This is a genomic window from Cedecea sp. B1(4), from assembly GCF_059414925.1.
In genome coordinates this window covers 459,070-629,430 of sequence record NZ_JCAHMZ010000004.1, presented here as the reverse complement: position 1 = coordinate 629,430, position 170,361 = coordinate 459,070, and the positions used below count along the sequence as shown (strand labels likewise).

The following is a 170,361-nucleotide window of genomic DNA, read 5'->3' as shown; positions in this document are numbered from 1 at the left end:
CCATCACCCTGACTAGTCTTTCAGGCGATTGGTGCTGGGAGACGAAAAGATCTTCCAGTGGTGCGTGAACGCGAGAAAAAGCCCCCGGAAGATATCTTCCGGGGGCTTTTTTATTGGGCGTCAGACAGGAATTGATAAGGGGTAACTACCGATGACCGACAACAACCGTTTACGCATAGCTATGCAGAAATCTGGCCGTCTTAGCGATGATTCACGCGAATTACTCGCCCGCTGCGGCATAAAAATTAACCTGCACACCCAACGCCTGATCGCGCTGGCCGAAAACATGCCCATCGACATCCTGCGCGTGCGTGACGACGACATTCCAGGGCTGGTGATGGACGGCGTCGTGGACCTCGGTATCATCGGTGAAAACGTGCTCGAAGAAGAGCTGCTGACGCGCCGCGCCCAGGGAGAAGATCCGCGTTATTACACGCTGCGTCGCCTGGACTTTGGCGGCTGCCGCCTGTCGTTGGCCACCGCCGTGGACGAGCCGTGGGATGGTCCGGCCAGCCTCAACAACAAACGCATTGCGACCTCGTACCCGCACCTGCTGAAGCGCTACCTCGACCAGAAAGGCGTGCAGTTTAAATCCTGCCTGCTGAACGGCTCGGTGGAAGTGGCCCCACGCGCCGGTCTGGCCGATGCTATCTGCGACCTGGTGTCTACCGGCGCAACCCTTGAAGCCAACGGCCTGCGTGAAGTCGAAGTTATCTACCGCTCCAAAGCCTGCCTGATCCAGCGTGACGGCGAAATGCCGGCAGCCAAGCAGCAGCTGATCGACAAACTGCTGACCCGTATCCAGGGCGTGATTCAGGCTCGCGAGTCCAAATACATCATGATGCACGCGCCAACCGAGCGCCTTGATGAAGTGATTGCCCTGCTGCCGGGCGCCGAGCGTCCGACCATTCTGCCGCTGGCCGGCGATCAGCAGCGCGTGGCGATGCACATGGTGAGCAGCGAAACGCTGTTCTGGGAAACCATGGAAAAACTGAAGGCGCTGGGTGCCAGCTCCATTCTGGTGCTGCCGATTGAGAAGATGATGGAGTGATGTGATGAGCAACTTCAACACGCTGATTAACTGGAACGACTGCGACGAAGCCGCGCGACGCGCGCTGCTAATGCGCCCGGCTATCTCCGCTTCGGACAGCATCACTCGCACCGTGGCGGAAATCCTGAACAACGTTAAAAGCAATGGCGATGCCGCCCTGCGTGAATACAGCGCGAAGTTCGATAAAGCTGAAGTAAAGCAGCTGCAGGTCACTCAGCAGCAAATCGATGAAGCCGTCGCGAGACTCGGCAGCGAGATTAAAGAGGCGATGGCCGTGGCCGTCGCTAACATCGAAAAATTCCACCTCGCGCAGCAGCTTGCCCCGGTGGATGTGGAAACCATGCCCGGCGTGCGCTGCCAGCAGGTGACTCGCCCTGTAGCCTCCGTGGGCCTGTACATTCCAGGTGGATCCGCCCCGCTGTTCTCCACCGTGCTAATGCTGGCCACGCCTGCCCGCATCGCGGGCTGCAAGAAAGTGGTGCTTTGCTCCCCGCCACCGATTGCCGATGAGATCCTTTACGCGGCCCACCTCTGCGGCGTGCAGGAAGTGTTTCAGGTCGGTGGTGCCCAGGCTATCGCAGCTTTGGCGCTCGGTACGGAAAGCATTCCTAAAGTGGACAAGATTTTTGGGCCTGGCAACGCCTTCGTTACCGAAGCAAAGCGCCAGGTCAGCCAGCGTCTCGACGGCGCGGCCATTGATATGCCTGCTGGCCCATCGGAAGTGCTGGTGATCGCCGACAGCGGCGCCACGCCTGACTTTGTCGCCTCCGACCTGCTTTCTCAGGCGGAACACGGCCCGGATTCTCAGGTGGTTCTGCTGACCCCGGACAGCACCATGGCCCAGGCCGTTGCCGATGCCGTTGAGCGCCAGCTTGCTGCCCTGCCGCGCGCAGAAACCGCGCGCAAAGCACTGGAAAGCAGCCGCTTAATTGTTGCCCGTGATTTAGCGCAGTGCATTGAGATTTCCAACCAATACGGCCCTGAGCATCTGATCATTCAGACCCGCAACGCCCGTGAACTGGTGGACGATATTACCAGCGCAGGCTCGGTATTTCTGGGCGACTGGTCGCCGGAATCCGCCGGGGATTATGCCTCCGGGACAAACCACGTCCTGCCGACCTACGGTTACACCTCCACCTGCTCAAGCCTCGGGCTGGCGGACTTCCAGAAGCGCATGACCGTGCAGGAACTGTCTTCGCAGGGTTTTGCTGCTCTGGCAAAAACCATTGAAACCCTGGCCGCCGCCGAGCAGCTGACCGCCCACAAAAACGCCGTTACCCTCCGCGTCGCCGCCCTGAAGGAGCAAGCATGAGCCTCGAAGAGTTAGCCCGCGCCAACGTTCGCGCCCTGACCCCATATCAGTCTGCCCGCCGCCTCGGTGGGAACGGCGACGTCTGGTTGAACGCCAACGAATACCCGACGCCGGTAGAGTTCCAGTTAACCGCGCAGACGCTGAACCGCTACCCGGAGTGCCAGCCAAAGCAGGTAATCGCCAACTATGCCAGCTACGCAGGCGTGAAGCCTGAGCAGGTTTTGGTGAGCCGCGGCGCGGATGAAGGTATCGAGCTGCTGATTCGCGCGTTCTGCGAACCGGGCAAAGACGCGATTCTCTATTGCCCGCCGACCTACGGCATGTACACCGTCAGTGCCGAAACCTTTGGCGTAGAGTGTCGCACCGTGGCCACGCTGGATAACTGGCAACTGGATCTTCCGGCGATTGCAGAGAACCTCGACGGCGTAAAAGTTGTTTATGTTTGCAGCCCAAACAACCCAACCGGCCAGTTGATTAATCCGCAGGATCTGCGCGCGCTGCTGGAAATGACCCGCGATAAAGCGCTGGTCGTTGCCGATGAAGCCTATATCGAGTTTTGCCCCCAGGCGACGCTGGCAGGCTGGCTTCAGGAATATCCCAACCTGGTCGTGCTGCGGACGCTCTCCAAAGCATTTGCGCTTGCAGGCCTGCGCTGCGGATTTACGCTGGCGAATGAGGAAGTGATTAACCTGCTGCTAAAAGTCATCGCCCCTTACCCGCTTTCAACACCGGTAGCTGACATCGCCGCCCAGGCGCTAAGCCCGCAGGGCATCAACGCGATGCGTGAGCGCGTGGCCGAAGTGCTACTTAATCGCCAGTATCTGATCAATGAGCTGAAAAGCGTACCTTGCGTTGAGCAGGTTTTCGACAGCGAAACCAACTACGTCATCGCCAGAATGACCGCCTCCAGCGCAGTCTTTAAATCGCTGTGGGATCAGGGCATTATCTTACGTGACCAGAATAAACAACCGACGTTAAGCGGCTGCCTGCGCATCAGCATCGGCACGCGAGAAGAGTGCCAGCGCGCCATTGAGGCGCTGCGTCAGCAACCCGGCCTGCAGGCCACGGAGAGCAAATGAGCCAGAAAGTACTTTTTATTGACCGCGACGGGACCCTGATTTCCGAGCCACCGAGCGATTACCAGGTCGACCGCATGGAGAAACTCGCCTTCGAGCCTGCGGTGATCCCGGCTCTGCTGCAGCTGCAAAAGGCGGGTTACCGCCTGGTGATGATAACCAACCAGGACGGCCTGGGTACCGCCAGCTTCCCTCAGGCCGATTTCGACGGCCCACACAACCTGATGATGCAGGTGCTGACCTCGCAGGACATCATTTTTGATGAGGTGCTGATTTGCCCTCACCTGCCGGCGGACAACTGCGACTGCCGCAAGCCAAAGCTGGCGCTGGTCACTGGCTACCTGCAGGACGGCGTGCTGGATAAAGCCAATAGTTACGTGATTGGCGACCGCGCCACGGACATTGAGCTGGCCGAAAACATGGGCATTCAGGGGCTGCGCTACAACAGCGATGGTCTGGACTGGAAGCAAATCGCCGAGAAACTCACTAAGCGCGATCGCTACGCCCACGTGGAGCGCAACACCAAAGAAACGCAGATTGACGTGAAAGTGTGGCTGGATCGTGAAGGCGGCAGCAAGATCGCCACCGGCGTCGGTTTCTTTGATCACATGCTGGACCAGATCTGCACCCACGGCGGCTTCCGCATGGAGATCGCGGTGAAAGGCGATTTATACATCGACGATCACCACACCGTGGAAGATACCGGCCTGGCGCTGGGCGAAGCGCTGAAGCTGGCGCTGGGCGACAAACGTGGCATCACCCGCTTTGGCTTTGTGCTTCCGATGGACGAATGCCTCGCCCGCTGCGCGCTGGATATCTCCGGCCGCCCGCACCTCGAATATAAAGCCGAGTTCAACTACCAGCGCGTGGGCGATCTCAGCACCGAAATGGTGGAACACTTCTTCCGCTCGCTCTCTTACACCATGGGCGTGACGCTGCACCTGAAGACCAAAGGCAAGAACGATCACCACCGCGTGGAGAGCCTGTTTAAAGTCTTTGGCCGCACCCTGCGCCAGGCGATTCGCGTAGAGGGCGATACGCTCCCTTCCTCGAAAGGAGTGCTCTGATGAACGTGGTGATCCTCGACACGGGCTGCGCCAACCTGCATTCGGTGAAATCGGCCATTCAGCGCCACGGCTATGAGCCGCTGGTCAGCCGTGACCCAGACGTGGTGCTGCGCGCCGATAAGCTTTTTCTGCCGGGCGTAGGTACTGCACAGGCGGCCATGAACCAAATCATCGAGCGCGATTTGGTGGAGTTGATTAAAGCCTGTACTCAGCCCGTGCTGGGTATTTGCCTGGGAATGCAGCTTCTCGGCAGCCGCAGCGACGAAAGCCACGGCGTGGATATGCTGGGCATCATTGACCAGCCGGCGCTGCAGATGAAAGATTTCGGCCTGCCGCTGCCACACATGGGCTGGAATCGCGTTTACCCCAAAGCGGGCGATCGCCTGTTCCGCGGCATTGAAGACGGGGCGTACTTCTACTTCGTACACAGCTACGCAATGCCGGTCTGTGAAAATACCATCGCCCAGGCAAACTACGGTGAAGCCTTCACCGCGGCGGTGCAAAAAGATAATTTCTGGGGCGTTCAGTTCCACCCCGAACGTTCCGGTGCGGCTGGGGCTCAGCTGCTGAAAAACTTTCTGGAGATGTAGACGATGATCATTCCGGCTCTTGATTTAATTGACGGCAACGTGGTGCGTCTCCATCAGGGAGATTACGGCCAGCAGCGTGACTACGGCAGCGATCCGCTTCCGCGTTTACAGGATTATCAGGCTCAGGGTGCGGAAGTGCTGCACCTCGTTGACCTGACCGGGGCTAAAGATCCAGCGGCCCGCCAAATTCCTCTGCTACAAAAACTGCTGGCTGGCGTGAGCGTGCCGGTTCAGATTGGCGGCGGTGTGCGTACCGAGCAGGACGTTGAGGCCCTGCTGGATGCGGGTGCCGCTCGCGTGGTGGTTGGCTCCACCGCGGTGAAATCTCCGGCGCTGGTCCAACGCTGGTTTAAACGCTTTGGCGCCGATGCTCTGGTGCTGGCGCTGGACGTGCGCATTGATGCCGAAGGTAACAAACAGGTCGCGGTGAGCGGCTGGCAGGAAACCTCCGGCACCACGCTGGAACAGCTTGTCGATGAGTTCCTGCCGTTTGGCCTGAAACATGTGCTGTGCACCGACATCTCTCGCGATGGCACGCTGGCAGGCTCAAACGTCGAGCTTTATCAGGAAGTATGTGCGCGCTTCCCGCAGGTCGCCTTTCAGGCTTCAGGCGGTATTGGCGGGCTGGATGATATTACCGCCCTGCGCGGCAGCGGCGTGAAAGGCGTGATTGTTGGGCGTGCGCTTCTGGAAGGTAAATTTAACGTGAAGGAGGCGATTTCATGCTGGCAAAACGGATAATCCCTTGCCTGGACGTGCGTGACGGCCAGGTGGTCAAAGGCGTGCAATTCCGTAATCACGAAATCATCGGCGACATCGTGCCGCTGGCGCAGCGCTATGCTCAGGAAGGCGCAGACGAACTGGTGTTTTATGATATCACCGCCTCGAGCGATGGCCGCGTGGTAGACAAAAGCTGGGTGACCCGCGTGGCGGAAGTGATCGATATTCCTTTCTGCGTGGCGGGCGGGATTAAATCCGTGGAGGATGCCGCGCAGATCCTGTCTTTCGGGGCGGATAAGATTTCCATTAACTCCCCTGCTCTGGCCGATCCTGAGCTTATCACTCGCCTGGCGGATCGCTTCGGCGTGCAGTGCATCGTGGTCGGCATTGATACCTGGTTTGACGCTGAAACAGGCAAATACCACGTGAATCAGTACACCGGCGATGAAAGCCGTACCCGCGTAACAAAGTGGGAAACGCTGGATTGGGTGCAGGAAGTGCAGAAGCGCGGCGCCGGGGAAATCGTCCTGAATATGATGAACCAGGATGGCGTGCGTAACGGCTATGATCTGACGCAACTGAAGAAAGTGCGTGAAGTGTGCCACGTGCCGCTTATCGCCTCCGGTGGCGCAGGCACCATGGAACACTTCCATGAGGCCTTCCGCGATGCGGACGTTGACGGCGCTCTGGCAGCTTCCGTGTTCCATAAGCAAATTATCAATATTGGTGAACTGAAGGCGTTTCTGGTTCAGCAAGGCGTGGAGATTCGAGTGTGTTAACAGAACAACAGCTAGCCCAGCTGGACTGGGAAAAAACCGATGGCCTGATGCCGGTTATCGTTCAGCACGCGGTGTCCGGTGAAGTCCTGATGCTCGGCTATATGAACCAGGACGCGCTGGCAAAAACCCAGGAAAGCGGCAAAGTGACCTTCTTCTCGCGCACCAAACAGCGCCTGTGGACTAAAGGTGAAACGTCAGGCCATTTCCTGAACGTGGTGCGTATTGCGCCAGACTGCGATAACGACACGCTGCTGGTGCTGGTGAACCCCATCGGCCCAACTTGCCACCTCGGCACCTCAAGCTGCTTTGGGGATACTCACCACGACTGGCTTTTCCTGTTTGAACTTGAACAGTTGCTGGCCTCGCGGAAAACTGCCGATCCCGCCAGTTCCTATACCGCCAAACTGTACGCCAGCGGCACCAAGCGTATTGCGCAAAAAGTGGGCGAAGAAGGCGTGGAAACCGCGCTGGCAGCAACCGTGAACGATCGTCACGAACTGACCAACGAAGCTTCTGATTTGATGTATCACCTGCTGGTGTTGCTGCAGGATCAGGATTTGGACTTGAGTACGGTGATTGAGAATTTACGGGCCCGGCATAAATAAGCCCGGGAACAGATGTAAAAAAGGCCGCTAACGCGGCCTTTTTGATTACTGTGGGCTGGCTATTAATCAAGCCATTCGGTGTGGAACACACCTTCTTTATCGGTACGCTTATAGGTATGCGCCCCGAAGTAGTCACGCTGAGCCTGGATCAGGTTAGCCGGCAGAACCGCTGCGCGGTAGCTGTCGTAGTAGGCAATCGCCGCGGAGAAGGTCGGCGTTGGGATACCGTTCTGCACAGCGTAAGAGATCACATCACGCAGGGCCTGCTGGTAATCGTCGGCAATCTTCTTGAAGTAAGGGGCCAACAGCAGGTTCGCAATAGCTGGGGTTTCAGCATAGGCATCGGTGATTTTCTGCAGGAACTGTGCACGAATGATGCAGCCCGCACGGAAAATCTTCGCGATTTCACCGTAGTTCAGATCCCAGTTATTCTCTTCAGATGCAGCACGCAGCTGGGAGAAGCCCTGAGCATAAGATACGATTTTACCCAGGTACAGTGCGCGACGAACTTTCTCGCTGAACTCCGCTTTGTCACCGGTGAATGGCTTGGCCTGCGGGCCACTCAGCACTTTAGACGCCGCCACACGCTGCTCTTTCAGAGAAGAGATATAGCGCGCGAATACGGATTCAGTGATCAGGGACAGCGGCTCACCGAGATCCAGGGAGCTCTGGCTGGTCCATTTGCCGGTACCTTTGTTGGCAGCTTCGTCCAGAATCACATCAACCAGGTATTTCCCTTCTTCATCTTTCTTGGTGAAGATATCTTTGGTGATGTCGATCAGGTAGCTGCTCAGCTCACCTTTGTTCCACTCGGTGAAGGTTTCAGCCAACTCTTCGTTAGACAGATCCAGACCGTGCTTCAGCAGAGAATAAGCTTCTGCAATCAGCTGCATATCGCCGTATTCGATCCCGTTGTGCACCATCTTCACGTAGTGACCGGCACCATCAGGCCCGATATACGTTACGCAAGGCTCGCCGTCTTCAGCAACCGCAGCGATCTTAGTTAAAATTGGAGCAACCAGCTCGTACGCGTCTTTCTGGCCGCCAGGCATGATAGATGGGCCTTTCAGGGCGCCCTCTTCACCGCCGGAAACACCGGTCCCGATGAAGTTAAAGCCTTCAGCCGACAGATCGCGGTTACGACGAATGGTGTCCTGGAAGAAGGTGTTACCGCCATCGATGATGATGTCGCCTTTGTCGAGATAAGGCTTTAGGGAGTCGATAGCAGCATCAGTGCCAGCGCCCGCTTGCACCATTAACAGGATGCGACGTGGTGTTTCGAGAGACTCAACGAACTCTTTCACGGTGTAGTATGGAACCAGCTTCTTGCCTGGGTTCTCTGCGACGACTTCTTCAGTCTTCTCACGGGAGCGGTTGAATACGGAAACGGTATAGCCACGGCTTTCGATGTTCAGCGCCAGGTTGCGCCCCATCACGGCCATACCAACAACGCCGATCTGCTGTTTGGACATTACATACTCCTGTCAGGTGTGTGCCACCACGGCCACTGCGCCATGGTTTCAAAAATTATTCATGGTATGAAATAGAGCAATGGCTGACATTCAAAACAAAAAAAAACATCATTGCAACAACTAAAGTGTTAGGAAGCACACTTAACCCAATTTTAGCTTTCTGCTCATCGCCCCACTCACCTTTTTAATCAAAGGGTCGGTCAAATAAGCGGCAACAAGGCTCAGTCCAACGATGATGACGTAGAAGAACAATGTTTCACCAAAATTGAGTTTTTTGAAATCAATAATTTTAAACAAGAAATATAAAATCTGGTGGTGGTACAGAAAAGCAACAAACGAATATTTGGCTGTAAAATCTATTGGGACACGTAATGAAGCAATATTTTTCAATCCATCTGGCAACATAGTCAGCAGGCAAAATATAGAGCAACCGAATAACAACATATACAGTTGTGAATAGATTTTATTTTGCAATAACAAAATCAACATGCACAGTATAATTATACCGGTCAGGAATAATATTCTCCGGGCATTTTGTGATTTAACAAAATAGAATCCGTATAGCATGCCAAAGAAAAAATCTGGCAATCGCATTATAGGGTTACAATTTATATAAACTGAAAATAGCGATGTATAGTTTACAGACAGTCCCAACATTATGAGAACTAACAGTGTCATCGTAATTTTAGGCCAGTTTAATAGACCTTTAAAAAGTATCGGGAAGAACAGATAAGTAAGAATCATGTAGCCCGTATACCATTCACCTACCAAGTAATAGTTGGCCATACGATACAAGAAGAAACCATCGAGGCCAAGAAATGATAGAATAAACTTCCAGTGTTTACCGTCACCCACAAACCCGCTGTTGGAAATAAAAATAAAGACAGCGACTACACAATATACGACCCAAAAAGCGGGATAAATCGCGACAATTCTTTTCTTGAAAAAGCGAACAACATCTAATTTTCCGCCAGTGCTTACAACCAACGAAAAACCAGAGACGATAATAAACAGCGAGATAGCCATGTCGCCAACGGTCTGGCCACCGTAAACTAAACTGCCAATCATATTCTGGCCCGCATAGTTCATAGATATTTCCATATTAAAATGGAAAAGCACTACGGCGAGAAATGATATTGCACGAATAAAATCAATAAAAAAGAAGCGCTGCATATGCATTACTGTCCATATTTTATTTAAGTTAGTATTTTATTAGCACGGAATCTACCACATGCCCGCTTCCAATATATGTAACCAATACTTTTCAGATGCCACATAAAGTTTTTACTGACAAGCTTTCTATTTTCACTCTGGCAAAAATGAACGGCTTTAATCCCTGGCAAATAGTAAAGATTAAACCCTAGTGCCTTCGCACGTATGCAAAGATCTAAATCTTCACAATACATAAAGAAGTTTTCATCAAATCCCTTGAGTTTCTTAAATACATCAGCTTTAACACCCAAGAATGAACCAGCACACCAGTCTACATGCTGTGGCTGGTAAATGTTTGAGCGATCAATAATACTATCATTGAAACCCAGAATATATGACGTCAGAAAATTGAATATTGTTGGGAATTTTCTAACCGACGGATCTCGTACTGACATATCTAAATTTTTGTAGAGATCGATTGTAAACATATCATAGTGATGAATTCCTACTTCTTTATTGATATCCTCGATGACACATGGCTCAATAAGCACATCGGGATTGACAAATAAGAAATAGTCGTCATCGTCAACTTTTCTATTATTATGTATATACTCAACAGCTAAGTTATTATTTTGGGCAAAACCTGCCCTTATATCTGAACGTAGATATATAACATTGCTATCAGCACAAAATTTGTTTAACCGTTCGCTATTAACATTATCTTTTACATAAATAAGAAAGCTCTCCCCTTGCTGTCTATGTAACTTATTGACCAGGGGAATAACATAGTCATCATGATTATGACTTACGATTATGATATGTAGCATAAATATTTTTTAAACCATCGCGAACAGATTTTAAATAGTATTTCAAATATCCCATATCTCTTTTAGCAACTAAAAGAATTGCCTGATGGATAAATGAAAAAACAATTTCCCTGCACGATATTAACTTGGGAACATGTGGCATTAAAAGAAGATAGAATCCATTTCTAACGCGATAATAACGGCGCCAGGGGGAATGGACCGGAATGACAAATCGAAATAGGGATATATGCATATCACCTATTTCATGCTGCATTATCACATTGGGCGTAACAAAGATTTTATACCCACGTTCAATTATCCTCAAACACCACTCTGTATCAACATAATCAATAAACAGTGACTCATCCATCAAGTTATCTTCGATGAGTACTGTATTATCGATTAAACAGCCAGAGGCAATAATGCAAGATACCTCGAGAGGTTGAGTTGTCTGTGGGTCTGGGATGATTTTCGTTCGCAAACCATGTTTAGACAAACGAATAACTGGGTAGATTTTCTTATAGCGACTGTCCTGTAAAGTAGGCCCGAGTGCACCTATATTATTTTTTTGCTTAATGGAAAGAAAATCTTTGACCATTTTCACAACAAAATCATCCGTTACAGTACTGTCTTGATCAAAGAAAAGCGTAAAGTCATCACCATTGCTCAGGCCTTGGCGAATACCAATATTTTGCGCAGCGGCAATGCCAACATTATTCGGAAGTAATAAAAGATGAATGCCCGGCAGCTCTTCTTTAATTATGGCAATTTCATTAGCATTATTACTTCCATTGTCGACAATGATCGTATTGCTTACTTGCCGTTGTAATGCTGATATCAGGGATGAAAGGTTAGAAATTACAGGGTTGTAGGTTACAATGACAGCCGTTACCTTAAACTCCTGCGAATTATCGTTGTTTATCATCGCTGTGGCCATTTGCCATTATTTCTTCAATTTTACTGCTATTACCCCAGATAGCTGGAGAATCATATGCCCGTGCAGGAAAAACGTTATACTCAGGCTTAATTTTCATTTTATGCTGAGCAATGAAACCTTCTACCATGGTGCGCAAGCTTCTTGGTTTGCCGCTGCTACAGTTAATAATTCCACAAATATCAGTTTGAACAGTCGCGGCAGCAATTTGTTGAGCCAGGCACTCAATATCAATAAAATCGTAGAGCATTTCACCGCTATTAAGGGGGAAGGTTTCTTTCCCAGCGTCTTCGGCTGCAATAATTTTAGAAAAAATAGAGTTACTATTTCTATCATCACCAAGAATGTAATACATCCGTAACCATTTAAGTGGTACGTTGGCTTTTCCCATTTCATAGGTACATGCCTGGCGTAAAAAATTCTTTGCAATACCATACGGATTACTAGGGTTACATGTCGTATTTTCAGTGATCTCGCCGACATGGTAGCCAATTTCATGCATGGTACCAGCAACAGAAATATTGTTTACGCCAGCACCAATAAGTGCCTTCAGGAAGCGATAGTGCCCCATGACATTAGCAATATGCCCTTGATCGTGGTGATTGAAGCCTGCGCTCCAGGCTAAATGAAGCACAGCATCAAATCCGCTGAATACTTCATTAATCTCATCATCAGTTGCAGATAAAATATCCATCGCAATAATATTCCCTGTCAGGGTATTATTAGAATTTGGATATGTTATAGCAATAACATCATGGCCCATTGAAGATAAGGCTTTTACAACATGTTTTCCGATGTAACCACCGGCACCAGTAACAGCAATTTTCATAATCAGTTTTTCTTCTTAAATTTAGCGAGTTTATAGATTTTTTTTGTCAGACGATAAGGTCCATACATCAATTTCGAGACATGGGGATATTTTTCCCACAAGGTACGTCGAAATGAGCTAAACAGGAGTTTCATGCACCCACTGAGTACAGCATTAAACTCTGGCCTGCCCGTTTTAGCGTCTATAAATAAGTCACGCAAACTTGTGTATTGCCAATTCACGTCACCATTTGGAAGTGTTGACATGATTTTTTGATGCTTAAATTCCAACTTCGTATAATTCTTTTCCGCCTGCTTCGGTGTCATGACGCTATATACGCTGAAACCTTCATTTTTTGATACATAACTGATTATCCGTTCCAGGACATGCGACAAACCACCATCGACGTGAGCAGGTTCTGCATTGAACTCTGTCCACTTCCAGTTGTGCTCAAATAGAGGACGCAAGGCAGCAGGCCTAAACCAGAACATTGTACCGAAGGCTGCGACGGGAGTATCGTCATCTAAAGGGACCTCGATACCCAATTTTTTACATAGCGCAGCTGTTGGTTCGTAGTTAGCAAACCAGGCATGGCCCATCGTTGGGTAACCAATATGAACCAATGGAGGGAAAACTAGCCCAATATCACTATTTTTATTCATCAAGCCGATAAGGTTGCTGATGTATTCCGGTGACCCAAGAAGGTTTTGGTAGAGATGTTTTTTAAATGAATCTGCACGCGAGAAACCATTTTGTGGTGACTTTTTAGAATGAACACGGCAGACATAATCATATTTGTCACTAACTCCAATATCTTTGAAGGTAATGAACAGTGAAGACATATCGCGGCCACGGTTCTCTTCAACAACACGAATATCAACAGGCGAGCCAATACTCTCTGTTTTTTCCTTGAGGATATCCGCATCTTCATCGCTTGAAGTTGAAATATACAGGTCGTACTTATAAGGTATGTTTTTTAGGTAATCATAAATTTCTTCCCACATATCAGAATAAAAAACATGGGCAATTACAGCAATCTTAGGTTCATTGCTGATAACGTCAGTATATTCTGGGGAAAGATAATTATCTGGAACGATTCTTAATTGTTCCAGGTTAGTATAAAGAACTCTTGGTTTAACCGTACGGTTGATGTTTTGATTGATAAGGGCGAGATCGTAATCGCTAGTCTTTTCAATTGTTTCTATCGTTCCACGCAAGTCAACACAGTTAATGTCAAGCCACATTGGATCGTGGAAGAAAAGACGACGCTTAAGAATCGGAGATCTATTTTCAATAGTCTTCCTAACATCAATAAATGTCGGATATGCTGATGGGTAATCATCGTTATTGATATAAACAGATGATACAAAGCCCATAGATTCAAAATGATTTGTAAAACGTGATTCGTGACGAAGAACTGAATCAGTGTAACTTTTAATCATTGGCATATCTTGCCAATACTTCTTAAATTCAAGCGAGCCTAACATTTTCTTGCGTACGGCAATAAAATGAGACTGAATATGACGCGGTAATATGCCTACCCCAGTGAACGGGTTAGGGACCATTTCATCATGTTCACTGATGCCCCAAAAGTCACATTCCCTTTCAGACATCTCATCAAATAATTCAGAAAACGGGAAAATTGGTGCGAAAAAGGTATAATTAAGGAGGATTGCTTCATCATAATCCTTGGCCAGACGATCATAGCCAACCGATTCAATACCTTCTTTATAACCCCAGACGTCAAAGCCGACATTTTCACGACAAATAACTTTAGCGCCAATGCCTTCAAGTTTAGCACGCCCGGCAGCTGTCATTTTAGAATTCGAAATAACAATGATATCTTTAACGAATTCTTGCAACGCACTAAGCTTTACAGGGATGTAATCATCGACTTCACCGTTTTCATCATAGAAAAGATAAAAAGCAATTCTACGCATCAATATTAACTCTCATTTTTTAAGTATTGATTTATGATTTCATCAGGCTTACCATCGGCAATTATCTTTCCATGATCAACCCAAATAACCCTGTTGCAAAGCTCTTCTAATAGTTCCATTTGGTGAGAAACGAAAACCATTATATTGGAATCTTCTATTAGACCTTTCATTCTAGCTTGTGCTTTTTTGATAAAATCAGCATCACCGCCGGCGAAAAGTTCATCAAGAATCAAAATATCAGGTTTAGTTGCAGTGGCGATAGAAAAAGCCAATTTCATATACATGCCAGTAGAATAATACTTTACAGGCATATCAATAAACTTCTCAAGCTCTGAAAATTCAATTATCTCAGACTCGATCTCTTTCAGCTTTTTGAAGCTGTAGCCAAGAATAGTACCATTAAGGTATATGTTTTCTCGTCCACTTAGTTCAGGATTAAAACCCGCACCAATTTCAAGCAAAGGTGCAACCTTACCATGAATAGAAATACTACCAGTTGTTGGCGTGTAAATTTTGCACAGTATCTTTAACAGAGAACTTTTACCGGCACCATTATGGCCAATGATGCCTAACCTGTCGCCGTGATTAATTGTTAAATTGATATTGCTTAACGCCGCGAAGGTTTCTGTTTTATTTCTAACAGAGTTAGTGAATAAATCAGCAAATAACTCTTTTACGCTTGAGCTTTTATTGTTGTAAAGCGTAAACTGTAGTCCGACTTTTTCAAGAGTGATTCCAGAATTCATAATTACAACCTAAATATAACTTTTGAATCATTGCGTCTAAAGAATAGCACACCGCATACAACACTCATTATGGACAAAATTGAGCATATAGTTAATGAACTAACCTCCGGCAAAACACCGGAATAGATAGGCGCACGGAAAAGATCGATATAATACACCAAAGGATTCCAAACAAATATTGAATGGAACTTCTCTGGTATCGCTGTAATAGGATAAATAATCGGCGTGGCAAAATACAATGCCTGCAGAATAACGCCAATTAAGTACTGAACATCTCTATAATAAACCGTCAAAACTGAGAGTATCAGAGCAATGCCAAGGGAAAACGAGGCTAACAGCAGAAAAGCAACGGGTAAGAAGAAGAGTGCGAAAGATATTTTAGCACCCAAGAACACAGCAATGATGAACAGGCATGCCGTGCTCAGCAATGAGTCAATCATCGTAGAAATAACGACCGAGACAACAAACAACTGTTTGGGCAAGTAGATCTTTTTAAACAATGACTCGTTTGCCAGTAATGCCCCGCCCCCTTGATTGAGGGAGTTAGAAAATATTGACCACGGAATCATTGCTGCAAATAAGAATATCGCATATTCATTGACCTGAAACTTCATTACCAGGGAAAATACAGCAGCAATGATTGCCATATTTAGCAATGGATTCAGTAAGGTCCAGAAAAACCCAAAAAACGTTCTTCTGTATCTCATCGTAATTTGTTGATGTATCAGTTGTTGTAAAACCTGTCGATACTCAACTATTTCACTAATAAACGGAATCATAATTATTTACTTTCATCAATAAGTGCGCTAATAGATTGGTTAAAACCAATTGAAAAATTTGAGCGTTTATAACCAAACTTTTCTAGTTTATCGCAATTTAAAACACTATATGAAGGTCTCTTTGCTGCAGATGTATATTCTGACGAGCTGATACCCTCTACTTTTGAATTTGAGACAGTTACGGATTCAGCAATTTTATGAGCAAAATCATACCAACTCATTACCTGATCGCCGCTAAAATGATACAACCCAGGCTGTAATTTGTCATCCCTGATAATATCAACGATCAACTTTGCTATATCTGGTGCATACGTAGGCGCGCCTATCTGATCGGATACAACTTTAATATCTTTATCGTTTTCAATTAATTTGAAAATAGTCTTTAAAAAATTCTTACCGTATTCACTATAGACCCACGATGTTCTTATAATGATTGCTTCGGCATGGTTTTCTAATACTGCAATTTCTCCATGTCGCTTGCTTTTGCCATAAACATTAAGCGGCTCGGTTATATCTTGCTCGGTATATGGATTTACAGACTTTCCATCAAAAACGTAATCAGTGGAAACATGGATTAGCTTGATTCCATTATTTTTGGCTGCTTCAGCAATATATTTTGCACCAAAAAAATTCACTTGCTCCGCGAGATCGATACTTACCTCTGCCTCATCAACAGAGGTAAATGCTGCCGCATTGATTATGACATCAGGTTTAAAAGATGAAATAACGCGATTTACATTGCTTTGATTTGTGATATCAAGGAATAGCTTATCCGCAGGCAGCACAACCCAGTCTGTCGGAATATATTGACGTAGACTTTGTCCTAACTGCCCGTTTGCTCCAGTTAGTAATACTCTCATTTATAAAGATTCACCAATGTTAGGCCTTTTTTATCCTTGTCCGACAGCTTAGGATTTACAACAGGCCATTCAATAGCGACATCTTTATCATTCCATAACAGACACCCTTCATGCTCTGGATAATAATAATCAGTGCATTTATATTCAAAATCTGCCGTATCTGTCAGCACACAAAAACCATGGGCCAGACCAGGCGGAATCCAGAGTTGTTTTTTGTTTTCAGCAGAAAGCTCAACGCCAACCCAGCAGCCATAGGTTTCTGATTCAGGGCGAATATCTACCGCAACGTCAAACACCGCACCGCTAACAACTCGTACCAATTTACCCTGCGGGTTAATTTTTTGAAAATGCAGACCACGGAGAACGTCTTTTGTCGAGCGAGAGTGGTTGTCCTGCACAAAATCAAGGTCAATATTCAGCATTTCCTGATAACGTTTCTTCTCAAAAGTTTCCAGAAAAAAACCACGCTCATCGCCAAATACTCTCGGCTCAATAATTTTCACATCATGGATTTTAGTATCAACAACTTTCACTGAACTGCCCCTTGACTATATATTTTTTTTAAAAACGACTTGTTGGTTTTTAGACAACCTTATCGTCTCTGTATTGCATTTCCTTAGTTTTTTCTTTTACTATTTTTAATTTATCAAAACCTAACTAAGGGTAAGCAACTATGAATAGACGATAAATAATGCTCTGCAGCGGTAATTTTACCTCTCCAAAATTACAGAGAATAATGTCAATAAATATGGAGAGGTACACGCTATTATTCGTTAATCAGCATTTTCAGGTAGCGACCGTAGTCTGTTTTAGCAAGCAGCGCAGCTTGCTCTTCAACCTTTTCTTTACTCATCCAGCCTTTACGGTATGAAATTTCTTCAAGGCAGGCAACTTTCATACCCTGGCGTTTTTCTATGGTATGAATAAACTGTGATGCTTCTACCAGACTGTCGTGCGTACCGGTATCCAACCAGGCAAAACCACGACCCAGCAGCTCAACCTGAAGATTACCCTGTTCCAGATACATCTGGTTTAGAGTGGTAATTTCAAGTTCTCCGCGAGCAGAAGGTTTGACCTGCTTTGCCATTTCAACAACATTTTTGTCGTAGAAATAAAGTCCGGTCACCGCCCAGTTTGATTTTGGTTTTAGTGGCTTCTCTTCGATTGACAGAGCTTTAAAGTTATCGTCAAACTCCACAACGCCGAAACGCTCCGGATCTTGTACCTGATAACCAAATACGGTTGCTCCGTCACTCATCTGGGCTGCTGCTTCCAGCTTCTTACCAAAACTCTGACCGAAGTAGATGTTATCACCCAGCACCAGTGCACAGGGTTCATTGTTAATGAACTCTTCACCAATGATAAATGCCTGAGCGAGACCGTCCGGAGAAGGCTGAACGGCGTAAGACAAATTAATACCAAACTGCGAACCGTCACCCAACAAACGCTTGAACGCCGGCATATCGTCTGGAGTAGTGATCACCAAAATATCACGGATTCCAGCCAGCATAAGCACAGAAATAGGGTAAAAAATCATGGGCTTATCATAAACAGGCAACAACTGCTTTGACACGCCTTGAGTGATTGGATAAAGACGAGTTCCTGAACCACCCGCAAGTACAATACCTTTCATCATTCTTTCCTTATTATTCTGCCAGTCCTAAACGTTCACCAGTGTACGAACCATCCATCACTCGCTGCCACCACTGCTCATTAGCTAAATACCATTCAACCGTTTTGCGAATACCTGACTCAAATGTTTCCTGCGGTACCCAATCCAACTCGTCTTTGATTTTGCTGGCATCAATGGCATAACGAAGGTCGTGTCCTGGGCGATCGGCAACATAGGTAATGAGATCGGCGAAATGTTTTACGCCAGCCGGCTTGTCCGTAATAACGTCATCCAGAATGCTGCAAATGGTCTTCACAACATCAAGGTTTTGCCGCTCATTGTGACCACCAATATTATAGGTTTCGCCAATTACCCCTTCCGTCACGACTTTATACAGCGCACGAGCATGGTCTTCGACAAACAGCCAATCACGGATCTGCTGGCCATTGCCATAGACCGGCAGTGGTTTACCTGCCAGAGCACTCAAAATGATGAGTGGAATCAGTTTTTCAGGGAAATGATACGGACCATAGTTGTTAGAGCAGTTAGTCACCAGCGTTGGCAAACCATAGGTACGCTTCCAGGCGCGAACTAAATGATCGCTTGAGGCTTTTGAGGAAGAATAAGGACTGCTTGGAGAATATGGCGTTGTTTCAGTAAATAACGGCAATACGCTGCCAGCCGGCATCTCATCAGGATGAGGCAAATCGCCGTATACTTCATCAGTCGAGATATGATGGAAACGAAATGCATCTTTGCGTTTTTCATCAAGTTGTGACCAGTATTGACGAGCAGCCTCAAGCAGAACATAAGTACCGATGATATTCGTTTCAATAAACGCCGCAGGCCCAGTGATTGAGCGGTCAACATGGCTTTCTGCCGCCAGGTGCATCACTGCATCTGGTTGATGTTCCGCAAAAATCCGCGCCATAGCGCCAGCATCACAAATGTCGGCTCGCTCGAATGCGTAACGCGCATCATCAGCAATTTCACTCAACGACTCGAGGTTGCCTGCGTAGGTCAACTTATCTACGTTTACGACAGAATCTTCAGTATTCTGAATAATGTGACGAACAACAGCAGAGCCAATAAAGCCCGCCCCGCCAGTAACAAGGATTTTCACAATAATTTTCCCGCGATTTATTTTGCTTGAACTGTGTTTTAACGACGTAAAGCCAGGATATGTTTCTTATGGGTTGCAATGAGTTACGGGCATGCTACCGCCCCTGGCTCAACAGCTACCAGTGCACTGTACAACAATAGGCGATAGTGCATTTTCGGTGCACTCACAAAGATCGCGCCACGATTTTATCTTTCATACTGCGATTCTCAAGGAAGATCTTCGGTCTGTACAATCCGACAAAAAGATGGTAATGCCTTGAAAAACATAATCATTAATAAAGCAAAACGGCGGCTCAACGTTCAATGCCTACCTCAGACTGAACGCTATGCCACCGTTTATCGCGCTCTCCTCCATGACAGCGACTTAAAACAGAACTTATGCCTTAGCTAGCAGCTTCTGAATGCTTTCGCGAAACTTCTGGCCTTCCTTGTGGTTGCGCAGCCCGTACTGGACGAACGCCTGCATATAGCCCATTTTCTTACCACAGTCGTAGCTCTCGCCGGTCATCTGCATCACTTCAACTGGCTGAGTTTCGTTCAGCACTGCAATAGCATCAGTTAACTGGATGCGGCCCCATGCGCCAGGTTCTGTTTTTTCCAGCAGTGGCCAGATATCCGCAGACAATACATAACGCCCAACGGCTGCAAGATCGGAGTCCAGCGTTTGCGGCTGGTCAGGTTTTTCAACAAACTCGACCATACGGCTCACCTGCCCTTCATTCTGCAGCGGTTCTTTCGTGGTGATTACAGAATATGCCGCCAGATCTTCATTTGGCATGTGCTTAGCAAGAACCTGAGTTCGCCCCGTTTCATTGAAGCGAGCCACCATTGCAGCCAGGTTATAGCGCAGCGGGTCAGCAGTAGCACCATCAAGCACAACATCCGGCAGTACCACAACAAAAGGATTGTTACCCACGATAGGCTGCGCGCAAAGTATAGAGTGCCCCAGCCCAAGCGGTTGGGCCTGACGAACGTTCATGATGGTGACGCCTGGCGGGCAAATAGACTGGACTTCGGCCAGCAGCTGACGCTTAACGCGCTGCTCAAGCAGTGCTTCCAGCTCGTATGAGGTGTCGAAGTGGTTTTCAACAGCATTCTTGGAAGAGTGGGTTACCAGCACGATTTCTTTGATACCAGCGGCAACAATTTCGTCGACGATATACTGGATCATCGGCTTATCAACGATAGGCAGCATCTCTTTAGGGATAGCCTTAGTGGCAGGCAGCATATGCATGCCCAAACCGGCTACCGGGATAACTGCTTTTAAATTAGTCATTCTTAGTCCCACCTCTAAATGGTTGGAAGATTATAGTCTTTTCGTGCTCTGATGCCAGCATGAATTTATTAAACGAATGATTCATGCTAACGCCATAGAAGTGTCAACGAAATATGTAAACGCCGCTATTTCAGCCTCTGTTGACTCAGAATTGTCGTAAAAGGGGTTGCATTATTATTTACTTACTTTTGAGAGCGTAAAATTAAGATTCTCACCGTTGACGTGAAGCTGATCGATCCGGTCTATGTCTACCGAGCTTTGCCCCCTTTCATTCACCGCGTGAATATTCGCCAGCGACAGCAGCGTGCCGTCTTTGGCCATGAACTTGCCGCGCACGTCCTTACGAAGGTCGAAGTTCAGCTTCAGGGCTGGTCCTGCCGTAGAAAGCTGCATTACGTTGATATTTCGCATGAAAAGGTGCTGAGGTTTATTGTGAAACTCAAGCGAGGCGCGCTTGAGTGTGACGTTATTCAGTGCCACAAAGGAGGTTGCGTTCCCGGATGAGATCTGAATGCCGCGCAGAGGGCTACTCAGTTCGCTATTATCGAGTTTAATATCGCTTAACTTAAAGTTTTGCGGAATAGACAGGTAATTTCCCTTAATCACGCCATAACCAATCAGCATCCCGGCGCTGTTAACCATATCCACATCGTCAATCACAAAGTTATCGCAGCCATATATTGCCACGGTTGCGTTATCAATCCCTGCCGTGCGGCTAAAGCTCGGATTAATATTGCGTGCCTTTACGTTACGAATAAGGAAATGCTTCCCATTCTCAACATGGACTAATTGCCGGCAGTTGCTGCCGGTAATGTTGGCCACGACGAAGTTTTTTACCGCCTGATCTTCGGGATAATTATTGTCATATGTGCTGCCCGCCAGCCCAATCCCTATTCCCCAGTTAATCTTTCCATTAGTACAGTTAATGTTGTCAATAACGTGGTCAGAAATCAGCAGGTCGTGGTCGTTGATCGCCACATTCCACTCAATGGCATCCCCCTGCAGATGGCTGAAGTGGCCGTTGGTGATACGCACATTCTCCATCCGGTTGTGAAACCCCTGCCGCAGGATGGCGTAGTTGGCATCATGTACCGTGATGTTGTCGATGGTCAGATTTCGCATAGTCCGGTTATCTTTCCCGCCAATGTAAATCTGCGCCACATTGACAAACCCGCTCATATCTATGCCCTTGATCGCACAGTCGGATCCCCTCACATCCAGCGTGATGTTATTAAATCGCCCTTTTCCCTCCCCGACTATCTGGCAGCTATCCTGCAGTACAAATCGCCCTTTGCCATTCCCTTTCAGCCCACCAGCCACATGAAGCGTTTTCCCCTGCGGCATAAAAATGGCGGTATTAATGCTGTCACAGACAACGTCTGCCGGGACTTCAACCACATCCGCTGCGGCAAACGCCTTGTTAAACGCGGCGATCCAATCGGCTTGGTAGAAATCTTTGATGTTGACCGGTGTTCCCCGGCCAATGGCGTTTACCGTGCCGGGAATAAGGGATGCCGCCGCTAACGCAGAGCCTGCGGCGAGCAGTTTGCGGCGAGATGCAGAGAAAGGAAGATGCTTCAGTGAATTGCTTTTCGACATAAGTCCTCAGCATAAGATTCGGTGATTTATAGCGTCTGAAGCTGACGGGCAAGCTGCTGGTAGATAACCTGCTGATTGAACTGGCCGGCGACTTTCTCTCTTGCCCGAGCCAGAATTAACTGCAGGTCACTTTCTGGCACAGAAGCCGCAACCTGTAGCTTATCGGCAAGCGCAAAAGCATCCTTTTCCGGCACCAGCCAGCCCGATTCATCGGCGTCGATAAGCTCAGGAATACCGCTATGAACGGTAGACACGACCGGAATGCCAACGGCCATCGCCTCCATCAGCGCCACGGGGATGCCTTCCATATCCCCGTCCTCGCCGGTCACCGAAGGAAGCAAGAACAGGTCGGCCTGGTCCAGCATCGCCTTCACTTCATGGCTCGGCTTAAAACCGGGCATAAAGACCACGTCCTCCAGCTGCAATTGCTCAATCAGCGTCTTCAGACGACGCTCCCAGGGGCCAATGCCTAAAATGTTGTAGCGAAATGCCACGCCGCGCGCCTTCAGCAGGCGGCAGGCTTCAATGGCAAAATGTAACCCTTTTTTTTCCGTCAGCCGCGCCACCGAGATAATCTCCAGCGTCGCCCCCGGCGTTTTCATGGGTCTTAAAGAAAACTTGTCCATATCCACGCCCATCCTTGAGACCGCAATTTTGCTCTCCGGGCAGCCCATGTTCTTCAGGCGGCTGGCCCAGAGATTGCTGATGGGTAGCATTAAGTCCCCGCGCTCAAACAGCTGCCTGTATTCCGGCGTATAGTGAGCCAGCGCATCCCGGTGCGAGATATCAATCCCGTGAAACACGGTGGCAATTTTGCCGTTGAGCACGCCAAGCTCCTTCAGCTTGGCGGCCGTAACGCCCGCCGGGCCAAAGTGAGCAATAAAAACGTCGGCCTCAAGCGGCTGTTTCTGCCGGCCACAAATCGAGGACAGGATCATATTGCGGGCTTCATCGCCATAGCGCGTGCGGTTAAGCGCTCGCCATGTGCTGCCTCGCAAAGCCCCCCGCAGCGTATTCCACGCCCGGTTTTTAAGCTTCGCGACTTTACCTTCTGGTTCATCGAGCAGCCAGACGGTTTTTTCCGAAAGCCCATAGCTTTTAAACGCCGCGTGGGTATTGGTCATGTCGCCCTTTTGCAGGGCAACAATCTCAACCTCGTGGCCCATGTCGATAAAAGCGGTTATCTGATTCAGCACAAAAGTTTCCGACGCCAGGGGAAACTTCAGCAGGAAGAAACCGACCTTCATTTATCCTCCTTAACTCGCTCAAGCACCGAGCGCACCATGTTCATGCCGTTAGCACGCTCAGCGCTCACTGCCGCCGTAAGACGTTGGTTAATCGCGGGCAATTGCCCAAAAACATCCGCCACTACGCCCTGCAAAGAGCCGTCCAGCAACTGGCGAATATCAATAGCCATTTCTGGCATCCCCAGTTGCTGCATGATGCCCGCAGATTTGTGCTCGTAGTTGATGGCGATAGCCGGCGTGCCGAAGTTCATCGAAATAATGGCCGAGTGGAGACGCGTGCCCACCGTGAGCTCGCAGGCTGCAAAAATTTTGCCCATTTCCAGGTCGTTCAGCTCGTCCATCACGACGTGGTAGTCATCGGGCTGGTTGATGTACTGCCGGATATTGAGCGCCACCATGCGGTCGTCTTTGTTATAGCTGTCGATGCCGGTGCAGGTGGAAAGCGCCAGGACCTGATAGCCCTGTTCAATCGTGCGATTTACCACTTCGGCAAAGGCCTTCTCGTAGGCTTCCTGGGTGGTGCCGAGGCGTTTATCAAACGGCGCCAGTTCGCGGAGCGTAATCGCCACGGTTTTCTTTCTTTCGACCACGCCCAGCCAGTGCTTAACCGCATAACCCGGCACAAAATCCTCTTCATGCTGCGCCACCAGCCACGCCGTATCGACGCCCTGTTCCACCTTGCTGGTGTCGATTTGACTTTGCTTCATCAACGCCAGACTTACGGTTTCGCGCAGAATCAGGGATTTAGCGTGCCCAAAGACGTAGTTCGCCAGTTGGTTAAACTGCGGCTCCTGGAACGGGCCCACGCTGTGGCCAACCATATAAACCGGCTTGCGGGCCATAAAGCTGCACAGCGCGTGCTCAAACTGCGTGACGCCATAAAGATCGACAAAGAAAGAGCCGCCCACCTGAATAATCGCGTCGTATTCCTGCAGCGATTTCACAAAATCAATAAACCCCTGTGGGATGGCGATGTTACGCAGCCGCCCGGTGTTGCTTGCTTTCGCCACCAGCACATGGTGCTGATATTTACGGCGCAGGACTTTTTTGACCCGCCCGACCAGCCCAGCGGCGTTGTTATACCGCTTCATCTGCTTGTAAAGCCCGTCACCCAGCACCGGGCGCCCCAGCAGCCAGGCAGAACTGACCGGGTAGCGGCTCATCACATCCACATGAATGCTGTCATCAAGCGTCGTGATGGCGTCAATCAACCCGCGCAAAATGGCGCTATCACCGCGGTTGCCGCAAGTATGGTTGCCAAGAATAAGTAATTTCATATCGACCTCTAACTTTATGACAAAGGGGAAAATGTGGTTTCCCCTCTTTATTGTTCTTAGCCAGCGCGGAGCAGCGCTTTCAGGCGTTCGCTGCGGCAAAACTGCCGCTTCAGTTCAACGACCAGCGCATTGCGGGACAAAATAATCATCACGATAAACGCCGCCGCTCCCGCGACGACCTGTGCCGCCAGCAACATCGCCAGAGGCAAATGCCCGGTCAGCGCGATGCCTAGCCCGGCGCTGACAATCAGCGTTGGGAGTGAGAGATAAAAAGGCAGCCAGATACTGAGGATGTAGTCCCGATAGCTGGAGCCCAGCACGGGTTTAATCATGATGAAATAGCTGAGCACGGTGTTCACAACCTGAACCAGCAGGAAACCGAGCGTCACGCCGAGCGCGCCGCCGAGCTGGCCGCCGACAATAATCGCTGGAATAAACAGGCAGGTTTTAAACACGTTGAATTTGAAGCTGATGTCCACGCGCGCTTTGGCCATCAGCAGCGAACCGATGGGATTCCCGATGGAACGCAGCAGGCCAACAACGCACAACAGCTGCAGGATGGGCGTGATGAACTGCCACTTTTCGCCAAACACCAGCGGGACGAAGTTATTGGAGACCACCATCAGCCCCAGCAGCGCCGGAAAATTAATGATGCCCACAATCGACAGCAGCTTGTAAAAATTAACCCGGAGCTTCGCCGTGTCGTCCTGAATTTTGGCAAACGCTGGAAACAGCACGCGGGTGATGATCGGGTTCAGCTTCATCGGAGGCACGACGGCCACGTTATAAGCCAGATTATAGCCGCCGGCGACCCCAGCCCCGAGAATACGCGCCAGTACCAGCGTGGAAAGGTTGGTATTGACGTAGTTGATCACGCTGTCGGCAGTCAGCCAGGCGCCAAACTTCAGGTTGGAATTCACCGATTTCAGGGAGAAGTGGAAGCCAGGGCGGTAAATCTTGCGGCCAAAGAAGCCAAACAGTGAGGTACGAACGACGGTATTCACCAGGTAACCGATGATTGCCGTGATGGCGAACGGGTAGTACATCGCCGCCGTCACGGTGACGCTGAACCCCACCAGCACGGACACCGTCTCAATCGAGCCGATTTTTGAAAACTCCAGCTCCTTTTGCATCAGGGCGCGAAACTGCTGCCCGTGAGGGATGACAATAAAAGCAAAGGCCAGCGTTTTAATCAGCGGCGACAGGTCCGGGTTATGCAGCACGCCGGCAATCACATCACTCAGTAAAAACACCGCGATGCACACCAGCACGCCCAGCCCGACATTCAGCCAGTAGAGCGTGGTCAACTCCAGCTGGCTTATCTCTTTGCGCTGAATTATCGAGTTGGCGATACCAAAATCAGACAGCGTATCGGCCAGGGCGATGATCACCAGCGACACCGTCAGCAGGCCAAACTGGTGGTTATCAATAGTTCTGGCCAGAATCGTCATCTGCGCCAGCCCTAAACCAATAATGATCACCGTTGCAATCGCGGACCACTTCGCCCCGCTGATGGTTTTTTCTCTCAGGCTCATTTTGGATTCCGGTCAGTATGCCGCTTTGTGAACAAAGCCTTTGAAAACGGTCAGGAAGACAATCTTGATGTCGAACCACAGGCTCCACTCGCGAATGTATTCCAGGTCGAACTCCACGCGCTTTTCCATCTTGTCGAGCGTGTCCGTTTCCCCGCGCCAGCCGTTAATTTGCGCCCAGCCGGTAATGCCCGGTTTGACCTTGTGGCGCAGCATGTAGCCTTCTATTAACGCGCGATATTGCTCGTTATGGGCCACGGCATGGGGACGAGGGCCGACGATGGACATACCGCCCAGCAGCACGTTGATAAACTGCGGCAGTTCGTCGAGGGAGGTGCGGCGCAGAAAGCTGCCTACCGGCGTGATGCGCGAATCCCCTTTCGTGGCCTGTACAACCACCGCGTCGTTTTCCATCACCTTCATAGAGCGGAATTTCCACACTTTGATTGGCTTGCCGTCCATGCCGTAGCGCGTCTGGCGGAAAATCACCGGCCCGGGGGAAGTCAGCTTCACCGCGAGGCTAATGCAAAGCAGAACCGGGGAAATCAGCAGCAGAATAAAAGAGGAGAGCACGATATCTTCCAGCCGTTTGAGTACGCTGTTAAAGCCACTCAAAGGCGTTTCAAACAGCGGCACAACCGGCACGCCGTTGACCTCTTCGGTGCGCGCATTAAGGATATTGAAAGTGAAAACATCGGGGATCAGGAGTACCGAACAGGTGGTATCCGCCAGCTCGCTCACCAGCTTTTTAATGCGCGACTCGTGGCTCATTTCCATCGCGATATAGACTTTATCAATTTGGCCGCTGCGGGCGTCCGCCACCAGCGTATTGAAGTTGCCAATATAGCTAACCAGGGCGCCTGCAGGCGGCTCATCGTCATACACTCCAAGCACGTTGAAGCCGAGCCACGGTTCATTCTTGAAGCTCTGCGCCAGCACCTGTCCGACCGGCAAAGAGCCCGCAATGGCAACGCGTCGCGTATTAAAACCTTTGTTACGCAGCCAGCCTGCAGCAAAACGGATCCACGACCGGCAGATAACCATCCCCACACCGGTCAAGGTATACCAGGCCAGATAAACCCAAAAAGAGCCATCAAAATCGCTGTTAAACGCCAGCAGCCCGGCGCTGAAAACCACGCTCAGCGTCCAGTTTTGCAGCAACAGGAATAGCTCGCTGGAAATTTTCACCCCGCGCCATGAACGGTAAAAATCCGTCATCCCACCGATCATCTGGAACACAACGAGGGTTAACAAAGCCATCAGCAAATGCATATAGAGAAAAGGCAAAGCGTTAGCCTTGCAAACCATCCATAGCCCGGCAAACATGATGCTGATGTCAGAAAAACGTTGCACCATAGAGATCAACGATGCGTTGGTTTTTGGCAGCTCGCGCTTTTTTAGATTTGTCATCGTTTTACCTTTGAAAGTTGTCGCATTGGTGTTTTAACCCTCACCCTGGTCCTCTCCCTGAAAGGGAGAGAAACTGTCCGGATCTCCGCTATCGAAAGGAAACGGTCTGAGCTTTCCTTTTCACTTTTGGGGAAAGGCGTTACCGGACTTCCCCCTCCCCCCTTTGGAGAGAGGGTTGGGGTAAGGGACCAAAACCGCTGAATGCGCCAGATTATTGGTTCAGCAGAGCCATAATTTCCTGCGTTCGCGCCTGCATCAGCGCCTCGTTTCCGCGAGACTCCACGTTCAGGCGCACCACCGGCTCAGTGTTAGAGCTGCGCAGGTTGAATCGCCAGTCGCCAAACGCCATGCTGATGCCGTCCGTGTGGTCAATCTCTGCCGCGTGCGGGCCGAAATGCGCGCGAACACGTTCAATCGCCTCTGCCGGGGTTGCCAGCTTGCTGTTGATTTCACCACTTGCTGGCCACGCCGCCATGCGATCCCCGACCAGTTCGCCCAGCGTTTTGCCCTTCAGGCACAGCAATTCGGTCACCAGCAGCCAGGGGATCATCCCGCTGTCGCAATAGGCAAAATCGCGGAAATAGTGATGGGCACTCATCTCCCCGCCGTAAATGGCATCCTCTTCACGCATACGCTCCTTGATAAACGCATGCCCGGTTTTCGACATCACCGGCTGGCCGCCCGCACGTTCGACGATATCGACCGTGTTCCAGGACAGGCGCGGATCGTGAATGATTTTTGCTCCGGGCTGTTTTTCGAGGAACGCCGCCGCCAGAAGGCCCACGATGTAGTACCCCTCGATAAACTGCCCTTTCTCGTCGAACAGGAAGCAGCGGTCAAAATCCCCGTCGAAGGCGATGCCCATATCTGCCCCGTGCGCAATCACCGCGTCGCGGGTATCGGCGCGGCACTCCGGCAACAGCGGGTTAGGGATCCCGTTCGGGAAATTGCCGTCCGGCGTGTTGTGCACCTTCACAAACGTCAGCGGGACATTAAGTGCCTTAAAGCGGGCTTCGATGGCGTCCACAATCGGGCCAGCCGCGCCGTTACCGGAGTTCACCACCAGCTTCAGCGGCTTGATGTGGCTGACGTTGATGTAGGAGAAAAGATGGTCGAGATAAGCGTCTACCACCGACACTTTCTGATAGCTGCCGCGCGCCGCCTCATCCACCGGCGGGAAGTCGTTGGCTTCCGCCAGGCGCTGTACGTCACGCAGGCCGGTGTCACCGCTGATAGGGCGAGCCCCCTGGCGCACCAGCTTCATGCCGTTGTAGTCCATCGGGTTGTGGCTGGCGGTCACTTCGATGCCGCCGTCCACGTCCAGGTGCCAGGTGGCAAAGTAAATCTCTTCGGTACCGGACAGGCCGATATCCAGCACGTCCACGCCCGCATCCTGCAGGCCACGCGCCAGCGCCTGTTTCAGCGATTCGCTGGTCAAACGTACGTCGCCCCCGAGGACGATGGTTTTCGGCTTCAGGTACTCGCCGTAGGCGCGGCCAATGCGCCAGGCGATGTCTTCATTTAGCTCGTCGCCCAGGCGACCGCGGATGTCGTAGGCTTTAAAACAGGTCAGTTGCTGCATGATTTCGCTCCTTCGGGCAACAGTTACCCAACCCACGGGTTCTTGGCCCGTGGAGCTTGTTTTTTAGTCAGGGATTAAATACGTCCGTAGCGATCCTGGAAGCGGACGATGTCGTCTTCTTCCAGATAGGTACCGGAGCGAACCTCAATCAGGTCGAGGGGAATTTTGCCGGGATTTTCCAGGCAGTGGGTCATGCCGAGCGGAATGTAGATAGACTCGTTTTCACCCAGCAGCTTAATCTCATCCCCCAGCGTGACTTTGGCGGTGCCCGCCACCACAATCCAGTGTTCGGCGCGGTGGTGGTGCATTTGCAGCGAGAGCCCTTCGCCAGGCTTAACGGTGATACGCTTTACCTGGTAACGCTCCCCGGCGTCGATGGAGTCGTATTTCCCCCACGGGCGGTAAACTTCCCGGTGGTTATGGTGCTCGTGGCGGCCATCACCTTTGATGCGCTCCACCACTTTCTTCACGTTCTGTACGTGGTCACGGTCGGCAATCAGCACCGCATCTTTGGTTTGCACCACGACCAGGTCTTTCACCCCCACGGTAGTGACCAGGCCGGATTCGGCATAGATGTAGCTGTTTTCGGTTTCGTGACTGATGACATCGCCGTGATGTACGTTCCCTTCCGGGCTCTTGGCGCTGATTTCCCACAGCGAGGACCACGAGCCTACATCGCTCCAGCCGGCGTCCATCGGCACCACCACCGCATCGGCGGTTTTTTCCATTACCGCATAGTCGATAGACTCATCCGGGCAGGCCAGGAACGCCTGCTCATCCACGCGAACGAAATCCAGATCCGGGTCAACGCCCGCCATGGCTTTTTCGCAGGCGGCCAGAATATCGGGGCGGAACTTCGCCAGCTCTTCCAGATAGCGGCCCGCGCGGAACAGGAACATGCCGCTGTTCCAGTAGTATTCGCCGCAGGCGACATAGGCCTGGGCGGTGGAGAGATCGGGTTTTTCGACAAACTGCGCGACGCTGAACGCCACGGCATCGGCGCCGTTTTCCGGCGTCGCCACTGCGCCACGGCGAATATAGCCGTAGCCCGTTTCCGGCAGGTCGGGGACGATCCCGAAGGTCACCAGCTTGCCTGCTTCCGCATAAGGCATCGCACAGCGCACCGCCTCGCGGAAAGCTTCTTCATTCTGGATGACGTGATCGGCAGCGAGGATCAGCATAAGCGGGTCCTTCTGCGGCTGGTTACGCAGCGCGGCCAGGGCGGCCAGCGCAATGGCTGGCGCGGTGTTGCGCCCGGCCGGTTCCAGCACGATATTTTCGGTCAGTTTACTTAGCTGGCGCAGCTGCTCGGCGACAATAAAGCGGTGTTCCTCATTGCAAATCACCACCGGGCTTTCGCACTCTACCCCGTTCAGGCGATTGATGGTGGTTTGCAGCATGGTCAGATCCCCTTTCAGGCAGAGGAACTGCTTGGGGTACAGCACGCGGGACAGCGGCCAGAGACGGCTCCCGTTTCCGCCCGCCATGATCACCGGATAGAGTTGTGACTGACTCATCATTTATCCCCGAATGTCAGCAATAAATTGGCTTAACACGTTCTCTTTTTCGAGCGTGCGTTCGGCATATTCACGTGCCGTCGTGTTGTGTTGTGGCAACTGCAGACAGCGTTCAATGCCCGCCGCCAGCGCATCGGCGGATTCAGGCATCACGCAAACCGCAATGCCCGGATGCGCTTCGCAAAGCTGGCCCAGCTCTGTTTCAGGCTCGGCGGTAATCACCGCATTGCCGCCGACGGCCAGGATATTGGTGAGTTTTGACGGCAGGACGGCGTCTGCCGCTCCCCGGCGCTGGATAACCAGATGACAATCGGCCAGGCAGAGCAGCGCGGGCAGCGCGTCGTAAGACTGAAGCGGGTGGAACACCACGTTACTCAGCCCGTGAACGTGCACCAGTTTTTCGAGCCTCTCTTTACCGCCGCCCTGGCCCACAATCACGAACAGATACGGGCTCTCAGAGAAGCGGCTCGCCACTTCAATCACCGTTTCCAGTCCCTGTTTTTCGCCGATGTTGCCGGAGTACAGAATGATTTTTTTATCTTCCGGCAGGTTGAGCGCCTGGCGCACGGCCTGGATTTGCGCCGGATCAACATCACGGAAACGCGCCACTTCCGACCAGTTAGGGAAAAAAATCACCCGCTGTGGGTCGACGCCTTTCTCGGTAGCCTTGTTCATCATCGAGCGAGAAATGGTGGAGACGTTATCAACGTTGTGCAGTCCGCTTTTTTCAAAGCGCTGGGCCAGGCGAGCAATTTTTCCCGGTGTCTTTCCGGCCATACCGAGGCCGAGCATTGCGTCCACCTCGTAGTCCTGAATGTGCAGCAGCGTGCGCGCCCCGCTCAGTTTTGCCAGCAGACGCATCCCCGGCACGCAAAACAGCGTCGGCACCACGCCAATGACCCGGTCTGGCTTCCAGCTGCGTTGCGCCAGAAGCGGGAAAAATGAACTCAGCGCAAAGCTGCCCAGGTGAATCAGGCGTTTCAGCGTCGAAGGCTGCTTCGGCACATACAGCGGGCAGCGCCAGACGGTCGCTTTCCCCTGCTCTTTTTTGTATTTCCACGCCGAGTAGTCCGGGTGCACGCGCCAGACCGGATAATAAGGCGGCGCGGTGATCACCCGCACCTCATGGCCCCGGCTGGTCATCCACTCCACCATTTCACCGGTGTACTTGCCGATGCCGGTCAGCTCCGGGGAATAGTTAATGCCGTAGACCAGAATTTTCATAAGCCCGGAACCTTCCCTTTGCCCTGAGTGATGAAGTAAGCGCGGCTGTTGTCGTGCACGTCTTCGCGCTTGAGCAGCGCTTCCGGCGTCAGCCAGCAGTAGGCTTTGTGCTGCTCAGCAGGCAGGTTCAGCCGTTTGTCGTCCACCCGCAGGCGGAAACCCAGCACCACGTAATGGGTCGAGAAATCCTTCCCGGAGAAGTTATCACCGTAGAAATGCTGCCAGACGCCGTAAAACTCCCCGTCCAGCAGAGTGAACGATTTGCCCAGCTCAGCCTCGGTAAGACGAATAAAAGCATTCGCCAGCGTTTCGTTCTTCAGCACCCTTCCCCCCGGCACAAACCAAAAGCCCTTCGCAGGGCGATTGGTCCGTAAACCCAGCAGGAATTCGCCCGCCTGGTTTTCGATGATAAGGTCGATGGAGATCAGCGGCGTGGCGCTCACTACGGTGGCAAAATCTTCCGCGCTCAAAAACATGCTTACCCCCGGAACCGTTGCTGATTTTCGAGGAACCACTGGTAAGTGCTGGCGAGGCCCGCCTCCAGGGAAATCTCGTGATACCAGCCGAGGCGATGCAGGCGGGATACATCCAGCAGCTTGCGCGGCGTGCCGTCAGGTTTGGTGGCGTCAAACACCACGCGCCCCCGGTAGCCGGTCACTTTGGCCAGCGTCTGCGCCAGTTCACGAATGGTGCAGTCCACGCCGGTGCCGACGTTAATGTGCGACAGCATCGGATCGGTATTCTCCTGCCACACTTCCTGATCCAGCTCCATCACGTGAATACTGGCCGCAGCCATGTCGTCCACGTGCAAGAACTCACGCATTGGCGTGCCGCTGCCCCATACCACCACGTCCGGGGCATTCTCTTGGGTGGCTTCATGGAAGCGGCGCAGCAGGGCCGGAATGACGTGGGAGTTGCTCGGGTGGAAGTTGTCGTTCGGCCCGTACAGATTGGTCGGCATCACCGAGCGGTAATCCCGCCCGTACTGGCGGTTGTAGGACTCGCACAGCTTGATACCGGCAATCTTGGCAATCGCATACGGCTCGTTCGTGGCTTCAAGCGTGCCCTGCAGCAGCTCGCTTTCGGCCATCGGCTGCTTCGCCATCTTCGGGTAAATACAGGATGAGCCAAGGAACAACAGTTTGTTCACGCCGTGCGTGTGCGCGGCATGAATAATGTTGCTTTCGATCATCATGTTCTCGTAGATGAACTCTGCCGGGAACGTGTTATTGGCGACGATGCCGCCCACTTTTGCCGCCGCCAGGTAAACCTGGTCGATTTTCTCGCTGGCGAAGAAGGCATTAACGTCCTCAGCGTCCAGCAGATTCAGCTCATCCCGCCCGCGCAGCACCAGCTCAACGTCATCGCGCTGCCCGAGCTGGCGGACAATGGCCGAGCCGACCATCCCACGGTGACCGGCAACAAAGATACGTTTCTTATTCATGCTCAGGACTCCAGCGCGATGGCGACCTCATAACCATGGGACTTCAGCAGGGAGTGTTTCTTCGCCGCTTCCAGATCTTTGGCTACCATTTCACCGACCATCTCCTGCAGGGTAATTTCCGGCTTCCAGCCCAGCGTTTCGTGCGCTTTGGTTGGGTCGCCCAGCAGGGTTTCTACTTCCGCAGGACGGAAGTAACGAGGATCAACGGAGACGATAACGTCGCCTGGCTTCACGCCCGGTGCGTCGTGACCCGTGACGGAAACCACAATGCCTTTCTCTTCCACGCCCTGACCCTCAAAGCGCAGTTTGATGCCGAGCTGAGCCGCCGCCATTTCTACGAACTGACGCACGGAGTACTGCACGCCGGTGGCGATCACGAAGTCTTCCGGTTTTTCCTGCTGCAGCATCATCCACTGCATTTTCACGTAGTCTTTGGCGTGGCCCCAGTCGCGCAGGGAATCCATGTTGCCGAGGTACAGGCACTTCTCCAGGCCCTGAGCGATGTTGGCAATCGCGCGGGTAATTTTGCGAGTGACGAAGGTTTCGCCGCGACGCGGAGATTCGTGGTTGAACAGAATGCCGTTACAGGCATACATGCCGTAGGATTCACGGTAGTTGACGGTGATCCAGTAGGCGTAAAGCTTGGCGACTGCGTACGGGGAACGCGGGTAGAAAGGCGTGGTTTCTTTCTGTGGGATCTCCTGCACCAGGCCGTAAAGCTCTGAAGTGGATGCCTGGTAGAAGCGAGTTTTCTTTTCGAGGCCGAGGAAACGAATGGCTTCCAGCAGGCGCAGGGTGCCCATCGCATCCACGTCCGCGGTGTATTCCGGTGACTCAAAAGAAACCGCGACATGGCTCATCGCGCCCAGGTTGTAGACTTCATCCGGCTGCACTTCGGACAGAATACGGGTCAGGTTGGAGGTGTCGGTCAGGTCGCCATAGTGCAGATGGAATTTTGGGTTACCCGCGTGCGGATCCTGATAAATGTGGTCCACGCGTTCGGTGTTGAAAGAAGAGGCGCGACGCTTGATACCGTGAACTTCATAGCCTTTTTCCAGCAGGAATTCCGCCAGGTAAGAGCCGTCTTGTCCGGTGACACCCGTAATGAGAGCTACTTTAGTCATGATAATTTATCCTCTGTGAACATTTTTATTGGCCCTTACCCCTCACTCCCTGTCTCTCCGCAGAGGAGATAAACAGTCACAAACAGAGCAAGGGTGAAAGAATTACGCGCGGTCGCGTATTTTTACTGCCGGGTTTCCCCGGCAAACGGCATTCGCCGGTAATGATTTATAAACGCTGCTCCGGGCTCCCACGACACAGCCATCACCTATCGTGACGCCCGGGGAAACAAATACATCTGTTGCCAGCCAGCATTTTTCGCCGATAACAATCGGCGACTGGGTAATATCGAAATGCTGACTCATATAATCGTGACTGCCGGTGCACAAATAACATTTTTGCGACACCACTGAATTAGCACCGATACTAATTTCACCGAGGGTATAGAGCACGGCATCATCGCCAACCCAGGCATAATCTCCGAGCGTTAACTTCCATGGGTAGGTAATTTTCACCGAGGGGCGAATAACAACCTTCTTGCCTACCCTCGCCCCAAAAATACGTAATAAAAAGGCACGCCACGGATATAAAACTTGCGGAGACCAGGCAAATAAAGTGGCCTGAACCGCCCACCACAACTGCACTTTAATGCCGCTCGCGCCGCGAAATCCCCTCGGTACACTGAAGCCGCTTAAATCCTGCATAATATTTCCTGTAAGCTTTAAGTTTTGTTATAAAGCGCTTTTGCTTTGCCGGTTGTTTTTAACCTGAGTCGGAAAGAGAGTTCGGCAATGAAGCCCGGCACGCGTAATATTTTTCGCTGAACATTTCTCGCATCACGGCACAATTCAATATTGTTAGAGGTAGACACGCCGCCCATTGAAAATTCAGACACCAGCCCTTTGATACGCTTAAAGGCATAGCCGTTTTTATACATTTTTGCCGCCAGCGCGTAATCGGATGAGACTTTATATTGCAGATCGTAGGGATATTTACGCAGTCCAGAGAGCGGGAAAAAGATAGCCTGATGGCTGGCCGGCAGGCTGTGGTATATATACCAGCCCCGCTTGGCGCTGCGGCGAATTTTATTGCCATCGCCGAAGTCCAGCAGCGCGTCACCAATCACCATCGCGTCATCGCGCTCGCCTGAGGCTGCCAGCTGATAAATCACCTCGGCAATCTCAGGGTGGAAAGCATCGCCGGAGTTCAGAAAGAGCGCATAGCGCCCCTGCGCCATGGCGATGCCTTTGTTCATCGCGTCGTAAATGCCGCTGTCTTTCTCACTGACAAAACGCAGGTTGTACTGGCCCTGCAGGCCTGCCAGAAACTCAGCCGTGCCGTCTGGAGAGTTGCCATCCACCACAATCCATTCGAACTTGATGCCTTTGGCCTGTGCCAGGTGCGCCAGCGATTGCCAGGTCTTCACGACCCCGGCATGGTTACGCCATGCCACTGTAATAACACTTAATAACATTATTGCGCACCTCCTGGCAGCGAATGCTTAATTGCTTTACGCAAAATAAATGGGCAAACAATTAAAAATGCATATTCCGGGCTAAAAATAGAACCGGTAAAGAACAAAGATACAGGCATAAACAACCAAAGCTGAACACGATAATTCTCATTATTTCCAAAGGCATTGCGCATCATTTTCATGACTCGCCACATATAGCCAGCGGTCATTAATACTGCAAACCATGAGAAATAAATAATCAGCAGATACAGTCCATTGTCCACGGTTTTCCCTACATCCGCACCGTTAAATATTCCGAATGATGCTACATATTCATAGAGAGAACCAAACCGTACTACGCCATCAACATTTGCCAGAGAGTAGCCAACCATCGCTAATGGACCAATAATACGGTAATACGATGACGATCCTTCTGTTCCCAAATCACCAACACGGGTTGCGATATAAGGGAAAGCGAATACCAAACCGATTAAAAAAACAGCCAGTGAAATAATTGCTAATGGCAACTTCTTTTTAATGGCGCTTTTATTAAGGTATTGAAACGCCCACTCCAGCAGATAAAACAAAATAAACGTCATTACCCCAGAGAAAGATCCTGACAGGATTATCCCTAAAAGAATCATAACATCAGTTTTCGGCGTTTTGATACCAAACTGTTTGATGCTGAGCCAAATTGAGATTAATGCCAGGGCGAAGAAAGCGGGCTCGAAATAGAGCGCCGTAGTACGCCGCCCACCAAAGCTAATAAAGTTGAGCACGTAACTGTTGCTGTAGATGAGAAACTTTGAAATTTTCTCAATCAGGCTACTGCCGCCGGTCAGAATAATCTGAGCCATTTCCGCCGCCGCCAGCGCCACAATAATGCCCACCACGGCATAGAAAAACCGTAATATCTTGCGGTGATTGCGCTGAGAAATAGTTTTGAATCGGCAGCTCCATGTCATGCCCAATATCAGCACAATATAGACAAACAGCATCATCGAGGTGACGTACTTGGCCGGATCGAGCGACTGGCCAAAAATGTAGTTAAACGCCGTCAATCCCGCCCCCACACCCAACGCAATCATCAGTTTTTTAAGGTTGATGCGCTCGATATACAGAAACAAAATCGCCGGCAGGAAGGTCACGATGGTTATCGGGAAGCTCTCCCCCAGAGAGGCGAGCTTAATGTTCACCACCAGATAGATGAACGGCAGCAGCAGATAGCTACAGACCCTGATAGAACGAGACATATTCCTCCAGCATCTGCTTGCCGCTATAGGCCGTGCGGCTGGCTGCACGGAAGGTCGCTAAATCAGTCGCGAAAACCTGCTCTGCCAGCTGCGTTTTTTTAAGCTGCACCAGCGCCAGAACATGTTCCGGGGTGAAGGTTTTGCCCCCCACTTTACGCAGAACTTCATCCGCGGCCTCGCTGCTCGTCGCCACCACCGGCACGCCGATAGACAGCGCCTCGCACAGGATCAGCGGATAGTTATCCACGCGAGAACTGAACACCAGGCTGTCCATCGTGTTCAGCTCGCTCATCAGCGCGCGCTTGTCGGTCATATAGCCGTGGTTCACCACGTTAGCGCCTTCAAACGGCGAGAATTTGCCAAAGGTATGCAGCTCGATTTTGTCGCCCAGCGCCATCATTGCCTGTACCAGTTTCTGGTTGGTTTTGCCGTCATAGCGCAGGTCGTGGGCCACAATAGCCACGCGGGGTTTCACCGTCGCGACGCCGCATTCAGGCAGCTCCGCCAGAATCGCCTCGGTGGCGACGTCAATACCGTTATTAATGATGCTGCAGCGCCCGGCACCATAAAGCTGATTAAAAGCCTCTGCGACGTGCTGGCTGGGGGAGATAAACTTGCAGCCCAGCGCCAGCATCTCGCGAAACAGCTGGCGCTTGCCCGCCACCTGCTGGTGCGCCTTATCCACTTTGACCGGTGGATAGTTGTTCAGCGTCGGGCATTTAACACAGCCGGTTTTCCAGCCTTCACAGCCGTCCAGAAAAGCGCAGCGCCCGGTAATGCTCCAGTGATCGTGCAGCGTCCAGACGAAGGTAACATCCGGCTTGTGCGCCTTCACCCGCTGGCAAAACGACACCATTTCGTCCAGGTTCAGCCAATAGCTGTGCACCACATGGAAGTGCAGCACAACCGGCTGTGGGCTGCGAGTGACCCGACGGTAAAGCTTATTCAGATTGCCGAATGGATCGCGGTTCAGAAAACGGAACAGCGCGATATTGGCAACCGACACCAGGCGAGGCGTGTGTTTCTCAACGTCGGGATAAATGTCGTGGCTGGCGCTTTTCTTACCGCCTTTGCCATAGCCATAGATAAAACGTGAAGACAGCCCGGCCAAACGTGCACGCTGGTGCAGATCGAGCGCCACGCCCGCCGCACCACCTTCGGCCAGGCGGACATTAAATTGCATGATGTTCATTGGATCACCTTCACCCGAGCTTTTTCGCCGACCACCAGCGCATTGTCCGGCACGCTGTCCAGCACCACGCTGCCCGCGCCTACAGTCACATTATTACCAAGGGTGATATCGCCCACGACGATCGCGTTAGCGCCCAGTTCAACGCCGTTGCCTATCACCGGGCAGGCGAGACTGCTCCCCCGGTTACCAATGGTGACGCCGTGGCGGATGGTGAAATCATCCCCGACGACGACGAACTTATTGATAACCACCGCGTAGCCGTGATGAATAGTGAACCGACGGCCAATGGTGGCTCCCGCCTGAATTTCATAGCCAAACAGGCATTCAGTAATGAATCGATAGGCCAGCAGCACGGGCGCGGCCCATAGGTTGTTGATGACGTTTTTCTTGCGCCACACCGAGCAAAAGTGGGCTACGCGATAGGCCAGCACCATGCAGCACGGGCGCAGGCTCCAGCTATTGGCACGAATATCCTCCAGCACGCTTACCTCCCCCGCAGACTGTCGGCCAGGCGCTTGCCGTTGCGCACCGTCAGCAGAGCTAACAGGGTGCGCCACGACATGCGCTTATTGCGGATTTGGTAGAGCGTATACAGCTGATATTTCTTGCTGGCCCGGTCGAACTTGGCTTTGTGTTTGCGGTAAAAGTGGAAATAACCGGCAAATTTCCTGGGGGATTTGGTTATCTGCATTTCGCCGTGATTAACGTGCAGAATTTGGGTCGCCTCTTCCACCTTCCACGGCTGGCCGAACGCCACCACCATGCGCAGGAAGATGTCGTAATCCTGCGCCGCCTTCAGCTCGGTATCAAACAGGCTGCTTTTAAAGCGTTCGGCGTAGGTAAAGACCTGATTGCCTATGATATTGCGCTTGTAGAAAAGCTTCAGGGAATACGGCGACTTCGGGTACAGCGGCAGGCTGGTCGGCTGCGAGTAGACCTGCCCTTCACACAAATAGTCGTTGGCATATAAAAACGCGTGGGTGACCAACTGATGCTGGTGGGACAGAAACACCGACAGCCGGTTCGGCGTCCATTCGTCATCATCATCAATGCCGGTGATAAAACGCCCTTGCGCCAGCCCAATGGCCTGGTTACGTACCGCGCAGGCACCGCTGTTCACGTCGTTGTGAATGTAACGCACCCGGGGATCGCCGAGGTCTGCAACAAACTGCTGCAGCTGCTGGAAGCTGGCGGAGCAGTCATCGACGATGATCATTTCCCAGTGGTCATAATCCTGCCGCAGCACCGAGTTGATGGCGCGAATAGCCAACTGCTGGCGGTTCCACGTCGGCATATATATAGAGATAAGCGGGCGAGTTGCGCTGCTGTTCATGGCTATCACCTTATTTAGCATCCGACTTATATTCGTATTCGTAATACCCGTAATCCTGGTAGCCCGTGGCCCGGCGGAAAATCGAGTTAAGGATCACGCCGCGCACGGCAATCCCGTTCTGCTCAAAGCGGCTCAGGCTGGTTTCCACTTCTTTCAGCGTGTTCACCGCGTAGCGAGCCACCATCAGCGTGGTGCCTGCATGGCGCCCCACAATTGCCGCATCGGTGACGGCCAGAATCGGCGGGGTATCTATCAGCACCAGGTCATAATTTTCACTGGCCCACTTCATCAACTGAGAGAAGCGCTCGTTCATCAACAGTTCGGACGGGTTAGCCGGGACCTGCCCGCGTGGGATAAGATCAAAGTTCGGCACTGAGGTTTTCTGCGCGCAGCGGGTAATGTCCCCCTGCCCTGACAGCACATCGGACAGCCCGTTAACGTTGGTGGTCCCCAGCAGTTCGTGGGTATAGCCTTTGCGCATGTCGCAGTCCATCAGCAGCACGCGCTTGTTGGTCTGGCTAATCACCGCCGCGAGGTTGGCGCACACAAAGGTTTTACCGATAGACGGACTAACGCCGGTGAGCATCAGGACGTTGTTGGGGGCCTGCATCATGGCGAAATGCAGGCTGGTGCGCAGGCTGCGAATGGCTTCAATGGCCAGGTCGGTCGGGTTACCCACCGCCAGCAACTGGCTCTGTTTGAAGCGCTTAGTGCCTTTGACGTTGCGCAGGTTGGCCTGGTCGCGGGTTTTCTGCCATTCGGAGAGCGGAATGCTCGCATACACGCTGAGCCCCGCCTCTTCCAGCACGGTCGGGCTTTCAATGCCGCCGTTAAACAGCGAGCGCAGCAGCACCCCGATCACAGACACAATCAGGCCCAGAATGATGCTGCCCAGCACCACCAGCACGCGCTGAGGTTTAACCATGCCAGGCTGCGTAATCGCCGGGTCGACGATACGCACGTCACCCACCGTACTGGCTTCGGTGATTTTCAGCTCTTGCTGCTTGTTCAACAGCTGCATATAAACCTGCTGCCCGGACTCCACATCGCGGGTCAGGCGCACAATTTCCTGCTGGGTTTTGGGCATCGCGGCGATGCTGTTGGTCAGGCGAGCTTTCTGATCTTCCAGCGTTCGGCGCTGCTCCAGCAACGTGCGGTAGGACGGGTGGGCTTTGGTATACAGCTTGGAGATTTCAGCTTCTTTGAAGGTCAGCTGATTCAGCTGAGCGTCGATGTTGACCACGGAATCCAGTAGCGATTTCGCCTCCAGAGAAAGATCCACCGAATCCTGGCGCTGACGATAGGCATTCAGTTTGTTCTCTGCGGCATCCAGATTGCGACGCACTTCAGGCAACTGCTCGGCCAGGAACTTCAGGCTTTTGGCGGCCTCTTCAGATTTACGCTGCACGTTCTGCGCCAGGTAGTTGCGGGTGATACTGTCCAGAATGGTGCGGATCTGATCTTTATCTTCCCCGGTGTAGGACAAACTAAGCACGCCGGTATCTTTGCCGTTTTCAGTCACCGTCAGATTGCCCAGCAGTTGGTTGATCATCCCCAGCGTGGAATATTTCACCACCGTGAAATTGTCACCAGGCTGCGCCTGGATGCCATCCACCTGCATCGTGACGCCCGATTTACTCAGCAGCTTGCCCACTTCCCCTTTGGCGCTAAAGCCATTGTCGCTGGTCAGCTGATACTGCTTATCGTTCAGCACTTCCACGGTAAAGGTGTCTTTGTTCATCGCTGCCGGCAGCGTAAACGTGGTGACATTCACCGTGTCGTTCTGGTGCCCCTGCAGGCGGTCCCAACCAGCGCCTAACAGCCAGAAGGTGTTCTTAGTCACCGAGATGTCCAGATTCAGGTCATCAACGGTTTTCCCCAGTACCATGCGGGACTGGATCAGCTGAATTTCTGCGGCAGACGCCGGTGGCTTATTGCTGAGCGCGGAGCTGATGTCGTTCACCAGCGTATTACCGGCATTTTGTTCGATTTGCACCAGCGCGTCGGCCTTGTAGACCGGCGTGGCAAACAGGGCATAAACTGCTGCCAGCACGGCAAACAGCCCCGTAATGCCGATAACCCACCAGCGAGCCTCCAGCACGGTGCCAAACAAACGGCCAATATCAATTTCGTCATTGCCCTCGGTCGGGGCGCTCGAACGGCGTACTTTCTCTGTCATTGTTATCCCTGATGAGCGTTGAGTGCGTTAGCCCACTTTTGGGCAGAAAGGTCGAGCATGCTGTAGACCGCTTCGAAGGCGTCGCGGCTTTTACGATAGGGGTCAGGAATTTCTCTGCCGGCATCCCAGTGGCCAAACAGCATCACTTTGCCGCGCATTTCGGGTGCCATTTCGCACAGCGTGGTGATGTGGCGTTTTTCCATCGCCAGAATCAGATCGTGCTCCCGGCATAGACGCCCCGAAACCTGGCGGGCCAAATGCCCTTCGAGCGAAAGGTTATGCCGCCCAGCGACGTCGACGGCACCGGCATCCGCGCCCTTGCCTACCAGCGCCCCCAGCCCAGCTGAGCTGACGCTAAGCTCCGGGTGGTAACGTTTGAGCAGCCGTTCAGCCGTGGGGGAACGGCAGATGTTCCCCACGCAAACCACAAGTATTTTGTTGAACATAGCGCGTTACCAGGTGTGAATATCTTTGGCGGTATCGGTCATGTAACGCACGCCGCTGATGGTTGGCAGGAGCTGGTTGATCAGGCGATTCCAGCGAGAAACCGGTGCCGTGGTCACGTACACCACGTCATACGGCTGGAGCTGGAACTCGGTGCCCATCACCAGCGAAGTCGCATCGGACATATCGAGCTGATAAATGTTGGCAATCTTGCCGTTTTGCTGCGTCTGGCCTTTGAGCGGACGGATCACGAAGATGCCGCTGGCGTTGGACGAGGTGAGATCGATACCTTCGGCCTGGCCAAGCGCCTCGGTAAGCGTCATGCCGCTGAAGTCCATTTTGAGGGTGGTTTGCTTCTTCACTTCCCCCATCACGAACACTTTCAGATCGTCATTACGCGGCACAAACAGAATGTCGCCGGGGTAGAGCAAATGGTTTTGGCTGAGGTCGCCGTTTTGCATCAGCGCCTGCAGAGAAATGCGTTTTTCCTGCCCGTTATGGGTCAGAACGACGTTACGCCAGTCGGCTACTTCGGTTAAACCGCCTGCGGCATTGATCGCGTCGAGGATAGTCAGCGGTACGTTAGTGATGGGCTGCTGGCCGGATTTATTTACCTGCCCGGAGATATAGGCTTTTTGCGAGCGGAAGGCAGCGATATTAACGTCCACCTGCGGCTGGGCAATGTACTGCGCGAGACGGCTGGTAATATCGCTGCGAATTTCTGCCAGCGTTTTGCCGGTCACGCTGATTTTGCCCACATACGGATAGAACATGGTGCCATCGGGCTGTACCCAGTTACCGGTGTCGCTTGAGCTGCGATATTGCCCCGCAGGCGTGGTGAGTTCCGGGTGATCCCAGACCGTGACGTTTAATACATCCCCCGGCCCGACGCGATACTGGTAATTGGCAATATCTTTATCCAGCCCGGCATTCGGCTGGGCAACCACTGGACGAGGCCTTAGTTGCTCTACCAGTCGCGGCGTTAAAGGATAAACGTTGACCATTCGGTCAAGGTCGAAATCAGCATCCTGTTGTTTGATGACGTCTTTTCCCGACGTAGACATATTGCTGCCAGGAAATATCGTGCAGCCGCTCATCAGGGTGACTGACACCAATAATGGCATCAACTTCAGTTTGTATTTTATCATTGAATATTTATCACTATGGCAGAGTAATTATCCTGAGCGAATAAAACAGGCAAGCAATTAACCGTGAGAACGAAGTGCAGAATTGAACATATTCAGAGAATGAGAAAACTGGCATTATTCCTAAAATAAGCTTATTCCCCGACATTCTGATGACGCCATCACTTGCTGTTATCTGGCCGCATCCGGGCACGCTACCGCCCCTGGCTCACAGTCACCAACCCACTGAAAAAGGTAAATAATCCTAATACCCTGAGATTCTCTAATATCCGAAAAATATTAAAAAAAATGAATCAGGTCTTATGACAATGCTGGGAAAAACTATTACTAAACGAGTAATCACACATTCATTGCTAATCATCGCCAAAGATTGTTGCAGCTTAAAACTCAGCAGGCAAGGAGACAAAAGGCTGGAGGCGGACTTTTAAGAATAATATGAACCACGCAATAATAACATTTTAGGATTTTCTTTATATTGACAATAAAAATAATAAGACAATGTCTGGGGAAATATGCAGAACTATCTCATGGTGATGCATTCATATATAAAATATATAACTCAAATACTTCTTTAAATATTATCCGCAATAACTTACTGGATATTCATTTAATGCTGGAAATTCTATAAGTCATTACGGATTATTCTCAGACAAACATTGCTTTTTGTCCGACAATTACCCATCATTTCCGTGTGGCATTTGCCCGTAAGTTAAAGGCTATAAACCCCGTATGGAATGGATTGCCGACCCCTCAGTCTGGGCCGGGTTAGTTACCCTGGTCGTTTTAGAACTGGTTCTGGGCATTGATAACCTCGTTTTTATTGCCATCCTCGCCGAAAAGCTGCCTCCTAAACTTCGCGATCGCGCCCGCGTCACGGGCTTATTGCTGGCGATGGTTATGCGCCTGCTGCTGCTGGCCTCCATTTCGTGGCTGGTGACGCTTACCCGACCGCTATTCACCCTTCACGACCTTAGCTTCAGCGCCAGGGATCTGATCATGCTGTTGGGCGGTATGTTCCTGTTGTTTAAGGCCACGATGGAGCTGAATGAGCGGCTGGAGGGCAAAGACAGCGAGCATCACACGCAAAAACGGGGGGCAAAATTCTGGCCCGTTGTGGCGCAAATCGTCATTCTTGACGCCGTGTTTTCCCTTGATTCGGTGGTCACCGCCGTTGGAATGGTCGACCACCTGGCGGTCATGATGGTCGCGGTTATCATCGCCATCGGGCTGATGGTGCTGGCCAGCAAGTCGCTGACTCGGTTTGTGAACAGCCACCCGACCATCGTGATTTTGTGCCTGAGTTTCCTGCTGATGATTGGCTTTAGTCTGGTGGCCGACGGCTTTGGCTATCAAATCCCGAAAGGCTATCTCTATGCCGCCATCGGATTCTCGGTGATGATTGAATCACTCAATCAGCTGGCGATTTTTAACCGCCGACGTTTTCTTTCCGCAAATCAGTCGCTGCGGGAGCGCACCGCCGAAGCCGTGCTGCGGCTGTTGAACGGCAAGAAAGAAGAAGCGGAACTGGATGCCCAGACCGCCTCACTGATTGCCGACAGCGGCATTAACAGCGATGTTTTTAACCCGCAGGAAACGCGGATGATCGAGCGCGTGCTGCACCTGAACCAGCGCAGCGTCAGCAGTATCATGACCTCCCGCCACGACGTCGAGCATCTGGACATTACCGCCCCGGAAGCCGAGGTTCGCAAACTTCTAAATAAAAACCAGCACACGCGCATCGTGGTCACGGACAGTGACGATGACATCCTCGGCGTGGTGCACGTTATCGATTTATTGCAGCAGTCGCTGCACGGCGAAGCGCTGAATATTGCGCCGTTGATTCGTCAGCCGCTGGTTTTCCCGGAGGCATTGCCGCTGCTGCAGGCGTTAGAACAGTTCCGTAACGCGCGCACCCATTTTGCTTTTGTCGTCGATGAGTTTGGCTCGGTGGAAGGCATTGTCACCCTGAGCGACGTGATGGAAACCATCGCCGGTAATCTGCCGAACGAAGTGGAAGAGATAGATGCCCGTCACGATATCCAGAAAAATCAGGACGGCAGCTGGACGGCTAACGGCCATATGCCGCTGGACGACTTGGTACAGTACATCGCCCTTCCCCTGGATGAGAAACGGGAATACCACACCATTGCCGGGTTGCTGATGGAGCATTTGCAGCATATTCCAGCCGAAGGCGAGAGCGTTGAAGTGGGGAATTATTTGCTCAAAACGCTGGAGGTGGTGAATCACAGGGTCAACAAAGTGCAAATCATCCCACTCGAACAAGACGATAATCTGCTGGATTATGAGGTATAAAAAAACCGGATTTCGCCGGTTTGAGTTGCTGACAAAGAGGGAAAAAGCGTGGTTTTTCCCTCTTTGTGATTATTAGCCGAAAATCAAGGAATTGATTTTCCTGTTTTTCTAATGAGCTGGCTGGTATTTCTTCTCTCGCCAGAGGCCAGTTATCAGTCTGAACTGGCTTCTGCCGTTTTTTTAGTCGTTACAGTTTATTCAGTAACTGCTGAACGTCTTTCGCCTTGTCGCTCTCTTTATGCTTATCCAGCCAGTCATTGAGCCGACGCTTAGTTTCATCCTGCAGTTGCTTGCGTAGCACTTGATCAACCTGCAGCGTGTAATTCAGCTGCTGCCACGGGCCATAAACCCGGAGCGGAACGGCCGTGTTTTTTAGCACTTCAATCAGTTTACTGTCGCTGCCCTGCCAGCCGCCGCTGACTTTAATTGCAAAGCTGGTGTCACAGACCTCTTTCACCAGATCCATCGTGCCTTCGCCGGTCAGGGACAATACGTTGGACTCACCGACCATCTTCGTCATCGTCAGAAGCCCGTTATTCAGTGACGCGGACGTGGAGAAGTGATCAAGCTCGGTGACGTTCTGAACATTCTGCTGCGCATCCACGCCCTCATTGTTCCGACTGGCCGCCTGCTGAATCAGCTGCTGGAAGTTCATCCCCTCGAGGCGGGAATGGGCCAGCTCAAGCTGAGCGTCTCCCTGCCAGTTACTGCGGAAATCCTCCGCATCCAGGCGTTCACCGCTGAAATCACCCATCATAGAAAACTGCCCGGTTAACGCAATCGGGTAATCAAACGCGGTCAGAATTTTGCCTATCTCAATATTTTTCACCTGCGGCTGGAAGGCAAGCTCTGGCGTCTTGCCGCTGGCATCCAGGAAGCCCGGCAGCGAGAGCGTGCCCTGCCCCAGCTTGCCGTTGAGCTGGTTAATACTGAGTTTACCCTCCTGATTCACCAGCGCGGTCTGCACATCACTGAACGCCAGGCCGCGCCAGCGCACTTCACCGGCTTTGATATTCAGTACGGCATTAAAATTACGCAGGCTGTGGTAGTTGGTTTCACCCTGTTGTTCGGCAATCACCGGGCCCGGGCGGGACTGTTGCTGAGCCTGCTGGGCCTGTTGGTTAATCAGGGAATCCGCAACGGGCGCATTGGCCACCAGTTTGTCGAGATTGAGCAGGCGAGATTGCAGATCCACCGTCCACTGCGGTTTATCCTGCATCGCCACGCTGACATTGCCCTGTAAATCACTGTCGTTGGCCGTGAGCTGCATATTTGTCAGCGAAAGCTGGCTGACCGTGTTTTTCCAGCCCAATTGAAGCGATCCCGAGCCGCCGATGCCGCCAGCCGGAAGGTCGGCGCCCTGCAGCTGGTAGTCAATTTGGCTTAACGTGGCGTTGATTTGCTGCGGATAGTCATGAAGATCGACATCTGCGGTGACCGAAAGCGTTAAATCCCGCTGGTCACGGTTGATTTGGCTGCTGAGTTCAATATGCGCCTGGCGCTTATCATCCTGCGTCATTTGCAGGTTAATATTGCGGACGGTGACCTGCTCGTCATTGATATGCTGGAAGACCAGCACGCTGTCGACGACCTTAAGCTTCGCAACATCAAAGGACCAGCCACGCCCGGTATCCGGTTCACTAATGGTGTCTTTTGGCCCTACCGGCGCGTTAGCCGAAAGCTTCGCTTCAGCCTGCGGCGTCATCTGAATCACCGCGCTTTTCAGCATTACCTGGCGAACCTGAAGCTGGTGAGAAAGCAGCGGAATCAGCGCTACATCCAGACGCATATTTTCCGCGCTAACCATTGGCAAACTGGCACCCGGCGCAGTCAGCGACATGCGGCCAGACAAAATACTCAGCTGCGGCCAGACATGCCACCGCAGCGGCCCTTCCAGCTCAAGGTGATAGCCGCTGCGGGCCTCAACCTGACGAACCATATAACCACGGAAGTCGTTAGGGTTAACCAACAACACGAGTGAGGTCAGGCCGGCTATCAGCACAACCAGCAGAATCATCAACGTGGTTAATAGTCGTCTCATAACATTCTCCATATCATTCGCCAGAGGGCGAACAACTCACTGCAATTCAGTCTTTATCGATACGGCTTGCTACCGCACCCTGCTGGTCGCGGTATTTGGCATCCTGACGGCGATTATAAGGGCGCGCGGCTGGCCCGGAGAGGGGTTCAAAGCTCAGCGCGCCAATCATCATGCCTGGACGCAGCGCCAGCGGCAACTTCCCTGAATTGTAGAACTCAAGCACGATACAGCCATGCCAGCCCGGATCGATGCGGTGGGCAGTGACGTGTACCATCAGGCCCAGGCGCGCTAACGAGGAACGCCCATCCAGCCAGCCCACAAGGTCGTCCGGCAGCGTGACAGATTCCAGCGTTACCGCCAGCGCTAGTTCACCGGGGTGTAGAAAGAAAGCTTCACCCTCTTCCAACACAATCTCATCACTCATCACGCGTTCTAACGCTTCGGTGACTTCATCTTTAGGGCCGCTGAGATCGATAAAAGGTGCGGTATGCCCGCTAAACGTGCGGAATTTATTGCCTAGGCGCACATCCACGGTGGCACCGTTAATGCGTTCAACCGGAGGACGGGGGGTAATCGCTAAACGGCCATCATCCAGCCAGGCTTCGATATCACGATCGCAAAGGCGCATCGCAGATTCTCCTTATCAATCTCAGTTTTACACACACTGCCACAGAGCGTCGACGATAGCCAATTGGCAATGGATGAGGGATTCAACGTAAAAGCGAGCGGCTTACGCGCGCTCGCAAAGGTCTTTATTCAAAGAACTGACTGATTTTGGCTTTCAGAATATCGATTGCGATGCGGTTCTTGCCCCCGCGCGGCACGATAATATCGGCGTATTGTTTGGAAGGCTCAATAAATTGCAGGAACATTGGGCGTACCGTTTTTTGATACTGCGCCATCACGGAATCCATTGAACGGCCGCGCTCGTTAACGTCGCGCTTCATACGGCGCATCAGGCAGATATCCAGCGGTGTATCAACAAAAATAGAGAAGTTCATTTCCTGGCGCAGGCGCGCATCGGTCAGCAGCAGGATGCCTTCCAGAATGATCACCTTCTTCGGGACCAAATGCACGGTCTGGTCGGTGCGGGTGTGCTCCACGTAGCTATAAACCGGCAGTTCGATAGCTTTGCCGGACTTCAGCGTCTGCAAATGCTGGAAAAGCAGGTTGTGGTCCATTGCGCTGGGGTGATCGTAGTTGGTTTTAACACGCTCTTCCATCGACAGATGGCTTTGATCTTTGTAGTAACTGTCTTCTGGAATGACACCAATGTGTTCATCGCCGACTTGCTCGCGCAGTTCACGATACAACGTGCTGGCAATGAGGCTTTTCCCTGAAGCCGATGCGCCGGCTATCCCGATGATGACGCATTGATGAGACTGATCGGTCATATTATTTACGGCCTGAATACGAAAAGTGTTGGAAGGACGACGCGGAGGCGTCAAACGCCGCAATTATAGGGACAACCGCCTTTTGATACCAGTCTCTTACCCCCTGCAATCGTGAAATTACGCGGCAAAGGGCCAACAAAGTGACAAAGGCATGACAGCGCGCCATCGCCAGGCAACGGGTAAAGTGGAATTATTTAATTACGTGATTTGACTACGCAATTTCTGACACTCTGTAGGTAAATTCTGACAACCGAGCATAGGAATTGTAAATTGTTTGTACTAGCATAAACCGATTCTTTATTTATATGCATCCGGGCATGGCTCCTGGCGGCAGTGTCCAAGCGGATTTGCGGTAATGATTAAAAAAAACAGACAAACAGAAGCCGCCGTCCATTCACTGATACTGCTGGCTGGCTTGGGGTTACTCAGCTTTGTTTTCACCCTCTATTCCCTTGAGCTGACGTTAAAAGGCACCGATCTGGTGCCTATCTGGTTTACCACCTCGGTGATGATGGCGGCATTCTTCCGTTCTCCTCTCCGTCAATGGCCGTTCATTGCCGCCGTCTGTGCACTGGGCAGCATGGCAGCCAGCGCCGCCGTTTTTTCATTTAGCGGTCTGAATATCTCGTTAACCGCGATAAACCTGGTTGAGGCGCTGCTGGGCGCGCTTTTGTTACGCCGCTTCTTGCCGCGGAAAAACCCCTTACAAAACCTCAATAACTGGTCACGACTTGCCGTGTGCAGTGCGGTAATCCCTCCGCTGGTCGGCGGCCTGCTGGTGATGCTATTGCCGATACCGGTTGACTCCTCGTCGCTGAAAACCTTCTTTATATGGGTGCTGTCTGAATCCATCGGGGCGCTGGCGCTGATGCCGGCCGGGCTGCTGTTTAAACCTTATTATTTGCTTCGTCATCGTAAAGCGGCCCTGCTGTTCGAAACCGTGGCAACCTTCGCCGTCACGCTGGCGCTCAGCTATTTTTCATTAATTTATCTGCCCTGGCCGTTCACTTTTATCATCGTCATTCTGATGTGGAGCGCCATTCGGCTGCCGCGTCTGGAAGCCTTTATTATTTTCCTTGCCACGCTGATGATGGTCTCGGCGATGATAGCCATCGGCAAGTTCCCGATGTTAACGCCCCACCCGCGCGTGCTGGAATATGCGCCGTGGCTGCCGTTTCTGCTGATTCTGCTGCCGGCAAACGTCATCACAATGGTGATGTACTCCTCCCGCACAGAGCGTAAACACATCACCGAAAGCGAAACGCGCTTTCGTAACGCCATGGAGTACTCGGCTATTGGCATGGCGCTGGTCTCTACCGAGGGCAAATGGCTGCAGGTCAATAAGTCATTATGTAAGTTCCTCGGCTATTCCAGCGAAGAGTTGAGGGATCTCACCTTCCAGCAAATTACCTGGCCCGAAGATTTGAATATCGATCTTCAGCACCTGAGCAAGCTCGAGGCCGGGCACATCAATAGCTATTCAATGGAAAAGCGCTATTACACCAGCGCGGGCAATGTCGTGTGGGCCATGCTCACGGCGTCCGTTGTGCGTCATACCGACGGCACGCCGCTCTACTACATCGCCCAGATTGAAGACATCAACGACCTGAAGCATACCGAGTGGATCAACAAGCGGCTGATGGAGCGGATTACGCTTGCCAATGAAGCCGGCGGCATCGGCATCTGGGAGTGGGATCTGACCAACGATGTCATCAGCTGGGATAAGCGGATGTTTGAGCTTTACGACGTGCCGCCGCATACCAAACCCACCTACCAGCTCTGGCTGAACAGGCTGGTGAAAGAAGATCTCGCCCACTCGGAAACCGTTATTCGCGAGTCGTTAAAAAACCGCCTGCCGTTTAAGCTTGAATTTCGTATCCATGTCAAAGACGGTATCCGCCATATCCGCTCTCTCGCTAACCGCGTGCTGAATAAGAACGGCGACGTGGAACGGCTGCTGGGCATCAATATGGACATGACCGAAGTTAAGCAGCTCAACGAAGCGCTGTACCAGGAAAAAGAGCGGCTGCACATCACGCTGGACTCGATCGGCGAAGCGGTAATTTGCACCGACGTCGACATGAATGTCTCCTTTATGAACCCGATTGCCGAGAAGCTCAGCGGCTGGGCGCAGGAGGCGGCCATCGGCCAGCACATTCTGGCGATTCTGCGCATCACCTTCGGCGATAACGGCCCGGTGATGGAAAACATACACAGCGGCGATTTTTCCCGGAGCGCTATAGAGCAGGATGTCGTGCTGCATTGCCGCAACGGCGGTAGCTACGACATTCACTACACCATTACGCCGCTGACTACGCTGGACGGCCAAAGCATTGGCTCCGTGCTGGTTATCCAGGATGTGACTGAGTCCCGGAAAATGCTCAAACAGCTGAGCTACAGCGCTTCGCACGATAGCCTGACGCACCTGGCCAACCGGGTAAGCTTTGAGAATCACCTGAAGCGCTTACTGCAGGGTGCGATTGAACAACGCCAGCGCCATGCACTGGTGTTCATTGACCTCGACCGTTTTAAAGCGGTAAACGACTCCGCGGGCCATGCCGCAGGTGATGCTTTGCTGCGGGAGCTGGCGGCGATGATGCTGAGTATGCTGCGCACGGGGGATTTCCTTGCTCGCCTCGGCGGCGACGAATTTGGTTTGCTGCTGCCAGATTGTTCCACTGAAAACGCACGTTACATTTCTGAGCGCATCATTCGCAGTATCAACGACTACCACTTTATGTGGGACGGCCGTCTGCACCGCATCGGCGCCAGCGCCGGGATCACGCACATTGACGGCGATAATGCTATCGCGTCTGAAGTGCTCTCCCAGGCCGATATCGCCTGCTACGCCTCGAAGAACAACGGCCGCGGCCAGGTCACGGTTTATGAACCGCACCGCCACTACATGGAGCAAGGGCGAGACACCATGCCCCTCGACGAGCAGTGGCAGGTGATCAAAGACAATCCCATGCTGATGATAGCGATGGCGATTGCGCCGCCGCGCATCCCGGAATCCACCTGTTTCTATCTCCTGACCCTGCGCTTCTGGGGTAACGAAGGGGACGTTATCAACGAACCCGCATTCCGCTCAGGCCTCGCCGACCCGGCACTTCACCATGCGCTGGATCGCCGCGTATTTAGCGAATTTTTTGACAAGTACGCCGCTCAGGTCGCAAGGAAAGGGTTTGGCGTCGCGCTGCCCGTTTCCGGTGCGGGCCTGGTCAGCGACACCTTCGTCAATGAGCTGCTGGAACAGCTTTCCTCCCGCAGAATGCCGGCCCGTCTGCTGCACCTGACGATTCAAAGCAGCGACTTGCTCGCCGATCCACAGCGCGCTTATGCCAGCCTGAAACGGCTGCGCAAAGCCGGTTGCCGCATGGTGCTGAGCCACGTTGGGCGCGATCTGGAACTGTTTAATACCCTGAGCCATCATCTGTTCGACTACGTGATGTTAGACCCGGACCTGATCCTCAACGTGCACTGTAATCTGATGGACGAAATGATGGTGACGATTGTGCATGGTCACGCTCAACGCATGGCGCTGCAAACTATCGCCGGTCCGGCGGATATGCCTCTGGTAATGGATACGCTGTCGGGCATTGGCATTGATTTAATCTATGGGGAAACCATCGCCCAGCCGCAGCCGCTGGAGCTGCTGCTGACGAATAGTTATTTTGGCATTAACTGACCGGCGTCCAGCCGTCGCTATACCAGATGTGTAACAGCGCGTAGGAGCGCCAGGGCTGCCAGCGCTCGGCGTAGCGGCGGATTTGTGCAGGCGTCATATCAGGAAAGCGCTGTTTAATCAGGTAATCGTCCGGCAGGAAAACGTCGCTGGCCTGCCAGCCGCGCAGGGCGAAATAGTTGGCTGTCCAGCGCCCGATACCGGGCAGTGCTATCAGGGTTTTTATTCCCTGCTCCAAATCATCGGGTAGCTGCAGCGGAAACTGCCCTTTCACCACCTCTCCAGCAAGATGCACAATAGCCTCTGCACGCTTAAGCGACATGCCTAAAGATTTCAGCTGTTGAATATCGCAGTTTGCCAGCGTCCTGGCATCCGGAAACAGATACCAGCCATCGTTACCTTCAAGCATCCTTCCGAAGGTCTTTGCCACTTTGCCGGTCAATTTTGCCGCCATCGCCACGCTAACCAGTTGCCCAAGAATGGCCCGAATGGCCTGTTCGAACGGGTCCATACATCCCGGCAGACGCAGGCCGGGCCGGGCTGCCGCCAACGTGCCCAGGCTGCTTAAAACCTGCTGCGGATCCTTGTCCAAATCCAGTAAGTTCTTCACGCGCTGTAAAACTTCGCCAGCCACAGGCTGCAGGCCGTCGCTTAGCGTCACATTGAGGCAAAGATTTTTCTCGTCTGGTTCAAGCGTCACCAGCCCGGCATATTCTCCCAGCGCGAAGCTGCGCTGATAGCGACTGGCGGTAACAACTTCCACGCCCTCCACGGCACGTCCCCGTAAAAAGCCGAGGATCCAGGACCAGTCATAGGGCGGTTGATAGCTAAGGGTGTACATAAATAATCCTGAAGAGAATGAGGGCATTAGGCAGACAACACTGCTTATTTAGCATACCGCCAAATGCCGATTTCTGCCTTGCTTTCATATTCAGTTGCCCACGGACCGGCATTCCGCTAAAGTCGCCCCCCTTCTCACTGGCATGGGGATAATCAACGAAAATGAAAATCGGTTTTGACTACGGGACGGCGAACTGCTCGGTCGCCATTATGCGCGACGGAAAACCACAGCTGCTGGAGATGGAGAACGGCTCATCGCTGCTGCCTTCCATGCTCTGTGCACCGACGCGTGAAGCGGTGAGCGAGTGGCTCTTCCGTCACCACGAAGTTCCGGCTACGGGAAGCGAGACCCAGGCGCTGCTGCGCCGTGCGGTGAGCTACAACCGCGAAGAAGACATTGATGTGCTGCCCGGCAGCGTAAAATTTGGCTTAAGTTCTCTTGGCCAGTACATGGAAGATCCGGAAGAGGTTTACTTCGTTAAATCGCCGAAGTCCTTCCTCGGCGCCACCGGCCTGAAACCGCAGCAGGTCGCGCTGTTTGAAGATCTGGTCTGCGCGATGATGCTGCACATCCGTAAACAGGCGGAAAACCAGCTGGAAGGGACCATCGACCAGGCCGTGATTGGCAGGCCGATTAACTTCCAGGGACTGGGCGGGGAAGATGCCAACCAGCAGGCTCAGGGGATTCTGGAACGCGCCGCGCACCGCGCTGGCTTCCGCGACGTGGTGTTTCAGTTTGAACCCGTAGCCGCAGGGCTGGATTTTGAAGCCACGCTGCAGGAAGAAAAGCAGGTGCTGGTGGTCGACATTGGCGGCGGCACCACTGACTGTTCGGTACTGCTGATGGGGCCTGACTGGCACCAGCGCCGCGACCGTGAACAAAGCCTTCTGGGCCACAGCGGCTGCCGCGTGGGCGGTAACGATCTGGATATTATGCTGGCATTTAAACAGCTGGCTCCGCTGCTTGGCATGGGCGGCCAGACGGAAAAAGGCATCGCGCTGCCGGTATTACCCTGGTGGAACGCCGTCGCGATTAACGATGTCCCGGCTCAGAATGACTTCTACAGCGCGGCTAACGGTCGCTCGCTCAACGAGCTGGTGCGGGACGCGCGCGAGCCGGAAAAGGTGGCGTTTCTGCAGAAAGTCTGGCGTCAGCGCCTGAGCTATCGCCTTGTCAGGGCGGCAGAAGAGAGCAAGATTGCGCTCTCCAACAGCCAGCAGGTTTCAGCATTACTGCCGTTTATTGCCAAAGACGTAGGCTGCGACATCAGCCAGCAAGCGCTGGAAACCGCTATCAGCCAGCCGCTACAGCGCATCATGGAACAGGTCACGCTGGCGATGGACAACAGCCAGGCTAAACCTGAGGTTATCTACCTGACCGGCGGCAGCGCTCGTTCTCCGCTGCTGCGCCATGCGCTCGCCCAGCAGTTGCCTGATATTCCGATTGCCGGAGGGGATGACTTTGGCTCGGTGACGCAGGGGCTTGCCCGTTGGTCAGACGTGGTTTTCAGATAATCACGTTCAAACATACCGCTCAAACCGCAGGCCTCCTGCGGTTTTTTTATATCTGGAAACGCCGATCGCTTTCTGGAAACTCCAGATGCAGCGAAAGTTTACCCCCCAGCGCCTCAACGTAGCGCTTCAGCGTGAGCACTTTGAGATCGTTACCGCGTTGTTCAATCGCGGCGATTGCCGGCTGGGAAATCCCCATTTTTTGCGCCACTTGTTTTTGAGAAAGCCCCTGCTGCTCACGCACCAGCTGCAATCCCGTTTTCAGAATTAAGACTTCGGTCATGGCGCGGATCTCGGCCTGCTCTTCCGCCGAAAACTCCGCCATCACTTCAGTTAACGTTTTCATTTTCATCCTCCAGTTCTGCCAGGTGATGCGCAAACTGCCTATCGGCCACTTTTATCTGCGCCTGATAAAAACGCTTATCGTTTGATTTGTCTCCACCACACAGCACAACGGCTCTGCGATGCAGGTCAAAAGCAAAAAGGATCCGAGATGGCTTGCCGCACCATAGCAAACTTAATGCCTTCATATTGGGATAGCGAGATCCCTATACCGTGTCCGTCTGCGGGCGGCTTAAAGCCGGCCCCCAGAACTCAATATTGCCGAAGGCCGCCACCAGTCGTTTGCGGAGCTCTACGGACTGGGCCTGATACCAAAAGTAGAAATAGTCGGTAAATATCACGCGCCAGATCATCACTCACCTCATAAGCTATAGGTTATATTTGAAATATAAACCACAGCTTATTTCTCGCTTCGTGATATGACTACTCCTGGGACTGAAGCTTGCGTGACACCTCGGAAAACGTTTTGGGAAAACAGTTTTATTTGGCCACGAAAACATCACTTACTTACTATATGTTGCTAATCTGACAGTACTTCATATTTCCTCCATCATTACGGGGCTATTGATTACTAAACTAGTCACATTAAGCCTAATCGTTTCAGGAAGAGAACACGTCATCTATGAAAGGCACGCAGACTTCTCGCTGGTTGTGGATTACAGCCTTTATTCTGGTGGTGATTGCCGTCGTCTGGTTCTGGCGCAGCCACAATACATCTTCGGGGACTCAGCCCCAGGCTAAATCAGGCCAGACATCCGCCCAGGGCGGCCGACGCGGCATGCGCGGCGGTGCGCTGGCCCCGGTTCAGGCCGCAACGGCAACCAGTGAAGCCGTGCCGTATTACTTAACCGGCTTGGGCACTATCACCGCGGCCAATACCGTGACGGTGCGCAGCCGCGTTGGCGGGCAACTTCTGGCCATTCATTTCCAGGAAGGCCAGCAGGTAAAAGCCGGTGATTTACTGGCAGAAATTGACCCAAACCAGTTCAAAGTCGCCCTGGCTCAGGCCCAGGGGCAGTTGGCTAAAGATCAGGCCACCCTGGCAAATGCTCGCCGCGACCTCGCCCGCTACCAACAGCTGGTAAAAACCAACTTAGTCTCCCGCCAGGACCTCGATACTCAGCTATCGCTTGTGGAATCCACACTCGGCACGGTTAAGGCCGATGAAGCCAGCGTTGCCAGCGCTCAGTTGCAGCTTAACTGGAGTCGCGTCACCGCCCCTATCGACGGCCGGGTTGGCCTGAAGCAGGTCGATATTGGCAACCAGATTTCCACCAGCGACACCAACGGTATTGTCGTGTTGACGCAAACGCACCCGATTGACCTGGTGTTCACCCTGCCGGAAAACGACATCGCCACGGTGATTAAAGCGCAGAAAGCCGGCGAAACGCTGAGCGTTGAAGCCTGGGACCGCACCAACAGCGCAAAACTCAGCAGCGGTAAACTGCTGAGCATTGATAACCAAATCGATACCACCACCGGTACCATCAAGCTGAAAGCGCGCTTTGATAATCTGGATGACGCTCTGTTCCCAAATCAGTTTGTGAACGCCCGTATGCTGGTGGACACCCAGCAAAATGCCGTGGTGATCCCAGCCGGTGCGTTGCAAATGGGCAATGAAGGCCACTTCGTCTGGGTACTGAACGGCGATAACAAAGTCAGTAAACACCTGGTTACACCGGGAATTCAGGACAGTCAGAAAGTCGTGATTAGCGCCGGCGTTTCCGCAGGCGATCGCGTGGTGACCGACGGTATTGACCGCCTGACGGAAGGCGCGCAGGTTGAGGTTGTCGAACCGCACAGCGCGGCCGACGATAACGCCAAACCTGCCGCCCAGGCAAAATCCGGCCACAAACACAACGGAGCACGCTCCTGATGCAGGTGTTACCTCCAGGCTCCACTGGCGGCCCTTCCCGCCTGTTTATTCTTCGTCCAGTTGCCACCACGCTATTGATGGTGGCTATCCTGCTGGCGGGGATTATTGGCTATCGCTTTCTCCCGGTATCAGCGCTACCGGAGGTGGACTACCCTACCATTCAGGTGGTCACGCTCTATCCCGGCGCCAGCCCGGATGTAATTACTTCGGCGATCACTGCCCCACTCGAGCGCCAGTTTGGGCAGATGTCCGGCCTGAAGCAGATGTCATCGCAAAGCGCCGGAGGGGCGTCGGTTATCACCCTTCAGTTCCAGCTGACGCTGGCGCTTGACGTTGCCGAGCAGGAAGTGCAGGCGGCCATCAACGCCGCGACAAACCTCCTGCCCACTGACCTGCCAAACCCGCCGGTTTACAGCAAGGTCAACCCGGCGGATCCGCCTATCATGACGCTTGCCGTGACCTCTACCGCCTTGCCGATGACGCAGGTGGAAGATATGGTGGAAACCCGCGTAGCCCAGAAAATCTCCCAGGTTTCTGGCGTCGGTTTGGTCACGCTGGCGGGCGGCCAGCGCCCCGCCGTTCGCGTTAAATTGAACGCCCCGGCGATTGCCGCACTCGGCCTGACCAGCGAAACCATTCGCACCGCCATCACCAATGCCAACGTCAACTCCGCCAAAGGCAGCCTTGACGGCCCGGAGCGAGCCGTCACGCTCTCCGCCAACGACCAGATGAAGTCGGCCCAGGAATACCGGGATTTAATCATCGCTTATCAGAACGGCGCGCCAATCCGCCTCGGGGATATTGCCACCGTTGAGCAACGGGCAGAGAACAGCTGGCTCGGCGCCTGGGCGAACAAGCAGCAGGCCATCGTGATGAACGTCCAGCGCCAGCCTGGGGCCAACATCATTGAAACGGCAGACAGCATCCGCCAGATGCTGCCGACGCTGACCCAAAGCCTGCCGAAGTCGGTTGAAGTAAAACTGCTCAGCGACCGTACCACCAACATTCGCGCCTCCGTGACCGACACCCAGCACGAGCTGATGCTGGCCATTGCGCTGGTGGTGATGATCATTTACCTGTTCCTGCGCAACGTCCCGGCCACCATCATTCCTGCCGTTGCCGTGCCGCTGTCGCTGGTCGGCACATTTGCGGTGATGGTATTCCTTGATTTCTCCATCAATAATCTGACGCTGATGGCGCTGACCATCGCCACCGGCTTCGTGGTGGATGATGCCATCGTGGTGATAGAGAACATTTCTCGCTACATCGAAAAAGGCGAGAAGCCGCTGGCCGCCGCGCTAAAAGGTGCCGGAGAAATCGGCTTTACCATTATTTCCCTGACCTTCTCGCTGATTGCGGTGCTCATCCCCCTGCTGTTTATGGGTGATATCGTGGGCCGTCTGTTCCGCGAGTTTGCCGTGACGCTGGCAATTTCTATTTTAATCTCCGCCGTGGTTTCGCTGACGCTTACCCCGATGATGTGCGCCAGAATGCTGAGCCACGAATCATTGCGTAAGCAGAACCGTTTCTCCCGCGCCAGCGAGAAGATGTTTGATAACATCATTGCCGCCTATGGCCGCCTGCTAAGCAAAGTGCTGAATCATCCGTGGATGACGCTGAGCGTTGCTTTTGGCACGCTGGCGTTGACCATTGTGCTGTGGATTTTTATTCCCAAAGGCTTCTTCCCGATTCAGGATAACGGCATTATCCAGGGCACACTGCAGGCTCCGCAGTCGGTCTCCTTCGCCAGCATGGCCCAGCGACAGCAGCAGGTCGCGGACGTGATACTGAAAGACCCGGCGGTGGAGAGTCTGACGTCGTTTGTCGGCGTAGACGGCACCAACCCTTCGTTAAACAGCGCCCGCCTGCAAATTAACCTTAAGCCGCTCAGCGACCGTGATGATCGCATCCCGACTGTTATTGACAGATTGCAGCAAAATGTCGCCAGCGTCCCGGGCGTGCAGCTTTATCTGCAGCCGATCCAGGATCTGACCATCGACACCACGGTGAGCCGCACCCAGTACCAGTTCACCCTGCAGGCGACCTCGCTGGACGAGCTGAGCACCTGGGTGCCGCAGCTGGAAGACAAGCTTAAAACGCTGCCTCAGCTCGCGGATATCAGCAGTGACTGGCAGGATCAGGGGCTGATGGCCTACGTCAACGTTGACCGCGACAGCGCCAGCCGCCTCGGCATCAACATGTCATCGGTGACCAGCGCCCTGTATAACGCCTTCGGCCAGCGCCTTATTTCAACCATTTACACCCAGGCCAACCAGTATCGCGTGGTACTCGAACATGACACCAGCACCACGCCAGGGCTGAGCGCGCTCGACAACATTCGCCTCACCAGCAGCACCGGCGGCAGCATTCCTTTAAGCGCGATTGCGAAGGTGGAGCAGCGCTTTGCCCCGCTGTCGATCAATCACCTCGACCAGTTCCCGTCCACCACGTTCTCCTTTAACGTGCCGGAAGGGCAATCGCTGGGCGACGCAGTGAACGCCATCACCTCGGCGGAAAAAGAGCTGGCGATGCCGTCCGATATCACGACGCAGTTCCAGGGCAGCACCCTCGCCTTCCAGGCCGCGCTGGGCAGCACTATCTGGCTGATTATTGCTTCGGTCGTGGCGATGTACATCGTGCTTGGCGTGCTGTATGAAAGCTTTATCCACCCGATCACTATCCTGTCGACGCTGCCCACGGCGGGCGTTGGCGCGCTGCTTGCATTGATGCTGGCGGGGGCCGAACTGGACGTTATCGCTATTATCGGCATCATTCTGCTCATTGGTATCGTGAAGAAGAACGCGATCATGATGATCGACTTTGCGCTGGCCGCCGAGCGTGAACAGGGCATGGCCCCGTACGAAGCAATTTACCAGGCCTGTTTGCTGCGTTTCCGTCCGATTCTGATGACCACGCTCGCCGCGCTGCTGGGTGCACTCCCGCTGATGCTTTCAACCGGCGTTGGCGCAGAACTTCGCCGCCCGCTGGGTATTGGCATGGTGGGCGGCCTGCTGCTCAGCCAGGTGCTGACGCTGTTTACCACGCCGGTAATTTACCTGCTGTTCGACCGCCTGTCGCACTACACGCGCCGTCGCTTCGGTCGACAGCATGAGGAGGCGTAAGTGAAGTTTTTTGCCCTCTTCATTTACCGCCCGGTGGCGACGATTTTATTGACCATCGCCATTACGCTATGCGGCGTGCTGGGCTTCCGCCTGCTGCCGGTTGCCCCGCTGCCGCAGGTCGATTTTCCGGTGATCATGGTCAGCGCCTCACTGCCGGGCGCATCGCCGGAAACCATGGCGTCGTCCGTGGCCACGCCGCTGGAGCGTTCCCTGAGCCGCATCGCCGGGGTCAACGAAATGACCTCGTCCAGTTCGCTGGGCAGCACCCGCATCATTCTGGAATTTAATTTCGATCGTGACATCAACGGTGCCGCGCGGGACGTGCAGGCGGCGATTAACGCTGCCCAAAGCCTGCTGCCAAGCGGGATGCCGGGGCGGCCAACTTACCGCAAGGCCAACCCGTCCGATGCACCGATCATGATCCTGACGCTCACTTCGGACACACTATCGCAGGGTGAGCTGTATGATTTTGCCTCCACACAGCTCGCGCAAACCGTCTCACAAATCGACGGCGTGGGCGACGTGGACGTCGGCGGAAGCTCTCTGCCCGCGGTGCGCGTGGACCTCAACCCACAGGCGCTGTTTAACCAGGGCGTGTCGCTGGATGCCGTCCGGACTGCAATAAGCAATGCCAACGTTCGCCGTCCCCTTGGTTCGGTAGAAGACAGTACAAGCCGCTGGCAAATTCAGACCAACGACGAGCTAAAAAAAGCGGCAAACTATATGCCGCTTATCGTGCATTACAATAACGGTTCGGCCGTACGGCTTCAGGATGTCGCCAACGTCACCGACAGCGTACAGGACGTGCGTAACGCCGGGATGACCAACGCCAAACCAGCCATTTTGCTGATGATTCGCAAGTCGCAGGAAGCGAACATCATCGAAACCGTGGACCGCATCCGCGCCAAAATACCCGAACTACGAGAAACCATTCCGGCTTCCATCGATCTGCAGGTAGCCCAGGACCGATCGCCAACCATTCGCGCCTCGCTGGCCGAGGTAGAACAATCGCTGGTGATCTCCGTGTCGCTGGTGATTCTGGTGGTGTTTCTGTTTCTTCGCTCAGGGCGCGCGACCTTTATTCCGGCGGTGGCCGTGCCGGTGTCGCTGATCGGGACTTTTGCCGCCATGTATCTGTGCGGCTTCAGCCTCAATAACCTGTCGCTGATGGCGCTGACCATCGCCACAGGTTTTGTGGTCGATGACGCCATCGTGGTACTGGAAAACATTTCCCGTCATTTGGAAGCGGGCGTGAAGCCCATGCAAGCGGCGCTCCAGGGCGTGCGGGAAGTGGGCTTTACCGTGCTTTCAATGAGTCTGTCGCTGGTGGCGGTATTCCTGCCGCTGCTGCTGATGGGCGGGCTGCCGGGGCGCTTATTCCGCGAGTTTGCGGTTACGCTTTCGGTCGCTATCGGGATTTCGCTGGTGGTGTCGCTCACGCTCACGCCAATGATGTGCGGCTGGCTCCTGAAAAACCGACCTTCTGAAAAGAGAAACAAAAATCGTGGATTTGGTCGCCTGCTGATTGCCATGCAGGGCGGCTACGCGCGCTCGTTGAAATGGGTGCTAAATCATACGCGGCTGGTGGGAGTGGTACTTCTGGGTACGATAGCCCTGAGCGTCTGGCTCTACATCGCTATCCCGAAAACCTTCTTCCCTGAACAGGACACCGGCAGGCTGATGGGCAATATTCAGGCCGATCAGAGCATCTCTTTCCAGGCCATGCGCGGTAAGCTGCAGGACTTTATGAAGATCATTCGTGAAGATCCGGCGGTGGATAACGTCACCGGCTTTACCGGCGGCTCTCGGGTTAACAGCGGCATGATGTTTATCTCACTTAAGCCATTGAGCGAACGCCAGGAAACCGCCCAGCAGGTGATTGACCGACTGCGCGGCAAGCTTGCAAAAGAGCCCGGCGCCAACCTCTATTTAATGGCGGTGCAGGATATTCGCGTTGGTGGCCGTCAGGCGAACGCCAGCTACCAGTACACGCTGCTTTCCGATGAGTTAAGCGCCCTGCGAGAGTGGGAGCCGAAAATCCGTAAAGCGCTGGCGGCGCTGCCGGAACTGGCTGACGTTAACTCCGACCAGCAGGATAACGGCTCGGAGATGGACCTGATTTACGACCGTGAAACCATGTCGCGTCTGGGGATCAGCGTCTCGGATGCCAACAATTTGCTCAACAATGCCTTTGGTCAGCGCCAGATTTCCACCATCTACCAGCCGTTGAACCAGTATAAGGTGGTAATGGAGGTCGACCCGCGCTACACCCAGGACATCAGCTCGCTCAACCAGATGTTTGTGATTAACAGCGAAGGGAAGTCGATCCCCCTCTCCTACTTTGCCAAATGGCAGCCAGCGAACGCCCCGCTGTCGGTTAACCATCAGGGGCTGTCCGCCGCATCAACCATCTCGTTCAACCTGCCTGACGGGGTATCGCTTTCTGAAGCCAGCGACGCCATCGACAGAACCATGACCTCGCTGGGCGTACCGACCACCGTGCGCGGCAGCTACGCCGGGACGGCACAGGTGTTCCAGCAGACGATGAATTCGCAGGTGATTCTGATTCTGGCAGCCATTGCCACGGTGTATATCGTGCTGGGTATATTGTACGAAAGCTACGTTCACCCGCTGACCATCCTCTCGACGCTACCTTCTGCGGGCGTCGGGGCGCTGCTGGCGCTGGAACTTTTCGGCGCCCCCTTCAGCCTGATTGCGCTAATCGGTATCATGCTGCTGATAGGTATAGTGAAAAAGAACGCCATTATGATGGTGGACTTCGCAATAGAGGCGCAGCGTAAGGGCGATTTAACGCCGGAAGAGGCGATTTTCCAGGCCTGCCTGCTGCGCTTCCGCCCTATTATGATGACCACGCTGGCCGCGCTGTTTGGCGCGCTACCGCTGGTGCTAACCAGCGGGGATGGCGCAGAACTTCGTCAGCCGCTGGGGATCACCATCGTAGGCGGGCTGGTGATGAGCCAGCTGTTGACGCTTTACACCACGCCGGTGGTTTACCTGTTCTTTGACCGACTGAGATTGCGCTTTAGCCGCAAACCCCGTGAAAGTAAGGCTCTGTCCGTATGACTGATTTGCCCACCGCCGTTCGCTGGCAGTTATGGATTGTCGCTTTTGGCTTTTTTATGCAGGCGCTGGACACCACGATTGTGAACACCGCTCTTCCCTCCATGGCGCATAGTCTGGGCGTAAGCCCGCTGCACATGCACTCGGTGGTGGTGGCCTACGTGTTAACGGTTGCGGTCATGCTCCCGGCAAGCGGCTGGCTGGCGGACAGAGTGGGCGTTCGCAATATCTTCTTCACGGCGATAATTCTTTTTACCCTCGGGTCCCTGTTTTGCTCCAATGCCTCAACGCTCAACGAGCTTGTTCTCGCCCGCGTCGTGCAGGGCATTGGCGGGGCCATGATGGTACCGGTGGGGCGCCTCACGGTGATGAAAATCGTGCCGCGGGCGCAATATATGGCGGCGATGACCTTCGTGACGATCCCAGGCCAGGTAGGCCCCCTGCTCGGCCCTGCGCTGGGCGGCGTGCTGGTGGAGTACGCCTCCTGGCACTGGATTTTCCTGATAAACATTCCTGTCGGCATTGTCGGGGCCATCGCTACCCTGTGGCTGATGCCCAACTACACAATGCAAACCCGTCGCTTTGATATTTCCGGCTTCCTGCTGCTGGCGTTTGGGATGGCGGCGCTGACCATTGCGCTGGACGGACAAAAAGGCCTGGGCATTTCCAGTGAAACGCTCGGGTTGCTGATCCTCGGCGGGGTTATCGCCATTCTGCTTTACCTGTGGCATGCCCGCGATAACGAAAACGCGCTGTTCAATCTCAATCTGTTCAACACGAAAACCTTTTCGCTTGGCCTGCTGGGCAGCCTGTGCGGGCGCATCGGCAGCGGCATGTTGCCGTTTATGACGCCGGTGTTTCTGCAGATTGGTATGGGTTTCTCGCCATTCCATGCCGGGCTGATGATGGTCCCAATGGTGCTTGGCAGCATGGGCATGAAGCGTATCGTTGTGCAGGTCGTCAACCGCTTCGGCTACCGCAACGTGCTGGTCGTCGCCACGCTCGGCCTGGCGCTGATCACGCTGATGTTTATGGCTACGGCCCTGATGGGTTGGTTCTGGCTGTTGCCGGTCGTCCTGTTTGTACAGGGCATGGTCAACTCCATGCGCTTCTCTTCCATGAATACGCTGACGCTAAAAGATCTGCCGGATGACCTCGCCAGCGGCGGCAACAGTATGCTCTCAATGGTCATGCAGCTTTCCATGAGTATCGGCGTGACCGTCGCGGGCCTGCTACTGGGCATGTTTGGCCACCAGCAGCTTCCGGTGGGCGGGGAACAGGCTCACAGCATCTTTATGTACACCTATTTCTGCATGGCGCTGGTCATTGCCCTTCCGGCATTACTGTTTGCCCGCGTCCCAAATGACCGTTCAGAAAACACGGTAATCAGCCGCCGTAAAAGGAGCGAAACATGAAACTTTACCGCTCCGGGATCACCGGGAAATTATTCCTCGCCATATTCTCCACCTGCCTGCTGGTGCTGGCCATCATGCACTGGGGCGTGAGGTTAAGCTTTGAGCGCGGCTTTATCGACTACATCAAACGCGGCAATACTCAGCGCATTGAGATGCTGAGTGATGCCCTGGGTGAACAGTATGCGCTGCACGGCAACTGGCGCTTCCTGCGGCACAACGACAGGTTTGTGTTTCAGATTTTACGTTCGTTTGAGCGCGAAGGGGATGAAGCTCACGGCATGCCGCCGCAGGGCTGGCGCACTAAGTTTTGGGTGGTCGATCAAAACTATCAGGTTCTGGTTGGCCCGCGAGAGAAGCTCCCTCCAGACGGGATGCGCAAACCGATTAACGTCAATGGTCAGGACGTTGGCTGGGTGATCGCCTCCCCCATTGAGCGTCTGACCCGCAATACCGACATTAACTTCGATCGCCAGCAGCGGCGCACAAGTTGGATCATCGTCGCCCTGTCCAGTTTGCTGGCGGCAGCGGCCACCTTCCTGCTTGCCCGTGGCCTTCTGGCCCCGGTGAAACGCCTGGTTGAAGGTACGCACAAGCTGGCCGCCGGAGATTTTTCCACCCGGGTCACGGTCGGCAGCCAGGATGAGCTGGGGCGGCTGGCACAGGACTTTAACCAGCTTGCCAGCACCCTGGAAAAAAACCATAAAATGCGCCGGGCTTACATGGCGGATATTTCTCACGAGCTGCGCACCCCGCTTGCCGTTTTGCGCGGTGAGTTAGAGGCAATTCAGGACGGCGTGCGTCAGTTTACGCCGGAGTCCGTCACGTCACTGCAGATGGAAGTCGCCACCCTGACCAAGCTCGTTGACGACCTGCACCAGCTTTCCATGTCCGATGAAGGCGCGCTGGCCTACCAGAAAAAATCACTGGATATCATTGCGCTGCTGGAAGTGGTTGCCGGGGCATTTCGATCCCGTTTTGAGTCACGCGGGCTGACAATACGCCTCGCGCTACCGGAAACCGCGACTATTTTCGGTGACGGAGACCGCCTGATGCAGCTGTTCAACAATCTTCTGGAAAATAGCCTCCGCTACACCGACAGCGGTGGGCAACTGGTGATCGGCGGTAAAATGGTGAATCAGCAGTTTGTGATGAGCTTTGACGACAGCGAACCCGGCGTCTCGGACGAGCAGCTAGGCCAGCTTTTTGACCGTTTCTACCGCGCGGAAGGTTCCCGCAACCGCGCCAGCGGCGGTTCAGGGCTGGGCCTGTCTATCTGCCAGAATATTGTGACCGCCCATGGCGGAACGATCACCGCCTCCCATTCACGCTTTGGCGGCGTTAGTATTACCGTTGAACTTCCTCTGGAAACAGAAACGTCGAGGACACTATGACCGAGCTACCGATTGACGACAGTACGCCCCGTATTTTGATCGTAGAAGATGAACCTAAGCTTGGGCAGTTGCTCATCGACTACCTCCGCGCGGCAAGCTATGCCCCTACTCTGCTGAACCACGGCGACCAAGTGCTGCCGTATGTTCGCCACACGCCGCCGGATCTCATTCTGCTGGATTTGATGCTGCCCGGCACAGACGGCCTGACGCTGTGCAAAGAGATTAGACGTTTCTCCGAAGTCCCCATTGTCATGGTGACCGCAAAAATAGAAGAAATTGACCGTCTGCTGGGGCTGGAAATTGGCGCTGACGACTATATTTGCAAGCCTTACAGCCCGCGTGAAGTCGTCGCCCGCGTGAAAACAATCCTCCGCCGCTGCAAGCGTCAGCTTGCCATTTCCGCCGGGTCGGAAGAAAGCCCGCTGGTGATTGATGAAGGCCGTTTCCAGGCTATCTGGCGCGGTAAACTGCTGGATCTCACCCCCGCCGAGTTCCGCCTGCTAAAAACCCTGTCCCACGAGCCGGGGAAGGTGTTCTCCCGCGAAATGCTGCTGAACCATCTGTATGACGACTACCGCGTGGTCACCGATCGCACCATCGACAGTCACATAAAAAACCTGCGCCGTAAGCTTGAAGCGCTGGATACCGATCAGTCGTTTATTCGCGCCGTTTACGGGGTGGGTTATCGCTGGGAAGCGGACGCCGGGCGAGTAATTTAAACTCATATCCGGGACTACTACTTTTAGTAGACTGCTCAGAGAACCCAAAAAACTCTACGATAGAACGCAGGCCGGTCAACATTGACCGGCGTCTTCCCTGCAAGGAGATTGTCGTGGAAAAGTATGTTTTCTATAGCCGGGATATTGCTTTCAATATCTACCCGAAGGCATCTCTTGGTGCGGAAGAGAAAAAACAGTTGGCCGCTGATGGATTTAAAAAAATTGGCTTCGAGATACTGGCGACGGATGAAGCCGCCGCGCTCGACAAGTTCATCGCGCATTTCAAAGAAAATACCGAAGCGCTGAAAGAGTACACGGAGAATATTGCCTTCGCGTCGCTCCTTTTTGTCGGTATCCCGCTTATCGCCTGAATCCGCAAGATGGTTTACTCCCCAGCTTCACGGCGCTACAATTCCCGCCCTTAAATTGTGGTAATCCACTCGACTTTAGCCGCTTCACAAGGTGGAGCGGTTCTGACCTGATATCAGAACGAGAACTTCATGTTTAAACCGGAACTCCTCTCCCCGGCGGGAACGCTTAAAAACATGCGTTACGCTTTCGCCTACGGCGCAGACGCCGTCTACGCTGGCCAGCCGCGCTATTCGCTGCGCGTGCGCAATAACGAATTCAACCACGAAAACCTCCAGCTCGGGATCAACGAAGCCCATGCTCTGGGTAAAAAATTCTACGTGGTGGTGAACATTGCCCCGCATAACGCCAAGCTCAAAACCTTTATTCGCGACCTTAAGCCGGTTATCGACATGGGCCCGGATGCGCTGATCATGTCCGATCCAGGGCTAATCATGATGGTGCGCGAGGCGTTCCCGGAAATGGACGTTCACCTCTCCGTGCAGGCTAATGCCGTTAACTGGGCGACAGTGAAGTTCTGGAAGCAAATGGGGCTGACGCGCGTGATTCTTTCCCGCGAGCTGTCGCTGGAAGAAATCGCCGAAATTCGCGAACAGGTTCCAGAAATGGAGCTGGAGATATTCGTCCACGGTGCACTGTGCATGGCGTATTCAGGCCGCTGCCTGCTCTCCGGCTATATCAACAAGCGAGATCCTAACCAGGGAACCTGCACCAACGCCTGCCGCTGGGAATATAAGGTTCAGGAAGGCAAAGAAGACGACATCGGCAATATCGTCCACGTGCACGAGCCGATTCCGGTGCAAAACGTTGAGCCTACGCTTGGCGTCGGCGCCCCAACGGACAAAGTGTTTATGGTGGAAGAAGCCAAACGTCCAGGCGAATACATGACCGCTTTTGAGGACGAACACGGCACCTACATCATGAACTCGAAAGATCTGCGCGCCATTGAGCACGTGGAGCGCCTAACCAAAATGGGCGTGCACTCGCTGAAAATCGAAGGCCGCACTAAGTCCTACTACTACTGCGCACGTACCGCACAGGTGTATCGTCGCGCCATTGACGACGCCGCAGCGGGCAAGCCGTTCGACCCTACGCTGCTGCAAACGCTGGAAGGCCTGGCCCACCGTGGCTATACCGAAGGTTTCTTGCGTCGCCATACCCACGACAGCCATCAAAATTACGAGTACGGACACTCCATTTCAGAGAGCCAGCAGTTTGTGGGCGAGTTTACCGGCGAACGCCGAGGTGACCTGGCGGCGGTGGCGGTTAAAAACAAATTCCTGCTGGGCGACAGCCTTGAAATGATGACCCCACAGGGGAACATCACCTTTACGCTGGAAACGCTGGAAAATGGCAAATCCCAGCCGATTGAGGTGGCTCCGGGCGATGGTCATACCGTATGGATGCCTGTACCTCAGGAGATAGCGCTGGATTATGCTCTGCTAATGCGCAATCTCTCTGGTCAGACAACCCGTAAACCGCACGCAAACTAGTGAATTAGGGTTATTTTTCCCGCTAAGGCCATTCTTAGAAACCGATCACATACGGTTACACAAGATAACGTTATTATCCGCAAGCTGAAAAACATAACCCATAAATGCTAGCTGTACCAGGAACCACCTCCTTGGCCTGCGCAATCTCCCTTGCGCAGGCTTATTTTTATGCAACGCCCACCGCCAGATGCTCACTTTTCATCCATCGATAATAAATATTGTTCAAGCCATTAACCTCACTCAGAAAAAAACACTGATTTTGAAAAAAGAAATTCATGTGCTCCCATAAGGAAAATTAGTTATTATTGCCGATAAATCTATTGAGGTAGTCTATGGATAAGAAACTTGAATCGCTCCAGGCTCTGCGCGGCATCGCTGCATTTTTAGTCATTTTTTTTCACTATCGTTTTTTCCTCAAGGAGCAGGGCGAAACGGGTCAGAATATTTGGGATGCGTTGTTTGGCTGGGGAATTATCGGCGTTGATATTTTCTTTGTCATTAGCGGATTTATTATGATCTACACAACCCAACATTACGCTGCCAAAATATCTTCAGCAAAGCGGTTTCTGATAAACAGAGCAATACGCATTATTCCTTTATACTACATAGGTCTCCTTATTGCATTTTTTCTATCTGGTGCAATGAGTACCTTTCATTACCCTGACAAAGTACAAAACTTATTTAGCGCACTCACATTCACCGTTTACAAGACATCTATAACACCACACTACATTGATGATGGTGGCATGTATAACGTCCGTTGGACACTTAATTATGAAGTTTATTTTTATATCGCATTTGCCTTATGCCTACTGGTTAAACATCGCTTATTAGCACTCATTGGCTTCGGGATTGTAATGGTTGGTATTATTCCCTTTATGGCAGGCTTTCAACCTACCGTAGGTATAGAAGGTTACCCTTTCTCGTCGCCAGCCCTGGGACTGTTGACTAATCCTCTTTTTCTTGAATTTATTATTGGCGCAGCGGCCGGATATCTCTACATTAAGCTAAAGAATAAATTTCTGTCTAATAATATGCCTATCGTTGCGGGGTTGATCGCTTTATTTTTATTCATCTACATCGCATTTGGAATAAAAAGTGGAGAAATTCGAGCTTTTAACATTGAAAGTACAATATTAATCGCTTTATTTGTTTTATTTTTAACGCTTGGCGAGCCTGTCATTAAAAAAATCATCCCACGTGTATTAGTTTATCTCGGCGAGATTTCATTCTCACTCTACTTGCTTCATGGTGCAATTGGAATTGCCGTAGTGAAAAGAATGTCGTCATTTGAACCGGCTGAATACAGAGGTGCAGCCACTGTATTGATCGCAATTTCATTATCTATATTCGTTGCTCATTTAACACATAAAAATATTGAGGTTCGATTAACCCGGGTGTTAAAAAACAAATTCCTGCCAAAGTCAGAGTCGCGGCAGATTACGGAGAATCCGGCTGGCTAACTGCCGACCTGCGGTCCAAATTCCACCCGTTTTGCCGGGCGATACTCCGGGTGGAAAGCGATCGCAGGGTTATCTCTATGTTCTTTCTTTTCCGCTGATTCAGCCAGTTCTTACTCCCTCGTGCCCGCTTTGCTCTACACTTTGATAATGCTCACTTTTCTGAGGTAAGTCATGGAGAGATCCCCGCATTCATTTTTGATTCTGAACGGTAAAGGCGCCGGTAACCCACAGCTGCGCGAGGCCGTGCATACGCTTCGTGAGGAAGGTTACACCTTGCATATCAGGGTGACCTGGGAAAAAGGTGATGCCGAACGTTACATTGACGAAGCCCTGAGCCTCGGCGTAGACACCGTGGTTGCCGGCGGCGGTGACGGCACAATCAATGAAATTGCCACCTGCCTCGCGAAGCTTTCTGCGGGCAGCCGCCCGGCATTGGGCATTCTCCCGCTGGGGACGGCCAACGACTTTGCCACCAGCGTCGGTATTCCTGAGGACTTTGAAAAAGCGCTGCGCCTCGCACTGTTTGGCAAAGCCGCCAACATCGACCTGGTGCAGGTCAACGAAGAAGCCTTCTTCATCAACATGGCGACCGGCGGATTTGGCACACGCATCACCACCGAAACGCCGGAAAAACTCAAAGCAGCGCTTGGCGGTGTCTCTTATTTTATTCACGGTTTAATGCGCATGGACATGCTCAAGCCGGATCGCTGCGACATTCGCGGAGAAGGCTTTAGCTGGCAGGGCGACGCATTAGTGATCGGCATCGGTAACGGTTGCCAGGCCGGCGGCGGGCAACAGCTTTGCCCGGAGGCGTTGATCAACGACGGGCTGCTTGATCTACGGATTTTCACCGGTGAAGACCTGCTTCCTGCGCTGTTGACTACGCTCACGCGCCCGGATGAAAACCCAAACATTATTGAAGGGAAATCGGCCTGGTTTGAGATTTCGGCCCCGCACGATATTACCTTTAACCTGGACGGGGAACCGCTAAGCGGACGGCATTTTCGCATTGAAGTGCATCCGAATGCGCTGGCCTGTCGTTTACCGCCTAATTGCCCGCTATTGGGGTAAGCCAGCACGGTGAAGCCTTTTCCCCCTCTCCCTTCCAGGGAGAGGGTAATAATGCCGCAGTATAAAAACCCGCATAAAAAAGCCCTCATAAAAGAGGGCCTTATAACCTTACTCAACAGAGCTTAAGCGATAGTCACTTTCTCATTCAGGTAAACATCCTGCACGGCGTTGATCAGCTTCACGCCGTCGACCATTGATTTCTTAAACGCTTTACGCCCCAGAATCAGCCCCATACCGCCCGCACGTTTGTTGATCACCGCCGTACGCACCGCATCTGCCAGGTCAGTTTCGCCGCCTGCGGCACCACCAGAGTTGATAAGGCCGGCGCGGCCCATGTAGCAGTTAGCCAGCTGGTAGCGCACCAGGTCGATAGGGTTGTCGGTGGTCAGCTTGCTGTAAACTTTTTCGTCGGTGTAGCCAAAGTTTACCGCTTTATAGCCGCCGTTATTCTCCGCCATTTTTTGCTTCACGATATCGGCCCCGATAGTCGCCGCCAGGTGGTTAGCCTGCCCGGTTAAGTCGGCGCTGACGTGATAATCCACCCCGTCTTTTTTAAACGCGGAGTTACGCAGATAGGCCCACAGCACGGTGACCAGGCCAAGTTCATGCGCACGCTCAAATGCGGCGGAGATCTCTTCAATCTGGCGGCGGGATTCCGGTGAACCAAAGTAAATCGTGGCCCCGACAGCAACGGCACCCATGTTGAAGGCCTGCTCTACGCTGGCGTACAGCGTTTGATCGTAGGTGGTCGGGTAGCTCAACGTCTCATTGTGATTAAGCTTCACCAGGAACGGAATGCGGTGGGCATAGCGGCGTGAAACCGAGGCCAGTACGCCATAGGTAGAAGCTACGCAGTTACAGCCTGCCTCGATGGCCAGTTCAACGATGTTTTTCGGATCGAAGTAGAGCGGGTTCGCGGCGAAAGAAGCCCCCGCCGAGTGTTCAACGCCCTGGTCGACGGGAAGAATAGAGAGGTAACCAGTCCCTGCCAGACGCCCGGTGTTGTACAGCGTCTGCATGTTTCGCAGCACCGCAGGCGGGCGATTGTTGTCCACCATCACCCTGTCAACGTAGTCCGAGCCGGGCAGATAAAGCTGGTCTGCCGGAATAGTCATACAACGATGCTGTAACAAGCCGTCGGCATCTTTGCCAAGCAACTGCGCAATATCAGTCATAATACGCTCCCGTAAGGGCAGCGAGCCCCCTGCCCGCTGCGCATGAAGAATCCTGTTCTGCCGGGTCGAAAAAACCGGCCGCACTAATCCTGGTACCGACAGCGGGGATTTGCCAGTTCAAGCGCACTTTTGCCTCCTTTCCAGGAGTAAAGCCAGGTGGCCACCCCGGCTAATTTTGCAAGGGCGATCATAGAATCGACACAAAGGTATTTAAAAGGTATTATTCATTGGTATGGTTAAGGCACACCCTACACCTGTCATGAAGGTCCTGAGCATGAAACGTACAACGATTAGCCTTTCGTTCATGATGTTTATGGAATGGTTTATCTGGGGCGCCTGGTTTGTGCCCCTGTGGCTGTTCCTCAACAAAAGTGGTTTTACCGCCGGTGAAATCGGCTGGTCCTACGCCTGCACCGCCATCGCTGCTATTCTGTCTCCTATTCTGGTCGGCTCGCTGACCGACCGCTTCTTTGCCGCACAAAAAGTACTGGCGCTGCTGATGTTTGTCGGCGCCGGGCTGATGTATCTGGCCGCCCAGCAAACGGAGTTTGTCTATTTCTTCCCGCTGCTTCTGGCTTACTCGCTCACCTATATGCCGACCATCGCGCTGACCAACAGCATCGCGTTTTCCAACGTCGACGACGTGGAGCGTGATTTCCCGCGTATTCGCGTGATGGGCACCATCGGCTGGATTGCCTCCGGGATCGTGTGTGGCTTCCTACCGCAGATAATGGGCTTTAGCGATATCTCGCCAACCAACGTGCCGCTGCTGATCACCGCCATCAGCTCGGTTATGTTAGGCGTATTCGCGTTGTTCCTGCCGAACACGCCGCCGAAAAGCACCGGCAAGCTCAGCCTGAAAGTGATGCTGGGCCTGGACGCGCTGGTGCTGCTGAAGGATAAAAACTTCCTGGTCTTCTTCTTCTGTTCCTTCCTGTTTGCGATGCCGCTGGCGTTCTACTACATCTTCGCCAACGGCTATCTAACCGAAGTCGGGATGCACAACGCCACGGGCTGGATGACGCTTGGCCAGTTCTCGGAAATCTTCTTTATGCTGGCGCTGCCTTTCTTCACTAAGCGCTTTGGTATTAAAAAGGTTCTGCTGCTGGGCCTGATCACCGCCGCCATCCGCTACGGCTTCTTTGTGTACGGCGACGCGTCGCACCTGTTCACTTACGGCCTGCTGTTCCTCGGCATTTTGCTGCACGGCGTGAGCTACGACTTCTACTACGTCACCGCCTACATTTACGTAGACAAGAAATCCCCGGTGTACATGCGCACCGCGGCGCAGGGGCTGATCACCCTTTGCTGCCAGGGCTTCGGCAGCCTGCTGGGCTACAGCCTCGGCGGCAAAATGATGGAAAAAATGTTTGCTTACTCCTCACCGGTGAACGGTCAGACCTTTAACTGGGCGGGGATGTGGGGCTTTGGCGCAATAATGATTGCCGTCATCGCCGTGCTGTTCATGGTCTTCTTCCGCGAGTCGGACAAAGAGATTGCTGCCATCGCCGTTGCCGGTGATGAATCTGAAAAAGTATTTAAGGAAGCGTAACAATGGAAAATCGTATTCTGGGAGCCTTTTACGGCCAGATGTTAGGTGATGCGATGGGGATGCCGTCCGAACTGTGGCCGCGCTCGCGGGTGAAGGCCCACTTCGGCTGGATAGACAAGTTCCTGCCGGGTCCGGCAGAAAACAACGCCGCCTGTTATTTTACCCGCGCTAAGTTTACCGATGACACCTCAATGGCGCTGGCGCTGGCGGACGCCATCATCGAGCACCACGGGGCTATCAACCCGGACGCCATTGGCCGCCATATTCTGGCGTGGGCAGAAGGGTTCGACGCGTTTAACAAAAACGTGCTCGGCCCGACGTCGAAAATAGCCCTGAATGCGATTAAACAAGGCACGCCAGTAAGCGAGCTGGAAAACAACGGCGTAACCAACGGGGCCGCGATGCGTGCCTCCCCGCTTGGCTGCCTGCTGCCCACGGCCAGTCTAGATGAGTTTGTGGATGAGGTCGCGTTAGCTTCGAGCCCGACGCACAAATCAGATCTGGCCATTGCCGGGGCGGTCGTTATTGCCTGGGCCATTTCCCGTGCTATTGACGGTACAAGCTGGGCCACAATTTGCGATGAGCTGCCATCCATCGCCCGCCACGCGCAGGAAAAACGCATCACGACATTTAGCGCGTCCCTCGCGGCACGTCTGGAATTAGCGCTGAGCGTGGCAAGAAAAGCGCGCGGCACCGAATCCGCCATGGAAGAGATTTACCAGTTGGTCGGCACCGGTACCAGCACCGTTGAGTCAGTACCGGCGGCGATTGCGATGGTCGAACTGGCAAAAACCGACCCTAACCGCTGCGCCATCCTGTGCGCCAATCTCGGCGGAGATACCGACACCATCGGCGCCATGGCTACCGCTATCTGCGGCGCGCTGAACGGCGTGGAAAGCATCGCCCCGGCGCTGAAACAGGAGCTGGATGAAGAGAACCAGCTCGACTTCACGCGCTACAGCCGCATCTTTATGACCTATCGCCAGCAAAGAGAGGCCAGCCATGAAGCCAAATGAACTGCTGAGCAAACTGCCCCAGCTGCAGGCTCAGCGCCCGGTTTGCGTGCTCGGTTCGGCGGTGATTGACGTCATCGCCGACGCCTACGCCCTACCGTGGCGCGGCTGCGATATCGAACTGCATCAGCAGGGCGTGAACATTGGCGGCTGCGCGCTGAACATCGCCATCACGCTTTCGCGCCTCGGCATTGACTCGCAGAACGCGCTGCCAATTGGCCAGGGCACCTGGGCCGACATTATTCGCAACAGCCTGGAAAAACAGCACATCCGCAGCGAGATCCACACCGATACGGGAGATAACGGCTGGTGCCTGGCGCTGGTCGAACCCGACGGCGAACGCACCTTTATGTCGTTTCGCGGCGTCGAGCATCAGTGGAATCAGGCCTGGCTTGACGGCCTGACCATCCCGCCAGATAGCCTGCTGTCGCTCTCTGGCTACCAGCTTGCCGGGCCGTGTGCGGAACTGCTCGTTAGCTGGCTGGAGTCGCTGCGGGCAATTACCCCATTCATCGACTTTGGCCCGCGTATCGCGGATATCCCGAAGCCGCTGCTGGCGCGGATTATGGCCTGCAAACCGATTGTTTCGCTCAACCGTCAGGAAGCGGCGATTGTTGCCGAATGGCTTGGCGTGGAAGCGGAAAATATTGAAGCGATTTGCCGTGCATGGCTCACCCGCTACGGCAGCCCGCTGATCGTTCGTTTAGATAAGGACGGCGCGTGGTTTGCGGCCGACGATAACATGGGGATCGCTGCGCCCTTCCCGACTACCGTCGTGGATACCATTGGCGCGGGCGACAGCCACGCGGGCGGCACAATTGCGGGCCTGGCGGCAGGCTGGAGCCTGGAAGAAGCAGTCAGCCTCGGGAATGCGGTAGCCAGCTACGTGGTCGGCCACCGGGGCGGGGACTGCGCGCCAAAACTCGCGCAGCTCGAGCAAACCTTACTCCTCGCAGACGAAAACGTATAAGTCGCTGCGGCAATGGCTGATGCTGTACTCGATGGGCCGGTTGTGCGGGTCGAACGCTACCTGTTTGATGACCAAAACCGGCACCGGCGTTTCCAGTTTGATGTGTGACTGGAATTCACTGTCCGGCATTCTGGCGCTGACCCGGCTGCGGGTGCGCTGCGGAATAATGTTCTGGCTGCGGAAGTAGTCGTACAGCGAAACGCCAATCTCATCCGGGTCGGCAATCAGCCCGGTCGGCACGTAAGACTCTTCGATAGACACCGCATCTTCATCCACGTAGCGAATGCGCTTGAGCAGAAAAACCTCGCTTTCAGCCGGGATCGCGAGCTGTTCAGCCACGTCTGCCGGGCATTTCACCACGCGTTTGTTCACCCACAGCGTATTTGGCTTTTTACCCCGGAGCACAACCTGCTGCGAAAAGCCCCTGGCCTCTTTCAGCGAATACTCAAACGTCGCATTAATTTGCGTTCCGTAGCCGCGCGAACGCGTCACCACGCCGTCATCTTCCAGCGCCTGCATCGCCTTGCGCACGGTAATGCGTGACACTCCCGTAAGCTGACTGAGATCGCGTTCCCCCGGCAGGATATTGCCCTGCGGCAACAGGCCCGCGCGCACGGCGTTTTTCACCGTTTCGACAAACTTGAGGTATAGAGGAGCGTTATCCGGGGCGGCAAAGCGCTGTTTGAGCTGTTCAACTAACTGGTGATGAGCCTGTTCCATGGTACGCAATTGTCCGGCAGGGAAGATGAAGCCAGTATAGTACCACTGGTATTACGCTGGCTAAAAACTTCTCTCTTAACCGACAGTTACCACCATTCGTGAAAATGATGTACCGGGCCGATACCGTGCCCGACCTCTAGCGAATCCGCCTGAGCCAGCGCCTTCGACAACCAGATTTTTGCGGCAGCCACGGTTTGCGCCCAGTCGTCATGGCGGGGGCGGAGCGCAGCCAGCGCGGCAGATAAAGTACAGCCAGTGCCGTGGGTGTTTTTTGTTTGCACGCGCGGCGCGGTAAAGCGCTGGACATCGTGGCGAGTAAATAGCCAGTCCGGGCTTTCTGCGTCGTCGAGGTGCCCGCCTTTCATCAGCACAGCCTCGCAGCCCATTGCCAGCAGCGCTTCACCCTGTTCGCGCATCTCTTTTTCACTGCGCGCGTGGGGCGCATCCAGCAACGCTGCCGCTTCCGGGAGATTGGGGGTGATCAGCGCGACATGCGGCAATAGCTTCCGACGTAAGCTTTCCACCGCCGACGGGGCCAGCAGCGGATCGCCGCTTTTCGCCAGCATCACCGTATCCAGCACCACGTTTGGTGCCTTATAGAACGCCAGTCGCTCTGCGACGGCTTCAACGATATCGGCCTCTGCCAGCATGCCAATTTTTGTGGTGTCTATTCGCACGTCGCTCAAGACAGAATCTAACTGCGCCGCCACAAACTCAGGCTCAATACGGTAAACGGACTGCACGCCACGGGTATTCTGCGCCACCAGCGCAGTGATCACGCTTGTGCCGTAAGCGCCGAGCGCGGAGAAAGTTTTCAGATCGGCCTGGATCCCCGCCCCACCGCTTGGATCGGTTCCGGCAATAGTTAATGCGTTGATGCGTTTCATGCCAGCCCCTCCGCATTCAGCAGATAAAGGGCGTCGAGGAAGGCTGGGGTAAAACTGCCCGGCCCACGGCTGGCGGCGATGGCCTGCTCGCCGGCAAGCGACATAAAGCGGCAGGCGCTGGCGACATTGTCCAGCCTGTCTCCCGGTAAAGCACAGCACGCAGCAACCACGGCGGAAAGCGCGCAGCCGGTGCCGACCACACGCGTCATGAGTTCTCCCCCGCCGGTCACGGCAAACGTTCGTTCGCCATCGGTGACGTAATCAGTTTCTCCGGTTACGGCAACCACTGCACCGGTTTCGCGCGCCAGCTTTTGCGCCGCCGGGATCGCCGAAAGTGCATCATCGGTGCTGTCTACGCCACGGCCTCCGGCCTGCTCCCCTGCCAACGCCATGATTTCAGACGCATTACCGCGAATGGCGGCTGGTTTCAGTTGAATAATTTCGCGAGCGAAGCGCGTGCGGAAAGCCAAACCACCCACGGCGACCGGGTCTAGTGCCCACGGCGTTTCGGCGCTATTGGCGGCGTGAATAGCAGCCAGCATCGCCGTCGCGCGTTCTGAAGTCAGGGTGCCAATGTTGATCAGCAGCGCGCTGGCAAGCCCGCTAAATTGTGCCGCTTCTTCGGCTTCAATCACCATCGCCGGGGCAGCCCCAAGCGCCAGCAGCACGTTAGCGGTAAAGGTTTGCACTACGTCATTGGTCATGCAGTGAACCAGCGGCGAATGCTGACGGAGGTGGTGTAAAACAGAGGCGGCGGTTGCGCCGGGTAGCAGGTCAGGTTGCATAACGGTAAGGCTCCTGTCCGGCGTGAAAGAAGGGACGCCGGACAGGCATCTGACTTCCCTACGCTGGCATTATCCAGATCAGGTGGTACGGGTATTTCTCAGCCTTCACAAAGAAGGGCACCCCGAGTCATTTACAGCAATATGTTGCGATTAATGCAGGTCATTAATCCATGCAGAGGATGGTAATGCCAGCGGGAAGTCTTGTAAACGGCAAAAGCGGTGCTTTGCGGATTGCAGGTGGCGGCTGGGTTGACACTGACTTCATTTAGGGCGACTTAGTGAAGAAATTCTCTCGTCGAATTTAACTGCCCTTTTCTATTTTTTCATTACACGACACCACACATAACTGGACTTTCAAACGTAAGCCTTCCGCCCCGATTGTAACAGCCGTGTGAGCGACCTGGCACCAGCACAAAGGGGGAATGTGAACGGCCTGTTTTATCGCTTTCAAACGCTCTCAACTAAGAATTTTCTTATGATTTAGATCAAAGACCGAATGATCACATTTCGGGATAGTTCATCGCCGTTATCAGTGCGCTAAATAACGTACTGCCGCGTTTAGATTAATTATTTATGGCGAGAGAAAAATGAAATTCGTTAACGTTAGTCAATCATTAGCTGTAGTGTTAGGTGTTTTAGTGCTTTCGGCTTCTGCCAGAGCTGATACGGTGAGTGACTTCTATAACAATATGGTGAAAAAATCCATTACGTGGGAAGAAGCTAACGTCAGTTTTGAAAATATGGATGCCACACAACAGCAGGCTATACGAGATTATGACCACGCCCATAATACAAATTACACAAGCGATTTTGTAGGTAAGATTACCACTACGCCACATCTGGATGGCGGCCATTCAGAGCCAGTTACTCCACATCTCGATGCCCCTCACACTATCGTCGCCAGCACGCTTACCCCATCAACGACAACGACTACCTCTCCGGTAGTATCGCCCGCAATAGACAAGAGTTCACACCTGGACAGCACGGCGACGGATGCCGACCGCCAGGCAGCCAAAGATAAAGCGATGATCGAATATGTCCAGTCTCAGGTAAAAAACGGTGTGGATGGTAAAAATGGGACCAACGGTATTAGTGGCACAAATGTCCTGACGACCACCGAAACGAAACTTGATACGGTAACGCAGGCACGCGTATCCACTAACGCTAACAATATTTCTTTAAATACGGAACATGCAGAAAATAATACCCGCCTGATTCAGGCCAACAGCCAATCGATAGACAAATTAAATAATGCATTTTCTGCATTAAAAGACGAAGTTAACAATAATCAAAAAGAGGCCAACGCGGGTATCTCTGGCGCGATGGCAATGAGCAATATACCGCAGGTGATGAATAATCAAACCGTGGCTATAGGGGCAGGGATTGGCGGCTATGAAGGTGAAAATGCTTTAGCCGTGGGCGCCTCTACACGTATCGGAAATGCTGTTGTTGTGAAAGCCACCGTCAGTGACGATACAGAAAACAACGTGGGTTACGGCGCGGGGTTATCTGTAGGCTGGTAAGTTTTCCCAGGCAACATTTACTTCGCTAAAACCACTGCTAAGCTCTATTTCAGCGTCTTTTCAAAGGCGCATTTTTGGCAGTCGGGGCTTTGGCCCGGCAGGGAATGAGCAAAAAAAACACAGTGGTCAGATAACAATATGAAATATATTATTTTACTCATCATTATTATTTCAGTGGTCTATGTACATTACCGCGGCAAGATTCGCTTTCGTTTCTGGCGGCAGCTGTCGGACCATTCCACGTTTACCGCCCCGCTTAACGGTTTTATGTATCTTTTCTCCAGGGTGCCAAATACGCCCTATTTGACGCCGGAAACCTTTCCCGAGCTGACAACGCTGCGGGAAAACTGGGAAGTGATTCGCGACGAAGGTATGCATCTGCAACAAATGGAGCAGATAAAAGCCGCGGATAAATTTAACGACGCCGGTTTCAACTCCTTCTTTAAAACAGGCTGGAAGCGCTTTTACCTGAAATGGTATGAAAACGCCCACCCGTCGGCCAGCATACTGTGCCCGAAAACCACCGAACTACTGCGCACCATTCCTTCCATCAAAGCTGCGATGTTCGCCACCCTGCCCGACGGCAGCCGCCTGCCGAGGCACCGGGATCCCTACGCCGGTTCGCTGCGTTTTCACCTGGGGCTTGCGACCCCGAATGACGATCGCTGCTTTATTGAAGTGGACGGGAAGCGCTATAGCTGGCGGGACGGTGAAGGCGTGCTGTTCGATGAAACCTATATTCACTACGCGGAAAATACCAGCGGCGAAAATCGCCTGATTCTGTTCTGCGACGTGGAAAGACCGATGCGCTACCGCTGGGCTCAGGCGGTTAACCACTGGCTGGGGCGCAACCTGATGAGCGCCGCGTCGGCACCTAACGATGAAAACGACCGCATCGGTGGGATCAACCGCGCTTTCCGCTACATCTATCAGATTCGTATCGTCGGCAAGAAGTTAAAAAGCTGGAATAAAACGGTGTATTACATCGTGAAATGGATCCTGTTTGGCGGGATTGCCGTGCTTATCTGGCGGGCGTTTTAGTTCACCTCCGCGAAATAAACGAGCCTTTGCAGTAATAGCCAGGGCTCGTTATCCGTTATCCGTAATCAGGCCAGTGACGCAATCTGGTTTTTCGCATCGGCGAGTGCGGCGCTTTTCGCTTCGTCGCCACGGCTCAGGTTTTCTGCGCGAATAATGGTCACATCGGTCAGGCCAATGAAGCCCAGTACCGCTTTCAAATAGGACTCCTGATGTTCCAGGAATGCCGCCGGGCTGTCGCCGGTGTACTGGCCGCCGCGAGAAGACGCGATAAACACTTTTTTGCCTTTTGGCAGCAGGCCTTCCGGGCCGTTGGCGCCGTACTGGAAGGTGCGTCCAGCCACACAAACGCGGTCGATCCACGCCTTAAGCTGGGATGGAATAGAAAAGTTGTACATCGGCACGCCAATGACAATCACGTCTGCGGCGAACAGGTCGTCAATAAACGCCCCACCGGCCGCGAGATCTGCACCCAGCTCAGCGTCGGTCACTTCCGCGCCCTGGAAAGCGGCAATGTGCTTGTCGGACAGGTGCTGAGCCGGGGACTGCACCAGGTCGCGGTAAATCACGGTGGCACCGGGGTGCAGCGTTTTCTGGCGGGCAACAATCTCCGCCGAAAGCTGGCGGCTGACGGAATAACCGCCCAGAACACTGGTATCAATATGCAGGATAGTCGACATCGTTTTAGCCTCTGAAATGGAGCCTGGTTTAGTGGATAAGCGCGTTAAGAGTTTTTTTAGAGCCGTTAACATAGGTGTGCTCAATCTTTAAGATTCGCTGAACATGGCAGCCACTATGCCACCGCCTTTCTCACCCGAATAGCCGTTATATTTCGATGCAATCCATCGTCATTCCCGATACATCATCGCCAATGACAAACCCATGCCGAAGGGCTATATTGCGCTTCACCCCTTCACTGCCAGGCAGGAACCACAATGCTGGACGGTATTTCGCTGGACCAACTTCGCACGTTTATTGCCGCCGTCGACGAAGGCAGCTTCTCTGCGGCCGCCCGCAAGATGTACCGCGCCCAGTCGGTGATCAGCGATTTGATTAAAGGGCTGGAAGCCCAGATTGGCGTACAGCTGTTCGACCGCTCAGGCCGCTATCCGAAGCTCACGCCCGAGGGAGAAGTGCTGCTGGCCGATGCCCGCGGCATTGTCTCTGGTGTTGATTTTATGAAGGCGCGAGCACGCGGTATGTCGTCGGGGCTGGAATCTGAACTCTCGGTGGTGGTGGACGTTTTCTTCCCGCTGGAGGCGATGACTTCGGCGGCCAAAGCCTTCCGCGAACAGTTCCCCGGCACACCTCTGCGCCTGTTTGTTGAAGCGCTGGGCGGTGGCTACAAACCGGTGCTTAACGGCAGCGCGGGGATTGGTATTCTTGGCTCACTGCCGGATATGCCGGCCTCGCTGACCGGGGAGCGTCTGACCGGCGTTTCGCTGGTAATGGTAGCCGCGCCCGATCACCCACTGGCGCAGTTCGAAGGCATGGTGCCCAAAGCTGAGCTGACCAAACACGTTCAGCTGGTACTGACCGACCGCTCGGAGCTTTCCAAAGGGAAAGAGTTTGGCGTGATGTCGCCTTCCACCTGGCGGCTGGGCGATCTGCTGGCCAAACACGCCTTTTTGCTCGATGGCCTCGGCTGGGGCAGTATGCCGTCACACGTTGTCGAACGAGATATTCGCGAGGGGCGGCTGGTGCGGCTGGACATTGAGGATGTTCCGCCGGGCGGGCTCGCGCTGCCGATGTTTGGCGTCTACCCGATTGCCTCCCCGCCCGGCCCGGCCGGACGCTGGCTGATTGAACGGCTTAAAAACCTCTGCCCGGCCAAACTGGCCGCCGGCTTACCTAAATCTGGCAGCGAATAAACAACCGGTGAGTCACCCTCTCCTCACCGGAAACGGCCTGAAACCCGGCGGCCTCATAAAAACGAAACGCGTGTTCGGGGGCATGAGTATTGTAAAAATCGAACCACCCATGCCCGCCAGAAAGTAAGGCCTGCAGCAGTTGCTGCCCTATCCCTTTCCCCCGCCAGGCCGGGCTAAGGTACAGGTGTCGAATGCGTCCCGCGCGCTTATCCTCTGAAAACGGGTCGCGATTAAGCCCGCCAATGCCGACCAGTTCTTCGTCGGCAAAGATACCCAGCAGTTTTTCTCCGGGGGCGTTAAAACGGTTATCTCCGCTAAGCCAGTTGGCTTCGAGCCGGCGAAGCATATTGAAGTGTTCCCCGAGGCTTTGCGCTTTGAGCGCAGCAAAGCCTTCATGCCCTGGCGTCACCAGCATTACTCGTAGCACGGCTATCCCTCCCATTAATCCCACTGCTAGTCGCTATCAATATCCAGCAGGTTATTTAAAGCATGAGCCCGCAGCTCGTTGACTTTACTGATGCTTTTCTCCGGCGAGGAGCGAATCACATCGCGCGGATCGTTAATCAGCACGCGGCCATGGCTGTCGACTAAGAATTGCAGATCGTCGATGTGCAATTCATGATTTTTCAGCTTGTTAATAATGGCGTTACAGTCGGCCAGGACATTTTGATTGAATTTCTTATCATCCGGCAGGCTTTTCTTATTATTTACGATATCTTCGGAATCAAAAGCGTTGTGGATATAGTCTTTCTCCACGCCGACGCTGCCGCCATGTTTGACCAGGGCATGGGCATCCACCACGGGGAAGCCGAGATGCTTGAGCTGTTTGGTGGTTTCAAGCTCTTTCAAAGCGTACTGTTCCGCCGAAATTGTGCCGGTGGTGCCGGGTCTGAACAGGCATACGCACTTGCGCGGATCCTGCCGTGAATGAAAGACATCTTTTTGACTCCCCGCGCCGATTTTCTGCCCCAGCGATGGCACATCCTGAAACGCCGTAGCCGGTGTCTGTACATTAGACGTATGCAAGTGCCGCCCCTGAGCTGCATTGTTTGAAACGGTATACACGATGGACTCTCCTCTGCGGTACAACGCCGCGCTATAGCCAAACCCTTGAGTGACTCTGGTAGCCCGTAGGTTCCCGTCAGCCTTGCCCTGGCACCTTTCGTAACCAGAAAAATTCCGGCGTCCCCATTCCAAACGCTATGAGATCGATTATCATTCCCTTCCAAAATTTTCCCGTTCTGAAGGTCATCCATGTTCACAGTGTTAACCGCCAAAGCTCGCTGGCTGCTTGCCGCCGTTGCCTTGTTGAGCTTCGCAGCCCAGGCCGCACCGATTGTTGTTACCGACGTAGCAGGCCGGGAAGTGACGCTGCCCCATCCGGCAAAGCGCGTGATGCTGGCCGATGCGCGAGCCCTGCTGGCGCTGAATATTATTCACCCGAAGGATCCGCTGGAAAACATCATTGCCTGGGATGACTCGCTGAAGACCAAAGCGCCCGATCTGGCAGACGCCTATGCGCGAAAATTCCCGCAGGTAAGCAAAATCACGATGTTTGAAAACCCGTACTACACGGATTTCAGCGTCGAAAAAGCGGTTACCTTACAGCCGGATCTGATCATTTTTGACATCGGCGTGCTGGCCAAGCTGAAAAACAGCGGCGTGCTGAGCCAGCTGGAAAAAGTAGGCATTCCGGTGCTGATTATCGACTTCCGCCAGCAGCCGCTGACCAACACTCTGCCTAGTATCGAACTGCTGGGTAAAGTATTTGATGAACAGCAAAACGCCGACGCCTTTATTCAGCACTACCAGCAGCGGATGAACCTGGTGCGCGAGCGCGTAGCTACGCTGAAACCTGAGCAGCGCCCGAGCGTGTTTATTGAACGCGCGGCGGGCATTCGCGGCGACGAATGTTGCCAGACTTTCGGCAAGGGCAGCTACGGCCAGTTTATTGATACCGCCGGTGGCAACAATATTGGCAGCAAGCTGTTCCCGGAAATGAGCGGCCAGGTGAATACCGAGCAGGTGATCACCAGCAACCCGGACTTTTACCTGATGACCGGCGCCGACTGGAACCGCGGCAACCGTTCGCCAAAAGCCGTGCCGCTGGGCTATATGGCCGATAAAGCCGTGGCCGAACAGAAGCTCAAAGGGCTGATGAACAGGACCGGCATTAACGTGCTCACGGCGGTGAAAGAGAAGCGCGTGATGGCGATTTACCATCAATTCTACGACTCTCCGCTGAACTATATTGCGGTGGAAACCATCGCTAAGTTCCTGCACCCGGATTTGTTCAAAGACATCGATCCACAGGCCGACATCGAGCAAGCTCACAAGCAGTTCACCGCGCTGGATTACAGCGGCGTGTTCTGGGTTACCCCATAAAGTAAAAACGGGCCGGGCTAACGCAATAGCCCGGTCATTTATATCGCCGAGCGCTAAATCCATTGCTCGGCTTTTTTTTGCTTACTTTTCGCCTTATCCCGAATTATTCCGCAACAAAACTATTTACTTGAAAATAATTATCATTAAGATTGTCATTTCCAAAAAAACTCATAACGACAAACCCATAATTCTATAGGAATGATGATGCGCCCCCTTTTTCGTGTCTCTCTCCTGGCAAGCGCTATAGCATTTGCGCTGCCAGCGCTCGCCGCAGATAACACTCAAACAGATAAAACTCCCGCAGATAAAAAAGCTGACGATATTACCGTCGTCGGCAACTGGCTGGATAATCCGGACACCAGCACCGTGCTGCTTAACCACCCTGGCGCGCGCTCGATCGTGACCGATCAGCAGCTTCGTGAGCAAGGTTCAGAGACACTAGCCGATGCGCTAAAAGGCATTCCGGGCGTGCAGGTGCGTGACAGCAACGGCACCGGCGGCAGCGACATTTCCCTTAACGTTGGCGTGCGCGGCCTGACTTCTCGCCTGTCCCCACGTTCAACCATCCTGATGGACGGCGTGCCGCTCGCGGTTGCCCCTTACGGCCAGCCACAGCTTTCCATGGCGCCGCTGGGCATGGGCAACATTCAGTCCGTGGACGTGGTTCGAGGCGGCGGCGCAGTGCGTTATGGGCCGCAAAACGTTGGCGGCGTGATTAACTTTGTTACTCGCGACATTCCGAAAGAGTTTGGCGGCACCGTCAGCGCCCAGACCCAGGGCGCCAGCCACGGTGGCCTGAAAACGCTGACCAGCGCGTCCGTGGGCGGCACGGCGGATAACGGCTTTGGTGCAGAACTGCTCTACTCCGGCCTGCACGGCCAGGGCTACCGTGAAAGCAACGACAATACCGACATCGACGATTTCATGCTGAAGACCAAGTACAACTTCACCGATCGCGATGAGCTGCAGGCTAACTTCCACTATTACGAAGCCCAGTCAGGTATGCCAGGCGGCCTGACGACCGCACAGTATGCAAAAGATCCGTTCCAGTCGGACCGCCGCTGGGACAGCTTTGAAGGCCGCCGCAAGGACATGTCCTTCAAATATAAGCACACAGAAGACGATAAAAAGCTGGAAGTCCTGACCTACTTCACCGACAGCTACCGCAGCAGCGATCTGGAGTATTTCAAGGGCAACAAACGTACCCTGAACTCAGCGCCTCGCAACTACTCCACCTGGGCGATTGAGCCAACCTATTCTCAGCTGTTCCGCTTCTGGGATATGTCTCATGAAGTCACCCTGGGCTACCGCTACCTGAACGAAACGTCGGACGAGAAAGGTTACCGCACGCCAAAAGCGTATGATCCTGCGACAACCTTCACCAAACCGGACATGACCGAGTACTACCAGCACAGCTCGGGCGGTACTGCAGCGAACGCTTTCTATATTGATGATGCCATCAACGTCAGCGACTGGACGATTACGCCGGGTCTACGCTATGAAAGCATCAAAACGCACACCAGCGACTCCTTCCAGAACATCGATCGCGAGAAGACCTACAGCCAGCCGCTGCCTTCTATCAGCGTGATGTACCATATGTCTGATGCCTGGAAACTGTTCGCCAACGCCAGCACCTCCTTCGGCAGTATGCAGTACTTCCAGCTCACCCGCGGCGGCAGCGGCAATCAGCCGGCAGCCGGCCTGACCCCGGAAAAAGCGCATACCTATGAGTTCGGTACCCGTTATGACGACACCGCGCTGAAGGCTGAAGCGACGCTGTTCTACATCGACTTCGACGATCAGCTGCAGTACATCAACAACATTGTGGGCTGGACGAACCTCGGTGCAACCAAACACCAGGGCCTTGAACTGGCGCTAAATTACGATCTAAGCGAAGTCGACCGCGCACTGGACGGCGTGAGCGTTTACACCACGTACACCTACACCAAAGCCACCAGTGACAAAGGGGACTTCGCCGGGAAAGATCTGCCGTTCTACTCTCGCCAGGTGTACACCATGGGCACCCGCTACGCGACCGGTAACTGGGTATGGAATCTGGACAGTTTTGCACAGTCTAAACAGAGCTCTCCGGGTACCGGGCCGAACTACATCACCGACGAAAGCGCGGATGGGCAGTTTGGTAATATCGCAGGCTATATGGTGTGGAATATGCGAGGCGAGTACGACTTTGGGCCGTCGCTGTCTCACCTGAAGCTGGGTGCCGGGATTAAAAACCTGTTCGATCAGCGTTATTACACGCGTTCGAATGACAATAACTCTGGGAAATACGTAGGTGAGCCGCGTACCTACTTCGTACAGGCTTCGATGGCGTTCTGATAACGACCCTCACCCTAACCCTCTCCCTAACAGGGAGAGGGAATAAAGCAGTGTTTTTCCCCTCATCTTCCGGGGAGTTTTTTCTCCCTCGCCCCTCTGGGGAGAGGGCCGGGGTGAGGGGAAAATTACGCCAGATCCCCGCCGTTACTGGCAATCACCTTCTTATACCAGTAGAACGACTTCTTCGGCGTGCGCGCCAGCGTTCCCTGCCCTTCATCATCACGATCGACATACACAAAGCCGTAGCGTTTGCTCATCTCCCCGGTTGACGCTGACACCAGGTCAATGCAGCCCCACGAGGTGTAGCCTATAACCGGAATACCGTCCTCAATCGCCTCGCCCATGGCTTTAATGTGTTCCCGCAGATAGCTGATACGGTAGTCATCGTTGATTTCCCCGTCGGCGTTCATTTCGTCCTTCGCGCCCAGCCCGTTCTCCACCAGGAACAGCGGTTTCTGATAGCGGTCGTACATCATGTTCATCGTGATGCGCAGCCCGAGCGGGTCGATGCCCCAGCCCCACTGGCTGAAAGTAATGTGCGGGTTCTTGAGCGATTTAATGATGTTAGCCGGGTTGGTATTCCCCCCGTTCATGTCTGCCGAAGCACAGCGCGAGGCGTAATAGCTGAAGGAGACAAAATCCACGGTGTTCTTCAGGATCTCGTCGTCGCCATGCTCGGTGACAATCTCAATCCCTTTCTCACGGAACATTCGTGCCGCGTAAGCGGGATAAGCGCCGCGCGCCTGCACGTCAATAAAGAACAGATTCTCGCGGTCTTTCTCGAGCGCCGCCCAAACGTCCTCCGGCTTGCAGCTGTATGGGTAGAAGTTCCCCCCCGCCAGCATGCAACCAACCTGATTTACCGGGTTAACCTGATGGGCGATTTTAGTGACCAGCGCGCTGGCCACCAGCTCGTGGTGCGCGGCCTGGTACATCACCTGCTCTTTATTATCTCCTGCTTCAAAGACCAGTCCCGCACCGGAGAAAGGGCTGTGCAGCATGATGTTAATTTCATTGAAGGTCAGCCAGTATTTCACCAGGCCGTCGAACGCCTCAAAGCAGGTGCGCGCGTAGCGGCTGAAAAACTCCACCATTTTACGGTTGCGCCATGAGCCGTATTCCTGCACCAGGTACATCGGCACATCGAAGTGACACAGCGTCACCAGCGGTTCGATGTTGTATTTCTTGCACTCGGCAAACAGGTCGCGGTAGAACGCGATCCCTTCCGGGTTCGGCGTCGTTTCATCCCCTTTGGGAAATAGTCGGCTCCACGCGATGGAGGTTCGGAACACGGTGAAGCCCATTTCTGCCAGCAGCGCGATGTCGTCTTTATAGCGATGGTAAAAATCTATGGCCTCGTGACTCGGATAAAATTCATCGTCGCGCAGCGCAAACCGCTTTTCCACCCCAAGCTTTACCCCAAGGCGGTTGTCGCCATGGGGGATCATATCGACGGTACTCAGCCCCTTACCGCCCGCCTCATACGCGCCTTCTGCCTGATTAGCCGCAATAGCGCCGCCCCACAAAAATCCTTTTGGAAAAACTGTCTCAGCCATGCTTACCTCTGCTTAAAGTGTTTTTACTGCATTATCTGGTCGTACAAATGCCGTGCTGCTGTCCTGCTCTTTGGCTTTCACTTCCTCCACTGGAATATCTTCAAAGCCGAGAATAAGCGTAGTAATAAACGACAGCACCACGGCCAGAATCATTACCGCCCCCACCCAAACGATACTCATCGGGTTGGCGGGATCGAAGAACTGCACGCTGGTGAATAGCCCCGGCGAGGCCATAGAATGGCTGGCCAGGCCGCCGATACCGGCGACGGCCCCGCAAATAAAACCGCTGATAAGGCAGGCAATCAGCGGGCGTTTCAGCCGCACCGCGACGCCGTAAAGCGCAGGCTCTGAAATGCCGGCCACGATTGCCGATGCCGCAGCAGCAAGCGCAGTCTGACGCAGTTCAGGGTTTTTCGTCCGCCAGGCTACGGCCAAAGACGACCCGCCGAGGGACAGGTTAGCGCCAATTTCAGACGGCATAACCATGCCTTCTTTGCCTGTTTCGGCAATGGTCTGGATAATCGTCGGCGTGAAGACGCGGTGCATGCCCGTCATCACCAGCAGCGGCCAGATAGCCCCCATGATGGCGACGGACAGCCAGCCCAGATAACCGTGAACGGTGTACACCAGCGAAGAGATCCCGCTGCCAATCCAGATCCCCATCGGTCCAATCAGCAAAATCGCTATCGGCGCGGAAATCAGCACGATCAGCATCGGCTTGAGGAAGTTTTTGGTCACCGCTGGCGTAATACGATCCACGCCTTTTTCGATGTACGACAGCAGCCAGGTCATCACCAGCGCGGGGATCACGGTATAGGTGTATTTCACGGCAGTGACGGGCACGCCCATAAAATCAACCGTCTGCCCCTGGGCCGCTTTGGCCATCAGGTCAATAAAGGCCGGATGCACCAGCACCCCGGCGATGGCAATCGCCAGCGACATGTTGGTTTTAAATTTCACGGCGGCAGAAGCCGCCACCATCACCGGCAGGAAGAAGAAAGCGCCGTCACCGATGAGGTTAAGAATAATCAGTGTCGAAGAGGTCGTTTCAAATAACCCGGTCATCGCGAGGATCATCGCCAGCAGCTTCACCATTGAGCCGCCGATAATCGCCGGGATAAGCGGCGACATGGTGCCAATCAGCGCATCCAGGATGCCCGCGCCGATGCGTTTCAGGGTCAGTTTTCCCTTTGCCGCCTGCGGCCTGTCGCCAGCTCCTTCGGGGAGATGTTTCAGCACTTCAGCGTAGGCCTGAGATACCGTGTTGCCGATGATGACCTGACATTGCTGGTCGTTTTTCACCACGCCCAGCACGCCGGAAATGGCCTTCAGCCGGGCGCTGTCCACCCTTGCATCGTCCTGTAATACAAAGCGCAGCCGCGTCATGCAATGGGTTACCGCCACCACGTTTTCCGCGCCGCCTAAAGCCTCAACAATCTGTCGGGATACTGCCTCGTACTTGTTAGCCATGAGGTGAAACTCTCTTGTTATGATTTTGTAGGTAACCGGTTCCACATAATCATGTGTAGTTGAAAATTAGATCACAATGATTATTTTTATTGAGATCGATTTTTGTGATTTACATCGAAATACAGGCTGCGCTGCGCCCTGGCCGCGAAAAGTGTAAAATGGTCAGAAATGACGAACTTACGAGAAGCCTTTATGTCGACGATGCAGGAAGTGGCGAAAAAAGCAGGCGTATCAAAGGCGACCGTTTCGCGCGTGTTGTCGGGCAAGGGCTACGTGAGCGAGGCCACTAAAACGCAGGTGTACCAGGCCATTCAGGAAACGGGATATCGCCCTAATCTGCTGGCACGCAATCTTGCGACCAGCAAATCAGGCTACATCGGCCTGGTGGTGACCAACACGTTGTACAGCGGGAACTATTTTAGCGAACTGCTTTCCCAGGCTGCGCTAAAGCTCGAAGCCAGCGGGCGTCAGCTGATTCTGGTCGACGGCAAACACAGCGCCCAGGAAGAGCAGGCTGCCGTGCAGTTTCTGCTCGATTTGCACTGCGACGCGGTGATCATTTACCCGCGTTTTTTAAGCGTGGATGAGATGGATGCGCTGATTGAGCAGCATAAGCAGCCGATCATGGTGATGAACCGCAAGCTGCGTAAACACCAGAGCCACTGCATTTGCTGCGATCACAAAGGCTCCAGCTTCAAGGCCACTCGCTACCTGATTGACCAGGGCCACCGGGATATCGCCTTTATCACCGGCGTCCTCGACTCCCCCACGGCGAGAGAGCGCCTGTCTGGCTACCGCGAAGCGCTGGAGCAGGCCGGATTGCCGGTCCGGGACGAGCTTATCGCCACCGGAAAATGGACGCCTGCCAGCGGGTCGGCGGCGGTAGAAACGCTGCTCTCAGCGAAACTAGATTTTAGCGCCCTGGTCGCCAGCAACGATGACATGGCTATCGGCGCTATCAGCAGGCTCGGCCTGTCGGGCCTGTCGGTGCCGCGCGATGTGTCGGTTATTGGCTTTGATAATGTCCCGACCGGGGCTTTTCTCACCCCGCCGCTGTCGAGCGTGAAAGAGCCGGTGAGCGAGATGATCCATGAAGTGATTAACCGCCTGACGGCGATGCTGGACGGCGGCTATTTCTCACGGGATAACTTGTACAGTTCTGAGATGATTGTGCGCGATTCTGTGACGAAAGGACCGTATTTTCAGCCAAAATAAGGTAAAAGAAAAAGGAGCGGAATTCGCTCCTTTTCTGTCATTAAGCTCGACTACCAAACACCGCTTCTACGGCAAAAGCAGCAATTTGCCCATCCTGCTCTTTCGTGGCCCCCGACACGCCAATCGCGCCAATAACCGCGCCCTCCGCGTTGCGCAGCGGGATACCGCCGTCAATGCCCACCAGCCCACCGTTGCTGTTTTCCAGCGAATACGCCGGGCCGTTCGGGTGCAAATTAGCGCCGACATCTTCGCTATTGGCCTGGAACAGCACCGCCGTACGCGCTTTGCGCGTAGCGATATCAATGGTGGCCAGGAATGTCCCGTCCATGCGGGCAAAGGCCGTTAGGTGGCCGCCGCTGTCCAGCACCACCACGGAAACCGGAGGAAAGCTGTGGGCCTCCACCGCCGTTTTGACGCCGGCTATCAGCGCTTCTGCAAGAACTAAACTGACTGTCACGATGAAAACCTCAATGTGCTAACGGCGGATGTTTTTTGGCGTCAATAACCGCCCAGGTGTGGATCAGCAGGCCGAAGACCGCCAGAATTGCCCCGACCCAGCCGGTGGACTCCCAGCCAAAGCCTGCGGAAATGGTCACCCCACCAAGCCAGGCGCCTAACGCGTTGGCAATGTTGAACGCCGAGTGATTCATCGCCGCCGCCATTGTTTGCGCGTCACCGGCCACGTCCATCAGGCGAATTTGCAGCACCGAAGAAAGCGACACCATTGTGCCAACCAACATCACGGTGACCGCGCCCAGCCACGGATAGTGCGAGGTGTAAACGTAAGCGCTGAGCACCAGAATCGCCCAAATCAGCAGCAGGCGAACGGTTTTCTCCAGCCCGCGATCCGCCAGGCGGCCGCCGACGATATTACCGACAATCATGCCCAGGCCGAACATCGACAGGATCACCGGGATCATGCCTACTGACTGGTGCGCCAGCTCCAGCATCGTTGGCTTAACGTAGCTGAAGACGGAGAACATTCCGCCGCTGCCAATCGCGCCGATAGCCAGCGTCAGCAGCACCTGCTTGCGGGTCAACGCGGTCAGCTCACGCAGCGGGCTGGCGTCTTTATCCCCGGCATGCCACGGCACCCAGATCCACACCAGAATCAGCGTCAGCACGGCAAGCCCGCCCACGATAGCAAACGCGCTGCGCCAGCCGAACAGCTGCCCAATGGCCGCCACGGCGGGCACGCCGAGTAAGTTGGCTATCGTCAGGCCGAGCAGCACCATCGACACCGCCTGCGCCCGCTTAGAACGCTCCACAAGGCTTGCCGCCAGCAAAGCCGCGACGCCAAAGAACGTGCCGTGCGGGAAACCGGCCAGGAAGCGCGCCAGCATCATGGAGTAGTAGCCTGGTGCAAAAGCGCTCAACAGGTTGCCAACGGCAAACATCGCCATCAGGGCAATCAGAAAGTCACGCCTCGCCATGCGGGCACCCAGCACCGCCAGCAGCGGAGCGCCAACCACCACGCCCAGCGCATAAATGCTGATCAGGTGGCCCGCAGAAGGAATAGAAACGTGCAGCCCGTTTGCGGCATCGGGTAGCAGTCCCATGATGACGAATTCGCCGGTACCGATGGCGAAGCCGCCCATGCCGAGCGCGAACAGCGCTTTTAGCAGCCCCGCTCGCGACAGGGAAACCGTCTCAGCCCCCTGTTCCAGGGTTTGTTCATTAAGTGATGACATAGTTTTTTGACTTGTGCAGGTGAACAACAAAATACGCCCCGGCGCGGTTCAGCGGGGCGCGAGAGAGAACTAAGGCGATGTTTTCCGGTGCGGAGGTGCCATAAATTCGGCCCCCAGCGGGGTGCTAATATGCTTGGCTAAAATGTGATCAATATCGCATTTGTCTTCGGCGGTCAACGTCCAGCCGGACACGTCTTCCACCCCGTTGAGCTGTTCAGGACGACGAGCGCCCCACAGCGCAATGGTTGGGCCGGCATCCAGCACCCAGCGCAGTGCCAGGGCCATCACGCTCTTGCCGTAGCGCTCTGCAGCAAACGCTTTCAATTCTTCGACTGCGGCCAGATACTGCGCAAAGCGCGGCGGCTGAAATTTCGGATCAAAGCTGCGCAGGTCGCCTTCGCCAAACGCGGTTTCCGGCGTCATGCGGCCGGATAGCAAGCCTCGGCAAATCGCGCCGTAGGCCAGCACCACCATCTGATGGTATTTCGCATAGGGCAGAAGATCCTTTTCTGTCGCGCCGCGTTCAAACAGATTGAGGGGTGGCTGCATGGTTGCCAGCGGCGCGGCGCTGCGGAATCTGTCCATTTGCGCTGGGGAATAGTTGCTGACGCCGAGGGCGCGGAATTTCCCCTGCTGATGCAGCGTTTCCAGCACGCGCGCGGTTTCGTCTATCGCCACTAAATCGTCCGGCCAGTGTACCTGATACAGGTCGATATAATCCGTTTGCAGGCGGCGAAGCGAGTCTTCAATTTCCTGACGAATGCGCTGCGGCGTGGAATTACGCGTCACCCGCCCGGCGTCGTCCCAGTCCAGCGCCACTTTGGTGGCAATAATCGCTTTGTCCCGACGGCCCACCAGCGCTTTGCCCACCACCTCTTCGGAATGCCCAAAGCCGTACACCGGCGCCGTATCAATAAGGTTGATGCCGCGCTCCAGCGCTTCATGCAGCGTCGCTATCGACTGCCCGTCGTTGCTGCCGCCCCACATGCTGCCGCCAATGGCCCACGTGCCCAGGCCGATACGGCTGACGGGCTCAGAGATGCCCGCGATGTGAATTGTTTCGATTGCCATGATTTGCCCCTGTCTGTTCTGTGAACCAATTGTAACTCATGTTAAGTTGAATTAATTTCAACGAACCCTTGATGACAGAGGCCCCTTTTATGCCGGTTCCGGTCCGTGGCGAACTCGCCGATCTCAACGTTTTTTTGACCATCTGCCGCCGGAAAAGCTTCCGTCTTGCCGCCTCTGAGCTGGGCGTGTCTACCTCTGCGCTAAGCCACACGATGCGCGGGCTGGAGGAGCGACTGGGGGTGCGCCTGCTCAACCGCACCAGCCGCTCCGTTGTACCTACCGACGCCGGTGAAGCGCTACTTGGGCATCTGGAAACCGGGTTTTCCCATATCCGTATGGCGCTTGATGAGCTGGATCATTACCGCGAATCCCCGGTCGGGCGGCTGAGGATCAATATCCCGCGAGACGCCGCCCAGCTGCTGTTTGCGCCCGTGCTGGCAAAATTTATGGCGATGTACCCCCGGCTGCAGATGGAGATTACCGTCGATAACACGCTGGTTGATATTATCGGCAGCGGCTACGACGCCGGGATTCGCTACGGGGAGAGCGTCCCTAGAGACATGATTGCAATGCCCGTGACGCGCAAGCTTAGGTGGATTGTGGTGGCCTCGCCGCAGTATTTAAACCATACCGCGCACCTCCCACTGAACCATCCGGACGATCTCTTTCAGCACCAGTGCATCCGGATGCGGCTCGGCAACGGCACGCTGTATAAATGGGAGCTTAACCGGAGCAAAGAGGCGCTGGCGCTGGATGTGCCCGGCTCGCTGATCCTCAATGAAAGCGAAATGATCATTGATACCGCCCTGAACGGCTTCGGGCTGGCTTATTGCCTGGATGTGCGAGTGCGGCCGCTGCTGGAGAGCGGGCAGCTGGTGCAGGTTATTCCGGAGTGGGTGTGTGAAGATGAACCGATGGTGATGTATTACCCCAGCCGCAGGCAGCTCCATCCCGGCCTACGCCGGCTTATCGAGATGATGCGAGAGGCCACGCTGTACTGACAGTACACAAAGAAATACTTCATCTTAAAAATCAATCAGTAAACACCACTCCATATTAATTCGCTATTAAATAGCTTGCAATAACATAGCGCACTATTTAAATTCACTACCGCCAACACTCAACAACGACAATCCACAACAAACTAAGTAGCACGCGATACAATCGCAAAGGAGATAACATGCCACGTTCACTACTGATCGCCATGACGTTAACCGCTTCCGGCCTGGCCCCTGTTTTTGCCGCCGACGCACCGACCCCGAGCGTCGGCGTGAGTAAGTTTCTCTCCGTTTTAAACAGCAGTGGGGGCAAACCCATCGAGCAACTCCCTCCCCAGGCTGCCCGCCAGGTCCTGATCGATGCCCAAAAAGGCGCCAAACTTCCCCCCGCTGATGTCTCTGAAAAGACAATTACCGTTGGCGGCAAGCCGCTAACGCTCACCCTTGTTAAGCCCCAAAATGCCAGCGGCAAACTGCCGGTATTTATGTTCTTCCACGGCGGTGGCTGGGTGCTGGGTGACTTCCAGACTCATGAACGCCTGGTGCGCGATTTAGTCTCTGAGTCGGGCGCTGCGGCGGTGTTTGTGAACTACACCCCATCCCCGGAAGCGCACTTCCCTGTGGCCATCAACCAGGCTTATGAAGCAACACGCTGGGTGGCCGAACACGGCAGCGAAATTGGTGTAGACGGCAGTCGCCTTGCGCTGGCCGGTAACAGCGTGGGCGGAAACATGGTTGCCGCCGTAGCCCTGCAGGCCAAAGCGCAGCAAACCCCGGCGATTCGCTACCAGGTTATGCTGTGGCCAGTAACCGACGCGCGCTTTGATACAGGCTCTTACAACCAGTTCTCAAACGGCTATTTCCTCAGTAAGAACATGATGAAATGGTTCTGGGACAACTACACCACAAAAGAGAGCGACCGCCACAATATTCTGGCTTCACCGCTGGAGGCCAGTCGTGAACAGTTGAAAGGCCTGCCACCTACTCTGATTCAAACAGCGGAGCTTGACGTCCTGCGTGATGAAGGCGAAGCCTTTGGCCGGAAGCTAGACGAAGCGGGTGTACCGGTGACCGTGACCCGCTATAACGGCATGATCCACGATTACGGTCTATTGAATGCCATCAGCGATGAGCCTGGAGTGCGTACCGCCATTTCACAGGCCGCAGGCGAGTTACGTGCCCATCTGAACTGATGTCGAGGTTGTATTGAGGGGGATAACAACGGTTATCCCTCTTTGTGTTTTTATCTCGCCTCATCGATCGTGCAAATAATTCGTCTGCCGACATTATCCAGGTTGATTTACGTCAACGTGATGCTCCCACGAAAGCGCATGATAGCCACCCGCAAATAATAGAATCCATATTATCCCGGTATAAAACGAATCATTAATAAGACAGATGAGTGAATGACTGATGAGCAAACTGAGAATGTTGATGCTGTCGCTGGGTCTGGTCAGTGGCATGGCAAACGCCGCCCTACCGCTGTTCAACGGACACGGTGCACCGGGGGATGTGCATATCGATAACGGAGGGCCGGTCTATTTGAACGGTAAGCAGATGGCGCTGAAAAAGGTCAACGATAATTTCTATGAGGCGCGTGGCCAGGGTGTGGTGTTATCGATTGCCGTGATGCCTGACGGCAGTCCTTCCGTCAGTTGGACCGGTAAACACCGGGCTCACGGGGAAATCATTCCGACAGAAAAGTAATAGCTAAAGGCTTATGCCCGGCGGGTGAGAGGCGCTCACCCGCACAACGTCTTATTCCGCTTTCGCAGGCTTCAGGCGCTGAGTCAGACCACGCAGGAAGTAGCGCAGGAACTGATCGCCACACTCGCGGTAGTTTTTATGATCCGGGTTACGCATCATGGCGGTAATTTCCGGCATAGAAATGCGGAACTGCTGGGCGGTCAGGATCTCCAGCACGTCGTCAGACTTCAGCTCAAAGGCGATACGCAGCTTTTTCAGAATAATGTTGTTGGTCATCCGACGCTCAAGCTTCGGCTCCGGCTTGCTTTCGTCTTTGCCGCGTTTAAAGTAGATCAAACCGTTAAGAAAGTTCGCCATGATCAGATCCGGACAGGCTTTAAAGCCTTCTTCGTCTTCTTTCTTTAACCACGGAACGATCTGTTCCGCAGGGACGTCGGTGCCGGTCAAGGCAAGGATCTTCACGATTCCATCGTTATTCAGGTTCAGCATGTAGCGAACGCTAAGCAGTACGTCATTATTCAACATGGGGCAATCTCAGGGCTCAAAAGCGGGCAGTATATAGAGAAGCGAACGCGTTGTAACAAAAACCGCGCGGATTTGTCCGCCGGAGCTAAATTTACCGGCGGTGAATTGGCACTCTTCAGGCTTAAGGGTAGACTCAATGGGCTAACTTTCATCCTAAAAGGCAATCATTTGATCCTACGACTTTGGCAAGAATCCGATCGTCCCTTCTTACGCACCCTTTACCTTCACGCCCGCCGCAAAGCCTGGCCCTGGCTCGACGGCAGCACCTGGCAGCTCGAAGACTTTGACAGCTCCACTCAGGATGAACGCATCTGGGTAGCCGAAGATAACGGCCACCGCATCGGCTTCGCTTCCGTCTGGGTGCAGGATAACTTTTTGCATAACCTGTTCGTCAGCCCGGAACATCAGGGAACGGGCGCGGGAAAGGCGCTTCTGGAGAAAGTGCAGAGTGAATTTACCGCCACGGGTTCGCTAAAGTGCCTAGCGAGAAATGAACACGCGATTGAGTTTTATCGACGTAACGGCTGGCATATTGAGGCTCCGGGAGAGGGGCCAGACGGTGAATACTATTTGATGCATTTTGTGTTGAGGTAGTCCCCCCACCGGCAGTAACTGAATAGAGAATAAAGGAAAAGGGTAGCGTAGATAATTTTGCTTACGCTACGCCATTATTGCCATGACGCCGAAAGGCCGGGCGCTGGTTCAGTGCGGTATACCAGCGCTCAATTTCCGCCATCTGAGGATGAGCGAACGGCGTCATCTTCCAGCGATTAACCGACAGGCCAAGGACAATATCCGCGAGGGTAAACTGACTGCCGGTTACCCATGCTCCGGTTTTCTGAAGTTGCTCATTGAGAATTTGCACACAACCTGTCCAGGCAGTAATGCTTTCCTGAATCTGATTCGCATCCTGAAAACGTGGATCCTTACGTACCAGAGCCATGAACGCATAGCGCCAGGCCGTGTTAAACTCCGTTGCCTGCCAGTCCATCCAGCGCTCGACGTCCGCCGCCCCTTGCGGTGTGGAAGGTAGCAGATCTTCCCGCCCCGCTTTGCGCGCCAGATAACGGCAGATGCTGTTCGACTCCCACAGTACAAAATCGTCATCCAGCAGTACCGGCACCAGGCTATTGGGATTGAGGGCAAGGAAATCCGCAGACTGAATCGACCGGAACCCGCTCCCATAATCTTCCTGCTGGTATTCCAGCCCCGACTCTTCGCAGGTCCACAGCGCTTTGCGTACGTTAATTGATGAGCGTTTGCCCAGTATTCTTATCATCGCCTGCAAACCTCAATCACAACAGCGTGGTGTTTCACTTTTGCAAACAAAAACGCCTCTCCATGACGGGAGAGGCGTCTCGTTTTACACGGCTCTAAAGGCGATCTCGCTAGGGATCACGTCTCCGTTCCAGTAAAGCTGAGCCGCCACGCGCCCCGCCAGTTCGCGGTACAGCGTAGTGATGTCGCTTTCCGGGCGATTAATGACCGTCGGCTTACCGGCGTCGAGGTCTTCACGCAGGGTAATGTGCAGCGGCAACTGCCCCAGCAGCGTAGTGTGATACTGCTGCGCCAGCTTCTCCGCGCCGCCGGTGCCGAAAATCGGCTCCTGGTGGCCGCAGTTGCTACAGATATGAATACTCATATTCTCGACAATACCTACCACCGGCACCTCAACTTTCTCGAACATCACGATCCCTTTACGGGCGTCAATCAGCGCGATGTCCTGCGGCGTGGTCACGACCATCGCCCCGGTAACCGGAATGTTTTGCGCCAGCGTCAGCTGGATGTCACCGGTACCCGGCGGCATATCGATAACCAGGTAGTCCAGATCCGGCCACAGGGTTTCCTGCAGCATTTGCATCAGCGCTTTGCTGGCCATCGGGCCGCGCCACACCATGGCGTTTTCGTCGGTAACGAGGTAACCGATCGAGTTAGTTGCCAGGCCGTGCGCCACGATCGGTGCCATGTGCTTGCCGTCCGGGGAGGTTGGACGCTCGTGTTCGGCCCCCAGCATGGTTGGGATCGACGGGCCGTAAATATCGGCATCCAGAATGCCGACTTTGGCCCCTTCGGCCGCCAGCGCCAGCGCCATGTTTACCGCAGTGGTTGATTTCCCTACCCCGCCTTTGCCGGAGCTGACGGCAATAATATTTTTAACGCCGTTAATGCCGGGCTGGTTTTTCACTCGCTTCAGCGTGGCGATGTGATGGCTTAGCTTCCAGTCTACTGCTTTCGCGCCGGTGATCCGCAGCAGGTCTGAACTGCAGCTCTCTTTCAGGGCGTCAAATCCGCTTTGCCAGGCGAACGGCATCTGCAGTTCAACGTGCAGCGTGTCGTCAAGCATGGCGACATGGTGCAGCGCTTTCAGCGCGGTAAGGTTGTGTTTCAAGGTAGGGTGCTGAAAATTAGCCAGGGTCCCGGCAACCATCGCGCGTAGCTGTTCCGGGGACTTGCTGGACGGGGATTGCGAATTCATCCCGACTCCTTATGTTTTTATCGGACATTGCAATCCGCTAAGCATACCAGAAACCACGCCGCCTATTCATGTGCGGTTATTGCGGGCTTTGGGGTTACTAAACAATTGCCAATCCGGTAATATCAAGTCCCCTTTTTTAAAATCAGAAGATGCAATTCCCACTATGACTCAACCCGCGAAGAAAATATTGGTAACGTGCGCCCTGCCGTACGCAAACGGCTCAATCCACCTCGGTCACATGCTGGAGCATATTCAGGCTGATGTCTGGGTCCGTTACCAACGAATGCGCGGCAACGAGGTTAACTTCATCTGCGCAGACGACGCCCACGGCACGCCTATCATGCTGAAAGCACAGCAGCTGGATATCACCCCAGAGCAGATGATTGCCGAAATGAGTCAGGAGCATCAGACTGATTTTGCAGGTTTTAATATCAGCTATGATAACTATCACTCCACCCACAGCGACGAAAACCGCGAGCTGTCGGAGCTGATTTATGGCCGCCTGAAAGAGAACGGTTTTATTAAAAACCGCACTATCTCTCAGCTCTACGATCCGGAAAAAGGCATGTTCCTGCCGGACCGTTTTGTCAAAGGCACCTGCCCGAAATGTAAAGCCCCGGATCAGTACGGCGATAACTGCGAAGTGTGCGGCTCCACCTACAGCCCAACTGAGCTTATCGATCCAAAATCCGTGGTGTCCGGCGCGACGCCTGAAATGCGTGATTCCGAGCACTTCTTCTTTGACCTGCCGTCCTTCAGCGAAATGCTGCAGGCGTGGACCCGCAGCGGCGCGCTGCAGGAGCAGGTGGCGAACAAGATGCAGGAGTGGTTCGAATCCGGTCTGCAGCAGTGGGATATCTCCCGCGATGCACCTTACTTCGGCTTCGAAATCCCGAACGCTCCGGGCAAATATTTCTACGTCTGGCTGGATGCGCCAATCGGCTACATGGGCTCCTTTAAGAACCTGTGCGACAAGCGCGGCGACACCACCAGCTTCGACGAATACTGGAAGAAAGATTCTACGACCGAGCTGTATCACTTCATCGGTAAAGACATCGTTTACTTCCACAGCCTGTTCTGGCCTGCCATGCTGGAAGGCAGTAACTTCCGCAAGCCAACCAACCTGTTTGTTCACGGCTATGTGACGGTTAACGGCGCGAAGATGTCCAAGTCTCGCGGCACCTTTATCAAAGCCAGCACCTGGCTGAAGCACTTTGACGCCGACAGCCTGCGCTACTACTACACCGCGAAGCTCTCTTCCCGCATCGACGATATCGACCTGAACCTGGAAGACTTCGTGCAGCGCGTGAACAGCGACATCGTCAACAAAGTGGTTAACCTGGCGTCACGTAACGCCGGCTTTATCGCCAAGCGTTTTGACGGCGTGCTGGCCGCAGAGATTGCCGATGCCGAGCTGTATAAAACCTTCACCGACGCGTCAGAAAGCATCGGCGAAGCCTGGGACAGCCGCGAATTTGGCCGTGCTATTCGCGAAATCATGGCGCTGGCGGACATTGCTAACCGCTACGTGGACGAGCAGGCTCCGTGGGTTGTGGCTAAGCAGGAAGGCCGCGATGCCGATCTGCAGGCCATTTGCTCCATGGGCATCAACCTGTTCCGCGTGCTGATGACCTACCTGAAGCCGGTTCTGCCATCGCTCACCGAGCGTACAGAAGCCTTCCTGAATGCTGAACTGAGCTGGGACAGCATCGCTACGCCGCTGCTGAGCCACAAGGTAAACAGCTTCAAGGCGCTGTATAACCGCATTGAAACCAAACAGGTGGAAGCCCTGGTGGAAGCGTCTAAAGAAGAAGTGAAAGCGCTGAATGCGGCACCGGTAACCGGCCCGCTGGCGGACGATCCGATTCAGGAGACCATCACCTTTGATGACTTCGCGAAAGTGGATATGCGCATTGCGCTGATTGAGAAAGCAGAATTCGTGGACGGCTCCGACAAGCTGCTGCGCCTGACGCTGGATCTCGGCGGCGAAAAACGCAACGTCTTCTCCGGCATTCGTACCGCTTACCCGGATCCGTTTAAGCTGGAAGGTCGCCTGACCGTGATGGTGGCCAACCTCGCTCCTCGTAAGATGCGCTTTGGCGTGTCTGAGGGGATGGTGATGGCCGCAGGCCCTGGCGGGAAAGACATCTTCCTGCTGAGCCCGGACAGCGGCGCTCAGCCCGGCATGGCGGTTAAGTAATTCCCCACCCAGCCCTCTCCCCTCCGGGGAGAGGGTGAAAAAACGGATTTATCCCGCTTTATCCCCACTCCCGTTCAGGGATGGGGCTGCAAAATAATCGAACTACCTTATCTTTAGCCCCTCTCCCTTCTAGAAAGGGGAATACCCTGCTTTTGTCCCCTCTCCCTTATTAGGGAGAGGGTTAGGGTGAGGGTAAAATCAGGCGTCTCTTGCCTGCCCAACAGTTTTATCCTTCAGGAACAACACCATCAGGCCAAGCCAAACCACTCCGCCCAGCAGGTTAAACAGGCTGAACAGACCGTTGCCGCCGAACTGGTAGGCGTGCTTGCTCAGCTCAATACCGACGGTAAAGATCAGCATTTGCAGCATGCCCATCGCCGCCGACACCGTGCCTTTACTCATCTCGCTGGCAAACAACGTCAGACGCACCAGACCCGCATTCGCAAGGCCGATACCAAAGGCGTAAAGACTCAGGCCAGCGGTCATCCACAAATAAGCATGAGAAGAAACCACCGTAGCCACTGCCGCAGCAATCAGCCCCGGCACAATCCACCAGCCGCCCATGATGATCAGGCTTCGTACGCTACGACGGGACGTCAGTTTGGCCAGGACCAGGTTACCGAGGATCAGCGCGCCAAAGATGGGCACCTGCAGCAGACCGTATTCATAAGTGCTGAGATTCTCCCCGCTGATGATGATCACCGGCGACTGGGCAATCCACGCCAGCAGCGGCAGGCTTACAAAGCCGGTAGCCAGCGCGCCCGAGACAAAACGCAGGTTTTTCAGCACCAGCTTGTAGTCATGTCCAAGTTCTTTCAGCGAAAGCTTTTCGCCAAGACGCGTCGCGGTTTCCGGCATCGCCTTGTGCAGCCCAAAGAAAGAGATAGCGGCCAACAGCGCAAACAGCACGAACATCGTTTCCCACGGAGCGACGTGGATCCACGCCGCGCCCACCAGCGGCCCAAGCAGCGGCGCGATGAGCGCCACGTTAGCCATCAGCGCGGTTATCTTGATGCAAACCGACTCTTCGAACGATTCCTGAATCGCGGCGTAGCCCACCGCGCCAATAAAGCACAGGCTGACGCCCTGCAGGAAACGCAGGAAGGTGAACTGCTGAATATCCTGGGCCAGCAGCGTTGCAAGGCAGGTGACAATAAACCAGACCACGCCGGTCAACATCACCGGGCGGCGGCCAATACGGTCAGACAGCGGCCCGAGCAGCCACTGCAGGAACATCCCGCCCGCCAGGTAAGCCGTCATGGAGGTCGGCACCCATTCCACGCCCGCCTGGAACTGATCCACCACGGCCAGCATACCCGGCTGGATCATGTCATTGCCGATATAAGTTGAGAATTCGTAGAGCACCAGGCAGAGCGGGAACAGCAGTGCCTGACGGCCTAACGTTTTGTTAGCTATCGTATTATGTTGCATTAGGAACTCAGAAGATAAAGAAACGCGCAGAGTGTATTCAATTGCCCGTACCAGCGGTAGTCAACGGCTGACAAATAGCACGGGGTGTAAAGCCGCGCACATCATACCTCAATTCTATTAAGGATTTCTTAATCTGTGATGAATATTCTGCTGCCATGCATTTAAGGTCAGTACGGTCTTCGCCAACTACAAGATGAAATGTTTTCCTAAACCAACGGTAAATAAGACAAAACTGCTTTACCGACTACCGTCCCGCTTCTATCTTTTCCAGCTTTGCATCCTGATAATACTGGCTGCCGTTTTTAGCTGGCTTTCCCGGAATGAAGGGCTGGATCGCTGGCTGACCGGGTTGTGGTTTGATGCCGCCAGCCACCGTTTTCCGCTGCAAAACGATCGGCTGCTGGATTTGCTCAACCACCGCCTGTTAAAGGACCAGGTGATTGCCGGCGGGGTTATCGCGCTGCTATGGGGACTCTGGCGTCGTCAGCCACGGCTGGTCGTAGTGGCGTTGCTCATCGGACTTGGGGCATTAACGGTCGGCGTCCTGAAAGGGTTTAGCCACCACTCCTGCCCGTGGAGCCTGGTGGAGTACGGCGGGAATGCCGCCTCGTACCCGCTTTTCAGCACCGCTCCGGCAGACAGCGGGCCAGGAAGATGTTTTCCCGGCGGTCATGCTTCCAGCGGTTTTGGCGTTATGGCGCTGTTTTTTTTGTTTTACCGTGAACGCCCGCGTCTGGCGTGGTTTTTCCTCGGCCTTGGCGTTTTTCTCGGCCTGGGAATGGGGTACGGCCAGGTGATGCGCGGCGCGCACTTTTTCAGCCACAACCTGTGGGCAGGTTGGTGGATATGGTTAACCCAGGTGGTGCTTTACGGCGCGATATCCACCTGGTCAGTTAAAGCACAGGACAAGTCATAATGGAAACGCTCAACCAGAATCTGTTTTTGCTCATAAATGCCACCCCGTCATCACCGGAGTGGATGATAAAACTGGCGATTTTCTTCGCCCGGGATCTGATCAGCATCGTCCCGCTGCTGATCGTCGCGCTCTGGCTGTGGGGCCAGCGTAAACAAATGCCGGCCCAGCGCCAGGTGGTGATCAAAACCGGCATGGCGCTGGTGATTAGCGTGGCGCTGTCGTGGATCATCGGCCATGTGTTCCCGCACCCTCGCCCTTTTGTGGTCGGGCTGGGCTACAACTTCCTGCATCATGCGCCGGATGATTCTTTCCCGAGCGACCACGGCACGGTAATCTTCACCTTCGCCCTGGCATTTTTGTGCTGGCACCGCATCTGGTCCGGCGTGATGCTGTTTGCGATCGGCTGCGCGATTGCCTGGTCCCGCGTCTATCTCGGCGTGCACTGGCCGCTGGACATGCTCGGCGGCCTGCTGGTCGGCATGAGCGCCTGTCTGCTGTCGCAGATCGTCTGGAACCTGCGCGGGCCACAAATCCACCAGCGCCTGCATCAGATTTACCGCTACTGTTTCGCGTTACCCATCCGTAAAGGCTGGGTGCGTGACTAAGCGGTGCGCCACAGGTAATATGCATTAACTAAAGCCCTGCCTTAGCGAGGCTTTTTAATGTTCAGAGGCCGCTATGGAAACCCGCCGTGAAGAGCGCATTAACCGCCTGCTACAGGCGCTGAAGCGCAGCGATAAAATTCATCTCAAAGAAGCCGCTCAGCTGTTGGGCGTCTCCGAAATGACCATCCGCCGCGACATTAACAACGAACCGGGTCAGGTTGTTCTGCTGGGAGGATACGTGGTTCTGGAGCCTCGCAGCGCCGGGTCCAGCTACTATCTGCTTAGCGATGAAAAAACGCGCCAGGTTGAAGAGAAACGCCACGCCGCAAGGCTCGCCGCGCAGCATGTTCGCCCGCGCCAGACCGTGTTCTTCGACTGTGGCACCACCACGCCTTACATTATTGACGCCCTTGACGACGATCTGCCTTTCACTGCCCTGTGCTATTCCCTCAACACTTTTCTGGCGCTGCAGGAGAAGCCGAACTGCCGGGTGATTTTAAGCGGCGGCGAGTTTCACTCCAGCAATGCAATTTTTAATCCGATTAGCTTCCAGGAGTGCCTGGGGAATATCTGCCCGGACATCGCCTTTTTATCCGCGGCAGGCGTCCACCTGCGCTACGGCGCAACCTGCTTTAATCTGAATGAGCTGGCGGTGAAGCATTGGGCGCTGAGCATGGCCCAGCGTAATGTTCTGGTGGTGGATGACACCAAGTTTGGCAAGGTTCGCGCCGCCTGCATGGGGCCACTGACGGCGTTTGATACGATTATTACCAATCGGCCTCCCGCCGCGGAGTTTATAGACTATGCCGCGGCGGAAAACCTAACGCTAACGTGGTAGGCGCTTAAGAGAACCAGCTCCCGAACCAGCCGTGGAGCTTCATCAGCACAAAGTCCCACATGCGGCTGAAGAAGCCGCCCTCTTCAACCGGCTCCATCACCAGCAGCGGACGCTGCTCAATGGATTTGCCGTTCAGCAGGAAGTCGATGGTACCGACTGCCTGGCCTTTCTTCAGCGGCGCGGTTAGCTGAGGTTCATTCAGCGTAAAGCTGGCTTTCAGGTTTTTCAGCTGGCCGCGGGGAATAGTCACCGAGCCGCCTTCTCCTGCCCCCAGATTGACTTCGCTCTTATCGCCAAACCAGACACGCTGGGTCACGAAAGTCGCATCAGGCTTGATTGGCGTTACGGTTTCGAAGAAGCGGAAGCCCCAGGTCAGCAGCTTTTCGCTCTCGTTGAAGCGAATGCGGTCAGTTTTTGTCCCCAGCACCACGGAAATCAGGCGCATATCGCCGGAGGTTGCCGACGCGACAAGATTATAGCCCGCGCCCACGGTGGTGCCGGTTTTCATGCCGTCAACGTTTAGGTTGGAGTTCCACAGCAGGCGGTTGCGGTTCGGCTGCTTGATATTGTTAAAGGTGAACTCTTTCTCTTTGTGTACCGCGTATTCGTCCGGCACGTCGTGGATCAGCGCCTGGCCCAGCAGCGCCATGTCGCGCGCGGTGCTGTACTGCCCCGGAGCATCCAGGCCATGAACAGTTTTAAAGGTAGTGTTGGTGAGCTTGAGCTTCTGCGCGTAGTTGTTCATTAGGCTGACAAACGAGTCCTGGCTGCCCGCCACATAGTCGGCAATCGCAATGCTGGCGTCGTTCCCGGACTGAATAATGACGCCTTTGTTCAGATCTTCCACCGAGACTTTATCGCCTGGTTTCAGGAACATCAGCGAAGAGCCGCGCAGCACCGGGTTACCGGTGGCCCAGGCATCTTTCCCGATAGTCACCATATCCGTCAGGTGAATCTTGCCTGCTTTCAGCGCCTGCCCTACCACGTAGCTGGTCATCAGCTTGGTCAGACTTGCCGGATCGAGCTTTTCGTCGGCATTTCCTTCCGCCAGCACCTTCCCGCTGGCGTAATCCATCAAAATCCAGGCTCTGCCATCGACCTGGGGCGCATCTGCGGTCTGCTCAGCGCTCAGCGCAGGAGCCGCCATCAGCAGCAGGGTTGTCCCTGCGACTAAACCACGTAGTGTTGCAGGCATTTGCAAGATCGTCATAAAACCACCTGAGTATCCATTCTTAAAAAATTCACGGTGCGCACCGCCACCCAAAAGTCAGGGTGTGAGTAATAACGCACGAATCCACTTAAAGAAACATAGAGTTGGTAAAGTTTTTAAAGTTTATTCGATATCTGCGCGAGTTGCCGCCGTCATGCCATTTTTTTTAGCTTCGGTTGAGAAACAGTGGTGTTTTCGTGACCGGAGCCTGGCATACTCGATGTCCACCTGCAAAAAAAGGAACCACCATGATTACCGTTTGGGGCAGAGATAACTCCACCAATGTGAAGAAAGTGCTGTGGTGTCTGGAAGAGCTGCAACTGCCGTACCGCTCCGTGCCCGCGGGCGGGAAATTTGGCCTGACGCACGACGCTGAATACCTGGCGATGAACCCGAATGGCCTGGTGCCGTGCGTTCACGACGACGCACACGGGCTGACGCTGTGGGAATCCAACACCATCGTGCGCTACCTGGCGGCTGAATATGGTCGCGATTCGCTGTGGGTAAATGCTCCGGCAGAACGTGCCAAAGGTGAAAAATGGATGGACTGGTCCGCTACGGCGGTCGCTGGCCCCTACCGCGGTGTGTACGCCAGCCTGGTCAGAACTCCGCCGGAAGAGCGCGATCGGAAGCTGATTGAGCAAAGCATTGTGGCCTGCAACAAGCTGTTTGCGATTGCAGATGCGGAACTGGCTAATCAGCCCTGGCTGGGTGGCGAAGCCTTTGGCCTGGGCGACCTCGCCTTTGGCCCGCAAATCTACAGCCTGCTCAACCTTGATATTCCGTGGGATGCGGTGCCAAATCTTCAACGCTGGTATCAGCAACTGACCCAGCGCCCGGCGTTCAAGAAAATTGTGATGATCCCGCTGACCTGATTTAGCTTTCGGCCGGGCTGATTTTTAGCAGCTCGCCGTCAGATTCGTCGGTCAGGACATACAGATAGCCGTCCGGGCCGACGCGCACATCGCGAATACGCTTTTTACGATCCCCCAGCAGCCGCTGTTCGGCCGTCGCCTTGTCGCCGTCCAGCGTTAGCTCAATCAGATTCTTTTCTTTGAGTGCGCCGATAAACAACTTGCCTTTCCACTGCGGGAAGGTGTCAGCCGAATAAAACGCCATGCCGCTTATGGCAGGAGAGACTTTCCAGTAATGAATCGGCTGCTCGGTGCCTTCAACTTCCCCTCCTTTGGCTTCGGGGATCTTAAGCCCGCTGTAATTTATGCCCCAGGTCGCCAGCGGCCAGCCGTAGTTTTTCCCGGCTGCCGGGATATTGATTTCATCGCCACCTTTCGGCCCGTGCTCGTTTAGCCACAGCTCGCCGTTGGCCGGATTAATGGCTAATCCCTGCGGGTTACGGTGCCCGTAAGACCAAATTTCAGGCCGGATGCCTGGTTTGCCTATAAACGGGTTATCCTGCGGGACGGAACCATCGGCATTAAGCCGCACCACTTTGCCCTGCAGCTTATCGAGATCCTGGGCCGTAGCGCGCTCGTTGTTTTCCCCCAGCGCGATAAACACATGGCCTTGCCCGTCAAACGCCATGCGTCCACCGAAATGGTTGCCGGTGGAGAGTTTTGGCGTCTGGCGGAACACAACCTTAAAGTTTTCCAGCCGCTTCAGATCCGGGCTTAACGTTCCATACCCGACGGCAGTACCGGCTTTATTGTCGCTGCCGCCTTCGGCAAAGCTAAGCCACACGCGGCGGCTGCTGGCAAAGTCCGGGGCCAGCACAACATCCAGCAAACCGCCCTGCCCGTGGGCCCAGACAACGGGCACGCCGCTAATCGGCGCGGACAGTCCTTTGCCCTACTGCCACAGATGCAGTTCCCCGCCACGCAGGGTAATCAACATGCCCTGGTTATCCGGTAAAAAGTCCAGCGCCCACGGGTGGGGCAGGTTGGTTTGCAGGACTTCAACGTTGGTTTTGGCAGCCAGGGCATAAGAGGCAGAGAAAAGTAGCGCGGCGGCAATAAGCGTGCGGGACGGGAACGGCGGCATGGCAATCTCCTGGTTTTGACTATCCGTTAAGGGTAGCCGCCGGAGATAATTGACTTCCCGGTTTTACATAACATTAAGAACGGGGAGCCTGGCAGACTCCCCGTGCTCGGGTCAGGCTTCAATGGCCTTTCCGCGCTCTGCCAGTGCATTCAGGCTACGGGTGAGCTGCATCAGGCTGGTTTCAAGCTTTGCCGCATCAACCGCGATGTATTGTGGGCAGTCTTTACGCCCGCTCATCAGGCAAAGTGCGGCGGATGAACACGCCTCAACGGCATGGCGAAAATCATCTTTTTCATCGTCGGCCAGACTCGCCTGCAGCACAAATGCAGCATCGCGGCTCCTGTGGCAAACATCCAGCAAGCGGGTCCGAAGCTGTTCGCTTTCGCTGACAGACATGTACCCTTTGGCCTTTCTCAACGCCAGGTAGGCGGCGATCTCCCCCTTCGCGACCTGCAGCTTTTGCATCAGGTCGTGTTTGAGCGTACGTCCGGACATAGCGCATCCTCCTCGTGGGCTACCCATTAACCCACAGATTAAGTATGGTCAAGGGGGTGGGGATTCGCAGCGAATATCTTTCGCATTTGATGCTATTTACCGGGCAAGCCGGAGTATGCGATGGGTAAAGTGAAGCGGAATAAATCACGTCTAACGCAAACTGCAATTCTCCAGTACAAATTCCCGCCCAACCTCTGTAGAATCCCTGCCCTAATCTTTCTAATAATTGAACACTTTTTAAGCTATGAGCAATGTGACCCAACAACCCCGTATCGGGTTTGTCTCCCTCGGCTGCCCGAAAAACCTCGTGGACTCCGAACGCATCCTGACTGAACTGCGCACCGAAGGCTATGACGTGGTGCCAAGCTATGACGACGCCGACATGGTCATCGTCAACACCTGCGGCTTCATCGACAGCGCCGTCCAGGAATCGTTGGAAGCCATCGGCGAAGCGCTGAACGAAAACGGAAAGGTGATTGTCACCGGTTGCCTGGGTGCAAAAGAAGATCAGATCCGCGAAGTGCATCCGAAGGTACTGGAAATCACCGGCCCACACAGCTACGAGCAGGTTCTGCAGCACGTTCACCATTACGTGCCCAAACCGCAGCACAACCCGTTTCTGAGCCTGGTGCCGGAACAGGGCGTGAAGCTGACACCGCGTCACTACGCGTATCTGAAAATTTCCGAAGGCTGCAACCATCGCTGCACCTTCTGCATTATCCCGTCCATGCGTGGCGATCTGGACAGCCGCCCAATAGGCGACGTGCTGGCAGAGGCAAAACGTTTGGTTGAAGCGGGCGTGAAAGAGCTGCTGGTGATCTCCCAGGATACTTCCGCTTACGGCGTGGACGTTAAGCACCGCACCGGGTTCTGGAACGGCGCTCCGGTCAAAACCAGCATGGTTAGCCTGTGTGAGCAGTTGGCTAAGCTGGGCGTCTGGACTCGCCTGCACTACGTTTACCCGTATCCACACGTTGATGATGTGATCCCGCTGATGGCGGAAGGCAAGATTCTGCCGTACCTCGATATCCCGCTGCAGCACGCCAGCCCGCGCATTCTGAAGCTGATGAAGCGCCCTGGTTCTGCGGATCGTCAGCTGCAGCGCATCAAGCAGTGGCGTGAAATCTGCCCGGATCTGACCCTACGCTCGACCTTTATCGTCGGCTTCCCGGGTGAAACCGAAGAAGACTTCGAGATGCTGCTCGACTTCCTGAAAGAAGCGCGTCTGGATCGCGTGGGCTGCTTCAAATACAGCCCGGTTGACGGCGCGACCGCCAACGAGCTGCCTGACCAGGTGCCGGAAGAAGTAAAAGAAGAGCGCTGGAACCGCTTTATGCAGCTGCAGCAGAAAATCTCTGCCGAGCGCCTGCAAGAGAAAGTGGGCCGCGAGATTCTGGTCATGGTGGATGAAGTGGACGAAGAAGGCGCCATCGGCCGCAGCATGGCGGATGCCCCTGAAATCGACGGCGCGGTTTACCTGAATGGCGAAACCAAGCTGAAACCAGGCGACGTTGTCCGTGTGAAAGTTGAAAACGCGGATGAGTACGACCTGTGGGGTTCAGTGGTTTAGTTTGCCCCTCACCCTAACCCTCTCCCCACAAGGGAGAGGGAATAATACCCCCCTCTATCCTTGTTTTCTCTCTCCCCCTTTGGGCTGAGGGGAGAAAATACTTAAAACGTATAACTCATTCCCACCGTTAACTCCCGCAGGTTATTTTTATTCACCATTGGGCTGTCGCTGATAGTACTCGGATAAAAACGCTGGGTGAACTGCGCCCAGGTGTTCCAGAGCGGCGTCCAGGCGTAGTTCATTGCCAGCTGCGCGTAAGGCACTATGCTGCCCTGTGGTCGCCATGCCGCAAGGCCTGTTTTTGCCGACTCTTTCTCTGAAACGCCATAGTAATAGCGCGTGTTTTGCGCATTCGAGAAGTCCATTCCCGCTTCCGGTACCAGCGTGAAATCGCCCCACTGCGCCATTGCAATATAGGCTGTATTCGCCGTTAGGCCGTTGCTGACGCCCAGCGTGTCGCCCGCAATTGTCGCGCTGAACGCGCCTATCGACGTGGTGTACTGCATCGTCATGCCGCCCATCATCGTGCTATGGCGATTATTCAGCCCCCGCAGCGCGGGCGTCTGCCCGGTATCTGCCTGATACAGGGTATCGTAGTAATAGACTTTAGCGCGCAGCAGCAGCGTGTCGGTATTGATGAAGTTATAGCCCGCTTCGGTGCCGTCGAGGTACCAGGTTTTGCCGTCGTAGCCGACGTAGGGCAGCGCCCAGCGAAGCTGGTGCCGGGTTTGGTAAGGGGTTTGATACAGGCCCCCCTGCGCGCCAAGCGACCAGTTGGCCGCCGGACAGGCAGTGGCAATCAGCAACGGGCTGAGCAGAAGTGCCCCGGTTATTTTTCTCATTTCTTCACTCCAGGGCAACGAATCTACTGCCTCAGCTTAACCTTTAATTTTCGGATCCAGCGCGTCCCGCAGTCCATCCCCAAGCAAGTTGAACGCCAGCACGGTCAAAAAGATGGCGAGACTCGGGAAAATAGCCACGTGCGGGGCAATCACCATATCCGCCCTCGCCTCGTTCAGCATAGCGCCCCACTCAGGCGTCGGTGGCTGAGCCCCGAGGCCGAGAAATGACAGGCTTGCGGCGGAGATAATCGAGGTCCCGATGCGCATCGTGAAATACACCACAATCGACGAAACGGTTCCCGGCAAAATATGCCGGAAGATGATAGTCGCATCCGGGGCACCAATGCTACGAGCAGACTCAATAAAAGTTTGCTGTTTCAGCACCAGCGTGTTGCCGCGCACCAGGCGGGCAAAGGCCGGAATACTGAAAATCGCCACCGCAATAATCACGTTGGTCATGCCGCTGCCCATCACCGCCACCACCGCGATTGCCAGCAAAATACCGGGGAAAGCGAACAGCACGTCGCAGACTCGCATGATAATGCGGTCCCACCAACCTTCGTAATAGCCCGCCAGCAGACCAAAGAAGGTGCCGATTAGCGCGCCGATAAGCACCGAAAAGACGCCAGCGGCCAGCGAGATTTGCGCCCCGACCAGCACACGACTAAAAATATCCCGCCCGAGAGAATCAACGCCAAACCAGTGCAGCATCGACGGCCCGTCGTTCAGCCTGTCGTAATCGAAATAGTTTTCCGCATCAAAGGGGGCAATCCATGGTGCTATGAGCGCAATCACTACCAGCAGAAGCACAAACAGCCCGGCAGTCATCGCCACGGGCTGCTGGCGAAAACGCCGCAGAAACTCGCTCCACGGGGTACGAATTTGCCCGGCACGTACCACGGGCATCGCGTTGACTATGGCCTGGCGTCGCCAGTTTAAAAGTCGCATCCTTATTTGTACCTGATGGCCGGGTTAATGGCGGCATACAGCAGATCCACCACTAAGTTGATCACAATAAACTCCAGCGAAAACAGCAGAACCTCGGCCTGAATAACCGGGTAATCACGCATCTCCACTGAATCCACCAGCAGGCGCCCTAATCCCGGCCAGTTAAACACTTTTTCCACCACAATAGACCCACCGAGCAGGAAGCCGAACTGCAACCCCATCATGGTGATCACCGGGATCATGGCGTTACGCAGGCCGTGTTTTACCACGATCAGCGTTTCGCTCACGCCTTTCGCCCTGGCGGTACGCATGTAATCTTCGTGCAGCACATCCACAAACGACGCGCGGGTGAATCTCGCCATGACCGCCGCCACCGCCGCCCCAAGGGTAATGGACGGCAGAATGTAGTGCTGCCAGCTGTCGGCCCCCACCGTGGGCAGCCAGCCCAGCTCAACCGAGAAAACCTGCATCAGCAGCATTCCCAGCGCGAAGGCCGGGAATGAAATGCCGGACACGGCAATCGTCATGCTCAGGCGATCCGGCCAGCGGTTGCGCCAGACGGCGGCCACAATGCCGGTCGCCAGGCCAAACAGCGTCGCCCATGCCATGCTGGTCAGCGTCAGCCACAGCGTGGGCATAAAGCGGCTGGCAATCTCTTCAGACACAGGGCGGCGTGAAACCAGCGAGGTGCCAAAGTCCCCCTGCACGACGTGCGTGATGTAATGCAGGAACTGCCGCCACAGCGGTTGATCCAATCCCAGCTGTTTGCGAACAAGTTCGATGACCGTGGCATCCGCTTCCGGCCCGGCAATCAGCCGCGCCGGGTCGCCGGGCAGCAGATGCACGAACAGGAATACCAGCACCGCCACGATGAACAGCGTCGGGATCAGGCCCAAAAGGCGTTTGAGGAAATAGTTAAACATCGCGGCCCCTCACCCTAACCCTCTCCCCAGAGGGGAGAGGGAATCAAGAGACAAGGCACCAACAGGCTTAGCTTTCCCCCTCTCCCTTTTAGGGAGAGGGCCGGGGTGAGGGTCATTATCACGCTACTTCAGATCCGCATTATCAAAACTAAACCCGGTATCCGGCATCACATAGAACCCGGTGAGATTTTTGCTGTGGGCAGAAACAAGTTTTTCCACCACCAGCGGCACCCACGGAGACTCTTTCCAGATCGTATCCTGCGCGTCTTTGTACAGCTTCGCCTTCTCTTCCGGTTTAGTGGTTTTCAGCGCATCGGTCAGGTCTTTGTCCACCTGCGGATTGCTGTAAAACGCGGTGTTAAACAGCGTTGGCGGCCAGTTCTGGGAAGCAAACAGCGGCGACAGCGCCCAGTCAGCCTCGCCGGTTGACGCCGACCAGCCGGTGTAGAACATTCTCACGCCGCTCTCTTTCTGCCCTTTTGCTTCCACTTCGGCAGCACGCTGCCCGGCGTCCATCGCCGTCACTTTCACCTTGATACCAACCTGCGCCAGCTGCTGCTGGGTAAACTGCAGCACTTTCTGCGCGGTACTGTGGTTGTGGGAGGACCAAAGTGTTGTTTCAAAGCCGTTCGGGAAGCCCGCTTCTTTCAGCAGCGCTTTGGCTTTGGCTGGATCATAAGGCCAGGGTTTGAATTTCTCGGCATAGGCAAGCGACGGCGGCACCACGCCTTCTGCTGGCGTAGCGAAGCCGGAGAACGCCACTTTCACCAGCGCCTGGCGGTTAATCGCATAGTTGATGGCTTCGCGGACTTTCGGATTATCAAACGGTTTTTGGGTGACGTTCATGCTGATGTAGCGCTGCATGATCGACGGCGAGGCAACCAGCTCAAGCTTGCTGTTTTTCTCCAGCACGCCCGCCTGCTCGTAAGGGATCGGGAACGCGAACTGCGCCTCGCCGGTTTGCAGCATCGCCGCACGGGTATTGTTATCCACGACCGGGCGCCAGGTAATGCTGTCCAGCTTCGGCAGGCCTTGCTGCCAGTAACCGGCGAATTTCTTCACCTTCACAAAATCGGTCTGGTTCCAGGTATCCAGCTGATACGGGCCGGTACCCACCGGATGGAAGCCGATATCTTTGCCGTATTTTTGCAGCGCAGCCGGGGAGATCATCGCCGTCGCCGGGTGGGCCAGAATATTGATGAACGCCGAGAACGGCTCTTTTAAGGTGATTTTCACCGTGGAAGGATCGACCACCTCCGTTTTGGCAATGGTTTTATACAGGTTGTAGCGCTTGAGGTGGTTGTCAGGGTTGCTGGCGCGATCGAGGTTCGCTTTTACCGCATCGGCATTGAAGTCAGTGCCGTCCTGGAACTTCACGCCAGTGCGCAGCTTGATGGTGTACACCAGGCCGTCGTCAGACACTTTGTAGCTTTCTGCCAGCACGTTCTGCAGTTTCATGTCTTTATCAAGCCCGAACAGCCCCTGATAGAACGATTTGGCCACCGCCTGGGACAGTGTGTCATTCGCGTCGTAAGGATCGAGCGTGGTGAAGTTTGAGGCCACCGCTACGACGACATCTTTAGCAGCGAAAGCGGGCGTGGCGATAACGGCGGAGGCAAGTCCCGCCGCCAGCAGCCATTTTTGCGTTGTGTTAGCTGTCATTATTGTTTTCCTTTATAGGCGATTTTCACTGCTGCCGATGGGGTGGCGGGCGACAAAATGCCCCGGCCCCACCGCAACCAGCGGTGCTACGTGCGGTTCATCCCCCAGGCTGCGCGTGGCGCTGGGGATCTCATCAGACACTAAAACAGGCTTGCGTCCCTTGCGGGTTGGATCAGCCACCGGTACCGCAGCCATGAGTTTGCGGGTGTATGGATGCTGCGGGTTTTCAAACACGGCGCGGCGGGGGCCAATTTCAACAATTTGGCCCAGATACATGACCGCCACGCGATGGCTGATGCGTTCCACGACGGCCATGTCGTGGGAAATAAACAGAAAAGCGATGCCAAATTCGCGCTGCAGGTCGAGCAGCAGGTTAACGATTTGCGCCCGAATCGACACATCCAGCGCCGAGACGGACTCGTCGGCAATCACCACCTTCGGGTTCAGCGCCAGCACGCGGGCAATACAAACCCTCTGCCGCTGGCCGCCGGAGAACTCATGCGGGTAACGCCACGCGTGCTCAGGCTGTAAACCGACTCGCTCAAGCAGCCAGGCGACGCGCTGCTGGGCCTCTTCTTTAGGCATCGCCTGGTGCACCAGCAGCGGCTCCATAATGGAGTAGCCGACGGTCTGGCGCGGATCCAGCGAGGCATACGGATCCTGGAAAATAAACTGAATGTCTTTGCGAACGTGCTGCAGCTCGCCGTTAGGCAAATTATCAATACGCTGACCGTTAAAGGTGATGGTGCCGCCCTGGGTTTCCACCAGCCGCAGCAGCGAGCGCCCGGTGGTCGATTTACCACAGCCGGACTCGCCCACCAGCGCCAGCGTTTCGCCGGGCAATAAATCAAAACTCACCTTTTCAACGGCATGCACCTGGCGCGTCACCCGGTTGAATATTCCGCTACGCAGTGGGAAGCGGGTCACCAGATCGCGAACTTCAAGTACCGGCTTCGCGCCGGGAGGAATCGTATCCTGCTCGGTTTCAGGCTCTTGCTGATTCGGTTGTCCTGGGACTATCAGCGGGAATTTGCGCGGTAAATCGCTGCCGTTCATGGCGCCAAGCCTTGGTACGGCAGCCAGCAAAGCCTGGGTGTAGGCGTGCTGCGGGTTCTGGAATATTTGCTCCACGGTGCCGGTTTCAACCGCTTCCCCCCGGTACATCACCAGCACCCTGTCGGCGATGTCCGCCACCACGCCCATATCGTGGGTGATGAAAATGACGCCCATCTGCATTTCATCCTGCAGAACGCGAATAAGCTGCAGAATTTGCGCCTGAATAGTCACGTCGAGGGCAGTTGTCGGCTCATCGGCGATCAGCACCGCCGGACGGCAGGAGAGCGCCATAGCAATCATCACTCGCTGGCGCATCCCGCCGGAGAGCTGGTGCGGATAGCGGTTCAGGATGGCCTGTGCCTCAGGAATACGCACGCGTTCTAACATGCGCTTTGCTTCCGCCAGCGCCGCACGTCCATCCAGCTGTTGATGTAAACGGATGGACTCGGCGATTTGTTCGCCCACGGTGAACACCGGATTAAGCGAGGTCATCGGCTCCTGGAAAATCATGGCCACATCCGCCCCGCGCACGCGACGCATCTGGGCGTTGCTCAGCTCGGGCAGGTTCAGCACCTCTTTATTACGCCGACGCAGCAGCAGCTTGTCGCAGCTAACCTGCCCGCCGCCCTGCTCCAGCAGGCGCATCAGCGCCATCGCCGTGACCGACTTCCCGGAACCAGACTCGCCCACGATAGCCAGCGTTTCGCCCCGGTTAAGGGTCAACGACAGGTGGCGTACCGCGTCGGTAACCTGCTGCTGTTGGCGAAAGCGAATATTGAGGTCGCTAACGGCAAGCACCTGCTCGTCCGGTAGCTCATGACTGTGCGGCATTAACTCTCCTGGTCACGATAAATTCCTACGTTCGGGGCATCGCCGACAAAGCCAAAGCCACGGTACATTCCTTCGCTGTTAAACGGCAGCGCCACGTTCCCCTGATTGTCGATGGCAATCATGCCGCCGCTCCCTCCCAGCGCGGGCAGTTTCTCCATCACCACGCGGTCAACGGCCTGCTGCAGACTTAGTCCGGCATACTCCATAAGGGCCGCAATATCGTAGGCCGCCAGCGTGCGGATAAAAACTTCGCCCGTGCCGGTGCAGGACACGGCCACGTTGGCGTTGTTGGCATAGCAGCCCGCACCGACTAAGGGAGAATCCCCTACCCGGCCCGGCAGTTTATTGGTCATTCCGCCGGTGGACGTTGCTGCCGCCAGATTCCCCAGTTTATCCAGCGCCACTGCGCCTACCGTGCCAAATTTTTTATCTGCATCAATCGGCTCAGCCCCGTCATGATCCAACCGCATTTGCTGACTTTCACGGGCGCGCAGCAGCTGCTGATAGCGTTCTTCGGTCGAAAAAAGCGTGGCCTCTACCGGCTCAAGCCCATTCTGCACGGCAAAACGCTCCGCCCCTTCGCCAATCATCAGCACGTGCGGGCTGTTTTCCAGCACTAATCTTGCCGCCAGGATCGGGTTGCGAATATGGCTCACACCCGCCACCGCCCCGGCATTCAGGCTGTTGCCGTCCATCACGCAGGCGTCCAGTTCGTGTGTACCAACGCTTGTGAACACCGACCCAACTCCGGCGTTAAACAGCGGGCACTCCTCCAGCAGTCGCACCGCCTCGGTCACCGCGTCCAGCGCGCTGCCGCCGCGTGCAAGGATCTGCTGCCCGGCTTCAACAATGTCGGAGAGCGCGCTAATAAATTGCAGCTCTTTTTCCGGCGTTAGGTGGGCGCGGGTCAGGGCCCCGGCCCCGCCATGAATAGCGATAACGGCTTTGGTCATTCGGCATTGCCTGTTGAAAGTGGTATTCGGCAGCGTTTTTTCTATAAATATCAGAATCGTTGCCAAACATTGATACGATTTTTGAATATAGAAAGACGTAAAAGTGTTGTAAAGAAAATTGACATTACTCAGTGAATCCCGGGCAGCCCCGGAAGAGAGAGAAGATGGCGACTTTTGAAACTAAAGTCGCCATTTTTAAGGTAATAACAAAATCTTAGAACTTCGCGCTGATCCCCACGTTGTAGCTGGTCTGGTTGCCGTCGCTTAAGCCTGCCGTTTGTGCCACAGCCGCGAATGCGGACACGGTATTCGACAGCGGCATATCTGCCCCGATGGCGATATCGGCCCAGTTTTTATCCAGCTGTTCACCGCTGCGGCTGAAAGTCAGCGCAGTGGATTTTAGGCCGCCGTTCGCCCGATAACTGTCATCGCCGAACTGATGGCGATAGCTTGCCTGCGCCCAGGGATTAATGACGCCCAGCTTCGTGTCCACGCGCCAGCCGGCGCTGCCGATTTGCGAATGGCCGTTCTGGTCGCCAAAGCGCATAGCCGTGCTGCTATTGCCGTTTTCACTGTAGCCGTTTACGTGGCTGTAATCCCAGGCGTATTGCAGCACCGGCCCCGTGGTTAGCCAGGCCGTGACGGGGATATCGTAGCCAGCCGTCAATCGCGCGCCATACAGCCTGCCGTCAGTGTCGCCTTTTTCCGTGCGCGTAAGTTGCCCCAGGGTGATATCGCGCTGAATATTAGTGAAGTCGGCAGAGAGATAATGCACGTCCCCGTTCAGCCAGGCCTGGCCCGCGCGAAGCTGGCCAAAGAGCGCCGCCTGAAAACCTCGGGTATCGTAGCGGTAGCCGTCGTCCGGGCGTTGATTGTCCAGCGAACCGGCGATCAGCCCGCCCAGCACCACGTTTTCGTTCAGCTGATAGTCGAGACCGACGGTCAGGTTATTGGTGTTACCTTTGCCGTCGCCGGTTTCGCTATTGCCGCTGTACCGCTGATACCCGCCGCTGTAGCCGCCAAACACACCCAGTGAACCTGCGGTGTTATCACCCTGGCGCAGCTGCTGATAGCGGCTGTCGAGCGTTGCCCGGCTGCCGCGCACCATCGCCTGCGTGCCCTGGTTCAGGCGAGTGACCTGCACAGGCGCGACGATAATCGACTCAATGTACTGGGCAATGATGCTGTGAACCTGCGGGCTCGGGTGGAAATGATCGGCAAACAGATAATCCTGCGCGGCGTTAAATCCCGGCGTGGAGCTGGTGCAGTCGGTCGCCGCCACGCCCGGCGGGCAGGCCATCCCGGCGGTGTTTGTCAGACCGAAGGCCTGAGGATTAGCCAGAATCTCCTGGAAGACGCCGTTGATATCCGCCCGGGCGATATTCCCCCCATGCTGCAGCAGGGCCTGATCTTCGGCGCTGTTGTAGAACGTGGTAAGTAAAGCGGCCTGCTGCACGGCCCGATCGTAGGCGGCTATCAGCTGCGCGGCTACCCCTTGCTGAACGAGCGGATTGGAACTGACAACGGAAGCCGCCGCCTGTAACGCCTGATGAATCGCCTGCTGACGACTCGCCAGGTCAGGCGTTTGTGCCGCATCCAAAGACGCATAGGCAGCCTGAATCGCAGGCGTGGCCGCCGCCCCAAGCCCGGCACTGAGTACCAGTTCCATTAGCGTTGGCGTGGCGCCGATATTCGGAACGTTCGGCACCACCACCAGCCCGGCGCCCGCATCAAGCAAAGCCCCCACCTGAGCGGCGGCGTTGGCCGCGCTGTTGGCCGCTATCCCCTGCGCCAGCGCAGGCTGAGTGGCGGCCGCGGCAAGATCGTTGCCACCGATCCAGTGAATATATAAGCCGTTGCCATCTGCCTGCCCACCGGTCTGGCTCAGGTAGCGCTGAACCTGGCTTTGCGTATTATCGGCCGGATTAAGCGCGGGCACAGCGGTGCCCCCGCCTGCGGCATAGTTGCTCCCCCCTTCGCGGGAGGGGGTCAGCGTCAGGCCATAATGTGCGGCGAGCTGCTCGTCATAGAGCTTGTTCTGGCTGCTGTTCCAGGTCCAGCGTCCGTTGTTGCCGGTATCGCTGAGGCTGTCGCCAAAAACGGTGAGAGAATCAAAGGCAAATGCAGATGAGGTGAAGCCCACCGCGGCGGCCAGCATACTGAATTTGAATGTTTTTTGTTTGCTTATCATCAGTTCTTCCTTGCAAGGTTTTTATTAGCCACAATGACTATAGCCAATGGCGATTGACACGCAGGCCGAGCGTAAAGAAGAAAGGTGACAACGTGATGTAACGCATGTCCGACCACTGGCGAAAGGTTTTTGCTGATCCCAGACATGCCGTCAGGCGGCGTTTTCTGCCATACTAAGGCCTTATTTTGCCCCTGCCCCAGGAGTCATGAATGGAATTTACCGCCGGGCTGATCCCGCTTGAAACCGCACTTGAACAGATGCTGTCCCGTATTCATCCGTTGTCTGAAACAGAAACCCTGCCGCTGCTGCTGGCCACGAGCCGCGTCACGGCAGCCCCGGTGGTCTCGCCGCTGGATGTCCCCGGTTTCGATAACTCAGCGATGGACGGCTACGCGGTGAGGCTGGCGGATATCAAAGCCGGGGGCGCACTGCCCGTTGCCGGGAAAGCCTTCGCCGGACAACCGTTTAGCGGTGAATGGCCTGCAGGCACCTGCGTGCGCATCATGACCGGCGCGCCGATCCCTGTCGGAGCTGAAGCCGTTGTGATGCAGGAAGAGACGGAAGTCACCGAAAGCGGCGTGCGTTTTAACGCTCCGGTGAAGAACGGCCAGAATATTCGCCGTCGCGGTGAGGATATCCATCAGGGCGCCAGCGTGCTGGCCGCAGGCGTGAAATTAACCGCCGCCGAACTGCCGCTGATTGCCTCTCTGGGCATCCCGGAAGTGAAGGCCTATCGCAAAGTGCGTGCGGCAGTGTTCTCCACCGGCGACGAACTCCAACTTCCGGGCCAGCCGCTGGCCGAAGGCCAAATCTACGATACCAACCGCCTGGCGGTGCACATCATGCTGGAGCAGTTGGGCTGTGAAGTGATTGACCTCGGCATCGTTCGGGATGACCAGGCCGCCCTTCGCGCGGTGTTTAACGAAGCGGACAGCCGGGCAGATGTGGTCATCAGCAGCGGCGGTGTTTCCGTGGGCGAAGCCGATTACACCAAACAAATCCTCGAAGAGCTGGGCGAAGTCGGCTTCTGGAAGCTGGCGATTAAACCGGGCAAACCGTTTGCCTTTGGACGCCTGAAAAACAGCTGGTTCTGCGGTCTACCGGGCAACCCGGTTTCCGCCGCTCTGACGTTCTACCAGCTAGTGCAGCCGCTGTTGGCGAAGCTGAGCGGGCAAATCGCCAGCCCTCTGCCGCCGCGCATGCGCGTTCGCACCGTCGGCAAGCTGAAGAAATCCCCTGGCCGCCTCGACTTCCAGCGCGGCATTCTTCGCCGCAATGAGCAAGGCGACCTTGAGGTGTTAAGCACCGGGCATCAGGGATCGCATATTTTCAGTTCCTTCAGCCAGGCCAACTGTTTTGTGGTGCTGGAACGCGAACGCGGCAACGTCGAGGCCGGGGAATGGGTTGAGGTCGAACCGTTTAATCCGCTGTTCGGAGGCTGAAATGGTCGAGCTTAGCGATGAGGAGATGCTGCGCTACAACCGCCAGATTGTGCTGCGCGGCTTTGACTTTGACGGCCAGGAAAAGCTTAAGGCTTCGCGAGTGCTCATCGTCGGGCTGGGTGGGCTGGGCTGCGCGGCGGCACAGTACCTGGCAGCCGCGGGCGTGGGCCAGCTCACGCTGCTCGATTTCGACACCGTTTCACTCTCAAACCTCCAGCGGCAAACGCTGCACAGTGATGCCACAATTGGCAAACCGAAGGTGGATTCCGCGCGGGATTCACTGGCAGCGATTAATCCGCATATCCAACTCGACACCGTCAATGCTCTGCTCGAATACCCTCAGCTTTCCGGGTTGATCGCCCGCCACGATGTCGTGCTGGACTGCACGGATAACGTGGCTATACGCAACCAGCTCAACCGCGGCTGCCATCAGCATAAGATCCCGCTAGTGTCCGGGGCGGCCATACGCATGGAGGGCCAGGTCAGCGTCTTCACGTATCAGGATAACGAGCCCTGCTACCGCTGCCTGAGCCGTCTGTTTGGCGAAAGTACGCTGAGCTGCGTCGAGGCTGGCGTTATGGCCCCGCTGGTCGGGATTATCGGCTCGCTGGAAGCCATGGAGACCATCAAGCTGCTGGCAAACTACGGCACTCCAGCGCGCGGGAAAATCGTGCTTTACGATGCGATGACCTGTCAGTTCAGAGAGATGAAGCTGGCACGTAACCCGCAGTGTGAAGTGTGCGGGTAAAAACGAAAACGGGGATATCATTATCCCCGTTATTTTTAGACCGCCAGATCGGTGAGCATCACCTTGGCGATTTCGAAGTAAATCAGCAGCCCGGTTCCGTCGATTAAGGTCGTGATAAACGGCGCCGACACCACGGCCGGATCGATGTTCACCTTACGAAGCAGCATCGGAATAATCGAAGAAACAATCGCGCTCCAGACGGTGATGGCGATGAGCGTCAGGCTCACCACCATCATCACTTCCATACCCACGCCCAGCATCCAGGCCCGAATAAACCCGGCGGTACCAATGGTTAAGGCAATGAGCACCGAGGCCGAGATCTCCTTGCGCAAAATAGCGCCCAAATCCTTTAGCCCCACTTCGCCGAGCGCCATCGCCCTGACCAGCGTCGAGGTAATTTGTGTGCCGGTATTGCCGCCGGTGCCAATCAGCAACGGGATAAAGAACGCCAGCGCAATCGCCGCTTCAAGCTGATCTTCAAACGATTTAATCACCGAGCTGGTGTAAGCCTCAGCCACAAACAGCAGCAGCAGCCAGACCGATCTTTTGCGCCACAGCGTAAAGACGCTGCTTTGCAGATAAGGCGTTTCCAGCGGCGACGACGCGCCCTGCAACTGGCTATCCAGCGTGTTTTCGTCCTCAAGCAGCTGAGCGATTTCCTGCGGGCCCAGCACGCCTTTCAGCTTGCCGTAGCTCAAAACAGGGATGTAGTTAGCGCCCGCCTTTTTAATATCCACGCAGGCTTCATGCCGCGTTTTTTCCGGCGTTAATGAGAACGCCACGGGCCGCATCAGGTCACTGAGTAGCGCCTCTTTGTCGGCCTGCAGCAGCGATTTTACCGGCACGAGGCCAAACAGATGAGCATCGTCGTCCACCACAAATATCTGCGACGGGATCTGCTCATTTTTAATGCCCGAGCAGAACAACGCCTGCGCATCCTGCACCGAAGTGCCCGGCGGTAAAGCGATGTAATCCTGGCTCAGGTAAGCCAGCACGGTGTTTTGTGAGTCTGAGGATGGCAGTTTGACGGACACGGCCAGTGAAGCGCGGGTGTGCGCTGAGGTATTAGTTGAAAAGGTCATGATTTTTCCCCGGTTACTGTTTTAAAAATAAACAGTCCTCATCCTGGGGCGAAGCAAGATATGAGAGTGCTGACGCTATCTCCATGTCTCGGTTTTAGCACTGCACAACGTATCCCCAAAAGCGGGGGAAGTTACCTGGGGTTATACCTTCGCTCGATATAACCTGTCCTAATCTTGGGCGTCTCTCGACGTCGTCAGATCAGCAACCTATGTTTGTACAGGAGCCTCGCCTAACGAGATACTGCAAGTCTTCCGCGGCCTATAGTAGGGATTTAAACTTCGGGCGCAAGGCAAAGAGCCTGCGCTGTTTAGGGTTTATTTATGCTTTTTTTCTGCTCAGTCGTAGAGTTTATCGCTGGTCACCGCCGGTCGACCTTTCCCCGCTCCCACTCGCCGCACTGACGCCTGCACCTTCAGCGTGCCGCCCAACAGAATATTCACCACCGGCGCTTCCGGGCGCATCAGGCGCTGCTGCAGCAGTTGAACCGCCTCCTCACCCAGTTCGTCCCTGGGAACATGAACCGAGGTTAAAGGCACGTCATGGATTTCGGCCAGGTTAAAGCCATCGATGCTCATTACCGACATATCCTGAGGCACGCGCAGCCCTGCTTTTTGCAGAGCACTAACGGCGCCTGCCGCCATAAAGTCGCCGCCGACTAACAGCGCGCTCGGCCAGGCCGGTCGCGGCGTAACGGCCAGATAGTCGCTGATTAAGGCCTCGCTCTCTTTGGCACCGAAGCTTTGGGCGACTAACAAATGCCGGGTCTCATCAAACGACAAATTACGGCTGTCCCACGCATCCCGAATCCCGGCCAGGCGCTGTTCCATGGTATAGCGACGCAGGCACATTAACGTCAGTACGCCTTTATGCCCCATGTCGAACAGATAATTTGCGGCAAAGCGGCCGGTCATCAGGTGATCCGGCGCCACGCCTGAAAGACGCATTTTGCGATCCTGGCAGTTGATCAGCACGCAGGGCTTGCCCAGATCCGCCGCCAGATCGTGGATGTGCGGATCATCAATCCCCAGCAGAATGGCCGCTTCGGTTTCCGGCTCGCTCATCTTGCTGAGAAACAGTCCGGTATCGCTGTCATTCTCTTCCAGCGCGCAGAAGCGCAGCCTGGCGTCGTGAGGCACCAGCGCCTTGCCGATACCCTGCATTACCCGGTAGTAGAAGACGTCCAGCCGCTCATCAAACGCCCGACGGGGCGCAAAAACCACCAGGCTGTTGACCAATAATCTGCCCGCGGCAATGCCCTGCAATACCCCCTTAGCTTTGGCGCAGGCCAGTACCCGCTGGCGGGCCGACTCGCTGGTATTCCCCTTGCCCGCCAGCACGCGGGAAACGGTGCTTATCGACAGCCCCGTTTGCGCGGCAATTTCGGTGATTTTTAGCGTTTTACTCATTTTGTGATCGACGCCCGTTTGTGAAATGAAAAAATTTTCATGACTGCGATTACGCCATAGTGCCGGAAATTTAGCGTTATTTCTTCGCGTCGGATCGAGGCAGTGAAAATATTTGCAAAAATTGCGCTATTGGTTGGCTGATAACTCAATTACGCTCCATTTTGTTAACCAATAAGGTTCTCACTAAAAACAAAAATAAAATTAACAATATAAAAATCAAATAATTAAATAACAACTATCGCCAAAAGTAGTGGCATACCAATTCTACTAATTACCCTACAAGGTGGAGTGAACTATGAGTCATGGCATCGACCAACCGATAACCGCCGTTAAGGCAGGACGCGTTTTCCGACATTTGCGCTGGTGGGTTCTGGTTCTGTTCTTACTTGGCGTCACCGTGAACTACATCACGCGTAATGCGCTGGGGATCCTGGCGCCTGAACTGAAAACCTCCCTCGGCATTACCACCGAACAATATTCCTGGATAGTCGGCGCTTTTCAGCTGGCCTATACGCTGTTCCAGCCCCTCTGCGGCTGGCTGATCGACGTGATTGGCCTGAAGATCGGTTTTCTGATCTGCGCCAGCATCTGGGCGGTGATGTGCATGCTGCATGCCGGCGCCGGGAGCTGGTTACAGCTGGCTATTTTGCGCTTCATGATGGGCGGCGCGGAGGCCGCAGCCACGCCCGCCAACGCCAAAACGCTGGGAGAATGGTTCCCGAAAAAAGAGCGCCCGATTGCCGCAGGCTGGGCCGGGGTGGGCTTTTCCATCGGCGCAATGCTGGCTCCGCCGATTATCTATTTTGCCCACAGTTTTTTTGGCTGGCAGGGTGCCTTTATGTTCAGCGGCGCGCTGGCGCTAGGGTGGGTTGTACTGTGGTGGCTGTTTTACCACAACCCGGAACAGCACCCGAACCTGAGCAAGGAAGAACTGGCGTTCATCAAGCAGGACAACGAGCCGCCCGCCGTGAAACTGCCGTTTTTCACCGCCCTGAAAACCGTCTCCAAAAATAAACGCTTTTACGGCATCGCCATTCCAGCTTTTATGGCAGAACCCGCCTGGGCGGTCCTGAGCTTTTGGGTTCCGCTTTACCTGGCCAACGAACGCGGAATGGATCTCAAACAGATTGCTATGTTCGCCTGGCTGCCGTTCCTCGCCGCCGATATCGGCAGCATTGCCAGCGGCTATCTGACCAAAGTTTACGTCCGTATTTTTGGCTGCTCGCGTACCAATTCCGTGGTGGCGAGTTCGGTAACCGGGGCGTTCCTGATGCTTTCTCTGGCGCTGGTCGCCGTCACCAAAGATCCCTGGGTTGCCATCCTGCTTATCTCCATCGGCGGCTTCGGGCACCAGATTATCTCCTGCATGCTCAGCGCGCTGGTGGTGGACTCGTTTGATAAAGGCCAGATGGCCACAGTCAACGGCATGCGCGGTTCGGCAGCCTGGATTGCCAGCTTTATCTTCTCTCTGATCATCGGCGTCACCGCCGACAAGATTGGCTTCAACCCGCTCTTTATCGCCATGGGCTTTTTTGATCTGATCGGCGCGGTGTTCCTGGTGGCATTTATCGCCGAACGCCGCGCAAAACGCACCTGAATGGATGGTCTCTCATGAAAACACTTAAGAACTGGACGCTCGTAAAACAAGATGACAGCCAGGTTATCCTGACCCTCGACGGCAAGCATTCGCTGCACCTGTATGTGCTGGAAGATAAGCTGTTTCGCGTGCTGATTAAGCGTCAACAGGGCCTGGCGCTGGACCGCACCTGGAGCATCGCCCCGCAGCAGGATGTTCCGTGGGAAGGACGCGACCGCGAAAGCCACGCCGGGTTTACCCTGCCCGGCTTCACGCTGGAACAGCAATCGGATGGGCTCATCATCAGTAGCGAAAGCCTGCGCGTGACCGTGCACCAGCCGCTTTATCTGGAATGGGAATACAAATCTGCCCAGGGCGAATGGCTGCCCCTCGCCTGCGATCGCCCTACCAGCGCCTACCAGCTTAACGCTCACGGCGATGGCGTGGCCCACTATCAGCGGCGCTTTGCCGGGGAGCGCTTTTACGGGCTGGGTGAAAAAGCCGGGCCGCTTAACCGCACCGGCAGGCGCTATGAGATGCGTAATCTGGACGCAATGGGCTATAACGCGGTATCGACCGACCCGCTTTACAAGCATATTCCCTTCACCATTACGCGCCGGGACGACGTCAGCTTTGGCCTGTTCTATGACAACCTGAGCAGTTGCTGGCTGGATCTGGGCAACGAGATAGACAACTATCATCTGGCCTATCGCCGCTGGCAGGCAGAAGCCGGCGATCTGGACTATTACCTGTTTCTCGGCCCGCGCGTGCTGGATGTCACCAAAGCCTTCGTGCGCCTGACCGGGAAAACCTTCTTCGGGCCAAAATGGAGCCTCGGCTACAGCGGCTCAACGATGCATTACACCGACGCGCCCGACGCCCAAAATCAGCTGATGAACTTTATCCGGCTGAGCCAGCAGCACGCGATTCCGTGCGACTCATTCCAGCTTTCGTCGGGCTACACCTCCATCAATAACAAACGCTACGTGTTTAACTGGAATTATGAAAAGGTGCCGCAGCCGAAGGTGATGAGCCAGGCGTTTATGGCGGCCGGGATCCGCCTTGCGGCCAACATCAAGCCTTGTCTGCTGCAGGATCATCCGCGTTATGAGGAGGTTGCCAAAGGCGGGCTGTTTATCAAAGATTCGGAATCCGATGCGCCGGAACACTCCAGCTTCTGGGACGATGAAGGCTCTCATCTGGACTTCACCAACCCGGCCACGGTGAAGTGGTGGCAGGCTGGCGTCACCACACAGCTGCTGGAAATGGGCATTGGCTCCACCTGGAACGACAACAACGAATACGAAGTGTGGGACGGGGAAGCTCGCTGTCACGGCTTTGGCCAGCCGATAGCCATCAAACATATTCGCCCAGTCATGCCGCTGCTGATGATGCGCGCTTCGATGGAGGCTCAGCAGAAATTTTCCCCGGAAAAACGCCCATATCTGATTTCCCGTTCCGGTTGCGCCGGGATGCAGCGCTACGTCCAGACGTGGAGCGGCGACAACCGCACCAGCTGGAATACGCTGCGTTACAACACGCGAATGGGCGTCGGCATGAGCCTGTCCGGCCTGTTTAACGTCGGGCATGACGTTGGCGGTTTTTCGGGCGACAAGCCTGACGCTGAGCTTTTCGTGCGCTGGGTTCAGAACGGCGTGATGCACCCGCGCTTCACCATCCATTCGTGGAATGATGACCACACCGTGAACGAACCCTGGATGTATCCGGCGGTGACGCCGGCCATCCGCAGCGCCATTGAGCTGCGTTATCGCCTGCTGCCCTATTTCTACACGTTGCTGTGGCAGGCACACGCGGATGATGAACCCATGCTGAGGCCGACTTTCCTCGACCATGAACATGACGTGAAGACATTTGATGAATGCGATGAATTCCTGCTGGGCCGGGATCTTCTGGTGGCAAGCGTGGTGGAACCAGGACAACGCGAACGTACTTTATGGCTGCCGGCCAATGAGCACGGCTGGTACGACTATTATTCCGGCCAGTGGTTTAGCGGCGGCCAGACCATCACCCTGCCCGCTCCGCTTGAGCGTTTACCATTGCTGGTTCGCGCCGGTGCGGCTCTGCCTCTCAGCGAACGCATCTGCTACGTTTCCCCGCAGGACGATACCGTTCGTGAGCTAAAAATTTACCCGCTGCAGGGCGCCGGGACGTCCCACGGCATGTTGTTTGAGGATGACGGAGAATCCTGGGGCTATAAAGAAGGCAACGCGCTCTGGCTTAGCTGGGAAATAACCTGCTCAGCCAACGAGATTAACGTGGCCTTTAGCCGCAAGGGGGATTATTTGCCCGCGTGGCGCGAGATTAAGCTGTCTTTGCCTGAGGGAGAAAGGCGTCGATTGCGGGTGAACGGCGTGGAATGCGAGGTATGGGGGCTGTAATTGCCCCTCACCCCGGCCCTCTCCCCTGAGGGGCGAGGGGGAAAGATAGGAGGTAGATTCCTCGATCTGTCCCCTCTCCCTTTTCGGGAGAGGGTGAGGGTGAGGGTGAGGGTGAGGGTGAGGGAAAATTACCCGTCGATCCCTTTGCTACGCAGGTAATCTTCATAGCCGCCGGTGAAGTCAATCACGCGCTCTGGGGTAATTTCCAGCACGCGGGTTGCCAGCGAGCTAACAAACTCACGGTCGTGGGAAACGAAGATCAGCGTCCCCTGGTACATTTCCAACGCCATGTTCAGCGACTCGATGGATTCCATATCCAGGTGGTTGGTCGGTTCATCCATGATCAGGATGTTTGGTTTTTCCATCATCAGCTTGCCAAACAGCATACGGCCTTTCTCGCCCCCGGAGAGTACTTTGGCCGGCTTCTTGATGTCGTCCTGGCTGAACAGTAGACGACCCAGGATGCTGCGCACCGCCTGTTCGTCGTCACCTTCCTGCTTCCACTGGCTCATCCAGTCAAAGACGGTCAGATCGTTTTCGAACTCGTATTCGTGATCCTGGGCGTAGTAGCCAATCTGAGCATTTTCAGACCACTTCACGCTGCCGTTTTCCGGGGTCAGCTCGCCGACCAAGGTTTTCAGCATAGTAGATTTACCCACGCCGTTAGCACCCAAAATGGCAATCTTCTCGCCCACTTCCAGCAGCAGGTTGACGTTTTTAAACAGCGGGCCGTTCTCAAACCCTTTGGTCACGGCTTCAACTTCAAGGGCGTTACGGAACAGTTTCTTATCCTGCTCGAAGCGGATGAACGGGTTCTGACGGCTGGACGCCTTCACTTCATCCAGCTTGATTTTATCAATCTGACGGGCACGGGAGGTGGCCTGGCGAGATTTGGAGGCGTTGGCGCTAAAGCGGCTAACGAAGGATTGCAGGTCTGCAATCTGCGCTTTCTTCTTCGCGTTGTCCGCCAGCAGCCGCTCGCGAGCCTGAGTTGCCGCCGTCATGTACTCGTCGTAGTTGCCAGGGTAAACGCGCAGCTCGCCGTAGTCCAGGTCAGCCATATGGGTGCAGACCATATTCAGGAAGTGACGGTCGTGCGAGATAATGATCATGGTGCTGTCGCGTTCGTTCAGCGTCTGCTCCAGCCAGCGGATGGTGTCGATGTCCAGGTTGTTCGTTGGTTCGTCGAGCAGCAGGATGTCCGGGTTAGAGAACAGCGCCTGCGCCAGCAGCACGCGCAGCTTCCAGCCTGGAGCGACTTCGCTCATCGGGCCGTAGTGCTGCTCCAGCGGAATGCCCACGCCAAGCAGCAATTCACCGGCACGCGCCTCTGCGGTGTAGCCGTCCATCTCGCCGTATTTCACTTCGAGGTCGGCAACTTTGTAACCGTCTTCTTCGCTCATCTCCGGCAGAGCATAAATGCGGTCGCGTTCCTGCTTCACTTCCCACAGTTCGCCGTGGCCCATGATAACGGTGTCGAGTACGGTGAATTTTTCGAAGGCGAACTGATCCTGACGCAGCTTACCGATACGCTCGTTTGGGTCGAGAGAAACGTTGCCAAGCGTTGGCTCTAAGTCCCCGCCGAGGATTTTCATGAACGTGGATTTGCCGCTTCCGTTCGCGCCAATCAGGCCGTAACGGTTGCCACCGCCAAATTTAACGGAGATATTTTCGAACAGCGGTTTGCTGCCAAACTGCATGGTAACGTTGCTGGATACAAGCACTGGTATGTCCTGGAGAAATAAGTTGTCGAGATTTTGGAATGTGATTTCGGCCACATTATGCCATAACTATGATAAAGGGTCGCCCCGCATCTTCACCGTACAATAGTTAATCAGTGTGAAAAAATTGTGATTTCATCCACATCTGATTTCCCAGATGAATGTAATGCACATATAATGCGCGGCTGAATCGTCCATGAACACTCACTAGCTGGCCCGTCTGGCATAACACTCGCATAACATGAATATGAAATTACGCTCGCTTTTACTGGCTTTTGTGGCTGTCGCGTCTTTCTCTGCTTCCGCCGTGACTTATCCGTTACCGACTAACGGCAGCCGCCTGGTTGGTGAAAACCAGGTTATCACTATTCCTGAAGGCAGCACCGCGCCGCTGGAAGAGTATGCCGCACAGTACCAGATGGGTCTGTCTAACATGCTGGAAGCTAACCCAGGCATTGACCCGTACCTGCCAAAAGCCGGCACCATTCTGAACATCCCTCAGCAGCTGATCCTGCCGGACACCGTGCATGAAGGGATTGTGATCAACAGTGCCGAAATGCGCCTCTACTATTACCCGAAAGGCACCAACACGGTGATCGTGCTGCCAATCGGTATCGGCCAGCTGGGGAAAGATACCCCGATCAACTGGACCACCAAGGTAGAGCGTAAGAAAAATGGCCCAACCTGGACCCCGACGGCGAAAATGCACGCGGAATACGCCGCAGCCGGTACGCCGCTGCCAGCCGTTGTTCCCGCTGGCCCGGACAACCCAATGGGCCTGTACGCGCTGTACATCGGTAACCTGTATGCGATTCACGGCACCAACGCCAACTTCGGTATCGGCCTGCGCGTAAGCCACGGCTGTGTGCGTCTGCGTAACGAAGACATCAAGTTCCTGTTCGACAACGTGCCGGTTGGCACCCGCGTTCAGTTCATTGATGAGCCGGTAAAAGCCACTACCGAGCCAGACGGCAGCCGTTACATCGAAGTCCACAACCCGCTTTCCACCACTGAAGCGCAGTTCAACTCCGATGAAATCGTGCCGATTAAACTGACCAGCAGCGTTCAGAAAGTCACTGCCCAGTCTGATGTTGACACCACCGTTGTTGACCAGGCAATTCAGAACCGTTCCGGGATGCCGGTTCGTCTGAACTAAGCTCACGTTGATTAAAAAATAGCGGCCTCCGGGCCGCTTTTTTATTGCCCAAAATTCGCCCGACAACCTTCACACAGGGAATGTTTGTTATGCTGATATTTCATGATGTGATGGATAGCACAATTTTGCGTTTAATTGTATGATGAATGCGTTTCTTAAAGGGTAACCTCCATGCGCAACTCGTTCACGATAATCTGGCAGTATCTTCGCGCTTTTGTCTTAATTTACCTGTGTTTATACACCGGTATTTTTGTCGCCTCTTTACTGCCTATCGTCATTCCCGGCAGCATTATCGGCATGCTGATTTTGTTTGTGCTGCTGTCGCTGCAGATCCTGCCGGCGAAGTGGGTAAAACCCAGCTGCCATTTGCTGATTCGCTATATGGCCCTTCTGTTCGTCCCTATTGGCGTGGGCGTGATGCAGTATTACGACGTGCTGAAAGCCCAGTTTGGCCCGGTGGTGGTGTCCTGTTTGATCAGCACGCTGGTGGTGCTGGTTATCGTGAGCTGGAGCTCACATCTGGTACACGGTGAAAGAAAAGTGATTGGTGAAGGCGAGGCAGAGCAAAAATGATGCACTTTATATGGTGGTCTTTACCGTTAACGCTGGTGGTGTTTTTTGCCGCCCGCAAGCTGGCCGCTCGGTTGAAATCCCCGCTGCTGAACCCGCTGCTGGTTTGCATGGTGGTGATCATTCCTTTTTTGCTGCTGACCGGCATTCCTTACGACCACTATTTTAAAGGCAGCGAAGTGCTCAACGACCTGCTGCAGCCTGCCGTTGTAGCCTTGGCCTTCCCGCTCTATGAGCAAATACACCAGATTCGCGCCCGCTGGAAATCCATTATTACCATCTGCTTTATTGGCAGCATGGTGGCGATGTCCACCGGCACCTCTATTGCGATATTGATGGGGGCGTCCCCGGAAATTGCCGCTTCGGTCCTGCCAAAATCCGTCACCACGCCGATTGCAATGGCGGTTGGCGGCGGCATTGGTGGTATCCCGGCTATCAGCGCCGTCTGCGTTATCTTCGTCGGTATTCTTGGCGCGGTGTTTGGCCACACGCTGCTGAACATGATGCGCATCAATACCAAAGCCTCACGCGGGCTGGCAATGGGTACCGCTTCCCACGCGCTGGGCACCGCTCGCTGTGCGGAACTGGACTTCCAGGAAGGGGCTTTTAGCTCGCTGGCGCTGGTGATTTGCGGGGTCATGACGTCACTTATCGCTCCGTTTTTATTCCCGGTACTGCTGAAGCTTTTCGGCTAAAACTTGCGAGAGATCGCGCATTTTCAGATTTGTTTTCATAAGTTGCATAAACAATTAGAACTAGATCACATATTTGGCCGATACAGATCCGTAAACTACGTTTCCGTTACCTTTGATGAGGCTTTAACATGCGTTTACGTTTTGATGCCGCCGTTGTGCAACTCCCCGCCGCGCTGCAAACCGCTTTGCAACCCCTGCTTGCCGACGACCACTTCCCGGCTATGTTTACCGCAGCCGAAGTTGAAACGCTAAAACATCAAACCGGGCTGGGTGACCAAGACCTGGCTTTCGCTCTGTTGCCGCTGGCCGCAGCCTGTGCCCGCGCAGACCTCTCTCATTTTAACGTCGGCGCCGTCGCGCGAGGCGTCAGCGGGAATCTCTATTTTGGCGGCAACATGGAGTTTCTGGGTGCCACCATGCAGCAAACCGTGCACGCCGAACAAAGCGCCATTACCCACGCGTGGATGCGCGGTGAAAAAGGCCTGGTTGATATCACGGTCAACTACACTCCCTGCGGCCACTGCCGTCAGTTTATGAATGAACTGAACAGCGGCACCGCGCTGCGTATTCATCTGCCTGGCCGCAAGCCTTCCACTCTGGGTGAATATCTGCCGGATGCCTTTGGCCCGCGCGACCTGGACATCAAAACGCTGCTGCTGGATGAAGAGAATCACGGCTTCCCCCTGAAAGGGGATGCCCTGACCCAGGCGGCAATTACCGCGGCTAACCGCAGTCATGCGCCTTACAGTAAAGCCCCGGCAGGCGTTGCGCTGGAAATGGTCGACGGGAAAATATTCACCGGCTGCTACGCGGAAAACGCTGCATTCAACCCTTCCCTGCCGCCGCTGCAGGCTGCGTTAAACCTGCTTTCTCTGAATGGCTACGACTATCCGCAGATTAAACGCGCCGTGCTGGCAGAAAAAATCGATGCGCCGCTGCTGCAGTGGGATGCCACCTCCGCCACGCTGAAAGCGCTGGGCTGTGAAGCCGTTGAGCGCGTTAATATTGCTCAATAATTCTCCGTTGCGGGTGTACCCACACTCGCATTGTTGAAATTTGCCCCAACTGAACCCGCGTTTCTTGCTCTTGAGGGCCGGGTAAAGTAGCCTTGGATGAAATTTCACCCCGCGAATGAGTCTGCAAGTCCATGTTGAAGCGCGTGTTTTACAGCCTGCTTATTGTTATCGGCTTAACGCTGGCGGCTGCGCTCGGGCTCGACCGCTGGATCAGCTGGAAAACCGCCCCCTACGTCTACGATGAACTGCAGGATCTGCCCTATCGCCAGGTGGGTGTGGTGCTCGGCACCGCCAAGTATTACCGCACCGGCGTCATCAACCAGTATTACCTGTACCGTATTCAGGGCGCGCTGAACGCCTACAACAGCGGCAAGGTGAACTACCTGCTGCTCAGCGGCGATAACGCTCAGCAAAGCTACAACGAGCCGATGACCATGCGTAAAGACCTGATCGCCGGCGGCGTTGATCCGGCGGATATCGTGCTGGACTACGCGGGCTTCCGCACGCTGGACTCAATTGTCCGTACCCGTAAAGTCTTTGATACCAATGATTTCATCATTATCACCCAGCGCTTCCACTGCGAGCGTGCGCTGTTTATCGCCTTGCATATGGGGATTCAGGCGCAGTGCTACGCGGTACCTTCCCCAAAAAATATGCTGACCGTGCGTACCCGCGAATTTGCCGCTCGTCTCGGCGCATTAGCCGATCTCTACCTCTTCAAGCGTGAGCCGCGTTTCCTCGGCCCGTTAGTGCCTATTCCGTCGCAGCAGGAAGTCCCGGAAGACGCACAGGCCTATCCGGCCGTTACGCCGGAACAGCTGTTAGAGATACAGAGAAAAGAGAAAAAGTGATACGCCGTTATTGCTGAGCAAAAAAAAGCCCGCACATTACCTGGCGGGCTTTTTTGCAAAGTGCAGAAATTACTTCTTACGCGCGTACTTCAGGGAGTCCAGCGCCACGGCGAAAATGATAATGCCGCCCTTAATAATGTACTGCCAGTAAGGGTTCACGCCGATATAGGTCAGGCCGTAGTTAATAACCGTAAAGATAATTACCCCGGTCACCACGCCCAGCACCGTCCCTACCCCGCCGCTGAAGGACACGCCGCCCACCACGCAGGCCGCAATCGCATCCAGCTCATACATAAAGCCGAGGTTGTTGGTGGCCGAGCCGATACGGCCCGCTTCCAGCATCCCGCCAAAGGCATAGAACACGCCGGACAGGGCATAAATCATGATCAGGTTCAGCGCCACGTTAACGCCGGAGACTTTCGCCGCTTCCGGGTTGCCGCCGATCGCGAAGATGTTTTTCCCGAAGCGGGTTTTGTTCCACAACACCCACACAAACAGCACCGCAAACAAGGCGTAAAACGTAATGTACGACAGGCGGAAGCTACCCAGCGCGATAAAGCCCTGCGTGAAGGTAGAGAAGTGGGAGTCAAACCCGGAAATCGGCGACGCGCCCACGAAGTCGTAATACAGGGAGTTGATCCCGTACACGATGATCATGGTGCCCAGGGTGGTGATAAACGGCGTCACGTTCAGGTAAGCGATAATAATCCCGTTCACCAGGCCAATCACAGCGCCCACGGCGCAGACAATCAACAGCACCAGCGGAATCGGCATGGTGTGCATGTCCGGGAACACCTTGTTGACGTTATCCATTGATTGCAACAGCGTGGCCGCCACAACCGCCGCCAGCCCCACCTGGCGCCCTGCGGACAGGTCAGTCCCCTGGGTGACAATCAGCCCGGCCACACCGAGCGCGATGATAATACGCACCGAGGACTGGGTGAGGATGTTACTCAGGTTAAGCAGGCTTAAGAACGTCGGATCCTGGAAAATAATGATCGCCAGCAACACCAGCAGCACCACGTAGATGCCGCCCTCTTTTAGATAAGTTAGAAAACTCTTCTTATTTAACGCACTCATTTTTAATAGCCCCTAAATCATCACAGGTGCACAGACGCAAGACGTAAAATTTCGTTCTGCGTTGTTGTTTTGGTGTCTACAATTCCGGCCACGAGCCCATTGCTCATCACCAGAATACGGTCTGTAATCCCTAACAATTCCGGCATCTCGGACGAAATGATAATGATTCCTTTCCCTTTTTTGGCAAGCTCAGCAATCAGCTGGTAAATCTCAAACTTGGCGCCCACGTCAATGCCGCGTGTCGGTTCATCCAGCATCAGGATTTCCGGCTGGGTCAGCAGCCAGCGGCCAATGATCACCTTTTGCTGGTTACCGCCGGACAGCGAGCCGATGGAGGTGCGGTGCCCCGGGGTTTTCACGCGCATGGAGTCGATAACCCACTGGGTATCGCTTTTCATGCGGGAGTTATCCAGCAGGCCGACCTTATTTTTGTAGTTACGAATATTGGAAATGAGTGAGTTAAAGCCGATATCCAGGTAGGCGTAAATCCCGGTTGAGCGACGCTCTTCGGTCACCAGCGCAAAACCGTGATTAATCGCTTCGTTCGCACTGCTGTTGTTGATTTTTTTGCCGTGCAGCTTAATGGTACCGCCAGATTTCTCGCGGATACCAAACAGCGTTTCTACAATGTCGGTACGCTTCGCCCCGACAAGGCCAGCAATGCCGAGGATTTCACCTTTATGCAGATCAAAGGAGATATCACGAATCGACGGCTGGCGCAGCGAGGTCAGGTTGCGGACTTCGAGAATAACTTCCCCCGGGACGTTGGATTTGTCCGGGAAACGCTGGTTCAGGGAGCGGCCTACCATCATGGCGATGATTTTGTCCATATCCAGCCCTTCCAGCGGCTGGGTAGCAATCCACTGTCCATCGCGCAAAATCGTAATTTCATCGCACAGCTGGAATATTTCTTCCATTTTATGGGAGATATAAACAATCCCGCAGCCGCGATCTTTTAATTTGCGAATAATTTTAAAGAGATGATTAACTTCTTTTTCCGTCAGCGAAGACGTTGGCTCATCCATAATAACGATTTTGGCGTTATAGGAAAAAGCCTTGGCGATTTCAATCATCTGCATTTGAGAAACGGACAACGTACCGACGCGGGCTCGCGGGTCGATATCAATATCCAGCTCATCAAATATCTCTTTGGTGTCACGGTACATTTTATCCTGGTCGACAAACACGCCTTTGGTCGGGTAGCGCCCAAGCCACATGTTGTCCATCACGGTGCGCTGCAGAACCAAGTTAAGCTCCTGATGCACCATAGAAATACCGTTTTCCAGCGCCTCTTTCGTGCTGCTGAAATTCACCTCTTTTCCCTGGAAAAGGATACTGCCGGAATCTTTGCTGTAGATCCCAAAAAGGCATTTCAATAATGTCGATTTACCCGCACCGTTTTCACCCATCAGGGCGTGAATAGAGTGTGGCCGTACTTTTAAATTAACATTATCCAGTGCCTTAACGCCGGGGAAGGATTTATTAATGCCGGTCATTTCCAGCAAAAATTCCGTCGGCGTAGCTGAGTTATTGTCGACCATAATTATACCTGTGTCGCTGAGTAACTTGCCTAAAGCCGGGCGCAGGTATCCGCGCCCGTGTACAACAAGAAAACGTTATACCTTAAATAATTCGAGTTGCAGGCAGGCAACAAGCTCGAGAATCCCCAGAGGCTTACATCAAGTAAGCAACTGGGGTGAGCGAGTACAGTTCACGCCCCTGCGGCTCGAAGTATGACGGGTATTTATTTGCCGATGAACTGTGCGAGATTATCTTTATCCACGCCTACGTAAGGTACGCGTACGATTTTGTTCTCGATCTTCCAGTTGGTGCCTTCAGCGGCTGGCTTACCGTCGGCCAGGTTTTTCGCCAGATCGAAGGTGGCTTTAGCCTGGTTGTTGGCATCGTTCAGCACGGTCCCGGCCATCGCACCGGATTTGACCAGCGCCAGAGCTTCAGGCAGGGCATCTACGCCAAACACTGGAATAGACGATTTGTTGTGGGCTTTCAGCGCTTCTACCGCACCCATTGCCATTGCGTCGTTGTTAGCAATAACCACTTCGATTTTGTTAGCGTTCGGGCCAGAGAGCCACGCGTCCATTTTGTCTTTAGCCTGAGCGGTATCCCACATCGCGGTATCCAGCTGCAGCTGCTGAGTTTTCAGGCCTTTGTCGTTCAGCTCTTTGATAACGTAGGTGGTACGTGCTTCGGCATCCGGGTGACCTGGTTCGCCTTTCAGCAGCACGAACTGGATCTGGCCGTCTTTGTTCAGGTCCCAGGCCGGGTTAGCCGCCCAGTGTTTAGCAATCAGGTCGCCCTGGATGATACCTGACTCTTTAGAGTCGGTGCCGACGTAGTAAGCTTTGTCGTAGCTATCCAACGCTTTGCGGGAAGGTTCTTTGTTGAAGAACACCACCGGCACGTTTTGCGCGCGCGCTTTTTCGATAACGGTGCCCGCTGCGGCCGGGTCAACCAGGTTGATGGCCAGCGCTTTCACGCCTTTTGCCAGCAGAACGTCGATCTGGTCGTTCTGTTTGGACTGGTCGTTCTGGGAGTCGTTCATCAGCAGCTGCACGTCAGGTGACGCTTTCGCATCTTTCTCTATAGCTTTACGAACCACTGACATGAAGTTGTCGTCATATTTATAAATCGTCACGCCAATACGGTCAGCGGCGTTCGCTGCGGCACCAAACAACATGCAGGACATCACGGCGGACAGAGTCAAAACCTTCTTATTCATGGTATCTCCGGTTTTTATTTTGCAGGGTAGTTCGCGTTCGAAACCAGGCAGGACAGTAATGTTATAAAAAAGTTACTGAATGCCGAAGTTATCCTAAAAAATGTGCACTTCCGTGTTCGGTAACAATCCAATACTGCGTTTTTATGAGCGTTAATGGCCTTATCACGACGCTAAAAGTGAGCAGTCATCGTTACATCGTGTTTCAGCTGATAAAACGCTGACATAATAGTCAGCGCAATGTTAATTAACTGTGAATTTACTCACAGATTGAAACCGGTTACATCTAACTCTTTGGCAGCGGAGTGATCGACGCCACAGTTTGCCTGCTCGCCACCGAATGACGACGAACTAAAGTCGGCATAAAACAGTGCGTTACATCACGATCCAGCTGGCCTGCCGCGCCCTGTAACGCCAGTTCTGTCGCTAAACGCGCCATAGACACCACCGGATAGCGCACGGTCGTTAGCTGTGGGTCGGTGTAACGGGCAATGGGAATATCGTCGAAGCCGATGATAGATACATGCTGCGGCACGGCAATACCGTTGTCTTTCAGCGCCGTTAGCGCGCCAGCGGCCATGCTGTCGTTATAGGAAAAGACCGCGCTAAGCTGCAGATTGCGCCCAAGCAGCTCAACCATCGCCGCTTCCCCGCCCTGCATATCAGGCGTGCCCATGCCGACCCAGCCCTCCGGCGGCACGATCCCTTGCTCCGCCAACGCCTGCAGCCAGCCCTGATGCCGCTGGTCGTTATCCTCAATCTCATGGCTGGAAGCCAGGTACCCGATGCGCGAATGCCCCTGGTTCAGCAGCATCCGCGTAGCCATCACCGCGCCGCTGACGTTGTCCAGACAAACACAGCGGTGAGCGTAGCCGGGCACCAGGCGATTGATCAGCACCATGCCGGGAACCTGCTCCAGAAAAGTAGCCAGTTCCTCGTCGCTCAGTGCCTTGGCGTGCACAATCAGGGCGCTGCAGCGCTGGCGGATCAACACTTCAATGGCATGGCGCTCTTTGTCTTCCTGATGGTAGCTGTTGCCGATCAGCAAATATTTATTGTGCTGCTGAGCAACCACATCCACGGCTTTGACCAGCGCCCCGAAGAAGGGATCGGAGACGTCCATCACCACCACGCCGATGGTGTCGCTCACCTGAGTAGCCAGCGCTTGCGCGTTGGCATTTGGACGGTAGCCCAGCTCAGCAACCGCCTGCATGACGTTTTCGCGCGTTTCCGGGCTGACCAGCGCGCTGTTATTTAATACTCGGGATACTGTCGCTACTGAAACCCCGGCGATACGGGCAACGTCACGAATGGTAATCGGCGTTGGGGGAGTCGGTCTCATAGGTGCACCCTGTTTTAGGCAAGGTGGCTATTTTGCGGCGAGTGGGGGGCGGTTCGGCGTGAAGTTGATCACAGTGATGAAAGCGGTTACATACAATTCGTTAACCTTTGTGACGAATATCATTATCTCTGTGCTTTGCGTAAGGCGGTCCCTGAAGCACGGGCGGTTAGCTGCCGCCACAGCCATTCCACCGGCCCCTGGCGGAAATAGCGCAGCCAGAACACCGACAGCAGAATGTTTGCCGCCCACACCGCAGGCACAAAAGCCAGCAGCGACAGACGGTCAAATTTCATATATAAACCAAAGCGATAGAACAAGGTTGTGCAGAGAATGGTTTGCAGCAGGTAATTGGTCAGCGCCATGCGACCGACGCAGGCAATCCAGCCCACCAGCCGGAAACGGGACAGCTGCGGCCAGAAGCCCCAGGCCAGCGCTGCATAGCCAATCGCCTGAAACGGAGCGCTCAGCTCACGTGGGGCCTGTAACAGCAACGCACACCAGCGAAAATCCCACTTCAGGTGCCACTGGGCTAAAATTGCCGGCAGGTTAATGGCCATGCCGATGACGATCAAAATGGCACCGGTTCGCCGGTAATGCTTCAGGCTAAACTCCCCTTTCAGCCAGCCGCTGCGCATCAGTGCCACGCCAATCAGCATCATGCCCGCCAGCTGCCAGCCGTATTGCGCACCCAGCGCTACCAGGTTCGAAGAGAGCAAATCGGCGCGGTTGCTGATAGCTTCCACGCCGCCACCGAGCTTCCACCACTGCTCATATTGCAGGTTGGCCGCATCCGGTACCCAGGAGCGATTAATGCCGTCACCTGAAATGACGCCCAGCAGCAACAGCACGCCAATGCCGATGAGGTACAGCACGACGCCGGTATTAAACAGCTGCTTTTGCCCCGTCGCGTCACGAATCAGCCGCCAGCACACCAGCCCGGTCAGGCCGTATGCCAGCAAAATATCGCCGTCCCACAGCAGCAGCGCATGCATAAACCCCAGCAGCACCAGCAGCGTCAGCCGCGACTGGATCCAGCGTGAGCCGCGAGCCAGCAGCATTTGCAGGCCAGCCCCAAAGAGCAGCGCAAAAAGCGTGAGGAATTTAACTTCGGCAAACAGGTCCATCACCGCCCAGGTCCAGGCGTCGCGAGAGGTTATCTCGCCGTACCAGGCCGGGTTGAGATAAGCCGCCTTCGGCAGGCCAAAGGCGACAATATTGAGCAGCAGAATGCCCAGAATGGCGGTACCGCGGACGAAGTCCAGGGTGACATTTCTCTCCACGGATACCTGCCTGGGGGGATTAATTGTGGCGTACTGCGCGCAGGAACTCCTGACGCGTATTCTGGCTGGACTTAAACAGGCCGCCGAGCGAGGTGGTGGTGGTCGCGCTGGTGGCGTCTTTTACCCCACGCGCTTTCACGCAGTAATGCACCGCATCAATGGACACCGCCACGTTGTTGGTGCCCAGCAGCGTTTGCAGCGCAATCAGGATCTGCTGGGTCAGGCGTTCCTGAACCTGCGGGCGCTGAGCAAAGAACTGCACGATGCGGTTAATTTTAGACAAGCCGATGACGGTATCTTTCGGGATATACGCCACGGTGGCTTTCCCGTCGATGGTCACGAAATGGTGCTCACAGGTGCTGGTCAGGGTGATATCACGCACGGTGACCATTTCATCCACCTTCATTTTGTTTTCAATGACGGTGATTTTCGGGAAATTGGCGTAATCCAGGCCGGAGAAAATCTCATCGACATACATTTTGGCGATGCGATGCGGAGTTTCCATCAGGCTGTCGTCACTCAAATCGAGATTAAGCAGCTGCATAATTTCCGTCATATGGGCGGCAATCTGGCTTTTACGGGTTTCATTATTCAGTTCACGCAACGGCGGACGCAGCGGCGTTTCCAGACCGCGCGCAACCAGCGCCTCATGAACCAGGGCGGCTTCTTTCGAGAGTGATGACATGCTGTTTTCTCCTGCAGGTGTGGCTGACCTCTGCCCTTCATGGGGCAAAGTGTCCGCTTATTGTGCGGCAGCACGTGCTTAGAATCCAGTAGTGCCGGGCATAATTATTGAAATCGAAAATACCGTTCATTGCCTGAGCGGGCGAGAACAATACCGTTGCGGCCATAATGCGGGATGGCTAGACTCAGGTGAAGTGAAAGTTGTTCATAAGTCTTGAAAATAGATAAGGATCCTCTGGATGGAATTACTGGAAGAACACCGATGTTTCGAAGGCTGGCAGCAGCGCTGGCGCCACGCGTCCACCGTACTTAACTGCCCAATGACGTTCAGTATTTTTCTCCCACCTCCGGCAAGCGCCTCCCCGCCGCCGGTGGTTTACTGGCTTTCCGGGCTAACCTGTAACGACGAAAACTTCACGACCAAAGCGGGCGCGCAGCGCGTAGCGGCCGAGCTTGGTATTGTTCTGGTGATGCCGGACACCAGCCCCCGTGGTGAAGAAGTCCCTAACGACGCAGGCTATGACCTGGGCCAGGGCGCGGGCTTTTACCTCAACGCGACTCAGCAGCCGTGGGCCACGCACTTCCGCATGTACGATTATCTGCGTGACGAACTGCCGCAGCTGATTGCAGAGAACTTTAGCGTCAGCGAAAAAGCGTCGATCTTTGGCCATTCCATGGGCGGACACGGCGCGTTGGTCATGGCGCTGAAAAACCCCGGACGCTTCCGGTCGGTATCGGCTTTTGCACCGATTGTTAACCCAACCCGCGTGCCGTGGGGGCAAAAAGCCTTTCGAGCCTATTTGGGTGAGGATGAATCCTTGTGGCAAGAGTGGGACAGCTGCTGCCTGCTGGGTAAAGCCTCGCCATCGGCGCAGTTACCGACGCTCATCGATCAGGGAGATGACGATCAGTTCCTCGCCGATCAGCTAAGGCCGGAAGAGTTTGAGAAAGTTGCGCAGGAGAAAGGTTGGCCGCTGACGCTGCGCATTCAGCCGGGCTGCGACCACAGCTACTACTTCATCGCGACGTTTGTAGAGGATCATCTTCGTTTTCATGCGGAGTATTTGCGGGGATAGGGAGTGCCCTCTCCCCTTAATTTTAATGATGAGTAATCTGTTACTCCGCTATTTTCCGTTCACGCATAGATCGATTTTCCCTGCACGTTCAGAGCACGGTGAACGTGTCAGGGGGAATTACGCCATTCCCCCTGACAACCCCCGGCGCCCGGCGAGCTCATCGCCGCTGAAGCGGTAAACCCACCGGCTATCACCCAAACATTCGGGGTCGTTCGCGATTCGTTCCCGACGATCGCTCTCTTTCGCTGTTCCCGACAGCTCAACCCCGCCTGAGTTGGGTCATAACCGGGGGCGCTGAGAGCCGGGAACAATGGCGTGGCTGTGAGACCTGAAGCAACGTTAACGTCCCGTGTGGCTGCAGGTTAAAAGCGAGGCACGGTTCCGGCTTAAATCGCCTCCGTTTTCTCTCCGACTGGCCAGGGTCCGGCCGTCGGGAACGGCCGGAGGCTGAGAGCGTCGGGAACGCATCTCAGGCGACCCAGGACTGGGAGATAAAACGGAGGTTTGCCGCTCACGCGGTCGATTTATTTCGCCGGGAGTCCGGGGTCTCGGGGGAGCGACGGTGGCTCCCCCGAGTCGTTCACGGTCTCTGTGATAACATATAAAACAGAGCTGGAAGTGAACGGAACTTCGATCGGCTCTTTTGAAAGAGCAGACAAAGCTATCTCCCGCTTAGAAACTATAATCCAGCGCCATAAAGTAGCGGCGACCGTCTTCGTTATAGCTGTAGATATCACGATTCAGATCTTTGTCGCCCAGGTTCAGAACCCCTGCCCGCACCTTCACGTTCTTGGTCGCTTTCCAGGCTCCGCCGGTGTTCCACACGATGTAGCCGCCGGGCGTTTTATCCGTTGCAGAAACCGCACGCTGCTTGCCGGTGTAGTTCGCCGACACATAGAACGACCAGTCTTCCAGCGGCGCCCAGTCAACGGTGCCGTTTGCGGTGTGGAACGACTGCTGCTGCAGCGGCTTATTGCCGCCGTTGCTCAGGTCACGTCCGTCGTTATAGGTGTAGTTCAGCGACAACTTCCACTGGTCGTTAAACGGTATTTTCAGCTCGGTTTCTACGCCGCGGATGCGAGCTTTGTTCACGTTGTAATAGCGGAAGATCGGGTTACCGCTCTTATCAAAGCCCACAAAGTTTGAGTAAGACGGTGCCACGCTGCGGTTCGCGGTACGCTGAATATCAATCATATCCTCAACGTTGTTCTGGAAAGCGGTCACGCTTCCGCTCACGCCGTCCAGAATGCCTTCGTCCCCGGCGTAATACAGCCCCAGCTCAAAGCTTTCGCTGGTTTCCGGCTTCAGGTCAGGGCTGCCGACAATCTGGCAGGCACCACGGCAGGATTTACTGGTCCAGTCCGGGCTAAGCTGCAGCAGAGACGGCGCTTTGAAGGCCGTAGCCCAGCCGCCTTTGACAGTGACGGTATCCGTCGCGTTATAAACGAGATAGGCCCGCGGGCTCCAGTGGTCACCGTAGGTTTCATGGTCATCCATACGAATGCCGGTGGTCAGCGCCAGCGGCTCGAAGATGCGCCATTCGTCTTCAATAAACAGGGCGTACTGGCTGGCCGAGGTTTGCGAGCTATTACCGCCGGTAATATTCACCGGATCGCTCAGCTTGTCATGCCGCCACTCCCCGCCGAAGGTCAGGAACTGGTTGATGTCGCTGAGCGGCAGCACCAGCTTGCCGTCCAGGCTGTTGTTGCGTGAAGTGATTGCCCCGCTGTTGCCTGGATTCAGGTTATCGATTTTGTCGCCATAGAAACGCAGTTCGGTATTGCCGAAGCCCCAGCGGCCGTTATGCCCGAGGGAGTAATCCTGACGTTCGATGCGATTCTTATCCAGCGAGTCAGATTCCCTGTCCTGGCGGTCAAAGCCGTAGCCCACGGTGACATCCTGATTTTCAGCCGGCGTCCAGGCAAACTCGGTGCTGGCATTACGGGAAGTGAAGCCTTCAATCTGCGGCGTTAGGCCGCTGGCGTTGGTCGTTGACGCCTGTTGGCCGTCCTTCTGGCGCTTACCCAGGCTGCCATAGACTTTTACGCCCAGCACGTCGTCAATCAGCGGGCCGCTGGTGAAAAAGTTGCCGTTATAGGTGTCACCACGATCGCGGTGTTCTTGCACCGTGGAATCTACGGTGAAGGTGCCGTGCCAGGCTTTACCGACTTTACGGGTGATGATGTTCACTACGCCGCCGAGGGCATCGGAACCATACAGAGAGGACATCGGCCCGCGCACCACTTCGATGCGCTCGATGGCATCCGCCGGGATCCAGTTCAGATCGAAGTCGTTATGACGGAATACCGCATTACGGGAGTTGACACGTTTACCGTCCACCAGAATCAGGGTGTAGCTGCTGTCCAGGCCGCGCAGGCTGACGCCCCGGCGGTTATCCCCTTCGTTGGTCAGTTGGACGCCAGGCACATTCTGCAGCACATCCTTCAGATTATTAACCGGTTTTTTTTGCAGTTCGTCCCGGGTGATGACGCTGATACTGGCGGGCGCATCTTTGAGGTTTTGCTCGGTGGCAGACGCGGTGACAACCAAGGTTTCTTCGCGATCGTCGGCGATGACGGGGAAAGCCAGACCAAGTACAGACGCACAAAGTCCTCCCCGAACAATGGGATTCAACCTTAACATTTCTTTCTCTCCATGAGGTGAATTACAAACGAAACAACCGTTTAGCGCTCACATTGCACTATGCGCCAGCGGCTACATTGGCCGCCGGCTGCATACTGTGTTCCTTAGTATTTCTGAAATGCGTTGTTATACGGTGGGCGTTTCCACCAGGCCGTCGATCAGCACCTGGGCAACGCCCTGTGAGCAGCGTTCAATGCGCCCCTTCACGCCGTAAACCTGGGCCAGACTGCGCGGAGTAATCACTTCCTCCGGTTCGCCGCTGGCAACCAGTTTGCCGTCGCGCAGCATGAGAACGTGCTCGCTATGGCGTAAAGCAATATTGATGTCGTGCACCACCACAACGGTGACGATATTACGCTCGCGGGTTTCGCGGGCGACCAGATCCATGACGTGGAACTGGTAATTTAAATCCAGCGCGCTCAGCGGTTCGTCGAGCAGCAGCAGGGACGGACGACGAATCAAAGACTGCGCCAGGCCCACCAGCTGTTTTTGCCCGCCGGAAAGCTGGTCGAGGTAGCTCAGCGCCAGGTGCGAGATCCCCAGCTGTTTCAGCAGCTGCATGACCTGCGCTTCGCTTTCAGCGCTGTGGCGGCCACCGGACGCGCGCTGCGCCACGATAATGGACTCCAGCACGTGGAGATGGACGCCCTGCGGCAGCGACTGCGGCAGATAAACCACTTTTTCGGCGCGTTTAGCGAACGGCAAAGCCATTAAGTCTTCACCATCAAGATACAGCTGCCCTTCCGCGCGATTCAGCCCCGCCAGCGAACGCAGCAGTGTCGATTTCCCGCAGCCGTTCGGCCCCAGCAGCACGGTGATTTTGCCACGCGGCAGCGTTGGCACGCTCAGGTTTTCGATGATTTGACGCTTCGGGTAACCGGCGTTGAATGCATCAATCTTTAAGCCCTGCATCACACGTTCCCCTTATGGCGCAGAATAATACTCAGGAAGAACGGCACACCCACCAGCGAGGTGACAATCCCCACCGGAATAATGACGCCAGGGATAATGTTTTTAGAGGCAACCGACGCCAGCGACAGCACTAGAGCACCGACCAGCACGCTGCCCGGGAGATAGAAACGATGATCTTCGCCAAACAGCATACGGGCGATGTGCGGAGCCACCAAGCCGATAAAACCGATGGGGCCGACAAACGCCACGGACAGCGCGGACAAAATACTGATGCGCAGCAACGTGCCTAAACGCAGACGCTTTACGTCGATGCCAAAACTGACAGCGCGATCTTCGCCTAAGCGCAGCGCGGTCAGCTTCCAGGAACTCAGCATGGAAATAGGCATGATGATAGCGAAGGCCAGCAGCAGCACACCGAGCTTGTCCCAGGAGGCGCGCGCCAGGCTGCCCATCGTCCAGAACACCAGCCCCTGCAGCGTGTCTTCGCTGGCGATAAACTGCAGCATCGACACCAGGGCGTTAAAGGTGAACACCAGCGCGATCCCAAACAGCACCACCCCGGAACTTGCCACGCGGGTCCAGCGGGTAATGGCGTCCAGCATCAGCGCGGCAAACAGTGCAAAGACGAAGGCGTTGGCGGAGATAAACCACTGATCGGGCACCCCTGGAATACCGATGCCGAGGATAATCGCCAACGCGGCACCAAAGGCCGCGGCGGAGGAAACGCCGAGGGTAAACGGGCTGGCCAGCGGGTTATTGAGGATGGTTTGCATCTCTGCCCCCGCCAGGCCCAGCGCCATACCAACCAGCAGCGCCATCAGCGCATAAGGCAGACGAATGTCCCACACGATCACCCGCGTACCGGCGTTAGCGCTGGCCGGGTCAATCAGAGTCTGCCACAGCGTATCCAGCGGCAGCCCGGACGGACCAAGGGTAAAGTCCAGCAGCAGCGAGGCGAAAATCGCAATAACCAACGCCCCCATCAGCAAATAGCGGTGACGTAGCACCTGCTGGTATCGCCCCATTATGGTGGCAGGCTGCGCCTCGTTTGGCATTGGATCGGTGGTGGCACTCATTAAGTCTTACCTTCGCTACTTCTTAAGATCGGTCCAGTACGTTCCCGTTGGCTCGACCGCCAGGAACTGTTTATAAAGTTGCTGCATTGTCTGTTCCGGGTTCACCTCAGCAAACTGCTGTGGATGGAACCAGGTTGCCATCGCCTGAATCGCGAGGATGTTGTACGGCGAATTGTAGAAATTGTGCCATACGCCATAGGCGCGCCCTTCTTTGACCGCCGTTAACTGGTCAATGCCTTTACGCTCCAGCACGCTCTTCAGGCTGGCCTGCGCTTCGGCTTGAGTAGCCTGAGCACCAAGCACTACGCCCGGAGAGGTTGAGCCTGGTGCTTTACCGCCGCTGGCAATATAAACCTGCGGGTCAGCGGCAAGCACTTTTTCCAGGTTAACGGTGCCCAGCGCGCCCGGCAGCAGGTTTTTGGCAATGTTCATGCCGCCCGCCAGGTCGATGAAGTCGCCCATGTTACCCTTGCCCGCCGAACCACAGCACTCTTCCATGGCCGCCGCACGCAGTTCTATGAAAACGGATGGCTTGTCTTTTTCAGCCATCTTGCCGGTGACGTCGGTAATTTTTTTCAGGTTTGCTTCATAAAAGGCGATGTAATCATCGGCCTGTTTCTCGCGATGCAACACTTTGCCGAGCACGCGCATGCTCGGCAAGGTATTTTTCAGCGGCGAGGTACGAAAATCGACGAAGACCACCGGGACGCCCGCTTTTTCAAGCTGAGAGACCAGCTCGCTGTGGCGGCCAGGGCCGTGACCAGACAGGCCAAAAATCGCCACGTCTGGGTGTAAAGTCAGCACTTTTTCCGGGCTGACGCTGTCGGCGGTGGTACTGCCAATCAGCGGAATGTCATCAATTTTCGGGAATTTCGCTTTATATTCCGCGTAAGTCTGCGTATCTAACTTACGGAAATCGCCCTGCCAGCCGACGATACGGTCAATCGGTTTTTGCCCTTCCAGCAGCGCCAGAGCATAAAACAGCCGCCCTTCCCCCAGCAAAATACGGTCAACCTTCTGCGGGATGGTCACTTCACGCCCGACGATATCGGTCACCGTCGCGGCCAGTGCGGCAGGCAAACCAGCGGCGGTTAATGCCAGAGCCAGACAAATATTCTTGAATTTAATCATACGCTTCACGCTAACACTCCTTCGTTCCTTAAAGAATGGCGTTAACGATAAAGCAAATGATAATGGTTATCAATTTAATTGTTCTCTACTATAACCTGGCGGAATTATTGCTGGCGAGAGCGAAATAAAAAAGGGCGTGATGATCACGCCCTCTAAAGAGTAACTTATTGTTGCTAAGGCTTATTTCTCACGAAATTTCGGGAATTCCATTTCGCTATAGCGCACAAAGCGGCTGCCCTTCGTTATCTTGTAGCCAAACCAGATAGCCAGGAACAGTGGGATGCCGATATAGGTCGCCGCCACGCCGCCCCAGTCAATGGTATCCGACAGGAACGCTTCGTAGTTCTGGCCCAGCGTGATGATCAGGCACAGCACGAACGCAAAGATCGGCCCAATCGGGAAGAAGCCCGAGCGGTACGGCAGGTCGTTAATGTCGTTGCCTTGCAGCACGTAGCCGCGACGGAAGCGATAGTGGCTGATGGCAATCCCCAGCCAGGCGATAAAGCCGGTCATCCCCGACGTATTCAGCAGCCAGAGGTAAACGGTCTGGTTGCCAAACATAGAAGTCAGGAAGCACAGCGCGGCAATAACGGTGGTCGCATACAGCGCGTTACGCGGCACGCCACCTTTGGACAGCTTCGAGAAAATACGCGGCGCTTTGCCGTCGCAGGCCAGGGTGTAAAGCATGCGCGTGGAAGCGTACATCCCTGAGTTACCCGCAGACAGCACCGCCGTCAGGATAACGGCGTTCATCACCGCCGCCGCAGACAGCAGGCCCGCGTGCTGGAACACCAGAGTGAACGGACTGACGCTGATGTCTTTCACGTCATTGCGCAGCAGGCTTGGATCGGTATAAGGAATGATCAGGCTGACAATCAGAATCGCGAACACGTAGAACAGCAGGATACGCCAGAACACCTGGCGCACGGCGCGAGGAATGTTTTTCTCCGGGTCAGCGGATTCTCCGGCGGCAATCCCGATAAGCTCGGTGCCCTGGAAAGAGAAGCCGACGATCATCGCCACGCCGATCATTGCGGCAAAGCCCCCGGCAAACGGCGCGTCGCCGGTTGTCCAGTTGCTCCAGCCTACCGGCTGCGCCCCTTTGAAAATACCCACGATCATCATCACACCCACAATGATGAAGATGATGACGGTGGTCACTTTTATCAGCGAGAACCAGTATTCCGCTTCGCCAAAGCCCTTCACGGAGATCCAGTTCAGCAGGAACATAATGCCCAGGAACAGCGCGCTCCAGATCCAGCCTGGGGTGTCCGGGAACCAGTAATTCATCACCAGCTGTGCGGCCACGAGGTCAACGGCGATGGTCACCGCCCAGTTGTACCAATAGTTCCAGCCGAGCGCGAAGCCGAAGCCGTCTTCGACATATTTCTGGCCGTAGGTCGCGAAAGAACCGGACACCGGCATAAACGCCGCCAGCTCGCCGAGGCTGGTCATCAGGAAGTAAACCATCAGGCCAATCAGCATATAAGAGAGCAACGCCCCGCCCGGTCCTGCCTGAGAAATTGTTGCCCCAGAGGCAACGAAAAGCCCCGTGCCGATGGATCCGCCGATGGCGATCATCGTCAGGTGGCGCGCCTTTAATTCGCGGCGTAAGCCAGGCGCTTCTGTCGTTTTATCTTGTGAAACCATAGGAAATTGTTGCCTATCCAAAAAATGAGGCAAGATTGTAACAAAACGTCTTTGTTCAGATAGCAGAAATCCCGGGTTATAAGAGAGCTTCATGATCGCCCGGCGATTATTAGCAAGTCACTTATCAGGCCGATAAGTTGAGGGGAATTAAAAAACCGCCGGCGCGCTCAGCTGCCCGGCGGTCAAAGATTAACCCAGCCCGCGCACGGACGAAATAAACTGCTGCAGTTCCTGAGTCCGGGGATTGGCGAAGAACGACTTGCTTTCCCCCTGCTCCCACACTTTGCCCTGGTGCATAAACACCACGCGGTCGCCGACTTCCCGGGCAAAGTTCATTTCGTGAGTGACCAGAATCAGCGTCATACCTTCTGCCGCCAGCTGCTCCAGCACTTTCAGCACTTCGCCCACCAGTTCCGGGTCAAGCGCCGAGGTGATTTCATCGCACAGCAAGACTTTTGGGTTCATTGCCAGCGCGCGGGCAATGGCCACGCGCTGCTGCTGGCCGCCGGACAGGTTAGCAGGGTAATAATCCACCCGCTCGCCCAGGCCGACTTTATTGAGCATCTCCAGCCCCAGCTCGCGGCATTCGGCGGCGCTTTTATTCAGCACCCGGCGCGGCGCCAGCATCACGTTTTCCAGCGCGGTCATGTGCGGGAACAGGTTAAAATTCTGAAACACCATACCCACGGAACGGCTGATTTCACGCGCCTGCGACTCGCGGTCGGTAATGGTCATGCCGCCCAGCTTGATGCTGCCGTCCTGGTAGCCTTCCAGCCCGTTCATGCAGCGCAGCAGAGTACTTTTGCCGGAGCCGCTGCGGCCGATGATCGACACCACTTCGCCCATGTCGATATCCAGGCTAACGCCCTTCAGCACATGATTGTCGCCATAATATTTCTGTACATCATTAATGGTGATGAGCGGCATTAAATTTTTTCTCCAGGTAGCGGCTGTAGCGCGACAGCGGATAGCAAAGTAAGAAATAGCCGAGCGCCACCAGGGCAAAGACTTTAAACGGCTCAAACGTCACGTTGTTCAGCATGGTGCCGGCTTTTGTTAGCTCGACAAAACCGATGATCGAGGCCAGGGCCGTGCCCTTAATAACCTGCACCGAAAACCCAACCGTGGGTGCCACGGCGATACGCATCGCCTGCGGGGCAATGACCCGGCACAGCGTCTGCCCGAAGCTCAAACCGAGGCAGCGGCAGGCTTCCCACTGGCCTTTAGGCAAAGCACGAATGCTGCCGTACCAGATATCCAGCAAAAACGCGCTGGTAAACAGCGTCAGGGCAAGCGTGGCCGCCGTCCATGGGCTGACATCAATGCCAAACAGCGCAATTCCGAAGAAAGCGAGGAACAACTGCATCAGCAGCGGCGTGCCCTGAAACAGCGCGACGTAGGCGCTGATGAAGCGTTTAGGCCATGTCCAGCGGCTCATGCGCAGCAGCAATAAAGGCAGCGTAACCAGAGTGCCGCAGAAAAAAGCAATCAGCGACAGCAGCACCGTCCAGCGGGCCGCCAGCAGCAGGTTGCGCACGATATCCCAGTCGGTAAACGTCATCATCCGACATCACTCCCCAACCATTTCCGCCCTGCCGCCAGCAGCAGTTGACGCATAATTAACGACAGCACCAGGTACATTAAGGTCGTCACCAGATAGACCTCGAAGCTGAGGAAGGTACGCGACTGAATGAGACTGGCCGCAAAGGTCAGATCTTCACAGGACACCTGGGACACCACGGAAGAGCCCAGCATCACGATGATGCACTGGCTGACCAGCGATGGATAAATACGCTTCAGCGACGGTGGCAGCACCACGCGTAAAAAGGTCTGGCTACGGCTTAACCCCAGCACGCGAGCCGCTTCCCACTGCCCTTTCGGCGTCACCTGAATGCCTGCGCGAATAATCTCGGTGCTGTAAGCCCCTAAATTAATCAGCATCGCGATAAGCGCCGCTTCCCCGGCGTTCAGCTTTAGCCCCAGCGCAGGGAGCCCAAAGACAATAAAGAACAGCTGCACAACAAACGGCGTGTTGCGGATCAGTTCCACGTAGCCGCCCCACGCCAGGCTTAACAGCCCCGGCTTTCCGCTGCGAATGGCTGCCCCGGTAATGCCGATAGCCACGCCACCGACCGTCGCCATAAAAGTGAGCCCCAGCGTCACCCACAGGCCGGAGAGTAACTCCGGCCAGTAAGGCATCAGACCGGCAAAATCAAGTTGCGTGGTCATCCCCGGTTCCTCAAGCGCCGAGGTTGGCAGGCAGCGGCGCCTGCATCCATTTCTGTGACAGGGTGTTGAGGGTATTGTCCTTCAGCGCGTCACCTATCAGCTCGTCCACCTTCGCTTTCAGCGCAGGTTCGTTCTTTTTCAGCCCGATGTAGCAAGGCGAATCCTTGAGCATAAATTTGCTGACCGGCGCTTTCGTCGGGCTCTGGCGGGCAATCGCCGCCACAACCAGGTTGCCGGTGGCGATGTACTGCACCTGGCCTGAAAGATAGGCGGAGATGGTGGTGTTATTGTCTTCGTAGCGCTTCACGTCGGCGTCTTTCGGTGCGAGGTCGGTTAATACCATGTCTTCTACCGCGCCACGGGTCACGCCAATGGTTTTCCCGCTGAGCGCTTTAGCATCGGTCACTGCGCCATCTTTCGGCCCGAACACGCCAAGGAAGAACGGGGCGTAAGCGCGGCTAAAATCGATGACTTTTTCGCGTTCAGCGTTCTTACCGAGGCTGGAAATGACCAGGTCAACTTTGTCCGTCTGCAGATACGGCACTCGGTTCGCGCTGGTGACCGGCACCAGCTGCAGCTTGACCTTCAGACCTTTCGCCAGGTAAGCTGCCATATCAATATCGTAGCCCTGAGGTTTTAGATCGGCATTCACCGAACCAAACGGCGGGAAATCCTGCGGCACAGCCACGCGCAGTACGCCGCGTTTTTCAATATCCTGCAGCTGATCGGCCATTACCGCCCCGGCCTGAGCCAGCAGTACCGTTGCGCCAACTAAAGAGAACAACCATTTTTTCATCGTCATGTGCAGCCTCGTCGCCTGATTGAAACAAAAGATTCTTTGAATTCAATTCTGCAACTAATGTGCCAACGACGATGAATCGCGAAGATCGTTGCTACATTGCGGTGAAAAGGAAGTTAACGGGCGGGAGGTTGCCTCGCAGCCACCCCCCAATCAGGTGCAGCTGCAAGATTTTGGTGCATTATGCTTCGCAGTAGCGCAGAAAACGCAGCAGCGCGTTAGAGAGATGCTTCTGGCGATGGTGGATCCGGTACAGCGTCCGCACCAGACGAGGGAGAGGAATAGCCACTTCAACCAATGAGCCGCTCTCCAACTGCTCGGCAATCACCCGGCGAGACAGGCAGCTGATGCCCAGCCCGTGGCGCACCGCATGTTTGATCGCCTCGGAATTGCCCAGCTCCATGCCCAACTGAAACTCTGGCAGATGCGAAAGCAGTAAATAGTCAACGATTTCGCGGGTGCCTGAGCCGCGCTCACGCAGGATCCACGGCTGCTTTGCCAGGCTTTCCAGCGTTACCGCCTGGTGCACCAGCGGGTTGCCCGGCGAAGCAAAGACCACCAGCTCATCGTCGAGCCACGGCTCGGTCACCAGCTCCGCCATATGACAAGGCCCTTCAATCAGGCCAATATCGACGCGAAAATCCGCCACCGCGTTAATCACGTCCTGGCTGTTGCCGACGCTAAGCTCCAGCGGCAGCTTCGGGAAGTCGCGGCGATAGCGGGCAATCATTTCCGGCAGAATATAGTTGCCAATGGTGCTGCTGGCATACACACGGATCGCGCCGTTATCTTCCCGAAACAGCTGTTCTATTTCACCGGCCTGCTCCAGCAGCCCGACAACTCGCGGATAGAGCAGCCTGCCGTGTTCATTTACTACGAGGCGCTTTCCCACTCGGTCAAAGAGCTGAACCCCAAGCTGACCTTCAAGATCGGCAAGCGCGGCGCTGACCGCCGACTGAGAGAGGGACAGCATCTGGGAAGCTTGCGTGGTCGAACCGCTTTTAAGCACTTCAGCAAAGACTTCGAGTTGCCGCAGCGTGATATGCATAAGAGAGATTTCCTGTGGTGGCAGCCGCCGTTTACCACTTATAAAGATTAATTATAAATATATAATCAATTTTATTTTTATGCCAGCCAGGCGTAGCCTTTTCCCTAAGACAGAGGAGAAGGTTATGACAGCACTTACCGCACAAGCTCACCGCCACACGCTGTGGCATTTTTTACCGGGACTGGCGCTTTCCGCCGCCATTACCGGCCTGGCTTTATGGCTTGGCAACATTCCTGCGGTGGCCGGCGTCGGCCTTAGCGCCCTGACGCTCGCCATCCTTTGCGGCATGATAATCGGCAACACCGTGTATCCCAAAATCTGGCAGCAATGCGACGGCGGCGTGCTGTTCGCCAAACAGCACCTCCTGCGCCTCGGCATTATTCTGTATGGCTTCCGCCTGACGTTTTCGCAAATTGCCGACGTTGGCATGAGCGGCCTGGTGATTGACGCCCTGACGCTGTGCAGCACCTTCGCCCTCGCCTGTTGGCTCGGTCAGAAAGTGTTTGGCCTGGACAGACAAACCAGCTGGCTGATTGGTGCGGGCAGCAGTATTTGCGGCGCGGCGGCTGTACTTGCCACCGAACCGGTGGTGAAAGCCGAAGCCAGTAAAGTCACCGTGGCCGTCGCCACCGTGGTTATCTTCGGGACGCTGGCTATCTTTATCTACCCGATGATTTATCCGTTCGTCAGCCACTGGTTTACGCCGGAAGCCTTTGGGATTTACACCGGGTCAACGATGCATGAAGTTGCCCAGGTTGTTGCCGCAGGGCACGCCATTAGCCCGGAAACGGAAAATGCGGCGGTGATTGCCAAAATGCTCCGCGTGATGATGCTCGCCCCGTTTCTGATTTTCCTGGCCGCCCGCGTTAAATCGCTGGCACCGGCTGGCTCGGCGCAGACCGGTAAAATCACCATCCCGTGGTTTGCAATACTGTTTATCGTGGTGGCGATCTTCAACTCCTTCCACTTCCTGCCACAGGCGCTGGTGAATGTGCTGGTCACGCTGGATACCTTCCTGCTGGCCGTGGCGATGGCGGCTCTGGGCCTGACGACCCACGTTAGCGCCCTGAAAAAAGCCGGGGTTCGCCCGCTGCTTATGGCGCTGGTGCTGTTCATCTGGCTGATTGTCGGCGGCGCGGCCATTAACTTGGCAATTCACCACCTGTTAGCATAATTCAATACGGAAAAAAGCCTCCTGACCCGCTATCATGACGGATTACCGATAGCGGGTTTTGCCCGTCAAGAAACAGGAGAAGACAGATGAAGTTTATTGGAGCGCACGTTAGCGCCTCGGGTGGCCTGGAAAACGCCGCCATTCGCGCCCACGAACTGGAAGCCACCGCTTTTGCCCTGTTCACCAAGAATCAACGCCAGTGGCGCGCCGCGCCGCTGACCAGCGAAGTTATCGACAACTTTAAGAGCGCCTGCGAAAAATACCATTATGGACCAGGCCAAATCCTCCCCCACGACAGCTACCTGATAAACCTCGGCCACCCGGTTGAAGATGCGCTGGAAAAATCCCGCGAGGCGTTTATCGACGAAATGGTGCGCTGCCAGCAGCTGGGGCTGACGCTATTGAATTTCCATCCGGGCAGCCACCTGAAGCAGATTCCGGAAGAGGAATGCCTGAAGCGCATTGCGGAGTCGATTAACATTGCGCTGGAGAAGTCTGAAGGCGTGACCGCCGTGATTGAAAACACCGCTGGCCAGGGCAGTAACCTTGGCTTCCGCTTCGAACATCTCGCGGCGATTATTGACGGCGTGGAAGATAAATCCCGCGTTGGCGTCTGCATCGATACCTGCCACGCCTTTGCCGCCGGGTACGATCTGCGCACAGAAGCTGACTGCGAAAAAACCTTTAGTGAGTTCGAACGTATCGTCGGGTTCAAATACCTGCGCGGGATGCACCTCAACGATGCCAAAAGCGAGTTTGGCAGCCGCGTTGACCGCCACAACAGCCTCGGCCTCGGGAATATCGGCCACACGCCGTTTAGCTGGATCATGCGTGACGCCCGCTTCGACGGTATTCCGTTAATTCTGGAGACTACCAACCCGGATATCTGGGCCGAAGAGATTGCCTGGCTGAAGGCACAGCAGCACGAGGAAGCGACGGCGTAATCCAAAACTTGCTGGGGCAAAGACTTCCTCCTGCCCGCAGACATGCCGGCCACAGTTCACGACCTGAGACAGCCAGATGGATAAGCTACAAGCGATGGAAGCCTTTGTTCACGTTGTGGATGCAGGTGGATTTACCCGGGCAGCAGAAATTTTAAAACTCCCGAAGGCAACGGTATCAACCCTGATCCAGGCGCTGGAAAAGTCGCTGTCGGTCAGGCTATTGAACCGGACAACCCGGCACGTCAGCGTGACGGCGGAGGGAGCCGTCTATTACGATAAATGCCTGCAAATACTCTCCGATGTGCGCGAGACGGAAGAAAGCCTGACGCACGCCAGGCTTAACCCTTCGGGGCGTCTGCGCGTCGATGCCCCGACCGGGCTCGCCAGCGAAGTGATTATTCCGGCCCTGGAGGGCTTTTTTGCTCTTTATCCCAACATTCAGCTTGAGCTGGGCTGCAGCGATCGCCAGGTCGACCTTCTGGAAGAAGGCATAGACTGCGTCATCCGCGGTGGCAGGCAGCTGACTGACTCCACGCTTATCGCCCGGCGGATAGGCACCATGCATTATGCGACCTGCGCCTCCCCGGGCTATGTGCAGCGCCACGGTGCCCCCAAACATCCCCGCGAGTTACACGATCACCGCTGCATTAATTATTTCTCCGCACGCTCGGGCAAAGCTTTTGACTGGTATTTTACCCGGGGCGGCGAACGTATACAGCTTGCCCTGAACAGCCATATCGCGCTGAGCGACAGCTATGCCTATACGGCTGCGGGTCTCTCCGGGCTGGGCATCATTCAAATGGCCAATTTTCTTACCCAGCCGATGCTGGATGATGGCCGCCTGATCGCCATCCTGGAAGAGTGGGCCATAGATCCTCTGCCCGTGTATGTTGTCTACCCGCAGAACCGCCATATTCCGACCAGAATGCGCGTATTTGTGGACTGGATTAGCCAGCTGTTCTCGCATCATCCGACAATGAATTAAACACCTGGCGTCCCGCTATATTATTTGAGGCTTGCCAGGCCTCGCCTCTTCCTCCCTGTCCCGTTTCAGCCTGCCAGGCGGCATTGTTCAAAATTCTGAACAATGTCTTCGGCCCGCGCTTATATATCATCCGCATTTATTTCAATATTATTTGCTCACCGTGAATATCTTATTCGTCTGGTGGTATTCATCCAATGAATTTAAATCAGGAGCAAAATATGAAAGAGTCAGCGATGAATAATCAGCCCGCAGGTTATATTCCGGATCAAATCTGGCAGCCTAAAACGCAGCATGGCGGGAAGTTTGCCAGCATTAATAGTCCTGTATCAGGGGCGAGATTCCAGCAGGAATTACCCGTTGGAAAACATGCTCTCCAGCTTTATTCCCAGGGGACGCCTAATGGGCAAAAAGTCACCATTATGCTGGAAGAGTTATTAGCCGCTGGCTATTCAGACGCGGAGTATGATGCCTGGCTTATTAATATTTTTAATGGCGAACAATTCGGCAGCGGGTTTGTCGATATTAATCCGAACGCTAAAATCCCGGCTCTGCTCGACCGCTCTACAACACCCGGCACCCGCGTGTTTGAAAGCGGATCGATCCTTGTCTATCTGGCCGAACGCTTCGGCGCCTTCCTGCCCACCGCCAAACAAGCGAGAGCGGAAACCTTCAACTGGCTGATGTGGCAGATGGGCTCGGCACCGTTTGTTGGCGGCGGACTGGGGCACTTTTATGCCTATGCGCCGATTAAAATTGAATACGCTATCGACCGCTACGCCATGGAAACCAAAAGGCAGCTTCACGTGCTTGATACCCATTTATCGGCAAATGAATTCCTTATCGGCGATGAATATACTATCGCCGATATGGCGGTCTGGCCATGGTATCCCGGTAGCTTATTTGGCGTTTATAACACGCACGAGTTTCTCAATATTGAGTCGTACCCCCACCTTCTGCGCTGGTATAAAGCCATCGCCAAACGCCCGGCAGTACAGCGCGGCAGGGTTGTAAATCAAATTTCCGGTGAAGCGGGAAAATATTTACCAGAACGCCATAGCACAGAAGACTTTAAACTTTTATCCCTGTAAGGAAAATGAATGAAACTTTATTTCGCACCCGGCTCCTGTGGCCTTGCCCCGCAAATTGCACTGCGCGAGTCAGAACAGAATTTCGAATTAATCAAAGTCGACTTCGCGACAAAAACAACGATTGAAGGAGATTATCTTACCGTGGCGCCGAAAGGGTCTGTGCCCGCCCTGATGCTTAATGATGGCGATGTCCTGACCGAGGTTGTGGTTCTCCTGCAGTGGATTGCCGATAACCATCCTCAGTACAAACTTCTGCCCCCGTTTGGCAGCAGAGATCGCTATTTAGCGCTGGAGTGGCTTAACTTCACCGCCACGGATTTACATCGCGGTATGGCCGTCATGTTCTCTCCGCTGATTGATGCCACCTCAAAGGCCAAATTCGCTGCGGATAACCTTGCGAGCAAATTCCGTTACATCGACGACTATTTGTTCACCAACGACTATGTGCTCGGGGAAGATTTCTCCGTGGCCGACGCCTATTTATACAACGTCCTGTCGTGGACGCCTCGCGTCAACATCAATCTTGAGAGCTATCGCTCGATCCAGCGCTTCATGCGGATGATGGAGCAGCGGCCAAGCGTTAGGGAAGCGTTAAAAGCAGAAGGGATTGCACTGCCTTCGCGTTAAGAGCCGAAAGCACAAAGCTCAGTAACAAAAATGCCCCGCAGATGCAGGGCATTTTCAGTTGCGTCAGAGATTAAGCCACTTTCGCTGCCAGCTCCGTTTCAGGACGTTTGAGGAAGGCGTAGGACAGGCCCGCCACCAGCGTACCGGCGACAATCGCCAGCAGGTAACCCAGCACTGGAGTAATCGCGCCAGGGATCAGCAGGACAAACAGGCCGCCGTGCGGGGCCATCAGTTTCGCGCCAACCGCCATGGACAGCGCCCCCGTCAACGCCCCGCCGATGATGCAGCAAGGCAGCACGCGCATCGGGTCACGGGCGGCAAACGGAATCGCCCCTTCGGTAATAAAGCACAGCCCGAGCACCAGCGCCGCTTTGCCCCCTTCCTGCTGCGCCTTATCAAACTTACGGCGAGCCACCATCGTAGCCAGGCCCAGCGCCAGCGGTGGTACCATACCCGCGGCCATGATCGCTGCCATTGGTGCGTAGGTCTGGGTACTGAGCAAGCCGACGCCAAAAGCGTAAGCCGCTTTGTTCACCGGGCCGCCCATATCGGTACACATCATGCCGCCCAGAATCGCGCCCAGCAGAACCGCGTTCGCGGTGCCCATGGTTTGCAGCCAGTGGGTCAGGCCCGCCAGGATTTTAGCCACCGGGGTGCCGATCAGGTAGATCATTGCCAGGCCAACAACCAGGCTTGAGAACAGCGGAATGATCAGGATAGGCTTCAGCGCTTCCATGCTCGGCGGCAGCTTCAGCTTCGAGCTAATCAGCTTCGCGATATAACCCGCCAGGAAACCGGCGATGATCCCGCCGATAAAGCCTGAGCCAGTGCTAACGGCCAGCATGCCACCGATAAGACCCGGCGTCAGGCCAGGACGGTCCGCAATCGAGAAGGCAATATAGCCCGCCAGAACCGGGACCATCAGCGCAAACGCAGAGCCACCACCAATTTGCATCAGCGCCGCGGCAAGTGTGCCAGGTTCCTTAAAGGCAGTGATACCGAAAGCAAAGGAGAGCGCAATACACAGGCCGCCCGCAACCACCATCGGCAGCATGTAAGACACGCCCGTCAGCAGGTGGCGATACGCCCCGGCGCTTTCTTTTTTTCCGGATTCCTGAGCCGCGCTGGCTTTACCTGCGGCTTCGTAAGGTTTGGCCTCGACAAGCGCCTTATCCAGCTCCTGAGCCGTTTTCTTCAGCGCCAGGCCTGTAGACGTGCGGTACATCGGCTTCCCGGCAAATTTAGCCAGATCCACTTCAATATCCGCCGCCACAATCACCAGATCCGCCTCGGCCACTTCTTCAGGGGTAATCGCGTTCCCTGCGCCAACGGAACCGCGGGTTTCAACCTTCACCCACCAGCCACGTTTTTTCGCTTCGGTTTCGATGGCTTCCGCCGCCATAAAAGTGTGCGCCACGCCGGTCGGGCAGGCCGTTACGGCGACAATACGCTTCGGCCCTTTTGCTGGGGCGGTTGCAACAGCTGTCGGCGCGGTATACGTATGAGCCTTACCTTTCGCTTCGCTCAGGAACAATTCCGGGTGCTGCACCGCGCGATCGATATCGCCCAGGAACACCTTTTTGCCGTTCAGCGAAGTATCAGCAGGAATGGCGTTGCCAACGACAATCGCCAGTTCGGCATCGTTCGGGTTATCAATAATGTCGAGGTGCGCTTTTGGCGCTGCGGCACCGAGCAGCGTCTTCGCGAGATACGCGCGCGCCTGCCCAAGTCCCGGTTCAATAATTAACAGCGTTTTCATTGCCTGTCTCCTGCTGTCAGTGGAAAGGTTTCAGGTCGACACGAGCCATCATGGCGGCCAGCTGTGTACGATCGGTAATGCCTACGTTGCTCTGGCTGACGGCCAGCGCCGCAACGGCGGTAGCAAGGCGCAGCGTGTGTTCGCTGGACTCGCGCATCAGCAGGCCATAAATCAGGCCGCCAACCATGGAATCCCCTGCGCCAACGGTACTAACAACTTCACAGGTGGGTGGTTTGGCAATCCATTCCCCTGACGCGTTAACCCATAGCGCGCCTTCCGCGCCTAGAGAAATCACCACATGCGCAATCCCCTGCTCGCGGAGCGCATGCGCCGCCTCAATCACATCCTTCAATTCAGGCAGCTTGCGACCGGCCCAAATTTCCAGCTCGCGACGGTTCGGTTTGACCAACCACGGTGCCGCCTTTAAACCGGCAACCAGCGCTTCGCGGCTGCTGTCGAAAATGATGCACGGACACTGGCTGCGCAAACGGGTCATCCAGTCCGTGAACGCTTCCGGGGAAACGCCCGCAGGCAGGCTGCCGCTGACGCAAACCATGTCGAACTGGCCCAGCCAGCTCAGGGAGTCCGCCACAAAGCGTTCCCAGTCCGCACCGGTGACTTCAAACCCGGAAAAGTTCAGGTCGGTGACTTCCCCGTCTTTTTCGGTCAACTTAACGTTGATGCGGGTACGGCCCTGTACGACCTGGAAGCGGTTGGCGATTCCCAACTCGCTAAACAGCTGCTGGAAGCCGTCCTGGTTGTCTTTGCCGAGGAATCCGCCTACGGTCACGTCGATGCCGAGATCTTTCAGTACTTTAGCGACGTTGATGCCCTTGCCAGCCGCATGCAGACCGGTGGTGCGCACCAGGTTTACTTCTCCACGCTCGATTTCCGGGCAAAAGCCCACCAGGTCATAGGCCGGGTTCAGGGTGATCGTTGCTACACGTCTGGTCATTACGCGCCCTCCCCCAGTCCTTCAGAGATGGCTTCGCCAATCGCTTTCAGCGCCTGTTCAGCATCTTCACCCTGCGCGGTAAAGCGCAGGCGGTGGCCTTTTTTCACACCCAGAGCAACAACTTTCATCAGGCTACGTCCATTTGCCGGTTTCCCGGTTCCATCAAGGTTTGTCACGGTAATTTCGCTATTGAATTGTTTTATGGTGTTGACCAGCGCCGTACCCGGACGGGCGTGCAGGCCGTGTTCATTACGCACGGTAAATTCGGCGCTCAGCGCTTCTTCTGCCGGGGCATCATCGCTGGTCAGCAGCGTCAGCAACGCCGGCGCATCTGCGGTTAAAAGCTTGTTGGCACGGTTGCCAATCAGCATGTCGCTCAGGCGGTTCAGCACCTGCAAGGGCTGGTCGTCGGCCACAGCGACGGTCATCAGGAGAGAAACCGGGTTTCCATCCGCTTCAAAACTGGCCGCCGGACGGCTGACAGCAACGGCGCTGGCCAGGTTACCTGCCGCGCTGTCGTTCAGCCAGATACCCTGACCGAGATACAGTGGATTACCGGCAATCACGTTGCTGACGAAAGCGGCATCAACAGCACCCGCCTGCTTCAGGCGGCCCGCGTTCAGCGCCTGAAGCGTCATCAAATCGCTGGCCTCGACGTTCAGCGCCAGCAGGCTGTTGTCCAGCAGCAGCGCGCTGCTTTGCTTCTCGCCCATCAGCAGCGCCCGGAGTTCTTCCACGCTGGTGACGGATTTCAACTGTGCAGCAACTTCGTCGTCACTCAGCACATGCGTCAACTGGCGCAGCAGGCCGAGGTGTTCGTCGGAACTGGCCGCAATACCGATCGCCACGTAAGCGGTCTGCCCTTCGCCCCACGCCACGCCCTGCGGGAACTGAAAAACCTGAACGCCGGTTTTCAGCACCAGATCGCGCGTGTCGGTGGTGCCGTGCGGGATAGCAATCCCGTTGCCTAAATAAGTGGTGGTTTGCTGCTCACGCGCCAGCATACCGTTGACGTAGCCTTCACCGACGTTGCCTGCCTGCACAAGGGCGGCGGCAACCTGGCGGATAGCGTCTTCTTTGCTCCCGGCAGCTTTGCCCGGGTGAATATCCTGCACAGATAACTGGAACATAGATCGCCTCTCTCGCTGAATTGAAACGATTCAGCTAGCTTGAGAAAAAATGCGCCATCTCGAGCTGCGGGATGCAAAAAGATGACGCTGAAACGTTTCAAGGAGTGTTGCGCTAATGCTGCATTACACGCAACATTTCTCGCATTTCTGTTTGCGAAATTTAGAGGTTCAGCACATTTTCAGTTTAGCAGACCGGACGTTCAGCGCACTGACAACTGTTTATAACCCGGCATCAGCAAATTTCAGCTTTGGCAACGTATAGCCGAAGCGGCCTTCGCTTCCTGGATAATTTGTGCGAGTTCCCGCGCAGGACTTAAGGGTAAATCTGTCTATTTAGGGGTAACGAGGGTACACTCCGCGCATTCTTTTTCCTGCCGCTCAAAAGTATGCAAAACGCTCCCGTTACCGCCGCCCGTAAGCCTCTGGACTTCACCTCAACTGCGTTTCTGATTGTGGCTTTTTTGACCGGCATCGCCGGGGCACTGCAAACCCCAACGCTAAGCCTGTTTTTAACCGATGAAGTCCACGTTCGCCCTGCGCTGGTCGGTTTTTTCTTCACCGGCAGCGCGGTGATTGGCATTCTGGTGAGCCAGTTTTTAGCCGGGCGTTCCGACCGCAAAGGCGACCGGAAAACGCTGATTTTTGCCTGCTGCCTGCTCGGTGCGCTGGGCTGCATCCTGTTCGCCTGGAACCGTAACTACTTTATTTTGCTGTTCGTCGGGGTGTTTCTAAGCAGCTTCGGCTCCACCGCCAACCCGCAGATGTTTGCGCTTGCCCGCGAGCATGCCGACAGCACCGGGCGTGAAGCGGTGATGTTCAGCTCTATCCTCCGCGCACAGGTGTCTCTTGCCTGGGTGATTGGGCCGCCAATTGCCTACGCGCTGGCGATGGGGTTTGGCTTCAAGGTGATGTACCTGAGTGCGGCGTTTGCCTTTGTGATTTGCGGCGCGATGGTGTGGCTCTTTTTGCCGTCCATGCGCAAAGAACCGGTGGCAAAAGCAGAAGCCCGGCTCGAGTCACCGCGTCGCAACCGCCGCGACGCCCTGCTCCTGTTCGCCGCCTGTACCATGATGTGGGGCTGTAACAGCCTCTATATCATCAATATGCCGCTTTACATTATCAATGAGTTACACCTCCCGGAGAAGCTCGCCGGGATCATGATGGGCACCGCAGCCGGGTTAGAAATCCCGACCATGCTGATTGCGGGCTACTACGCCAAACGCTTCGGCAAGCGCTTCCTGATGCGCTTTGCCGTTGCCGCCGGGTTGCTTTTCTACGTCGGAATGGTAACGCTGACCAATGAATATATGCTGCTGGGGCTGCAGCTGCTCAACGCTATCTTTATCGGGATTTTGGCTGGGATCGGCATGATCTATTTTCAGGATCTTATGCCTGGACAGGCAGGGGCCGCCACCACGCTGTATACCAACACCACGCGCGTAGGTTGGATCATTGCCGGTTCACTCGCCGGCGTGGTGGCCGAGATCTGGAACTATCACAGCGTCTTTTTCATCGCACTGGGGATGATAGCCGTCAGTATTTATTGCATGGCCCAAATCAAAGATATTTAAGGTGCCGTCGCGGCTTCAAGGTGGAGCAGGTAGGTCATTGCCTGCTGGCGTGAGGTACCGCACATCTCTCTGGCAGGCTGGAGGCCGCCGCAGACTTTAGGCCGCAAAGGCGATCCAAACAGCTTGCAGCGCAGGCGTTCGTCCAGCTGAATACAGGGCGTGTTGGCGGGCTTCCCCTCCGGCATACCGGGGATAGGCGTTGATATAGAAGGCGCAGTACAGCAAGCGCCGCAGTCAGGACGACAATCCATTTACGTTTCCACCGGCGTCAAAAGGTGCGTGACAATAGCAGACCCACTGCCTGCGTCAATCTAACAATTCATTTAACATCATTCCTGCTTTCAGGATACACTTGCGCCACAACGACTACGGATCGGTAACGTTTTGTCACGGCGCAATCACTTTCACCAAACAGCCTGCTGGCTGGCGCTGCTTGCCGTTGCCATGCTGTTTATTGCACCGGTTATTTCAAAATCGCTGATGCACCATTCAGCCTGCGAACACAGCAGCATGATGATGACAATGGACATGTCTGACATGGACCATCACATGCCTGTGCCCGAACCGTGCCCTCAGGCGTCAATGCCGCACAATATGCTGATGTCCGGCCCGGGCATGTCGCCGGGAGAAGAAATCGCCTGCGGCTATTGCCAGCTGCTGATCCACCTGCCTTTTATTGAATTCTGCCTCACCGTTTTACTACTGTTATTGTTGATTTGCGTGCGCCGGACGCCGGTGGTCGCACTCTGCTGCGCGGCGATTTCTCGCCCCTGGTCACCTCACCCGGCCCGCGCCCCGCCCTCTGCTGCCTGTTACTTCGCTTAAAACACCAATAATTAACCGCGTAATGCCGAAGGCAACGCTGAAGCGTTGTCTCGAGTTGTTCTTTTTATAAAGAGCGTCAACGTTACGCCTGAAGGACAGTAAGGCAATGATGAAAACACATTTAAAGCCGCTGGTATCCTGGATACTGCTGGCTATCACTTCTCCCGCAGCCATCGCGGCGGGTTCGCATGACACGATGACTATGCCGGACAATGCCGTGATGATCGTCACCTCTCCGGCATCATCACCGCTGGAAGTTGTGACCTCCCCTAAAACGCCGCGTCAGCCTGTGCCAGCCAGCGACGGATCTGACTACCTGAAAACCATCCCCGGTTTCTCACAAATCCGCAACGGCGGCACCAACGGCGACCCGGTTTTTCGCGGCATGTTCGGTTCTCGCCTGCGTATTCTGACCAATAATGGTGTAATGCCGGGGGCCTGTCCGGCCAGAATGGATGCCCCAAGTTCATATATTTCACCGGAGAGCTTTGATCTGCTGACGCTGATTAAAGGGCCGGAAAGCGTGCTATGGGGGCCAGGTAACTCCGCGGGAACCGTCCGCTTCGACAGGGAACCGCCGCGCTTTGATAAAGCGGGCATCCAGGGCACGGCCAGCTTGCTTACTGCCTCTAATCAGCGCTGGGACAGCAATGCAGACGTCAGTCTGGGGAGTGAAGAGGGCTATCTACGCCTGATTGGCAATAAGTCCCATTCCGGCGATTATGAAGACGGCAACGGCAACCGGGTAGCCTCAAAGTGGGATAAATGGAACGCCGATGTTGCGCTGGGCTGGACGCCTAACAAAGACACATTGCTGGAGTTGACGGCTGGTAAAGGCAACGGCGAAGCCCGCTACGCGGGCCGCAGTATGGACGGTTCCCAGTTCAGGCGCGACAGCCTCGGGGCGCGCTTTGAAATGTCGAACATCGGCGAGGTGTTCAACAAGTTTGAAAGTAGCGTCTACTACAACTACGCCAATCATATTATGGACAACTATTCCCTGCGCTCGCCGGGGACAATGCCCAGCGGCATGTCCGGCGGGCATATGGCCTCCTCGATGGGCATGGATATGGGCAGTTCGATGGACATGGGTTCATCCATGAGCATGAATATGCCGATGGCGATGGCGATGCAGCTCGATCGCCGCACGGTTGGCGGGCGCATGATGGGCACGTGGCTGTGGTCTGACTACGAACTGCGCAGCGGTATCGACGGGCAGCAAAGCACCCACCGCAGCAAACAGGACGCCGGCTGGAAGCAGGATGCCCGTTTCCAGGACGCAGGTATATTTAGCGAACTGACCTGGAATGCCACCGACAGCAGCAAAGTTATCGGCGGGGCGCGCCTCGATCGAACTCGCGTCAATAATGATACGGACGCAGGTGCCAGCGTGCGGAGCAAAACGCTACCGGCAGGTTTTGTGCGCTACGAACAAACGCTGAGCGATATCCCCGTCATGCTGTACGCTGGCGTGGGCTACACCGAGCGCTTCCCGGATTACTGGGAGCTGTTTTCCCCCACCTACGGGCCGGACGGCACTAAAAATGTCTTCGATAAGCTGAAAACGGAAAAAACGACGCAGCTGGATATTGGCGCCCAGTACAGCGGGGAGCGCTTCAACAGCTGGGTTTCCGCGTACCTTGGCCGGGTGAATGATTTTATTCTCTTCCGCTATGACCCCAGTAACGCCCGTGTCAGTCAGGCAGATAACGTGGACGCCACCATTATGGGAGGCGAAATGGGCATGAGCTACGCGCTGACCGAAGCCTGGAAGGCGGACGCAAGCCTGGCGTATGCCTGGGGGCAAAACACCAGTGACCATCAGCCGCTGCCGCAAATAGCTCCGCTGGAAACGCGCCTGGGCCTGACGTGGGAGCGAGGGGACTGGAGCAGCACCGGCCTGCTGCGGCTGGTCAGCAGCCAGCATCGCGTGGCGCTGAATGAGGGTAACGTGGTCGGGAAAGACTTCGATAAAAGCAGCAGCTTTGCGATTTTTTCCGCCAACGCTGCTTACCGTCTAAGCAAAGCCATCAAGCTCAGCGCAGGGGTCGATAACCTGTTGAACAAAACCTACAGCGAACACTTGAACCTGGCGGGCAATAGCAGCTTTGGCTATTCGTCCAATACCCCGGTCAATGAACCAGGCCGGACGGTCTGGGGCAAAGTGAACGTCACGTTTTAATTACCTGGCCCCGGTTGTCGGGGCCATTACGCTTAATCATTTCCCAGCCAGGAGGCTGATATGCTTACAAAACTTCGTACGCCAGAAGGTAAAAAGTTCCTTATCGCGGTTGCCATCGTTTTCACTATTGTCGTGTCGCTTATTTCGAAGGTGACCTTTGAAGGCGTGGAAGAGCAGTACAACTGGCCAATGGAACAGTGGACGCTGGACATGTTTATCATGCAGGGCGCATGGGTCACTATCTACACGATCATGTTCACTATTCTATGTTCGCTGCCGTTTGCTTTCTATTTCTTAGCGCCTAAGGATGGCCGCGGCTAAGGCGCTTTAAGACACCGGCGTGTCGGCAAAGCAGGATGTTGTCGGCACGTTTGCCTTAAGCCCCTTGCTTTTGTGCTTCTTTATTAAATCCGCTTGCCTGAAACGCGCCTCACGAGTACTTTGACGCAATATTTTCGCATCTCAATTTTTGACAGGAAACACCGATGGCAAGAGCTAACGAAATCAAAAAAGGCATGGTACTCAATTACAATGGCAAGCTGCTGATTGTTAAAGACATTGATATCCAGGCTCCCAGCGCACGCGGCGCAGCAACCCTGTACAAGATGCGTTTCTCCGATGTTCGCACCGGGCAGAAAGTGGAAGAGCGCTTCAAAGGTGATGATATCGTTGACACCATCACCCTGACCCGCCGCTTCGTTGACTTCTCCTATATCGACGGCAACGAATACGTGTTCATGGATAAAGAAGATTACACGCCGTACATCTTCACCAAAGACCAGATCGAGGAAGAGCTGCAGTTCATTCCCGAAGGCGGTATGCCGGACATGCAGGTTCTGACCTGGGACGGCCAGCTGCTGGCGCTGGAGCTGCCGCAGACCGTGGATCTGGAAATCATCGAAACGGCTCCGGGCATCAAAGGCGCTTCCGCCAGCTCCCGTACCAAGCCAGCAACGCTGTCCACCGGCCTGGTGATTCAGGTGCCGGAATATATGGTTGCCGGGGAAAAAATCCGCATTCATATCGCAGAAAAACGCTCCATGGGCCGCGCAGACTAATAATAAATGACGCTCCTTCGGGCGCGTTATGCCTGCTGACAAAGAGGGAAAAACGTGATTTTTCCCCTCTTTGTGATTATCAGCCGAAAATCAACAAATTGATTTTCCTGGTTTTTAATAGATCGTCTGGTGTTTTTCCTCTCGTCAGAGGTCAATCACTGTCTGAGCGCTTCTTAGGGAGCGTTTTTTTTGTTCTCACAACCAAAGTTATTATACCAATTTCACCATACCGCTCTATTATCAGACCTGCATCACACAAAAGCGATTAACTAAACAGACCAATTTTATTTCCTGTCATACAGCTTTACACTGCATAGATTCCCACCTCCCTACACAGGATGCGACTCTATGG

Annotated in this window: 149 protein-coding genes, 1 pseudogene, 2 riboswitches and 1 other annotated feature (1 of these 153 only partly in view); of the genes and pseudogenes, 61 read left to right on the top strand and 89 right to left on the bottom strand. The window is 54.7% G+C overall.

Going from position 1 to position 170,361, the window contains the following annotated elements; all coding sequences use genetic code 11:
• Positions 1-114, top strand: a sequence feature (His leader region). This feature is flagged as partial in the annotation.
• A 37-nt stretch (positions 115-151) separates the two neighbouring features.
• Genes hisG through hisIE form a run of 8 tightly spaced genes read left to right on the top strand, consistent with a single transcriptional unit; the run spans position 152 to position 7,200 of the window.
• The gene (gene hisG, locus ACR6JA_RS12495; RefSeq protein WP_008455029.1) at positions 152-1,051 is read left to right on the top strand and encodes an ATP phosphoribosyltransferase; all 900 of its coding nucleotides are present in this window, start codon (positions 152-154) and stop codon (positions 1,049-1,051) included.
• A 4-nt stretch (positions 1,052-1,055) separates the two neighbouring features.
• The gene (gene hisD / locus ACR6JA_RS12490; RefSeq protein ID WP_494492872.1) at positions 1,056-2,363 is read left to right on the top strand and encodes a histidinol dehydrogenase; all 1,308 of its coding nucleotides are present in this window, start codon (positions 1,056-1,058) and stop codon (positions 2,361-2,363) included.
• Positions 2,360-3,442 (top strand): histidinol-phosphate transaminase, encoded by a 1,083-nt coding sequence (gene hisC, locus ACR6JA_RS12485; RefSeq protein WP_213712465.1) that lies wholly within the window; start codon positions 2,360-2,362, stop codon positions 3,440-3,442. The genes hisD and hisC overlap by 4 nt, the downstream gene beginning before the upstream one ends.
• Positions 3,439-4,506, top strand: coding sequence for a bifunctional histidinol-phosphatase/imidazoleglycerol-phosphate dehydratase HisB (hisB, locus tag ACR6JA_RS12480; RefSeq protein ID WP_213712467.1), 1,068 nt, complete (start codon positions 3,439-3,441; stop codon positions 4,504-4,506). Before hisC ends, hisB begins: the two co-directional genes overlap by 4 nt.
• Entirely contained in the window at positions 4,506-5,096 is a 591-nt protein-coding gene (gene hisH, locus ACR6JA_RS12475; protein WP_213712469.1) for an imidazole glycerol phosphate synthase subunit HisH, read from the top strand. The genes hisB and hisH overlap by 1 nt, the downstream gene beginning before the upstream one ends.
• A 3-nt stretch (positions 5,097-5,099) precedes the next feature.
• Complete coding sequence (hisA, locus tag ACR6JA_RS12470; protein ID WP_213712471.1) at positions 5,100-5,837, top strand: 1-(5-phosphoribosyl)-5-[(5-phosphoribosylamino)methylideneamino]imidazole-4-carboxamide isomerase; 738 nt, start codon at positions 5,100-5,102, stop codon at positions 5,835-5,837.
• Entirely contained in the window at positions 5,819-6,595 is a 777-nt protein-coding gene (hisF, locus tag ACR6JA_RS12465; protein ID WP_213712473.1) for an imidazole glycerol phosphate synthase subunit HisF, read from the top strand. Before hisA ends, hisF begins: the two co-directional genes overlap by 19 nt.
• Positions 6,589-7,200 carry a bifunctional phosphoribosyl-AMP cyclohydrolase/phosphoribosyl-ATP diphosphatase HisIE gene (hisIE, locus tag ACR6JA_RS12460; protein WP_008455044.1) on the top strand — a complete coding sequence of 204 codons (612 nt, stop codon included), beginning with the start codon at positions 6,589-6,591 and terminating at the stop codon, positions 7,198-7,200. The genes hisF and hisIE overlap by 7 nt, the downstream gene beginning before the upstream one ends.
• Before the next feature lie 62 nt (positions 7,201-7,262).
• Here hisIE and gnd read toward each other — a convergent pair whose 3' ends face one another.
• From gnd to ACR6JA_RS12295, 33 genes are all read right to left on the bottom strand, one after another.
• Positions 7,263-8,672: an NADP-dependent phosphogluconate dehydrogenase gene (gene gnd / locus ACR6JA_RS12455; RefSeq protein ID WP_166872614.1), complete on the bottom strand. Its 1,410-nt coding sequence runs from the start codon at positions 8,670-8,672 to the stop codon at positions 7,263-7,265.
• 141 nt (positions 8,673-8,813) lie between these two features.
• Positions 8,814-9,851, bottom strand: a complete 1,038-nt coding sequence (locus ACR6JA_RS12450) for an acyltransferase family protein (RefSeq protein ID WP_213712476.1) — start codon at positions 9,849-9,851, stop codon at positions 8,814-8,816.
• 17 nt (positions 9,852-9,868) lie between these two features.
• Complete coding sequence (locus tag ACR6JA_RS12445) at positions 9,869-10,651, bottom strand: glycosyltransferase (RefSeq protein WP_494492871.1); 783 nt, start codon at positions 10,649-10,651, stop codon at positions 9,869-9,871.
• Positions 10,623-11,567, bottom strand: a complete 945-nt coding sequence (locus ACR6JA_RS12440) for a glycosyltransferase family 2 protein (protein WP_494599139.1) — start codon at positions 11,565-11,567, stop codon at positions 10,623-10,625. The genes ACR6JA_RS12445 and ACR6JA_RS12440 overlap by 29 nt, the downstream gene beginning before the upstream one ends.
• Positions 11,539-12,393: an NAD-dependent epimerase/dehydratase family protein gene (locus ACR6JA_RS12435; protein ID WP_494492869.1), complete on the bottom strand. Its 855-nt coding sequence runs from the start codon at positions 12,391-12,393 to the stop codon at positions 11,539-11,541. Before ACR6JA_RS12435 ends, ACR6JA_RS12440 begins: the two co-directional genes overlap by 29 nt.
• Positions 12,394-12,395: 2 nt before the next feature.
• Positions 12,396-14,312, bottom strand: a complete 1,917-nt coding sequence (locus tag ACR6JA_RS12430) for a rhamnan synthesis F family protein (protein ID WP_494492868.1) — start codon at positions 14,310-14,312, stop codon at positions 12,396-12,398.
• A gap of 5 nt (positions 14,313-14,317) precedes the next feature.
• A complete protein-coding gene (locus ACR6JA_RS12425) occupies positions 14,318-15,058 on the bottom strand; it encodes an ABC transporter ATP-binding protein (RefSeq protein ID WP_213712486.1) in 741 nt (246 codons plus the stop codon).
• A gap of 2 nt (positions 15,059-15,060) precedes the next feature.
• Positions 15,061-15,837, bottom strand: coding sequence for an ABC transporter permease (locus ACR6JA_RS12420; RefSeq protein ID WP_494492867.1), 777 nt, complete (start codon positions 15,835-15,837; stop codon positions 15,061-15,063).
• 2 nt (positions 15,838-15,839) lie between these two features.
• A complete protein-coding gene (gene rfbD, locus ACR6JA_RS12415) occupies positions 15,840-16,697 on the bottom strand; it encodes a dTDP-4-dehydrorhamnose reductase (protein ID WP_213712490.1) in 858 nt (285 codons plus the stop codon).
• The gene (gene rfbC / locus ACR6JA_RS12410) at positions 16,694-17,230 is read right to left on the bottom strand and encodes a dTDP-4-dehydrorhamnose 3,5-epimerase (RefSeq protein ID WP_213712493.1); all 537 of its coding nucleotides are present in this window, start codon (positions 17,228-17,230) and stop codon (positions 16,694-16,696) included. The genes rfbD and rfbC overlap by 4 nt, the downstream gene beginning before the upstream one ends.
• A gap of 233 nt (positions 17,231-17,463) precedes the next feature.
• Positions 17,464-18,330: a glucose-1-phosphate thymidylyltransferase RfbA gene (gene rfbA, locus ACR6JA_RS12405; protein WP_213712495.1), complete on the bottom strand. Its 867-nt coding sequence runs from the start codon at positions 18,328-18,330 to the stop codon at positions 17,464-17,466.
• A gap of 13 nt (positions 18,331-18,343) precedes the next feature.
• The gene (gene rfbB, locus ACR6JA_RS12400; protein WP_213712928.1) at positions 18,344-19,435 is read right to left on the bottom strand and encodes a dTDP-glucose 4,6-dehydratase; all 1,092 of its coding nucleotides are present in this window, start codon (positions 19,433-19,435) and stop codon (positions 18,344-18,346) included.
• Positions 19,436-19,807: 372 nt separating this feature from the next.
• The gene (gene galF, locus ACR6JA_RS12395; RefSeq protein ID WP_166991277.1) at positions 19,808-20,707 is read right to left on the bottom strand and encodes a UTP--glucose-1-phosphate uridylyltransferase GalF; all 900 of its coding nucleotides are present in this window, start codon (positions 20,705-20,707) and stop codon (positions 19,808-19,810) included.
• Positions 20,708-20,881: 174 nt separating this feature from the next.
• The gene (wcaM, locus tag ACR6JA_RS12390) at positions 20,882-22,306 is read right to left on the bottom strand and encodes a colanic acid biosynthesis protein WcaM (RefSeq protein WP_494492866.1); all 1,425 of its coding nucleotides are present in this window, start codon (positions 22,304-22,306) and stop codon (positions 20,882-20,884) included.
• Positions 22,307-22,332: 26 nt separating this feature from the next.
• Complete coding sequence (wcaL, locus tag ACR6JA_RS12385; RefSeq protein WP_494492865.1) at positions 22,333-23,553, bottom strand: colanic acid biosynthesis glycosyltransferase WcaL; 1,221 nt, start codon at positions 23,551-23,553, stop codon at positions 22,333-22,335.
• The gene (gene wcaK / locus ACR6JA_RS12380; protein ID WP_494492864.1) at positions 23,550-24,830 is read right to left on the bottom strand and encodes a colanic acid biosynthesis pyruvyl transferase WcaK; all 1,281 of its coding nucleotides are present in this window, start codon (positions 24,828-24,830) and stop codon (positions 23,550-23,552) included. Before wcaK ends, wcaL begins: the two co-directional genes overlap by 4 nt.
• 56 nt (positions 24,831-24,886) lie before the next feature.
• A complete protein-coding gene (locus ACR6JA_RS12375; protein ID WP_494492863.1) occupies positions 24,887-26,365 on the bottom strand; it encodes an MOP flippase family protein in 1,479 nt (492 codons plus the stop codon).
• 12 nt (positions 26,366-26,377) lie between these two features.
• Complete coding sequence (gene wcaJ / locus ACR6JA_RS12370; protein ID WP_494492862.1) at positions 26,378-27,772, bottom strand: undecaprenyl-phosphate glucose phosphotransferase; 1,395 nt, start codon at positions 27,770-27,772, stop codon at positions 26,378-26,380.
• A 211-nt stretch (positions 27,773-27,983) separates the two neighbouring features.
• Positions 27,984-29,354, bottom strand: a complete 1,371-nt coding sequence (gene cpsG, locus ACR6JA_RS12365; RefSeq protein WP_494492861.1) for a phosphomannomutase CpsG — start codon at positions 29,352-29,354, stop codon at positions 27,984-27,986.
• 74 nt (positions 29,355-29,428) lie between these two features.
• Positions 29,429-30,871: a mannose-1-phosphate guanyltransferase gene (gene cpsB, locus ACR6JA_RS12360; protein WP_213712507.1), complete on the bottom strand. Its 1,443-nt coding sequence runs from the start codon at positions 30,869-30,871 to the stop codon at positions 29,429-29,431.
• 3 nt (positions 30,872-30,874) lie between these two features.
• On the bottom strand, positions 30,875-32,095 hold the full coding sequence (gene wcaI, locus ACR6JA_RS12355; protein ID WP_494492860.1) for a colanic acid biosynthesis fucosyltransferase WcaI: 1,221 nt from the start codon (positions 32,093-32,095) through the stop codon (positions 30,875-30,877).
• Entirely contained in the window at positions 32,092-32,571 is a 480-nt protein-coding gene (locus ACR6JA_RS12350) for a GDP-mannose mannosyl hydrolase (protein ID WP_213712509.1), read from the bottom strand. The genes wcaI and ACR6JA_RS12350 overlap by 4 nt, the downstream gene beginning before the upstream one ends.
• Before the next feature lie 2 nt (positions 32,572-32,573).
• The gene (gene fcl / locus ACR6JA_RS12345; RefSeq protein ID WP_494492859.1) at positions 32,574-33,539 is read right to left on the bottom strand and encodes a GDP-L-fucose synthase; all 966 of its coding nucleotides are present in this window, start codon (positions 33,537-33,539) and stop codon (positions 32,574-32,576) included.
• A gap of 2 nt (positions 33,540-33,541) precedes the next feature.
• Positions 33,542-34,663 (bottom strand): GDP-mannose 4,6-dehydratase, encoded by a 1,122-nt coding sequence (gene gmd, locus ACR6JA_RS12340; protein ID WP_008455078.1) that lies wholly within the window; start codon positions 34,661-34,663, stop codon positions 33,542-33,544.
• A 102-nt stretch (positions 34,664-34,765) separates the two neighbouring features.
• On the bottom strand, positions 34,766-35,305 hold the full coding sequence (gene wcaF, locus ACR6JA_RS12335; protein WP_213712511.1) for a colanic acid biosynthesis acetyltransferase WcaF: 540 nt from the start codon (positions 35,303-35,305) through the stop codon (positions 34,766-34,768).
• Between the two features lie 17 nt (positions 35,306-35,322).
• Positions 35,323-36,075: a colanic acid biosynthesis glycosyltransferase WcaE gene (gene wcaE, locus ACR6JA_RS12330; RefSeq protein WP_494492858.1), complete on the bottom strand. Its 753-nt coding sequence runs from the start codon at positions 36,073-36,075 to the stop codon at positions 35,323-35,325.
• On the bottom strand, positions 36,075-37,307 hold the full coding sequence (gene wcaD / locus ACR6JA_RS12325) for a colanic acid polymerase WcaD (RefSeq protein ID WP_008455083.1): 1,233 nt from the start codon (positions 37,305-37,307) through the stop codon (positions 36,075-36,077). Before wcaD ends, wcaE begins: the two co-directional genes overlap by 1 nt.
• Positions 37,282-38,499 carry a colanic acid biosynthesis glycosyltransferase WcaC gene (wcaC, locus tag ACR6JA_RS12320; RefSeq protein ID WP_213712515.1) on the bottom strand — a complete coding sequence of 406 codons (1,218 nt, stop codon included), beginning with the start codon at positions 38,497-38,499 and terminating at the stop codon, positions 37,282-37,284. Before wcaC ends, wcaD begins: the two co-directional genes overlap by 26 nt.
• Positions 38,496-38,981 (bottom strand): colanic acid biosynthesis acetyltransferase WcaB, encoded by a 486-nt coding sequence (gene wcaB / locus ACR6JA_RS12315; RefSeq protein WP_213712517.1) that lies wholly within the window; start codon positions 38,979-38,981, stop codon positions 38,496-38,498. Before wcaB ends, wcaC begins: the two co-directional genes overlap by 4 nt.
• Before the next feature lie 2 nt (positions 38,982-38,983).
• Complete coding sequence (gene wcaA, locus ACR6JA_RS12310; protein ID WP_494492857.1) at positions 38,984-39,832, bottom strand: colanic acid biosynthesis glycosyltransferase WcaA; 849 nt, start codon at positions 39,830-39,832, stop codon at positions 38,984-38,986.
• A 10-nt stretch (positions 39,833-39,842) separates the two neighbouring features.
• Entirely contained in the window at positions 39,843-42,011 is a 2,169-nt protein-coding gene (gene wzc / locus ACR6JA_RS12305; protein WP_494492856.1) for a tyrosine-protein kinase Wzc, read from the bottom strand.
• Positions 42,012-42,013: 2 nt separating this feature from the next.
• Positions 42,014-42,457 (bottom strand): low molecular weight protein-tyrosine-phosphatase Wzb, encoded by a 444-nt coding sequence (wzb, locus tag ACR6JA_RS12300; RefSeq protein ID WP_213712521.1) that lies wholly within the window; start codon positions 42,455-42,457, stop codon positions 42,014-42,016.
• Between the two features lie 6 nt (positions 42,458-42,463).
• Positions 42,464-43,603, bottom strand: a complete 1,140-nt coding sequence (locus ACR6JA_RS12295; protein ID WP_166862848.1) for a polysaccharide export protein — start codon at positions 43,601-43,603, stop codon at positions 42,464-42,466.
• Between the two features lie 726 nt (positions 43,604-44,329).
• Here ACR6JA_RS12295 and ACR6JA_RS12290 point away from each other — a divergent pair.
• On the top strand, positions 44,330-45,913 hold the full coding sequence (locus ACR6JA_RS12290; RefSeq protein ID WP_213712523.1) for a TerC family protein: 1,584 nt from the start codon (positions 44,330-44,332) through the stop codon (positions 45,911-45,913).
• 187 nt (positions 45,914-46,100) lie between these two features.
• On the opposite strand, the gene asmA is transcribed toward ACR6JA_RS12290, so the two are convergent.
• From asmA to udk, 3 genes are all read right to left on the bottom strand, one after another.
• Positions 46,101-47,954, bottom strand: coding sequence for an outer membrane assembly protein AsmA (gene asmA / locus ACR6JA_RS12285; RefSeq protein ID WP_213712526.1), 1,854 nt, complete (start codon positions 47,952-47,954; stop codon positions 46,101-46,103).
• A 46-nt stretch (positions 47,955-48,000) separates the two neighbouring features.
• Entirely contained in the window at positions 48,001-48,582 is a 582-nt protein-coding gene (gene dcd / locus ACR6JA_RS12280) for a dCTP deaminase (RefSeq protein WP_008455101.1), read from the bottom strand.
• A gap of 124 nt (positions 48,583-48,706) precedes the next feature.
• A complete protein-coding gene (udk, locus tag ACR6JA_RS12275) occupies positions 48,707-49,348 on the bottom strand; it encodes a uridine kinase (RefSeq protein WP_008455103.1) in 642 nt (213 codons plus the stop codon).
• A gap of 355 nt (positions 49,349-49,703) precedes the next feature.
• On the opposite strand from udk, the gene ACR6JA_RS12270 reads away from it, so the two are divergent.
• Positions 49,704-53,036 (top strand): diguanylate cyclase, encoded by a 3,333-nt coding sequence (locus ACR6JA_RS12270; protein ID WP_494492855.1) that lies wholly within the window; start codon positions 49,704-49,706, stop codon positions 53,034-53,036.
• On the opposite strand, the gene alkA is transcribed toward ACR6JA_RS12270, so the two are convergent.
• Positions 53,029-53,874: a DNA-3-methyladenine glycosylase 2 gene (gene alkA / locus ACR6JA_RS12265; RefSeq protein WP_494492854.1), complete on the bottom strand. Its 846-nt coding sequence runs from the start codon at positions 53,872-53,874 to the stop codon at positions 53,029-53,031. The two genes, ACR6JA_RS12270 and alkA, sit on opposite strands and share 8 nt — an antisense overlap.
• A 161-nt stretch (positions 53,875-54,035) precedes the next feature.
• Here alkA and yegD point away from each other — a divergent pair, with 161 nt between their 5' ends.
• Positions 54,036-55,388: a molecular chaperone gene (gene yegD / locus ACR6JA_RS12260; protein WP_336707468.1), complete on the top strand. Its 1,353-nt coding sequence runs from the start codon at positions 54,036-54,038 to the stop codon at positions 55,386-55,388.
• 46 nt (positions 55,389-55,434) lie between these two features.
• Here the strand turns inward: yegD and ACR6JA_RS12255 are convergent, their stop codons facing one another.
• The 3 genes from ACR6JA_RS12255 to ACR6JA_RS12245 are packed head-to-tail and all read right to left on the bottom strand — an operon-like array spanning position 55,435 to position 56,080.
• Positions 55,435-55,731: a helix-turn-helix domain-containing protein gene (locus tag ACR6JA_RS12255; protein WP_213712595.1), complete on the bottom strand. Its 297-nt coding sequence runs from the start codon at positions 55,729-55,731 to the stop codon at positions 55,435-55,437.
• Positions 55,715-55,915 carry a type II toxin-antitoxin system RelE/ParE family toxin gene (locus ACR6JA_RS12250; protein WP_494492853.1) on the bottom strand — a complete coding sequence of 67 codons (201 nt, stop codon included), beginning with the start codon at positions 55,913-55,915 and terminating at the stop codon, positions 55,715-55,717. The genes ACR6JA_RS12255 and ACR6JA_RS12250 overlap by 17 nt, the downstream gene beginning before the upstream one ends.
• 18 nt (positions 55,916-55,933) lie before the next feature.
• Positions 55,934-56,080: a hypothetical protein gene (locus tag ACR6JA_RS12245; RefSeq protein WP_494492852.1), complete on the bottom strand. Its 147-nt coding sequence runs from the start codon at positions 56,078-56,080 to the stop codon at positions 55,934-55,936.
• Positions 56,081-56,349: 269 nt separating this feature from the next.
• Here ACR6JA_RS12245 and ACR6JA_RS12240 point away from each other — a divergent pair, with 269 nt between their 5' ends.
• The 10 genes from ACR6JA_RS12240 to yegS all read left to right on the top strand — a co-directional run bounded on the left by ACR6JA_RS12240 (position 56,350) and on the right by yegS (position 71,727).
• Entirely contained in the window at positions 56,350-57,603 is a 1,254-nt protein-coding gene (locus ACR6JA_RS12240; protein ID WP_494492851.1) for an MdtA/MuxA family multidrug efflux RND transporter periplasmic adaptor subunit, read from the top strand.
• Complete coding sequence (locus ACR6JA_RS12235; protein WP_494492850.1) at positions 57,603-60,725, top strand: MdtB/MuxB family multidrug efflux RND transporter permease subunit; 3,123 nt, start codon at positions 57,603-57,605, stop codon at positions 60,723-60,725. The genes ACR6JA_RS12240 and ACR6JA_RS12235 overlap by 1 nt, the downstream gene beginning before the upstream one ends.
• A complete protein-coding gene (mdtC, locus tag ACR6JA_RS12230) occupies positions 60,726-63,809 on the top strand; it encodes a multidrug efflux RND transporter permease subunit MdtC (RefSeq protein ID WP_494492849.1) in 3,084 nt (1,027 codons plus the stop codon).
• Positions 63,806-65,221 (top strand): MFS transporter, encoded by a 1,416-nt coding sequence (locus ACR6JA_RS12225; RefSeq protein WP_213712605.1) that lies wholly within the window; start codon positions 63,806-63,808, stop codon positions 65,219-65,221. Before mdtC ends, ACR6JA_RS12225 begins: the two co-directional genes overlap by 4 nt.
• A complete protein-coding gene (gene baeS, locus ACR6JA_RS12220; RefSeq protein WP_213712607.1) occupies positions 65,218-66,612 on the top strand; it encodes an envelope stress sensor histidine kinase BaeS in 1,395 nt (464 codons plus the stop codon). Before ACR6JA_RS12225 ends, baeS begins: the two co-directional genes overlap by 4 nt.
• Complete coding sequence (gene baeR, locus ACR6JA_RS12215; protein ID WP_008455132.1) at positions 66,609-67,331, top strand: envelope stress response regulator BaeR; 723 nt, start codon at positions 66,609-66,611, stop codon at positions 67,329-67,331. Before baeS ends, baeR begins: the two co-directional genes overlap by 4 nt.
• A 113-nt stretch (positions 67,332-67,444) precedes the next feature.
• Positions 67,445-67,702: a hypothetical protein gene (locus tag ACR6JA_RS12210; protein WP_213712609.1), complete on the top strand. Its 258-nt coding sequence runs from the start codon at positions 67,445-67,447 to the stop codon at positions 67,700-67,702.
• A 129-nt stretch (positions 67,703-67,831) separates the two neighbouring features.
• Positions 67,832-69,193: a prephenate-dependent tRNA uridine(34) hydroxylase TrhP gene (gene trhP / locus ACR6JA_RS12205; protein WP_494492848.1), complete on the top strand. Its 1,362-nt coding sequence runs from the start codon at positions 67,832-67,834 to the stop codon at positions 69,191-69,193.
• A gap of 332 nt (positions 69,194-69,525) precedes the next feature.
• Positions 69,526-70,656: an acyltransferase family protein gene (locus tag ACR6JA_RS12200; RefSeq protein ID WP_494492847.1), complete on the top strand. Its 1,131-nt coding sequence runs from the start codon at positions 69,526-69,528 to the stop codon at positions 70,654-70,656.
• Between the two features lie 171 nt (positions 70,657-70,827).
• Positions 70,828-71,727: a lipid kinase YegS gene (yegS, locus tag ACR6JA_RS12195; RefSeq protein WP_213712616.1), complete on the top strand. Its 900-nt coding sequence runs from the start codon at positions 70,828-70,830 to the stop codon at positions 71,725-71,727.
• Between the two features lie 122 nt (positions 71,728-71,849).
• Here the strand turns inward: yegS and fbaB are convergent, their stop codons facing one another.
• Positions 71,850-72,902 (bottom strand): class I fructose-bisphosphate aldolase, encoded by a 1,053-nt coding sequence (fbaB, locus tag ACR6JA_RS12190; protein WP_061277987.1) that lies wholly within the window; start codon positions 72,900-72,902, stop codon positions 71,850-71,852.
• A gap of 259 nt (positions 72,903-73,161) precedes the next feature.
• Between fbaB and ACR6JA_RS12185 the strand changes: the two genes are divergently transcribed.
• From ACR6JA_RS12185 to ACR6JA_RS12175, 3 genes are read left to right on the top strand one after another with little or no spacing between them, the layout of a single operon-like run.
• Positions 73,162-74,454 (top strand): nucleoside permease, encoded by a 1,293-nt coding sequence (locus ACR6JA_RS12185; protein ID WP_494493251.1) that lies wholly within the window; start codon positions 73,162-73,164, stop codon positions 74,452-74,454.
• Positions 74,455-74,456: 2 nt separating this feature from the next.
• Positions 74,457-75,470, top strand: a complete 1,014-nt coding sequence (locus ACR6JA_RS12180; protein WP_494492846.1) for an ADP-ribosylglycohydrolase family protein — start codon at positions 74,457-74,459, stop codon at positions 75,468-75,470.
• The gene (locus tag ACR6JA_RS12175) at positions 75,457-76,437 is read left to right on the top strand and encodes a PfkB family carbohydrate kinase (protein WP_494492845.1); all 981 of its coding nucleotides are present in this window, start codon (positions 75,457-75,459) and stop codon (positions 76,435-76,437) included. The genes ACR6JA_RS12180 and ACR6JA_RS12175 overlap by 14 nt, the downstream gene beginning before the upstream one ends.
• On the opposite strand, the gene ACR6JA_RS12170 is transcribed toward ACR6JA_RS12175, so the two are convergent.
• The 3 genes from ACR6JA_RS12170 to thiM form a co-directional block, all read right to left on the bottom strand.
• Positions 76,411-77,157 carry a GntR family transcriptional regulator gene (locus ACR6JA_RS12170; protein ID WP_213712622.1) on the bottom strand — a complete coding sequence of 249 codons (747 nt, stop codon included), beginning with the start codon at positions 77,155-77,157 and terminating at the stop codon, positions 76,411-76,413. The genes ACR6JA_RS12175 and ACR6JA_RS12170 overlap by 27 nt on opposite strands.
• Before the next feature lie 86 nt (positions 77,158-77,243).
• Positions 77,244-78,044, bottom strand: a complete 801-nt coding sequence (thiD, locus tag ACR6JA_RS12165; protein WP_166872472.1) for a bifunctional hydroxymethylpyrimidine kinase/phosphomethylpyrimidine kinase — start codon at positions 78,042-78,044, stop codon at positions 77,244-77,246.
• A complete protein-coding gene (gene thiM, locus ACR6JA_RS12160) occupies positions 78,041-78,829 on the bottom strand; it encodes a hydroxyethylthiazole kinase (protein ID WP_213712626.1) in 789 nt (262 codons plus the stop codon). The genes thiD and thiM overlap by 4 nt, the downstream gene beginning before the upstream one ends.
• Before the next feature lie 38 nt (positions 78,830-78,867).
• A riboswitch (TPP riboswitch) is annotated at positions 78,868-78,964 on the bottom strand.
• Between the two features lie 452 nt (positions 78,965-79,416).
• On the opposite strand from thiM, the gene ACR6JA_RS12155 reads away from it, so the two are divergent.
• Both ACR6JA_RS12155 and lpxO read left to right on the top strand, forming a co-directional pair.
• Complete coding sequence (locus tag ACR6JA_RS12155) at positions 79,417-80,352, top strand: YadA C-terminal domain-containing protein (protein WP_213712628.1); 936 nt, start codon at positions 79,417-79,419, stop codon at positions 80,350-80,352.
• A 138-nt stretch (positions 80,353-80,490) separates the two neighbouring features.
• On the top strand, positions 80,491-81,393 hold the full coding sequence (gene lpxO / locus ACR6JA_RS12150; protein ID WP_008455165.1) for a lipid A hydroxylase LpxO: 903 nt from the start codon (positions 80,491-80,493) through the stop codon (positions 81,391-81,393).
• A 65-nt stretch (positions 81,394-81,458) separates the two neighbouring features.
• Here lpxO and ACR6JA_RS12145 read toward each other — a convergent pair whose 3' ends face one another.
• Complete coding sequence (locus tag ACR6JA_RS12145) at positions 81,459-82,070, bottom strand: FMN-dependent NADH-azoreductase (RefSeq protein ID WP_205246341.1); 612 nt, start codon at positions 82,068-82,070, stop codon at positions 81,459-81,461.
• A 255-nt stretch (positions 82,071-82,325) separates the two neighbouring features.
• Between ACR6JA_RS12145 and ACR6JA_RS12140 the strand changes: the two genes are divergently transcribed.
• Complete coding sequence (locus ACR6JA_RS12140; protein ID WP_494492844.1) at positions 82,326-83,261, top strand: LysR family transcriptional regulator; 936 nt, start codon at positions 82,326-82,328, stop codon at positions 83,259-83,261.
• Here the strand turns inward: ACR6JA_RS12140 and ACR6JA_RS12135 are convergent.
• Together ACR6JA_RS12135 and hopBF1 are read right to left on the bottom strand one after the other, a co-directional pair.
• Positions 83,242-83,703 carry a GNAT family N-acetyltransferase gene (locus ACR6JA_RS12135; RefSeq protein ID WP_494492843.1) on the bottom strand — a complete coding sequence of 154 codons (462 nt, stop codon included), beginning with the start codon at positions 83,701-83,703 and terminating at the stop codon, positions 83,242-83,244. The genes ACR6JA_RS12140 and ACR6JA_RS12135 overlap by 20 nt on opposite strands.
• A gap of 11 nt (positions 83,704-83,714) precedes the next feature.
• Positions 83,715-84,326: a T3SS effector protein kinase HopBF1 gene (gene hopBF1, locus ACR6JA_RS12130; RefSeq protein ID WP_213712634.1), complete on the bottom strand. Its 612-nt coding sequence runs from the start codon at positions 84,324-84,326 to the stop codon at positions 83,715-83,717.
• A gap of 189 nt (positions 84,327-84,515) precedes the next feature.
• On the opposite strand from hopBF1, the gene ACR6JA_RS12125 reads away from it, so the two are divergent.
• Together ACR6JA_RS12125 and ACR6JA_RS12120 are read left to right on the top strand one after the other, a co-directional pair.
• The gene (locus ACR6JA_RS12125; RefSeq protein ID WP_494492842.1) at positions 84,516-85,646 is read left to right on the top strand and encodes an ABC transporter substrate-binding protein; all 1,131 of its coding nucleotides are present in this window, start codon (positions 84,516-84,518) and stop codon (positions 85,644-85,646) included.
• A gap of 204 nt (positions 85,647-85,850) precedes the next feature.
• A complete protein-coding gene (locus tag ACR6JA_RS12120; protein ID WP_213712638.1) occupies positions 85,851-87,983 on the top strand; it encodes a TonB-dependent receptor family protein in 2,133 nt (710 codons plus the stop codon).
• Positions 87,984-88,108: 125 nt separating this feature from the next.
• Here the strand turns inward: ACR6JA_RS12120 and ACR6JA_RS12115 are convergent, their stop codons facing one another.
• Both ACR6JA_RS12115 and ascF read right to left on the bottom strand, forming a co-directional pair.
• Positions 88,109-89,539: a 6-phospho-beta-glucosidase gene (locus tag ACR6JA_RS12115; protein ID WP_494492841.1), complete on the bottom strand. Its 1,431-nt coding sequence runs from the start codon at positions 89,537-89,539 to the stop codon at positions 88,109-88,111.
• Between the two features lie 12 nt (positions 89,540-89,551).
• The gene (gene ascF / locus ACR6JA_RS12110) at positions 89,552-91,009 is read right to left on the bottom strand and encodes a PTS cellobiose/arbutin/salicin transporter subunit IIBC (RefSeq protein WP_494492840.1); all 1,458 of its coding nucleotides are present in this window, start codon (positions 91,007-91,009) and stop codon (positions 89,552-89,554) included.
• A gap of 201 nt (positions 91,010-91,210) precedes the next feature.
• Here ascF and ACR6JA_RS12105 point away from each other — a divergent pair, with 201 nt between their 5' ends.
• The gene (locus ACR6JA_RS12105) at positions 91,211-92,224 is read left to right on the top strand and encodes a LacI family DNA-binding transcriptional regulator (protein ID WP_494493250.1); all 1,014 of its coding nucleotides are present in this window, start codon (positions 91,211-91,213) and stop codon (positions 92,222-92,224) included.
• A gap of 40 nt (positions 92,225-92,264) precedes the next feature.
• On the opposite strand, the gene ACR6JA_RS12100 is transcribed toward ACR6JA_RS12105, so the two are convergent.
• The 3 genes from ACR6JA_RS12100 to ACR6JA_RS12090 form a co-directional block, all read right to left on the bottom strand.
• Positions 92,265-92,681, bottom strand: a complete 417-nt coding sequence (locus ACR6JA_RS12100; RefSeq protein ID WP_213712644.1) for a GlcG/HbpS family heme-binding protein — start codon at positions 92,679-92,681, stop codon at positions 92,265-92,267.
• Positions 92,682-92,691: 10 nt separating this feature from the next.
• Positions 92,692-93,915: an MFS transporter gene (locus tag ACR6JA_RS12095; RefSeq protein ID WP_166872434.1), complete on the bottom strand. Its 1,224-nt coding sequence runs from the start codon at positions 93,913-93,915 to the stop codon at positions 92,692-92,694.
• 69 nt (positions 93,916-93,984) lie between these two features.
• A complete protein-coding gene (locus tag ACR6JA_RS12090) occupies positions 93,985-94,986 on the bottom strand; it encodes an aldo/keto reductase (RefSeq protein WP_494492839.1) in 1,002 nt (333 codons plus the stop codon).
• A 71-nt stretch (positions 94,987-95,057) separates the two neighbouring features.
• On the opposite strand from ACR6JA_RS12090, the gene ACR6JA_RS12085 reads away from it, so the two are divergent.
• The 3 genes from ACR6JA_RS12085 (at position 95,058) to ACR6JA_RS12075 (ending at position 97,691) form a co-directional block, all read left to right on the top strand.
• Positions 95,058-95,987 (top strand): LysR family transcriptional regulator, encoded by a 930-nt coding sequence (locus ACR6JA_RS12085; RefSeq protein WP_494492838.1) that lies wholly within the window; start codon positions 95,058-95,060, stop codon positions 95,985-95,987.
• Between the two features lie 179 nt (positions 95,988-96,166).
• Entirely contained in the window at positions 96,167-97,177 is a 1,011-nt protein-coding gene (locus tag ACR6JA_RS12080; RefSeq protein WP_494492837.1) for an alpha/beta hydrolase, read from the top strand.
• Between the two features lie 220 nt (positions 97,178-97,397).
• Positions 97,398-97,691 carry a hypothetical protein gene (locus tag ACR6JA_RS12075; RefSeq protein ID WP_494492836.1) on the top strand — a complete coding sequence of 98 codons (294 nt, stop codon included), beginning with the start codon at positions 97,398-97,400 and terminating at the stop codon, positions 97,689-97,691.
• A 51-nt stretch (positions 97,692-97,742) separates the two neighbouring features.
• On the opposite strand, the gene ACR6JA_RS12070 is transcribed toward ACR6JA_RS12075, so the two are convergent.
• The gene (locus ACR6JA_RS12070) at positions 97,743-98,216 is read right to left on the bottom strand and encodes a YehS family protein (protein WP_008455188.1); all 474 of its coding nucleotides are present in this window, start codon (positions 98,214-98,216) and stop codon (positions 97,743-97,745) included.
• Positions 98,217-98,384: 168 nt separating this feature from the next.
• Here ACR6JA_RS12070 and ACR6JA_RS12065 point away from each other — a divergent pair, with 168 nt between their 5' ends.
• Entirely contained in the window at positions 98,385-98,810 is a 426-nt protein-coding gene (locus ACR6JA_RS12065) for a GNAT family N-acetyltransferase (RefSeq protein WP_213712649.1), read from the top strand.
• Between the two features lie 61 nt (positions 98,811-98,871).
• Here the strand turns inward: ACR6JA_RS12065 and ACR6JA_RS12060 are convergent, their stop codons facing one another.
• Both ACR6JA_RS12060 and apbC read right to left on the bottom strand, forming a co-directional pair.
• Positions 98,872-99,495, bottom strand: coding sequence for a glutathione S-transferase family protein (locus tag ACR6JA_RS12060; protein ID WP_494492835.1), 624 nt, complete (start codon positions 99,493-99,495; stop codon positions 98,872-98,874).
• An 84-nt stretch (positions 99,496-99,579) separates the two neighbouring features.
• Positions 99,580-100,692: an iron-sulfur cluster carrier protein ApbC gene (gene apbC / locus ACR6JA_RS12055; RefSeq protein WP_213712651.1), complete on the bottom strand. Its 1,113-nt coding sequence runs from the start codon at positions 100,690-100,692 to the stop codon at positions 99,580-99,582.
• 163 nt (positions 100,693-100,855) lie between these two features.
• Here apbC and metG point away from each other — a divergent pair, with 163 nt between their 5' ends.
• Entirely contained in the window at positions 100,856-102,892 is a 2,037-nt protein-coding gene (gene metG / locus ACR6JA_RS12050; RefSeq protein WP_494492834.1) for a methionine--tRNA ligase, read from the top strand.
• A 198-nt stretch (positions 102,893-103,090) separates the two neighbouring features.
• On the opposite strand, the gene ACR6JA_RS12045 is transcribed toward metG, so the two are convergent.
• Positions 103,091-104,323: an MFS transporter gene (locus tag ACR6JA_RS12045; protein WP_494492833.1), complete on the bottom strand. Its 1,233-nt coding sequence runs from the start codon at positions 104,321-104,323 to the stop codon at positions 103,091-103,093.
• Between the two features lie 193 nt (positions 104,324-104,516).
• On the opposite strand from ACR6JA_RS12045, the gene ACR6JA_RS12040 reads away from it, so the two are divergent.
• From ACR6JA_RS12040 to deoR, 3 genes are all read left to right on the top strand, one after another.
• Positions 104,517-105,239 carry a phosphatase PAP2 family protein gene (locus tag ACR6JA_RS12040; protein WP_494492832.1) on the top strand — a complete coding sequence of 241 codons (723 nt, stop codon included), beginning with the start codon at positions 104,517-104,519 and terminating at the stop codon, positions 105,237-105,239.
• On the top strand, positions 105,236-105,844 hold the full coding sequence (gene ybjG, locus ACR6JA_RS12035) for an undecaprenyl-diphosphate phosphatase (RefSeq protein ID WP_034807788.1): 609 nt from the start codon (positions 105,236-105,238) through the stop codon (positions 105,842-105,844). Before ACR6JA_RS12040 ends, ybjG begins: the two co-directional genes overlap by 4 nt.
• Before the next feature lie 73 nt (positions 105,845-105,917).
• Positions 105,918-106,682: a DNA-binding transcriptional repressor DeoR gene (deoR, locus tag ACR6JA_RS12030; RefSeq protein WP_494492831.1), complete on the top strand. Its 765-nt coding sequence runs from the start codon at positions 105,918-105,920 to the stop codon at positions 106,680-106,682.
• 4 nt (positions 106,683-106,686) lie between these two features.
• On the opposite strand, the gene dacC is transcribed toward deoR, so the two are convergent.
• Positions 106,687-107,892, bottom strand: a complete 1,206-nt coding sequence (dacC, locus tag ACR6JA_RS12025) for a serine-type D-Ala-D-Ala carboxypeptidase (RefSeq protein WP_250153473.1) — start codon at positions 107,890-107,892, stop codon at positions 106,687-106,689.
• A 248-nt stretch (positions 107,893-108,140) separates the two neighbouring features.
• Between dacC and ACR6JA_RS12020 the strand changes: the two genes are divergently transcribed.
• Complete coding sequence (locus ACR6JA_RS12020) at positions 108,141-108,767, top strand: glutathione S-transferase family protein (RefSeq protein WP_494492830.1); 627 nt, start codon at positions 108,141-108,143, stop codon at positions 108,765-108,767.
• A 1-nt stretch (position 108,768) separates the two neighbouring features.
• Here ACR6JA_RS12020 and ACR6JA_RS12015 read toward each other — a convergent pair.
• Together ACR6JA_RS12015 and ACR6JA_RS12010 are read right to left on the bottom strand one after the other, a co-directional pair.
• Positions 108,769-109,890, bottom strand: a pseudogene (locus ACR6JA_RS12015) (PQQ-dependent sugar dehydrogenase).
• Positions 109,891-110,001: 111 nt separating this feature from the next.
• The gene (locus ACR6JA_RS12010) at positions 110,002-110,385 is read right to left on the bottom strand and encodes a biofilm formation regulator BssR (protein WP_213712659.1); all 384 of its coding nucleotides are present in this window, start codon (positions 110,383-110,385) and stop codon (positions 110,002-110,004) included.
• A gap of 244 nt (positions 110,386-110,629) precedes the next feature.
• On the opposite strand from ACR6JA_RS12010, the gene rimO reads away from it, so the two are divergent.
• Positions 110,630-111,955 carry a 30S ribosomal protein S12 methylthiotransferase RimO gene (rimO, locus tag ACR6JA_RS12005; RefSeq protein ID WP_008455208.1) on the top strand — a complete coding sequence of 442 codons (1,326 nt, stop codon included), beginning with the start codon at positions 110,630-110,632 and terminating at the stop codon, positions 111,953-111,955.
• A gap of 101 nt (positions 111,956-112,056) precedes the next feature.
• On the opposite strand, the gene ACR6JA_RS12000 is transcribed toward rimO, so the two are convergent.
• From ACR6JA_RS12000 to ACR6JA_RS11970, 7 genes are all read right to left on the bottom strand, one after another.
• Positions 112,057-112,797 carry a MipA/OmpV family protein gene (locus ACR6JA_RS12000; RefSeq protein WP_494492829.1) on the bottom strand — a complete coding sequence of 247 codons (741 nt, stop codon included), beginning with the start codon at positions 112,795-112,797 and terminating at the stop codon, positions 112,057-112,059.
• A 36-nt stretch (positions 112,798-112,833) separates the two neighbouring features.
• Positions 112,834-113,745, bottom strand: a complete 912-nt coding sequence (gene gsiD, locus ACR6JA_RS11995) for a glutathione ABC transporter permease GsiD (protein ID WP_213712662.1) — start codon at positions 113,743-113,745, stop codon at positions 112,834-112,836.
• Positions 113,746-113,747: 2 nt separating this feature from the next.
• On the bottom strand, positions 113,748-114,668 hold the full coding sequence (gsiC, locus tag ACR6JA_RS11990; protein ID WP_039295349.1) for a glutathione ABC transporter permease GsiC: 921 nt from the start codon (positions 114,666-114,668) through the stop codon (positions 113,748-113,750).
• A gap of 123 nt (positions 114,669-114,791) precedes the next feature.
• Complete coding sequence (gene gsiB, locus ACR6JA_RS11985) at positions 114,792-116,330, bottom strand: glutathione ABC transporter substrate-binding protein GsiB (RefSeq protein WP_213712664.1); 1,539 nt, start codon at positions 116,328-116,330, stop codon at positions 114,792-114,794.
• A 12-nt stretch (positions 116,331-116,342) separates the two neighbouring features.
• Entirely contained in the window at positions 116,343-118,217 is a 1,875-nt protein-coding gene (gsiA, locus tag ACR6JA_RS11980) for a glutathione ABC transporter ATP-binding protein GsiA (protein ID WP_494492828.1), read from the bottom strand.
• Entirely contained in the window at positions 118,217-119,170 is a 954-nt protein-coding gene (iaaA, locus tag ACR6JA_RS11975; RefSeq protein ID WP_494492827.1) for a beta-aspartyl-peptidase, read from the bottom strand. Before iaaA ends, gsiA begins: the two co-directional genes overlap by 1 nt.
• 214 nt (positions 119,171-119,384) lie before the next feature.
• Positions 119,385-121,328 (bottom strand): autotransporter outer membrane beta-barrel domain-containing protein, encoded by a 1,944-nt coding sequence (locus tag ACR6JA_RS11970; protein WP_434082309.1) that lies wholly within the window; start codon positions 121,326-121,328, stop codon positions 119,385-119,387.
• 242 nt (positions 121,329-121,570) lie between these two features.
• Between ACR6JA_RS11970 and moeA the strand changes: the two genes are divergently transcribed.
• Together moeA and moeB are read left to right on the top strand one after the other, a co-directional pair.
• Positions 121,571-122,803, top strand: coding sequence for a molybdopterin molybdotransferase MoeA (gene moeA, locus ACR6JA_RS11965; protein WP_494492826.1), 1,233 nt, complete (start codon positions 121,571-121,573; stop codon positions 122,801-122,803).
• A 1-nt stretch (position 122,804) separates the two neighbouring features.
• Positions 122,805-123,551, top strand: a complete 747-nt coding sequence (moeB, locus tag ACR6JA_RS11960; RefSeq protein ID WP_213712673.1) for a molybdopterin-synthase adenylyltransferase MoeB — start codon at positions 122,805-122,807, stop codon at positions 123,549-123,551.
• 35 nt (positions 123,552-123,586) lie between these two features.
• On the opposite strand, the gene ACR6JA_RS11955 is transcribed toward moeB, so the two are convergent.
• Both ACR6JA_RS11955 and ACR6JA_RS11950 read right to left on the bottom strand, forming a co-directional pair.
• A complete protein-coding gene (locus ACR6JA_RS11955) occupies positions 123,587-124,633 on the bottom strand; it encodes a magnesium transporter (RefSeq protein ID WP_008455228.1) in 1,047 nt (348 codons plus the stop codon).
• Between the two features lie 72 nt (positions 124,634-124,705).
• A riboswitch (M-box (ykoK) riboswitch) is annotated at positions 124,706-124,878 on the bottom strand.
• Between the two features lie 91 nt (positions 124,879-124,969).
• The gene (locus tag ACR6JA_RS11950; RefSeq protein ID WP_494492825.1) at positions 124,970-126,040 is read right to left on the bottom strand and encodes a LacI family DNA-binding transcriptional regulator; all 1,071 of its coding nucleotides are present in this window, start codon (positions 126,038-126,040) and stop codon (positions 124,970-124,972) included.
• 295 nt (positions 126,041-126,335) lie between these two features.
• On the opposite strand from ACR6JA_RS11950, the gene ACR6JA_RS11945 reads away from it, so the two are divergent.
• Both ACR6JA_RS11945 and ACR6JA_RS11940 read left to right on the top strand, forming a co-directional pair.
• A complete protein-coding gene (locus ACR6JA_RS11945; protein WP_494492824.1) occupies positions 126,336-127,637 on the top strand; it encodes an MFS transporter in 1,302 nt (433 codons plus the stop codon).
• Positions 127,638-127,651: 14 nt separating this feature from the next.
• Positions 127,652-130,015, top strand: a complete 2,364-nt coding sequence (locus ACR6JA_RS11940; RefSeq protein ID WP_494492823.1) for a glycoside hydrolase family 31 protein — start codon at positions 127,652-127,654, stop codon at positions 130,013-130,015.
• 128 nt (positions 130,016-130,143) lie between these two features.
• Here the strand turns inward: ACR6JA_RS11940 and ACR6JA_RS11935 are convergent, their stop codons facing one another.
• The gene (locus tag ACR6JA_RS11935; protein ID WP_213712679.1) at positions 130,144-131,739 is read right to left on the bottom strand and encodes an ABC-F family ATPase; all 1,596 of its coding nucleotides are present in this window, start codon (positions 131,737-131,739) and stop codon (positions 130,144-130,146) included.
• Between the two features lie 238 nt (positions 131,740-131,977).
• Here ACR6JA_RS11935 and ldtB point away from each other — a divergent pair, with 238 nt between their 5' ends.
• The 5 genes from ldtB to sanA all read left to right on the top strand — a co-directional run bounded on the left by ldtB (position 131,978) and on the right by sanA (position 136,024).
• A complete protein-coding gene (ldtB, locus tag ACR6JA_RS11930; protein WP_213712681.1) occupies positions 131,978-132,892 on the top strand; it encodes a L,D-transpeptidase in 915 nt (304 codons plus the stop codon).
• A 171-nt stretch (positions 132,893-133,063) separates the two neighbouring features.
• Positions 133,064-133,465, top strand: coding sequence for a CidA/LrgA family protein (locus ACR6JA_RS11925; RefSeq protein WP_494492822.1), 402 nt, complete (start codon positions 133,064-133,066; stop codon positions 133,463-133,465).
• On the top strand, positions 133,462-134,157 hold the full coding sequence (locus tag ACR6JA_RS11920) for a CidB/LrgB family autolysis modulator (RefSeq protein WP_494492821.1): 696 nt from the start codon (positions 133,462-133,464) through the stop codon (positions 134,155-134,157). Before ACR6JA_RS11925 ends, ACR6JA_RS11920 begins: the two co-directional genes overlap by 4 nt.
• 128 nt (positions 134,158-134,285) lie before the next feature.
• Entirely contained in the window at positions 134,286-135,173 is an 888-nt protein-coding gene (cdd, locus tag ACR6JA_RS11915; RefSeq protein ID WP_494492820.1) for a cytidine deaminase, read from the top strand.
• A 131-nt stretch (positions 135,174-135,304) separates the two neighbouring features.
• Positions 135,305-136,024 (top strand): outer membrane permeability protein SanA, encoded by a 720-nt coding sequence (sanA, locus tag ACR6JA_RS11910; RefSeq protein WP_213712687.1) that lies wholly within the window; start codon positions 135,305-135,307, stop codon positions 136,022-136,024.
• Between the two features lie 69 nt (positions 136,025-136,093).
• On the opposite strand, the gene mglC is transcribed toward sanA, so the two are convergent.
• The 6 genes from mglC to folE all read right to left on the bottom strand — a co-directional run bounded on the left by mglC (position 136,094) and on the right by folE (position 143,148).
• The gene (mglC, locus tag ACR6JA_RS11905) at positions 136,094-137,104 is read right to left on the bottom strand and encodes a galactose/methyl galactoside ABC transporter permease MglC (RefSeq protein WP_039295392.1); all 1,011 of its coding nucleotides are present in this window, start codon (positions 137,102-137,104) and stop codon (positions 136,094-136,096) included.
• Between the two features lie 20 nt (positions 137,105-137,124).
• Positions 137,125-138,645 carry a galactose/methyl galactoside ABC transporter ATP-binding protein MglA gene (mglA, locus tag ACR6JA_RS11900; protein WP_039295397.1) on the bottom strand — a complete coding sequence of 507 codons (1,521 nt, stop codon included), beginning with the start codon at positions 138,643-138,645 and terminating at the stop codon, positions 137,125-137,127.
• A 203-nt stretch (positions 138,646-138,848) separates the two neighbouring features.
• The gene (mglB, locus tag ACR6JA_RS11895; protein ID WP_008455250.1) at positions 138,849-139,844 is read right to left on the bottom strand and encodes a galactose/glucose ABC transporter substrate-binding protein MglB; all 996 of its coding nucleotides are present in this window, start codon (positions 139,842-139,844) and stop codon (positions 138,849-138,851) included.
• 283 nt (positions 139,845-140,127) lie between these two features.
• Entirely contained in the window at positions 140,128-141,183 is a 1,056-nt protein-coding gene (gene galS, locus ACR6JA_RS11890) for an HTH-type transcriptional regulator GalS (protein ID WP_213712691.1), read from the bottom strand.
• A 122-nt stretch (positions 141,184-141,305) separates the two neighbouring features.
• The gene (gene yeiB / locus ACR6JA_RS11885; protein WP_494492819.1) at positions 141,306-142,463 is read right to left on the bottom strand and encodes a DUF418 domain-containing protein YeiB; all 1,158 of its coding nucleotides are present in this window, start codon (positions 142,461-142,463) and stop codon (positions 141,306-141,308) included.
• A gap of 19 nt (positions 142,464-142,482) precedes the next feature.
• A complete protein-coding gene (gene folE / locus ACR6JA_RS11880) occupies positions 142,483-143,148 on the bottom strand; it encodes a GTP cyclohydrolase I FolE (RefSeq protein WP_213712695.1) in 666 nt (221 codons plus the stop codon).
• Positions 143,149-143,386: 238 nt separating this feature from the next.
• Here folE and fghA point away from each other — a divergent pair, with 238 nt between their 5' ends.
• Entirely contained in the window at positions 143,387-144,223 is an 837-nt protein-coding gene (gene fghA, locus ACR6JA_RS11875) for an S-formylglutathione hydrolase (RefSeq protein WP_213712697.1), read from the top strand.
• A 672-nt stretch (positions 144,224-144,895) separates the two neighbouring features.
• Here fghA and cirA read toward each other — a convergent pair.
• The 10 genes from cirA to yieE form a co-directional block, all read right to left on the bottom strand.
• Positions 144,896-146,866, bottom strand: a complete 1,971-nt coding sequence (gene cirA, locus ACR6JA_RS11870) for a catecholate siderophore receptor CirA (protein ID WP_166991066.1) — start codon at positions 146,864-146,866, stop codon at positions 144,896-144,898.
• A gap of 126 nt (positions 146,867-146,992) precedes the next feature.
• Positions 146,993-147,781: an ABC transporter ATP-binding protein gene (locus tag ACR6JA_RS11865; RefSeq protein WP_085938913.1), complete on the bottom strand. Its 789-nt coding sequence runs from the start codon at positions 147,779-147,781 to the stop codon at positions 146,993-146,995.
• Entirely contained in the window at positions 147,778-148,854 is a 1,077-nt protein-coding gene (locus ACR6JA_RS11860; protein WP_008459946.1) for a FecCD family ABC transporter permease, read from the bottom strand. Before ACR6JA_RS11860 ends, ACR6JA_RS11865 begins: the two co-directional genes overlap by 4 nt.
• Before the next feature lie 15 nt (positions 148,855-148,869).
• Positions 148,870-149,985, bottom strand: coding sequence for an ABC transporter substrate-binding protein (locus tag ACR6JA_RS11855; protein WP_039297049.1), 1,116 nt, complete (start codon positions 149,983-149,985; stop codon positions 148,870-148,872).
• A gap of 180 nt (positions 149,986-150,165) precedes the next feature.
• The gene (locus ACR6JA_RS11850) at positions 150,166-151,635 is read right to left on the bottom strand and encodes an amino acid permease (protein ID WP_008459942.1); all 1,470 of its coding nucleotides are present in this window, start codon (positions 151,633-151,635) and stop codon (positions 150,166-150,168) included.
• A gap of 189 nt (positions 151,636-151,824) precedes the next feature.
• The gene (locus ACR6JA_RS11845) at positions 151,825-152,562 is read right to left on the bottom strand and encodes an amino acid ABC transporter ATP-binding protein (protein WP_039295413.1); all 738 of its coding nucleotides are present in this window, start codon (positions 152,560-152,562) and stop codon (positions 151,825-151,827) included.
• Complete coding sequence (locus ACR6JA_RS11840) at positions 152,543-153,199, bottom strand: amino acid ABC transporter permease (RefSeq protein WP_039295415.1); 657 nt, start codon at positions 153,197-153,199, stop codon at positions 152,543-152,545. The genes ACR6JA_RS11845 and ACR6JA_RS11840 overlap by 20 nt, the downstream gene beginning before the upstream one ends.
• Positions 153,196-153,864: an amino acid ABC transporter permease gene (locus ACR6JA_RS11835; protein ID WP_494492818.1), complete on the bottom strand. Its 669-nt coding sequence runs from the start codon at positions 153,862-153,864 to the stop codon at positions 153,196-153,198. The genes ACR6JA_RS11840 and ACR6JA_RS11835 overlap by 4 nt, the downstream gene beginning before the upstream one ends.
• Before the next feature lie 10 nt (positions 153,865-153,874).
• Complete coding sequence (locus ACR6JA_RS11830) at positions 153,875-154,660, bottom strand: transporter substrate-binding domain-containing protein (protein ID WP_039297051.1); 786 nt, start codon at positions 154,658-154,660, stop codon at positions 153,875-153,877.
• 184 nt (positions 154,661-154,844) lie between these two features.
• Entirely contained in the window at positions 154,845-155,711 is an 867-nt protein-coding gene (yieE, locus tag ACR6JA_RS11825) for a DNA-binding transcriptional regulator YeiE (protein ID WP_494492817.1), read from the bottom strand.
• 124 nt (positions 155,712-155,835) lie between these two features.
• On the opposite strand from yieE, the gene ACR6JA_RS11820 reads away from it, so the two are divergent.
• The 5 genes from ACR6JA_RS11820 (at position 155,836) to gstA (ending at position 160,529) form a co-directional block, all read left to right on the top strand.
• A complete protein-coding gene (locus ACR6JA_RS11820; protein ID WP_494492816.1) occupies positions 155,836-156,885 on the top strand; it encodes a YeiH family protein in 1,050 nt (349 codons plus the stop codon).
• 86 nt (positions 156,886-156,971) lie between these two features.
• Positions 156,972-157,829, top strand: a complete 858-nt coding sequence (nfo, locus tag ACR6JA_RS11815; protein ID WP_213712702.1) for a deoxyribonuclease IV — start codon at positions 156,972-156,974, stop codon at positions 157,827-157,829.
• A gap of 76 nt (positions 157,830-157,905) precedes the next feature.
• On the top strand, positions 157,906-158,814 hold the full coding sequence (locus ACR6JA_RS11810; protein ID WP_213712704.1) for a LysR family transcriptional regulator: 909 nt from the start codon (positions 157,906-157,908) through the stop codon (positions 158,812-158,814).
• A 233-nt stretch (positions 158,815-159,047) separates the two neighbouring features.
• Positions 159,048-159,902: a glutathione-dependent disulfide-bond oxidoreductase gene (yghU, locus tag ACR6JA_RS11805; protein ID WP_494492815.1), complete on the top strand. Its 855-nt coding sequence runs from the start codon at positions 159,048-159,050 to the stop codon at positions 159,900-159,902.
• Between the two features lie 9 nt (positions 159,903-159,911).
• Positions 159,912-160,529 carry a glutathione transferase GstA gene (gene gstA / locus ACR6JA_RS11800; protein WP_213712706.1) on the top strand — a complete coding sequence of 206 codons (618 nt, stop codon included), beginning with the start codon at positions 159,912-159,914 and terminating at the stop codon, positions 160,527-160,529.
• Between the two features lie 70 nt (positions 160,530-160,599).
• Here gstA and fruA read toward each other — a convergent pair whose 3' ends face one another.
• From fruA to fruB, 3 genes are read right to left on the bottom strand one after another with little or no spacing between them, the layout of a single operon-like run.
• Positions 160,600-162,288 (bottom strand): PTS fructose transporter subunit IIBC, encoded by a 1,689-nt coding sequence (gene fruA / locus ACR6JA_RS11795; protein ID WP_494492814.1) that lies wholly within the window; start codon positions 162,286-162,288, stop codon positions 160,600-160,602.
• Positions 162,289-162,304: 16 nt separating this feature from the next.
• Positions 162,305-163,243, bottom strand: coding sequence for a 1-phosphofructokinase (fruK, locus tag ACR6JA_RS11790; protein WP_008459923.1), 939 nt, complete (start codon positions 163,241-163,243; stop codon positions 162,305-162,307).
• Positions 163,243-164,373, bottom strand: coding sequence for a fused PTS fructose transporter subunit IIA/HPr protein (gene fruB / locus ACR6JA_RS11785; protein ID WP_494492813.1), 1,131 nt, complete (start codon positions 164,371-164,373; stop codon positions 163,243-163,245). The genes fruK and fruB overlap by 1 nt, the downstream gene beginning before the upstream one ends.
• Before the next feature lie 386 nt (positions 164,374-164,759).
• Here fruB and setB point away from each other — a divergent pair, with 386 nt between their 5' ends.
• On the top strand, positions 164,760-165,944 hold the full coding sequence (gene setB / locus ACR6JA_RS11780) for a sugar efflux transporter SetB (protein WP_213712712.1): 1,185 nt from the start codon (positions 164,760-164,762) through the stop codon (positions 165,942-165,944).
• Here setB and ACR6JA_RS11775 read toward each other — a convergent pair.
• Complete coding sequence (locus tag ACR6JA_RS11775) at positions 165,941-166,195, bottom strand: YkgJ family cysteine cluster protein (RefSeq protein WP_213712714.1); 255 nt, start codon at positions 166,193-166,195, stop codon at positions 165,941-165,943. The genes setB and ACR6JA_RS11775 overlap by 4 nt on opposite strands.
• Positions 166,196-166,328: 133 nt before the next feature.
• On the opposite strand from ACR6JA_RS11775, the gene ACR6JA_RS11770 reads away from it, so the two are divergent.
• The 5 genes from ACR6JA_RS11770 to ACR6JA_RS11750 form a co-directional block, all read left to right on the top strand.
• The gene (locus ACR6JA_RS11770; RefSeq protein WP_213712716.1) at positions 166,329-166,769 is read left to right on the top strand and encodes a DUF2946 domain-containing protein; all 441 of its coding nucleotides are present in this window, start codon (positions 166,329-166,331) and stop codon (positions 166,767-166,769) included.
• Positions 166,770-166,878: 109 nt separating this feature from the next.
• Positions 166,879-168,951, top strand: a complete 2,073-nt coding sequence (locus ACR6JA_RS11765; RefSeq protein WP_494493249.1) for a TonB-dependent receptor domain-containing protein — start codon at positions 166,879-166,881, stop codon at positions 168,949-168,951.
• A gap of 60 nt (positions 168,952-169,011) precedes the next feature.
• Complete coding sequence (locus ACR6JA_RS11760) at positions 169,012-169,272, top strand: DUF2534 family protein (RefSeq protein WP_494492812.1); 261 nt, start codon at positions 169,012-169,014, stop codon at positions 169,270-169,272.
• Between the two features lie 164 nt (positions 169,273-169,436).
• Positions 169,437-170,009: an elongation factor P-like protein YeiP gene (gene yeiP, locus ACR6JA_RS11755; protein WP_008459912.1), complete on the top strand. Its 573-nt coding sequence runs from the start codon at positions 169,437-169,439 to the stop codon at positions 170,007-170,009.
• A gap of 348 nt (positions 170,010-170,357) precedes the next feature.
• Positions 170,358-170,361 carry the beginning of a mannitol dehydrogenase family protein gene (locus ACR6JA_RS11750; protein WP_494492811.1) on the top strand. It continues 1,463 nt past the right edge of the window, so 4 of the gene's 1,467 nt are visible here — the first part of the coding sequence; it begins with the start codon at positions 170,358-170,360; the stop codon falls past the right edge of the window.

Coding starts and splice junctions, on each gene's coding strand:
- hisG (WP_008455029.1), top strand. CDS start 152: ATGACCGACAACAACCGTTTACGCATAGCTATGCAGAAATCTGGCCGT.
- hisD (WP_494492872.1), top strand. CDS start 1,056: ATGAGCAACTTCAACACGCTGATTAACTGGAACGACTGCGACGAAGCC.
- hisC (WP_213712465.1), top strand. CDS start 2,360: ATGAGCCTCGAAGAGTTAGCCCGCGCCAACGTTCGCGCCCTGACCCCA.
- hisB (WP_213712467.1), top strand. CDS start 3,439: ATGAGCCAGAAAGTACTTTTTATTGACCGCGACGGGACCCTGATTTCC.
- hisH (WP_213712469.1), top strand. CDS start 4,506: ATGAACGTGGTGATCCTCGACACGGGCTGCGCCAACCTGCATTCGGTG.
- hisA (WP_213712471.1), top strand. CDS start 5,100: ATGATCATTCCGGCTCTTGATTTAATTGACGGCAACGTGGTGCGTCTC.
- hisF (WP_213712473.1), top strand. CDS start 5,819: ATGCTGGCAAAACGGATAATCCCTTGCCTGGACGTGCGTGACGGCCAG.
- gnd (WP_166872614.1), bottom strand. CDS start 8,672: ATGTCCAAACAGCAGATCGGCGTTGTTGGTATGGCCGTGATGGGGCGC.
- ACR6JA_RS12450 (WP_213712476.1), bottom strand. CDS start 9,851: ATGCATATGCAGCGCTTCTTTTTTATTGATTTTATTCGTGCAATATCA.
- ACR6JA_RS12445 (WP_494492871.1), bottom strand. CDS start 10,651: ATGCTACATATCATAATCGTAAGTCATAATCATGATGACTATGTTATT.
- ACR6JA_RS12440 (WP_494599139.1), bottom strand. CDS start 11,567: ATGGCCACAGCGATGATAAACAACGATAATTCGCAGGAGTTTAAGGTA.
- ACR6JA_RS12435 (WP_494492869.1), bottom strand. CDS start 12,393: ATGAAAATTGCTGTTACTGGTGCCGGTGGTTACATCGGAAAACATGTT.
- ACR6JA_RS12430 (WP_494492868.1), bottom strand. CDS start 14,312: ATGCGTAGAATTGCTTTTTATCTTTTCTATGATGAAAACGGTGAAGTC.
- ACR6JA_RS12425 (WP_213712486.1), bottom strand. CDS start 15,058: ATGAATTCTGGAATCACTCTTGAAAAAGTCGGACTACAGTTTACGCTT.
- ACR6JA_RS12420 (WP_494492867.1), bottom strand. CDS start 15,837: ATGATTCCGTTTATTAGTGAAATAGTTGAGTATCGACAGGTTTTACAA.
- rfbD (WP_213712490.1), bottom strand. CDS start 16,697: ATGAGAGTATTACTAACTGGAGCAAACGGGCAGTTAGGACAAAGTCTA.
- rfbA (WP_213712495.1), bottom strand. CDS start 18,330: ATGAAAGGTATTGTACTTGCGGGTGGTTCAGGAACTCGTCTTTATCCA.
- galF (WP_166991277.1), bottom strand. CDS start 20,707: ATGACTAATTTAAAAGCAGTTATCCCGGTAGCCGGTTTGGGCATGCAT.
- wcaM (WP_494492866.1), bottom strand. CDS start 22,306: ATGTCGAAAAGCAATTCACTGAAGCATCTTCCTTTCTCTGCATCTCGC.
- wcaL (WP_494492865.1), bottom strand. CDS start 23,553: ATGAAGGTCGGTTTCTTCCTGCTGAAGTTTCCCCTGGCGTCGGAAACT.
- wcaK (WP_494492864.1), bottom strand. CDS start 24,830: ATGAAATTACTTATTCTTGGCAACCATACTTGCGGCAACCGCGGTGAT.
- ACR6JA_RS12375 (WP_494492863.1), bottom strand. CDS start 26,365: ATGAGCCTGAGAGAAAAAACCATCAGCGGGGCGAAGTGGTCCGCGATT.
- wcaJ (WP_494492862.1), bottom strand. CDS start 27,772: ATGACAAATCTAAAAAAGCGCGAGCTGCCAAAAACCAACGCATCGTTG.
- cpsG (WP_494492861.1), bottom strand. CDS start 29,354: ATGCAGCAACTGACCTGTTTTAAAGCCTACGACATCCGCGGTCGCCTG.
- cpsB (WP_213712507.1), bottom strand. CDS start 30,871: ATGAGTCAGTCACAACTCTATCCGGTGATCATGGCGGGCGGAAACGGG.
- wcaI (WP_494492860.1), bottom strand. CDS start 32,095: ATGAAAATTCTGGTCTACGGCATTAACTATTCCCCGGAGCTGACCGGC.
- ACR6JA_RS12350 (WP_213712509.1), bottom strand. CDS start 32,571: ATGTTTTTGAGCGCGGAAGATTTTGCCACCGTAGTGAGCGCCACGCCG.
- fcl (WP_494492859.1), bottom strand. CDS start 33,539: ATGAATAAGAAACGTATCTTTGTTGCCGGTCACCGTGGGATGGTCGGC.
- gmd (WP_008455078.1), bottom strand. CDS start 34,663: ATGACTAAAGTAGCTCTCATTACGGGTGTCACCGGACAAGACGGCTCT.
- wcaF (WP_213712511.1), bottom strand. CDS start 35,305: ATGCAGGATTTAAGCGGCTTCAGTGTACCGAGGGGATTTCGCGGCGCG.
- wcaE (WP_494492858.1), bottom strand. CDS start 36,075: ATGTTATTAAGTGTTATTACAGTGGCATGGCGTAACCATGCCGGGGTC.
- wcaD (WP_008455083.1), bottom strand. CDS start 37,307: ATGTCTCGTTCTATCAGGGTCTGTAGCTATCTGCTGCTGCCGTTCATC.
- wcaC (WP_213712515.1), bottom strand. CDS start 38,499: ATGAACATCATGCAATTTAATGTCCGCCTGGCCGAAGGTGGTGCGGCG.
- wcaA (WP_494492857.1), bottom strand. CDS start 39,832: ATGAACAGCAGCGCAACTCGCCCGCTTATCTCTATATATATGCCGACG.
- wzc (WP_494492856.1), bottom strand. CDS start 42,011: ATGACAGAGAAAGTACGCCGTTCGAGCGCCCCGACCGAGGGCAATGAC.
- wzb (WP_213712521.1), bottom strand. CDS start 42,457: ATGTTCAACAAAATACTTGTGGTTTGCGTGGGGAACATCTGCCGTTCC.
- ACR6JA_RS12295 (WP_166862848.1), bottom strand. CDS start 43,603: ATGATAAAATACAAACTGAAGTTGATGCCATTATTGGTGTCAGTCACC.
- ACR6JA_RS12290 (WP_213712523.1), top strand. CDS start 44,330: ATGGAATGGATTGCCGACCCCTCAGTCTGGGCCGGGTTAGTTACCCTG.
- asmA (WP_213712526.1), bottom strand. CDS start 47,954: ATGAGACGACTATTAACCACGTTGATGATTCTGCTGGTTGTGCTGATA.
- dcd (WP_008455101.1), bottom strand. CDS start 48,582: ATGCGCCTTTGCGATCGTGATATCGAAGCCTGGCTGGATGATGGCCGT.
- udk (WP_008455103.1), bottom strand. CDS start 49,348: ATGACCGATCAGTCTCATCAATGCGTCATCATCGGGATAGCCGGCGCA.
- ACR6JA_RS12270 (WP_494492855.1), top strand. CDS start 49,704: ATGATTAAAAAAAACAGACAAACAGAAGCCGCCGTCCATTCACTGATA.
- alkA (WP_494492854.1), bottom strand. CDS start 53,874: ATGTACACCCTTAGCTATCAACCGCCCTATGACTGGTCCTGGATCCTC.
- yegD (WP_336707468.1), top strand. CDS start 54,036: ATGAAAATCGGTTTTGACTACGGGACGGCGAACTGCTCGGTCGCCATT.
- ACR6JA_RS12255 (WP_213712595.1), bottom strand. CDS start 55,731: ATGAAAACGTTAACTGAAGTGATGGCGGAGTTTTCGGCGGAAGAGCAG.
- ACR6JA_RS12250 (WP_494492853.1), bottom strand. CDS start 55,915: ATGAAGGCATTAAGTTTGCTATGGTGCGGCAAGCCATCTCGGATCCTT.
- ACR6JA_RS12245 (WP_494492852.1), bottom strand. CDS start 56,080: ATGATCTGGCGCGTGATATTTACCGACTATTTCTACTTTTGGTATCAG.
- ACR6JA_RS12240 (WP_494492851.1), top strand. CDS start 56,350: ATGAAAGGCACGCAGACTTCTCGCTGGTTGTGGATTACAGCCTTTATT.
- ACR6JA_RS12235 (WP_494492850.1), top strand. CDS start 57,603: ATGCAGGTGTTACCTCCAGGCTCCACTGGCGGCCCTTCCCGCCTGTTT.
- ACR6JA_RS12225 (WP_213712605.1), top strand. CDS start 63,806: ATGACTGATTTGCCCACCGCCGTTCGCTGGCAGTTATGGATTGTCGCT.
- baeS (WP_213712607.1), top strand. CDS start 65,218: ATGAAACTTTACCGCTCCGGGATCACCGGGAAATTATTCCTCGCCATA.
- baeR (WP_008455132.1), top strand. CDS start 66,609: ATGACCGAGCTACCGATTGACGACAGTACGCCCCGTATTTTGATCGTA.
- trhP (WP_494492848.1), top strand. CDS start 67,832: ATGTTTAAACCGGAACTCCTCTCCCCGGCGGGAACGCTTAAAAACATG.
- ACR6JA_RS12200 (WP_494492847.1), top strand. CDS start 69,526: ATGGATAAGAAACTTGAATCGCTCCAGGCTCTGCGCGGCATCGCTGCA.
- yegS (WP_213712616.1), top strand. CDS start 70,828: ATGGAGAGATCCCCGCATTCATTTTTGATTCTGAACGGTAAAGGCGCC.
- fbaB (WP_061277987.1), bottom strand. CDS start 72,902: ATGACTGATATTGCGCAGTTGCTTGGCAAAGATGCCGACGGCTTGTTA.
- ACR6JA_RS12185 (WP_494493251.1), top strand. CDS start 73,162: ATGAAGGTCCTGAGCATGAAACGTACAACGATTAGCCTTTCGTTCATG.
- ACR6JA_RS12180 (WP_494492846.1), top strand. CDS start 74,457: ATGGAAAATCGTATTCTGGGAGCCTTTTACGGCCAGATGTTAGGTGAT.
- ACR6JA_RS12175 (WP_494492845.1), top strand. CDS start 75,457: ATGAAGCCAAATGAACTGCTGAGCAAACTGCCCCAGCTGCAGGCTCAG.
- ACR6JA_RS12170 (WP_213712622.1), bottom strand. CDS start 77,157: ATGGAACAGGCTCATCACCAGTTAGTTGAACAGCTCAAACAGCGCTTT.
- thiD (WP_166872472.1), bottom strand. CDS start 78,044: ATGAAACGCATCAACGCATTAACTATTGCCGGAACCGATCCAAGCGGT.
- thiM (WP_213712626.1), bottom strand. CDS start 78,829: ATGCAACCTGACCTGCTACCCGGCGCAACCGCCGCCTCTGTTTTACAC.
- ACR6JA_RS12155 (WP_213712628.1), top strand. CDS start 79,417: ATGAAATTCGTTAACGTTAGTCAATCATTAGCTGTAGTGTTAGGTGTT.
- lpxO (WP_008455165.1), top strand. CDS start 80,491: ATGAAATATATTATTTTACTCATCATTATTATTTCAGTGGTCTATGTA.
- ACR6JA_RS12145 (WP_205246341.1), bottom strand. CDS start 82,070: ATGTCGACTATCCTGCATATTGATACCAGTGTTCTGGGCGGTTATTCC.
- ACR6JA_RS12140 (WP_494492844.1), top strand. CDS start 82,326: ATGCTGGACGGTATTTCGCTGGACCAACTTCGCACGTTTATTGCCGCC.
- ACR6JA_RS12135 (WP_494492843.1), bottom strand. CDS start 83,703: ATGGGAGGGATAGCCGTGCTACGAGTAATGCTGGTGACGCCAGGGCAT.
- ACR6JA_RS12125 (WP_494492842.1), top strand. CDS start 84,516: ATGTTCACAGTGTTAACCGCCAAAGCTCGCTGGCTGCTTGCCGCCGTT.
- ACR6JA_RS12120 (WP_213712638.1), top strand. CDS start 85,851: ATGCGCCCCCTTTTTCGTGTCTCTCTCCTGGCAAGCGCTATAGCATTT.
- ACR6JA_RS12115 (WP_494492841.1), bottom strand. CDS start 89,539: ATGGCTGAGACAGTTTTTCCAAAAGGATTTTTGTGGGGCGGCGCTATT.
- ascF (WP_494492840.1), bottom strand. CDS start 91,009: ATGGCTAACAAGTACGAGGCAGTATCCCGACAGATTGTTGAGGCTTTA.
- ACR6JA_RS12105 (WP_494493250.1), top strand. CDS start 91,211: ATGCAGGAAGTGGCGAAAAAAGCAGGCGTATCAAAGGCGACCGTTTCG.
- ACR6JA_RS12095 (WP_166872434.1), bottom strand. CDS start 93,915: ATGTCATCACTTAATGAACAAACCCTGGAACAGGGGGCTGAGACGGTT.
- ACR6JA_RS12090 (WP_494492839.1), bottom strand. CDS start 94,986: ATGGCAATCGAAACAATTCACATCGCGGGCATCTCTGAGCCCGTCAGC.
- ACR6JA_RS12085 (WP_494492838.1), top strand. CDS start 95,058: ATGACAGAGGCCCCTTTTATGCCGGTTCCGGTCCGTGGCGAACTCGCC.
- ACR6JA_RS12080 (WP_494492837.1), top strand. CDS start 96,167: ATGCCACGTTCACTACTGATCGCCATGACGTTAACCGCTTCCGGCCTG.
- ACR6JA_RS12075 (WP_494492836.1), top strand. CDS start 97,398: ATGAGCAAACTGAGAATGTTGATGCTGTCGCTGGGTCTGGTCAGTGGC.
- ACR6JA_RS12070 (WP_008455188.1), bottom strand. CDS start 98,216: ATGTTGAATAATGACGTACTGCTTAGCGTTCGCTACATGCTGAACCTG.
- ACR6JA_RS12060 (WP_494492835.1), bottom strand. CDS start 99,495: ATGATAAGAATACTGGGCAAACGCTCATCAATTAACGTACGCAAAGCG.
- apbC (WP_213712651.1), bottom strand. CDS start 100,692: ATGAATTCGCAATCCCCGTCCAGCAAGTCCCCGGAACAGCTACGCGCG.
- metG (WP_494492834.1), top strand. CDS start 100,856: ATGACTCAACCCGCGAAGAAAATATTGGTAACGTGCGCCCTGCCGTAC.
- ACR6JA_RS12045 (WP_494492833.1), bottom strand. CDS start 104,323: ATGCAACATAATACGATAGCTAACAAAACGTTAGGCCGTCAGGCACTG.
- ACR6JA_RS12040 (WP_494492832.1), top strand. CDS start 104,517: ATGAAATGTTTTCCTAAACCAACGGTAAATAAGACAAAACTGCTTTAC.
- deoR (WP_494492831.1), top strand. CDS start 105,918: ATGGAAACCCGCCGTGAAGAGCGCATTAACCGCCTGCTACAGGCGCTG.
- dacC (WP_250153473.1), bottom strand. CDS start 107,892: ATGACGATCTTGCAAATGCCTGCAACACTACGTGGTTTAGTCGCAGGG.
- ACR6JA_RS12020 (WP_494492830.1), top strand. CDS start 108,141: ATGATTACCGTTTGGGGCAGAGATAACTCCACCAATGTGAAGAAAGTG.
- ACR6JA_RS12010 (WP_213712659.1), bottom strand. CDS start 110,385: ATGTCCGGACGTACGCTCAAACACGACCTGATGCAAAAGCTGCAGGTC.
- rimO (WP_008455208.1), top strand. CDS start 110,630: ATGAGCAATGTGACCCAACAACCCCGTATCGGGTTTGTCTCCCTCGGC.
- ACR6JA_RS12000 (WP_494492829.1), bottom strand. CDS start 112,797: ATGAGAAAAATAACCGGGGCACTTCTGCTCAGCCCGTTGCTGATTGCC.
- gsiD (WP_213712662.1), bottom strand. CDS start 113,745: ATGCGACTTTTAAACTGGCGACGCCAGGCCATAGTCAACGCGATGCCC.
- gsiC (WP_039295349.1), bottom strand. CDS start 114,668: ATGTTTAACTATTTCCTCAAACGCCTTTTGGGCCTGATCCCGACGCTG.
- gsiB (WP_213712664.1), bottom strand. CDS start 116,330: ATGACAGCTAACACAACGCAAAAATGGCTGCTGGCGGCGGGACTTGCC.
- gsiA (WP_494492828.1), bottom strand. CDS start 118,217: ATGCCGCACAGTCATGAGCTACCGGACGAGCAGGTGCTTGCCGTTAGC.
- iaaA (WP_494492827.1), bottom strand. CDS start 119,170: ATGACCAAAGCCGTTATCGCTATTCATGGCGGGGCCGGGGCCCTGACC.
- ACR6JA_RS11970 (WP_434082309.1), bottom strand. CDS start 121,328: ATGCTGGCCGCCGCGGTGGGCTTCACCTCATCTGCATTTGCCTTTGAT.
- moeA (WP_494492826.1), top strand. CDS start 121,571: ATGGAATTTACCGCCGGGCTGATCCCGCTTGAAACCGCACTTGAACAG.
- moeB (WP_213712673.1), top strand. CDS start 122,805: ATGGTCGAGCTTAGCGATGAGGAGATGCTGCGCTACAACCGCCAGATT.
- ACR6JA_RS11955 (WP_008455228.1), bottom strand. CDS start 124,633: ATGACCTTTTCAACTAATACCTCAGCGCACACCCGCGCTTCACTGGCC.
- ACR6JA_RS11950 (WP_494492825.1), bottom strand. CDS start 126,040: ATGAGTAAAACGCTAAAAATCACCGAAATTGCCGCGCAAACGGGGCTG.
- ACR6JA_RS11945 (WP_494492824.1), top strand. CDS start 126,336: ATGAGTCATGGCATCGACCAACCGATAACCGCCGTTAAGGCAGGACGC.
- ACR6JA_RS11940 (WP_494492823.1), top strand. CDS start 127,652: ATGAAAACACTTAAGAACTGGACGCTCGTAAAACAAGATGACAGCCAG.
- ldtB (WP_213712681.1), top strand. CDS start 131,978: ATGAATATGAAATTACGCTCGCTTTTACTGGCTTTTGTGGCTGTCGCG.
- ACR6JA_RS11925 (WP_494492822.1), top strand. CDS start 133,064: ATGCGCAACTCGTTCACGATAATCTGGCAGTATCTTCGCGCTTTTGTC.
- ACR6JA_RS11920 (WP_494492821.1), top strand. CDS start 133,462: ATGATGCACTTTATATGGTGGTCTTTACCGTTAACGCTGGTGGTGTTT.
- cdd (WP_494492820.1), top strand. CDS start 134,286: ATGCGTTTACGTTTTGATGCCGCCGTTGTGCAACTCCCCGCCGCGCTG.
- sanA (WP_213712687.1), top strand. CDS start 135,305: ATGTTGAAGCGCGTGTTTTACAGCCTGCTTATTGTTATCGGCTTAACG.
- mglC (WP_039295392.1), bottom strand. CDS start 137,104: ATGAGTGCGTTAAATAAGAAGAGTTTTCTAACTTATCTAAAAGAGGGC.
- mglA (WP_039295397.1), bottom strand. CDS start 138,645: ATGGTCGACAATAACTCAGCTACGCCGACGGAATTTTTGCTGGAAATG.
- mglB (WP_008455250.1), bottom strand. CDS start 139,844: ATGAATAAGAAGGTTTTGACTCTGTCCGCCGTGATGTCCTGCATGTTG.
- galS (WP_213712691.1), bottom strand. CDS start 141,183: ATGAGACCGACTCCCCCAACGCCGATTACCATTCGTGACGTTGCCCGT.
- folE (WP_213712695.1), bottom strand. CDS start 143,148: ATGTCATCACTCTCGAAAGAAGCCGCCCTGGTTCATGAGGCGCTGGTT.
- fghA (WP_213712697.1), top strand. CDS start 143,387: ATGGAATTACTGGAAGAACACCGATGTTTCGAAGGCTGGCAGCAGCGC.
- cirA (WP_166991066.1), bottom strand. CDS start 146,866: ATGTTAAGGTTGAATCCCATTGTTCGGGGAGGACTTTGTGCGTCTGTA.
- ACR6JA_RS11860 (WP_008459946.1), bottom strand. CDS start 148,854: ATGAGTGCCACCACCGATCCAATGCCAAACGAGGCGCAGCCTGCCACC.
- ACR6JA_RS11855 (WP_039297049.1), bottom strand. CDS start 149,985: ATGATTAAATTCAAGAATATTTGTCTGGCTCTGGCATTAACCGCCGCT.
- ACR6JA_RS11850 (WP_008459942.1), bottom strand. CDS start 151,635: ATGGTTTCACAAGATAAAACGACAGAAGCGCCTGGCTTACGCCGCGAA.
- ACR6JA_RS11845 (WP_039295413.1), bottom strand. CDS start 152,562: ATGCCGCTCATCACCATTAATGATGTACAGAAATATTATGGCGACAAT.
- ACR6JA_RS11840 (WP_039295415.1), bottom strand. CDS start 153,199: ATGATGACGTTTACCGACTGGGATATCGTGCGCAACCTGCTGCTGGCG.
- ACR6JA_RS11835 (WP_494492818.1), bottom strand. CDS start 153,864: ATGACCACGCAACTTGATTTTGCCGGTCTGATGCCTTACTGGCCGGAG.
- ACR6JA_RS11830 (WP_039297051.1), bottom strand. CDS start 154,660: ATGAAAAAATGGTTGTTCTCTTTAGTTGGCGCAACGGTACTGCTGGCT.
- yieE (WP_494492817.1), bottom strand. CDS start 155,711: ATGCATATCACGCTGCGGCAACTCGAAGTCTTTGCTGAAGTGCTTAAA.
- ACR6JA_RS11820 (WP_494492816.1), top strand. CDS start 155,836: ATGACAGCACTTACCGCACAAGCTCACCGCCACACGCTGTGGCATTTT.
- nfo (WP_213712702.1), top strand. CDS start 156,972: ATGAAGTTTATTGGAGCGCACGTTAGCGCCTCGGGTGGCCTGGAAAAC.
- ACR6JA_RS11810 (WP_213712704.1), top strand. CDS start 157,906: ATGGATAAGCTACAAGCGATGGAAGCCTTTGTTCACGTTGTGGATGCA.
- yghU (WP_494492815.1), top strand. CDS start 159,048: ATGAATAATCAGCCCGCAGGTTATATTCCGGATCAAATCTGGCAGCCT.
- gstA (WP_213712706.1), top strand. CDS start 159,912: ATGAAACTTTATTTCGCACCCGGCTCCTGTGGCCTTGCCCCGCAAATT.
- fruA (WP_494492814.1), bottom strand. CDS start 162,288: ATGAAAACGCTGTTAATTATTGAACCGGGACTTGGGCAGGCGCGCGCG.
- fruK (WP_008459923.1), bottom strand. CDS start 163,243: ATGACCAGACGTGTAGCAACGATCACCCTGAACCCGGCCTATGACCTG.
- fruB (WP_494492813.1), bottom strand. CDS start 164,373: ATGTTCCAGTTATCTGTGCAGGATATTCACCCGGGCAAAGCTGCCGGG.
- setB (WP_213712712.1), top strand. CDS start 164,760: ATGCAAAACGCTCCCGTTACCGCCGCCCGTAAGCCTCTGGACTTCACC.
- ACR6JA_RS11775 (WP_213712714.1), bottom strand. CDS start 166,195: ATGGATTGTCGTCCTGACTGCGGCGCTTGCTGTACTGCGCCTTCTATA.
- ACR6JA_RS11765 (WP_494493249.1), top strand. CDS start 166,879: ATGAAAACACATTTAAAGCCGCTGGTATCCTGGATACTGCTGGCTATC.
- ACR6JA_RS11760 (WP_494492812.1), top strand. CDS start 169,012: ATGCTTACAAAACTTCGTACGCCAGAAGGTAAAAAGTTCCTTATCGCG.
- yeiP (WP_008459912.1), top strand. CDS start 169,437: ATGGCAAGAGCTAACGAAATCAAAAAAGGCATGGTACTCAATTACAAT.